The 221614-nt window shown below is 72.1% G+C and carries 212 protein-coding genes, 1 tRNA gene and 5 pseudogenes (2 of these 218 only partly in view); 116 read left to right on the forward strand and 102 right to left on the reverse strand.

Going from position 1 to position 221614, the window contains the following annotated elements:
* Window positions 1-491, forward strand: partial view of a methyltransferase domain-containing protein gene (locus tag ACFYQQ_RS24530; protein WP_388905089.1) — the 3' portion only. Its footprint begins 328 nt before the window's first position; the window shows 491 of its 819 coding nt (coding positions 329-819); the start codon falls outside the window, past its left edge; the stop codon is at window positions 489-491.
* 27 nt (window positions 492-518) lie between these two features.
* Here the strand turns inward: ACFYQQ_RS24530 and ACFYQQ_RS24535 are convergent, their stop codons facing one another.
* Both ACFYQQ_RS24535 and ACFYQQ_RS24540 read right to left on the reverse strand, forming a co-directional pair.
* Complete coding sequence (locus ACFYQQ_RS24535) at window positions 519-803, reverse strand: hypothetical protein (protein ID WP_356168026.1); 285 nt, start codon at window positions 801-803, stop codon at window positions 519-521.
* Window positions 804-1012: 209 nt separating this feature from the next.
* Window positions 1013-1576: a hemerythrin domain-containing protein gene (locus ACFYQQ_RS24540; protein ID WP_388905092.1), complete on the reverse strand. Its 564-nt coding sequence runs from the start codon at window positions 1574-1576 to the stop codon at window positions 1013-1015.
* A gap of 229 nt (window positions 1577-1805) precedes the next feature.
* Here ACFYQQ_RS24540 and ACFYQQ_RS24545 point away from each other — a divergent pair, with 229 nt between their 5' ends.
* Window positions 1806-2354, forward strand: coding sequence for a hypothetical protein (locus tag ACFYQQ_RS24545; RefSeq protein WP_355795339.1), 549 nt, complete (start codon window positions 1806-1808; stop codon window positions 2352-2354).
* A 276-nt stretch (window positions 2355-2630) separates the two neighbouring features.
* Here the strand turns inward: ACFYQQ_RS24545 and ACFYQQ_RS24550 are convergent, their stop codons facing one another.
* Window positions 2631-3554, reverse strand: a complete 924-nt coding sequence (locus tag ACFYQQ_RS24550; RefSeq protein ID WP_356239840.1) for a carbohydrate kinase family protein — start codon at window positions 3552-3554, stop codon at window positions 2631-2633.
* A 152-nt stretch (window positions 3555-3706) separates the two neighbouring features.
* Between ACFYQQ_RS24550 and ACFYQQ_RS24555 the strand changes: the two genes are divergently transcribed.
* Both ACFYQQ_RS24555 and ACFYQQ_RS24560 read left to right on the forward strand, forming a co-directional pair.
* Window positions 3707-5242, forward strand: coding sequence for an AMP-binding protein (locus tag ACFYQQ_RS24555; protein ID WP_356168020.1), 1536 nt, complete (start codon window positions 3707-3709; stop codon window positions 5240-5242).
* Window positions 5243-5539: 297 nt separating this feature from the next.
* Entirely contained in the window at window positions 5540-6865 is a 1326-nt protein-coding gene (locus ACFYQQ_RS24560; RefSeq protein ID WP_388905095.1) for a phytase, read from the forward strand.
* Window positions 6866-7043: 178 nt separating this feature from the next.
* Here the strand turns inward: ACFYQQ_RS24560 and ACFYQQ_RS24565 are convergent, their stop codons facing one another.
* Complete coding sequence (locus tag ACFYQQ_RS24565) at window positions 7044-7829, reverse strand: ABC transporter ATP-binding protein (RefSeq protein ID WP_388905298.1); 786 nt, start codon at window positions 7827-7829, stop codon at window positions 7044-7046.
* A 293-nt stretch (window positions 7830-8122) separates the two neighbouring features.
* Here ACFYQQ_RS24565 and ACFYQQ_RS24570 point away from each other — a divergent pair, with 293 nt between their 5' ends.
* Both ACFYQQ_RS24570 and ACFYQQ_RS24575 read left to right on the forward strand, forming a co-directional pair.
* On the forward strand, window positions 8123-8992 hold the full coding sequence (locus ACFYQQ_RS24570) for an alpha/beta hydrolase (protein ID WP_355793649.1): 870 nt from the start codon (window positions 8123-8125) through the stop codon (window positions 8990-8992).
* Between the two features lie 60 nt (window positions 8993-9052).
* On the forward strand, window positions 9053-11287 hold the full coding sequence (locus tag ACFYQQ_RS24575; protein ID WP_388905097.1) for an MMPL family transporter: 2235 nt from the start codon (window positions 9053-9055) through the stop codon (window positions 11285-11287).
* A 103-nt stretch (window positions 11288-11390) separates the two neighbouring features.
* Here ACFYQQ_RS24575 and ACFYQQ_RS24580 read toward each other — a convergent pair whose 3' ends face one another.
* Window positions 11391-11561 (reverse strand): hydrophobic protein, encoded by a 171-nt coding sequence (locus ACFYQQ_RS24580; protein WP_356168008.1) that lies wholly within the window; start codon window positions 11559-11561, stop codon window positions 11391-11393.
* A gap of 249 nt (window positions 11562-11810) precedes the next feature.
* On the opposite strand from ACFYQQ_RS24580, the gene ACFYQQ_RS24585 reads away from it, so the two are divergent.
* The 12 genes from ACFYQQ_RS24585 (at window position 11811) to ACFYQQ_RS24640 (ending at window position 23401) form a co-directional block, all read left to right on the forward strand.
* Window positions 11811-13022 carry a cysteine desulfurase-like protein gene (locus ACFYQQ_RS24585; protein ID WP_355790059.1) on the forward strand — a complete coding sequence of 404 codons (1212 nt, stop codon included), beginning with the start codon at window positions 11811-11813 and terminating at the stop codon, window positions 13020-13022.
* 78 nt (window positions 13023-13100) lie between these two features.
* The gene (locus ACFYQQ_RS24590) at window positions 13101-13964 is read left to right on the forward strand and encodes a YihY/virulence factor BrkB family protein (RefSeq protein ID WP_388905300.1); all 864 of its coding nucleotides are present in this window, start codon (window positions 13101-13103) and stop codon (window positions 13962-13964) included.
* Window positions 13965-14082: 118 nt separating this feature from the next.
* Window positions 14083-14610, forward strand: coding sequence for a GNAT family N-acetyltransferase (locus ACFYQQ_RS24595; protein WP_355790050.1), 528 nt, complete (start codon window positions 14083-14085; stop codon window positions 14608-14610).
* A 63-nt stretch (window positions 14611-14673) separates the two neighbouring features.
* On the forward strand, window positions 14674-16179 hold the full coding sequence (locus ACFYQQ_RS24600) for an ABC transporter substrate-binding protein (protein ID WP_356167999.1): 1506 nt from the start codon (window positions 14674-14676) through the stop codon (window positions 16177-16179).
* A 3-nt stretch (window positions 16180-16182) separates the two neighbouring features.
* Window positions 16183-18012 carry an ABC transporter permease subunit gene (locus ACFYQQ_RS24605; RefSeq protein WP_356167996.1) on the forward strand — a complete coding sequence of 610 codons (1830 nt, stop codon included), beginning with the start codon at window positions 16183-16185 and terminating at the stop codon, window positions 18010-18012.
* A gap of 177 nt (window positions 18013-18189) precedes the next feature.
* Entirely contained in the window at window positions 18190-18360 is a 171-nt protein-coding gene (locus tag ACFYQQ_RS24610) for a hypothetical protein (RefSeq protein WP_356167993.1), read from the forward strand.
* 270 nt (window positions 18361-18630) lie between these two features.
* Window positions 18631-20298, forward strand: a complete 1668-nt coding sequence (locus tag ACFYQQ_RS24615; protein WP_388905101.1) for a PP2C family protein-serine/threonine phosphatase — start codon at window positions 18631-18633, stop codon at window positions 20296-20298.
* Window positions 20295-21413 carry a cobalamin B12-binding domain-containing protein gene (locus tag ACFYQQ_RS24620; protein ID WP_356167987.1) on the forward strand — a complete coding sequence of 373 codons (1119 nt, stop codon included), beginning with the start codon at window positions 20295-20297 and terminating at the stop codon, window positions 21411-21413. The genes ACFYQQ_RS24615 and ACFYQQ_RS24620 overlap by 4 nt, the downstream gene beginning before the upstream one ends.
* Entirely contained in the window at window positions 21410-21805 is a 396-nt protein-coding gene (locus ACFYQQ_RS24625) for an STAS domain-containing protein (RefSeq protein WP_355794208.1), read from the forward strand. Before ACFYQQ_RS24620 ends, ACFYQQ_RS24625 begins: the two co-directional genes overlap by 4 nt.
* Window positions 21806-21979: 174 nt before the next feature.
* Window positions 21980-22345 carry a PRC-barrel domain containing protein gene (locus ACFYQQ_RS24630; protein ID WP_355794209.1) on the forward strand — a complete coding sequence of 122 codons (366 nt, stop codon included), beginning with the start codon at window positions 21980-21982 and terminating at the stop codon, window positions 22343-22345.
* Between the two features lie 130 nt (window positions 22346-22475).
* Window positions 22476-22847 (forward strand): STAS domain-containing protein, encoded by a 372-nt coding sequence (locus ACFYQQ_RS24635; RefSeq protein ID WP_355794210.1) that lies wholly within the window; start codon window positions 22476-22478, stop codon window positions 22845-22847.
* On the forward strand, window positions 22844-23401 hold the full coding sequence (locus ACFYQQ_RS24640) for an ATP-binding protein (protein ID WP_388905104.1): 558 nt from the start codon (window positions 22844-22846) through the stop codon (window positions 23399-23401). The genes ACFYQQ_RS24635 and ACFYQQ_RS24640 overlap by 4 nt, the downstream gene beginning before the upstream one ends.
* A gap of 24 nt (window positions 23402-23425) precedes the next feature.
* Here ACFYQQ_RS24640 and ACFYQQ_RS24645 read toward each other — a convergent pair whose 3' ends face one another.
* Entirely contained in the window at window positions 23426-24013 is a 588-nt protein-coding gene (locus tag ACFYQQ_RS24645; protein ID WP_355793773.1) for a DUF6328 family protein, read from the reverse strand.
* A gap of 307 nt (window positions 24014-24320) precedes the next feature.
* On the opposite strand from ACFYQQ_RS24645, the gene ACFYQQ_RS24650 reads away from it, so the two are divergent.
* A complete protein-coding gene (locus ACFYQQ_RS24650; RefSeq protein ID WP_355793775.1) occupies window positions 24321-24779 on the forward strand; it encodes an ATP-binding protein in 459 nt (152 codons plus the stop codon).
* Between the two features lie 150 nt (window positions 24780-24929).
* Here ACFYQQ_RS24650 and ACFYQQ_RS24655 read toward each other — a convergent pair whose 3' ends face one another.
* The 6 genes from ACFYQQ_RS24655 to ACFYQQ_RS24680 form a co-directional block, all read right to left on the reverse strand.
* Window positions 24930-25583 (reverse strand): GAF domain-containing protein, encoded by a 654-nt coding sequence (locus ACFYQQ_RS24655; protein ID WP_388905107.1) that lies wholly within the window; start codon window positions 25581-25583, stop codon window positions 24930-24932.
* 531 nt (window positions 25584-26114) lie between these two features.
* The gene (locus tag ACFYQQ_RS24660; protein ID WP_355794013.1) at window positions 26115-26882 is read right to left on the reverse strand and encodes a BlaI/MecI/CopY family transcriptional regulator; all 768 of its coding nucleotides are present in this window, start codon (window positions 26880-26882) and stop codon (window positions 26115-26117) included.
* A 690-nt stretch (window positions 26883-27572) separates the two neighbouring features.
* Entirely contained in the window at window positions 27573-28382 is an 810-nt protein-coding gene (locus ACFYQQ_RS24665) for an SDR family oxidoreductase (RefSeq protein ID WP_355794014.1), read from the reverse strand.
* Between the two features lie 589 nt (window positions 28383-28971).
* Entirely contained in the window at window positions 28972-29247 is a 276-nt protein-coding gene (locus ACFYQQ_RS24670) for a DUF5133 domain-containing protein (RefSeq protein WP_355794062.1), read from the reverse strand.
* Between the two features lie 150 nt (window positions 29248-29397).
* Complete coding sequence (locus ACFYQQ_RS24675; protein WP_355794061.1) at window positions 29398-29667, reverse strand: ANTAR domain-containing protein; 270 nt, start codon at window positions 29665-29667, stop codon at window positions 29398-29400.
* Window positions 29668-29854: 187 nt separating this feature from the next.
* Window positions 29855-30214 (reverse strand): helix-turn-helix domain-containing protein, encoded by a 360-nt coding sequence (locus tag ACFYQQ_RS24680; RefSeq protein ID WP_355794059.1) that lies wholly within the window; start codon window positions 30212-30214, stop codon window positions 29855-29857.
* A 131-nt stretch (window positions 30215-30345) separates the two neighbouring features.
* Here ACFYQQ_RS24680 and ACFYQQ_RS24685 point away from each other — a divergent pair, with 131 nt between their 5' ends.
* From ACFYQQ_RS24685 to ACFYQQ_RS24695, 3 genes are read left to right on the forward strand one after another with little or no spacing between them, the layout of a single operon-like run.
* Window positions 30346-31368, forward strand: a complete 1023-nt coding sequence (locus ACFYQQ_RS24685; RefSeq protein ID WP_388905110.1) for an anti-sigma factor antagonist — start codon at window positions 30346-30348, stop codon at window positions 31366-31368.
* Entirely contained in the window at window positions 31365-31721 is a 357-nt protein-coding gene (locus ACFYQQ_RS24690; protein ID WP_355786994.1) for an STAS domain-containing protein, read from the forward strand. Before ACFYQQ_RS24685 ends, ACFYQQ_RS24690 begins: the two co-directional genes overlap by 4 nt.
* A 57-nt stretch (window positions 31722-31778) precedes the next feature.
* Window positions 31779-31964 (forward strand): hypothetical protein, encoded by a 186-nt coding sequence (locus ACFYQQ_RS24695; RefSeq protein WP_355786997.1) that lies wholly within the window; start codon window positions 31779-31781, stop codon window positions 31962-31964.
* Between the two features lie 39 nt (window positions 31965-32003).
* Here ACFYQQ_RS24695 and ACFYQQ_RS24700 read toward each other — a convergent pair whose 3' ends face one another.
* Window positions 32004-32342 (reverse strand): DUF6233 domain-containing protein, encoded by a 339-nt coding sequence (locus ACFYQQ_RS24700; protein WP_355787000.1) that lies wholly within the window; start codon window positions 32340-32342, stop codon window positions 32004-32006.
* Between the two features lie 91 nt (window positions 32343-32433).
* Here ACFYQQ_RS24700 and ACFYQQ_RS24705 point away from each other — a divergent pair, with 91 nt between their 5' ends.
* Window positions 32434-33450 carry a hypothetical protein gene (locus tag ACFYQQ_RS24705; protein ID WP_355787003.1) on the forward strand — a complete coding sequence of 339 codons (1017 nt, stop codon included), beginning with the start codon at window positions 32434-32436 and terminating at the stop codon, window positions 33448-33450.
* 154 nt (window positions 33451-33604) lie between these two features.
* Here ACFYQQ_RS24705 and ACFYQQ_RS24710 read toward each other — a convergent pair whose 3' ends face one another.
* Window positions 33605-34075: an STAS domain-containing protein gene (locus tag ACFYQQ_RS24710; protein WP_355787006.1), complete on the reverse strand. Its 471-nt coding sequence runs from the start codon at window positions 34073-34075 to the stop codon at window positions 33605-33607.
* A 313-nt stretch (window positions 34076-34388) separates the two neighbouring features.
* Between ACFYQQ_RS24710 and ACFYQQ_RS24715 the strand changes: the two genes are divergently transcribed.
* Both ACFYQQ_RS24715 and ACFYQQ_RS24720 read left to right on the forward strand, forming a co-directional pair.
* Window positions 34389-35681, forward strand: a complete 1293-nt coding sequence (locus tag ACFYQQ_RS24715) for a GAF domain-containing SpoIIE family protein phosphatase (RefSeq protein ID WP_355787009.1) — start codon at window positions 34389-34391, stop codon at window positions 35679-35681.
* 207 nt (window positions 35682-35888) lie between these two features.
* Window positions 35889-36668, forward strand: a complete 780-nt coding sequence (locus ACFYQQ_RS24720) for a hypothetical protein (protein WP_388905114.1) — start codon at window positions 35889-35891, stop codon at window positions 36666-36668.
* Between the two features lie 52 nt (window positions 36669-36720).
* On the opposite strand, the gene ACFYQQ_RS24725 is transcribed toward ACFYQQ_RS24720, so the two are convergent.
* Both ACFYQQ_RS24725 and ACFYQQ_RS24730 read right to left on the reverse strand, forming a co-directional pair.
* Window positions 36721-37470, reverse strand: a complete 750-nt coding sequence (locus tag ACFYQQ_RS24725; RefSeq protein ID WP_388905116.1) for a DUF6585 family protein — start codon at window positions 37468-37470, stop codon at window positions 36721-36723.
* Between the two features lie 257 nt (window positions 37471-37727).
* Window positions 37728-38327, reverse strand: coding sequence for a peptidase dimerization domain-containing protein (locus ACFYQQ_RS24730; protein ID WP_355790209.1), 600 nt, complete (start codon window positions 38325-38327; stop codon window positions 37728-37730).
* Between the two features lie 32 nt (window positions 38328-38359).
* Between ACFYQQ_RS24730 and ACFYQQ_RS24735 the strand changes: the two genes are divergently transcribed.
* The 3 genes from ACFYQQ_RS24735 to ACFYQQ_RS24745 all read left to right on the forward strand — a co-directional run bounded on the left by ACFYQQ_RS24735 (window position 38360) and on the right by ACFYQQ_RS24745 (window position 40461).
* On the forward strand, window positions 38360-39181 hold the full coding sequence (locus ACFYQQ_RS24735; RefSeq protein ID WP_356167944.1) for a LysR family transcriptional regulator: 822 nt from the start codon (window positions 38360-38362) through the stop codon (window positions 39179-39181).
* Window positions 39182-39318: 137 nt separating this feature from the next.
* Window positions 39319-39996, forward strand: a complete 678-nt coding sequence (lexA, locus tag ACFYQQ_RS24740) for a transcriptional repressor LexA (RefSeq protein WP_355795539.1) — start codon at window positions 39319-39321, stop codon at window positions 39994-39996.
* A 210-nt stretch (window positions 39997-40206) separates the two neighbouring features.
* Window positions 40207-40461 carry a DUF6158 family protein gene (locus ACFYQQ_RS24745; RefSeq protein ID WP_356167941.1) on the forward strand — a complete coding sequence of 85 codons (255 nt, stop codon included), beginning with the start codon at window positions 40207-40209 and terminating at the stop codon, window positions 40459-40461.
* A 68-nt stretch (window positions 40462-40529) separates the two neighbouring features.
* Here the strand turns inward: ACFYQQ_RS24745 and ACFYQQ_RS24750 are convergent, their stop codons facing one another.
* Together ACFYQQ_RS24750 and ACFYQQ_RS24755 are read right to left on the reverse strand one after the other, a co-directional pair.
* Window positions 40530-41618 carry a glutamate--cysteine ligase gene (locus ACFYQQ_RS24750; protein ID WP_356167938.1) on the reverse strand — a complete coding sequence of 363 codons (1089 nt, stop codon included), beginning with the start codon at window positions 41616-41618 and terminating at the stop codon, window positions 40530-40532.
* Between the two features lie 61 nt (window positions 41619-41679).
* Window positions 41680-42024 (reverse strand): hypothetical protein, encoded by a 345-nt coding sequence (locus tag ACFYQQ_RS24755; RefSeq protein ID WP_355794944.1) that lies wholly within the window; start codon window positions 42022-42024, stop codon window positions 41680-41682.
* A gap of 219 nt (window positions 42025-42243) precedes the next feature.
* On the opposite strand from ACFYQQ_RS24755, the gene ACFYQQ_RS24760 reads away from it, so the two are divergent.
* A complete protein-coding gene (locus ACFYQQ_RS24760) occupies window positions 42244-43176 on the forward strand; it encodes a hypothetical protein (protein ID WP_356167935.1) in 933 nt (310 codons plus the stop codon).
* A gap of 111 nt (window positions 43177-43287) precedes the next feature.
* Here the strand turns inward: ACFYQQ_RS24760 and ACFYQQ_RS24765 are convergent, their stop codons facing one another.
* The gene (locus ACFYQQ_RS24765; protein WP_355795642.1) at window positions 43288-44106 is read right to left on the reverse strand and encodes an NAD(P)H-dependent oxidoreductase; all 819 of its coding nucleotides are present in this window, start codon (window positions 44104-44106) and stop codon (window positions 43288-43290) included.
* Between the two features lie 97 nt (window positions 44107-44203).
* On the opposite strand from ACFYQQ_RS24765, the gene ACFYQQ_RS24770 reads away from it, so the two are divergent.
* Window positions 44204-45157, forward strand: coding sequence for a helix-turn-helix domain-containing protein (locus tag ACFYQQ_RS24770; RefSeq protein ID WP_356239890.1), 954 nt, complete (start codon window positions 44204-44206; stop codon window positions 45155-45157).
* A 58-nt stretch (window positions 45158-45215) separates the two neighbouring features.
* On the opposite strand, the gene ACFYQQ_RS24775 is transcribed toward ACFYQQ_RS24770, so the two are convergent.
* Window positions 45216-45854 (reverse strand): LysE family translocator, encoded by a 639-nt coding sequence (locus ACFYQQ_RS24775; RefSeq protein ID WP_355793175.1) that lies wholly within the window; start codon window positions 45852-45854, stop codon window positions 45216-45218.
* Window positions 45855-46382: 528 nt separating this feature from the next.
* Here ACFYQQ_RS24775 and ACFYQQ_RS24780 point away from each other — a divergent pair.
* The 5 genes from ACFYQQ_RS24780 (at window position 46383) to ACFYQQ_RS24800 (ending at window position 51437) form a co-directional block, all read left to right on the forward strand.
* Complete coding sequence (locus ACFYQQ_RS24780) at window positions 46383-47744, forward strand: cytochrome P450 (protein WP_356167927.1); 1362 nt, start codon at window positions 46383-46385, stop codon at window positions 47742-47744.
* A 143-nt stretch (window positions 47745-47887) separates the two neighbouring features.
* Window positions 47888-48439, forward strand: coding sequence for an isochorismatase family protein (locus ACFYQQ_RS24785; RefSeq protein WP_355796205.1), 552 nt, complete (start codon window positions 47888-47890; stop codon window positions 48437-48439).
* Window positions 48436-49368, forward strand: a complete 933-nt coding sequence (locus ACFYQQ_RS24790; RefSeq protein ID WP_388905122.1) for a GlxA family transcriptional regulator — start codon at window positions 48436-48438, stop codon at window positions 49366-49368. The genes ACFYQQ_RS24785 and ACFYQQ_RS24790 overlap by 4 nt, the downstream gene beginning before the upstream one ends.
* 313 nt (window positions 49369-49681) lie before the next feature.
* Window positions 49682-49777: a putative leader peptide gene (locus ACFYQQ_RS24795; RefSeq protein ID WP_356239894.1), complete on the forward strand. Its 96-nt coding sequence runs from the start codon at window positions 49682-49684 to the stop codon at window positions 49775-49777.
* A gap of 220 nt (window positions 49778-49997) precedes the next feature.
* Entirely contained in the window at window positions 49998-51437 is a 1440-nt protein-coding gene (locus tag ACFYQQ_RS24800) for a sulfatase (RefSeq protein ID WP_388905125.1), read from the forward strand.
* A 29-nt stretch (window positions 51438-51466) separates the two neighbouring features.
* Here the strand turns inward: ACFYQQ_RS24800 and ACFYQQ_RS24805 are convergent, their stop codons facing one another.
* Complete coding sequence (locus ACFYQQ_RS24805; RefSeq protein WP_355794104.1) at window positions 51467-52654, reverse strand: N(5)-(carboxyethyl)ornithine synthase; 1188 nt, start codon at window positions 52652-52654, stop codon at window positions 51467-51469.
* A 548-nt stretch (window positions 52655-53202) separates the two neighbouring features.
* Between ACFYQQ_RS24805 and ACFYQQ_RS24810 the strand changes: the two genes are divergently transcribed.
* Window positions 53203-54720: an MFS transporter gene (locus ACFYQQ_RS24810; protein WP_388905127.1), complete on the forward strand. Its 1518-nt coding sequence runs from the start codon at window positions 53203-53205 to the stop codon at window positions 54718-54720.
* A 13-nt stretch (window positions 54721-54733) separates the two neighbouring features.
* On the opposite strand, the gene ACFYQQ_RS24815 is transcribed toward ACFYQQ_RS24810, so the two are convergent.
* The 5 genes from ACFYQQ_RS24815 to ACFYQQ_RS24835 form a co-directional block, all read right to left on the reverse strand.
* Window positions 54734-55051 carry a hypothetical protein gene (locus ACFYQQ_RS24815; protein ID WP_356167913.1) on the reverse strand — a complete coding sequence of 106 codons (318 nt, stop codon included), beginning with the start codon at window positions 55049-55051 and terminating at the stop codon, window positions 54734-54736.
* 63 nt (window positions 55052-55114) lie between these two features.
* Window positions 55115-55336: a DUF6199 family natural product biosynthesis protein gene (locus tag ACFYQQ_RS24820; RefSeq protein ID WP_388905129.1), complete on the reverse strand. Its 222-nt coding sequence runs from the start codon at window positions 55334-55336 to the stop codon at window positions 55115-55117.
* A 205-nt stretch (window positions 55337-55541) separates the two neighbouring features.
* Window positions 55542-56345, reverse strand: coding sequence for a thioredoxin family protein (locus ACFYQQ_RS24825; RefSeq protein WP_356175458.1), 804 nt, complete (start codon window positions 56343-56345; stop codon window positions 55542-55544).
* Window positions 56317-56700: a metalloregulator ArsR/SmtB family transcription factor gene (locus ACFYQQ_RS24830; RefSeq protein ID WP_355794940.1), complete on the reverse strand. Its 384-nt coding sequence runs from the start codon at window positions 56698-56700 to the stop codon at window positions 56317-56319. The genes ACFYQQ_RS24825 and ACFYQQ_RS24830 overlap by 29 nt, the downstream gene beginning before the upstream one ends.
* The gene (locus ACFYQQ_RS24835) at window positions 56697-57140 is read right to left on the reverse strand and encodes an SRPBCC domain-containing protein (protein WP_355794937.1); all 444 of its coding nucleotides are present in this window, start codon (window positions 57138-57140) and stop codon (window positions 56697-56699) included. Before ACFYQQ_RS24835 ends, ACFYQQ_RS24830 begins: the two co-directional genes overlap by 4 nt.
* A 173-nt stretch (window positions 57141-57313) precedes the next feature.
* On the opposite strand from ACFYQQ_RS24835, the gene ACFYQQ_RS24840 reads away from it, so the two are divergent.
* A complete protein-coding gene (locus ACFYQQ_RS24840; protein ID WP_356175463.1) occupies window positions 57314-58300 on the forward strand; it encodes an oxidoreductase in 987 nt (328 codons plus the stop codon).
* Between the two features lie 15 nt (window positions 58301-58315).
* Here ACFYQQ_RS24840 and ACFYQQ_RS24845 read toward each other — a convergent pair whose 3' ends face one another.
* From ACFYQQ_RS24845 to ACFYQQ_RS24865, 5 genes are all read right to left on the reverse strand, one after another.
* On the reverse strand, window positions 58316-59275 hold the full coding sequence (locus ACFYQQ_RS24845) for an alpha/beta hydrolase (protein WP_388905132.1): 960 nt from the start codon (window positions 59273-59275) through the stop codon (window positions 58316-58318).
* A 220-nt stretch (window positions 59276-59495) separates the two neighbouring features.
* Window positions 59496-60494 (reverse strand): type I glyceraldehyde-3-phosphate dehydrogenase, encoded by a 999-nt coding sequence (gene gap / locus ACFYQQ_RS24850; RefSeq protein ID WP_388905134.1) that lies wholly within the window; start codon window positions 60492-60494, stop codon window positions 59496-59498.
* 97 nt (window positions 60495-60591) lie between these two features.
* Window positions 60592-61548, reverse strand: a complete 957-nt coding sequence (locus ACFYQQ_RS24855) for a helix-turn-helix domain-containing protein (protein ID WP_355794471.1) — start codon at window positions 61546-61548, stop codon at window positions 60592-60594.
* 103 nt (window positions 61549-61651) lie between these two features.
* Window positions 61652-62641, reverse strand: coding sequence for a magnesium and cobalt transport protein CorA (locus ACFYQQ_RS24860; RefSeq protein WP_388905136.1), 990 nt, complete (start codon window positions 62639-62641; stop codon window positions 61652-61654).
* A 108-nt stretch (window positions 62642-62749) separates the two neighbouring features.
* Window positions 62750-63685 carry a LysR family transcriptional regulator gene (locus tag ACFYQQ_RS24865; RefSeq protein WP_388905138.1) on the reverse strand — a complete coding sequence of 312 codons (936 nt, stop codon included), beginning with the start codon at window positions 63683-63685 and terminating at the stop codon, window positions 62750-62752.
* A gap of 109 nt (window positions 63686-63794) precedes the next feature.
* Between ACFYQQ_RS24865 and ACFYQQ_RS24870 the strand changes: the two genes are divergently transcribed.
* Both ACFYQQ_RS24870 and ACFYQQ_RS24875 read left to right on the forward strand, forming a co-directional pair.
* Window positions 63795-64631 carry an inositol monophosphatase family protein gene (locus tag ACFYQQ_RS24870; RefSeq protein ID WP_388905140.1) on the forward strand — a complete coding sequence of 279 codons (837 nt, stop codon included), beginning with the start codon at window positions 63795-63797 and terminating at the stop codon, window positions 64629-64631.
* A gap of 81 nt (window positions 64632-64712) precedes the next feature.
* Window positions 64713-65342, forward strand: a complete 630-nt coding sequence (locus ACFYQQ_RS24875) for an NAD(P)-binding oxidoreductase (protein ID WP_355794581.1) — start codon at window positions 64713-64715, stop codon at window positions 65340-65342.
* On the opposite strand, the gene ACFYQQ_RS24880 is transcribed toward ACFYQQ_RS24875, so the two are convergent.
* Both ACFYQQ_RS24880 and ACFYQQ_RS24885 read right to left on the reverse strand, forming a co-directional pair.
* Window positions 65266-67017 carry an FG-GAP repeat domain-containing protein gene (locus ACFYQQ_RS24880; RefSeq protein WP_388905142.1) on the reverse strand — a complete coding sequence of 584 codons (1752 nt, stop codon included), beginning with the start codon at window positions 67015-67017 and terminating at the stop codon, window positions 65266-65268. The genes ACFYQQ_RS24875 and ACFYQQ_RS24880 overlap by 77 nt on opposite strands.
* A 107-nt stretch (window positions 67018-67124) precedes the next feature.
* A complete protein-coding gene (locus ACFYQQ_RS24885) occupies window positions 67125-68525 on the reverse strand; it encodes a M1 family metallopeptidase (RefSeq protein ID WP_355782173.1) in 1401 nt (466 codons plus the stop codon).
* A gap of 177 nt (window positions 68526-68702) precedes the next feature.
* Here ACFYQQ_RS24885 and ACFYQQ_RS24890 point away from each other — a divergent pair, with 177 nt between their 5' ends.
* Entirely contained in the window at window positions 68703-68975 is a 273-nt protein-coding gene (locus tag ACFYQQ_RS24890) for a DUF3253 domain-containing protein (RefSeq protein ID WP_355782170.1), read from the forward strand.
* Window positions 68976-68996: 21 nt separating this feature from the next.
* Here the strand turns inward: ACFYQQ_RS24890 and ACFYQQ_RS24895 are convergent, their stop codons facing one another.
* Together ACFYQQ_RS24895 and ACFYQQ_RS24900 are read right to left on the reverse strand one after the other, a co-directional pair.
* Entirely contained in the window at window positions 68997-69857 is an 861-nt protein-coding gene (locus ACFYQQ_RS24895) for an SDR family oxidoreductase (protein WP_355782167.1), read from the reverse strand.
* A 111-nt stretch (window positions 69858-69968) separates the two neighbouring features.
* Window positions 69969-70280, reverse strand: coding sequence for an NIPSNAP family protein (locus ACFYQQ_RS24900; RefSeq protein WP_355782163.1), 312 nt, complete (start codon window positions 70278-70280; stop codon window positions 69969-69971).
* Window positions 70281-70556: 276 nt separating this feature from the next.
* Here ACFYQQ_RS24900 and ACFYQQ_RS24905 point away from each other — a divergent pair, with 276 nt between their 5' ends.
* The 3 genes from ACFYQQ_RS24905 (at window position 70557) to ACFYQQ_RS24915 (ending at window position 72204) form a co-directional block, all read left to right on the forward strand.
* Window positions 70557-71030, forward strand: a complete 474-nt coding sequence (locus ACFYQQ_RS24905) for an ATP-binding protein (RefSeq protein WP_355782160.1) — start codon at window positions 70557-70559, stop codon at window positions 71028-71030.
* A gap of 127 nt (window positions 71031-71157) precedes the next feature.
* Window positions 71158-71772: an RNA 2',3'-cyclic phosphodiesterase gene (thpR, locus tag ACFYQQ_RS24910; protein WP_388905145.1), complete on the forward strand. Its 615-nt coding sequence runs from the start codon at window positions 71158-71160 to the stop codon at window positions 71770-71772.
* 123 nt (window positions 71773-71895) lie between these two features.
* Entirely contained in the window at window positions 71896-72204 is a 309-nt protein-coding gene (locus tag ACFYQQ_RS24915; protein WP_356239923.1) for a hypothetical protein, read from the forward strand.
* Between the two features lie 38 nt (window positions 72205-72242).
* On the opposite strand, the gene ACFYQQ_RS24920 is transcribed toward ACFYQQ_RS24915, so the two are convergent.
* Window positions 72243-73643, reverse strand: coding sequence for an FAD-dependent monooxygenase (locus ACFYQQ_RS24920; RefSeq protein WP_356239926.1), 1401 nt, complete (start codon window positions 73641-73643; stop codon window positions 72243-72245).
* Between the two features lie 549 nt (window positions 73644-74192).
* Complete coding sequence (locus ACFYQQ_RS24925) at window positions 74193-74621, reverse strand: hypothetical protein (protein ID WP_388905148.1); 429 nt, start codon at window positions 74619-74621, stop codon at window positions 74193-74195.
* A gap of 268 nt (window positions 74622-74889) precedes the next feature.
* Here ACFYQQ_RS24925 and ACFYQQ_RS24930 point away from each other — a divergent pair.
* A tRNA-Met gene (locus ACFYQQ_RS24930) sits at window positions 74890-74963 on the forward strand.
* 72 nt (window positions 74964-75035) lie between these two features.
* Here the strand turns inward: ACFYQQ_RS24930 and ACFYQQ_RS24935 are convergent.
* Together ACFYQQ_RS24935 and ACFYQQ_RS24940 are read right to left on the reverse strand one after the other, a co-directional pair.
* Window positions 75036-75926 carry an NAD(P)-dependent oxidoreductase gene (locus ACFYQQ_RS24935; protein ID WP_356239929.1) on the reverse strand — a complete coding sequence of 297 codons (891 nt, stop codon included), beginning with the start codon at window positions 75924-75926 and terminating at the stop codon, window positions 75036-75038.
* 80 nt (window positions 75927-76006) lie between these two features.
* Window positions 76007-76429: a PPOX class F420-dependent oxidoreductase gene (locus ACFYQQ_RS24940; protein ID WP_355795043.1), complete on the reverse strand. Its 423-nt coding sequence runs from the start codon at window positions 76427-76429 to the stop codon at window positions 76007-76009.
* Window positions 76430-76808: 379 nt separating this feature from the next.
* Between ACFYQQ_RS24940 and ACFYQQ_RS24945 the strand changes: the two genes are divergently transcribed.
* Both ACFYQQ_RS24945 and ACFYQQ_RS24950 read left to right on the forward strand, forming a co-directional pair.
* On the forward strand, window positions 76809-77150 hold the full coding sequence (locus tag ACFYQQ_RS24945; RefSeq protein ID WP_355795041.1) for an alpha-amylase: 342 nt from the start codon (window positions 76809-76811) through the stop codon (window positions 77148-77150).
* A gap of 601 nt (window positions 77151-77751) precedes the next feature.
* Window positions 77752-80298, forward strand: a complete 2547-nt coding sequence (locus ACFYQQ_RS24950; protein WP_388905151.1) for a discoidin domain-containing protein — start codon at window positions 77752-77754, stop codon at window positions 80296-80298.
* 103 nt (window positions 80299-80401) lie between these two features.
* Here the strand turns inward: ACFYQQ_RS24950 and ACFYQQ_RS24955 are convergent, their stop codons facing one another.
* The 3 genes from ACFYQQ_RS24955 to ACFYQQ_RS24965 all read right to left on the reverse strand — a co-directional run bounded on the left by ACFYQQ_RS24955 (window position 80402) and on the right by ACFYQQ_RS24965 (window position 83256).
* Window positions 80402-82012, reverse strand: coding sequence for a cation acetate symporter (locus ACFYQQ_RS24955; protein ID WP_355788984.1), 1611 nt, complete (start codon window positions 82010-82012; stop codon window positions 80402-80404).
* Complete coding sequence (locus ACFYQQ_RS24960; RefSeq protein ID WP_355788981.1) at window positions 82009-82443, reverse strand: DUF485 domain-containing protein; 435 nt, start codon at window positions 82441-82443, stop codon at window positions 82009-82011. Before ACFYQQ_RS24960 ends, ACFYQQ_RS24955 begins: the two co-directional genes overlap by 4 nt.
* A 342-nt stretch (window positions 82444-82785) precedes the next feature.
* Window positions 82786-83256 carry a GNAT family N-acetyltransferase gene (locus ACFYQQ_RS24965; RefSeq protein ID WP_355788978.1) on the reverse strand — a complete coding sequence of 157 codons (471 nt, stop codon included), beginning with the start codon at window positions 83254-83256 and terminating at the stop codon, window positions 82786-82788.
* A 360-nt stretch (window positions 83257-83616) separates the two neighbouring features.
* Here ACFYQQ_RS24965 and ACFYQQ_RS24970 point away from each other — a divergent pair, with 360 nt between their 5' ends.
* From ACFYQQ_RS24970 to ACFYQQ_RS24985, 4 genes are all read left to right on the forward strand, one after another.
* Window positions 83617-85590, forward strand: a complete 1974-nt coding sequence (locus ACFYQQ_RS24970; protein ID WP_356175517.1) for a DUF1996 domain-containing protein — start codon at window positions 83617-83619, stop codon at window positions 85588-85590.
* 200 nt (window positions 85591-85790) lie between these two features.
* Window positions 85791-86594 carry an alpha/beta fold hydrolase gene (locus tag ACFYQQ_RS24975; RefSeq protein ID WP_388905154.1) on the forward strand — a complete coding sequence of 268 codons (804 nt, stop codon included), beginning with the start codon at window positions 85791-85793 and terminating at the stop codon, window positions 86592-86594.
* Window positions 86591-87925, forward strand: coding sequence for a SpoIIE family protein phosphatase (locus ACFYQQ_RS24980; RefSeq protein WP_355788401.1), 1335 nt, complete (start codon window positions 86591-86593; stop codon window positions 87923-87925). Before ACFYQQ_RS24975 ends, ACFYQQ_RS24980 begins: the two co-directional genes overlap by 4 nt.
* On the forward strand, window positions 87922-88269 hold the full coding sequence (locus ACFYQQ_RS24985; RefSeq protein WP_356175526.1) for an STAS domain-containing protein: 348 nt from the start codon (window positions 87922-87924) through the stop codon (window positions 88267-88269). Before ACFYQQ_RS24980 ends, ACFYQQ_RS24985 begins: the two co-directional genes overlap by 4 nt.
* Here the strand turns inward: ACFYQQ_RS24985 and ACFYQQ_RS24990 are convergent.
* Together ACFYQQ_RS24990 and ACFYQQ_RS24995 are read right to left on the reverse strand one after the other, a co-directional pair.
* Window positions 88255-88878, reverse strand: coding sequence for a hypothetical protein (locus tag ACFYQQ_RS24990; protein WP_388905156.1), 624 nt, complete (start codon window positions 88876-88878; stop codon window positions 88255-88257). The genes ACFYQQ_RS24985 and ACFYQQ_RS24990 overlap by 15 nt on opposite strands.
* A gap of 53 nt (window positions 88879-88931) precedes the next feature.
* The gene (locus tag ACFYQQ_RS24995) at window positions 88932-89447 is read right to left on the reverse strand and encodes an N-acetyltransferase (RefSeq protein ID WP_355794903.1); all 516 of its coding nucleotides are present in this window, start codon (window positions 89445-89447) and stop codon (window positions 88932-88934) included.
* Window positions 89448-89974: 527 nt separating this feature from the next.
* Here ACFYQQ_RS24995 and ACFYQQ_RS25000 point away from each other — a divergent pair.
* Window positions 89975-90928, forward strand: coding sequence for a DUF5829 family protein (locus ACFYQQ_RS25000; protein WP_355794393.1), 954 nt, complete (start codon window positions 89975-89977; stop codon window positions 90926-90928).
* A gap of 50 nt (window positions 90929-90978) precedes the next feature.
* Here ACFYQQ_RS25000 and ACFYQQ_RS25005 read toward each other — a convergent pair whose 3' ends face one another.
* Window positions 90979-91449, reverse strand: coding sequence for an ATP-binding protein (locus ACFYQQ_RS25005; protein ID WP_355794392.1), 471 nt, complete (start codon window positions 91447-91449; stop codon window positions 90979-90981).
* 226 nt (window positions 91450-91675) lie between these two features.
* On the opposite strand from ACFYQQ_RS25005, the gene ACFYQQ_RS25010 reads away from it, so the two are divergent.
* Both ACFYQQ_RS25010 and ACFYQQ_RS25015 read left to right on the forward strand, forming a co-directional pair.
* The gene (locus ACFYQQ_RS25010) at window positions 91676-92023 is read left to right on the forward strand and encodes an STAS domain-containing protein (protein WP_355794391.1); all 348 of its coding nucleotides are present in this window, start codon (window positions 91676-91678) and stop codon (window positions 92021-92023) included.
* A 132-nt stretch (window positions 92024-92155) separates the two neighbouring features.
* A complete protein-coding gene (locus tag ACFYQQ_RS25015) occupies window positions 92156-92509 on the forward strand; it encodes a helix-turn-helix domain-containing protein (RefSeq protein WP_356239950.1) in 354 nt (117 codons plus the stop codon).
* 22 nt (window positions 92510-92531) lie between these two features.
* On the opposite strand, the gene ACFYQQ_RS25020 is transcribed toward ACFYQQ_RS25015, so the two are convergent.
* Window positions 92532-93524, reverse strand: coding sequence for a zinc-dependent alcohol dehydrogenase family protein (locus ACFYQQ_RS25020; protein WP_355795536.1), 993 nt, complete (start codon window positions 93522-93524; stop codon window positions 92532-92534).
* A 216-nt stretch (window positions 93525-93740) separates the two neighbouring features.
* On the reverse strand, window positions 93741-94667 hold the full coding sequence (locus ACFYQQ_RS25025; protein WP_355782767.1) for a hypothetical protein: 927 nt from the start codon (window positions 94665-94667) through the stop codon (window positions 93741-93743).
* Window positions 94668-95412: 745 nt separating this feature from the next.
* Between ACFYQQ_RS25025 and rpmG the strand changes: the two genes are divergently transcribed.
* The 9 genes and pseudogenes from rpmG to ACFYQQ_RS25070 all read left to right on the forward strand — a co-directional run.
* A complete protein-coding gene (gene rpmG / locus ACFYQQ_RS25030) occupies window positions 95413-95577 on the forward strand; it encodes a 50S ribosomal protein L33 (RefSeq protein ID WP_356172349.1) in 165 nt (54 codons plus the stop codon).
* 47 nt (window positions 95578-95624) lie between these two features.
* Entirely contained in the window at window positions 95625-95885 is a 261-nt protein-coding gene (locus ACFYQQ_RS25035; RefSeq protein WP_356172346.1) for a type B 50S ribosomal protein L31, read from the forward strand.
* Between the two features lie 41 nt (window positions 95886-95926).
* Window positions 95927-96049, forward strand: coding sequence for a type B 50S ribosomal protein L36 (ykgO, locus tag ACFYQQ_RS25040; protein WP_356172343.1), 123 nt, complete (start codon window positions 95927-95929; stop codon window positions 96047-96049).
* 235 nt (window positions 96050-96284) lie between these two features.
* Entirely contained in the window at window positions 96285-96788 is a 504-nt protein-coding gene (locus tag ACFYQQ_RS25045) for a hypothetical protein (RefSeq protein ID WP_355792446.1), read from the forward strand.
* Entirely contained in the window at window positions 96788-98182 is a 1395-nt protein-coding gene (locus tag ACFYQQ_RS25050) for a hypothetical protein (protein ID WP_388905302.1), read from the forward strand. Before ACFYQQ_RS25045 ends, ACFYQQ_RS25050 begins: the two co-directional genes overlap by 1 nt.
* The gene (locus ACFYQQ_RS25055; RefSeq protein WP_355787100.1) at window positions 98179-99603 is read left to right on the forward strand and encodes a VWA domain-containing protein; all 1425 of its coding nucleotides are present in this window, start codon (window positions 98179-98181) and stop codon (window positions 99601-99603) included. The genes ACFYQQ_RS25050 and ACFYQQ_RS25055 overlap by 4 nt, the downstream gene beginning before the upstream one ends.
* Window positions 99604-99617: 14 nt before the next feature.
* A complete protein-coding gene (locus tag ACFYQQ_RS25060) occupies window positions 99618-100730 on the forward strand; it encodes an AAA family ATPase (protein WP_355787103.1) in 1113 nt (370 codons plus the stop codon).
* Window positions 100727-103516, forward strand: coding sequence for a hypothetical protein (locus tag ACFYQQ_RS25065; RefSeq protein WP_388905162.1), 2790 nt, complete (start codon window positions 100727-100729; stop codon window positions 103514-103516). Before ACFYQQ_RS25060 ends, ACFYQQ_RS25065 begins: the two co-directional genes overlap by 4 nt.
* 96 nt (window positions 103517-103612) lie before the next feature.
* Window positions 103613-103850, forward strand: a pseudogene (locus ACFYQQ_RS25070) (cellulose binding domain-containing protein); the annotation flags it as partial.
* Window positions 103851-103887: 37 nt separating this feature from the next.
* Here the strand turns inward: ACFYQQ_RS25070 and ACFYQQ_RS25075 are convergent.
* Window positions 103888-104915: pseudogene (locus ACFYQQ_RS25075) on the reverse strand (cellulase family glycosylhydrolase); the annotation flags it as partial.
* A 7-nt stretch (window positions 104916-104922) separates the two neighbouring features.
* Here ACFYQQ_RS25075 and ACFYQQ_RS25080 point away from each other — a divergent pair.
* Entirely contained in the window at window positions 104923-105555 is a 633-nt protein-coding gene (locus tag ACFYQQ_RS25080) for a TetR family transcriptional regulator (RefSeq protein ID WP_356172332.1), read from the forward strand.
* A gap of 122 nt (window positions 105556-105677) precedes the next feature.
* Here ACFYQQ_RS25080 and ACFYQQ_RS25085 read toward each other — a convergent pair whose 3' ends face one another.
* Complete coding sequence (locus tag ACFYQQ_RS25085; protein WP_355787723.1) at window positions 105678-107264, reverse strand: MFS transporter; 1587 nt, start codon at window positions 107262-107264, stop codon at window positions 105678-105680.
* Between the two features lie 586 nt (window positions 107265-107850).
* Between ACFYQQ_RS25085 and ACFYQQ_RS25090 the strand changes: the two genes are divergently transcribed.
* The 3 genes from ACFYQQ_RS25090 to ACFYQQ_RS25100 all read left to right on the forward strand — a co-directional run bounded on the left by ACFYQQ_RS25090 (window position 107851) and on the right by ACFYQQ_RS25100 (window position 109499).
* Window positions 107851-108774 carry an SGNH/GDSL hydrolase family protein gene (locus tag ACFYQQ_RS25090; protein ID WP_355787720.1) on the forward strand — a complete coding sequence of 308 codons (924 nt, stop codon included), beginning with the start codon at window positions 107851-107853 and terminating at the stop codon, window positions 108772-108774.
* Between the two features lie 108 nt (window positions 108775-108882).
* Window positions 108883-109122: a hypothetical protein gene (locus tag ACFYQQ_RS25095; protein WP_183117239.1), complete on the forward strand. Its 240-nt coding sequence runs from the start codon at window positions 108883-108885 to the stop codon at window positions 109120-109122.
* Entirely contained in the window at window positions 109122-109499 is a 378-nt protein-coding gene (locus ACFYQQ_RS25100) for a toxin Doc (RefSeq protein ID WP_355787716.1), read from the forward strand. The genes ACFYQQ_RS25095 and ACFYQQ_RS25100 overlap by 1 nt, the downstream gene beginning before the upstream one ends.
* 72 nt (window positions 109500-109571) lie before the next feature.
* Here the strand turns inward: ACFYQQ_RS25100 and ACFYQQ_RS25105 are convergent, their stop codons facing one another.
* Window positions 109572-110300, reverse strand: a complete 729-nt coding sequence (locus tag ACFYQQ_RS25105; RefSeq protein WP_355787713.1) for an FAD binding domain-containing protein — start codon at window positions 110298-110300, stop codon at window positions 109572-109574.
* 1064 nt (window positions 110301-111364) lie between these two features.
* Here ACFYQQ_RS25105 and ACFYQQ_RS25110 point away from each other — a divergent pair.
* The 5 genes from ACFYQQ_RS25110 (at window position 111365) to ACFYQQ_RS25130 (ending at window position 116465) form a co-directional block, all read left to right on the forward strand.
* A complete protein-coding gene (locus ACFYQQ_RS25110; protein WP_355787710.1) occupies window positions 111365-111472 on the forward strand; it encodes a keywimysin-related RiPP in 108 nt (35 codons plus the stop codon).
* A gap of 258 nt (window positions 111473-111730) precedes the next feature.
* Window positions 111731-113707, forward strand: a complete 1977-nt coding sequence (locus ACFYQQ_RS25115) for an asparagine synthase-related protein (RefSeq protein ID WP_388905166.1) — start codon at window positions 111731-111733, stop codon at window positions 113705-113707.
* Window positions 113704-113961: a lasso peptide biosynthesis PqqD family chaperone gene (locus tag ACFYQQ_RS25120; RefSeq protein ID WP_356172320.1), complete on the forward strand. Its 258-nt coding sequence runs from the start codon at window positions 113704-113706 to the stop codon at window positions 113959-113961. Before ACFYQQ_RS25115 ends, ACFYQQ_RS25120 begins: the two co-directional genes overlap by 4 nt.
* Window positions 113962-114182: 221 nt before the next feature.
* Entirely contained in the window at window positions 114183-114539 is a 357-nt protein-coding gene (locus ACFYQQ_RS25125) for a lasso peptide biosynthesis B2 protein (RefSeq protein WP_355794247.1), read from the forward strand.
* Between the two features lie 183 nt (window positions 114540-114722).
* Entirely contained in the window at window positions 114723-116465 is a 1743-nt protein-coding gene (locus ACFYQQ_RS25130; protein ID WP_388905168.1) for an ABC transporter ATP-binding protein, read from the forward strand.
* Between the two features lie 108 nt (window positions 116466-116573).
* Here ACFYQQ_RS25130 and ACFYQQ_RS25135 read toward each other — a convergent pair whose 3' ends face one another.
* From ACFYQQ_RS25135 to ACFYQQ_RS25205, 15 genes are all read right to left on the reverse strand, one after another.
* Window positions 116574-117128: a YciI family protein gene (locus ACFYQQ_RS25135; RefSeq protein WP_388905170.1), complete on the reverse strand. Its 555-nt coding sequence runs from the start codon at window positions 117126-117128 to the stop codon at window positions 116574-116576.
* 111 nt (window positions 117129-117239) lie between these two features.
* The gene (locus tag ACFYQQ_RS25140) at window positions 117240-118475 is read right to left on the reverse strand and encodes a lytic murein transglycosylase (protein ID WP_388905172.1); all 1236 of its coding nucleotides are present in this window, start codon (window positions 118473-118475) and stop codon (window positions 117240-117242) included.
* Window positions 118476-118518: 43 nt separating this feature from the next.
* Window positions 118519-119307, reverse strand: a complete 789-nt coding sequence (locus tag ACFYQQ_RS25145) for a hypothetical protein (RefSeq protein ID WP_388905174.1) — start codon at window positions 119305-119307, stop codon at window positions 118519-118521.
* Between the two features lie 47 nt (window positions 119308-119354).
* The gene (locus ACFYQQ_RS25150; protein WP_356172306.1) at window positions 119355-119894 is read right to left on the reverse strand and encodes a hypothetical protein; all 540 of its coding nucleotides are present in this window, start codon (window positions 119892-119894) and stop codon (window positions 119355-119357) included.
* 25 nt (window positions 119895-119919) lie between these two features.
* Window positions 119920-120675: a hypothetical protein gene (locus ACFYQQ_RS25155; RefSeq protein WP_388905176.1), complete on the reverse strand. Its 756-nt coding sequence runs from the start codon at window positions 120673-120675 to the stop codon at window positions 119920-119922.
* Window positions 120672-121211 carry a hypothetical protein gene (locus ACFYQQ_RS25160; RefSeq protein ID WP_355782195.1) on the reverse strand — a complete coding sequence of 180 codons (540 nt, stop codon included), beginning with the start codon at window positions 121209-121211 and terminating at the stop codon, window positions 120672-120674. The genes ACFYQQ_RS25155 and ACFYQQ_RS25160 overlap by 4 nt, the downstream gene beginning before the upstream one ends.
* Complete coding sequence (locus tag ACFYQQ_RS25165) at window positions 121208-122506, reverse strand: MCE family protein (protein ID WP_356172298.1); 1299 nt, start codon at window positions 122504-122506, stop codon at window positions 121208-121210. Before ACFYQQ_RS25165 ends, ACFYQQ_RS25160 begins: the two co-directional genes overlap by 4 nt.
* Window positions 122503-123753 carry an MCE family protein gene (locus tag ACFYQQ_RS25170; RefSeq protein WP_355789770.1) on the reverse strand — a complete coding sequence of 417 codons (1251 nt, stop codon included), beginning with the start codon at window positions 123751-123753 and terminating at the stop codon, window positions 122503-122505. The genes ACFYQQ_RS25165 and ACFYQQ_RS25170 overlap by 4 nt, the downstream gene beginning before the upstream one ends.
* Entirely contained in the window at window positions 123753-124769 is a 1017-nt protein-coding gene (locus ACFYQQ_RS25175) for an MCE family protein (protein ID WP_355789763.1), read from the reverse strand. Before ACFYQQ_RS25175 ends, ACFYQQ_RS25170 begins: the two co-directional genes overlap by 1 nt.
* Window positions 124766-125860 carry an MCE family protein gene (locus ACFYQQ_RS25180; protein WP_355789765.1) on the reverse strand — a complete coding sequence of 365 codons (1095 nt, stop codon included), beginning with the start codon at window positions 125858-125860 and terminating at the stop codon, window positions 124766-124768. The genes ACFYQQ_RS25175 and ACFYQQ_RS25180 overlap by 4 nt, the downstream gene beginning before the upstream one ends.
* Entirely contained in the window at window positions 125857-126915 is a 1059-nt protein-coding gene (locus tag ACFYQQ_RS25185; RefSeq protein WP_356172292.1) for an MlaD family protein, read from the reverse strand. The genes ACFYQQ_RS25180 and ACFYQQ_RS25185 overlap by 4 nt, the downstream gene beginning before the upstream one ends.
* Entirely contained in the window at window positions 126912-128219 is a 1308-nt protein-coding gene (locus ACFYQQ_RS25190) for an MCE family protein (RefSeq protein ID WP_356172289.1), read from the reverse strand. Before ACFYQQ_RS25190 ends, ACFYQQ_RS25185 begins: the two co-directional genes overlap by 4 nt.
* Window position 128220: 1 nt before the next feature.
* Window positions 128221-129027, reverse strand: a complete 807-nt coding sequence (locus tag ACFYQQ_RS25195) for an ABC transporter permease (protein WP_355791961.1) — start codon at window positions 129025-129027, stop codon at window positions 128221-128223.
* Window positions 129028-129033: 6 nt separating this feature from the next.
* Window positions 129034-129765, reverse strand: a complete 732-nt coding sequence (locus tag ACFYQQ_RS25200) for an ABC transporter permease (RefSeq protein WP_355791966.1) — start codon at window positions 129763-129765, stop codon at window positions 129034-129036.
* A 26-nt stretch (window positions 129766-129791) separates the two neighbouring features.
* Window positions 129792-130802 carry an ATP-binding cassette domain-containing protein gene (locus tag ACFYQQ_RS25205; protein ID WP_355791963.1) on the reverse strand — a complete coding sequence of 337 codons (1011 nt, stop codon included), beginning with the start codon at window positions 130800-130802 and terminating at the stop codon, window positions 129792-129794.
* A gap of 733 nt (window positions 130803-131535) precedes the next feature.
* On the opposite strand from ACFYQQ_RS25205, the gene ACFYQQ_RS25210 reads away from it, so the two are divergent.
* The 4 genes from ACFYQQ_RS25210 to ACFYQQ_RS25225 all read left to right on the forward strand — a co-directional run bounded on the left by ACFYQQ_RS25210 (window position 131536) and on the right by ACFYQQ_RS25225 (window position 136294).
* Complete coding sequence (locus ACFYQQ_RS25210) at window positions 131536-132168, forward strand: hypothetical protein (RefSeq protein ID WP_355795618.1); 633 nt, start codon at window positions 131536-131538, stop codon at window positions 132166-132168.
* A 116-nt stretch (window positions 132169-132284) separates the two neighbouring features.
* Window positions 132285-133844, forward strand: a complete 1560-nt coding sequence (locus tag ACFYQQ_RS25215; protein WP_356239992.1) for a DUF6801 domain-containing protein — start codon at window positions 132285-132287, stop codon at window positions 133842-133844.
* A gap of 59 nt (window positions 133845-133903) precedes the next feature.
* Entirely contained in the window at window positions 133904-134854 is a 951-nt protein-coding gene (locus ACFYQQ_RS25220) for a hypothetical protein (protein ID WP_355791770.1), read from the forward strand.
* A 222-nt stretch (window positions 134855-135076) separates the two neighbouring features.
* Window positions 135077-136294, forward strand: a complete 1218-nt coding sequence (locus ACFYQQ_RS25225) for a helix-turn-helix domain-containing protein (protein ID WP_355791767.1) — start codon at window positions 135077-135079, stop codon at window positions 136292-136294.
* A 145-nt stretch (window positions 136295-136439) separates the two neighbouring features.
* On the opposite strand, the gene ACFYQQ_RS25230 is transcribed toward ACFYQQ_RS25225, so the two are convergent.
* Window positions 136440-137285 (reverse strand): RNA polymerase sigma factor SigF, encoded by an 846-nt coding sequence (locus tag ACFYQQ_RS25230; protein ID WP_355795934.1) that lies wholly within the window; start codon window positions 137283-137285, stop codon window positions 136440-136442.
* Between the two features lie 295 nt (window positions 137286-137580).
* Window positions 137581-138021 (reverse strand): hypothetical protein, encoded by a 441-nt coding sequence (locus tag ACFYQQ_RS25235; RefSeq protein ID WP_355796098.1) that lies wholly within the window; start codon window positions 138019-138021, stop codon window positions 137581-137583.
* 249 nt (window positions 138022-138270) lie between these two features.
* Here ACFYQQ_RS25235 and ACFYQQ_RS25240 point away from each other — a divergent pair, with 249 nt between their 5' ends.
* From ACFYQQ_RS25240 to ACFYQQ_RS25265, 6 genes are all read left to right on the forward strand, one after another.
* Window positions 138271-138840, forward strand: coding sequence for a TetR/AcrR family transcriptional regulator (locus ACFYQQ_RS25240; RefSeq protein WP_356172276.1), 570 nt, complete (start codon window positions 138271-138273; stop codon window positions 138838-138840).
* 97 nt (window positions 138841-138937) lie between these two features.
* Complete coding sequence (locus ACFYQQ_RS25245) at window positions 138938-140158, forward strand: GDSL-type esterase/lipase family protein (protein ID WP_388905182.1); 1221 nt, start codon at window positions 138938-138940, stop codon at window positions 140156-140158.
* 431 nt (window positions 140159-140589) lie between these two features.
* Window positions 140590-141081 carry a GNAT family N-acetyltransferase gene (locus ACFYQQ_RS25250; RefSeq protein ID WP_355787562.1) on the forward strand — a complete coding sequence of 164 codons (492 nt, stop codon included), beginning with the start codon at window positions 140590-140592 and terminating at the stop codon, window positions 141079-141081.
* 149 nt (window positions 141082-141230) lie between these two features.
* Complete coding sequence (locus ACFYQQ_RS25255) at window positions 141231-142235, forward strand: TIGR03885 family FMN-dependent LLM class oxidoreductase (protein WP_355787559.1); 1005 nt, start codon at window positions 141231-141233, stop codon at window positions 142233-142235.
* On the forward strand, window positions 142226-143926 hold the full coding sequence (locus ACFYQQ_RS25260; protein ID WP_356172269.1) for an alpha-amylase family protein: 1701 nt from the start codon (window positions 142226-142228) through the stop codon (window positions 143924-143926). The genes ACFYQQ_RS25255 and ACFYQQ_RS25260 overlap by 10 nt, the downstream gene beginning before the upstream one ends.
* A 126-nt stretch (window positions 143927-144052) precedes the next feature.
* Complete coding sequence (locus tag ACFYQQ_RS25265) at window positions 144053-145714, forward strand: glycoside hydrolase family 13 protein (RefSeq protein ID WP_355790098.1); 1662 nt, start codon at window positions 144053-144055, stop codon at window positions 145712-145714.
* A 326-nt stretch (window positions 145715-146040) separates the two neighbouring features.
* Here ACFYQQ_RS25265 and ACFYQQ_RS25270 read toward each other — a convergent pair whose 3' ends face one another.
* Window positions 146041-146394, reverse strand: a complete 354-nt coding sequence (locus tag ACFYQQ_RS25270; RefSeq protein ID WP_388905185.1) for a hypothetical protein — start codon at window positions 146392-146394, stop codon at window positions 146041-146043.
* Between the two features lie 285 nt (window positions 146395-146679).
* Between ACFYQQ_RS25270 and kdpF the strand changes: the two genes are divergently transcribed.
* From kdpF to ACFYQQ_RS25290, 4 genes are all read left to right on the forward strand, one after another.
* Window positions 146680-146769: a K(+)-transporting ATPase subunit F gene (gene kdpF / locus ACFYQQ_RS25275; protein WP_018533641.1), complete on the forward strand. Its 90-nt coding sequence runs from the start codon at window positions 146680-146682 to the stop codon at window positions 146767-146769.
* Window positions 146770-146777: 8 nt separating this feature from the next.
* Window positions 146778-148442 (forward strand): potassium-transporting ATPase subunit KdpA, encoded by a 1665-nt coding sequence (gene kdpA / locus ACFYQQ_RS25280; protein WP_355787656.1) that lies wholly within the window; start codon window positions 146778-146780, stop codon window positions 148440-148442.
* 89 nt (window positions 148443-148531) lie between these two features.
* The gene (gene kdpB / locus ACFYQQ_RS25285) at window positions 148532-150628 is read left to right on the forward strand and encodes a potassium-transporting ATPase subunit KdpB (RefSeq protein WP_388905305.1); all 2097 of its coding nucleotides are present in this window, start codon (window positions 148532-148534) and stop codon (window positions 150626-150628) included.
* 5 nt (window positions 150629-150633) lie between these two features.
* Complete coding sequence (locus ACFYQQ_RS25290) at window positions 150634-151302, forward strand: potassium-transporting ATPase subunit C (RefSeq protein ID WP_355793335.1); 669 nt, start codon at window positions 150634-150636, stop codon at window positions 151300-151302.
* A 1-nt stretch (window position 151303) separates the two neighbouring features.
* Here ACFYQQ_RS25290 and ACFYQQ_RS25295 read toward each other — a convergent pair whose 3' ends face one another.
* From ACFYQQ_RS25295 to ACFYQQ_RS25305, 3 genes are all read right to left on the reverse strand, one after another.
* Window positions 151304-151729: an SRPBCC family protein gene (locus ACFYQQ_RS25295; protein ID WP_355793337.1), complete on the reverse strand. Its 426-nt coding sequence runs from the start codon at window positions 151727-151729 to the stop codon at window positions 151304-151306.
* Window positions 151730-151815: 86 nt separating this feature from the next.
* Complete coding sequence (locus tag ACFYQQ_RS25300) at window positions 151816-152856, reverse strand: phosphotransferase (RefSeq protein WP_355793339.1); 1041 nt, start codon at window positions 152854-152856, stop codon at window positions 151816-151818.
* Window positions 152857-152915: 59 nt separating this feature from the next.
* Complete coding sequence (locus ACFYQQ_RS25305; RefSeq protein WP_388905189.1) at window positions 152916-154880, reverse strand: heavy metal translocating P-type ATPase; 1965 nt, start codon at window positions 154878-154880, stop codon at window positions 152916-152918.
* A gap of 235 nt (window positions 154881-155115) precedes the next feature.
* Here ACFYQQ_RS25305 and ACFYQQ_RS25310 point away from each other — a divergent pair, with 235 nt between their 5' ends.
* Window positions 155116-155757 (forward strand): class I SAM-dependent methyltransferase, encoded by a 642-nt coding sequence (locus ACFYQQ_RS25310; RefSeq protein ID WP_355786187.1) that lies wholly within the window; start codon window positions 155116-155118, stop codon window positions 155755-155757.
* Window positions 155758-155784: 27 nt separating this feature from the next.
* On the opposite strand, the gene ACFYQQ_RS25315 is transcribed toward ACFYQQ_RS25310, so the two are convergent.
* Window positions 155785-156900 carry an AI-2E family transporter gene (locus tag ACFYQQ_RS25315; RefSeq protein ID WP_355786190.1) on the reverse strand — a complete coding sequence of 372 codons (1116 nt, stop codon included), beginning with the start codon at window positions 156898-156900 and terminating at the stop codon, window positions 155785-155787.
* Between the two features lie 229 nt (window positions 156901-157129).
* Window positions 157130-157624 (reverse strand): peptidylprolyl isomerase, encoded by a 495-nt coding sequence (locus tag ACFYQQ_RS25320; protein WP_355786193.1) that lies wholly within the window; start codon window positions 157622-157624, stop codon window positions 157130-157132.
* A gap of 223 nt (window positions 157625-157847) precedes the next feature.
* On the opposite strand from ACFYQQ_RS25320, the gene ACFYQQ_RS25325 reads away from it, so the two are divergent.
* A complete protein-coding gene (locus ACFYQQ_RS25325; RefSeq protein ID WP_355786195.1) occupies window positions 157848-160085 on the forward strand; it encodes a SpoIIE family protein phosphatase in 2238 nt (745 codons plus the stop codon).
* 452 nt (window positions 160086-160537) lie between these two features.
* Window positions 160538-162520, forward strand: coding sequence for an amino acid transporter (locus ACFYQQ_RS25330; RefSeq protein WP_356172240.1), 1983 nt, complete (start codon window positions 160538-160540; stop codon window positions 162518-162520).
* Between the two features lie 130 nt (window positions 162521-162650).
* On the opposite strand, the gene ACFYQQ_RS25335 is transcribed toward ACFYQQ_RS25330, so the two are convergent.
* Both ACFYQQ_RS25335 and ACFYQQ_RS25340 read right to left on the reverse strand, forming a co-directional pair.
* Window positions 162651-163226: a TerD family protein gene (locus tag ACFYQQ_RS25335; protein ID WP_355793321.1), complete on the reverse strand. Its 576-nt coding sequence runs from the start codon at window positions 163224-163226 to the stop codon at window positions 162651-162653.
* A 134-nt stretch (window positions 163227-163360) separates the two neighbouring features.
* A complete protein-coding gene (locus ACFYQQ_RS25340; protein ID WP_355793323.1) occupies window positions 163361-164398 on the reverse strand; it encodes a sigma-70 family RNA polymerase sigma factor in 1038 nt (345 codons plus the stop codon).
* On the opposite strand from ACFYQQ_RS25340, the gene ACFYQQ_RS25345 reads away from it, so the two are divergent.
* Both ACFYQQ_RS25345 and ACFYQQ_RS25350 read left to right on the forward strand, forming a co-directional pair.
* On the forward strand, window positions 164397-165800 hold the full coding sequence (locus tag ACFYQQ_RS25345) for a DHA2 family efflux MFS transporter permease subunit (RefSeq protein ID WP_388905192.1): 1404 nt from the start codon (window positions 164397-164399) through the stop codon (window positions 165798-165800). The two genes, ACFYQQ_RS25340 and ACFYQQ_RS25345, sit on opposite strands and share 2 nt — an antisense overlap.
* A 281-nt stretch (window positions 165801-166081) precedes the next feature.
* Complete coding sequence (locus ACFYQQ_RS25350; protein WP_356172352.1) at window positions 166082-166270, forward strand: hypothetical protein; 189 nt, start codon at window positions 166082-166084, stop codon at window positions 166268-166270.
* Between the two features lie 87 nt (window positions 166271-166357).
* Here ACFYQQ_RS25350 and ACFYQQ_RS25355 read toward each other — a convergent pair whose 3' ends face one another.
* Window positions 166358-166723 (reverse strand): STAS domain-containing protein, encoded by a 366-nt coding sequence (locus ACFYQQ_RS25355; RefSeq protein WP_355787184.1) that lies wholly within the window; start codon window positions 166721-166723, stop codon window positions 166358-166360.
* Window positions 166724-166951: 228 nt separating this feature from the next.
* Here ACFYQQ_RS25355 and ACFYQQ_RS25360 point away from each other — a divergent pair, with 228 nt between their 5' ends.
* Window positions 166952-167344, forward strand: a complete 393-nt coding sequence (locus tag ACFYQQ_RS25360; protein ID WP_355787191.1) for an ATP-binding protein — start codon at window positions 166952-166954, stop codon at window positions 167342-167344.
* Window positions 167345-167705: 361 nt separating this feature from the next.
* Here ACFYQQ_RS25360 and ACFYQQ_RS25365 read toward each other — a convergent pair whose 3' ends face one another.
* Together ACFYQQ_RS25365 and ACFYQQ_RS25370 are read right to left on the reverse strand one after the other, a co-directional pair.
* Window positions 167706-167966 (reverse strand): hypothetical protein, encoded by a 261-nt coding sequence (locus ACFYQQ_RS25365; protein ID WP_355787181.1) that lies wholly within the window; start codon window positions 167964-167966, stop codon window positions 167706-167708.
* A 53-nt stretch (window positions 167967-168019) separates the two neighbouring features.
* On the reverse strand, window positions 168020-168343 hold the full coding sequence (locus ACFYQQ_RS25370; protein ID WP_355787179.1) for a hypothetical protein: 324 nt from the start codon (window positions 168341-168343) through the stop codon (window positions 168020-168022).
* A gap of 98 nt (window positions 168344-168441) precedes the next feature.
* Here ACFYQQ_RS25370 and ACFYQQ_RS25375 point away from each other — a divergent pair, with 98 nt between their 5' ends.
* On the forward strand, window positions 168442-169017 hold the full coding sequence (locus ACFYQQ_RS25375; RefSeq protein ID WP_355787176.1) for an XRE family transcriptional regulator: 576 nt from the start codon (window positions 168442-168444) through the stop codon (window positions 169015-169017).
* A gap of 45 nt (window positions 169018-169062) precedes the next feature.
* Here ACFYQQ_RS25375 and ACFYQQ_RS25380 read toward each other — a convergent pair whose 3' ends face one another.
* Window positions 169063-170202, reverse strand: coding sequence for a hypothetical protein (locus ACFYQQ_RS25380; RefSeq protein ID WP_355787173.1), 1140 nt, complete (start codon window positions 170200-170202; stop codon window positions 169063-169065).
* Between the two features lie 177 nt (window positions 170203-170379).
* Window positions 170380-170568, reverse strand: coding sequence for a hypothetical protein (locus ACFYQQ_RS25385; RefSeq protein WP_355787170.1), 189 nt, complete (start codon window positions 170566-170568; stop codon window positions 170380-170382).
* 839 nt (window positions 170569-171407) lie between these two features.
* On the opposite strand from ACFYQQ_RS25385, the gene ACFYQQ_RS25390 reads away from it, so the two are divergent.
* The gene (locus tag ACFYQQ_RS25390) at window positions 171408-172166 is read left to right on the forward strand and encodes a hypothetical protein (protein WP_356172223.1); all 759 of its coding nucleotides are present in this window, start codon (window positions 171408-171410) and stop codon (window positions 172164-172166) included.
* A gap of 15 nt (window positions 172167-172181) precedes the next feature.
* Here ACFYQQ_RS25390 and ACFYQQ_RS25395 read toward each other — a convergent pair whose 3' ends face one another.
* The 5 genes from ACFYQQ_RS25395 to ACFYQQ_RS25415 all read right to left on the reverse strand — a co-directional run bounded on the left by ACFYQQ_RS25395 (window position 172182) and on the right by ACFYQQ_RS25415 (window position 177353).
* A complete protein-coding gene (locus ACFYQQ_RS25395; RefSeq protein WP_388905308.1) occupies window positions 172182-172877 on the reverse strand; it encodes a polysaccharide deacetylase family protein in 696 nt (231 codons plus the stop codon).
* Between the two features lie 1191 nt (window positions 172878-174068).
* Window positions 174069-175031 carry a CU044_5270 family protein gene (locus tag ACFYQQ_RS25400; RefSeq protein ID WP_388905196.1) on the reverse strand — a complete coding sequence of 321 codons (963 nt, stop codon included), beginning with the start codon at window positions 175029-175031 and terminating at the stop codon, window positions 174069-174071.
* Window positions 175024-175641, reverse strand: a complete 618-nt coding sequence (locus tag ACFYQQ_RS25405; RefSeq protein WP_356240032.1) for an RNA polymerase sigma factor — start codon at window positions 175639-175641, stop codon at window positions 175024-175026. The genes ACFYQQ_RS25400 and ACFYQQ_RS25405 overlap by 8 nt, the downstream gene beginning before the upstream one ends.
* Window positions 175642-175983: 342 nt before the next feature.
* A complete protein-coding gene (locus tag ACFYQQ_RS25410) occupies window positions 175984-176424 on the reverse strand; it encodes a DUF6086 family protein (RefSeq protein WP_355793423.1) in 441 nt (146 codons plus the stop codon).
* Between the two features lie 284 nt (window positions 176425-176708).
* Window positions 176709-177353 (reverse strand): GAP family protein, encoded by a 645-nt coding sequence (locus ACFYQQ_RS25415; RefSeq protein ID WP_355793421.1) that lies wholly within the window; start codon window positions 177351-177353, stop codon window positions 176709-176711.
* 404 nt (window positions 177354-177757) lie between these two features.
* On the opposite strand from ACFYQQ_RS25415, the gene ACFYQQ_RS25420 reads away from it, so the two are divergent.
* Complete coding sequence (locus ACFYQQ_RS25420) at window positions 177758-180778, forward strand: glycosyl hydrolase (RefSeq protein WP_388905310.1); 3021 nt, start codon at window positions 177758-177760, stop codon at window positions 180776-180778.
* A 61-nt stretch (window positions 180779-180839) separates the two neighbouring features.
* On the opposite strand, the gene ACFYQQ_RS25425 is transcribed toward ACFYQQ_RS25420, so the two are convergent.
* Together ACFYQQ_RS25425 and ACFYQQ_RS25430 are read right to left on the reverse strand one after the other, a co-directional pair.
* Window positions 180840-181529, reverse strand: a complete 690-nt coding sequence (locus ACFYQQ_RS25425) for a triacylglycerol lipase (RefSeq protein ID WP_355794832.1) — start codon at window positions 181527-181529, stop codon at window positions 180840-180842.
* 380 nt (window positions 181530-181909) lie between these two features.
* Complete coding sequence (locus ACFYQQ_RS25430) at window positions 181910-182101, reverse strand: hypothetical protein (protein ID WP_355794834.1); 192 nt, start codon at window positions 182099-182101, stop codon at window positions 181910-181912.
* Window positions 182102-182369: 268 nt separating this feature from the next.
* On the opposite strand from ACFYQQ_RS25430, the gene ACFYQQ_RS25435 reads away from it, so the two are divergent.
* Together ACFYQQ_RS25435 and ACFYQQ_RS25440 are read left to right on the forward strand one after the other, a co-directional pair.
* The gene (locus tag ACFYQQ_RS25435; RefSeq protein WP_356172202.1) at window positions 182370-183371 is read left to right on the forward strand and encodes an SRPBCC family protein; all 1002 of its coding nucleotides are present in this window, start codon (window positions 182370-182372) and stop codon (window positions 183369-183371) included.
* Complete coding sequence (locus ACFYQQ_RS25440) at window positions 183368-184543, forward strand: zinc-dependent alcohol dehydrogenase (RefSeq protein ID WP_388905199.1); 1176 nt, start codon at window positions 183368-183370, stop codon at window positions 184541-184543. Before ACFYQQ_RS25435 ends, ACFYQQ_RS25440 begins: the two co-directional genes overlap by 4 nt.
* Window positions 184544-184689: 146 nt before the next feature.
* On the opposite strand, the gene ACFYQQ_RS25445 is transcribed toward ACFYQQ_RS25440, so the two are convergent.
* On the reverse strand, window positions 184690-185202 hold the full coding sequence (locus ACFYQQ_RS25445; protein WP_355793128.1) for a GNAT family N-acetyltransferase: 513 nt from the start codon (window positions 185200-185202) through the stop codon (window positions 184690-184692).
* A gap of 484 nt (window positions 185203-185686) precedes the next feature.
* Between ACFYQQ_RS25445 and ACFYQQ_RS25450 the strand changes: the two genes are divergently transcribed.
* Entirely contained in the window at window positions 185687-186172 is a 486-nt protein-coding gene (locus ACFYQQ_RS25450) for a hypothetical protein (RefSeq protein ID WP_355793130.1), read from the forward strand.
* Window positions 186173-186312: 140 nt separating this feature from the next.
* Here ACFYQQ_RS25450 and ACFYQQ_RS25455 read toward each other — a convergent pair whose 3' ends face one another.
* Together ACFYQQ_RS25455 and ACFYQQ_RS25460 are read right to left on the reverse strand one after the other, a co-directional pair.
* Entirely contained in the window at window positions 186313-186489 is a 177-nt protein-coding gene (locus tag ACFYQQ_RS25455; RefSeq protein ID WP_355793132.1) for a hypothetical protein, read from the reverse strand.
* Between the two features lie 122 nt (window positions 186490-186611).
* Window positions 186612-186935: pseudogene (locus tag ACFYQQ_RS25460) on the reverse strand (PP2C family protein-serine/threonine phosphatase); the annotation flags it as partial.
* Between the two features lie 161 nt (window positions 186936-187096).
* On the opposite strand from ACFYQQ_RS25460, the gene ACFYQQ_RS25465 reads away from it, so the two are divergent.
* The 4 genes from ACFYQQ_RS25465 to ACFYQQ_RS25480 all read left to right on the forward strand — a co-directional run bounded on the left by ACFYQQ_RS25465 (window position 187097) and on the right by ACFYQQ_RS25480 (window position 192280).
* Entirely contained in the window at window positions 187097-187909 is an 813-nt protein-coding gene (locus ACFYQQ_RS25465; RefSeq protein ID WP_356240047.1) for a GNAT family N-acetyltransferase, read from the forward strand.
* 149 nt (window positions 187910-188058) lie between these two features.
* Window positions 188059-188925 carry an AraC family transcriptional regulator gene (locus ACFYQQ_RS25470; protein ID WP_355791011.1) on the forward strand — a complete coding sequence of 289 codons (867 nt, stop codon included), beginning with the start codon at window positions 188059-188061 and terminating at the stop codon, window positions 188923-188925.
* A gap of 174 nt (window positions 188926-189099) precedes the next feature.
* Window positions 189100-189657 carry a snapalysin family zinc-dependent metalloprotease gene (locus ACFYQQ_RS25475; protein WP_355791014.1) on the forward strand — a complete coding sequence of 186 codons (558 nt, stop codon included), beginning with the start codon at window positions 189100-189102 and terminating at the stop codon, window positions 189655-189657.
* A 427-nt stretch (window positions 189658-190084) separates the two neighbouring features.
* On the forward strand, window positions 190085-192280 hold the full coding sequence (locus ACFYQQ_RS25480) for an MMPL family transporter (protein ID WP_356172187.1): 2196 nt from the start codon (window positions 190085-190087) through the stop codon (window positions 192278-192280).
* A 164-nt stretch (window positions 192281-192444) separates the two neighbouring features.
* Here the strand turns inward: ACFYQQ_RS25480 and nhaA are convergent, their stop codons facing one another.
* The gene (gene nhaA / locus ACFYQQ_RS25485; protein WP_356172184.1) at window positions 192445-194307 is read right to left on the reverse strand and encodes a Na+/H+ antiporter NhaA; all 1863 of its coding nucleotides are present in this window, start codon (window positions 194305-194307) and stop codon (window positions 192445-192447) included.
* Window positions 194308-194492: 185 nt separating this feature from the next.
* On the opposite strand from nhaA, the gene ACFYQQ_RS25490 reads away from it, so the two are divergent.
* Together ACFYQQ_RS25490 and ACFYQQ_RS25495 are read left to right on the forward strand one after the other, a co-directional pair.
* A complete protein-coding gene (locus tag ACFYQQ_RS25490) occupies window positions 194493-194990 on the forward strand; it encodes a DUF2975 domain-containing protein (RefSeq protein WP_355793986.1) in 498 nt (165 codons plus the stop codon).
* Window positions 194990-195244 (forward strand): helix-turn-helix transcriptional regulator, encoded by a 255-nt coding sequence (locus tag ACFYQQ_RS25495; RefSeq protein ID WP_355793987.1) that lies wholly within the window; start codon window positions 194990-194992, stop codon window positions 195242-195244. Before ACFYQQ_RS25490 ends, ACFYQQ_RS25495 begins: the two co-directional genes overlap by 1 nt.
* A gap of 55 nt (window positions 195245-195299) precedes the next feature.
* Here the strand turns inward: ACFYQQ_RS25495 and ACFYQQ_RS25500 are convergent, their stop codons facing one another.
* Complete coding sequence (locus tag ACFYQQ_RS25500) at window positions 195300-195590, reverse strand: zinc-ribbon domain-containing protein (RefSeq protein WP_356172175.1); 291 nt, start codon at window positions 195588-195590, stop codon at window positions 195300-195302.
* A gap of 355 nt (window positions 195591-195945) precedes the next feature.
* Here ACFYQQ_RS25500 and ACFYQQ_RS25505 point away from each other — a divergent pair, with 355 nt between their 5' ends.
* The 5 genes from ACFYQQ_RS25505 (at window position 195946) to ACFYQQ_RS25525 (ending at window position 202945) form a co-directional block, all read left to right on the forward strand.
* On the forward strand, window positions 195946-198336 hold the full coding sequence (locus ACFYQQ_RS25505) for an ATP-binding cassette domain-containing protein (RefSeq protein ID WP_388905204.1): 2391 nt from the start codon (window positions 195946-195948) through the stop codon (window positions 198334-198336).
* 141 nt (window positions 198337-198477) lie between these two features.
* Window positions 198478-199842, forward strand: a complete 1365-nt coding sequence (locus ACFYQQ_RS25510) for a Fic family protein (protein ID WP_355794201.1) — start codon at window positions 198478-198480, stop codon at window positions 199840-199842.
* A gap of 219 nt (window positions 199843-200061) precedes the next feature.
* Window positions 200062-200838, forward strand: a complete 777-nt coding sequence (locus ACFYQQ_RS25515) for an alpha/beta fold hydrolase (RefSeq protein WP_388905207.1) — start codon at window positions 200062-200064, stop codon at window positions 200836-200838.
* A 247-nt stretch (window positions 200839-201085) separates the two neighbouring features.
* On the forward strand, window positions 201086-202282 hold the full coding sequence (locus ACFYQQ_RS25520; RefSeq protein WP_388905209.1) for a glutamate--cysteine ligase: 1197 nt from the start codon (window positions 201086-201088) through the stop codon (window positions 202280-202282).
* A 114-nt stretch (window positions 202283-202396) separates the two neighbouring features.
* A complete protein-coding gene (locus ACFYQQ_RS25525; RefSeq protein ID WP_355792486.1) occupies window positions 202397-202945 on the forward strand; it encodes a GNAT family N-acetyltransferase in 549 nt (182 codons plus the stop codon).
* A gap of 30 nt (window positions 202946-202975) precedes the next feature.
* Here the strand turns inward: ACFYQQ_RS25525 and ACFYQQ_RS25530 are convergent.
* Window positions 202976-204438, reverse strand: a pseudogene (locus ACFYQQ_RS25530) (aminotransferase class I/II-fold pyridoxal phosphate-dependent enzyme).
* A gap of 198 nt (window positions 204439-204636) precedes the next feature.
* Between ACFYQQ_RS25530 and ACFYQQ_RS25535 the strand changes: the two are divergent.
* A complete protein-coding gene (locus ACFYQQ_RS25535) occupies window positions 204637-205821 on the forward strand; it encodes an amidohydrolase (RefSeq protein ID WP_355792489.1) in 1185 nt (394 codons plus the stop codon).
* A 76-nt stretch (window positions 205822-205897) separates the two neighbouring features.
* Here ACFYQQ_RS25535 and ACFYQQ_RS25540 read toward each other — a convergent pair whose 3' ends face one another.
* Window positions 205898-207607 carry a RecQ family ATP-dependent DNA helicase gene (locus ACFYQQ_RS25540; protein WP_356244642.1) on the reverse strand — a complete coding sequence of 570 codons (1710 nt, stop codon included), beginning with the start codon at window positions 207605-207607 and terminating at the stop codon, window positions 205898-205900.
* A 223-nt stretch (window positions 207608-207830) separates the two neighbouring features.
* On the opposite strand from ACFYQQ_RS25540, the gene argG reads away from it, so the two are divergent.
* Entirely contained in the window at window positions 207831-209276 is a 1446-nt protein-coding gene (gene argG, locus ACFYQQ_RS25545) for an argininosuccinate synthase (RefSeq protein WP_356167848.1), read from the forward strand.
* 365 nt (window positions 209277-209641) lie between these two features.
* A complete protein-coding gene (locus ACFYQQ_RS25550) occupies window positions 209642-210865 on the forward strand; it encodes a PP2C family protein-serine/threonine phosphatase (protein WP_356167904.1) in 1224 nt (407 codons plus the stop codon).
* A 283-nt stretch (window positions 210866-211148) separates the two neighbouring features.
* Here ACFYQQ_RS25550 and ACFYQQ_RS25555 read toward each other — a convergent pair whose 3' ends face one another.
* Window positions 211149-212072: an RNA polymerase sigma-70 factor gene (locus tag ACFYQQ_RS25555; protein WP_356167845.1), complete on the reverse strand. Its 924-nt coding sequence runs from the start codon at window positions 212070-212072 to the stop codon at window positions 211149-211151.
* A gap of 153 nt (window positions 212073-212225) precedes the next feature.
* Window positions 212226-212609, reverse strand: coding sequence for a DoxX family protein (locus ACFYQQ_RS25560; RefSeq protein WP_355790294.1), 384 nt, complete (start codon window positions 212607-212609; stop codon window positions 212226-212228).
* Window positions 212610-212792: 183 nt separating this feature from the next.
* Here ACFYQQ_RS25560 and ACFYQQ_RS25565 point away from each other — a divergent pair, with 183 nt between their 5' ends.
* Window positions 212793-212981 (forward strand): hypothetical protein, encoded by a 189-nt coding sequence (locus ACFYQQ_RS25565; RefSeq protein ID WP_355790291.1) that lies wholly within the window; start codon window positions 212793-212795, stop codon window positions 212979-212981.
* Window positions 212982-213122: 141 nt separating this feature from the next.
* On the forward strand, window positions 213123-213416 hold the full coding sequence (locus ACFYQQ_RS25570) for a hypothetical protein (RefSeq protein WP_355790289.1): 294 nt from the start codon (window positions 213123-213125) through the stop codon (window positions 213414-213416).
* 180 nt (window positions 213417-213596) lie between these two features.
* Here the strand turns inward: ACFYQQ_RS25570 and ACFYQQ_RS25575 are convergent, their stop codons facing one another.
* Window positions 213597-214259, reverse strand: a complete 663-nt coding sequence (locus tag ACFYQQ_RS25575; RefSeq protein WP_355790297.1) for a DUF1214 domain-containing protein — start codon at window positions 214257-214259, stop codon at window positions 213597-213599.
* A gap of 156 nt (window positions 214260-214415) precedes the next feature.
* Window positions 214416-214928, reverse strand: a pseudogene (locus ACFYQQ_RS25580) (DUF1254 domain-containing protein); the annotation flags it as partial.
* Between the two features lie 281 nt (window positions 214929-215209).
* Between ACFYQQ_RS25580 and ACFYQQ_RS25585 the strand changes: the two are divergent.
* Both ACFYQQ_RS25585 and ACFYQQ_RS25590 read left to right on the forward strand, forming a co-directional pair.
* The gene (locus tag ACFYQQ_RS25585) at window positions 215210-215662 is read left to right on the forward strand and encodes a DUF6325 family protein (protein WP_355790286.1); all 453 of its coding nucleotides are present in this window, start codon (window positions 215210-215212) and stop codon (window positions 215660-215662) included.
* Window positions 215663-215696: 34 nt separating this feature from the next.
* Window positions 215697-215996 carry an SHOCT domain-containing protein gene (locus ACFYQQ_RS25590; RefSeq protein WP_355790283.1) on the forward strand — a complete coding sequence of 100 codons (300 nt, stop codon included), beginning with the start codon at window positions 215697-215699 and terminating at the stop codon, window positions 215994-215996.
* A 34-nt stretch (window positions 215997-216030) separates the two neighbouring features.
* Here the strand turns inward: ACFYQQ_RS25590 and ACFYQQ_RS25595 are convergent, their stop codons facing one another.
* From ACFYQQ_RS25595 to ACFYQQ_RS25605, 3 genes are all read right to left on the reverse strand, one after another.
* Window positions 216031-217398: a chloride channel protein gene (locus ACFYQQ_RS25595; protein WP_356240852.1), complete on the reverse strand. Its 1368-nt coding sequence runs from the start codon at window positions 217396-217398 to the stop codon at window positions 216031-216033.
* An 82-nt stretch (window positions 217399-217480) separates the two neighbouring features.
* A complete protein-coding gene (locus tag ACFYQQ_RS25600) occupies window positions 217481-218842 on the reverse strand; it encodes a hypothetical protein (RefSeq protein ID WP_355791660.1) in 1362 nt (453 codons plus the stop codon).
* 157 nt (window positions 218843-218999) lie between these two features.
* The gene (locus ACFYQQ_RS25605; RefSeq protein ID WP_355791663.1) at window positions 219000-219302 is read right to left on the reverse strand and encodes a hypothetical protein; all 303 of its coding nucleotides are present in this window, start codon (window positions 219300-219302) and stop codon (window positions 219000-219002) included.
* 303 nt (window positions 219303-219605) lie between these two features.
* On the opposite strand from ACFYQQ_RS25605, the gene ACFYQQ_RS25610 reads away from it, so the two are divergent.
* A complete protein-coding gene (locus ACFYQQ_RS25610; RefSeq protein ID WP_356167833.1) occupies window positions 219606-221459 on the forward strand; it encodes a glycoside hydrolase family 15 protein in 1854 nt (617 codons plus the stop codon).
* 59 nt (window positions 221460-221518) lie between these two features.
* Here ACFYQQ_RS25610 and ACFYQQ_RS25615 read toward each other — a convergent pair whose 3' ends face one another.
* Window positions 221519-221614: the end of a hypothetical protein gene (locus tag ACFYQQ_RS25615; RefSeq protein WP_355794502.1), read on the reverse strand. Its footprint extends 159 nt past the window's final position; only the last 96 of its 255 coding nucleotides appear in the window; its start codon lies beyond the right edge, outside the window; its stop codon occupies window positions 221519-221521.

Consider the following 221614-nt stretch of genomic DNA (forward strand, 5'->3'; position numbering starts at 1 on the left):
CGTCCGCCCTCCCCCTGGCCGACGCGTCGGTGGACGTCGTCTGGTGCGAGCGCGTGCTCCAGCACCTCACGGAGCCCCAGCGGGCCGTCGACGAGTTCGCCCGCGTCCTGCGGCCCGGAGGCCGGGTCGTACTGCTGGACACCGACTGGGCCACCACGATCCTGCACCCCGGTGACCCCGCGACCGTCGCCGCGCTGACCTCCGGAGCGCTCGCGGCGGCGGCCAGTCCCTACGCCGGACGGCTGCTCCTCGGCCAGCTCACGGCCGCCGGTCTGGTGATCGACGACCGGGGTTCGCAGGCCCTGCTCCAGGACCATACGACCGTGACGTGGCCGCTGATCCGCATGCTGGCCGAGTCGGCCGTACGCCGCGAGCTGATCACGGGCGACCAGCGGGACCGGCTCTACGCCGACCTCACCGAGGCCGCCGAGCGGGGCGCCCTGCACATGTCCGTCACGATGTTCGCGGTCGCCGCCCACCGCCCCCGGTGACCAGGAGGCGCAGCACGTCGCCCGTCGTCACTGGTCGGTGGCCTCGGGCGAGCCGGCGCGCCACCGTACCTGCGCCTCGACCTCCGTGCGCTCCTGGCCGGTGGTCTTCGCGTAGTCGGCTGCCGCTGCCTGCACGTCGCGGGTGAGGTCGCGCCACGCACGCCAGGCCGTCTCGTACGTCTCGGTCTGCAGAGGCGTCCAGCCTCCCTGCTGGGTCGGCGGCCCGAACCTGTCCCGCAGCTCCAGGACTTTCGCGTGCGCCTCGTCGGCTACCTGCTGCTTGACGACCAGTTCGTCGAAGGTGTCTGCCACAGCGACGGATCTTAGGCGTGCGATCGCGAAGGCCTGCCGCGACACGTGGTGCGTTCGCGGGGTGTCACCACGGTGCGGGCGCGGCGCGTCACGAGGAACCCCGAAGCCGGCGGGCCGGCGCGGCCAGCCGCGCGGGAACCCGGGCTGGTGCGCCCGGCACCGGCCCCGGGGTCGTCCGCCCGTCGGCGTCCACCGGCTCGCGGGGCCGGTCAGGAGTCCTTGCCGCGTCCGGAGAGGGCGTCGCGCATCCGGTCGACGAGGCCGACGCCCGGGCCGAGGAGCTTGTTGGCCGGCGGCGCGTCGGGGGCGGAGGGGTGCGGGCGGGTCGGCGCGGTCTTCTTGGCCTGCCGGACCTTGTCGCCCAGCTCCTCCAGGTCCTGCTGCGAACACGCCTCACGCAAACGGGGGAACAGGTTGTTCTCCTCGTCCGCGACATGCGTCCTGATCTCCGTCATCAGCCGGCTCATCAGGGGGTCGAACTCCGGGTCGTCCGCCCGGCAGCGCTCCAGGTCCTTCATGGTGCGCTCCGCGGCGGCGTGGTCCTGGAGCTCCTGGTCGGCGAGCGCGTCACCGCCCGGGACGTGCCGGCGGACCGCCGGGTAGAGGTAGGCCTCCTCCGCCACCGAGTGCCGGACCAGCTCCATGGTGGCCTGGTCCGCGTACTGCTTCCGCTGCGGGTCGCCGGAAGGCAGTTCCTCGATTTTCGTGAACAGCTCCTCGACCTCCTCGTGGTCCGTGGTCAGTTCCCTGATGACGTCTCCGCCGTGCCCCATCGCGTCTCTCCTTCGTGCGGCTGAGTGGCCCTCCGGTGTCCCGGGGCCCGTCCGGACGCAAGTGAAGCCCCACCGCCGAGCGGGTCCGGCGTATTGCCGCACCCGAGGGCGTGGCGGCCCGCCGGTGTGGCCGAGGCCACCTTCCGCACGTGGCCTGGGTCATGTGCCGTGGCGCGGGCCGGGGCTAGCGTTTCCGGTCACGCTTCCCAGGACGTCGGACGGAATCGCAGTGCCCGCAGACCTCTCCCCGCTCATAGCGGCGACCGCCCAGTGGCTGACGCGTGCCTACCCGGCGGGCGGCGGCGCCCTCGACTCCGCGCTGGGCGAGGCGCAGGCCCGGCAGGCCGTGACGGTCGCGGCATGGCTGCGCTATCCGACGGCGACGGACGCCGCGCTGGTGGGCATGGCGGGCCCCGGCGGCTCGGACCGGCTCGACGGCGTCACGGGTACCGAGATGGCCGTGTACGAGACCGGGGACGACGGGGACGGGACGGACGCCCACGCGTGGCGCACCTGGGTGGACGAGGTGGTCGCGAGCTGGGCGGCGAGCCTGCTTGGCGACCCGGACCTCGCCGCACTCGCCGTGGCGGCGCTGGCCGACGGCGAGCACCTGGGCGGGGCGCCGGTCGAGTTCCGGCGCCTGGTCGCGCCGGACGAACGGGACGTCCGGGCGGCGCCCCTGCTGAGGCACCCGGACCTGCTCGCCCCCGTGGCGGAGCTGCACCGCGCCGGACTCTTCGACCGGCTCCGCCATGACCGGGCCGTGACCGCCTCCTGACGGCGGACCGGCGCCCACAGTCCCTCGGAGACTCCCGGCTCGGCCGGTTCGCCCGCATCACCTGGAGCGACACCAGCCCCGAGTCCGGCTGCGCCGCGGACCGGGTCGAGCGGCCGTGCCCGTGCTGCGCGTCCGTGGCCGGGCGCCGGGGCGGCCTCGCACGGCGGCGCCGGCAGCGCGTGAATCCCCGGCCCCGACGAAGCCGGGGCAGCCCGGCGGCGGCGCGCCCGGCCCCGCGCCGGGGGTCCGTGTGGGCCGGCGCGCCGCCGCCGCGCCTCAGACGCCCGCCGCCGTCCCGTCCGCAGCGAGGAGGGCCTGCTCGGTGATCAGGGCGGTGGACCCGGGCGCGGTGCACGCGTGGGCGCCGGCCACCGCGCCGAGCCGCGCGCAGTCGAGCGCGTCCCGGCCGCCGAGCCGGCCGTAGAGGAACCCGCTGACGTAGGCGTCGCCCGCGCCGTTGGAGTCCACGACCGGCGCGGGCGGGGTGACCGCCGCGACGTGGTGCGGGGTGGGACCGCCGTCCCGCGTCAGGACGTAGGAGCCGTCCGCCCCGGCGGTCGCGACGACGGTGTGGGCGCGGCCCGAGCGGAGGATCTCCCGCATGAGGGCCGGGGTGCCCTCTCCCGCTCCCGCCGCGCTGAGGAAGACCAGGTCGGAGCGGAGCGCGAAGTCCCGGTGGTGCTCGGCCAGCCCGTCCCAGTCGTGCAGGTCGGTGGAGACGGGAACGCCCAGGTCCTCGATGTCGTCGTACAGGAAGCGCGTGAAGTTCGTGATCGACAGGTGGACGTGCCGGGTCCCGCGCAGCCGGGGGAGGTACAGATCCCGGGGCATCCGCAGATCGTCCGGGTCGCGGGAGTCGTAGAACGACATGCGCCTGCCGGTGGCGTCGACCAGGTTCACCGCGCGGCGCGTGCCGGCGGGTGAGATCAGCGGGACGAATTCCACGTCGCCCTCCGCCAGCCGCTCGCGCACGCGTGCTCCGATCCAGTCGTCGCCGACGCAGTCCAGGAGCGCCACCTTCAGGCCGAGCGCCCGGGTGCCCAGGGCGACATTGCCGCCCGTGTGGCCCGGCCACTCCTCGATCGGGCCGACGTGGACCGAGTCGGCGAGCGGCACGGGCAGGGAGTCGACGCGGACGACGGTGTCCACCCCGCTGCCGCCGACCACCAACACGTCGTATTCCGCCTGCTGTTGTGTCACCGTTCCGCCTCTCCGCTCCCGCCGGTCCCAGTATGGCGGGGCCGGGGTGCCGAGGTGAGCGGTCCTGTCGGCCGGGGCAAGGCGGGGTTGTCGGGATGCCCGAGCCGTGGCCGGATGGAGGCTGTACACCGTCCGAGCCACGGGAGGCCACGATGATCGTCCCCTTCGGAGTCCGCGATTTCCTGGATCGCGCCACCACCGTGTACGCCGACCGGACTGGCGTCGTCGACGAACCGGAACAGCCCGCCGAGCCGTGGGAGGGGCTCACGTACCGGCGCGTGGGAGAGCTGGCGCGGGCCCAGGCCGCCGGGCTCGACGCGCTGGGCGTGCCGCACGGCGCCCGGGTCGCGGTGGTCTCGCCCAACAGCGCGCGGCTGCTCACCTCCTTCTTCGGGGTCAGCGGCCACGGGCGGGTCCTGGTACCCGTCAACTTCCGGCTGACGGCCGAGGAGGTGGGCTACATCGTCGGCCATTCGGGTGCGAGCGTGCTCCTCGTCGACCCGGAGCTGTCGGACCGCCTCGCCGCGGTCGACTGCGAGCACCGCTTCGTCCTCGGGGCCGCCTCGGACGCCGAGCTGTACCGGTTCGGCACCGAGCCGAGACCGTGGCAGGCGGACGAGAACGCCACCGCCACCATCAACTACACGAGCGGCACGACGGCCCGTCCCAAGGGCGTACAGATCACGCACCGCAACATCTGGGTCAACGCCGTAACCTTCGCGCTGCACGCCGGCATCACGGACCGGGACGTGTACCTGCACACGCTGCCGATGTTCCACGCCAACGGCTGGGGCATGCCCTTCGCGATGTCGGGGCTGGGCGTGCGGCAGATCGTGCTGCGCAAGGTCGACGGCGCCGAGATCCTGCGGCGGGTCGCCGAGCACGGCGTGACGGTGATGTGCGCGGCCCCCGCGGTCGTCAACGCGGTGCTGGCCGCCGCCCGCTCCTGGGACGGTGAGATCCCCGGCCGCGACCGGGTGCGGATCGTGGTCGCCGGGGCGCCGCCGCCCACGGAGACCGTCGAGCGGGTCGAGACCGAGCTGGGCTGGGAGTTCCTCCAGATCTACGGGCTCACCGAGACCTCACCGCTGCTCACCGTCAACCGCTCCCGTGCCGAATGGGACGACCTCGATCCCCGGGCGCGTGCCGAGAAGCTGGTGCGGGCCGGGGTTCCCGCGCTGGGCGTCACCCTGCGCACGGACGACGAGGGCGAAATCCTGGCGCGCTCGAACGTGGTCCTGGAGGGCTACTGGGAGCAGCCCGAGGAGACCGCGCGGGCGCTGTCGGGCGGCTGGTTCCACACCGGGGACGGCGGTTCGCTCGGTGCGGACGGCCATCTGACGATCCGGGACCGCAAGAAGGACGTGATCATCACCGGCGGGGAGAACGTGTCCTCGATCGAGGTGGAGGACGTCCTCTTCGGTCACCCCGCCGTCGCCGAGGTCGCGGTCATCGGGGTGCCGCACGAGAAATGGGGCGAGACCGTCAAGGCCCTGGTGGTGCTCGCGCCCGGCGCCGGGGCCACGGAGGAGGAGCTGATCGGCCACTGCAAGGAGCGCCTCGCGGGGTACAAGGCACCGACCTCGGTGGAGTTCCGCGACGAGCTGGCACGCACGGCGACCGGCAAGCTGCAGAAGTACAAGCTGCGGGCGCCCTACTGGGAGGGGCACCAGCGCGGGGTCAACTGACTTGCCCGGCCGAGGCGTTGCCGTCGGGACGGTGGTGACGGGAGACCGGCGGGCCCGGCCGTCGTGGGGTGGCACCGGTGGGCCGGTTCACCTCGGCCCGGGTGTCCGGCCACGCCCACGAAGGCGCCCGCGCGCGCCGGCCCCACCGCCCACGCCCACGCGAAGGCGCAGGCGCGCGTGCCGGCCCCGCCGCGCCCGTACGGGCCTTCACGTTGTGTACATGCCCGGTTCGTCCGTGTGACACCCGGGGGTCGCCGCCCGCTCCCAAGATCGCGAAGTCGAGTGTCCTCGGCTGTCATGCTCTTGACGATAGGGAGTTGTCGCGTGACCAGGTCCCGGTCCTTCCGTCCGGTCTTCCTCGCCCTGTCCACCGTGTTCGTCGCCCTCGGCGCGACGCTGCCCGCGCAGGCGGATGACGAGCCGCTGCCCGCGATCACGCCCCGGGCGGAGACGGCCGCGCTGTACGACGACGAGGCGGGCGGCGACGCCAACGCGGACGACCCCGCCATCTGGCGCGACAACGCCCAGCCGGGCCGCAGCCTGGTGATCGCGACCGCCAAGCAGGGCGGCCTGCGCGTCTACGACCTCGACGCCCGCACCCTGCAGTCCGTCCCCGCGCCGCCGGCCCAGTCGCCCCACGACGCCCCCGGGCGCTTCAACAACGTCGATCTCGTCAGCGGCCTGAAGCTCTCCTCCGGGCGCGCCGACCTCGCGGTGACCAGCGACCGCGGACACGACCGGCTGCGCTTCTACCGCATCGACCGCGACGCCCCCGGCGGCCCGCTCAAGGACGTCACCGACCCCGCCGCCCCGCCCGTCTTCTCCGCGGACCAGACGGAGATCAACGACCAGCGCACGGCCTACGGCCTCGCCACCTGGACCGACCGCGCGACGGGGCGGTCCTACGCCCTCGTCAGCCGCCGCGAGCGCACCACCGTCGCCCTGCTCGAACTCCTCCCGAAGAGCGGCGGCACGGTCGGCTACCGCACGGTGCGCACCCTCGACCTCCCCTCGTCCTTCCGGCTGCCCGACGGCACGTCCTGGTCGCCCTGCGCGGAACCGGGTGAACTGCCCCAGGTCGAGGGCATGGTCGTCGACCCGGCCGACGGCGTGCTGTACGCGGGGCAGGAGGACGTGGGCATCTGGCGCCTGCCCGCCGACCTCACCGGCACCCCGGTCCTCGTGGAGAAGGTCCGCGAGTACGGCGTCCCGGGCACCTACGACGAGGCCACCGAGGAGTGCGCCGCGGGCGCCGACCCCGGTTACGGCGGCACGCGGCTGACTGCCGACGTCGAGGGCCTGACGCTCCTGGCCGAGTCCGACGGCGACGGCTACCTCCTCGCGTCCAGCCAGGGCGACGACACGTTCGCCGCCTACGACCGCGAGGTGGGGGACGACAACGAGTACGAGGGCGGCTTCCGGGTCACCGCGGCCTCGACGCGGCTCGACGGCTCCGAGCAGTGCGACGGCGCCGCCGTTCTCAACGCCTCGCTGGGCTCGAAGTACCCGAACGGCCTGCTGGTCGTCCAGGACGGCGAGGAGACCCCTGCCGACGGCGAGCGCGAGGCGACCGGCTTCAAGTTCGTCGACCTGGCGAAGGTCAAGGACGCCCTCGACGACTGAGCCCGCGGCCGGGACCCGCCGGGACGCGCATCCGCGGCGTCGGCGTAGGTTCCAGGCGCTCCGGTCGGCCCCTGATCCGCCGTAGGGCCGCATGCGCCCGACCCGGCTCGGACCGGCCGCGACGAACCACTGTCGACGGCCGGCCCGAGCCACGCTGGGGGCCCCGGGACCGTCGGGGTCAGACCGCCCGGCCGGAGCGCGCCGTCCAGCGCCCGCCGTGGCGGCCGACGTCGATCGGCCGGCCGAAGCAGGCCGTCAGCCGCTCGCCGGTCAGCACCTCCTCGGCCGGCCCCACGGCCTGGACCCGTCCCTCGCGGAGCAGCAGGGCGTGCCCGATCGCGGGGGAGAGTTCCTCCAGATGGTGGGTGACGGTGATCGTGGCCAACTCCGGCCGCCCGTCGGCCAGTCGGTGCATCGAGTCGATCAGGTCCTCGCGCGAGGGCAGGTCGAGGGCGTTGAACGGCTCGTCGAGCAGCAGCAGTGCCGGGTCGGCCATGAGCGCGCGGGCGAGGAGGATCCGGGCCCGCTGACCGCCCGAACACACGCCGTACGGCCGGTCGTTGAGCTCCTTGATCTCCAGTTCGGCGAGCAGCGCGTGCGCCCGGTCCCGTACCTCGGCGTCGTAGGTCCGCCACAGCGGCTGCACCGTGCCGCTGTGCCCCGTGAGCACGACGGTCAGCCCGGTGGCGTCCTGCGGCACGCGCTGCGCCGAGGACACCAGGCCGATACGAGCCCGCAGTTCACGCACGTCGACCCGGCCGAGCCGGTGGCCCAGCACCTCGACCGTGCCGGTGGTGGGGTGGGCGAGGGCGCCGATCAGGCGCAGCAACGTGGTCTTGCCGGCGCCGTTGCCGCCGAGCAGCGCCCAGTGCTCCCCGGAGCGCACCCGCCAGTCGACGCCGTCGAGGATCACCTGGTCCGTGGTGAGCCTGCGTACGCTCACGCCGTCGAGGGCGGCGACGATCCGCCCGCTGTCCGTCGCCCGCGCACTCACCCGTCCGGCCTCCCGCGTCGTGACCCGTGTGACGGCCTTCCGCTCGCCGCGAGCGGAAGCCGTACGGGTTGAGGCCCGCGCGCCACAGGGTAGCTGCGCTCTGCACGCACTTGTCGGAGCGTCCGTACCTCGGGACGTGGGCCGGGGTCGTGGCGACGGCGGCACGGCGGGCGCGCTCCGCCGCCCGTCGTTACGATGGACGTGATCTTCGCGCGCCTTCCCGGCCTGCGGACGAGGGGGGCCACCAAACTCAGGAGGCCGCCGTGAGCACGGTCGCGGTGAAGTCCGCGCAACTGGCGGGAGGGCCGCTGCTGCCGTACGCGGAGGTGGGCGGCCCCAAGGGAGTTCCCGTCGTCCTGGTGCACGGCATCGGGGACTCGTGGTGGACGTTCGAGCCACTGCTCAGGCAGCTGCCGGCCACCCTGCACGCCTTCGCGCCCACCCAGCGGGGGCACGGCGACGCCGAGCGGCCCGAGGACGGCTACCGCCCGGAGGACTTCGCCCGCGACCTCGTGGGCTTCCTGGACGCCGTGGGCATCGGGCGGGCCGTCCTCGTCGGGGCGTCGAGCGGCGGCGTGGCGGCGCGGATCGTCGCGGGCAGCCACCCGGACCGGGTCGCTGGGCTGGTCCTGATGGGCGTACCCGCCACCCTCGACGACAAGCCGGCCGCCGCGGCGCTCTGGGAGACCGTCAGGGACCTGCGCGATCCGGTACCGCGCGGCTTCGCGGAGGACCTGCTCGACGGCCTCGTCGACGGTCCCGTCGGACGCGGGCTGCGGGCGACGATGACCGAGGAGAGCCTCAAACCGTCCGCCCGCGTCTGGCGCGAGACGCTGCGGGGCCTGATGGAGACGGACCTGGCGGCGACCCTGCGCGGCATCCTCGTACCGACCCTGCTGATCTGGGGCGAGCGGGACGCCGTGCTGCCGCGCGCCGACCAGCAGTTGATCCTGGACACGATCCCCGGCTCGACCCTGACCGTCCACGAGGACGCCGGCCACCTCCTGTACTGGGAGCGGCCCGAGCGGGTCGCCCGGGACCTCGCCGCCTTCGCCGTACGGGTCCTGCCACCGGACCCGGAGAGCTCCCCGGAGGGCGGAACGACGACCGGTGGCGCCGGGACCTCCGGATGACGCCGTGATCACTGCGACGTTTAATGGGCGAGTCCGACATGTCGCCCAGGGGAGCAGCCCATGCCGTCCAGCCGAACAACTCCCGGTGACGGGCAGGCACGGGCCGGGAGACTGCGCCGGCTGGGGGAGTGGTGCGCCCGGCACTTCGCCGTCGTCATCGCCGCCTGGCTGGTCGCCGTCGTCGCCCTCCAGATCGTGGACCGCTCGGTCGGCAGTGACTACTCGGACAACTTCTCGCTGTCCGGCGTCCAGTCGCAGGAGGGTCTCGACGTACTCCAGAAGCACGATCCGGCGGCCGGGGGCTACAGCAGCCAGATCGTGCTGCACGACGCCAAGTCGCCCCTGACGTCGTTCGGTTCGCAGATGAGCCAGACCGTCACGGACCTGGGGAAGCTGCCGCACGTGCTGTCGGCGCAGAACCCGCTGCCGCCGCCCGGCTCCACGCCGCCCACCTCCCAGCAGAACGTCGGGCCGCTGTCCGGCGACGCGAAGACGGCCTACATCACCGTCCGCTTCGACGTGCAGCCGTCCACGCTCGGGGACTCCTACCTCGACGGCATCGACAGCGCCGTGCAGCCCCTGCGCGCGGCGGGCGTCACCGTGGACTACGGCGGCCCGCTCGGAGAACTGGCCAGACCGGCCGCGGACGACCGTGTCAGCGAGCTGATCGGCTTCGCGGTGGCCATCGTCGTCCTGCTGGTCGGCTTCGGCAGCGTGCTGGCCGCGGGCATCCCGCTGCTGACGGCCCTGATCAGCGTCGTCGGCGGTCTGGCCTGCCTGGGACTGCTGGCCGCCGCCTTCACCTTCGCCACCGTGTCGCCGACGCTGGCCACCATGATCGGACTGGGCGTCGGCATCGACTACGCCCTGTTCCTGATCACCCGTCACCGGCAGAACCTCATCGACGGCGCCGACCCCGTGCGGGCGGCCGGACGGGCCACCGCCACCAGCGGGCGGGCCGTGCTCGTCTCCGGCTGCACCGTGATCATCGCCCTCGCCGGGCTGTCCGTCTCCGGGGTCGGCTTCATCGCCAAACTCGGCGTGGCCGCGGCCGTCACCGTCGTCTCCGCGGTCATCGGCGCCCTGACCCTCGTGCCGGCCCTGCTGGGACTCATCGGCCGGCGCATCGACCGCTACCGGGTGCGCCGTCCCGTCGCGGAGACCGACGCGGCCGAGGGCGAACCGGCCCACGGCACCTGGCACCGCTACGCCCAGCGGGTGCAGCGGCGCCCCTGGTGGTTCCTCGCGGGTGGAACCATCGTGGTCCTGGTGCTCGCCATCCCGGTGCTGTCGATCCAGCTCGGACACATCGGCGACGGCGCGGACCCGAAGTCGTTCACCGACCGGCGCGCCTTCGACACGATGTCGCAGGCCTTCGGCCCCGGGTCGAACGGGCCGCTCACCATCGTCATCGACCAGACCGACGTGCCCTCCGACCAGCGGTCCGCTCTGGCCTCACAGGCGCAGAAGTCGCTCACCGGCGTACCCGGAGCGGCCACCACCACCTCGCTGACCGCCACCCAGGACGGGGACGTGCTGGTGGGCACCGTCTACTCCAAGGAGGCCCCGCAGAGCTCGGTGACCACCGACCTGACGAACCGCCTGGTCGACGACACCCTTCCGCAGGCCGTCTCCGGCACCGCCGCCAAGGGCTACGTCACCGGCACCACGGCCGCCCAGGTGGACTTCCGCGACATCGTCTCCAGCCGTCTGCCGCTGATCATCGCGGTGGTCGTCGCGCTGGCCTTCCTCGTCATCCTCATCGTCTTCCGAGGGCTGCTGGTCGCGCTCAAGGCGGCCGTCCTGAACGTGCTGTCCATCGCCGCCTCCTACGGCGTGGTCGTCGCCGTCTTCCAGTGGGGCTGGGGCGGGCCCGCGCTGGGCGTGTCGGGCAAGGTGCCGATCGAGAGCTACGTGCCGATGATGATGTTCGCGATCATCTTCGGGCTGAGCATGGACTACGAGATCTTCCTGCTGTCGCGTGTCCACGAGGCCTGGCTGCGCACCGGCGACGCGGGGGCGAGCGTGGCACACGCCCTCGAGATCACCGCCCGCGTCATCACGTGCGCGGCCCTGATCATGGTGAGCGTGTTCGCCGCGTTCATCGTGAGCGACAACATCGTGGTGAAGATGCTCGGTCTCGGCCTCGCCGTGAGCGTGCTGATCGACGCGACCGTCGTACGGCTGCTCCTGGTGCCCGCCGTGATGACACTCCTGGGCCCGCACGCCTGGTGGACACCGCGCTGGCTCGACCGGGCGCTGCCGCACATCGACCCCGAGGGCGAGCACTCCTGACCCGAGGGCACGGCCCCGCCGGACGCCCCGCGGACCGGGTGCGGTCACCACAAGGAAAGAGGCCCCACCGTCGGACGGTGGGGCCTCTTCAAGCGGACGGATGTCACCAGCGGTACCAGCGGCCGCGTCGGCCGCCGCTCGCCCCCGGCCGGATCACGAAGCCCAGCAGCCAGACCACGAGCACGATGATCGCGATCCACCACAGCGCCTTCAGGGCGAAGCCCGCGCCGAACAGCAGCAGGGCCAGAAGCAGAACGAGAAGCAGGGGAACCATATCTATCGACCTCCGCCACTCCTGGTGCCCCGCGATCACCCGCACATGCCTTTGACGTGCGTGTTTGTCTTCCGTGATGGCGGGCAGACGACCCGGTTCCCGCGGTGCGGGGCCTCGGTCCCGGCCCCGGGCACGATCCCTGCGATGATCGACCGCGGTTCATGTCCGCAGCCGTTCGCGACCGTCGGACGAGGCCCGCCCGCAGCGCCCCGCGGCGCGAACCCGGCCCCGTCCCGTGAGGAGATCCTGGTGACCTACGACGTCGGCGCACTGCGCGCTCGATTCCCCGCCCTGCGCGCCGGAACCGCGCACTTCGACGGGCCGGGCGGCACACAGACACCGGAACCGGTGATCGCCGCCATCACGGACGCGCTCGCCGGCCCCCTGTCGATCCGCGGGGCGACCGTGCCCGGCGAGGTGAACGCGGAGACCGCCGTCCGGGAGTTCCGGCGGGCCATGGCGGACCTGCTGGGCACCGAGGCGTCGGGGATCGTCTTCGGGCGCAGCGCCACCCAGCTGACGTACGACTTCGCCCGGACGCTGGCCGCGACGTGGGAGCCGGGCGACGAGGTCGTGGTCAGCCGTCTGGACCACGACGCCAACATCCGCCCGTGGGTCCAGGCCGCCGAACGCGCCGGCGTCGTGGTGCGCTGGGCGGACTTCGACCCCGCCACCGGTGAACTGCCGGCCTCCGCCGTCGGCGAGCTGCTCGGAGAGCGGACCCGGCTGGTGGCGGTCACCGCCGCGTCCAACCTGATCGGCACGCGTCCGCCCGTCGCGGAGATCGCCCGCCTGGTCCATCGGGCCGGCGCGCTCCTCTACGTCGACGGAGTCCACCACGCGGCCCACGACTTCGTCGACGTCACGGAACTCGGCGCGGACTTCTACGTCTGCTCGCCCTACAAGTTCTTCGGCCCCCACCACGGCGTGCTGGCGGCGCGGGCGGACCTGCTGGAGACCCTGCGTCCGGACAAGCTGCTGCCGTCCACGGACGCGGTCCCCGAGCGCTTCGAGCTCGGCACCCTGCCCTACGAGGTCCTGGCCGGTACCCGGGCCGCCGTCGACTTCCTCGCGGACCTCGCCCCGGGGGCCGGGGAGGCGGTGGCCCGACGGGAGCGTCTGCGCGCCGCCTTCACCGCCGTCGACCATCACGAGACGGGGCTGCGCGAGCGGCTGGAGAGCGGACTCGCCGACCTGGACGGCGTCACCCTGCACTCCCGGGCCGCCGACCGTACGCCCACCCTGCTCGTCACCTTCGACGACCGCCGCCCCGTGGACGCCTACCACTTCCTCGGCACCCTGGGTGTGCACGCGCCCGCCGGTTCCTTCTACGCGCTGGAGGCGTCCCGTCATCTGGGCCTGGGGGAGACCGGCGGCCTGCGCCTGGGCCTCTCGCCGTACAACGACACGAGTGACGTCGACCGGCTGCTGGAGGGTCTGGCGGACTTCCTGAAGTCGTGAGCGCCCCGGACGCCCCCAGCCGGTAATCGGGGGTACTAGCCCTGCAGCGGTGTGCACCCCCCAGGAGGACGCGTGACCCTGCGCACGAGCGCGACACACATTCCGGCACGGACGCGAGCCAGAGCGGTCTGGCCCGCGGCCATGCGCCGGGTCCCGGCGGCGATGTGGAACGACAACGTCTCGGACTGGGCCGCGGCCCTGACGTACTACGCCGTCCTCGCGCTCGTGCCCGCCCTCCTGGTGACCGTCTCGCTCATCGGACTGGTCAGCCCCGACCTCACCGACCGGCTCATCGAACACGTCACGACCTGGGCGCCCGGGGAGTCCGGCGCCCAACTCCACAGCGCGCTGCGGGACATGGCGGACGAGCGTTCCGCCGCCCTGACGGTGGCGGTGGCCGGGGGCATCGCCTCGCTCTGGTCGGCGTCCAGCTACCTCGCCGTGTTCCGGCGCGCCCTGCACACGATGCACGGGATCCCCGACCAGCGTCCGCTCTGGCGCAGGGTGCCCCGGATCGTGCTGACCGCCCTGTCCCTGCTCGCCCTGCTGGTCGCGAGCGCGTTCGCCCTGGTGCTCACCGGACCGCTGGCCGAGGGCCTGGGGGAGCGCAGCGGTACGGGCCGGACCGGGGAGGCCACCTGGTACCTGCTGCGGTGGCCCGCGCTGGTGTGTCTGGTGGCGCTGCTGGTCGTCGTGCTGTTCCGCAGCGGGCCGCCGGTGGCGCGGCAGCGCCGGCACGCGCTGCCCGGCGGTGTCGTGGCGGCGGTGCTGTGGCTGGTCGCCTCGGCCGGTTTCTCCCTCTACGCCTCCGGCATCGGGGACTACGGGCGCCTCTACGGCTCCCTGGCGGGCGTCGTCGTCTTCCTCATCTGGCTGTGGATGTCCCACCTGGCTCTGCTGGCGGGGGCGCAGTTCGCGGTGGAGGTCAGCCGGATGCCCTAGTGCGGCGACCTGCCAGGCGGCAGCGCCGTGATCCGGCGCTCCGTCAGCTGCGCGGCCGGGGTTGAGCACTTCCGCCCGCGGTGAGCTGCGCGTCCTTCTTAATGCATATGATGTGCAAATGCGTGTCTATTGCATTAGAGCGGCGACCTCCGGTGACCTCGACGCGGCGCGCGGGGTGATGCTCGACACCGTCTACCGCGACTTCGGCAGCGGGTACGTGCCGCGCTGGCACGGCGACATCATCGACCTCGACGGCGCCTACGTCGCACCGGCCCGGCACACCCTCCTGGTCGCCGTCCACGAGCGCGACGGCGTCGTCGCCACCGCCGCGCTCGACGCGCGTGGCCCCGTCCATCCGCCCAACCCCCTTTCGCTCGCGGAGCGTTACCCCTCGGGGGAGACGGCACAGCTGCGCCGGGTGTACGTCCGTCCCGGGCACCGCAGGCGTGGGCTGGCCCGGCGACTCGTCGCCGGACTGCTCGACTTCGCCGCGGCGGAGGGGGGTTACCGCGCCGTGTACCTGCACACGGATCCGGCCGTGCCGGGCGCCGAACGGTTCTGGCGCTCACTGGGACAGGTCGTGTGCGACGAGCGGGACCTGCCGGACGGTCAGGGGATCGTCCATTTCGAGATCCCGACTAACTGAAAACGATTGTCATGTAGCCTGGCGTCGTGATCGCCCTTCCACCCCCTGCGAAGAACGAGGAACATGCGCTCCGTTGCCCGCCGTCGACTCTGCGCCGGCCTGCTGCTCGCCCCCTTTCTCTCCGGCTGCTTCGCCTCCGGCGGCGGTTCGTCGGCGCACTCGCCGCGCGACTCCTCGGCCGACGCCCGGCTGCGGGTCGCCCTCGCCTTCCCGCCCGCGGAGAACCTCTCGCCGTACGGCGCCGACGCCACCCTGCTCAGCCGGCTCGGCGTGACGGAGGGACTGACGGAACTGGACGCCAACGGCGCGGCGGCACCCGCGCTCGCCGAGTCCTGGAAGCGGGAGGGGCCGCGGAGTTGGACCTTCACGCTGCGCGAGGCGACGTTCCAGGACGGCGGTGACGTGACCGCGTCCGCCGTCGCCGACGCGCTCGACCGGGCCACGCGGGCCAGACCCGAACCCGCCGCGCTCACCGGCGTCGACCTGCGGGCGACGGCGAAGGGCGACCGGCGGGTGGGCATCGTGACCGCGGAGCCCGACTCCGTCCTGCCGCTACGGCTGTCGAGCCCGTCCCTGGCGGTGTTCTCGGCCGGGGCCTACCGCGAGCCCGGCAGGGTCGACCCGGTCGGTACCGCGACGGGCCCCTTCGCGCTCACCCGCGTCACCGGCTCCACGGCGGCGTCCCTCGACCGGTTCGACGACTACTGGGGAGGCCGGGCCCAGGCCGCCGGCATCGACGCGCGGTTCATACCCGACGGAACGGCCCGGACCAACGCCCTGCGCACCGGTGATGTCGACATCGCCGAGGCGCTCCCCGTCTCCCAGGCCGCCGCACTCGACGAGCGCGAACGCCGCGAGACCGCTACCACGCGCACCACGAGCCTGTCGCTCAACACCGCCTCCGGTCCCTTCGCCGACCCGGCGCTACGGGCCGCCGCACGGCGCGCGATCGACACCTCCGTACTCGCCGACGACGTGTACGAGGGGCACGGCGACCCCGGCGCCGGCATCTTCGGGCCCGCGCTGACCTGGGCGGCCGACAAACGCGTGAAGCCGACCGGCCGCAGCGTGCCGACCCGCCCCGCCGGAACCGCGATCACCCTCGCCACCTACGACAACCGTCCCGAACTCCCGGAAGTCGCCCAGGTGTTGAAGCAGCAACTGGAGAAGGCCGGGTTCGAGGTGGAATTGGAGGTCCGCGAGTACTCACGTCTCGAACGCGACGTGCTGGCCGGGAAGTTCGACGCGTTCGTCTCCGCCCGCAACACCATGCTCGACACCGGCGACCCCGTCTCGGTCCTGGCCGCCGACCACACCTGTGACGGGGGCTACAACCTCGCGCTGCTGTGCGACGCGAAGGTGGACCGGGCCGTCGCACGCGCCGAGGGCCTCGCCGACACCACGCGGCGGCAGCACGCCGCCATGAGCGCGGAGGCGGCGATCCTCGGCACCGACGCGGTCGTGCCGCTGGTGCACCAAAGGATCGTCACCGGCGTGGCGGCCCGGGTGCGCGGCGTCCTCCTCGACCCGTACGAGCGCGCCCTGGTGGGCACCGGGACGCGGCGCTGACCCGTGCGGACCTTCCTCCGGCGCCGGGCCCCGGTCCTGCTCTGGCGCGCCGCCCTGGCCGCCCTCCTGCTGTGCGGCGTCGGCCTGCTGCCCTGGCTCTCCCGCACCGACCCCGCCCGGACCGTGCTCGAGGCGCGGTCCGGGGAGCGCACTCCCTCACCCGAGGCGATCGCCGCCGTCCGGGAGCAACTCGGCCTCGACGCCGGGCCCTTGCACCTCCTCGCACAGTGGCTCGGCGGCCTGGCACACGGCGACGCGGGCCGTTCCTGGATCTCCGGCACCGAGATCGCCCCTTCCGTCGCCCAGGCCCTCGGGGTGTCGTTGCTCCTGATGGCCTGCGCGCTGACGGCCGCCGCCCTCACGGCCGGGGCCGTCTGCGCGCGCACCCTGCGGCTCGGGGCGCGACGCGGGCTCGCCGGCCGCCGCCCCAAGGGTGCGGGGGCGGCCGTCGTGGCCGCGCTGCCCGAGTTCCTGATCGCGTCGGTGCTGGCCACCGTCGTCGGTGTCCAGCTCGGCTGGCTGCCCGCACTCGGCTGGTACGGGCCGCGGTGGACGGTACTGCCCGCCCTCGCCCTCGGGCTCCCCGCCGGAGCGCTGCTCGGACGGCTCCTCGACGACATGCTGCTCGGCGCCTTCGCCGAACCCTGGGCCCGCGCGGCCGCCGCCCGCGGCATCCCGGGCCGACGCGTCGCCCGGCAGGCGCTGCGCCGCTGCGCTCCCGGACTGCTGCCCAACGCGGGGCTGTTCGCGGTCGGCCTGACCGGGGGCTCGGTGGCCGTGGAGCAGATCTTCGACATCCCCGGACTCGGCCGCGGCACGCTCCAGGCGGCGGTGGCGCAGGACCTTCCCGTGCTCCAGGCCGGCACCCTCGCCCTCGTCCTGCTCGCCGCGACCACCGCCGCCCTCGTCCGTCCTGCGGTCGGCCTGCTGACCGGTCCCGCCCTGCGCGACGGCGCGCTGCCGCCACCGCCGGCCCCGCGGCCCGCCACTCCACGGGCGGTGCCCCTGCCGTACGCGGCCGTCCTGCTCGGCGTCATCGCACTCGCCGTCCCCCGCGACCCCCTCGCCCTCGACACGGCGGCCCGACTCCAACGCCCTTCCCGGGCCCATCCGTTCGGCACCGACGCACTGGGCCGCGACGTCCTGGCCCGGGTCGGGCACGGCGCCGCCGGCACGCTCACCCAGGCCCTCCTCATCAGTGCCGCCGCCCTGCTCGCCGGAGTACTGCTCGGGCTGCTGCCCCGGCTGTCCGGACCCCTCGTCGACACCGTCAACGCCGTGCCGCCCGTCCTCGCCGGGCTCCTCGTCGCCGGTGCGGCGGGCGCCGGACGCGCGACGCCGGCCCTCGCCGTGGCCGCGGTCGCCTGGGCCCCGCTGGCCGCGCACACCTCCGCCCTGGTGCGCCAGGAGCGAGCCACGCCGCATCTGCTGGCGACCCGCAGCCTGGGCGCGGGACCCCTCTTCGTGCTGCGCCGCGGTCTGCTGCCCGCAGTCCTGCCGCCCGTCACCCGCCACGCCCTGCTGCGGCTGCCCGGCGTCGCCCTCGCCCTGGCCGCCCTGGGCTTCCTGGGCCTGGGCGCCCAGCCGCCCGCCCCCGAATGGGGACTGCTGCTCGCCGAGAACCAGCCGTACGCCGAGCGGGCACCCTGGGCCGTCCTCGCCCCGGCCGCCGTCCTCGCCCTCCTCGGGGCGCTGGCGGTGACGGCGGCGGACGGCGTGCGGTGGCCGTGGCGGACCGGGCGCGGGCGACGGCGGGTGACCGGGCCGCTTCCCGGCGAGCCGGAGCCGCGTCGGCACGCACCCGTCGGCGCCACGGGGACGGGCGTCCGGTGACCGGTGCCCGCCGCTCGCGCACACCCGCCACCGCCCGCCTCCCGCACACCTCGTGACCCCCTCCGCCGGAGGCCAGGCCGAGCGATGTCCGGGTCCGGCGACACGGTGTCCGAACGGGCAGTGTCGGGCGCCGACTTGGGGGCATCCGGAGTTCACCACTTCGAAAAGGAGATCCCCATGCTGGGCATCGTGGCAGCGGTCCTGTTCTTCATCGCGTTCCTGATCAACGCGGCCGACATCTCGACGAACGACGTGTTCACCTCGACCAACTTCATGCTGATCGGGCTCGCTCTGCTGGCCCTGCACGTCGCGGGGATCGGCAGCGGCTGGGCGAGCCGCAGACGGTGACCCGGCGCGGCGGCGGGGTGCGGCGGTAGTGCCGTGCCCCGCCGTTTCGCTGTGTGCGGCCGACCGCTCCGAGCCCCGGGCGGGGGACGCCCGGCGGACCGTCCCGGGATGCCGTGGCCGTGACCGTACGTCCGGTGGCCGTCCACTTCCCGTCGCGACCGGTCCGCGGATGCGACTTGCAGTTGCGCTGTCGGGCAGGAGATGGTTGTCGGACGGAAACAGTCGTCGTCGCCGGAAGGGCGGTGGGCTCGCGGACGCGCGCCCTAACTTGTGGACATTCCCCAGCAGACACCTGTCAGCTCGCGTGGCGCACACCTCGGTGCCACGTCGGGCGCGGCCCCCTATCCCGTCGTCGTGGCGGATCCAGCGGGTGGTGTCCTCGGGGTGAACGCCGCCGCCGCGGCCCTGTTCCCGGACGCCGTGAGCGGGGCCTGGCTGCAGGACGTGGTCCCGGCCTGGATGGCTGACGCCCACGTCCGCGTCGGAACCGGACCCGAGGGTACGGACGCGTCCCGGGAGCGGCCGCCCGCCCACGGCAGGGTCGGTGACCGGTCGTTCGAGGCCCACCCCACCCGCACCGCCGACGGCGACGTGATGTGGTGGCTGGTCGACGACACGGACCGGCGGCTCGCCGAGGAGGCACTCGCGACCGAACGCCGCCGCACCGCCGTGCTGGCCGGCGCGTCCAGCACGCTGCTGTCCTCGCTGAACGTCGAGCGCTGCATGGAGGCCACGGCGCGGATGGCCGCCGAGCACCTGGCGGACGCCGCCGTCATCGTCGGCCCCGTGCGCGGCCACCGGCTGCCGCTGACGTACTGCGGCACCAGTGGTGAGATCGAGCACAGGGTGGTCCAGGCGGACCCCGACGAGGTCCCCGGCCTGAGCGACGCCCTGCGGGGCTTCCCGCCCGTGCCGTCCCGGTGGATCGACCCCGCCGCCGTGCCCGACTGGGCCGTCCCCGCCGACTTCACCGGCCCGGTCGGCTCCGCCGTGGTCACCCCGCTGCCCGGCCACGGAGTACCGGCGGGCGCGCTCGTCCTGCTCCGCTCCAGCGCGCAGAGGGCCTTCACGGACAGCGAGGAGATCTTCGCCCGCCTCTTCGCGGCCCGGGCGGGCGCGGCCATCTCGGCCGCCCGCATGTACGCGGAGCAGGCGGCCATCACCGACACCCTGATGCGCGAGCTGCTGCCGCCGCGGCTGCGGAGCGTGCACGGGGTGGAGTTCGCCGGCGCGTACCGCCCCTCCGGGCAGACCGAGCGGGTGGGCGGGGACTTCTACGACGTCCACCCGGGCGCCGACGCGGACCAGGAGTCCCTCGTGGTCCTCGGGGACGTGTGCGGCAAGGGCCTGGAGGCCGCGGTGCTCACGGGGAAGATCCGTAACACCGTGCAGGCGCTGCTGCCCCTCGCCGGTGACCATCAGCGGCTCCTGGGGCTGCTCAACGGCGCTCTGATCAGCTCGCACCACACTCGCTTCGCCACCCTGGCCCTGGCCTCGGTGGCCCGCCGGGGCGGCTCGGTCCACCTGAGGGTCACCAGCGCCGGACATCCTCCGCCGTTGATCGTCCGGGCCGACGGCCGGGTCGAGACGGTCCAGACCCGCGGGACGCTCGTCGGAGCCTTCCCGGACATCAGCTCCACCACCGCCGACGTGGAGCTGGCCCCCGGCGAGACGTGTCTGTTCTTCACCGACGGCATCACCGAGGCCAGGGGCGGACCGCTGGGGGACGAGCTGTTCGGCGTCCAGCGGCTCGTGACCGCGCTCACCCGGTGCGCGGCGATGCCCGCCGAGGCGTTGGTGGAGCACGTCCAGATGCTGGCCTCGCAGTGGGTCGGCCGCGGCGCCCACGACGACATGGCCGTGGTCGCGGTCACCGCGCCGCACCACGCGCACCTCAGCGCGGTGAACGGCCACACCAGGGGCAGGTACACCGCATGACTGTCTCCTCCGCCCCCGCCACCGGCGACGCGGTCCTCGAGTCCGCCCGCGAACGCCTGTGGGCGGCGGTCGGCGACGGCGACGAGTTCGGTGCCTCCGCCGTGGTCTTCGACACCCTCGACGCGACGGCGGATGCCGAATCGGTCCTGCTGGACCTGATCGCCCCGGTTCAGGCGAAGGTGGGTGCCGAATGGGCCGCCAACCGGCTCACCGTCGCCCAGGAACACGCGGCGACCGCGATACACGACCGGGTCATCGCCGCGCTCGCCCATCACACCGGCCCCCGCCCCCAGACACCCGGCGCCCCGCCCCGGTCCCGCGTCACCGTGGCCTGCGTGGACGGGGAATGGCACGCGCTGCCCGCCAGGCTCCTCTCGGAGGTGCTGCGGCTACGCGGATGGCAGGTGGACTTCCTCGGCGCCCAGGTGCCCACCCCGCACCTCATAGCGCACCTCCACCGGACCGGTCCCCACGCGGTCGCCCTGTCCTCCTCGATCCCCACGCACCTGCCGACGGCGCACACCGCCGTCACCGCGTGCCAGGCCGCCGGCGTCCCCGTCATGGTGGGCGGCGCCGCCTTCGGCCCCGACGGCCGCTACGCCCGTGCGGTGGGAGCCGACGCCTGGGCCCCGGACGCGCGGGAGGCCGCCGCGGCGCTCGAACGCGGTCTCGCCCGGCCGGATCCGCTCGCCCTCCACCAGCCGGTGGACGCCCTGCCGCACCTGGCCGACCAGGAATACACCATGGTCGTACGGACCCGCCGGCAGCTCGTCAGGCAGACGCTGACGCAGCTGGAGGACCGTTTCAGCCCGATGCGCGGCTACACCGACCAGCAGCGTGAGCACACGGCCGAGGACCTCGCCCACATCGTCGACTACCTGGCCACCGCCCTGTACGTCGCCGACCCGCGGCTGTTCACGACGTTCATCGTCTGGACCGCCGACATCCTCGCCGCCCGCCACGTCCCCGTACGAAGCCTCGACCCGGCACTAGACCTGCTCGCCGGGCAGCTCAAGGACTTCCCGCGAGCCTGCCGCACCCTGGCCCTGGCGCGGGAGGCGCTCGGCACGCGCACACCAGCATCGAAGAACCCCGGCACCGGAAAGCCCGCATGACCACCCTGCAGCCACCGCCCTTCTCGGTCACCGTCGACGTCGACGCCACCGAGGCCGTCGTCCGCGTCGCCGGAGACCTCGACCACGAGACCTGCGACGAGTTGACGGCCGCCGTCGACTCCGTCCTCGGCACGCCCCCGTGCGTCCCGGCACAACTGGCCTCACTGCGCCTGGACTTCACGGACCTGCACGGCATCGACTCCATGGGCCTGTCCGCCCTGCTGATGATCCGCAGGCGTACGGACGCGGCCCGTACCCGGCTCCACCTGGACGAGTTGCCCGCCGTCCTGGATCGGCTCCTCGACGTGACGGGGACCCGCGGCCACCTCACCGCGCCGCCCGGCGAGCGGGGCCAGGGCTTCGGTGAGGTCGCGGGACGCCCCGCCACCTGACGGGAAGTCACACACGCCGGGAATCCCCGCCGAATGCGGCTCCGTTCGGGGGGTATTGGCTGCTGTGGAGCGCGGCGGAGCAGTCTCTCCGCCTCTCGCGCTCCACCTGGCAGTTCCCCACCGCGGGACGGTCGTCGGCGCACCGGACCGGTGGTGGAGGAGGAGAGGAGCAGCGTGATCACCGAAAGAATCTGGTCGTACCCTCCGCAGTGCGCCTACTCGGAGGGACAGGACCTCACCGGCTACGCCGTCGAGGCGACCGACGGGACGATAGGGCACGTCGACCGGCAGGCCGACGACTCCGGCATGCGCCACCTGATCGTGGACACCGGGGTCTGGGTCTTCGGCAAGAGCGTCCTGGTGCCCGCCGGCGTCGTCACCGGCGTCGACACGCAGGCACAGAAGATCACCGTGGTGTGCACCCGGGACGAGGTCAAGTCGGCGCCCCTGTTCAAGACGGACCGGGAGACACAGGATCCCGCCTACCTGGAGCGGGTGGGCAGCTACTACCAGGGCCTGCCGCCGAGGCAGCCCGCCTGACCCGCACCGGGCGGTCTCCGCGGTGCTGCATCCGAAAGCCCCGCGCACCCGGAAGGAGCACCGGACGCCCGAAGTCTCCGGGACCCGTCCACGAGAGTGCCCGAGCGTCGTGCGAACGGAAAGAGCGGCCATGTCCGACGAGTTGGAGGCCACCGTCACGCACGGGTCGGCTCAGGACTCCTTCGTGGTGCGGGTCGGGGGCGACATCGACTACGCGAGCGCGTCCAAGCTGGAGGAGGCGCTGGACCTCGCACACCGGGTGAACGCCCCCCGGGCGATCGTCGATCTCTCCGGCACGGATTTCGCCGACTCCTCGATCCTGCACGTACTGCTCGCGGCGCAGCGCGCCCACCGGGCCCGCGGACGGCTCCTGATCGTGTCCGGGCCCTTCAGCGACACCGTCAGAAGGCTCTTCGACGTGACGGGGACCGCCGGGTTCTTCGTGCTGGCCGACGACGTGCAGACGGCCATGGCCCTTCCGTTCGAGGGAGACGCCCGGTGACGCCCGTCCGTCCCGCCATCGCGGGCACCCCGGCACCCGGAGGTACGGGTGCCGGGCAAGTGGTCTCGGGCGACATGGCGACGGACCGTGTGGACGGGGTACGCGGGGGCCCGGTCCCCGGCGGTCGCGGAAGCACCCTCACGCCGGAACACACGGTCACCACCGCTACGGCGGCCCGCGAGCAGGTCCGTGCGGTGGTGCGCGAGCGGTGGGACTCCGGGGCCCGCAGGGCGAGCGCGCAAGCCGTCGTCGACCTGCTGCTGGTGACCTCGGAACTGGTCACCAACGCCGTACGGCACGGGCGGGGCGTCGCCGGGTTCGAGGTCACCGACACGCCGGACGGGCTCAGGCTGACCGTCCGCGACAACAGCGACGTCGTTCCCCTCGGCGCCCTCGGATCGAGCGCCATGCCCGGACACCATCTCGGACACGGCTACGGCTGGCCTCTGATCATCCGCCTGGCCCGGGACATCACCGTCGAGCGGTGTCCCGGGGGAGGCAAGGCGATCAGCGTCGTGGTCCCGCTGACCGGAGACGGCGAGGCCATCCGATGACGGTACCGGCGCGCACGCGCCGGCTCACCGCGCGCCCTCGTCCTTCTTGTCGGCCTTGTCGGCGCGCCGCCTGAGGATCAACGGCAGGAGGTACCAGCAGAAGGCGAACCACAGCATGACCACGCCGGCCAGGATCTCCGCCAGCAGGCTGGGCAGCACCACGTGCAGGATGATGAGAACCGTGCAGCCGATGGTGAGCGCCAGCAGGACGATGCCGCACATCATCAACCGTCCTGCGGCGGCGACGAGTTCGTCCTTCATCCGCTGGCCCGAGAGGAAGCGGTGGATCGAGACGGGCGCGATGAGGGCGCCGGTCGCCGCCGCGCCCAGGACGACGGTGAGGACGTACACCGTCCGGTCGAAGGTCCCCAACTCCCGGAACAGGGGCGTGAAGGCGACGCTCAGCAGGAAGCCGAACAGGATCTGCACACCGGTCTGCGCGACCCGCGTCTCCTGGAGTATCTCGTTCCAGCGCCGGTTGACGCGCTCGACATCCGACTCCTCGCCCTGACCGCCGCTCGAGCCCTTGGTGGCGTGCTCCCCGTCCTCGACCCGCTCGGCCGACGCACTCGCCTCGTGCGCCCCCTGAGATCTCTCGTCCGTCAGACTCAAGGCACTGCTCCTCTCCCCTGGAACCCTCGGTGGTCTGGTCCTAGTACCCGGCAAACGCCTGATCACGACCTGACCAGGCGAGTTGCCCGCGCACAAGCGAAGCGGGGGGCGCACGGGGGCCCGGCGGACGCACCTCGGCCGTAGAGGTCGCGCCGGCAGCGCTGCCGGGCGACCAGGGCGCCGCGGGGCGGGCGAGTTCTTTGGCCGGACCGGGTGACGGTCCGGGTGCCGCAGGGTGTTCGGCGGGGTATCGGGGGTAGGCGCCCGGAGTCGGACCGAGCGTGCCGGTCCGGGCAAGGGGACCAGGATGGTGGAAGCTGTTGCCGGCGACGGCGGCGCAGACATGGTTCTACCGGGGCCGTTGCCCTGGGCGGGGGCCGTCTACGACGGCGCCTCCGACTCGATCAGGGCGGCGCGGAACCTGGCCGCCGACTTCATGGAGCGTCTCCAGCGGGCGTATCGCATCGCGCTGTCCACCCGGGTGGTGGGAGCGGTGCAGCTGGTCGTCAGTGAACTCGTCACGAACGTCTGCAAACACGCGCCGGGGCCCTGCGCCCTCGACCTGGTGCTGGTCGGCCGGTCGCTGGAGATCAGGGTGTGGGACAGCAGCTTCAGGGTGCCGGTCCCGGACGTGCCCGATCCAGGCCGGGTCGGACGGCACGGCCTGGAGATCGTCACGGCGCTGTGCGGGGAGATAGACGTCCGGCGTGAGCCCGTCGGCAAGCGTGTCAGGGTGCGCATCGCCTTGGAGTCGGCGCCCGCCTGACCCGCGCCGGCGACGCCCAACTTCCGTGCCTCGACGGCGTTCTGAGCTTACGGCGTCCGCGGAGGCCCACTCTTTCGCACTCTCATGCCGTGCTCCTCACACGCGGTGTTCCGCGTTCGGTGGCCGGCCCTCCGTGAGTGCTCGCCGCGGTCAGCCGAGCGTCCTCGCGTGGGTGTGCAGGTGCGCCAGGGCGTCCCGGACGACGGTGTGCCGGTGCCAGGACAGCCAGCGCCCCACCATGGCCCCGGTCGACTCCAGGACGTCGAGCTGGGCCCGCGTGAAACCGACAAGGGGCCGCTCGTGGTGGGACGAGATCATGCCGAGCGGCACGCCGGCCCGGTTGACCAACGGGACACTGTGACAGGCCCGGCTGCCGGCGAGCAGGATCGTACGGCGGGAGTCCTCGTCGAACACCTCCGCCGTCGCCACGTCGCGGACCGTGACCTGCCTGCGTGTCTCGGCGGCCTGGGCGCAGGACGTCGTGGGCCCTTCGACGAACGCGAAGAAGCCGGTGAAGTCGCGGCTCAGGCCGACATGTTTCTCCATCCGCAGCCGGCCGCCCTCGGCGAGTTGTACGTTCCCCATGCCGGCCTGGGTGATGTCCAGGACCCGGCGCAGCGCGGCCGACAGGACCGCGCCCTGGTTGCGGTGTCCGGCCGGGTCCAGGCGCAGACCCGGCAGCGGCGGCGGCTCCTGTGCTGAGCGGCTGCCGGACGGGGGCCGCGCGGCGTCCGGTTCGGGCGTGCGGTCGGGTGGCGATGGATCGCGCGGTGCGCGACCGGACCGCGGGGCATGCCCGCCCACCAGGCACTCTCGTCGCACCTGCCCCAAGGGCACCTGCGTCGGGGGCCGGTTCGACGAGCGGCCGCGAAGGTCGGCCCGGCACATGTCGCGGTGAACTCACGTCAGGCGAGCCCGAGGAGTCAGGTGTCCGACGGCCCGACATGTCTCGGGCTGATTCGCCGCGGAGTCCGAGCGAGGGGCATCAGGACGGGACGCTGTGGTCATGGCCGACGGGCCGAGTCATCAGAAGGTGGCAGTGAACTGGGTGAAATGCCCTGAAGGACAGGGCAGTTGAGCGGGCACGGCTTGGCGGGCCCGGGACGGCACGCGCGGGCCGACTCACTCCGAGGCACCGGGGGCTCCAAGCATTCAGGCCGGACCGGTGTCACCGGACGGAGTCGGGCGTCCTCGTCGAAGACGCCCCGACGCGCGCCCGACCCGTGCGCTCTCGCTGCCGCACCGCACCGGCATGACCGAGGCGGTGCCGCCTCTCGCGTGCTCCGCCTCCTGGCCGGCCACTTCTTCGCCGGGGCGATGAGCGGTAGGCGCTGCTCAGCCGGCTGCGGCCTCCGTCTGCGGGGCGTCGGAAGCCGAAGCCTGCTCCGGGGAGGTGGCGGCCGTGTAGAAGACGGACGAACCCTGCTTGCTGCGGTGGGCGTGGCTCTTGGCGACGAGACCTTCGAGCGTGGTGCGCACGACCGTGGTCTTGATGCTGCGGTCGGGGTGGGCCTGGGTGAGCGCGGTGGCGATCTCGGCGGCCGAGCGGGGCTCGCTCTGCTGCTCCAGGTGGCCGCGGATCAGCTCGACGAGGGTCGGCTTCGCGGCCGCCTTGTCCGCCTTCTCCGCCGCGGGGGCCGCGGTCTTCGCGGCCGGCTTCCCGGTCGAGGAGGCCTTCGTCGAGGAGGTCTTCGCGGACGGGGAGGACTTCTTGGCCGCGGGGGCCTTGGCGGGAGCCTTGGTGGCGGGCTTCTTGGCCGCGGGCTTCCGGGCGCTCGCGGAGACCGCCTTCTTCGCCTTGCTCTGCTTCGGCTCGGACTTGGCCTGCTTCGGTTCGGCCGTCGCCTGGTGGGGCACGGTCGGCGTGGCCTTGGTGTCCAGTCGCGCGACCGACTCGGCGGCGGCGATGTTCCCGGCGCTGAGCGCCTGCTGCATGGTGACCAGCACGGTGTGGTCGTGCTGCAGGGCCTGGAGCTGCTCCTGAAGGGCCTCGATCTCGGTACCGATGCGCTCCTGCTCCTTGACGTTCCGCTCCAGGTCGCCCGTCACCTGGGCGATGTACTGCGAAGTCAGTTCGGTGGAGCGGGCTTGGGTGTCGGTCATGTCAGCGGCCTTTCTCGAATTCGCGGCCCCGGCGTGTGAATGAGGGCACCTGGGCCACGAAGGGATGGGGGTTGTCTCCCGTTTGCGATGACTGGACTCGGCTGCAGTCGCAACCACTGCGGCAGGCACCAGCCTAGAGATAGTACGCATGAGTGGCAGGGAATGTGCCCTGCTCAGTGATGCCCACCTCAATTCACCGGCTTCACAAGCCGGGTGAGGGGGGCGGCCCGCGCGGGTGTTGGCAGGGGGCACATGTCGCTTTCCGTACGCGTCCATGAACGCCCCTGACCTGCGAAGTCAGTTGACGGGAAGGGGAGTCGGTCATATTCCGTCTGCAAAGCCGGAGGCTCGCTTTACCTGAAGTGACGGACCTGCCGGGGTGAACAGAAGTACCCATGTCGGAGTGACACTTCTCAGGTCACTCACACATCGGCGACTCGGTATGAGGATGTGGAAGAGCTGTGCGCGGTCTCCCCGATGACATGCGAGAGGCGCACCTTCCCGAACCGGTGACCGAGTCACCGGTGAGCCGGCACCACTGACGCCGACGGGAAGGTGCGCCTCTTGTGTGTGAACCCGGTGGCATTACTCAAGTCGCCTTGCCAGAAGCCGAGTTGACGTGACGGACGGTGAAGTCGGGGGTCACGGACCCCCGGTCACGTCAGGGGCGCCCGCGATGTGACCCCTGACTCAGGGGCGCCGCCAGTCGTCGCTCTGGAGGTGCGAGCCGGCCTGCGGACCCATCCGCACCATCCCGCCGTCCGCCACCCAGGAGGCACCGGTGACGTACGAGGCGTCCGGACCGGCGAGGAAGGCGATCACGGCGGCCACCTCGCGCGCGTCGCCGGGGCGGCCCAGAGGGATGCCGGGCCGGACCTCGGTGTGCACGTCGGTGTCCTCCTGCCCGGTCATGGGTGTGGCGATCTCACCGGGTGCCACCGCGTTGACGGTGATGCCGTGCTCACTCAGCTCCAGTGCCATCACCTGGGTGAGCAGACCCAGGCCGCCCTTGGCCGCGCAGTACGGGGCGGCGCCCACCCGGGGCTGGTGCTCGTGCACGGAGGTGACGTTGACGATACGGCCGCCCTCACCCTGGGCGATCATGAGGCGGGCCGCACGCTGACCGCACAGGAACGGACCCACGAGGTTGACGTCGAGGACGCGTCGTACGTCGTCGAGCCGCAGGTCGAGGAAGGGTGTGGCGGTGCCGGTGCCCGCGTTGTTGACCAGCACGTCGAGCCGGCCCAGTCGGTCGGCCAGCTCGTCGATGGTGTCGGCGGCCTCGGGGAGCCGGGTGAGGTCGAGTTGGGCCACGGCGGCGCGCCGGCCGAGGGCGCGGACCTCGTCGGCCGTCCTCTCGGCGCCCTCGTGGTCGCTGTGCCAGGTGATGCCGACGTCCATGCCCGCCTCGGCGAGCCGGACCGCGGTGGCCCGGCCGATGCCGGAGTCGGCGCCGGTGACGATGGCCGCCTGGGCGGGGGAGTCGGGGGACGCGCTCATCGATGCCTCCTCGCGGCCGTGCCCGTGCGCGCCGACTGACCTCGGCCACCGCTGTCACGGCCGTACATGTGTGGGGGAACGGGGTGTCGCAGTACCCGGGGGAGTACCGGCGAAACGACGGCCGATGTCTGCCGACTACTGATTACTGACTACTGACTGCCGGGTGCCGGGTGGCGGCCATCGACTGCCGGCGCGGGCGAGGCTCGTGCGCCTCACGAACCCCGGCGCGGGCGTGTGCCTGACAGCCCGGAGATGTCTCGTGCCGTGGTCATCCTCGTCTGCTCCTCGTCCGGTCATGTGCGACGCGAGCGCGGCGTGCGCCCGCGTCTTCGGCTGACCCGGCATGGGTTCCCGTCCCGGGCCGCCGGTAACTGGCGCGGAGACGACCGTGCCCGGTCGGCGCAACGACCGGCAGAGGATCCCGTGCGACGTGTCGTGTCGCGGCGTACACGGAAATGACCCGGCGCACATGAAAGACGCGCGGCGCACGCGGAAGAGGTGCGGTCCGAGTCCTTCCGGACTTCGGACCGCACCTCTTCTCGGGACTTCCGCCACCGGCGCCGGGTGCCCCACGGGGGTGGTTCGAGGGCTAGAGAGCGGCCAGGCTCTCCTCGTCGGCGGTGCGGGTGCCCGTCATGGGCGCGGTGACGACGGAGTCGTCGAACGGGCGGGCGCCGGGCAGCCGGTGGCGGGCTGCGATGAGGGCGGCGTCGATGTCACGCGTGCCGGTGGCGACGCACAGGGTGTACGTGACGTCGTCGAGGCGTCGGCGGGCCTCCTCGTTGCCGTCCTCGGCGTGCAGCGCGCTGAGGGCTTCGTACTGGGAGATGAGGTTCGCCAGAACGGCGGGGTGGGCCATCAGCATGGTCGTTCTCCTTCACAACGACGCCTTGGACAGGCGGTGTCCGCGGTGGGGGCACCGCCCGGATACCCCGGTCGGTGCCTCTCACGCCTCAACTCTCACTTTCTTCCGTAGGCGCCCGTCGGCCCACGGCGGCAGCCCGGTCCTGTCCGGTCACGTCCCCGTCTCCCGCGTGCCCAGTTCGTGCTCCAGTCGCTCGCGTACCTCGGCGGGCAGTTCGCCGGTGCGCGCCCAGTCGACGATCAGTTCGGCCACGTGCCGCAGCTTGATGTTGGTGTTCTGTGAGATGTTCCGCAGTACCTCCCAGCCCGCGTCGGGCGAGAGCCGGCCCACCGCCAGGACGACGCCGATGGCCTGGTCGACGACGGCGTGCGAGCGCACCGCCTCCTGGAGTTGGAGGTTCTCGTCCTCCAGGCGCGACATCCGCACCGCGTCCTGCTCCGCCCGCGGGGACGACTGCCCGCCGCCAGGCTCCGCTGCCGCCGGGGCGGAGGTGTCGTAGGTCAGCAATTCCTTCAACTCCCGTCCGATTGAGCCGCGTACGGCGTCGCCGTCCTGCGGCCCGGGGACCGTCCGTCCCTCCGGGCGCCGTCGCGGGGTGGTGTCGTGGTCATCGCTCGGCTTCCCGGGGCTGTTCCTGTGTCCCCGCCGTCTGCAGTTCCCGGGGTCGCCCGTCGTGCTGAGCGATGAGTGTCAGCAGATCCGAGACGGTGAGCCCGGCGTCGGCGGGGTGACGAAGGATGGTGCCTTGTTCGATGCGGTACGAGTTGGAGCGCCCCTGCCGGGTGTGCGTGAGATAGCCGCCCCGTTCCAGGTCGGACACGATCTTCTGGACGGCTCGCTCCGTCAGCCGGCAGCGCGCGGCGATGTCGCGGATGCGGGTCGTGTTGTCGTCGGCGATCGCGGCCAGAACGCGGGCGTGGTTCGTGAGGAACGTCCAGCCGACGTGCGTCTCAGGTACTCCTCCCATGCCGCCAGGATAGGACGTTCGATTCGCGTATACAAAAGGGTGAAAGAGATTTCCTGTATCTCTTGACGTATACGCTGTGCCGGGCCGAGTCTGGAGAGGCGGAGACGGTGGATGCTTTGGGAGCGACTGCCATGCAACAACGTGCGCATCCCGCGCAGCTCATGAGCGGAGACGGCCACGTCTCCGCGGGCCCCGCCTCGCCGCCGCGCGCGGGCGGACCCCCGCAGCTGACGGTCCGGGCGGTCCCCGCCGGTGACCGGACGGTCGTCACCGTGCGCGGTGAGATCGACATGGACACCGAGGAGATGCTCGAACACCGGCTGGGTGCGGCCCTCGCCGGTTCGGCCGGCGGCATCGACCTCGACATGGGCGGGGTCGCCTTCTGCGACTGCTCCGGGCTCAACGTGCTGCTGCGTCTTCGTCGACAGGCTCTGGAGGAAGGCGGGACGGTCGTCGTCCGGACGGCCGGTGTCGCCGTGCACAGGCTGCTCTCGATCACCGGCGCCGTACCCCTGTTCACCTGCGCGGGTGAGGGCGAGGGGCCCGACCGGAGCGGCGACGCGTACGCACCGGCCGGCGCCGCACACCCCGCGGGGGGAGAGCCGGAGGGGACGCCTGAGCCTGTCGTACGAGACGAAGGGCCCGGTGCCGCACGCCCCGAGGGCGGGGAGCCGGAGCCCATGCCTGAGCCTGTCATACGGGACGCGGAGCCCGGTGTCACGCGTCCCGTCAGCGGTAAGCCGATGCCCGGCCCTGCCGCGGCGGACGCGGTGGCGCATGCCGACGTCCGCGGCGGGGACGCCGGCACTCGCGCCGACACAGCCCCGGCATCCGGTGACGTGAGGAAGTCCGGGAGCGGCGTCGGGCAGGAGCCGTCCGTCGAACTCCGGCAGTTGCGGCGGGCGATGCGGGCACGGCCCGTCATCGACATGGCCCGCGGGATCCTCATGGCGTCCTTCGGACTGAGCGCCGAGGCCGCCTGGAGCGTCCTGGTGTCGGTCTCGCGGAACACCGACACCGAACTGCACGACGTGGCCGGCGATCTGGTGGACGCCATCACGGCGGACGCCCTCCCCGAGCGGGTCCGGCGCCAGCTGATGACGGCCGTCGCCAAGGTCCATGTGCCCGTGGCGGCCCGCGGAGGGGTGGGATGAGCCCGGTGCCGCCCGGACGACTGTCGGTCACTCGTTCCACCACTCCCGACGGCGTGACGGTGCTGGCGCTCGACGGTGAGGTCGACCACACCACCGGCGGGGAGTTCCGGCGCGCCTTCCGGGCGCCGCGCGACCTCGCGAGTCCGCGCACCGTGGTGGACCTGAGTCAGGTGTCCTTCATGGACTCGGCCGGCGTCAACGCCCTGATCCTCGCTCACCGGAACGCCGTCGCCGCCCAGGGCTGGGTGCGCCTGGCCGCTCCGTCGCAGTCGGTCCTGCGGGTCCTGCGGATCGTCGGGGTCGACTCCGTGATCGACTGCCACGGCTCGCTCCAGCAGGCGCTGCGGAACTGAGGCCGCCGGACCGGCGGCCGGGTCGCGGGCGGGGGAGCGGCGTCGTAGACAGAGGGCATGAGCGAGCGTGAGACGTACCACCCCGGCCAGATCGTGCCGGACAGCGGCATCTACGAGTGCGACTGCGGTGGTGAGCACCACTGGAGCACGGACGTGCGCGGTCACCGGTTCCCTCCGCTGCCCGCGGGCTGCGCGGGGGAGTACTGGGCACTGAAGACGGAAGCGCACCCGGACGAGGGGTGACGGCGCCATCCCGCGGAGAGCCGGCCCGCCGCACGCGCCCTACTCCAGGATGCCGAGCTCCAGTTGCGGTTCGCAGTGGGTGCACGCCCGCAGTCCCGAGGCGAGCAGGCTGCGCGCCTCCTCGCGGCTGACGGGACGGCGCCGTTTGCCCGCCGCGTAGCAGTCGCCCGCGTGGAGTTCGACGGGCAGGCGGCCCTCGCCGATGCCCAGCTCGACGATCCAGTCCGGCGCGGCGGGGCGGCTGCTGCGGCCCTGTTCCCGCTCGGCCTCCCTGCTCCGGACGGCCGCGATCTTCCGGTCGATGCGCTCCAGCCACATGGCGTGCCAGACCCGCAGGGTCAGCAGGCGCGCCAGGTCGGGCGGCAGGTCATCGAACATGTATCCGATTCTAGATCCAGACCGGCGGGGCCTCGCCACCTCGCGTGTTCGAATTTATGTTCGATAGTCTGGGGAGCAGGAGGTGGGTGTCATGACCGCAGGTACGGAGGCACGCCGGACGTCGGGGGTGGCGAGCGTGATGCATGTGCGCTGCCCGGACGCCGTGCCGGAGGAGGTCTACCGGCAGGTCCTGGAGCAGTTGTCGGAACTCTCTCCCGTGGTGCAGGCCCTGCCGCCGACCGCCGCCCTGGTGGAGCTGAAGGGTGCCCTGCGCTACCACGGCACGGACGCCCGCAGGCTGGGGGAGGTGCTGCGCATCCGGACCATCTCCCGGCTGGGCGTCGACGTCCGTGTCGGCGTCGGCCCGACGATCACCGTCGCGGCCACCGCCTCGGGCCAGGTCGCCGCACCCGGGGGCGTCCTCGCGGTGACGCCCGACCAGGTGACGGACTGGCTGGGCCCCCTGCCCGTCGAAGCCCTCCACGGCATCGGGCCGCGCCAGGCGGCCGCGCTGCGGGATTACGGCGTGCACTGTGTCGGCCTGCTGGCCTCGGTCCCTCCGGCGACCGTGCAACGCGTCCTGGGCGGCCGTGCGGGACGGCTCGCCGCCGACCGGGCCCGCGGCATCGATCCCCGCCCGGTCGCGCCCCGCGCCCTCCCCGCCTCGGCCCGCGTGCAGCGGTCCTTCACTCAGCACACCCTGGACGGCGCCGCTGTCCGCGCGGCCCTGCTGGACCTCGTCGTCGAGCTCGGGCACCGGCTGCGCCGACGGGGCCAGGCGGCCCGCGGCCTGACGCTGACGCTCCGGTTCGCCGGGGGTACGTCCTGGGAGCGGACCCGTCGCCTGCCGGCCGCCTCGGCCCACGACGAGGACCTGCGGATGACCGCCTACCGCCTGATCGACGCCGCCGGACTCCAGCGCGGCCGTCTGACGGGCGTCGCGCTGAGGGCCGAGGACCTCGTCGACGCCGGCCAGGTCGCCGAGCAGATCAGCCTGGACGGGGCGCGCGAGGCCCGGCTGGTCGCGGAAGAGGTCAGCGACCGCATCCGCGACAAGTTCGGTCCTGACGCGATCGGACCGGCCGCCCTGCTCGGCAAGGCTTCCTAGGCGTACCTGGCGACCGCGGAGTCCGAGGCCGCGATCGCCGAGGACCGGCTTCGCTCCCCGCCGGAGGCGATCGCCTCGACGGGTGGCCGTCTCGCGCGCCGGTGCCGGGTGAGTGAGTACTCCGCCCGTCCGCGACCAGGCCAGAAAGGTTTCTTCAGGAGGTGGGCGAATCCGGCCCGTCGTGCCCGTGCGGGTCGTGCCCCCGCGTGCTGTGCCCGTGTCCGGGGCCGAGCGCGTCGCGCCCTCGTCCGTGCGTGTCGTGTGCGTGCCCGGCGGGCCGGTCGCGGGCCGTGTCGCGCAGGGGCAGGCGGGTGAGCGAGCCGGTCGAGTCCAGGACCGCTTCGACGCTGGGGCTGGTGCGGGTGATCAGTAGGCTGACGCCGATCATGTGCAGGGCGTCGCTGACCCCGAGGAGCGTGTAGAGGCCGCCCGCGTCGCAGAAGGCGACATCCGAGAGGTCGACTTCGAGATCTCCGCCGGTGAGCTCGGGAACGGCCCGCCCGATGGCCTCCCGGAGCTGGGGGCCCGTGTGCACGTCGAGTTCACCGGAGACGCGCAGCAGAATGCCGCCCGGCCCCTGTTCGGCCTGGCGGACCTGCAGTCGCCGTACCGTCTCCCGGCGCACACCCGTCACTTTCCGACCGGCCGTGCCGGTCATGACTGCAGTCGGCCGCTGCTTTCCCAACGGCCATGGCTCCTCCCGGCGTGCCGGCGGAGCCGCGGCTCTCCTTCCCCGCAATACGCCTCGCATGCCTCGGGGAGGGCGATCGTCCCGATCGGCGTGGCTGGCACGTGACGGGCGCGGCCCTGCCCGCTGCGACGAGAGGGGCGCGTACAGCATGCAACGAACGAGGCCGCCGACGCACTCGAACGCCCGCGCGAGGTGAGCGACGTACGGTGGCTGATAGGGAAGCGGACCCGGCGGGAAGGCTGGGCGGGTGGACGACTTCGACGTGGATGTGGCGCTCCAGCAGGCGCTGGACCGTCTCACCCTCCTGAACGACATCGCCGACGCGCTGTCGAGCACGCTGGACGCGGTGGAGGGGCTGCGCCGGGTGTGCCGCATCGTGGTGCCGCGGCTGGCCGACTGGGTGATGGCGGACCTGCTCGACGAGGAGGGCCGGCTGGAGCGGATCTGCCTGACCCACCACGACCCGGCCGTCGTCCTGGCCGATCCGACCGGAGCGCTGCCCGAGGTGCCGGCCGTCGCGACCGGTCCGCTGTCCCGGGTCCTGCTGGGTGCCGGACCACTTCTCCTGTCGGCCGAGGACGTGCCGACAGCCGACCAGGCGAGCGATCCGCTGCACGCGGTGAATCTCGAACTCTTCGCCCGGCTGGGCGGGGACAACCTCATCGTCGCGCCGCTGCGTGCCCGGCGCCGGGTGCTCGGGGCGTTCACCATCGTCCGCCACACCGGCCGTCCGGCCCTGCGGGAGGCGGACCTGGCGCTGGTCGAGGACCTCACGCACCGGATCGCGCTGGCTTTGGACAACGCCCGCCTGCACAGGGAGACGCAGAGGATCGCCGAGCGGCTGCAGCGCTCCCTCCTGCCCGAGCTGCCCGACATCCCCGGGCTGGAGATCACCGCCCGTTACGCGCCCGCCGCCACCGGCGCGGACGTCGGAGGCGACTGGTACGACAGCTTCCTTCTGCCGCGGGGCGACACCACCCTGATCATCGGCGACGTCACCGGCCACGACCTGCGGGCGGCCGTCACCATGAGCCAGCTGCGCAACATGCTGCGTGGCATCGCGTGCGACCGGCAGGAGCCACCCGCAAAGATCCTGCACCGCTTCGACATGGCGGTGAGCACCTTGTACGAGCACACGACGGCGACCTGCATCTACGCCCTGCTCAAGGGACCTTCCGGCGGGCCGTGGCAACTGCACTGGGCCACGGCCGGGCATCCGCCGCCGCTGCTGATCACCGATCAGGGCGACACCCACTATCTCGAAGACGCCCACGGCCTGCTGCTCGGCGTCCGTCCCGCCGAGGGACGTGTGGACGCCCAGCACCCGCTCCAGCCCGGCAGCACGATCCTGCTCTACACCGACGGTCTTCTCGAACGGCGCGGTGAGAACCTCGACGACGGCCTCACCCGGCTGCGCCAGCACGCCGCGGCCCTGCACAGCCGACCGCTCGACGCCCTGTGCGACGAACTCCTCACCGGGCTCGCCGCCGACTCCACCGACGACGTGGCCCTCCTCGCGCTCCGCCTGCCCACGACCTGACGAGCAGTCACCTCACGGCGCGACACCGTCCGCAGTCACGCGAGTGACTGGCGATGCCTACGGCGCTGGAGTCGCGGTGCGCCGCACGCCCGCCCGCAGTGACGTTCTCCGGCCGTGGTACGCAGTACACAGAGGCAGGAGACGGGCAACGGGACGGGTGGGGCGTGAGCCTGGTGGGCACGATCGCGGGACGGGGCTCTGTCTGACATGAACCGGATCTCCGGGCCCTCCGGCCGGGCGTGGGCGGCGCTGGCGGTGCCGCTCGCCCTCATCCTGCTGATCCTGTCGGCCCAGGGCCCCCTGTCGCACGAGCGGAGCGGACGCCTGCACGCGTTGGGCGGGGCCCTGAAGGACGTGTCCCTGCCCGGCGGGGTGACCGCCGCCCTCTCCGAGTGCGGCAGTACCCGCTCTCCCCGGCCGGTGCCGAGGGGGGAGGGCGAGGAGCCCGCCGCCGTGCCCTCGCTGTCCATCGGGTCCTACGAGTACTCGGGCAAGGACCCGCACGCCGGAGGGTCGTCGACCTTCACCGTCACGGTGCGCCTCGATCCCGGCCCCCGACCGCTGTTCCTGCCCGACACGGGCAAGGGCACGGTCGCGAGGGGACAGGCCACCATCGACATCCAGGGGCCGCGCGGCGAGGGCCGTATCGCTTCCGCGCGCGGCCTGACGGCACGGGTGGTGCGGGGCCCGGCCGGCAAACCCGTGCCCCGGCCGGAGTCGGGTGTCCACCGCTTCGCGCGCACCGGCGACCTGGCCCTCGAAGTCGAGCTGCCCGCACGCGCGGTCTGCCCGGGGCGCTCCCTCGCCGATGTCGGCCGGTGCGACCCGGGGGGCAACCGGATCGAGGACTGCCCCGTCGTCGCGGTGACGCTCGCCGACGAGACGGTACGGCTGCACCGGGCCGCCGAAGCCGGGTTCTCGGCCCCCGGCCGCTTCAGTGACCGCCTGGTGGCGGTGTTCTACGAGGAGAGCGTCGCGGGGGCGTGACCCGGCGGGCCGGCCGCCTGCGCGACCCGCGGGCGGCCGCCGGCCCGCGCCGCTACCCCTGACGGAGGTTCTCGGCGAGGTTCAGGAAGAGGCCGACGTTCGCGATGTCGCTGACGGGGACGGTGGCCCACGGGGTGGAGGTGTCCCGGCGCAGCACCCGGACCACACCCGCGGAGACCTCGAAGGGGCGGATGTTCGTCCACGGAAGCTGCCCGGCACCCTGGGCGCCGAGCGAGGCGAGCGCGACACCGAAGGGCCCGAAGGCGACCGTCTCACCGGCGAGGACCGCTTCCAGGACGGTAAGGCCCTGGGCGCGTACGACGGCGTCCTGCATCCAGGGGCCCCACACCTCGGGGTCGGCGTAGAAGTCGGTGACGGCGGCGCCCGCGTGACCGACTTCGGAGGACAGTGCCGTGTAGGTGTGGGTCGTGGTGGTCGGCAGGCCGTTGACGATCTTCAGGACGATCTCCTGGTAGAGCCGGACGGAGTCCCAGCGGATCGCGGTCACGGTGTCGCCGAGGCGCGGATGCACGATCATGCCGTGCTCGAACAGGTACAGCCGTTTCGCGGCCTGTCTCCGGCTGAACTCCGGGGTGCGGCGCAGCCACCAGAGGAACGCCAGGCCCGGCACCACGAAGAAGAGCAGCTGGAGGAGGGTGACGACGTAGAGCGCGAGGAGAAGCCTGTGCATGCGCTTGGGCGCGAACTCACGCTCCAGGCGCCCCAGTTGCCTCTCCTCGGCGAGTGCGGCCACGGCCGGGGGCAGGTGAGCGGTTGACGGCGGGGGAGGGGAGGACGGCATGGGAATCCTTCGCTTGGCGGGAACGGGCATGCCTCGGCTCGATATGCCGGGGCGGGCGGGGGAGTTCAGGATCGGGACCGCTCGATCAGGCCGGCGAGGAGCCGGGCCCGGGGCGCCATGTGTGAGACCAGGACGTGCTCCGTGTCCGCGTGGGCGCCGCTGCCCACGGCTCCGAGGCCGTCCAGCGTGGGGCATCCGGCGCTCGCCGTGTAGTTGCCGTCCGAGGCTCCGCCGACCGCGCGCCCGCGCAGAGGGCCCTACCCCGCCTCGGAGTTGAGCCGGGACGCGAGGGCGAAGAGCGCGGCGGACGACTCCGGTTCCATGGGCGGCCGTCGAGCACCGCCGAGCACTTCGAGCCGCGCACCGTGGGTCCTCACCCTCAACTGCCGTACGAGGCTGTCGATCCGGTCCTGTGCGGCGCGGGTCGGCACCCGGACGTCGACGGAGACGCGTGCCACCGCGGGCACGGTGTTCACGGTGCTTCCGGCCGACATGAGCGTCGGCGTGACGGTCGGCGCGCCCAGCGGTGACGTGTCATGACTCAGGGCGGTGGAGAGCCTGGCGAGGGCCAGCACCTGATGGGCCGCCTCCACCGTGGCGTTGACCCCCTTCGCCGGATCGAGTCCGGCGTGGGCGGCCCTGCCGTGCACGACGACCTCGTACCGGGAGGTGCCCTTGAGGGCGGTCTTGAGGGCGCCCTCCCCGTCGGCGGACGCGTCCAGTACGAAGGCGGCCACGCAGCGACGGGCCGCCTGCTCGATCAGCTCGCGGGAGGTGGGGGAGCCCCTCTCCTCGTCGCCGTTGACCAGGACGCACACACCGCCCGGGGTGGGCAGGGAGGCCAGGGCGTGGAACATCTGCCGACGCACTCGACTACACCCAGTCCGCGGTGTCCCGACGGATCGCCTCGCTGGAGGGACAGGCCGGCGGCCCGCTGTTCGACCGCCTCCCGCGCGGGGTGCGGCTCACCCCCGCGGGCCACGCCCTGCACGGCCACGCGGTCGGCGTACTGGAGCGCCTGGCGCGAGCGGAACGCGAACTGGCCGCGATCCACGCGGGCCGAGGCGGCACCCTGCGCACCGGGGCGTTCTCCACCGCGAACATCTCACTCGTCCCCGCCGCGCTGCGCGCGTTCGCCGCCGCCCGGCCCGACGTCGAGGTCATCGCGGCCGAGGGCCGCAGTCACTCCTCGATACGGCGCCTCGCGGACGGCGCACTCGACCTCGCCGTGGTCAGTGACTACCCCTCCGGGCTGCCCACGGCCGAGGGCGTCACGACGACGCCCCTGTGCGAGGACGAACTACTGGTGGCGCTGCACCGCGACCACCCCTCGGCCGGCCGTGATCCGGTCGACCTATGTGAGCTGCGCGACGAGTCGTGGATCCAGGACGCGCCCCCGGACGGCCACACCACGCTCACCCAGGTGTGCGCCCGCGCGGGCTTCACCCCGAGGCGGACCGTCCGCATCGCCGAGTGGACAGGCAAGTTCGGCCATGTCGCCGCGGGACTCGGTGTCGCCCTCGTGCCCTCGCCGGCCTCCTGGGCGGTCCCCGCCGAGCTCGTCCTGCGCGGGCTCGGCGACCTCGCCCCGCGCCGCACCGTTCATGTCGCCCTGCCGGACCACCCGCTGCCGGCGGCCCTCCTGCTGCGGGACCTGCTGCGCGAGACCGCGCGGCACGACGGCCTCGCGGACGGCGCGCCCCGTCCCTGACCCGGGTCGCCCACGTGACCGTGACCGGGGGACTGACGCGCGGCGGGCGAATGCCATGATTCGGGAGGGGCGTTCCCTTTGGGCGGGATGGCGGGTTAGGGTCGCGCTCAGTGAGATCTTGAGTCGAGGTGGTCCTGATGGAGAAGACGGCAACAGCGCGCCGGGGCAGGCCGGCGGGCGTCCGCTCCGTCGAAGGTGAGCTGACGGCTCGTCAGGCAGCCATCGTCGAGTTCATCGCGGACGAGGTCACGCGCCAGGGCTACCCGCCCTCGATGCGGGAGATCGGCAAGGCCGTGGACCTGGCCAGCACCTCGTCCGTCGCCCACCAGCTGATGGTCCTGGAGCGCAAGGGCGTCCTCTACCGCGATCCGCACCGGCCGCGGGCCTACCGCGTGCGGCCCACCTGGGCGCCCGACCTGAACGGTGCCGCCGCCGGCAGGCCGCCGGCCGAGGTGCCCCTCATCGGGCGGATCGCCGCCGGTGTGCCCGTCCTCGCCGAGGAGGCGATCGAGGACGTCTACCTGCTGCCGCGCCAACTCGTCGGCGAGGGCGACCTGTTCGCCCTGACCGTGGCCGGCGACAGCATGGTCGAGGCGGCCATCTGCGACGGCGACATCGTCACCGTCCGCCGTCAGGACAGCGCCGACCACGGCGACATCGTCGCGGCGCTGATCGAGGACGAGGCCACCGTGAAGCAGTTGCACCGACGCGACGGCCAGGTCCTCCTCATGCCCCGCAACGCCGCGTACCAGCCGATCCCCGGCGACCAGGCGGTCATCCTGGGCAAGGTCGTCGGCGTGCTGCGCCGCCTCTGACCGGAGCCGCGGACCGTACGCGGCGGACCGGGCCCGCCATCTCCCCGACGCCTGGATCCGATCGCCCCTCGACCCGTCCCGCTCCGCCCGGCGAAGCACCCGGGCGGCCCCGCGGCGTGTTTGCTCCCCGGTGATCGGGTGACCCGAGGCAGCCCGGGCGCACGTACCGGCCGGAGGTGCGCCGCGGACCCGACCCGTGAGGAGTTCACTGTGTCCACGTCGAAGCAGGGCAGCGGGGCGGCCGAGGGACTGGATCCCTCGCTGCTCGACGACCAGGAGCTGGTGCGCGAACTGGAGAGCGTGCACCGCACCCGCCACGACACGTTTCTGCACGGCTCGAACGACGCCCTCGCCGCGCACACCCACAGGACGGCGGCCCTGGAGGACGAATACATGCGGCGCAACCCGGACCGGGCCGTGACGGCGGGCCGTACCCGCGAGGGGGCCCGGGCCCGCGAGGCATGAGCGCGGGGCGCACGCGCCGGCCGTACCGTGCGCGTGCGCCCCGCGGGGCCGGGTGGGTGTGCGGAGCCTCAGGACTGGGTGCGGCGCACGCACTCCGTGACCACGGCGCCCAGGCTTCCGGTCTGCTCCAGCAGCTCGCGCTGCACCCGGGCGCCGTTGCCGTGCCGCAGCAGGTCCGCGACGGCCTGCCGCGCCCGCTCCGCGTCACCGCTGTCGTCGAGCGCGGCACCGACGTGCTCCAGCAGCGCCCGTACGACCTCCGCCGCGGGCGCGGGCTTCATGGTCAGCGGGTGCAGCAGGTCCCCGTCGAGGCCGGACCGGGCGGCCCGCCACGCCGCCAGCCGCAGCAGCTCGACGCTGTGGTCCAGCGGCTCGACTCCCGCACGCCACTCACGTGCCGCCGTCTCCACGAGCCCGCGCGCGAGGGTGGCGATGAGCGCGGCGGTGCTCGCCTCCAGGCAGACGTCCGAGACGCGCAGCTCGACCGTGGGGTACTGGTCGGAGAGCCGGGCGTCGAAGTAGACCATCGCCTTGTCCAGGGCGACGCCCGTCGCGACCATGTCGGCGACCCGCTGGTGGTACCGCTCGGCCGACCCGAAGAGCGCGGTGGGGCCGGCCATCGGCCAGCGACCCCAGACCCGGCTCCGGTAGCTGCTGTACTGGCTGTTCCTGCCCTGCCAGAAGGGGGAGTTGGCGCTGATCGCGGTCAGGACGGACAGCCACGGGCGGATCCGGTCCACGACGGCGACACCCTCGTCGTCGGACTCGACGGACACGTGGACGTGACACCCGCACACGAGTGTCTCCTGCGTCGCCAGACCGAACTCGCGCGCCATCCACTGGTACCTGCTGTTCATGCTCACCGACGGACTCACCGGGAGCGGAGACGTGGCGAGCGCCACCACGGCCGCCCCGGTCTCCTCGGCGAGCCGCTGCGCCTCCTTGCGGCAGCGCACGATCTCCGCCGCGAGATCACCCATGTCCGACTGCGGATGCGTGGCGAACTCGAGCTGCTGCTGGTGCAGCTCCTTCTCGAACGTCTCCTCGTCCGGGTCGTCCCTGGCGGCACGGGCGAGTACGGCCGCGGACAGAGCCTGCGGTTCTCCTGTCTCCGGATCGACCAGGAGAAGTTCTTCCTCGACTCCGACGGTGCGCACGTGATGCGGCCTTTCTCTCTGCGGGGGGGGGGGCTCAGGACGGCAGGGGGAGTACCGGGCGCTAGCCGGCCCTTCGCGGGCCTGGGACGTGACGCGTCCGGGCGGCCTTCTCGCCCTGCACGAACGGATCGATCTCCGGGTCGTAGGTCCCGGCGTGGTCGGCCAGGGCGTCGGTCACCCGCTCCCACTCCTCCACCTCGGCCTCCGCGCGTACGGCCTCGCCGCCGGTGAGCGAGTGGGACCTGGCGGCGTGCCGGGCGGCGTCGCGCGCGGCCTTCGACTCGTGGTGCGACATGCCCGTGGCCCGCCGGCGTACGTCCTCCCACGCGGCTCGCTCGTCCCCGGTCGGCCCGTCCGCGGGGGGCGCGGTGTCGCCGGTGTTCTCACGCTGCTGTTCGAAGCTCACTACTCGTCCTTGAGGTCGGCGCGGCTGCCTGCCCTTCAGGGTTCCGACTGCCCGGGAACGGCAGACGGACACCATCCGGCCAGGCCGCCGGTGCCGTGCCGGTGGAGGTGCCGCTTCCAGCAGGCGGCGCCCTCCCCGGAGGCAGCAGCAGAATCCGCGCATCAGGGGCGAAGCTGAGACTATCGGTAGGAATCCGCCCGTTCCGGAGAAAGGGCGCCGGTGGACGTGGACGCTGTCGCCGACGAGCTCTACGGGCTGCGGCCGGACCGGTTCACCGCCGCGCGAGCCCAGCGGGCCGCGGCGGCCCGCACGGCAGGCGACCGGGAGCTGGCCGACAAGATCAGCGCGATGCGCCGCCCCAGCCTGTCCGCCTGGTCCTGCAACCTCCTGGTGCGGGAGCGGTCCGACGAGATCCAGCCCCTCGTCCAGCTGGGCGAGGCACTTCGGCAGGCGCACCAGGAGCTGGACGGCGAACAGCTGCGCCGGCTCGCCGGTCAGCAGCAGGCACTGATCAGAGCACTGGCCCAGCAGGCGGAACGGCTCGCGGCGGACGCCGGACACCCCCTCGGTGAGGGCGCCCGGCAGGAGGTCCGGGACACCCTCCAGGCGGTCCTCAGCGATCCCGACGCGGCCCGGGAATGGGCCGCGGGCCGGCTCACCAAGGCTTTGAGCCCGGCCGTGGGCTTCCCCGCCGTACCCCAGGCGCCGGCGGCACAGCCGAAGGCGCCGCCCCGGGGAAGCCAACCGCGGGCGAAGGCCACCGAACCGCGCGAGGCGGACCGGGCGGACGACGCGGCCCGGCGGCGGCGCGAGAAGCAGCTCACCGAGGCCCGCCGGGCCGCCGAGGACGCCGGACGCGACCTGTCGGTCCGGGAGACGGAGGCGGCGGAGGCCGCCCGCGTGGCTCAGGAGGCCGCGGAGCTTGCCGAGACCTTGCAACAGCGCGTCGGCGAGCTGCGGCGGCGCATCGGCGAGCTGACCGAGGAGCTCGGGAGCACGGAGGACGAGCAGCGCCGGGCCCGTGCCGCCGGACGCGAGGCACGCGAGCGGGAACGCGCGGCCCGGAAGCGGCTGAGCACCGCCCGGGCCCGGGCGCAGAAGGCGGCGGACGAACTGGAACGCCAGGCAGGTGCCGACGGACGCGACGGGTGACGGCCACCGGTCCTGACCGGGGTGCCGACCGTCCGGCCCGTCACCGCGCCGGTCGGGCTCCACGCCGCGAGGTGCGAACCGACGCGGCCTGACCGGCGATGCGTACCGGGGTCAGCTCTCGTGGTCCGCGCCCGCGCGGGCGTCCGGACGGACGTGGAGGTCCGGCCCGCTCGTCCCCGGCTCCTCCACGCCGGGCAGCAACCGCATGTCGTGGTCGTAGTCCCCGCCGACCAGGGACCGGAACGGGACCGGCTCGTCCGTGAAGAGCCCGTCGAGACGCCGCGCGTACGCCCGCGTCGTCTCGGCGAACCGCCGCGCGCTCACGTCGTGCGCGTCGTACACCGCGAAGGGCTCGAGCGGCGCCATCCCGGTGAACCAGAACAGGCCGTGCTGCAAGGGGTGCAGGACGTCCGCGAGCCGGCCGTGGACGCCCCGGTCGGAGAACGCCGACTCCCTCGCTCCGGCCGTCACCGACACCAGCGCCCGCCGTCCCGCGAGCGCCCCCTCGCCGTACGGCGGCGGCACTTCGGGGCCGTAGCCGAACCCGGCGGTGAACACCCGGTCGATCCAGCCCTTCAGGATCGCCGGAACGGAGAACCACCACATGGGGAACTGCAGGATCACGGCGTCCGACCAGCGCACCTTCTCCTGCTCCGCGGCGACGTCCGCCGACAGCCGTCCGGCAAGCGTGGCCCGCTCGGAGACGGTCATGACGGACAGCCGCCCGTCCATGGAGTGGTCGGGGAAGTCGTCGGCGTCCACGGTCGCCTTCCACTTCATCGCGTACAGATCGGACACCCGCACCTCGTGCCCCGCGTCCCGCAGCCGGCCGACCGCGAAGGCGGCCAGGGCCGAGTTGAGCGAGCGCGGCTCCGGGTGGGCGCTGACGACGAGGATCTTCTTCCGCTGCTGCGGCACGGCTTCTGTCATGACGCCACGTTCGCCCGGGCCCGCGCGGACAACCAGCACCCCCTTCGACGTCGGAACCGTGATCCTGGTACCGGGAGGGCCACGCATACTGGACGGCATGGACGGGGTGGACCGCATCGGGCGAACGGACGGAACGGACAGCGGTGCCGGGGACGGTGACGAACTCCGCACCCCCGGCGTGAGGGGCGGCCCCGGGGACGCGGGGCAGGCGCTGGGCGGTTTTCTGCGCGCGCGCCGAGGCCGTGTCGCGCCGGAGCGTGTGGGGCTCTCCGGCGGCCGCCGGCGCCGGGTACGGGGACTGCGCCGCGAGGAGCTGGCCCAGCTGGCCGGCATCAGCGTGGACTACTACGTACGCCTCGAACAGGGGCGGGCCACCCAGCCGTCCCCCGAGGTGCTCGACGGACTGGCCGACGCGCTCGCCCTCGACGCGGCGGAGCGCCGGCACCTGGTCACCCTCGCCGGGGCGCGGCGCGGCCCGGCGCCCCGTGCCCGGGTCAGCCCGCTGCTGCGGCGCCTCCTGGACGGCATGGCGCGGTTCCCCGCCTTCGTCACCGATCACCGGCTCGACGTGGTCGCCTGGAACGCGCTGGGGGCCGAGCTGATCGGCGGTCTCGGGGAGCCGGGCCGCCGGCACGCGAACAACGCCCGGTACCTGTTCCTGGACCCCGCGTCCCGGGCGGTCCATCCGGAGTGGGAGGCGCGGGCGGGAGAGGCCGTCGGCCAGTTGCGGGTCGCGGCCGGCCGCTTTCCCGACGACACGGAACTGACCGCGCTCATCGCCGAACTGTCCTCGCGCAGCGCCGACTTCCGCAGGATCTGGGACTCCGGGGAGGTCGTGATGTGCGGTGCGGGCCGCAAGCGGCTGTGCCATCCGGTGACGGGGCCGCTCACCCTCGACTACGAGACGCTGCACGTACCGGCCGAGCCCGGGGAAACGGGCCTGGTGGTCCATGTGTTCAGCGCCGCGGAGGGCGGTGCGGACGCTCGCGCCCTCGACCGGCTCGTGGCTGCGGTGACGGGCACGGCCGGCCTGGCCCGGCCAACCGCGTGACGCCGGACGGGAGTCTCGGCCGGTAACCCCTCCGGCCCGCCGTTGTGATGTGCGGGACTCAGTCCTTGCGGCCGGTCGCCGCGACGGTGACGCCGAGGCCGATCATCGTCAGCCCGCCGACGCCGCCGATCATGGAGAGCCGCCGCGGGGAGTCCGCGAACCAGTTACGCGTGGTGGCCGCGACCAGTCCCCAGACGCTGTCGGACGCCAGCGCGATGACGTTGAAGACCAGGCCGAGCACCAGCATCTGGAGCGTGACGTGTCCCTGGCCCCGGTCGACGAACTGGGGCAGTACGGCGGCGAAGAACACGATGGTCTTGGGGTTGGCCACCCCGACCGCGAAGCCGTCCCACAGTGTGCGCAGGGTGCCGTGAGAGGGGCCGTCACCGGTGAGCGAGGCGCGCAGCGAGCCGCGCTGCCGCACCGCCTTGACGCCCAGGTACACCAGGTAGGCCGCGCCCACCAGCTTCAGCAGCGTGAAGACGAGGACCGAACGCTCCACCACGGTGCCGACCCCTAGCGCCACGGCCACCACGAGGACGTACGCGCCGACGGTGTTGCCCACCACGGTCGTCAGCGCCGCGCGGCGCCCCTGGGCCAGCGCCCGGCCGATCACGAACAGCACGCTGGGGCCGGGGACGACGATCAGCAAGAACGACATGGCGGCGAAGGCCAGCAGTCGGTCAGTAGACACCATGCGGTCATGAAACAGGGGAACCACCTGCGCGCGCAGCCCAATTTCCGTGGGTACCGGAGCCGCTCTCGGGGGTGCGGCTGAGGTGCCAGGGCGCGCGAATGAAACCGGTTGGTCCAAATGTTTCGATCTCTCGTCGCCCTCCCTCCCGCCACCGCCGTGGAACGGGCCAGAATCCGTGCGCATGGGGGCGTTGTAAAAACCAGCTATCCGGTTTTATTCTTTGGGAGTTCCACGGCTCGTCCCGCCGGGGCATCGACCGGTCGGCGGGCGCATCTCCGCGTATCGCTCTCCACGTGCTGCTGGTCGGCCCCATGGGCCCTTGAGAACGAGGTTGCTCCCGTCCGGCCGGCGCGAACGCCGTGGCTTCCCGGAGTGCCGTGAGCCCTTGCCGCTCTGGCGGGGCTCGCGTCCGGTGCTCGTGATCGTCCTTGGTTCGACCGCACCAGGGCGCGCCGTGTGCGCGCCGTTCGATCCGTCCGTGGTTCTTCGCTGTTCTTCGGTGGTTCTTCGCCGTTCTAGGGGGTTGTGATGTCTGGTGTCGTCGGGTGTCCGTTCGCGGTGGACGCATTGGGGCAGGACGTACAGGGGGAGGCGGCACGCTGGGCCGAGGCGGGCCCGGTCGTACGGGTGACGCTGCCCGGAGGGGTCGAGGCCTGGGCGGTGACCGGCCTGGAGACCATCAAGGAGCTGCTGCGGGACCCCCGCGTGTCCAAGGACGCCTACCGGCACTGGCCCGCCTGGCAGCAGGGCGAGGTCGGCGCCGAGTGGCCGCTGGCGATCTGGGTGTCCGTGCAGAACATGGTCACGGCCTATGGGGAGGACCACCGCCGGCTGCGCAGGCTGGTCGCCTCGGCGTTCACGGCACGGCGGGTCGAGGGCCTGCGGGGCCGGATCGAGGGGATGACCGAGGGCCTCCTCGACGAGCTGGCGGAGCGCGCGGCGCACGGGCCCGTGGACGTGCGGCGGACGTTCGCACAGGAACTCCCGGTCCGCGTCCTGGCCGAACTGTTCGGCATACCGGGCCAGTTCCAGGACGCGCTCGCGCGGATCATCGCAGGCTTCTTCGACACCGGCCTCACCCTCGAACAGGCCCAGCGCAACGGCGTGGACCTGTACCGGACGCTGAGCGCGCTGATCGAGCTCAAGCGGCAGAGCCCCGGGGACGACCTGACCAGCGCGCTGATCGCGGTACGGGACGGGGACGGGGACCAGCTGTCGGAGAAGGAACTCGTCGACAACCTGATCCTGCTCTACACCGCCGGCTACGAGACCACGGTGAACCTGCTCGACCACGCCGTGGCGCTGCTGCTCCAGAACCCCGGCCAGCTGGACCTGGTGCGCGCCGGCCGCGCCTCCTGGGCGGACGTCGTGGAGGAGGCGCTGCGGGTCGAGACCCCGGGAGCCAACGGCATCCTGCGCTACGCCGTCGAGGACATCGAGATCGGCGGCGTCGTGATCCGCAAGGGGGACGCGCTCGTCATCTCGTTCCTGTCGGCGGGACGCGACGCGGACGTCCACGGCGCCGACGCCGGTGTCTTCGACGTGACGCGCCCGACGCGCCGGGAGCACCTGGCGTTCGGCTTCGGCACGCACTTCTGCGTCGGCGCTCCGCTCGCGCGGCTGGAGGCGCAGGTGGCCCTGGAGGGGCTGTTCACCCGGTTCCCGGAGATGACGCTCGCCGTGCCGGCCGAGGAGCTGCGGCCCCTGGAGTCGTTCATCTCCAACGGGCACCGTGAACTCCCCGTGTCACTGGGCGACCCGGCGGACCGGGCCGCGGGTGCGGGTGCGAGTGCGAGTGCGGAGGACGGTCGTCCGGCCGACACGGGAACGAGCGTCGTGCGTGCGGTCGGCTGCCCGGTCGGCGCGGGCGCGGTGCCCGCCGGAGCCTGACGGCCGTGTCGTCGGCGGGGTGGCGGAGACGTGGACGGCGCGTCTCCGCCACCCCGCCGCCGGGGTCCGGTGACCGGATCGTTCCGGTGGCGGCCCTGATCGAGCCTGGGGGCGACGGCTCGGACCAGGTCAGAATGGGTGACATGAACCGAGCGCTGATAGTCGTCGATGTCCAGGAGTCGTTCCGAGCGCGCCCACTGTGGGCGCAGATCTCCAACCCCGAGATCGCCGAGCGGGTCAACCGGCTGGTCGCGCTGGCACGCGCCGCCGGAGACCTCGTGGTGTGGGTCCTGCACACCGAACCGGGCAGCGGTGACGTGTTCGACCCGGAGTCGGGACACGTACGCCTCTTCGAGGAGCTGGGAGCGCCGGCGGAGGGCGAACCGGTCCTCCACAAGACGTCGCACAACGCGTTCACCACGACCAACCTCCAGCAGGTGCTGACCGAGGCGGGGGTCACGGAGCTGTGGGTGTGCGGCATCCGTACGGAGCAGTGCGTGGAGACGACGACCCGGCTGGGCAGCGACCTCGGGTACGGCATGGTGTTCGTCACCGACGCCACGGCGACGAACGCCATCGGCGACCTGTCCGCCGCGGCGATCGTGGAGCGGACGGAAGCGGTCCTCCGCGACCGGTTCGCCCGCATCGCCACGGTGGCGGAACTCGAAGCCGAGCGGAAGGCGCCGGCTGCGTGAGCCGCGTCGTCTTCGTCCTCCTGCCCGGCGTCCACCTGCTCGACCTCGCCGGGCCGGCCCAGGTGTTCAGCACGGCCGCGGACTTCGGGCGCTCCTACGTGCTCGACTACGTGGCCGAGGAGGAGCAGGTCGTCAGCGCCCAGGGCCTGCCGCTGACCGCCCGCACCCGGTGGCCCGAACTGACCCGGGACGACCTCGTCGTCGTACCGGGCTGGCGGGCGCCGACACTGCGCGGGGGTCCCGCGCCGGACGAGGCCACCCTCGGGCACCTGCGCGCGCACCACGCCCGCGGAGGCACCGTCGCCAGTGTCTGCGCGGGCGCCGAGGCGCTCGGCCGGGCCGGCCTGCTGGACGGGCGCCGGTGCACGACCCACCACGACGTGCAGGAGGAGCTGGCGGCCCGTTACCCCCGCGCCCTCGTCGTGCGGGACGTCCTGTTCACCACGGACGACCGGGTCGTCACCTCGGCGGGCATCGCCAGCGGTATCGACCTGGCCCTGCACCTGCTGGCCGTGCGGCATGGCCCCGGCCTCGCGGCACAGGTGGCCCGCGACATGGTGGTGTACGCCCGCCGCAACGGCCACGAGCCCCAGGCGAGCGCCATGCTGCGGCACCGCTCGCACCTGGACGACACCGTCCACCGCGTCCAGGACCTGATCGACGACCGGTTCACCGAACCGCTGCCCCTGAGTACGCTCGCGGCGTCGGCGGGCGTCAGCGAACGCACCCTCACCCGCCTGTTCGGCCGCGCCACGAACGGACTGACCCCGCTGCGCTACCAGCAGACCCTGCGCCTGGAGCGGGCCGAGTACCTGATCGGTCACGGGTCGACGCTGGAGACGGCCGCGCGTGAGGTCGGCTTCGAGGACGCCCGCATGCTCCGGCGTCTGAGGTCCCGCCCGACGCCCGGTGACCTCGCCCAGCTCTGACGGAGCCGCATACGCCATGTCGTGTGCCGTGACGCTGCGGGTTCACTGTCGGCCGACCACTGACACGTAGCGTCCTGCCGGGAGCGAGGGCGGAGCGGGCTCGCTGCGCGTGCGGGTCGGTAGCGATGGCCATGTGGCCTCAGGGCGAGGCCAGTTGCTCCACCTCGCCGCTGGGTGGATGGCAACCGGCTTCGCAGTCACGGGAGTTGGGGACGAGCGGCGCTCGTCGGCCCGCCGGCGCCGGGGGCTCGGCGGTCCGCACTGTGGACCGCCCGTTGACACGTGTTGCCGGGTTTCGGCAGGCTACGCGATCATGCAGCTCGCCAGTGGCCTCAGCGTCACGCTCGTGCGGCGCCGTCACGTCGACCTCGGTCGCATGGCGAGCGCCATCTGTTGCTGCGCCCTCTAGGCTCCGTCCGCCCGGGCCGCACCTAGACAGCATCCGGCCCGCGTAGGCCAGTTGTGCCGTCGCGCCAGGACCGCCGCACGACTCTCGTCACCCGCTCCGGGCCGCCGCGTGCCGCCCGCCCGGGTTCCTCCCCTGTGTTCCGCCGACCCGTGCGGGACGGCCGCCGTCACGCCCGCCTGCCGGGTGTCCGCCGCTGCCCGCGCCGAGGAGTTGCCTCGCCATGCCCTCCCCTTCACCCGACCGGTCCGCCCTGTCACGACGCGCCTTCGGCGGCGCGATAGGCGCCGGAGCCGCCACCGCCGCGGTGGGCCTGCCGGCCGCCCCGGCGCACGCGCAGCCCGCCGACGCCGGACAGCACCACGAGCAGCCCTTCCGCGCCGAGACCGGCCGGCACGCGCGGCGGCCCAACATCCTGTTCATCCTCGGCGACGACCTGGGCTGGGCCGACCTGTCCAGCTACGGCGCGCCCCACATCAAGACCCCGCACCTGGACCGACTGGCCCGGCAAGGAGTGCGGTTCACGGACGCCTACGCGGGCTCCGCGACCTGCTCCCCGACGCGCTTCAGCCTCTACACCGGACGCTATCCGGGACGGACCAAGGGCGGCCTCGCCGAGCCGATCGCCGACCGGTCCGACGGACTCGACCCGACCCATCCGACCCTGGCCTCGCTCCTCAAGGGCGTCGGCTACGCGACCGCGCTGATCGGCAAGTGGCACTGCGGCTACCTGCCGGACTACTCGCCCACCAAGTCGGGCTGGGACGAGTTCTTCGGCAACTTCGGCGGTGCTCTGGAGTACTACTCCAAACTCGGACTCGGCGGTGAGTACGACCTCTACGAGGGGGACGCCGAGTACAAGGACCTGCGCTACTACACGCGGATCCTGACCGAGCGGGCCAGTGAGTACGTGCGCCGCGACCACGACCGGCCGTGGCTGCTCAACCTCAACTTCACCACCCCGCACTGGCCGTGGATCGCCGACGGCGACGAGGAGGAGAGCGCCGAGATCGTCCGCCGCATCAAGTCGGGCCAGGGACTGAGGGCGTTGCTGCACACCGACGGCGGATCGGTGGAGAAGTACACGGAGATGGTCCAGGACCTCGACCGCTCGGTGGGCCGCGTCCTCAAGGCACTGAAGGAGTCGGGACAGGAGGAGGACACGCTCGTGTTCTTCGGCTCGGACAACGGCGGTGAGCGCTTCTCCTACCAGTGGCCGCTGTCCGGCGAGAAGTCCTCGCTCCAGGAGGGCGGCATCCGCGTGCCGTCCGTCGTGCGCTGGCCCGCACGTCTGAAGGGCGGACAGGTCAGTCACGTGCCGGTCTTCTCGCCCGACTGGACCGCGACGCTGCTGGAACTGGCCGGCGCCCGCCCGGACCCCGGCCACCCGCTGGACGGCGTCAGCCTCGCCGGATACCTGCTGCGCGGCGAGAGCGTGCCGGAGCGGGACCTGTTCTGGCGGGTGCGGGGCGAGCGGGCGGTGCGCCGCGGCCCGTGGAAGTACTACCGGGGCAAGGGCGGCACCGACCAGCTCTTCGACCTGTCCCGGGACGCGCGGGAGCAGGCCGACCGCTCCGCCGAACACCCGGCGCTGCTGGCCGAGTTGAAGGCCGTGTGGGAGAAGGTGAACGCGGGGCTGCTGCCGTACCCCTCCTCCTCCTGACACGTCCGGCGGGAGCCGGTCCGGCTCGGTCAGGCCGGACGCGCGGGGGACCGCGGCGCCTCAGCGGGTGCCGCGGTCCCGGTGGCGTGCGGATAGGCGGCCGCCCGGTGCTGGAACGAGAGGATCTTCGGGTTCTGCACGACGCCGTCGCGGATCTCGATGGCCTTGCTGACCGTCACGTCGGCGTCCCAGGCGTCGGGGCCGCTCATCACCTTGCGCAGATAGGGGATGAGCGCCTCGCTGATCTCCCAGGTGGCGGAGTTCCACAGGTGTGAGGGGCTGTGGTCCACGCCGTAGTAGTGGCAGCCGGGGCCCACCGTCGGCATGGGGTCCTCGAAGGTGGTCGGCCTCGCCCACTCGAAGCCCATGCCCTCGTCGCAGGAGACGTCGACGAAGAAGGTGCCCTGACGGAAGGCGTCGAGCTCCGCTTCGTTGACGAACATCAGCGGCGCGTCGGTGTCCTGCCTTATGCAGTTGACGATGATGTCGAACCCGGCGAGGTACTCCGCGAGCGGGACGGGCCCGTTCGGGGTGAGCGCCTGGAGGTGCGAGGGATCGCCGTCCCGCTCCTCGAAGTGCCCCATCACGACCGACGGCATCGGCGAGGCCACCGCCGCCGCGGCCCGCTGGGTCAGCACCGTGACGTCCGAGACGCCCATGGCGCCCAGGCCCGTGACCGCTCCGCGCGCCGTGGCGCCGAAGCTGATGACCACCGCGCGCAGCCTGCGGCCGTAGCTGCCGGTCAGGCCGCCGAGCTGGAGGGCGTGCAGCACCGAGCAGTAGCCGGCGAGCTCGTTGTTCTTGTGGAACACGTGGACGCTGAAGGCGCCCGTGGAGGTCCAGTGGTTCATGGCCTCCCAGGCGATGACGGTCAGCCGCCGGTCGATGCCGATCTGCGTCATCTTCTCGTCCTGCACGCAGTGCGGCCAGCCCCACAGGACCTGACCCTCGCGCAGCGCGTCGATGTCCTCGTGCACGGGCTTGGGCAGCAGCAGGACGTCGCACTCGGCGAGGAGCTGCTCGCGGGTGCGCAGACCGCCCACGAGCGGCCGCAGGGCGTCGTCGCCGACGCCGAACCGCAGGCCGTAGCCCTCTTCGAGGAAGATCTTCTCGCGCACGTCGGCGTCGACCTTGTCGAGGTGACGCGGGTGCAGGGGCAGCCGGAACTCGTTCTCCTTGCGGGAGGTGGCGAGTACTCCCAGACTCATCAGGCTCATGGCGTTCTCGTCTTTTCACTTGTTCGTCGGTACGGGGGCGGCGCGTCCCCGCTGCGGCTGAGCGGTCGGCGGTCGGCGGTCGTGGCTTCGGGCGATCGCGGGTGCCGGGGCCGGACGTGCGGGCATTGCACGGCTGGGGCCCGACCGGTCCGGAGGGGTCACTGCGGGCGGGCAGGGCCGCCACGGGCAGGAAGTCCGCTACTGGCGGGCGCGGGCCGGGCTGCGGAGGGCGGGGCGGGAGTGCGAGCCGGTGAGCATGGGGCGGCTTCATTTCCGGCCGGACCACACGTGTCCGGCGATTGCCGTTCCCCGAGGGCGACGCCGATACGGATGACGGCGTGCGAGGTGCGCTCGGTACCGCAACCGTACCTCCGCCAGGACCCCGCGAGAGCCGGCCCCGCCGTCCCCGGCGCCGGGGACGGCGCGCCCCCGCGTCGTCCCGCCCGCCGTTTGAGTTTGTTTGGGCCGTTGTGTACGGGTGACGCATACATGGATGTGACGCCCGGTTCCCGGTGGGTGCGGGCTCGGTCCGGTGGAAAGGGGCATGCGTGAAGCGCGGTGCGCGGGCGGGTGAGCCGGCCCAGGACGGACGGCGGACGGGTGAGCGCCCTGACCCGAACCGGTGGCGGGCCCTGTGGGCCACCCTGGTCGCCGGGTTCATGAGCCTGCTCGACGTCACGATCGTGGCGGTCGCCCTGCCGTCCCTGCAGCGCGACCTCGGCGCGTCGGCGGCGTCCGTGCAGTGGGTCGTGTCGGGCTACGCCCTGGCGTTCGCGCTCGCGCTGGTGACGGCGGGCCGCATCGGTGACGCCGTCGGCCGGCGTCGTGTCTTCCTGTGGGCGCTGGCGGCTTTCGTGGTGTGCAGTGCCGTCGCGGGCGCCGCCCCCTCGATCATGTGGCTCGTGGTGGCCCGCCTCGCGCAGGGCGTCGCCGCGGGCTGCCTCGCTCCGCAGAACTCCGCCCTGATCCAGCAGATGTTCGAGGGGGAGGAGCGTGGCCGGGCCTTCGGCCTGTTCGGTGCCACCGTCGGGATCTCCAGTGCCGTCGGCCCCGTGACCGGCGGCCTCATCCTCGCCCTGGCCGACGGCGCCGACGGCTGGCGCTGGATCTTCTACGTCAACGTCCCGGTGGGCGCGCTCGCGCTCCTGCTCGGCAGCCGTCTCCTGCCCCGGGTGGCACCCGGCCGCCGCGGACACCTGGATCTGCCGGGCGTCGCCCTGCTGGGCGCCGGAGTGCTGGCGCTCATGCTGCCGCTGGTCCTCGCCGAGGCCGACGGTATCCGCCGGCTCTGGTGGCTGTTCCCCGCCGGGCTGGCGCTGCTGGCCGCTTTCGCGAGGTGGGAGCGGCGGGTCGCGGCCCGGGGCGGGGAACCGCTGCTCGATCCCAGGCTGCTCACCGAGACACCGGGCTACGCGGCCGGTGCGGGCATCGCCACGCTGTACTTCGTCGGGTTCAGCGGGGTGTGGCTGGTGTTCGCGCTCTTCTTCCAGAACGGGCTCGACTACTCACCGCTTCGCTCGGGTCTCTCCGTGACGCCGTTCGCCGTCGGCTCGGCGGCCGCGGCGGTGGTGGCGGGGCGGCTCGTGGAGCGGCTGGGCAGGCTGCTGACGGTGCTCGGCCTCACCGGTGTCGTCGTCGGCCTGGGCGCGGCCGCCCTGATCCTGAAGTTCGTACCGCCGGGGACGGCCGTCTGGTGGGCGGCGCCCGCCCTGTTCGTCGGGGGGATCGGCAGCGGCTGCGTCATCTCCCCGAACGTCACCATGACCCTGCGCGACGTCCCGGTGCGGATGGCGGGAGCGGCGGGCGGCGCCCTGCAGACGGGGCAGCGCCTGGGCGGGGCGGTGGGCACGGCGGCTCTCCCGGGACTGTTCTACCTCGTCCTCGGAGCGAACGGCCACGACTACCGCACCGCCGTGGCGGTGTCCGTCGGCACCGGGATCCTCGCCATGCTCGCCGCCCTCGCGGCCGCCGTCCTCGACTGGCGCCGCGACCGGGGGCCGAACGGGGGCACCGGCCCGGCGGACCGGGCGGGCGGTCACAGCCACACCCACGCGAGCCGGTGCTGACCCGTCCCGCGGCCTAGAACTCGCGGTCGATACCCGTCACGGAGGCCGGGCCCAGCGGTGCGTCCTGCTCGGTGAACCCGCTGTCCCGCAGCGCGCCGGAGACGAGCCGCACCGCCTCGGTCTCCGCGCTCGACGCGTCCGCGGCGTCCACCTCGACCCGCACGGAGAACATGCCGCCGTCCTCGACGGTCAGCAGGTTCAGCTCCTCGCTCTCGCCCAGGTCCGTGTTCTTCGGGTCCTGCGGGCGCAGCCGGCGCACCACGTCGGCGCGCGCGGTGTCGCTGACGCCGTGCACGAAGGTACCGGGGACGGTGATGATGAAGGTGGTCACAAAGAACTCCTTACGTGTACGCCCCCGCCGCGGCAGGGGCGTCGAACTTGCCGTGGGCCGCCGTCACTGTCCCTGGAGATTCTGGACGAGCATCCAGGCGGCGCCCGCGAGAAACACCGCGCCGGAGATCCGCATCATCAGATAGCCCTTGCGTGTCGGCTCGGTGGCGTCGTAGTCCCGGACGAAGGGCCGCTGCAGGGGACGGTTGGCTCTCCACAGCAGTCTCGGGCGGACGACCTGTATCAGGCCCACTACCAGGAACACGCACAGCATGACGGTGACCAACGGATCCTCCCGAGGTGCGCCGGGCGTGGGACGCCCGAGACTCTGTCGGTTGCGTGGCCGTTCGTGTACCCCGCATCACGGCGGGCACCCGGAACGGGTTTCGTCCGGGCGCCCGCTCCCGCGGTCGACCCGGCGCGGTGAGGTGCGGGCACGCCGGGTGGCCGGCGGCGCTCCGTGGAGCGCCGCCGGCCACCGTGCGCGGAGGTCACCCGCAGCAGCTGTGCCGCGCGGGCGCGGCGGGTTCGGGCGTGCTGTCGTACTCGTCGTGGCGGCGCCACCAGAAGCCGTTCTCGTTGCGGCCGAGCGGCGCGCGGTCGAGCCACTGGTACATGCCCCACAGCGCGTCCACGCCCCGCTCGTACGCCGAGTAGGTGTGGTACACCTCCCCGCCGTCGCGTACGAAGGCGCTGACGCCCGGGCCTTCCTGCCGGTACGTCGCCCAGTCGGTGCCCACGCTCGCGGCGATCTCGTCGAGGAAGGGGGTCTCCACGCCCTCCGGCGGCCGGAAGTCCACGGTGCGGAAGTTGTAGTCGACGGCTCCCGACTCCCACTGCTCCCGGGTGTGCGAGGTCTTGAAGTCGTAGGCGAAGTCACCTCCGGCGGTGGACACCCAGGGGAAGCTCCAGCCCATCCGCTCCTTGTAGCGGCTCAGTCGGGCGAGCGGCGCCTGCGAGACGGCGCACAGCGTGACGTCGTGGTGCGCGAGGTGGACGACGGAGCCGTCGAAGCCGTCCGCGACGGCCGAGCAGGACGGGCACCCCGCCGTGTACTCGGGTCCGAACATGAAGTGGTAGACGATCAGTTGGGAACGTCCCGCGAAGAGGTCCGGGAGGGACACGGTGCCCTCGTCCGACTCGAAGCGGTACTCCTTGTCGATCCGGACCCAGGGCAACTCCTGCCGCCGCCGCGCCAGTTCGTCGCTGCGCCGGGTCAGCTCCTTCTCCGCTTCGAGCAGTTCCAGCCGCGCGGAGAGCCACTCCTCACGGGTTCCGGTCCGGTGAGCGGTCATGACCTGCCTCCTGTCGCTCCGCCGCCTCGGCGACGCGTTTGATGTTCGCCAGCCTGCGGTCCCACTCGCTCGCGAGTGCGGCCATCCACCGCGCCGTCGCGTCCAGGGCCGCGGGGCGCACCGCGTACCGCACCTCCCGGCCCACCCGGCCGCCGGTCACCAGCCCGGCGGCGTCCAGCACGGCGAGGTGCTTGACCACCGCCTGCCGGGACACCGGCAGGCCTTCGGCGAGGGTCGTGGCGGTGGCCTCACCCTGCGCGGCGAGCAGTTCGAGCAGGTGCCGCCGGGTCGTGTCGGCGAGCGCGACGAGGACGTCGTCGACCGCCGCGGCGGCACCGTCACGTTCCTCCGTCACACCGACCGTTCCGCGCGCGTCTTGAGGGCGTCGAGCTCGAGCGGCCAGCCCTCGCTGTGGTCCTTGTGGTTCTGGACGCGCAGGTCCTCGGCGCCGGCCAGCTGTGCGAACCCGCTCTCGACGACCCGCAGCCGCGTCCGGTCGCCCTCCTGGGCCAGCGTGAACTCCACGAGGGTGCTGTTGTCCTCGCGCAGCTCCTCGCCGGGGAACGCGCTGGTCCAGCGGTACGACAGATACGTCGGCGGCCGGACCTTCTCGACCCGCACCGGGAAGTCGCCGTGCTCGGGGTTCCGCGCCACCATCGTCTCGCCCTCCCGGGCCACGGTGCCGGGCAGGCTCGCCTTGTCGGCCACCCAGAAGCCGGGCTGCGCCACCAGCGACCAGACGCGCTCCAGGGGTGCCTCGATCAGCGTCTCGCGTTCGATCCGGTCCTCGCTCATGGCCGTACTCCTTGCTTCGTCGTCGTCATCGAGTGCAACTCCACGGTTGCACGTCGAGGCGTCATGCGCAACCTCAGAGTTGCACGTTCGGATGCGCGCCTCCCGAGCGGCACCCGATCTGCTGTCAGCCGATTGCTCTGGGCGCCCGGCACCGCCGCTGCTTGGCTGTGGACATGGAGATCCTGATGCTCGGCGGTACGGCCTGGCTGGGACGCGAAATGTCGCGTCAGGCGATCGAGCGCGGCCACCACGTGACCTGCCTCGCCCGGGGCGAGAGCGGCGCGGTCGCGGACGGAGCGGTCCTGGTGCCCGCCGACCGGCGCGAGCCCTCGGCGTACGAGCCGCTGCTCGACCGGATCTGGGACGCGGTGATCGAGGTGTCCTGGCAGCCGGGGTTCGTCCGCGACGCGCTGGGCGCGCTGGGCGCCAGGGCGCGGCACTGGACGTACGTCTCCTCCATCAGCGCCTACGCCTCGCACGCCGAGCCGGACGCCGACGAGTCCGCGGCCCTGCTCGCCGCCACCGACCTCGCCGAGGCCGACCGTGCCCTCTACGGGGAGGCGAAGGCCGCCTGCGAGCAGGCGTCGGCCGCCGCCGTCGGCGACCGGCTCCTCGTCGCCCGCGCCGGCCTCATCGGGGGTCCGGGCGACGACAGCGGGCGATCGGGTTACTGGGTGGCCCGCGCCGCACGCGATCCGCACGCGCCGCTGCTGGTCCCCGGCAGGCCGGCCCTGCCGACACAGGCCGTGGACGTACGCGATCTCGCCGCCTGGCTGCTGGACAGCGCGCGGGACGGGACCACGGGCACGTACGACGCCGTAGGCCCGGCCGTACCCCTGGGGGAGTGGATCGAGTTGTCGCGGTCCCTGGGCGGGCACACCGGTCCCGTCGTCACCGCCGAACCGGCATGGCTGCTCGCCAACGGCGTGGCCGAGTACATGGGGGAGGAGTCGCTGCCGATGTGGGTGGCCGACCCGGACTGGCAGGGGTGGTCGGCCCGGAGCGGGGCGGCGGCGCGGGCGGCGGGTCTGACCCACCGGCCCCGGGCGGACCTGCTCGCCGACACCCTGGCGTGGGAACGCGGGCGGGGCCTGGACCGGCCCCGGCGGGCCGGTCTCAGCGCGCGGCGCGAGCGGGAGCTGCTCGACGCGCTGGGCTGACCGTCCCGCCGGGGTTCAGGAGCCGAGCAGGCGTCGCAGCCACGCCAGCCGGGCCGCGCGGGCCTGCCGGGACAGGGCCGCCTCCGGTACGAGCGCGTCGAAACCGTGGAAGCCCCCCGGCCACACGTGCAGTTCCGCCTCCCCGCCGGCCCGCCAGATGGCCTCGGCGTAGCCGATGTCCTCGTCGCGGAAGGTCTCCGCGGAGCCCACGTCCACGAAGGCGGGCGGCAGGCCGCTAAGATCCTCCGCCCTGGCCGGGGCGGCGTAGGGGGAGACGTCGCCGGAAGTCCGCCGCTCGCCCAGCAGCGCGGTCCAGCCGGTGTCGTTGGACGCCCGGTCCCACATGCCCCGGTCGGCCATCTGCCGGGCGGAGAAGGTGTCGTTGCGGTCGTCGAGCATCGGACACATGAGGAGCTGCCCCAGCAGCCGGGGGCCCTTCTCGTCGCGGGCGCGCAGGGCCAGGGCGGCGGCGAGCCCGCCGCCGGAACTCTGCCCGGCCACGACGATCCGGTCGGGGTCCCCGCCGACGAGGGAGGCGTGGGCGGCGGTCCACTCCAGGCCCGCGTAACAGTCGTCGATTAGGGCGGGGTGCGGGTTCTCGGGCGCGAGGCGGTACTCGACGGAGACCACGACCAGCCCCAGCTCCTCCGCCCAGTCGAGCGGTCCGTCGACGCCGACCCGGTTGTCACCGGTGACCATGCCTCCGCCGTGCACGAAGTACACGACGGGCAGCGGGCCCCGGGCGGCGGCAGGGCGGCAGACCAGCAGGGAGACCGGGGGCGCACCGGGGGGGCCCGGGACCTCGCGGTCCTCCACGGTGAAGGTCCCCTCGCGGCTCAGCACCTCGTCCGTGGGCCGGAGCGCGGCCCCGACCTCGCGGCTGTCGGGCACCAGGTCGGGCGTGAGCGGGGACGGCGCGAACTCCGCGAGGGCGACGGCGAGTTCCCTGTCGAAGGGCGGGGGTGTCATGGTCACGGCTCACACTCTCCAGGTCGTGGCGCGCAGGTCGCGGAGCGACGCGCGGGTCGGCCGGATCGCGGTGAGGCGGTGACCGGCCCCGGGCCACCTTCTGTGCTGCCCCGTCACGAGGCAGTCATGTCGGCGACCCGCCGGCGGCCCGTACGTGCTGTCCGGCGGCCGGAGACCTGCCGCGCTCCGGCGCCGGACCCTGGTCGGTGCTACCGCTCGTCAGCCGTCAGTGGCCGGCGAGCAGTTCGAGCGTGTCGATGACACGGTTCGAGAAGCCCCACTCGTTGTCGTACCAGGCGACCACCTTGATGTGGCGGCCGTCGACACGGGTGAGAGCCGAGTCGAAGATCGAGGAGGCCGGGTTGCCCGTGATGTCCGAGGACACCAGCGCGTCCTCCGAGTACTCCAGGACGCCCGCGAGGGGGCCCTCCGCCGCGGTGCGGTACGCGGCCAGCACCTCCTCGCGCGTCACGTCGCGGGCGACGGTCGTGTTGAGCTCCACGATCGAGCCCACGGGGACCGGCACCCGGATCGAGTCGCCGGACAGCTTGCCGTCCAGGTTGGGCAGCACGTGCCCGATCGCCTTGGCGGCACCCGTCGTCGTCGGCACGATGTTGGCCGCGGCGGCACGCGCGCGGCGGGCGTCGCGGTGCGGGCCGTCCTGGAGGTTCTGCTCCTGCGTGTAGGCGTGCACCGTCGTCATGAAGCCGTGCTCGATGCCGGCGAGCTCGTCGAGCACCGCGGCCAGCGGCGCGAGCGCGTTGGTCGTGCAGGAGGCGTTCGAGACGATCGTGTGCGTCGCGGGGTCGTACGCGTCGTTGTTGACGCCGAACGCGAGCGTGACGTCCGCGCCGTCGGAGGGCGCGCTGACGAGCACCTTCTCCGCGCCCGCGTCCAGGTGGGCCCGCGCCGCCTCGGCCGAGGTGAAGCGGCCGGTCGCCTCCAGCACGATGTCGACCTCCAGCTCCGCCCAGGGCAGCTTCGCAGGTTCCCGTTCGGCGAGCACCTTGATGCGACGGCCGTCCACGACGAGGGTGTCCCCGTCGGCGGACACGGGCCGGCCGAGCCGCCCGGCGGTCGTGTCGAAGGCGAGCAGCCGCGCGAGGGCTGCGGGTTCGGTGAGGTCGTTCACGGCGACGACCGTGAGGTCGTTGTCGCGTTCGAGCAGGGCGCGCAGCACGTTGCGTCCGATGCGGCCGAATCCGTTGATGGCGATGCGAGTCATGAGTGGTGTCCCTTCGTCTCCCCACCAGGTTCGCGTGCGCCCGCCCGGCGTGGCAGCGGCGTGAATGCCACGATCCGAAAGGATCGCGCCAGGGCCCCTAGCGGTCCTGCGCGAAGGTGCGTCGGTACTCACTCGGAGTGGTGCCGAGGACGCGCTGGAAGTGCAGCCGCAGATTCACCCCGGTGCCCAGGCCGACGTCGGCGGCGATCTGCTCGACACCGCGCTGCGAACGCTCCAGCAGCTCACGGGCCATGTCGATGCGGGCGCGCATCACCCACTGCATGGGCGTGTAGCCGGTGTCCTCCACGAAGCGGCGCGAGAGCGTGCGCGGTGACACTCCCGCGTGCCGGGCGAGCACGGTGAGGGTCAGGGGCTCGTCCAGCCGGTGCAGCGCCCACTCGCGGGTTGCGGCGAACCGCTCCCCGAGCGGCTCGGGCACACTCCGGGGCACGTACTGCGCCTGCCCGCCGCTGCGGTAGGGGGCCGCGACCAGCCGCCGGGCCGCGTGGTTCGACGCGGCCACCCCGAGGTCGCCGCGCAGGATGTGCAGGCACAGGTCGATGCCGGAGGCGGCGCCCGCCGAGGTGAGCACGCTGCCCTCGTCGACGAACAGCACGTTCTCGTCGACCCGGACGAGCGGACGCTTCACGGCGAGGGCCCGCGTGTAGTGCCAGTGCGTGGTGGCGCGTCTGCCGTCGAGCAGACCCGTGGCGGCGAGCGCGAAGGCACCGGTCGAGATCGCTGCGAGCCGCGCGCCCCGCGCGTGGGCGGCGATCAGCGCGTCCAGGACCTCCCGCGGCGGGTCGTCCCGGTCCGGGAACCGGTACCCGGGGACGAACACGATGTCGGCCCACGCGAGCGCTTCGAGGCCGTGCGCGACGGCGTACGACAGGCCGTCGCCGCCGGTCACGAGCCCCGGCGCCGCGCCGCACACCCGTACCTCGTACGGCATGCTCGCCCGGGTCGTGAACACCTGGGCGGGGATGCCCACGTCGAGCGGTTTCGCACCCTCCAGCACGAGGACGGCGACGCGTTTCAGTCGGGAAGCTGGCACGGGAGAAGCCTACGAGGGGCGCGGCGCCGGGCCGTTCGCCCGCACCGGCGGCGGGGCGCCCGTGGGCGGGGGAAGCCGGACTCGGCCGTCCCGCCCGCCGGACTCAGAGCCAGCCGTTGCGGCGGAAGGTCCGGTGCAGGAGGGTGGCGGCGGTCACCATGACGGCGACGGCGAGCGGATACCCGTACGTCCAGCTCAGTTCCGGCATGTGCGCGAAGTTCATGCCGTAGATGCCGGCGACGAGGGTGGGGGTGGCCAGGATCGCGGCCCACGCCGAGATACGGCGCATGTCGTCGTTCTGCCAGGTCGCCACCCGGGCGAGATGGGCGTCGAGGACGGAGTTCAGCAGCTCGTCCAGGGAGCGCACCTCGGTGTCGGTGCGGTGCATGTGGTCGGCCACGTCGCGGAAGTACGGCAGCATCTCCTCGGGCCACTCCGCGCGGGGCCCGGCGAAGTCCTGCACCACCGGCACCAGCGGCCGCACGGCGTCCTGGAATTCCAGGACCTCCCGCTTGAGCGAGTAGATCTGCTCGGTCAGGTCCTCGCGGCCCGGCGCGAAGACGCTGCGCTCCAGCGTCGTCAGGTCGGTGCGGACCTGCACGGACGCGTCGAGGTAGGAGTCGACGACGGTGTCCAGGACCGCGTGCAGCACGGCGGCCGGACCGAACCGCAGCATCTCCGGCGCGTCGCCCAGCCGCCGGGACGCCTCGGCGACCGGATCGGCCGAGCCGTGGCGGACGGTCAGCGCGAACCGGGGCCCTGTGAAGACCATGACCTCGCCCGTCTCCACGTCGGAGCCGTCCGCGACGTACCAGAGCGTCTTCAGCGCCACCACGAGCACGTCGCCGTAACGCTCCCGCTTCGGGCGCTGGTGCGCCTGGACGGCGTCCTCCACCGCCAGGGGGTGCAGGCCCAGCGGACCGGCCAGTTCCGTCAGGTCGGACGGGTCCGGATCGTCCATCTGGACCCAGCAGAACTCCTGCTCCCCGACCCGCTTCAAGCTCTCCAGCACGGCCTTCAGGCCGCCGTCGGTCTGCTCGCAGTCGACCCGCTCGGGTGCGCCCTGCGACTCGCGGTAGATAAGACACCTCATGACACACACCTGCACCGACGCGGCGATTGCATGCCTGCGTGGCGGGAAGGAAACGCCGCTGCCCGGGAAGCGCGTCCCCGGTCGAGGCAAGGTGCCGCACGCACACGCTCAGGCCCCCTCGGGTCCCTCGCCGTCCTCGTCGGCGGGAGAGCACGCGTCCCGCAGGGCCGTGCGGGCATGCGTGCGCAGCCAGGCGTGGGCCGGGTCGTTGTCGTAGCGCCGGTGCCAGGCGAGGTGGACGGGGATGCCGGGCATGGGCAGCGGAAGCGGCCGGACGACGAGGCCGAGACCGTCCAGCAGGGGCCGGCTGACGAGTTCGGGGACCGCCGCGACGAGGTCGTGATGACGGACGAACTGCAGCGCCGTGGCGTTGGTGGGAGCGGCGGCCACCACCCGACGGGTCATGCCCCGGGCCTCCAGAGCGTCGTCGAGGGGGTCGCGCAGCCGTCCCCGCCGGGAGACGGTGATGTGCTCGGCGGACGCGTAGTCCTCGAGGGTGAGCGGTCCGTGGCACAGGGGGTGCGCCGGGCGCAGGACGAGGACGAGCCGGTCGTGGCCCACGGCCTCGTGGCGGACGTCGGGCGAGGAGGGTTCACCGGCGCCGGCCTCCAGGTCGACGTCCCCTCGCCGCGGGTCCTGGGTGTCGGTGGCGGCCTCGGCGAGGAAGCGCAGTCGCGCACCGGGGGCGTCGGCACGCAGGGCGCCGAGCAGGGCGGGACCGGCCGCGGCGGCGAGGGCGTCGTGCCATTTCAGGACGAAGGTCCGCCGCAGCGCCGCCAGGTCGACCTCGGTGTGCGGGGACAGGACCGCCTGGGCCTGCTGCACCAGCTCGTGCACGGTCGCGCGCAGGGCGAGGGCACGTGGGGTGGGGGTCATCGTCCGGCCGGTGCGCACGAGGATCTCGTCCCCGGTGGCCCGCCGGATGCGGCCCAGGGTGCGGCTCATGGCGGGAGTCGAGACATGGAGGCGGGCGGCGGCGTCCGTCACGCTGCCCTCCTCCAGCAGCGCGTCGAGCGCGGTGAGCAGATTCAAGTCCAGTTGCATATGGGTAAATCCAGTCGTAACTAGATTGCATTTGATGTTAATGATGCCTGGTCCTAACGTCGAAGGCGAGCGGCCGGGAGGCCGCACCCCACTTCGTCTGGAGCCCTCCATGAACGCCTTTTCCGACTCCCGTACCGCCGCCTCCGCCGAGTACGCCGACCTCGAAGCGGTCCTGGCGGACGCCGAGACCGCCGTGCGGGCGGCGGGCGCGCTCCTGCGCGACCGCCACGACGAGGCCGCCCGCCCCGGCGACCTCGACGAGATCGTCCGCGCCATCGACGCCAACGACGAGGCGGTCCTGGCGCTCGTCCAGCAGCCGCTGCTCGCCGCGCGGCCCGGGTCGCGGTGGGCCGAGGACGAACTGGCCGGCGGCCCGCTGCCCGAGGGCGAGTGGTGGGTGGTGGACGCGGCCGAGGGCAACATCAACCACATCCACGGCATGACCGAGTGGGGGGTGACCGCCACCCTGGTGCGCGACAACGCCCCGGTGCTGACCGTGGTCCACCTGCCGCTGACCGGCGACACCTACACCGCGCTCCGCGGCCGGGGCGCCTTCCTCAACGGCGAGCGGCTGCGCGCGTCCGCCAAGACCGACCTGAAGGCCGCGCTGGTGGGCACCGGACAGGCCAAGCCGGGGGAGGAGGAGGAAGCGCTGCGGCGCATGGGCGCCTCGGTGACGGCGATGTTGCTGAACGCCCTGGTGGTCCGGGTCTCGGTGCCCGCCACGATGCAGCTCATCCACGTCGCGTCCGGACGCATGGACACCTTCTGGCAGTTCTCGGACGTGCGCTCCGGCCTGCTGCCCGGTGCGCTGCTGGTCTCCGAGGCGGGCGGCTCGGTCACCGGCACGAGGGGAGAGCCGTGGACCCTCGGCGACGAGGACTTCCTCGCCTCGGCGCCCGGCGTGCACGCCGCCGCGGTCGCCGTCCTGTCCGCCCTGAACTGACCCGGCCCGCCCGTCCGATCCGGGCCGGGGGCGCACCGCCCCGGCCCGCCCCCTCCCACCGGCACCACGACTGGAGACCTCGTGAAGATCGCCGTACTCGGTTCCACCGGCAGGACCGGCCGTCTCGTGGTCGCACGCGCCCTGGAGCGCGGCCACGACGTCATGGCCCTGGCCCGCACGCCCGAACAGGTCCGGGCGCCCGCCTCGGGAAAGCTACGGGTGGTCCGCGCTGACGTGACCGATCCCGGCAGTGTCGCCGCCGCCTTGGCGGGAGCTGACGTCGTGGTCAGCGGCCTCGGTGTCACCAGGAGACAGGACCCCTCGGTACTCGTCGACGGCGCCCGCCAGATCGCCTCGGCCGGACCCCGCGTCATCTGGCTGACCTCGCTCGGCATGGGCGCCACCACGGGCGCGCTCGGCGCCGTCAACGGAGCCCTTCTCAGACGCGTCCTGCGCCACGAGTGGGAGGCCAAGGGCGTGGCGGGCCGCGCCGTGCGCGAGGCCGGCGGGACCACCGTCCACGCCGGGCCGCTCACCGACGGGCCCTACCGGGGTGACGGAAGCCTCGTCGGCGCGGCGGGCTTCAAACCCCGTTGGGTGCCGCCCAGGGCCCCGCGTGCGGGGATCGCGGCCCTCATGGTCGCGGAGGCGGAGACACCCCGCTTCGCCGACACGGACACGGTCGCCCTGTTCGAGCCGGTGCGACGCTGAGCCGGCGTCCGCCGTCACGCGGGCCGCGGGCTGGGCGGGTACGGGCGAACAAGCCTCGCCTCTCCGGCCCGGAGCCCCGGGCGAAGTGAGCGGGCGGCGGCACGGGCGTCCGTCGTCCAATCACCCCGTGCCGAGCCGGCCCGTGGGCAAAAAAATAGGCACCGTTCGCCGACGACCTCTCCGAGGTGCCCGGGAAGACCCAGTACCCGTTCTCCTCACGCGGACGGTTGTAGCCGACGTAACCCACGACCAGTTCATCCCGGCCGTCGGCGTCCAGGTCGGCCGGCGCCACGTCCCAGCCGAAGAAGTCACTGTCCGCCTCGTGCGAGGGACTGCCCGGCAGGTCCAGGACATGGCGGTCGAAGGAGCTCTGCGCCCGGGCCGACGGCCCCCGGTCGCTTCCGAGATGGACGGTGACCCTCCCGGCCGGGTGGCGGCGGCGGTACGCCGCCTCGACGAGGTCGTCCCGGCCGTCGCCGTTGACGTCGCCCACGGCCGCGGCCCGCAGTGCGGGGGCCTTCGCGGTCCGGCCGGTGGCGTCCAGGAAGCCCGCGCCTCCGAACCGTACTGTCGTCCCCTGGAGCACGTCGTCCGCGCCGTCCCCGTCGAAGTCCCCCAGCGACACGGGCCTGACGTCGAGCAGACCGCCCCAGGGTGCGATCCCCGGCGGGGAGCCGGCGTGCGCGAAGCCCTCCGCCGTGCCGACGTAGAGCTCCACATGGTCGGACGTCGCGGGCTCGTCGGCCTCGTCGGCCGGGTCCGGGTCGCCGACGACCGACTCGGCGAGCAGGTCCGTGCGGCCGTCACCGGTGAAGTCACCCCAGACCACCTGACGCGTCGTCACCGTTCCGCCGAGCGAGAGGTCCACCGCCGTCACGCGGGCCGGGTTGCCGTCCGCGCCGAACGGGCCGCGCAGCACGAAGAAGGTGTCGCAGCGGTGTTCCCGCGAGAGGTCCCACGGACTGCTCGGCGGCCGGAACGCCAGCGCGTCCGCGGTGCCGTCGCCTTGGACGTCGGTGACTCCGGCGGCGTCGAACTCCGGTAGCGTGCGCGAGAGTTCGGTGACGCTCTCGATGCCGTCCCCGCCGCCACGAGCGAGGTACTGCACGACGCGCTGTTCCCGCTGCTCCTTCTCCAGACCGTGGATGACGACGTCCGCACGGCCGTCGCCGGTCAGGTCCGCCGCGGGTAGCACACCGCCCGACCCGGTGCGGGGGTTGCCGGGCAACTCCTGCGTGAGGGCGTCACCCCGGGCGCGGAGGGAGACCCCGCGGGACGATGTGAGCCGGCCGCCCTTCGACCCGGGAAGGTAGGCGGGGTTGCGTCGCCAACCGCCCCCGCCGACCGGCCGGTACCAGCCGTCCACGAAGAGGTCGGTGACGCCGTCCCCGGTGATGTCGCCGGGGCGGGGGGCCGCGCCGGTCGCCGTCGCGCGGAAGTTCGTCTGCGCCCCGGTGGCCGTCGGCGGCGTGACGCACTCCCTCGGCACCTGGTCGTCGGCACCGTCACGCCGTACCTCCCCGCCGTCGCCGGCGCAGTTGCCGCGCGTGCCACACGCCTTGGGCGCCCTGCCGTCGGCACGGTGACGCGGGGCGTCGCCGGTGCAGCCGTAGCCGCCTGCCGCAAGGAGGACGACGGTGCAGCTCAGGGCGAGAAGGCGCGGGCGCGGACGCATCGCACGAGTATGCGCCCGGCCTCCTCGCGGGCCAAGGCCGGTTCGCGAGGCCCTGCGGCCCACCCCCGGGGCCTCGGTTCCGGTGCGGCGCGGTCCGTGTCGCCCCGTCACCGGATGCGGTGCGTCTCCCAGAAGGGGCCGAGGTCCTGGTCCGTCATGGACTGCGCGGCCCTCTTGAAGTCCTCGGTGGTGGAGACGCCGTACCAGTGGTGCCGGGCGTACCGCTTCAGCAGACGCGCCATCGTGTCCGCGCCGAGGGTGCGCTCCAGGTCGGCCAGTGCGCAGGAACCGGCCGTGTAGACGAGGTGGTAGTCGCCGCGGTGCCGGGACCAGTGGTCCATACCGTTCGTGAGGGCGGTGCTGTCGTCCGGCCAGTACACGTCGGCCCAGCAGTCGCGGGTCTCCCAGCCGTAGAAGCGGGCGTTGGCGTACTGGGCGAAACTCTCGTCGAGCCAGGGCGAGGCGTACTCGTCGTTGCCGACGACGCCGTACCACCACTGGTGCGCCACCTCGTGGACGACGGCGCCGCCCTCCTCGGTGGTGCCGAGAAGGACGAGGCCGGGGTACTCCATGCCGCCGCCGCCGAACCGGCCGGTCATCACGAGGTCGATGTCGCCGTACGGGTAGCGGCCGAACTGCCGGCCGAACCCGTCGACGGCGGCGACGGCGTCCGCGCGGTTGACACGCACGCCCGCCTCCGGGGTGTCCGGCGCCCAGTACGCGTTCACGACCACACCCCCGGGTGTGGTCTCCGTCGCCGTACGGAACGGGCCCGCGGCCCAGGCAAAGTCGCGCACCCGGTCGGCGGTCCCGGTCGTGACCGTACGGCCGGGACCGCCCGGGAGGCTGCGGGTGCGACCGGTGGTGGGCACCCTCAGGGCCGAGGGGTGGTCGAGGCGGACCCGGAAATCACTCGTCAGGGCGTAGAAGCTCTCGCCGAGCGCCACGTACGGGGCGAGGTGCCAGCCCTTCCCGTCGTGGACGGCGAGTACGGGCAGTGCGTTGCCGAGGAACCGGAAGGCGCCCTCGCGGCCGAAGCGCGCGTCGCGGTCGGGCACGGTGACCGACACGGCGAAGGTCAGGGTCGTCCGTTCGCCGCGGGTGAGCGGCTCGGGCAGGGCGATGCGCAGGGCCGTGCAGTCCACGGCGGGACGGGCCGGTCTGCCCCCGCGGACCCTCGACACCGTGACGGGAGAGGGCGTGCCGGGCGTGCCGCACCCGTCCTCGCCGTTGCCCCACAGCCGCAGGTATACCTCGCGGAGCGGCCGCTCCGACGCGTTCCGGAACGACACCCGCTGCTGGCCGGTCCAGTGGCCGCCGTCGGCGTCGGAGCGCAGGTCCACGTCGTACCGCGCGCGGTCGGGAGTCGCGGCGCCCCCGGAAATCCCCGGCGTGGCCGCGCCGGCACCCTGCACACCGGCGGCCGAGACGAGCAGGCCGAGCAGGACGAGCAGGACGGCGTACAGACGACGAGCGGACCCGGACGACCTCACGGCTGACGGTGACATGCCAGCCGATGCTGCCACATCTCCCCTGTCCGGCAAGGGACATGGCGGAACACGTTCACCATGCGCGGACGGGGACCTCGTCCCGGGAAGCTCACCCCGGGCCCGCGAGAGCGACCCGGGCAACGGTTCGGAGGTCGACGCTCCGCTTCTTCGCGTCGCCGTTGCGACACTGGTGGGGTGACCGACAAGGAACGGCAGACCGAGCGGCGCCTGGAGCGGGCGATCCTGGACCTGCTGGAACGACGCCGCCCGACCGCGACGATCTGCCCCTCCGACGCCGCGCGGACGGTGTACGAGGGCGAAGACGACGGCTGGCGCGAGCTGATGGAGCCGGCGCGCCGTGCGGCCCGGCGGCTGGTCGAGGCCGGCGAGGTGGAGATCACCCAGGCGGGCCGCCCCGTCGACCCCGAGACCGCGCGCGGCCCGATCCGCATCCGCCGCGTCCGCTGACCCCGCCGGTCGGCAGGCCGTTCAGTAGGCCGCGGCGTCCCGGCGCAGGAGTTCGGCGAGGGACGTCGCGGGGCGGCCGGTGAGGCGCGGGATGTCGTCGGTGACCCCGTCGAGCTCCCCGGCGGCGACGGCCGTGTACGTCGACACCCAGGCGTCGAGCTGCCAGTCGGGTGCGCCGTAGCGGGCACGGGAGCGGTAGGCCTCGTCGAGCGTCTCGGGCTCGTAGCGGACGGCGCGGCCGGTCGCCTCCGTCACCACGGCGGCGATCTCCGCGAACGTCAGGGACTGCGGCCCGGTGAGGTCGTAGCCGGCGCCGGCGTGCTCGTCGGCGTGGGTGAGGACGGCGGTGGCGGCCTCGGCGATGTCGTCCTGGGCCACGACGGCGGCTCGCCCCGTCCCGCCGGGACCGCGGATGACGCCGTCCTCACCGACGAGTGCGGGCACGAAGTCGGCGTAGAGGTTGTCCCGCAGGAACGTGAACTCCAGACCGCTCGACCGGATGTGCTGCTCCGTGCGCCAGTGGTCGCGCGCGAGGGTGAAGGTCGCCTCCGGAGCCGCCCCGTAGAAGGAGATGTACACCAGGTGTCCGACACCGGCCTCGGCGGCGGCGTCGACGAACGCCCGGTGCTGCTCCAGCCGGTCGGGGGACTCGGCGGCGGAGACCATCAGGACCCGGTCGACGCCGCGCAGCCCCCGTACGACGGCATCGCGGTCCCCGAAGGCGCCGGGGACGACGGTGGCGCCGGGCAGCGAGGGAGCCCGCTCAGGAGTCCGGGCCAGCAATGTCTGCGGGATCCCGGCGTCCGCCAGCCGTCGGGCGACGCGTCCGCCCAGGCGTCCGGACGCGCCGGTGACGGCGTACGTGACATCGGTGGTGGCCATCTGGCAGACCCTTCGTTCCGGGGGAGGCCGGGGTGCACCCCGCCAGGCAGATGATCGTACGGCGGCGCCCCCGTCACCCCGTCGGTGCGCCGGGGGCCGGGGCCCGCCCGCCTACTGCGGAGCGTCCAGCGGCCGCAGGAAGCGCCGCTCGTAGCGCTTGATGCAGCCGGTCCTCCGTGCCAGCTCCAGGGCCTCCTGGCACTCCGAGTCGGTCGCGCTGTCCGTCCGGTACCGCTCGTACGCCGCGAGGCCGGGGAAGGAGAAGAGGGCGTACGCGATGTCGCTGTCGCCTTCACTGGGCAGGAAGTAGCCGTGGTGGGTCCCGCCGAAGCGGTTGACGAGCCCGACCCAGCGGCGGCCGTACTCCTCGAAGTCCTCGATCCTGTCCGGGTCGATCTCGTACTTCAGATGAATGGTGATCACGAGAACGATTATGGGACATGAGGGATCGGGCCCGGCGGTCCGACGGTGCCGGCCCGGCCCCGCACGGCTGGGAAGATCGTGAGGCGGGTCCGCGGCCGACCCGAGTAGCTTGACCTCGGCGATGGACCGCCACGCCCTCCTGTTACGTTCCCGTGGGCAGGCCGGAGGCGGCGCCTCCGGCCGGCCGAAGATCGATGTCGAGGATTCCGGTGTTCTTCGGCATCGGGGGTAGAGGCTGGACGGAAACGGTCATGGCTCAGGAAGCGGGCGGATCGCGTGGATGAGGCTGCCCAGGAAAGGGCTCAGCCAGGGGCAGACCGACTGGTCAGAGCCTCCGAGGCATACGAGGGCAGAGCCGGCGACATCGCCCGGGCGCGCGAGACGGCACGTGTCTTCATGAAGGAGGTGCAGTCCGACCACGGGTTTCCCGTGTCCGACCGCGCCATGGACATCGTCCAGCTGGTGGTCAGCGAACTGCTGACGAACGCCTGCAAGTACGCCCCAGGTCCGTGCCTGCTCGATCTGGAACTGGTGGGGGGCCGTGTGGAGGTCACCGTCTGGGACAGCGCCCCGGTCCTGCCGGTCGCGCGGGCCGCCGATCCGGGCCGCGTCGGTCAGCACGGTCTTGAGATCGTCATGGCCGTCAGCCAGAGCTTCGAGGTGCATCGGGCGCCCGTGGGCAAGCGGACCGTCGCGGCGGTCGTGCTCGCGGACGACCCGGACGGGGACGTCACCGGGCACCGTCCCTGAGGGGACCGGCCCGCGGCACGGCGGACGGACCCGGGCCGACGGTGACCGCAGACGCGGGACATTCCGCAAGGGTGCGGCGCCGGGGGCGCCGACGGCACCCCCGCCCTCGTGCGGTACCAAGTTCCGTATGAACGATCAGACCCGGCCGGCCACGGTGCGCGTGTTCATCGCCCTCGCCCCACCCGACGACGCGAAGGAGGAGCTGGCCCGGGAGCTGCGGTCCGCCTACGACACCCACCCCCACGTGCGGTGGAACCGCGTCGAGGACTGGCACATCACCCTGGCCTTCCTCGGGGAGCTGCCCCCGCGGACGGTTCCGCTGCTGCGCCCGCCCCTCGCCGGCCTCGCCGCGGACCGCGCCCCGCTCTCCCTCGCGCTGCGCGGCAGCGGCAGCTTCGACGACCGGGTGCTGTGGAGCGGGATCGACGGGGACCTCGACGGACTGCACGCACTCGCTGCCGACGTGCGTACGCTCGTCCGGAACTGCGGCATCACCTTCGCGGAGCGACCCCTGCGCCCCCACCTCACGCTGGCCCGCGCCCGCAGGGGAGACGCGGCCTCGGCGGGCGAGATCGCCGACGGGATCGCCGGATTCGCCGGCCGCCCCTGGCGAGCCGAACGCCTGCACCTGGTCGGCAGCAACCACGGCCGAGGTCACGGCCCCGTCCGGTACCGCGACATCGAGGCGTGGCCCTTCGGCACCGCGAGGCCCCCCGGGCCCGGTGAACCGGCGGCGGAGTGAGTACGGGGCGGTGGAGTGAGTACGGGCGGCGGACTGAGTGCTGGGCGGGCGTACTGACTACGCGCGACGGGCCGGCGCCGCTGTCGGGTGGCGCCCGGCCCGCTCGCTGGCAGACTCGTGCCGGTGACAGCGAAAGCGCGACCGGACCGCACCCCTGACGGGCGGTTCATCATCGTGGACGGACGGCGCTGGCGGGCGACGGACCCGGACATCCCCGAGGACGCCGCCGCCCGGCTGCGCTCCCACCTGATGGCGGCCCGGCGGGCGGTCGGAGCCGCCCGGCGTGCCGAGGACCCCGAAGCCGAGCGAGCCGCCCGCGCCCGCGTCCACCTGGCCAAGGTCGCCCTGGGGGAGCGCGGCACCCCCTGGTGGGAGCAGAGCGACGCGCAACGCCGAGCCCGCTGGAGCGAGGGCCTCGCGGAACTCGACTGACCGCGAACCACCGGGACGGGGAAGGCGGGCTCAGCCCGTCACGAGTCCGAGGTGCGGTCGAGCCGGTGGAGGATCTCCCGCTCGCGCGCGGTCAGCGGCGGCTCGGCCAGGGCCGGCAGCGGGGGACCGCCGAGCGCGGTCAACAGGACCCCGGGGCGGAGCAGTCGGGTGGGCCCGGCCTCCAGGCCCGTCACGTCCCACAGCGCGGCCGCCACGTCGTACGAACCGGTGGCCGCCCGGGTGACGCGTCGGCTGTACCCGGCGGCGAGCCGGTCGGCGAAGGTGGCCGTGGCGCCGCGCACGTCCGGGAACAGGACGTCCTGGCCGACCGCGAGGCTCCACGCGGCCTCCACGTGGCGTGCGGCGGCGCGCTGCACGGTGCGGGCGAGTCCGGGAGCGGCCAGCTCGGTGCGCCGCACCTCGCGGCTCAGGGCGAGGGCGCCGAGCGCGGCCACGGACATGCCCTGCCCGTAGGCCGGGTTGAACGTCGCCAGCGCGTCGCCGAGGACCACGAGACCGTCCGGCCACCGGCGGGCCTTCTCCAGGTACCGGCGGGAGTTGCTGGTGCTGCGGCTGACGGACACGCCGGTGAGCGGTTCGGCTCCGGAGATGAGCCGGCCCACGATCGGGTGCGGGAGGTCCAGCGTGTACTTGAGGAAGCCCTCGGGTTCGGCCGGGGGTTCGCCGCCCCGGGAACCGGCGAGGCTGACCATCCAGCGGTTGCCCTCGATGGGCACGATCACCGCGCTGCGGCCCGGCCGGGACACGTACGGGTTGGCCTGCACCACGGTGAGCGGGAACCGCTCGGCGCCCGGCGGGGTGCGGTAGATCCGGGTGGCGTTCACCAGACCGGAGTCCACGTTCCGCTCCTCGACGCCGGTGATGCCGAGGCCGGTCAGCCAGCTCACGACGCGTGAGCCGCGCCCGCTCGCGTCGACGACGATGTCGGCGCTCAGCTCCGTCCCGCCCGAGGCGGTCCGTACGCGGACGCCGTCGACCCTCGCGGCACTGCCGGTGAGGCCGAGGGCCTGCCCCTGGCGGATCTCGATGCCGGAGGTGTGGTCGAGGACGGCCTTGCGCACGACCCAGTCGAGCAGCGCCCGGCTGCAGGTGATCATGTGGTGGCGCTCGTGGCGCCAGCGGCGGAAGAAACCCTCCGGGGTCAGGACCAGCATGCCGGTGCTGAGGGAGATCTCGTGGGCACCCGCGGCCAGCAGGTGCTTGCGCAGGTCCGCTGCCGGCAGCAGGTCTTCCATGGCGGCCAGGCCGCCGGGCATCAGGAGGTGCGCGTGACGCCCCTGGGGGACGCCCTTGCGGTGTTCCGGGCCGTCGGGCAGCTCGTCGCGGTCCAGTACGACCACCTGGTCGACGGCCCGGGACAGTGCCGCCGCCGCCAGCACACCGCCGAGTCCGGCTCCGATGACGACAGCTCTACGCATGGGGCTCCTCGAATCCGTCATGAGATGCCGCCACCGGTCCGTCGGCGTTCCGTGGTGACGACGTGTGAACGCCTCAGAAATCCCGGGGCCCGCATCACAGGATCACGTCGGCGACCTCGTGGTGAGCGCCGCGCCCGCCGGACGTCTCCGGCGGCGCACGGGGAGGCCAAGTGGGTCCGCGCGTACGGCTCGTGGTCGAGGAGGCCGTCGTGCGCCAACAGCCGCTTGATGACGGCTGTCTGACGCTGTATCAGCATCGCGGGAAGGGCTGCCGTTGGCGGGGGCACGGGTGGGGCGGCGGGGCGGCCGGCCCGCGCGGACGGGGCGCGCGAGGGGTGCGGTGCGTCGGACGTCGCGTCTGCTGCCACCGGGAGCTCTCCACCGCAGGTCGTGTCGTTGAAACTTGCGTTCGACGCGAGAGTAGCCGCTCCGCTCACCGGCGGTCGATGGTGTCGAGTGATCCTGGCCCGCACGGCAATCGGCCCGGGACCGGGAGCAGTTGCTCGCGGTCCCGGGCCGGTCCCGGGTGTGGGAGAGGTGACGGCGCGGTCATGCCTCCCTGTTACGGGGTGCGCACAGGGCCCAGATGATGAACCCGTTGATGGTGATGAGGGCCAGCGCCCAGAACGGCGCGTACGGCAGCCACAGGAAGTTCGACAACATGCTCAGGCCCGCGAGGGCGACGCCGACGACCCTGGCCCAGGTGGAGCCCTGGAAGAGGGCGAGCCCCGCGAGGAACACGACGACGCCCAGGATCAGGTGTACCCAGCCCCAGCCGGTCAGGTCGAACTGGAAGACATAGTTCCGTGTGTTGACGAAGACGTCGTCGTTGGCGATGGCGGAGATGCCCGCGAAGATGGCCATGAGACCGCCGAAGATCATCAGCACCGCGGCGAAGACGGTCCACCCGCCGACGAACGCGCGTGTCTCCGACCTCTGTCCCGTGTGGGGACGGGCTTGGCTCGCATGACTCGTCATGGTGCGCTCCTTCAGTGGACATGAGGGCCCGAAGCGCGAGTCCTCTACGCCGAACGGGCTCATTCCAATCTGTACCTGGAGAAGGCGTCCCGCATCTCAGAGCCGGAGGCCCGGTCGGGGGCCGAAGAGAAGCCCACCGAGCCGGGCACACTTCGTGATGACTGATCACTTTCCGTGAGCGAAGGGGACTCGGCGGCGGCCGTCGGTGCCGGCCGACGTCCGGCGTGGTCATCGGCCGTCTTTCCGTGGCGTAGGGTGGAGTCAACGACGCGGGGTGGAGCAGCTCGGTAGCTCGCTGGGCTCATAACCCAGAGGTCGCAGGTTCAAATCCTGTCCCCGCTACTCGAAGACGAGGGCCCGGCAGCCTAGGCTGCCGGGCCCTCGCGCATGCCGGGCCATTGCGGCCCGCCGGGGTCAGGCGTCGGCGTCCTCGTCGAAGCTGGCGTAGTAGGCGGCGGCCATGTCCTCCTCGCCGTGCCCCTGTGCGGCGGCGCGGGCCAGTCGTGCGGCGCCCGCCTCGGCGACGTCGAGACGGATGCCGGCGCGTCGGCCGGCCTCGACGATCAGGCGGGCGTCCTTCGCGGCGGTGGACACGGCGAACGCGGGCGGGGTCAGCCGCCCGTCGAGGATGAGGCCCGCCTTGGCGTGCAGGTAGCCCATGTCGAGCGGCCCGCCGGCGATGGCGTCGAAGAAGCCCTGCGGATCCACGCCGAGCGCCTGCGCCAGGGCGAGGACCTCACCGGTCGCGTTGGTGGCCGCGAGGACCCAGCTGTTGGCCACGAGCTTGAGCCGGGTCGCGCTGCCCTGCGCGCCGTCCTCGCCGGTCCACACCGTACGGGCGCCGACGGCGTCGAAGACGGGCGTCACCGTGTCCCGGCCGGCCTGCGGGCCCGCCGCCAGGACCAGCAGTTGCCCCGCCTCCGCGGGCTGGCGTGTGCCGAGCACGGGGGCGTCGTAGAAGACGAGCCCGTGCTCGCTCGCCAGGGTGGCCAGGCCGGAGATCGCGTCGACGCCCGCGGTGGTCGACTGCACCCAGGCCGTGCCCTCGGCGAGGGCGGGCGCCGCCTGCCGCATCACGTCGAGGACGGCCTCCCCGTCGTACAGCATGGTCAGGACGACGTCCGCGCCGCGCACGGCGTCCGCGGGGGTGTCGGCGACCCACGCACCGTCGTCGGCCAGGGGCTCGGCCTTGTCGCGGGTGCGGTTCCAGGCCCGGACGGTGTGTCCGGCCCGGGCGAGGTTGCGGGCCATCGCCGCGCCCATGATGCCGGTGCCCAGGACGCTTACGGTGAGCTTGTCGGTCATGACGTCAACTTCCTGCTCCGAGTGGTGCGTTGTCGTTCCGTGCTCTGTGGGGCCCTGCCGGCCGTGGGGCACGCGGCCGGTCAGCCGGCGGCCTGGTCGTTGTCCTTGTGGCCGCCCCAGCCGTGCCAGCGGTCGATCTCGATCCAGCCGCTGACCCGGGCGCGGTCGCGCTGTGTGTACGGCCGGCCGAGGTAGTGCCGGGACAACCGGTCGATGTCGGCCAGATCCGCGTCGTCCCGCAGCTCGGTGACGCGCCCGATCAGCGTGACGTGGGTGTACCAGTCGTCGCCGTCGAGCACCGTCAGCGTGACCCTGGGGTCGTCGCGCAGGTGGCCGAGCCGTTTGCGGCCCTCGTCCATGTTCACCAGTACCCGGCCCTCGTCCCTGAGGTACCAGGTCGCCGTAGAGACCGGCTGCCCGTCCGGGCGCAGAGTGGTGATCACGGCGGGATGCGGCTTGCTCAGCATGGCGACCGTGGCCTCGGGCAGCGGCGGCTTCGACATGGCGTCTCCTCTTCTTCGCGTGGTGCCTGCGCGCCCTGGCGACCGACCGCACCGGGTGATCGACAGGACGCCGTTCCACGCTGCCATACGAGCGGTACGACGTGCTGTCCCGGCAACCGTGTCGCAGGCCGGGAAATGTGAGGGTGCGGTCGTGGACGCCCTCACCTGACGGCGTGCCACACCGGGTACCCCGGTACGGCTTTGAGCTGCCGGTCCTCCGTTCCCCTCACGAAATGGTTGACCGCAACACCACGACTGAAAGAACATCCATGACTTTGTGCAAGACTTGCAAGGACTGTCAGAGTTGCCGGCCTCAACACCCCATGTCAGCACCGCTTTTGGCGCTGCTGCAAACACCGTCCCTCTGGAGAGTCGAGACATGTCCTTCCCGCGCCGCCTCCCTCTCGTCGCCGGCCTGCTGACCGTCCTCGCGGCGCTCCTCGCGAGCCTGGCGCCGGCTCACTCCGCCGACGCGGCCGACGGCCAGGACGGGAGCCCGTCCGTCCCCGACTGCGTCCGCTTCTACCCGAGTTGGCGGTACACCACCGTCGACAACGCCTGCACGGAGCAGGTGACGCTCACCGTGGTGTACACCGACGGCCAGGAAGTCCCGTGCCGGACCCTGCTGCCCGGCGACCTGGCGACGTTCCCCGGCTACGGCCCCCAGCTCAATCACGTCACGGGCCTCCGCGCCTGCCCGCCCGAGACCTCGCCCAAGTGAGCCCGGACCGGGGCGGCCGCGGCCGCTCCGGGAGGCCAGAGGTGAGCGGCAACCCGCGTGTACCGCACGCGGGTTGCCGCTCACCCTTCACAGGCCGCGCAGCCAGTCGCCCAGAACGCGGTAGTCCGCGTCGGTGAGCCCGAGCCGCGGATCGACGCGGTGGAGCAGGACCGGCGCGCCGTGGTGAGCGGCCACGTGGGTGTGGTCCCGGCATCGGGAAAACATAGTCGCTGTCCGGTCCGCGCCGATACATGGAAGCCGCGGGCAGGGCGCGCTCCGTCGGTGTTCAAGCCGTGAAGTCGGCGTGCCGGGGCGGGTGGTGGGCTCCTCGCAGGTCATATGGCCCGAGTCGTCCCTCGTCAGGGGCCCCTGGACGGGGCCGGTGCAAATAAGTCGTGTCGCAGGGGTTGCCGTCGCGTTGCCTCATTACTTAAATCAAACCCTGAACTAAGTAGCTGCGTACGACCGTTCATGCCGTCCGGGTCCACGGGCCCGGTCCGGGAACGCCCTGCGGTGCACACCCTGGGCGAGGTGTTTGTCATGCCTCGATCATGGTGCGGCACCGGAACCCGCTCTCCTTCATCCGCACGGAGTGGACCACATGAGATTCAGATCCTGGGGGATCGCGCTCGCCACAGCGGCAGCGCTGGTGACCATCCCCGCCCAGACGACCCCGGCGAGCGCGGCGGAGTCCCTGCTCTCGCAGGGCAAGACCGCCACGTCCTCCTCGGACGAGAGCGCCGGCACCGCCGCCTCGTACGCCGTCGACGGCAACACCGGAACCCGCTGGTCGTCGGCCGGCACCGACACCCAGTGGCTCCAGGTCGACCTCGGGGCGACGGCCACCATCACGAAGGTCGTCCTCAACTGGGAGACCGCCTACGGCAAGGACTACCGGATCCAGGTCTCCGGCAACGGCAGCACCTGGACGGACATCAAGACGGTCACCAACGGCGACGGCGGGACCGACACCCTCGACGTCTCCGGCCAGGGCCGCTACGTGCGTCTCTACGGCGTCTCCCGTGCCACGCAGTACGGCTACTCCCTCTGGGAGTTCCAGGTCTTCGGCGACGCGGGCGGCACGACGCCCACCGCGTGTGACACCACCAACGCCGCCAAGGGCAAGACGGCCACCGCCTCCTCCACCGAGAACGCCGGCACACCCGCCTCCAACGCCTTCGACGGTGACAACGGAACCCGCTGGTCGAGCCAGTCCTCCGACCCGCAGTGGGTCCAGGTGGACCTCGGCTCGTCCCAGGACATCTGCAAGGTCGACCTGAACTGGGAGGCCGCGTACGCCAAGGCGTTCAAGATCCAGGCCTCCGCCAACGGCCAGGACTGGACGACGCTGAAGGACGTCACCAACGGCACCGGCGGCACCGCCTCCTACGACGTGAGCGGCTCGGGACGCTACCTCCGCGTCCTCGGTACGACACGCGGCACCGTGTACGGCTACTCGCTGTGGGAGGTCGCCGTGCACACCGGCTCCGGGGGCACCGGGCCCATCCAGGGTGGCGGTGACCTCGGCCCGAACGTCATCGTCGTGGACCCGAACACCAGCGGCCTGCAGGCCAAGTTCGACCAGGTCTTCAGCAAGCAGGAGTCGAACCAGTTCGGCTCGGACCGCTACCAGTTCCTCCTCAAGCCCGGCACCTACAACGGCATCAACGCCCAGCTCGGCTTCTACACCTCGATCTCCGGACTCGGCCTGAACCCCGACGACACGAAGATCAACGGTGACATCACCGTCGACGCCGGCTGGTTCAACGGCAACGCCACCCAGAACTTCTGGCGTTCGGCCGAGAACCTGTCCATCAAGCCGGTCAACGGCACCGACCGCTGGGCCGTGGCGCAGGCCGCGCCGTTCCGCCGCATCCACGTCGAGGGCGGCCTCAACCTCGCGCCCAACGGCTACGGCTGGGCGTCCGGCGGCTACATCGCCGACTCGAAGATCGACGGCACGGTGGGCCCGTACTCGCAGCAGCAGTGGTACACCCGCGACAGCTCCGTGGGCGGCTGGACCAACGGCGTGTGGAACATGACCTTCTCGGGCGTGCAGGGCGCGCCGGCGACCAACTTCGACACCGGTCCGTACACCACGCTGGACACCACGCCGGTCTCCCGCGAGAAGCCGTTCCTCTACCTCGACGGCAACGACTACAAGGTGTTCGTCCCGGGCAAGCGCACCAACTCCCGTGGTGTGTCGTGGCCGGCCAACGCGGGCGGTACGTCGCTTCCGCTCAGCCAGTTCTACGTCGTCAAGCCCGGTGCTACGGCCTCGACCATCAACGCGGCGCTCGCCCAGGGCCTCAACCTGCTGTTCACCCCCGGGGTCTACCACCTCGACCAGACCATCAACGTCACCCGCGCCAACACCGTGGTCCTCGGCCTCGGACTGGCGACCATCGTCCCCGACAACGGCGTCGACGCCATGCACGTCGCCGACGTCGACGGCGTACGGCTGGCCGGCTTCCTCATCGACGCCGGACGCACGAAGTCCGACACGCTCCTGCAGATCGGCGGTGCCGGCGCCTCGGCCGACCACGCCGCCAACCCGACCACCATGCAGGACGTGTTCATCCGCATCGGCGGCGCGGGTCCCGGTCTCGCCACCAACTCGGTCGTGGTCAACAGCGACGACGTCATCGTCGACCACACCTGGATCTGGCGTGCCGACCACGGTGAGGGCGTCGGCTGGGAGACCAACCGCGCCGACTACGGCCTCGTGGTCAACGGCGACGACGTCCTGACCACGGGCCTGTTCGTCGAGCACTTCAACAAGTACGACGTGCTCTGGAACGGCGAACGCGGCCGGACCATCTTCTTCCAGAACGAGAAGGCATACGACGTGCCCAACGCGGCCGCCGTCACCCACGACGGGATCGTCGGGTACGCCGCCTACAAGGTCGCGGACAGTGTCGACACCCACGAGGCCTGGGGCCTGGGCAGTTACTGCAACTTCACGTCGGACCCGAGCATCGTGCAGCAGCACGGGTTCCAGGTGCCGGTGAAGGCGGGCGTCAAGATGCACGACATCCAGGTCGTCTCCCTCGGCGGAAAGGGCCAGTACGCCCACGTCATCAACAACACGGGAGCGCCGACCTCGGGAACGGACACGGTGCCTTCCAAGATCACCCTGTTCCCGTGACACCAGGTGACCGGCCGGCCGGCTGACGGACTCACCGGCTGACCGGCCTTCCGGGGCCCGCCGCACCCGCGGCGGGCCCCGGATCCGTCTCCGGAGGAGGGGATCACTTGATCCTGCGCTCCGGCCCCGCCAGGATCCGGCCCTCCAGCGCCTCGTACTCCTTGCGCTGCCGATCCAGGCTGCGGCGACCCGACAGCATCGTGCCGAGCCAGCCGAACGCGAAGCCGACCGGGATGGACACCAGACCCGTCGTCGTGAACGGGAACCAGTTGAAGTCGACGTCCGGGAAGGCGGCCATCGGCGTCCCCGACACCAGCCTCGTGCCCGGCATGAGCAGCAGCACCGTGACCGAGCCCCCGATCAGCGTGCACAGCAGGCCCGTTCGCGTGTAGCGGCGCCAGAAGAGGCTGTAGACGAGGGCGGGGGCGATGGCCGAGGCGCCCAGGCAGAAGGAGACGGTCGCCAGCGGCTGAAGACTGCGGTCCTGGACCAGACTCGCCAGCAGGATCGCCGGCAGACCGACGACGACCGCGCACACCCGGGCGAGCCCCATCTCGCGCCGGGGAGCGAGCGGCTTGTCACGGCTGCCGAAGACGTCGTGCGCCAGCGAGTTGGCGCAGGCGAGGATCATCCCCGCCACCGAGGCGAGCAGGGTCAGGAAGATCGCCGTGGTGACGGTGGTGAACAGAAGCGTCTCGGCTCTCGACAGGTGCGGTCCGAGTGCCGCCCGTGACCCCAGCAGATACGCGGTGTGGCCCCTCGGGTCGGCAGAGGTGAGTCCGGCCCGGCCCACAAGCGCCGCCGCGCCGACGGCCACGACGGTGATGATCGCCACGAACAGCGCGACGGACGACACCGCCCACGACATCGCGCGACGGACCTGTCCGGCGCTGTCCGCCGTGAACATGCGCATCGTGACGTGCGGCAGACACGCGCCGCCCAGCACTATGGCGAACTGCGAACTGATCATGTCCAGTTCGGGGTGTGGACCGCCCGCGAACTGGAGCCCGGACCGCAGGAACGCCGAGCCGCCTCCGCTGCCGGCCGACGCGGCACCGAACAGTGCCCCCAGGTCCCACCCGAAGCTCCGCAGGATCAACACGGTGACCACGGCGCCCGAGCCCAGGAGCATGACCATCTTCAGGATCTGGACCAGTGCGGTGCCCTTCATCCCGCCGATGGCCGCGTAGCTGATCATCAACGCGCCCACCCCGATGACGCACCCGGTCTCCATCGTGCTGCCGGAGAATCCGAGGATGTACGCCAACAGCTGCCCGGTGCTGGCGAGTTGCACCAGCATCATGGGCATCAGCGAGGCGATGGTGACCGCACACGTGGTGATGCGCACGGCACGCCCCGGCATCCGCCGGGCCAGCGCGTCACCCATGGTGAACCGCCCGGTGTTGCGCAGGGGTTCGGCGAGCAGGAACATCAGCAGCACCAGGGACAGCAGTGTGCTCAGGGCGAGCACGATGCCGTCGTAGCCGCACAAGGCGATGACCCCGCCGATGGTGAGGACCGTGGCCGCGGAGATGTAGTCGCCGGCGATGGCGAGGCCGTTGCGCATCGGCGGCAGTGAGCGGTAGCCCGTGTAGAACTCGTCCAGGTCGTCGTGGTCCGGGCCCGTCATCACGCACAGCAGGAGCGTCACGGTCACGACGGCGAAGAAGGCCACGAGCGACCAGGACTGCGCGGAGCCGCTGAAGTCCGTCATCGGCCCGGCTCCGGCCGGCCGAGCTGCCCTCTCCTGCGGCGCAGGCGGCGCGCGAGCGGATCGACGTACCGGCGCGCCGTGAGCTCGTAGAGGACGACGGCCAGCCAGGTGACGGGGAGTTGGATCAGCCCGACCAGCATGCCGGTGGTCAGGCCGCCGGTGACAGGTTCGGTCATGACCGAGGGGGCGAAGGCGGAGAGGCACAGGAAGAGGGTGAAGTAGCCGAGTGCCGCGAAGGTCGCCACCCGGCGCTGCCAGCGGTAGGCGCGCCGGAGGACGCGCAGGTCCCTGTGGTGACCGATCGGCGAGCGGAGCGAGGACCAGCCGCGTAAGGGCTCGCCGGAGGGCGGTTCGGCGCGGGGGACGGACGAGGCGGAATGCCGGGCGCTGTGCGGTCGGGCTGGGTACGACTCGGACGGGTCGTAGGACATCCCGGTTCTCCTAGCACGGCTCGGGTCCGGTGGGTACGGACCGCGGGAGGTGGGGGGAGCGGTTTCGATTTCAAGTTCGAGTCCCCGCACGCTATTCGGGGAAATGCGTGGCTCGCCGGACTTTCCGCGAACTGGCTGGTCGGACCGCCCGCAGCCCGCTGACCTCGCATGTTGTCCCTGTGAAGGCTGAGGTTCATGCGCCTGACGGGGCCGCCGACCCCCTCGCGACCGACGTCCGCGGACGGCCGGCGAGCGGGTGCCTGAGGGGTCGCCGGGACGGGTGGCGCGGACAGTCGAGAGGACGGTTCGGCTCAGAGGTCGACCGTTGCGGGGGGGCAGGCGTCACGGACGCCAGTACAGCGACGGGTCCGGGTGGTCGGTGAAACCGAGGGCGCGGTAGAGGGGTTCGCCGTCCTGGGAGGCGTAGAGGTCCACGCGGGCGACATCCCGTTCGCGGAACCAGTCGAGCAGACCGCGCATGATCGCCCGGCTGTGGCCGCGCCGCCGGTGCCCGGGGTCGGTGACGACGCCGATCACGTGCCCGATCCGGCCGTTGCGCAGATGCGGTCCCGGCAGGCGCTGCTCGATCGTGCCGATCCCGCAGGCGGCGAGGCCGTCGTCACCGCGCACGACGAGGATGCGCACGTCCTTCGACGAGATCTGCTCCCGGAGCACGGCGGCGAGGGCGACCTGCCAGTCCCCGTCCTCCGAGGGGGAGTTGAAGAAGTCACCGCCGAGCGTCTCGAAGAGCAGGGCCCGCAGGCGCACGAGCTCGGCGACATCCTCCGCGGCTGCCTGCCGCACCAGTGACATGTAATAAGCGTAGGCGCCCCTAGGGTGTTACGTCCAGAGGGTCGTGTCCGTCGGTGGATCAGGCGCGACACTTCGCCCGCGCAGGTCCGGACGGAGCGACGGGCATCGGACCGCCCGGCGCTCCGTCGATTTGGGGCGGGCCGGATCTCGGGTGTGCCTGTGGGTGCGGCGAGGGATTTCTGTGAATTCCAGGGGCGGTTGAACACGCCGGGGTTCCCCTCCGTACAGAAGGTGGCCATGCCGGCCCGGCAACGAAGCGGTAGGAGTATTTCCTTGGGACGCAACACGCGGAGACGTCCGACAGGTGCACGGCGCGCCAGCTTTGCGGCGGTCGCGCTGATGTTGGGCGGAGGCGGACTGATGGCGGTGAACGTGTACGCCACGGCCTCCGAAGGGGACGCGGCGCAGCCGGGTCAGAGCCGGACCGCGCAGGTCCTGGCCGCCGGAGGCGCCACGATCGACTGCCCGGACGTCGGCAGTCAGCTGACGGAGACGCCGGACGGTGCCAGGGCGGAGGTGGACAAGGAACTCGCCCTGCTGGACAAGCAGATCACCGAGGCGTACCAGCAGCTGCAGGACGCGACGCGGGACGGCGGGCAGGACGCCTCCTTCGCCGACAACGCGATCATGACGCCGCTGAAGGACAAGCGGGCCGCGACGATCGAGCGCATCGCGGTCGCCATCGACCGGGTGGGCGACCGGCCGCAGGGCCTCGACGCCTTCGCGCCGTGTACGCTCCGCGCCTCCGGAAACCAGGACCAGCAGGGCAACGGGGAGTCGGACGAGCCCGGTTCGGAGGGCCAGGACGACGCCGGCCAGCAGGACGGTCAGGGCCAGGACGGTCAAGACGAGGGCGACGGCGGCAACGGGGGCCAGGCGGGCAACGGCCCCGTCGCCGCCGACTTCCAGGACATCACCACCGTCCAGCCGAACGTGCGCACCCCGAACCCCCAGGGCGACGCCTCGCGCGGCACCTTCAGCACCAGCTGCGGCGTGAACGCCAACGGCCTGTTCAACTCCGACAACGTCATCGTGGCGCCGGGTGTCTCCAACGGCGCCCACCACTTCCACGACTACGTCGGCAACCAGGCCAACAGCGCCTTCGCGAGCGACGACGACCTCGCCGGCGGCGAGACGACCTGTGAGGACGAGGGCGACAAGTCCTCCTACTTCTGGCCCGTGCTGCGCGTGCAGAACGGCAACCAGGAGAAGGACGCGAACGCGCCCGGCGGCGGAGTCGAGGGCAACGCGGGCGAGATCGTCACGCCGAAGCAGGTCACGATGACGTTCGTGGGCAACCCGCGCGGCGAGGTCACGGCCATGCCGAAGCTCCTGCGCATCATCACCGGCGACGCCAAGGCGTTCGTCAACGGCACCGCCAACGCCAACGCGTCGTGGAGCTGCACCGGCTTCGAGGACCGGCAGTTGAAGGACAAGTACCCGCTGTGCCCGGACGGCAGCGACGTGGTGCGCACCTTCAAGTTCCAGAGCTGCTGGGACGGCCGCAACATCGACAGCGCCAACCACCGTACGCACGTGGCGTTCGCGGACGCCGAGGGCAACTGCGCGGGCGGCTTCCGGGCCATCCCCCAGCTCGTGCAGCGCATCGTCTACGACGTGGACGCGCCCAGCCTGGAGGACGGTGGCAAGACGACCCCGCTCTTCGGGGTGGACTCCTTCCCCGAGCAGCTGCACAAGCCGGTCACCGACCACGGCGACTTCATCAACGTCTTCGACGAGGACCTGATGCGGGAGATGGTGGACTGCATCAACGACGGCCGTAAGTGCGGCGCGGGCGCAGGAGGCGGCGGCGGTGGCGGCGGCGAGGAGCCCAAGCCGACGCCGAAGCCGACCGACAAGCCGGACCCGACCCAGAAGCCGGACCCGACCGAGAAGCCGGACCCGACGCAGAAGCCGGAGCCGACCGAGAAGCCGGAACCCACCGCGACGGCCTCCACCCAGGCTCCGTCCGGCGGCGACGACGAGGACGACTCGGCGGACACCGGTGGCGACCCCGCCACCGACGAGCCCGCCGAGGAACCGGCGGGCGGGTCGGACGGTGACGACGCGTCGCCGAAGGCCGACACGTCGCCCTCGGCCGTCCACCGCGATCCGGTCACCACGTCGGACGAGGTCGGCGGCCAGGAGAGCGCCGTCCCCGGACCCGAGCCGACCACGGTCGCGCAGGGCGAGCAGTCGGGCGGTTCGCAGGCCGAGGCGCAGGCCGACACCGGCGGGCTCGCCGACACCGGAGCCCAGCTGTGGCCGGCGGCCGCCGGAGCGGTGCTGCTGATCTTCGGCTTCGTACTGCTGCGGCGCGTCAACCAGAGGTAGGGCCGGAAGCAAGCAGAAGGGCGAGCGGAACCGCACGACGGTTCCGCTCGCCCTTCGGGCTTTCCCCCCGGGACTGCAAGCGACGGCCCGGACGGGATCCGACCGGCCCAGAAGAGCGGCAACCCGATCATCGTGTGAGAAGAAACGCTGATCACGAGCGAGGTCACACGTAAAACCCCGCTGGTGGCACCATGGACGGTATGGATGTAGCGAGCAGGAACAATGTCGTGGTCACCGGCCGCGAGGACGGGCCGGTGATCGTGCTCGCGCACGGCTTCGGCTGCGACCAGAACATGTGGCGCCTGGTCGTACCGGCTCTGGCCGAGCGTTTCCGAGTGGTCCTCTTCGACTACGTCGGCTCCGGCTCGTCGGACGTGTCCGCCTGGAGCGAGGAGCGCTACGGCTCCCTGGACGGCTACGCCCAGGACGTGATCGACATCTGCGAAGAGCTGGACCTGCGGGACGTGACGTTCGTGGGTCACTCCGTGAGCGCCATGGCCGGCGTCCTGGCCGCGGCGCGCGCCGAGGAGCGGTTCGCCAGGCTGGTCCTGCTGGTGCCCTCACCCCGCTACATCGACGACGGTGACTACAAGGGCGGCTTCACGGCCGAGGACATCGACGAACTGCTGGAGTCGCTGGACTCGAACTACCTGGGCTGGTCGGCGACCATGGCGCCGATCATCATAGGCAACCCCGAGCGGCCGGAGCTGGGGGAGGAGCTGACCAACAGCTTCTGCCGTACCGACCCCGACATCGCCCGGGTCTTCGCCCGCACCACGTTCCTGACCGACAGCCGCGCGGAGCTGGCCTCGGTGCGGCTGCCGACGCTGGTCCTGGAGTGCGCCCAGGACGTCATCGCCCCGCAGGGCGTCGGCGCCTACGTGCACGCCTCCATCCCCGGCAGCCGCCTGGTCACGCTGGACGCGACCGGCCACTGCCCCCAGCTGAGCGCACCCGAGGCCACCGCCGAGGCGATCGTGACCTTCGCGGCGCCGCCCCGATGACGTGCCGCACGGACCAGGATCCGGAATCATCCAGGCCCGCCGAGAAGCACCCGGAGAGCACCACACGAACCGATGAGGATCGCCCGTCCGACGCGGCGTTCAGCGCGCTGCTGGAGGACGACGTGGAAGACCTGTACGAGAACGCGCCGTGCGGCTATCTGTCCACGCTCCTCGACGGGCAGATAGCCAAGGCGAACACGACCCTGCTGAGCTGGCTGGGCCGCGACCGCGAGGAGACGGTCGGCCGCCTGTACTTCGCCGACCTGCTCACCGTCGGCGGCAAGCTCTACCACGAGACCCACTTCGCGCCGCTGCTGCGCATGCAGGGCGAGGTGAACGGCATCGCCCTGGAGCTCAAGGGGGCCGACGGCACCCGCCTGCCCGTGCTGATCTCCTCCAAGGTGAAGAAGGGCAGCGACGGACAGCCCCTGCTGATCCGCACGACGATCATCGACGCCCGGGACCGCCGCGCCTACGAGAACGAGCTGCTGCGACGGCGGCGGGAGGCGGAGGAGGCCCGCGAGGAGACGGAACGGGCACGGCGGGAGGCGGAGCGCGACAAGGAGCGTCTGCAGAGCGTGCTGGCCGTCCTTCAGCGCAGTCTGGTCCCGCCGTCCTTGCCCCAGGCCCCCGGGATGGAGGCGGCCGCCTACTACCACACGGCTTCCGCGGACCAGCTCGGCGGCGACTTCTACGACGTCTTCGCCCTGGGTGACGGCCGTTGGGGCTTCTTCCTCGGCGACGTGTGCGGCAAGGGCCCCGAGGCGGCCGCGGTGACCTCGCTGACCCGCTACACGCTGCGCGCGGCGGCGATGCACGACGCGGACCCGATCACGGTGCTCACCACCCTCAACACCGTCCTCCACCAGCACTACATCCGGGGCGACCCCCGCTACTGCACGGCCGTCTTCGGCACCCTCACCCCGCACGCGTCCGGCGTGACCATGCGTCTCGCCAGCGGCGGTCACCCGCCGGCCGTCCTGATGCGGGCCGACGGCGCCGCCGAGTACCTGCCGACACCGGGCGGCCTGCTCGTGGGTATCCTGCCGGACGCCCCGTTCAAGGACGTCACGCGGGAGCTGAGGGCGGGGGACACCCTGCTGCTCTACTCCGACGGCCTGACCGAGGCCCGTATCGGCCCCGAGGGCACCCGCTACGGTGACGACGCCCTGCTCGACTTCACCACCGACCTGGCGCCCGCCGGCGCCGACAAAGCCGTCTCCGCCGTCACCACCCTGCTCGAGAGCTTCGGCGACGGACTGGACGACGACACCGCCGTCCTGGCGATCGGCATTCCCGCACCCACCACATCCCACGAAGAACAGACGTGACAGAGCTGACCACCACCATCCGGAACACCCCGACCGGACCCGTGATCACCGTCGAGGGCGAACTCGACCACTACAGCGCCGGGAGGCTGCGCGAGACCATCCGCGGCCTGACGCTGCAACCGGGGCAGCTCCTCGCCCTGGACCTGGGGAGTCTGACCTTCTGCGACTCCAGCGGCATCTCGGTCTTCGTGGCCGCGCACCGCCAGGTCGTGGCCACGCAGGCCCGCATGGCACTCGTCGCCGTGCCCGCCATGATCACCCGGACCCTGGGGATCGTCGGCCTCGACCAGGTCCTGGACGTCCACCCCGACCTGGAACAGGCCGTCCGCTCACGCTCGGCGTGAGCGGGAAGCGGTCCGCGCGGTGACGCACGCCGCCGGACCGCTCGCGTCGCCCAGCAGTCCGGTCACGGTCCCCGCCCCGGCGGCACGCCCCCGCAGACGGAACGCGAAACGCTGCCCCGCCTCCAGGGGGACGGCGCGCTCCAGCCTGACCGTCACGGGAGCCAGGTGCAGCGGGATAAGCGTGTCGAGACCGGCAGGCAGGGTCACCGTGCCGGGCAGCGATGCGGCGCCCAGATGGCACCACAGGACGCCGCCCGTGGACAGGTCCGTACCGCCCTGCGCCTCGGGCAGCAAGGCGATCTCGGCGGTGAAGGCCGCGTGCGCGCCGATCGAGCCCGGCGTGGCCAGTACCTGCCCCCGCTCCAGGGCCGACGCGACCGGGCCCGGGAGCAGCAGTCCCGGGTTCGAGCCCGCGCGGGCCTCCTCGACGTGCCGTGCGCCGAGTCGGATGCCGATGACGCGGACGATGCGGGCGGTACCGAATCCGACGATCTCCACCTCGTCGCCGCCGCGGACGCTGCCGCGCTCCGTGCCGCCCGTCACCATGACCGTCCTGCCCTGATGGAGCGGGAAGATGTCCTCCACGCGCATCAGGAACGGGCGTGACACGGCGCTCACCGGTCGTTCGCGGCGAGCCCGTGGGCCCCCGACCGGCCGAGGCGTCACAGGCGGCTGAAGGGCTCGGCGTACTCGAAGGTGCCCCGCGTGGCGGGGTCGTACGCGGTCAGGGTGCGGACCTGGAAGTACTTGCCCCAGGCGGGCTCCGGCGGGTCGATGCCGTGGTCCGTGCTGGTGCGGAAGCCGTAGCGGCCGTAATAAGCGGGGCTGCCGAGGAGGCCGACCAAGGGCTCGCCGAGGGCGTCCGCCGCCCCGAGCACGGCATGCATGAGCGCGAGGCCGACACCCCGCCGCTGGTGGCCTGGGTGGACGCTGAGTGGGCCGAGGCCCACGACGGGTGCCGTGCCGACATGCGCGCGCGTGCACACCACATGTCCGACGATCTGGCCGTCGTCGTCCAGCGCCACGAGGGACAGCGAGGGCAGCCAGCCGGCGCAGTCGCGGAGGGAGTCGAGCAGGGTCACCTCGACGGGAACAGGGGTGTCCGGTGCGACGAAGGCGGCGGCGGTGACGGCACGCACGGCAGCGATGTCGGCGGGTACCTCGCGTCGGATCAGCACCGGCACAGTCTGAGGCAGCCGCAACCAGGGCGCAAAGGAATTGAGGTGGGTCTCACGCCGGGGGACTCCGGGCACATGCCCGAGCCGTCGTGGACGCGGCGGCCCTTCCCCTCGTGGAGTCCCGCCGTGCGCTTCTCTCGGGATGCACCCATCCGTGTGCTGCCCGGGCGGCCCGTGTCCCGCTCGGCACCGCCGCCCGACACGCCGGTGCCTGACCCTCCCTCATGTCGAGTTGCGCGACGGCACCGTGGCTGATGTATGCTCGATCTTGAGCGTGCCGCCGAGTTCATCGGAGCCGCGTCTCGCGTCGATGGTCCAAGGAAAGGCGCCCCGCTTCCTGCGGGGAGATGCAGGTGCAAGGCCTGCTCGGCGCTCGACGAAGCCCCATCCCGGTTCTCCGGGGTGGGGCTTTCTTCTGTGCGTACCCGCGGTGGACCCGGAGCGGCGCCGTCCGCGGGCCGGCGGTTTCCCGCCGTCCTGGACGGTTCGACCGCGACCGCGATCGTCCCCGTCCTACTCTCCCTGGCATGCTGCTTCGCCGGATGTCGCGGATGGTCCTGGTTCTGGTCTTAGCGCTTGTGGCCGCCCTGACCGGGGTGGCCGACGGGGGCACCCACACGGCTCGGGCCGACGGGGAAAAGCCCTTCCCGGGGCGGCAGTTGCTGTTCTTCAACCATGCCTACGGCGTGCTCGACCGGGAGACCGCCGACGCCATCGAGCACTCCGGTTACCTGCGCTACTTCGCGAACTTCCAGGTCCGCACGACCACCGGAGCTGGCGGTCAGACCTGGACCGGCCGTTACCTGACGGGCCGTGAGACCTACCTCGAACTGTTCGGGGTCGGAGACCTCCCCGGCCAGGACGGCACCTTCGGCGCCGGGGGCATGGGGGTCTCGACCGAGCGCTCCGGCGACCTGAGGACGGTGACGGCGCGTCTGCGCGAGGCGGGCGTCACCGACCCGGTCGAGTTCCGCCAGACCCGCGACTTCGGCGACGGGGTCCCGGTGCCGTGGTTCGACGCCGTTTTCACCACGGCCCAGTACGACACCTTCGGGGCCTGGGCGATGGAATACCTGCCCGAGTACTTCGCCGACCCGCGCGGCAACACCGAGCCCGCCGACCACCCCGGCGACGTGGGGCGGGAGCGCTACCTGTCGGACGCCTACCGCGACCACCTCATGCGTGACGTGGCCTCCATCCGCCTCGCGGTCTCCGAGCGCGACCTCGCCGCCACGGTGACGCTGCTGCGGGCGGGCGGGTTCGTCGTCCGTCCGGCGCCGGGCGGAGGCGGTACGGTCGCCCGGCGCGGCGGCACCACCATCCGGTTCGACGCCGTTCCCGTCGGCGAGGTGGGACTGCGCGAGGTCACGTTCGCGTTGAACCGGCCCGTGTCCGACCGGCACGAGGAGCGGATCGGCCGCTCGACCCTCGTCGTGGGCCCGGGCGCCCGCGCCGTGTGGAACTTCGCCGGGAGGCCGTGACGGCGGCGTGCCCGACGGACCGGGGCCGGGCGGGCCCGCGATCGACGGACCTACTTCGACGACCGGCCGGTGAGGTTGTCCGTGAGGGGGAGGAGGGCCGTGGTGCGTTTGCCCGACAGGCCGGGGCGCACGTCGTACTCCTGGCAGACCGCAAGGACTATCTCCAGACCGTGCTGGCCGATGCGGGCGGGGTCGGGCCCGCGGGGGGTCGGCAGGGTCGGGTCGCCGTCCCACACGGTGATCTCCACGCTGCCGTCCACGACGCGCAGGTCGAGCCGGCAGGGCCCGGGAGCGTAGCGGCAGGCGTTGGTGACGAGTTCGCTCACGACCAGTTGAGTCATGCCCAGCGCCCGGGCGGAGACCGGGACGCCGTGATCGGCCTGCACGCGCGTCAGATAGGCGGTGGCGAATCGGCGTGCGGCGCCGATGCAGCGGGTGTCCCCGTCGTAGGCGGCGCACGCCGCCGGAGCGGAACGTGCGCCGGGAGCCTTCTGCTCGCTGTCGTGCGCGGTCTGGTCCATACGGTCGCCTCGCGTTGCCTCGGTCACATGGCCCCGTTGGACGCGTACCCCTGAAGCGTGCCTCCACGTGACTGTCTGGCCGGTCTTTCGCCTCGGCCGCAAGGCCGCGGATCGGTCCAGGCTGATGGTGACATTAACAGGCGGCCGGTTGACACCAGAGTGATTGTTCCGTTTGCGTGGACGCAGCATCAGCGGAAAGGCCGCTGAAGACGATGAGGGAGATGGCATGAACGCCGCCCGTCTGGTCATCTCCCGCCACGTCACCCCAGAGGGTGTGAGCGTGCTGGGGATGGTGGGGGAGATCGATTTCAACACCGTCGGCGACTTCCGCGCGGCACTGGCGGACCGCGAGGGCGCCGAGGGGCATCGCACGGTGGTGGACTTCAGCCGCGTCACGTTCATGGACTCCAGCGGGATCAACGTCCTGGTGGCCGCGAACCGGGACGCCGCCGAGGGCGGCGGCTGGATCCGGCTGGCGTGCCTGCCCGCCGGAGTCCACGACGTCCTGCACATCGTGGGACTCGACGAGGTGCTCCCGCTGTACCCGACGCTGGACCTCGCCCTGACGTCCTGAGGACGGCCGGCCCGGGAGGCAGGGGTGCCGCCCGGGCCGGGCCCCGGCGGTGAGGGACGTAGAATCGCCGTCCACCCGCAAGGGTCCCCGTCCGCAGATCCGCCCCGCAGGTCCCGTCCCGTGGAGTCCGCCGTGTCCCGTCCGCGAAGCACGCCACGCTCCGTGGCGCACCCCGCTCCGGAGGAGTTCACGCTGCAGCGGCTGCTGGAGGCACTGGCCGACCCGGTGCGGCGCGCGGCCGTGCGCCGGCTGGCGCGGGCCGGCCAGGACCTCAGCTGCGGGAGCTTCGAGATGCCGGTCGCGCCGTCGACCTCCACGCACCACTTCAACGTGCTGCGGGAGGCCGGCGTGATCCGCCAGTACTACGTGGGGACGACGAAGATGAACGCCCTGCGCGCCGAGGAACTGGAGGCGCGGTTCCCCGGCCTCGTGTCCGCCCTGCTGTCGGCGGAGGAGAGCGAGCCGGACGCGCGGGCGGCCCGCTGAACCGGACCGGCGCGCGCGGCGGTCAGTGCCGGACGGTGACCACGATCTTGCCCACCTGGGCGTTGGACTCCATGTAGCGGTGCGCCTCGGAGATGTCCTCCAGGTCGAAGGTCCTGTCGACGACCGGGGTGAACGATCCGGTGGACAGCCCGGCGTTGACGAAGGCGACGGCGCGCGCCAGGCGCTCGGGGTCGGAGGTGACCTCGAAGAGGGTGTAGGTACGGGTGCTCAGTGCGGGGTAGCTCCGGGCGTTGGGCAGCGGGGTGGTCCGCGGGTCGAGGGTGCCGTACACGATGAGCCGGCCGCCCGGCGCGATGCCCAGGGCGATCGTCTCGACCCCGGGTCCGGCGACGGGGTCGAAGGCGGTGCGCACGCCCGTGCCGCCGGTGATCTCCTTCAGCCGGGCGGGCAGGTCCTCCTCGTCGGTGACGACGACGTGGGCGGCGCCGGCGTCGAGCAGGCGCTGCTTCTTGTCGGCGGTGCGGGTCGTCGCGACGGGGATCGCGCCGATGTGGTTGGCGGTCTGGATCGCGGCGAGTCCCACGCTGCTGGAGGCGGCGGTGATCAGGACGTGGTCCCCGGGCCGGGTGTGGCCGTCCTCGACGAGCGCGCCGTAGGCGGTCAGGTAGGCCATCCACACCGCGGCGGCGCTCTCGGCACTGACGCCGGCCGGGCGCGGGACCGTGGCGGACGCGGGGACCAGGACGTGATCGCCGTAGGTGCCGTAGTCGGTCTGCAGGAACGACGGGACGACGCCGACGGGGTCCCCGACGGCGAAGCCGGTGACGCCGGGGCCGACGGCCTCGACCACTCCGGCGGCCTCGTAGCCCAGCCCCGAGGGGAAGACGGGCTGGTAGAAGTACGAGCCCTCGCGGAACATCAGCTCGGCCCGGTTCAGCCCGATCGCGTCGACGCGGATGCGCAGTTCGCCGGTGCCGGGCTCGCCGACCTCGACCTCCCGCACCTCCAGGACCTCGGGGCCGCCGGTCCTGTCGAACTTCACTGCCTTGGCCATGGGGTTTCCCGTTCCTTCGTCCGTGGTGACTGGGCGCTGCCCGGCCGCGTCGTGCGGCGGGCGCACGTCCACCAAACCCCAAATTACGACGAACGTCAAACTACGACGTGCATCGAATTAAGGGCCACGGAGGTGTGGCGCGTGGAGGTGTCACGGGGGCAGGGAAGGAGCGGCCGACGCCGCCGGCCCCCGGGTGTCCGGGGGCCGGCCCGGTGGTCAGTCGGACCTGAGGTTCTCCAGCGTCGATTTCGTGTCGGTCTTCAGCCAGCCGGACACGTCGGTGACGTCGGCCGGTGTGCTGCCGTAGGACGAGGCGTAGGCGCTCCAGCTCATCTGGTACGTCATCCAGCCGTCGCGCACGGCCAGGATGACCGACTTGCTGCCGCTGGTCCCCGAGCCGGACGTGGTGTCCTGGGTCACCAGGTAGGCCTCGTCGCCGAAGCCGTTGACCTCGTCCACCTCGTAGTCGTCGTACCGCTGGTCGTACTCCGACCACAGGGCCGTGAACTCGGCGGCGGGGTCCGTCTCCTTGTGGAGGTCCATCTGCACCGACAGGTACGCGTCCGAGTACGAGGAGGCGGAGGATTTCTTCAGGGAGATGCTGCAGTAGCTCTGGTCCAGGGCGTCGTGCTCCAGCGAGTTGTGGGTGGGCGCCGAGTCCTCCTCCGTGTACTCGGTCCGCACCGACGAGTAGTCGACCGCGGAGCAGAGATTGGACTTGGCCCGGTACCCGGCCAGGTCCGCCTTGTCGCCGTCGCCCAGGTCCAGCAGGAACACCCCGCCGGCCCACAGGGCGGAGGCGATCAGCGCCCCCACGGCCGCCCACGCGACGGCGTGCCCCGCCGTGCCCTTCCCCCCTGCCTGCGGCGGCGCGGGCTGGATGTAGCCCGGCTGCGCGTACGGATGCTGCTGTGCCGGGATGGACGGGGGCGGAGGCCCGTAACCGCCCGGTTGCTGGCCGGTCGCGTACGGGTCGGCGGCCGGTCTGGGTGGCGCCGCCGGCTGCTGGGCTCCTGGCTGCCCCGCGGGTGCGGCCTGCATGGCGGTCAGCGTGGGGTCGGCGTGGTTCCCGGAGCCCGCGGGCGGTGTCGCCTGCGGCTGGTGGGCGGCCTGGGCCGGAACGTCGTCGGGCCGATCCTTCATCGTTCTGCTCCTTCTCCATGGTCGGTGGAGACGCACTGGGCCCGGGGCGTCGCTCCCCGGGCTGCTCGGGCCGCCGTCACGCGGGCGCGGTCGGTCCGCGGGCGGCGGGGTGGGACGGGCACGGAACCAACTCGGACGATCACGACATCTCCCCGTGAGCCTCGGGACCGGACGGCGGAGCCGGGGTACAACACGCGCGGATGGCTCAACCAGCCGATTCTAGAGGGAAGTTCGGCCGGACGCCGCATTCCGGGAATGGCCGACTCGTGGGTTCTGTTCCTCTCCGTGAAGCCCCTCCGAGTACGTGGACCCGGGCACGGTGAGGTCTAGGGCCTGTCGTTTGGATCAGGCCGGTGTCGTGGGGTCTGGCACGCACATCTGCGGCGTTGTCGTCGGTCGCCGACTCCCCCACTCTCGGCTCCGCTCGATCGAGCGGGGGGACCCCCATCGCGTCGACGCCCTCCTCCGCCTTGCAGCTGCACGCACCAGACCCCGCTCGGGTCGGCCGGGACGAACCGTCTGTCACGGCCGACCTGATCCAAACGACAGGCCCTAGGTGCTCGGCGCGCGGAATCGACGTCTCCGCCTCCCGAGGGATACGGCTTCCGGCCTTCCGGCCGGGCGGGGCGGGAGCCGGAAAAGGATTCCGTGAGGCGGGAATGCGAAGGCGAGGGGCGCTGTTACACCCCACGTAGCTGACATGCGCGAGTCAAGAATCGCGTATGTGGGCGGAAGGAGGACCCTCATGGCACGCACCAGCGCACGCCCCGTCGTCACCCTGAGGTCGACGGCCGGGACCGGAGTCACCTACGTGACCCGCAAGAACAGCCGGAACGACCCCGACCGGCTCGTCCTGCGCAAGTACGACCCGGTGGTCGGCGAGCACGTCGACTTCCGCGAGGAACGCTGAACCGGTCCGGCGTCACCAGGCGAACAGCCACGAGGAGGGACAGCCCCATGAAGCCCCGCATCCACCCCGAGACCCGGCCCGTCGTCTTCCGCGACAGCGCCGCGAACGTCTCCTTCCTGACCCGTTCGACCGCGCGGTCCGCCAGGACCGTCGCCTGGGAGGACGGCAACACCTACCCGGTGATCGACGTCGAGATCTCGTCGGCGAGCCACCCGTTCTACACCGGGACCTCGCGGGTCCTGGACACCGCGGGCCGAGTGGAGCGCTTCGAGCGCCGCTACGGCCGCGCGCCCTCGGTCGGCCGCTGACCGCACGCCCGGACACGGGCGAGCAGAAGGAGAGCAGAGCCATGAAGGTACGCAAGTCCCTGCGCTCGCTGAAGTCCCTTCCCGGGGCTCAGGTGGTCCGCCGCCGCGGTGTGACCTTTGTGATCAACAAGAAGAACCCGCGTTTCAAGGCCCGTCAGGGCTGACGCCGCTTCTTCCGGCCCGCGTCGACGACGCGCCGGGCCACCGACGACCGAGTGCCCGGGCCCAGTTGGGCCCGGGCACTTCGGCGTCCGGGCCCACTCGGGCCTGGGCGCCCCCGTGTTCGGGCTCAGGGGGGCGGACGCGCGGACGTGATCGCGTTGTCAGTGGTCGCGTCTATGTTCAGTCGTGTCCCCGCCGGTGTGGCGGAAGGCTCCCTGGTGCATTGGAGAAGGTGCGTTGTCGGAGTGGGAGAGGTCGAGCACGGCACGGGTGGCGGCACCCGCGCAGCCCCGCAAGCTCGCCAAGGTCCCGTTCGTCGAGCTGGCCGACGGACGTGTGCAGGGCGTGGTGTCCAGCGGATCCGACATCGAGCGGGTCTACGTCTCGTCGGTCGCGTCGGGCACCTACGCGTACGCGTGCAGCACCAACAACAACCGGCCGTGCGGAGGCGCGCGAGGGTCGTTCTGCAACCACATCCGCGCCCTCGTCACCGAAGCGGTCCTGCAGTACGGGGCCGCCCGTGTCGCCCGCTACCTGAGAGTCGACACCGGCGACCAGGAACCGAGCGCGCCGGTCCTCACCGCGGCCATGACCGCCACGGGCCCGGCGCAGGGAGACACCAAGGCCGCGGCGCCCGTCTTCAGCCGGTTCCTGCGCCACCTCGCCTATCTGGAACTGGACGCGAGCACCGCCCCGTTGCCGGAGATGCAGTGGTTCCCGCCGACCAGGACGGCCGCGTGATGCGCGCCGACCTGCTCGCCGAAGGCGAGACCCCCGACGGGCTCGACGAAGCCCTCACCGCCGTCGACTCCTTCGACCGGGTCCTGGTGGCGGGCCTGCTCCGCCCCCAGCCCGCCCAGGCGGCCGGACTGGCCGCGCTCGCCCGGGCCGTCTCCGGGACACCTCTTGCCGCCCGGGTCGGCGAGGCCGCCGACAAGACCGCCGCCGGAGCCGCGGGCGAGGACCACTTCGTCGCCCTCGCCGCCGCCCGTACGGCCCTGCTCGGTTCCGTCCACGACGCCCTCGTGAGCCGCGTGGACGAGGCGACCGGCCGCACCCGCGGCGAGGCGCCCGCACCGGTGGCCGTCGAGCGGCCCGAGGTGAACCTGCTCGCCGCAGCCCGCTCCTGGCTCTGCGACCTGGTGCGCGCGGGGTGGCAGGGCATCGACCACGAGCTGGTGTCCGGCTCGGCGCAGATCGTCTCGGCGATGCTGCCGGACCCCGGGCTGCGCCGCCTCGCGACTCTGCTCGACGGGTTCTCCGCCGAACTCGCCGCCTCCTGCCCGGGTGCCACCCTGGAGCGCGTACCCACCCGCCGCTGGGCCGACCTGTGGTCACGTGCGCTGCTCCTGACGCTGCCCGGCGCGGCCGGCCTGCCGCCCACCGGCACGCTCACCGGCCGGCTGCTGCCGCTGGGCATCGACCTGCAGGAGCACCCGACCGCCGTACAGGCCCAGGTCCACGCGGTGTTCGAACCCGCCGACGGCTCCGCGCCCCGCCTGGTGCGCGCCGCCGTGTCGGCGCCGAAGCCCGACACGGTCGTGGGAGCCGGTCTGTGGCAGCTGCTGCGCCCCCACATGTCCCTGCTGGCCGCCGTGAGCGAAGGCCGGTCGATGGAGCTCACCGACATGCCGGCCACCGCCGCGGGCGACCTCCTGTGGAGCGACGGGCACGCACGCACCGGCGAGCCCGCCGACGCCCTCGCCACCGCCCGCGTTGCTCTTCCCACGGCCACCGACCCCGCGACGGCGCCCCTGGACCGGCACCCGGCCGCGATCGCCGTCCCCGTCTTCCTGGAGGGCTACGAGAGCCGGCAGGAGGACGACATGGTCACCTTCACCGTCGCCGGACACCCGGTCCCCGTGGACACCGACCGCATCCCGGCCGCCGGACCGCTCACCCCCGAGGCCGTCGCCAAGTCCGGTGCCTGCGTCGGGCTGCTCCGCTGGGACGCCGGAGCCTTCCGCGTCCAGCCCCTGGCCGTGGAGACGACCGTGCGGAAGAAGGCGGTGGCGGTCCACGCCGGAGCCTGGGCTGGCGGCACCGCCGACAAGGCGGCCGTCAAGGCCGAGAAAGCCGCCATGGACGCCGTCACGGCACTGCGCGAGCGCGCGGGAAGGCTGTTGCGCAAATGACCGAGCACAGCGGTCCCGACACCGCCTCCGCACCCGAGGCCGACTCCGACGAGAACCGCCGCCAGGCCCTGTACTGGCTGCTGCTCGCCCGCCTCTTCGACCCGGAGGAGCAGCCGACCCTGGAGTCGGCCGGTCTCGGCGTCGTCGAGGACCTCGGCCTGCCTCCCGCGCTCCTCGATCCGCAGGCGTCCATCGACGCGATCGTGCAGCGCCACCCCGCTCTGGCCGACGAGTTCGACGCCCTGATGGTGCCCGCGCCGGACGAGGGCGGACGCGACCGGGCCGCCGAAGTGCGACGCGCGGCACTGGTGTCCAAGGTGCTCCTCAACACCTTCGCCACCGGCTCCGGCGCGGTCACCGCGGGACAGCTGTCGCGCTGGCAGTCCGACGCCGGCTGGCTGGAGCGCGCCCTCGGCTGCGAGCCCGGCGAACTGCGTGGCGGCCGGGCGGGCACGGGCGCCGCCGGTCGGGGCGCGGGAAGGGACGGCTCCGGAGGCGGGGGTACGACACCGGACCTCACCCACCTCGTCCCGGCGATCGGTCCGGAACTGGCCGGCATCGAGGCCGACCTGGTCCGGCGGATGAAGCTGCGCGAGGTGCTGGCCGACCCGAAGCTGGCCGCGCGGCTGACCCCGAGCATGTCGCTGATCGAGCAGCTGCTGAGGGACAAGAACAACCTCTCGGGCGTGGCGCTGGCCAACGCCAAGGCGCTCATCCGCCGCTTCGTCGACGAGGTCGCCGAAGTGCTGCGCACCCAGGTCGAGAAGACCACGGTGGGCGCCCTGGACCGCTCCGTCCCGCCCAAGCGGGTGTTCCGCAACCTCGACCTCGACCGCACGATCTGGAAGAACCTCACCAACTGGAGCCCGGAGGAGGAGCGGTTGTACGTCGACCGCCTCTACTACCGGCACACCGCCCGCAAGACGACACCCCAGCGGCTCATCGTCGTCGTGGACCAGTCGGGCTCGATGGTCGACTCGATGGTGAACTGCACGATCCTCGCGTCGATCTTCGCCGGGCTGCCCAAGGTGGACGTCCACCTGATCGCGTACGACACGCAGGCGCTCGATCTCACGCCCTGGGTGCACGACCCCTTCGAGACGCTGCTGCGCACCAAGCTCGGGGGCGGCACCGACGGCACGGTCGCCATGGCCCTGGCCCAGCCGAAGATCGCCGAGCCCCGCAACACGGCGGTGGTGTGGATCTCCGACTTCTACGAGTGGCAGTGCGAGCCGCTGTTCCAGAGCATGGCCGCCGTCCACCGCTCCGGAGCCAAGTTCATCCCCGTCGGCTCGGTGACCAGCGCAGGCCGCGGCAGCGTCAACCCCTGGTTCAAGGAGCGCTTCAAGGACCTCGGAACCCCCGTGCTCTCCGGCCACATCCGCAAGCTCGTCCACGAACTCAAGACGTTCCTCGCCTAGAAAGAGATCCCGAGATGTCCGACCTGCTGCGCGCCCCCGCCGAGATCAAGTACGCCGAGGAGCTGGACTGGCTGGAGTCCGTCGACGACAACCCCAAGCCCTTCTCCTGGCGCCTGTCACCGAAGATGGTCCGCCTGTTCGTCCTGGGCTCCGAGCGCTCCGACGGCCTCGACCGGGAGATCGCGCCCAAGTGGTTCGGCGACCGCAGCTTCGTCGAGCGGTCCATCGTCACGCTCGCCTCCGACCGCGGACTGCTGCTCATCGGCGACCCCGGCACCGGCAAGAGCTGGCTGGCCGAGCTGCTGTCCGCCGCGATCTCCCGCAACTCCACGCTGGTCGTGCAGGGCACGGCAGGCACCACCGAGGACCACATCAAGTACTCGTGGAACGTGTCCATGGTCATCGCCAAAGGCCAGTCACGCGAGTCCATGATCCCCTCACCCATCATGACCGCCATGGAGACCGGTGCGATCGGCCGCTTCGAGGAGCTCACCCGCTCCACCAGCGACGTCCAGGACGCGCTGATCTCGATCCTCTCCGAGAAGTACATCTCGGTCCCCGAACTCGACAGCGACAGCATCGTCTTCGCCAAGCCGGGCTTCTCCATCATCGCCACCGCCAACAGCCGCGACCGGGGCGTCAACGACCTCTCCTCGGCACTCAAGCGCCGCTTCAACTTCGTCCGCATCCCCGTGGTGACGAACAAGAAGAGCGAGGTGGAGATCGTCCGCTTCCGCACGGAGGAACTGCTGCGCCGCCACCAACTGGAGCTGGACGTGCCGCCGACGCTGCTCGACGTGCTGCTGCAGAGCTTCGCCGACCTGCGCGCCTCGGCGGCCGCGGCCGGCAGCGACGACGAGAAGCTGGAGTCCGCGCTGTCCACCGCCGAACAGATCGGCGTGCTGGAGGACGCCATCCTGCACAGCAACTTCTTCGGCGAGCGCGCCCTGACCGCCCGGACGCTCGCCTCCTCGCTCGTCGGCTCCCTGGCCAGGCGCGAGCCCGAGGACCTGGCCATCCTGAACAAGTACCTGCACGGCGTCGTGGAGCCGCGCAGCAAGGAGGAGGGCGGTTCCTGGCCCGAGTTCCTCGAAGGCGGGCGCGACGCGATCGCCACGCTGTCGTGAGCGCCCCCGAGGAGACCTTCAGCGCACTGCGCGGTCAACTCCACGAGGCGGCGCAGACGTTCGCCGGCGGGCCGGACGCCCTGGAGGGCATCCTCCTCGGCATCGTGGACGACGTCGACCGCGCGGTGCGCGAACCGCTGGAGATCTTCCCCGTCTGCCACCACTCGCCCGCCTCGGCGATCGCCATGGCCAGGCGCCTGCGGGAGAAACAGCCCAAGGTCGTGTACCTGGAGCTGTGCGAGGACATGACGCCCCTGCTGACGGAACTGCGCAACTGCAAGCTGCCGGTGGCGATCCAGGCGTTCGCCAGCGAGGTCGACGGTTTCCCGGCCGAGTGGTCCCCGCTGTCGGTCGTCGCCCCCATCACGGAGGCCTCGGCCGAGTACCAGGCGATCGCCTACGCCCTGGACACCCCCGGGGTCGAACTGGTCCTCGTCGACCGCTCCTCGGACCACGTCTTCCAGTGGGACGCCCGCGCGACCGGCTCGGACGAGCCGACCGACCCGGACGCGCCGCCGGCCGAAGAGGAAGCGGCGCTGCACGGCGACGCGGTCGGCGTGGAGATCGGCGACCTGCGGCCGCGCTTCGCCGAACTGGAGGAGCACCTGCTGCGGCACGGCAAGGTGCGGCACTGGTCGGAGTGGTGGCACCAGTACGTGGAACTGCCGCTCGGCGACAGCGACCACGACACCTACCGCCAGGTCATGTTCCTGATCGGCAGCCTCTTCCGGCGCCTGGCGCCGGGGGACCCTCACCGGGTAAGTGTCGACGAGGACCGCGAGCGGTTCATGTGGACCCGGATGCGCGAACACCTGGCGGCCACCGGCACCGACGTGGAGGACTGCCTCTACGTCTGCGGCGCCTACCACGCCGCCAGCCGCGTCGCCGAGTTCGGCGTCCACGGCACCGACACCTTCGAGATCAGCCCTCGTAGCGCAACCGAGTGGCGGTACGGCCTGATCCCGTCCAGCCACGCGGCGATAGAGGCGCAGTTCGGCCTGGCCGCCGGGTCCGTGTCCATCGCGGCGACGGTCTGGGCGAAGAACGTACGCCGGACGCGCGTGCGGCCGTACCGGCTGGCGGGCCAGGCCGGCACGAAGAAGCCGCGGAAGGCCGTGGCGGCGACCGCTTCCGTACCGGCGCCGCCGGCCTCCGACAGACTGACCGGCTTCCTCCAGCGGCCGCCCGTCCTCGACCGCCTGGACGAGACCGAGCTGCTCGGCTGGTCGGTGGACATCGTGCGTGCCGCCCGCCGCAACGGCTACCTCGCCTCCACCGCCGACGCCATCGCGGTGTTCGAGACGTCGATCCTGCTGGCCGGGATGCGCGACCGCGCCAAGCCCACGCCGTACGACTTCCAGGACGCGGCGGTCACCTGCATCGAGAAGGACTCCGTGCCCGGCCGGCGCGACGTGCGCCGCCTCGTCGAGATCATGATGGGCGGCGACCGGGTCGGCCAGGTCGGCTACGACGCGCTGCCGCCCCTGGCCCGCGACGTGCACGACAGGCTCGCCCCGCTCGGCCTCGGACTCCAACAGCGGGGCGTGCAGCGGGCGTTGCTGGACATCGCGTCCGAGCCGCGGCTGGAGCGCTGCTCCGACGTGCTGTGGATGCTGCGGTACCTGATGCCGCAGGGCGCCGCCCGCCCGATCATGGGGGAGCGGAAGCTGGGGGAGCGGCCCATCCAGGAGTCGTGGGACCTGGCGCTCGGCACACACCAGCGTGCGCTGATCGAACTCGGCTACGAGGGCGTCAGCATCGAGCAGGTCCTCGAACAGCGGCTGCGCCGTACCGCGTACAGCGCGCAGGCCACCACGGCGACGGTCCTGGAGGCGGTCGAGGACGCGACGCTGTATCTGCGCAGCCACCGCCTCGCCGACGAACTGGGCACCCGCGCCCTGGAAGTGCTGTCCGCCGAGCGCGGCGTCGAGGGCGCGCCCGAAGTGCTGCGCAGGATACGGCGGTTGCTGGCGTACTACCGGACCAGCCGGCCCGTGCTCCCGCCATGGATCGAGTCCTTCGTCAAGGCGGGCTACGCGCACTACTGCACCCTGCTGCCGACGGCGTTCACCGACGAGGACGCCACCGTCCGCCAGGTCGGGGCCATGCTTGGCTTCCTGTTCAGCATGGAGGGACTGGCCCTGTCACTGGGCTGCGACCGGACCCAGCTGGAGCTGGCCGTCGTCCAGTCGCATCCGCAGGACCCGTCCAAGACGGCGCTGCTGTGGGCGGCTCAGGTGCAGCTCGGGCAGTTGTCCCGCGCGGACCTCAGGGCGAGGTGCGACGAACTGCTGGGCAACCCCCTGGTGGTGCCGGCCTATCCGCGTTACCTCAGCGGATTCGTGCACGCGCTGGAGCCTGTCCCCGGCCTCGCCGACTTCGTGGTGGAGGCCGTGTCGAACGCCTTCGGGCGGTTGCCCGACCCCGTGCTCCTGCCATGGCTGCCGACGCTGATCACGACGCTGCGGGCCGACGGTGCCGAGTCGGCGCCGCTGCTGGTCCGCGAGGCCGGGCGGATGTTCCCCGGCCGGCTCGCGGCGCTGGACGCGTGGGTTCCGCCGTGGCGGGCCCAGCCGGAACCCGCGGCCGGCCTGCCTCCGGCGGGAGCGGAGAAGGGCGGCTGCGCGCTCCTCACCGCTCACCCGGCGACGTGCGACGCCGTGGCGGACCTACTGGGCTGCGACGGAGTCTGGGAGACCCCGGACGAGGGCCCGGCGGGGGCGGCGCTGACCGCCCGCCACCCGGCGACGGCCGAGGCACTGGCGGTGCTTCTCGACAGCGCCTGAGCCCGCGGCCCGCCCCGTTCCCGCCCTCGACGGTCACCGCCCGTCGGGACGGACACCCTGACACCGTCACGTCGGGACGAAGGACCCGCGGCGCCTACCGGGACCGCCGGCATCGACGGCTGGAGGCTCGCCTTCGCCTTCGCCGACGGCCAGAAAGTCACCAACATGTGGGGCGGTACCCCTTCCCAGGACGGTGGGAAGGGCCGCGTCTCCGCCGCCTCCACCGTGCCCGCGAAGGGCTCGGTCACGGTCGGCTTCACCGCCGCCAAGGGGGAGCACCAACACGGCGCCCACCGCGTTCACCCTCGACGGCGCCGCCTGCGCCACGTCCTGAACCGGCCCCGACGGGCCCGCGGCCGCCTCCCGTAGGCGGTCGGAGTGGAGGCCGAGACGACGGGGGACTCGGAGTCGCCGCTGACACGGACGACGTCGTAGCCGGTGACACCAACGTCGTCCGCGGAAGCGGCCCAGGTCAGGGTCACGGAGGTGGCCGTCACGGCGGACGCGGCCGGGGCGCCGGCGGGGTCGGGGCGCGGGTGTCGCCCTGGGAGCCGCCGTAGACGGTGGCTTCCCGGGAGGTCTGGAGGATGCCGTTCTCGCCGTGGAAGACGCGTTGTCCCCGGGAGCTGAGCCGGGCGGGGTCGAAGTCGATGGCCAGGTCGAGCACGGGGCCGGTGTTCCCGCTCCAGGACCAGGCCAGGCAGCCCAGCCCGAGTTCCTCGGCGGCGGCCATCATGGTGTCCTCGTCCGGATCGCCGTACTGGTCGGGCGGCCCGCCGAACTCGCCGATCAGGAGGGGGAGTCCGGCGTCCACGAAGGCCTGGAGGTAGTCGGTGACCTTCTGGGCGGTGTCGTAGACGCTGTACATGTGGATCGAGAGGATGAGGTTGCCGGTCGGGTCCGCCGTGTAGACGGACCGGGCCTGGGCGCGCATGACGCCCTGCCGGTCCTGGCCCCAGTTGGGCGCGTCGACCATGATCGTGTGCTCGAACCCGGCGCTGCGGAGTTTGCGGACCGCGGCGGTGGTGGGTGCGGTCCAGCCGGCCGGATCGGTGTTGCCCCAGGGCTCGTTGCCGATGTTGATGACGACGTGGTCCTCCTCGCCCGTGAGCACGTCCTTGAGGCCGATCCAGTAGTCGGCAGCCTGGTCGACGAGGGACGCGGCCGACTCCTCGCCGTAGCCGGTGGTGTCGTGGACCTCCAGCACACAGATGAGCCGGTCGGCCTTGCACCGGCCGATGACGGCGGCCACGTCCTCGGTGCTGTTCCGGCTCCAGCGGTGACCGTTGGAGAGCCTTTGGCCCGCTTCCGCTACTGCCATGAGGCAGACGTCTCCGCCCGCCTCCCCTGGACCCGAGCGTGTGCCTCGGTCGGTTCGGAAGCCCCAGCTTCCTAGAATGACGTCCGTGACGAACACGGCGGGAGCGCGGCGGGGCCGCAGGCCGGGGAGCCCCGACACCCGGGCCGCGATCCTTGCCGTCGCCCGGCGCCGGTTCCTCCAGGAGGGCTATCACGCGGTCACCCTGCGGTCGGTCGCCGCCGAGGCGGAGGTCGACCTGGCGCTGATCAGCTACTACTTCCGTTCCAAGAAGGGGCTGTTCGGTGCCGCCCTCGCGCTGGGCGCCAACCCGGCCGAGGTCCTGGCCGAGCTGCTCGAAGAGGGGGACCTGGCCACCCTTCCGGAACGTGTCGTGCGGCAGGTCGTCGCCGTCTGGGACGACCCCGTCTCCGGGCCGCCGCTGCTGGCCATGCTCAAGGGTGCCGCCGGCGACGAGGCGTTCGGGGAGCTGGTCAAGGAAGCCGTGGAGCGCGAGATCGTCGAACGGGTCGCGGCCCTCCTGCCGGGGAGGAACGCGCGGCAGTTCGCCGGCGCGTTCACCACCGTGGTCGCGGGTCTGATAACCTCCCGCTACCTCCTGCGGCTCGAACCGGTCGCCTCCATGAGCCCCGAGGAGGCCGTCCGCTACCTGGCTCCGCAGGTGCGGCTGGCCCTGCGCGGCCCGGCACGCCCGCCGACGGCTCCTCGCCGTCCGCGGTGACCCCCGGTGCCGCTGCCTATGTCGATGTCGACGCCACCGTCGCGGAGGTCCGCGACGCGGAACCGGCGCCTCCCGTCGTGCGAGGGAGACGCCGGTCGCCTGGATTAACCGGTCACCTGGACTCACCGGTACGAGTGCTGCTCCTGAGCCGTAGCCGTGGAGGGGCGTGAACCCGCCGCGTCGGTACGGGAGTTGTCGTCGCCGGCGGACGTGGGGGAGTGGGCGGCGGAACGCAGCAGGACGGTGACGGCCAGGGCGGCGAGCCCGGCTGCCACGGCGGCGCCCAGCAGCGCGAGGTGCATGCCGTCGACGAACGCCGTGGTGGCGTGGCCGGCGACCGGGTCACCCATGGCGTGCGCGGCGGCGAGGGAGGACCGGGCGGCCTCGGCCGCGTGGTGCGGCAGGCCGGGCAGGTCCAGCCGCTCACGGTAGGTCGCGCTGAGCAGGCTGCCGAGGACGGCGATGCCCAGCGCTCCGCCGAGTTCGCGCGAGAGGTCGTTCATGGCGGACCCGATGTTCTGCAGCGCGTTCGGCAGCGCGTCCGTGATGCAGGTGGTGGCGGGCGTCATGGCCAGGCCCATGCCGGCGCCCAGTGGCAGGAGTCCGGCGGCGATGAGCCAGTACGAGCTCGACGCGTCCAGCCGCGACAGCACGAGCATCCCGGTCGCCACGCCCACCAGACCGGCCGTCCAGGGACCACGGATACCGAACCGTGCCACCAGGTGCGGGGTGGCACGGGCGAGCGGAATCATGCCGGCGGCCATCGGCAGCATCGCGACCGCCGCCATGAGCGCACTGTCCCCGCGCACCAGCTGGAGGTACTGCATCATCACGAAGATGAAGCCGAAGAAGACGAAGAACTGGAGGGTGATCGACAGCGAGCCCGCGGTGAAGTGGCGGTTCAGGAACAGCCTGGGGTCCAGCAGAGGGTGCTTCTGACGCAGTTCGAAGAACACGAAGCCCGTCAGGACGGCCAGGCCGAGGGCGATGCCGCCGAGGGTCGCCGCGCTGTCCCAGCCGCGGGTCGGAGCCTCGATCACGGAGTAGACGAGGGCGACGAGACCGGCCACCGCGAGGAGCGCGCCTCCGATGTCGAGACGCGGCTGGTCGGCCTCGGCCGACTCCGGCACGAAGAGCAGCGTGCCGATCAGGGCGATCAGCGCGAGGGCGACGTTCAGCAGGAACACCGAGCGCCACGACCAGCCCTCCAGGAGCGCGCCGGTGGCGAACAGGCCGACCAGGGCGCTCGCTCCCGCGACGGCCGCCCAGACACTGACCGCACGCGTCCGCTCCGCCCGCGGGAACGTGCTGGTGATCGTCGACAGGGTGGCCGGCATGACCAGCGCCGCCCCGGCGCCCAGTACGGCGCGCAGACCGATGAGCAGGGAGGGATCGGTCGTCAGCGCGGCGGCGGCCGAACCTCCGCCGAAGAGGGCCAGCCCCGCGAGCAGTGCCCGCCGACGGCCGAAGCGGTCACCGAGGGCGCCCGCGGGCAGCAGGAGCGAGGCGAAGACGAGGCTGTACGAGTCGATGATCCAGGACAGTTGGGTCTGCGTCGCGTGCGTCTCCCGGGCGAGATCGGGCAGAGCGACGTTCAGTGATGCCATCGCGGCGACCACCGTGCCCAGAGCGAGGCACGTGACCACCAGAATCAGGTTGTGGCGTACGACCGGAGCGGGGCCGGCGGCGTTGGCGCGCGTGGGCGACATGTCGCTCTTCCTTCGTCGAGGGGTCCGGGGGATCCCGGTGTCCTGGCTCAACACTCGGCCGCCCGCCCATCGATTTCCACGTTGATGAATTAGGCGAGGCGGGTTCCGTGGATTTGGGACAGGCCGCGCCCGGGCGGCGGATTCTGCGACTGTCGGCGGATGGTCGCTGGTGAGACGACCGGACGCTGCCGTGCGGCCCCGCACCCCACGTGTGCGCTCCCGTGCCGTGGTCACCGCGTTCCCCGCCAAGTCGCGCATCTGTTGAATTCGCGCCGGGGGCAGGAGGTGACCGGCCGTTGCTGCGGCGGGCTGGGCCCGCGGGTGCGGCTCATGGGCTCCGCGCGCCCGCGTCCCGCCGGGCACCTTCGCCCGGGACTCTCTGGGCCGGGCGGATGCAATAACGGGCGTGGCCGAGACGGCGTTGTCCAAAACCTGGTTCAGGAACCTACCTGCCGGTATACAAGCGCGTAGGTCTTGCGGGGCAGCAGTTCACCACGTCACGTCACCACGGTGGCGCATGTCCGCGTGCGCTCCCTCGGGAGTCCGGCATGTCCCGCACACGGTCACGGTTACAGGGGAGGGCACGATGGACCACGAATCGCGCGAGGGCGGCGCTGTGCCGAGACGGCGGCGCGCCGTCGCACTGGGGGCCGCTCTCGGCAGCTGCGCCCTGGTGGCGGGCTTCGCTCCCGCGGCCACGGCCACGGACGGCACGGGGCACTCCGGGCATCGTACGGACTACGTGGCGCTCGGCGACTCGTACACCTCAGGTCCGCTGATCCCACGTCAGGTCGACGCCAACTGCGCCCGCTCCGACCACAATTACCCGTCGCTCGTCGCCGCCGCCCGCAAGGTCGCCACCTTCACCGACGTCAGCTGCGGTGGCGCGACGACCGCGGAGATGTGGAAGGCGCAGGGGACCAACGGCCCCCAACTGGACGCCGTACGCCGTGACACCGACCTGGTGACCGTGCAGATCGGCGGCAACGACATGGGCTTCGGCTCCATCATCGGCACCTGTGCCGCCCTCAGTTCGAAGGACCTGACGGGCAACCCCTGTCAGCAGTACTACGGTTCGTCCGGCGCCGACCAGCTCACGCTCAACATCCTGGAGACGGCACCGAAGGTGGCCCGCGTGCTGCGCGCCGTGCACGCCAAGGCGCCGCACGCCCGCGTCGTCCTCGTCGGCTACCCCGACCTCCTTCCGGAGGACGGGAGCGGCTGCTATCCGTCGGTTCCGTTCGCGGCGAAGGACTTCCCGTACCTGCGTGACACCGGCAAGCGGCTCAACCTGATGCTGCGCACGGTCGCGCTGCTGAACCGGGCCGAGTACGTCGACACGTACAAGCCGACCATCGGCCACGACATGTGCAAGGCGCCCGCCGACCGCTGGATCGAGCCCCTCCGTCCGGCCGCGCCCGCCGCACCCGCGCACCCGAACGCGACGGGCATGGAAGCCATGGCGGGAGCGGTGCTGGCACGTCTGGACCGGCGCGGCGGTCACCGCTGACGGCACGCGGGCGGGCGGGCGGGGTGTCGCAGCGGCGCCCCGCCCGCCCGCTCAGGGCGTCTCGCGCTGGGCTTCCGCTCGTCGGCACCAAGTAGGTACCATTGTCGTATGCCATCGCTCAACGTGTCCTTCACCGACGAGGAACTCGAGGGTGTCCGCGCGGCCGCCGCCGCCGCCGGCAAGAGCCTCAAGCAGTACCTCCACGACCTCGGGGTGCGCGAGATGCAGCGCAAGCAGTTCGTGGACGGCGCGGGTGTGTGGGCCGAGCGGCTGCGCGGTGAGTTCGACGACGCGTTCCCGGACGAGGTGCCGCCCTCCGAGCGACGTGACGGCGCTGCGGCTGCCTGATGCACTTCTACGTTGACGTCGCCTGGCTGCTCGACGTCCAGGAGACCGCCCTGCTCAGCGAGGACATGTCGGTCGCGGACTACTCCGCGCTCGTGGCCGCCGTCGCCCGGCACCGGACCAAGCTGCCCACGCTCGCCGCCGCCGACCCCGACGCGGCGTGGCGGGCGGCAGCGCTGATGCACACCATCGTGCGCCTGGAACCGCTCCCGCACCGCAACAGCCTCTTCGCGGCGTTCGTCGCCGCACAGTACATGGATCAGTCCGGTGAGGGCATCGACCCGCCCTACGGCGGCCTGTCGGACCTGGTCCGCAAGATCCGTGACACGCGTCTCGGCATCCTGCCTGTCGCCGACCAGCTACGGGCGTGGAAGGTCTGAGTCCTCCTGGAGGACAGGGGGTGTCAGCTACCCGCCGGACCTCTCCCCGCCGGTGAGGGCTGGCCCTCGGTCTCAGCGGACGGTGGGCCGGTCCAGGAGGTCGGTGACGTGCCGGCGGACCACATCCCAGGCCATGGGGTGCAGCGCGCCGACGTCCGTACGGGCCAGGGCCTGCACGACCTGCTCCGCCCCGGTGCCGGGGTCGTACGCGGCGCTGTCGGCTAGCACCTCGTAGCCGTCACGGACGGCGACGCGCATCCGGTTGCTCCCGTCGGCGTCGGTGTGCACCGCGGCGGCGACGACCAGAGGGGGTGGGCCGCCCGCGTCACCCTCAAGCTTGAGGTACGAGCTGGCCACCGGCTCGCGCCAGTGGAGGCTCAGCAGCAGCGGGCGCTTGGCGACCAGCTCGACCAGATCGGTCTCGTAGGCGCCGTCCGGCGTCAGGACGCGCGCGCGGGCGTCCAGGACCAGGGCCGCCGGGAGCAGACAGCGCAGGGTGCTGCCGACGACGTTGCCGCCGACGGTGGCCGTACGGCGGACCGCTCCGGTCCCCACCGAGGAGGCGGCCAGTTGCAGCACCTCGGGCACGCGGTCGTCGACGCGGTGCAGCACCACGGCCCCGCCCAGCGCGTCGCGCTCGACCACGTTGGCCTCCGGCAGGCTGCGCAGGGACATCGCCTGCTCGGGGAAACCGTCCCGCTGCCAGGTCGCCCACACCAGTGTGGCCCCGCCTACCGGCACTGCTCCCTCGGCCAGGCATTGCTGCGCTTCGGACACGGACGTGGGAAGACGCAACTGCACGGCAACCGACCTTCTTTCCTGGGAAGTTGAGGCGGCGGAGACCCGGCCGAATGACGCCGACGTGGCGCATTCTGCCTACGTACGCGGGGGCGCGTACAGGGCTCATCACCTCATGCTGTGCGCCCCTCGCACCGGGCCGACCGTGCGCGGCGTCGCAGTCGACGCGTGCCCGGTGTGCCCGCCCGGGGCGCCGGGCCGCTGCATCAACTCCCATTGCCTGCACGGCCGGACGGAGCTCAGCTGCACCCGCCCCGGCGGGGACGTGCCGACCCTTGCGCGACAATTCATCCCCGGTGGAGTGGCCGTGCCCGGCACCGCCGCCGTTCCGCTCCGGACTTGAAGAACTGCAGAGCCTCGAACTCGCGTACGTGTGACCCGAACCTGTGTACGCGCAACCGGAATTGCCCGCGAAAGACGCCCGCTCGATCCATGAAGACCAGGCGCCGCGACCGAATTCCGTGGAGTTTCGGTGAAGGCGGCTCGCTAGGGCGGACAGGAAATGTTTGCCTCGGACAACCTGTGATGGGAACGAGCGGGCAATTCGATGACCCCTCGACGGGGAATGTGTTATTCCATCACGGAGTTGTGATCCGAGTGACTGTGAGGGAATCCCCGTCCCGTCACGGGAAGGTCTGTGGAGAAACGGTGACCGCGCCGAGCCGTAATCCGGACAGCGGTCACGAATGACGGGCTCTCGCCAGGGGGAATCCCGCGCGTTCCCGCTCCATCGGCTCGGTACCTGCGATTCCGCTCATTCTTTCTCTCGCTCATATGACCGAAAGTGGAGAGCTGATTCGGCGGGGTGAATGCCTTTACCCCCCGATTCTTCATTCATGACGGCGGATGCCGGGTGCGCGTGCAGCACGGAGAGCGGCAGGAGGCATGCCGTAACTCCGGGTGTGCTCCGGTCGAATCGCGTGCGCCGTTGTGGTCGGCGAGAATCGCGCCTAGCTTTATGCCTTGCGTCGACCGGCCGATCGAGAAAAGGCGGCCCGTCGATTCGCGGAAAGCGACGCTGTGTTCAACGGAATCAGCGCCGAATTCACCGACGAAGGGATACGACGATGGCGTACGAGCGTCCCACCCTCATCAAGGCCGGCAGCTTCCACAAGACGACCGGCCTCGCCGGTAAGGGCAGCCCCGACCTGCTGGGCGGCCACAGCCTGCTCTGACCCGAACCGGCCGCACCGTCCTCCCTCGTCGCCGGCGTGAGCGGGTGGCGTGGGACGGGCGGACGGTCATGAGCGTGGGCGGCCTCGTGCCGCCCACGCTCGCCCGTGCACCACCACGGACACGCGTCAACTCGCCCGTACATCACGGGCACGCGTCGACTCCCCGTGTACTGCGGAGCACGTCGACCTCCCGTGTCCGCGGGCATGTGTCGACTCGCCCGTACATCACGGACACGCACCGAGCGGAGGGGCCCGCCCATGGCGATTGGTACCTCATTTCCCACCACGTCCAGCTGGTTCGTGGTGCTCCCGGACACCGACGCCGTCGCCGGTCAGGCGGCGCGGCTGCGGTCCTGCGCGTCGCAGGAGCTCCCGCACGCCTCCGGCCGGCCCTGGCTGATCGGCCGGTGGTCCGCGCGGACCTTGACGACGGCACGGTGCGGAGGCAGCCGCGTCGCCGTGATCGGGCAGCACGCCGTGACGGCAGAGGAAGCCGAACGCGCCGCGCGTACCGGCTCGTCGGCGGGCGTCGAGCGCATTGCCGCCCGGTGGCCCGGCAGTCACCACCTGCTCGCGAGCCTCGACGGGCAGGTCCTCGTCCGCGGCCCCGTCAGCGGCGTGCGCACCGTCTTCTTCGCCGCAGCGCGTCCGTCCCGTGCCCACCTCGCCTCCGACCGCGCCGACGTCCTCGCCGACCTCGTCGGCGCGGACCTGGACGAACGCCGGCTGGCCGTCCAGCTCCTCAGCCCCGGCATCCTGCACCCCTTGACGGCTCAGAGCGTCTGGCACGGCGTCGATGTCCTGCCCGGTGACCGGCGTCTGCGGCTCGACGGGGACGGGAATGCCCGTACCGGCCGGTGCTGGTCCCCGCCCCCACCCGAACTGCCGCTGACCGAGGGCGCCCGGCTGGTCCGCGACCGGCTGGCCGCCGCCGTGGCGGCCAGGACCGGTGGCCACGACCTGATCAGCGCCGACCTCGGCGGTGTCGACTCCACCGCCGTGGTCTGCACCGCCGTACGGGCCGAGGTGAAGCTCGTCGCGTACACCGCCGCGGTCCACGACGTGCTGGGCGACGACGTCACCTGTGCGCGACGCACGGTCGAGGCACTCGGGGGAGTCGAACACCATGTGGTGCCCGCCCAGTTGGTACCCCTGACCTTCGACGGTGTGGACACCCTCGACGACATCCTGGACACGCCGTCGCTCTACACCGTCAACCGGCACCGGCGCATGTACATCGTCGAGCAGGCCGCCCGGCACGGTTCACCCCTGCACCTGAGCGGGATGGGCGGCGACGAGCTGTTCAGCGGCGCCTCCGCGCACGTCCACGGCCTCCTGGCCCGCCACCCGCGTACGGCCTGGCGGCACACCCGCGGCTTCACCTCGAAGCACCGCTGGTCCCGGCGCGCGGCACTGCGCCAGCTGTTCGACCGGCAGGATTACGGGAGTTGGCTGCGGCTCGTGGCCCGGGACCTCACCTGCCCGCAGCCCGACATGTCGGCGCCCATGTTCGAGTGGGGCATCCCGCCGAGGCTGCCGCCCTGGGCCACGGCCCGAGCGGTGGACGCCGTCCGCGACCTCGTCCTCGAAGAGGCCGGGACCGCGAAACCGCTGGACACCGGGCACGGCGGGCACCGCGAGCTCGCCACCCTGCGCACCCTCGCCCGCTTCTCGCGGCACGTCGACCAGATGTCCGAACCCCTCGGCACCACCTTCGCCTCGCCCTACTACGACGACGCGCTCGTCGAGGCCGCACTCGCCGTACGGCCGGAGGAACGGGTCACCCCCTGGCGTTACAAGCCCCTCATCGAGGAGGCGATGCGCGGGGTCGTCCCCGAGACCAGCCGTCACCGCACCACCAAGGCCCACGCCGCGTTCGAGGAGGAGACCGGGCTGCGCCGCCACCGGGCCTCGCTGCTCGCCCTCTGGGAGGACTCGCGACTCGACCGGCTCGGACTCGTCGACGTCGACGCGCTGCGCGCCTGGTGCCTCCGGCCACTCGCGGCCGACCTCGAGAGCGCGCTTTTGCATCCGACGGTCGGCTGCGAGGTGTGGCTGCGTTCACGCGAGAGCCGGCGCCCGGGCGAGGCCCCGCGCTCCGGCGACGACACCGCCCCGGCCGATGTCGGGCGCCCCGGACACACCGGGCGCCCGGGGGACGGCGGCCGCGCGGGTGAAAGCTCCCACGGCCCGCTGGGGGCCGCGGAAACCGACGCAGGAGGTCCTACGGCATGACGATGACACTGCGCCCCGGAGTGGTGACCGCCGACACCGAGTACGGCATGGCACTGCTCGACCAGAACAGCGGGGAGTACTTCACACTCAATCCGACCGCGGCCCTCATAGTCCGCACGCTGCTCGAAGGCATGACGAGGGAGCAGGCGGTGTCGACGCTCACCGAGAAGTACGCGGTGAGCGCCGAGCAGGTCGAGGAGGACATCGACCGCATCCTGGACGAGCTCCGCATGGCCCAACTCCTGGGCGCCTGACGGACGAAGCCCCTCGGAGGCCGCCGCCTCGGGGACCCGGCTAGCGGCGCTGCGGTCTCAGGAGAGCCGCGGCGCCTCGCTCACTCAGTGCTCGTGTCTCCAAATCCCTTTGTCCATAAGGCTCCTGTCCTGAGACCGTGTCCCCCGGAGGGAAGGCATACGTGTCCACCTCGCAGGTCGTTCCCCACGACCCTCGTTCCGTTCCACCCGGTCCGCGGTTCATGACCCGGCTGGCCGTCGCTCTCGCACACCTGCTGGCCAGGCAGCCACCGGTGCGCATCCGCGCGGTACTTGTGCGGCTACGTCGAGGAGCGCGCCCGGCGACGCTTGAGGAAGCCGCCCGGGCGCGTGCGACCGTGCTCGCCGTGAGCCTGGCCGCGGGAGGCCAACAAGGGTGTCTCGCCCGGTCGTTGGCCACCGTGCTGCTGTGCCGTTCACGTGGTCAGTGGCCCACGTGGTGTGTCGGCGTGCGCACCCATCCGCCGTTCGCCGCGCACGCGTGGGTGGAGGCGGAGGGCGAACTGGTCGGCGAGGGCGCGCCGGCCGAGTACTTCCAGCGCTTCCTCACGGTGGACTGAGCGGGCGTGGCCGCCTCTTCCCAGCCCCAGCCCCCGCGCCAGCCGCAACCCCAGTCCCGGCACCGGTCCTCGGAGCCACACCAGCCCGTCACCTCGCCGCGTCCGGACAGGCCCGCACAGCCCAAGGACGGTCCTGAACGGACCGAGGGTGCTCCTGGAGGTGCCGAGGACGCGCACGGAGGGGTGGCGGAGGCTCCCGCGCGTCCGTGGAAGCTCACCGCCCATCTGCGGCCCCACCGCACCGGGATCGTGGCCGGGAGCCTGCTGTCCCTCGTCGGCAGTGTGCTGGCGCTGGCCCAGCCGATGGTCGCCAAGCAGATGGTGGAGGCACTCGACCGGGGGCACCCGGCACTCGGAACCCTGACGCTGCTCAGCGCCCTGGTCGTGGCGGGCGCGGTCGTCGCGGCCCTGGGCCACTACGTACTGGAGCGCACGGCGGAGTCCGTGGCCTGCACGGCCCGCCGACGGCTGTCCGAGCGCCTGCTGCGCCTGTGCGTGACCGAGTTCAACCGCACCGATCCCGGTCAGCTCATCTCGCGGGTGACCTCGGACACCACGCTCCTTCGGCAGGTCGCCACCCGCTCGCTCGCCTCCGCGGGCAGCGGATTCCTGGTGATGGTGGCCACGCTCGTACTGATGGCGCTTCTCGACCCGTTGCTCCTCGGGATCACCCTGGCCACCATCGCCGTGATCGGCGTCGCGGTCGCGGCCGTGGCGCCGCGTATCGCACGTGCCTCACGGCAGGCGCAGGAAGCGGTGGGGCACATGGCGGCCCAACTGGAACGCACCCTGGGCGCCCTGCGGACCGTCAAGGCCTCGGGTGCGGAGGTACGTGAGACCGCTCGGTTGCACGAGGCGGCCGAGGGCGCCCGGGTGGCGGGCACCAGGGCAGCCTGGTGGCAGGCACTGTCGGCCACCGCCTCGACGGTCGCGGTGCAACTGTCCTTCCTCGTCGTGCTCGGCGTCGGAGGAGCGCGGGTGGCGACGGGAGCCATCACCGTGTCGACCCTGGTCGCCTTCCTGCTGTACGTCTTCGCCCTCGCACCCCGGATCGGCCAACTGGTGGAAGCACTCGGCCTGTTCCAGGCCGGGAGTGCCGCCGCGGTCCGCATCGGAGAGGTCTACGACATGGAGACCGAACCGGTCGGACCGCCAACCTCTCCGAGGGCCGGGCAGGCGGGCCATGAGCCGGTCCAGGTCGCTTTCGACAAGGTCACCTTCACCTACGGGCCCGAAATCCCTCCTGTGCACCGGGAGTTGAGCTTCACCGTGCCGGCCCGCGCGACCACCGCCCTGGTTGGGCCCTCGGGGGCGGGCAAGACCACCGTCTTCTCACTCATCGAGCGGTTCCACCGGCCGGACGGCGGGCGCATCCTCATCGACGGTGAGGACATCGGGGAACGGCCGCTGGCGGAGTTGCGGGCGCTCATCGGCTACGTCGAGCAGGACGCCCCGATCCTGTCGGGCACCCTGCGGGAGAACCTGTTGCTCAGCGCGCCCGACGCGGGTGACCCCGACATCGCGGAGGTCCTGCGCCGGACGCGTCTGGAGACGCTGGTGGCACGGCTGCCGTACGGCCTCGACACGCCCATCGGTCACCGCGGCGGCACCCTGTCGGGCGGTGAACGTCAGCGCGTGGCCGTCGCCCGCGCGCTGCTGCGCCGTCCGGGGCTGCTGCTCCTGGACGAGGCGACGTCGCAGCTCGACGCGGCCAACGAGGCCGCGCTGCACGAGACCCTCGCGGAGGTCAGCCGTACGACCACGGTCCTGGTGATCGCCCACCGGCTGTCGACGGTCACCACGGCGGACCACATCCTCGTCCTGGACTCCGGCCGGGTCCGTGCCGCCGGGACCCACGCCCAACTGCTCGCCTCCGACGCGCTCTACCGGCGCCTCGCGTCCGCACCACGCCCGGCGGGCCTTTGAGACCCCGGTAGTTCGGGCGTAGGCAGGTGCCGGTCACCGGCTCGTGACCGTCACTTGCTCGGGACGGTCACTGGTTCGCGAGGCCACTGGCTCGTGACGGTCGCCGCTTCATGTGGGTCGTCCACCGAACTGCCAGTCGTGCACCTCTACTTCGGCGTACCGGTCGGCGGTCAGGACGGAGCGTGCCGAGGCTGGATCGGGTGCCCGGACGAGTGCGGCCGTGCCCAGCCAGGTGGTGCCCGTGTCGGACAGCAGCGGCCCGTACGCGATCGGCTCGGCCGGACCGGTGGGAAGGGCGAGGTCGGCGGCGTCGTGCCCCGAACCGAGGCCGAGCACCAAGTACCGCTTGCCGCCGGTCCGACCGCCGGGGAAGTCCCACATCGTGCGCCCCAGCGTGTTGCGCCACCGGAACAGCAGCACGTCCCGGTACACGCCCGCCTGGTAGTTGGGCTCCTCGAAGGCGAACGCGCGGGCGGCGGCGGCATCCGGCAGGTCCACGATGTGCACGCTGCCGGTCGCGGCGGCACCGTCGTCGGTGAGGGTGGGGCCACGGGCGATCATCTCCGCCGCGTACTGGTCCATGTAGGACCAGTGCGCTTCCAGCAGCTTGTCGCGCAGGGCTGCGGAGTCGGGACGGTCGCGGTGGAAGCAGAAGAACTCCATGCCCCGGACTCTGTCCCACTCAGCCTCACGACTCAACCGACTTGAAGGGCCGGCCCGCGGCCGGCGGCACGGAGCCGGCCCGTGCGGTCCGCCGGAATCCGGGCGGCGGCGTCAGCGCGCGGCTCCCGTCTCCGCCGCGGCTGTCGCGCTCGGCGACGGAGACTGCGTGGGGGACGGGGTGGTGCCGGGGCAGGTCGGGGCGGGTTCGGGAGCCGAGGGGCCGGGGCTCGGGGCCGTCGTGGCCGTCGGGCAGTTTGTCGGCGGGGTCGTCTCCCCCGGATCCGTGGGCGTGCCCGTGTCCGTCGGACCGGGCGTGGGTGAGGGGGACCCGGCGGGCGGCGTCGGCGTGGCCGTCGGGCCGTGCGTCGCGCTCGGCGACGGTGTCGGCTTGGGCGTGGCGCTCGGACCGCCGGACTCCGACGGGTCGGGACCGACGACGACGCCACCGCCGTCCGGACCGTCGTCGACCGGCTTGGTGGCGGGTGTCCTGCCGCCCGCGCCCGGGCTGTGCGGCACGACCCCCTTGCCGTCGGGCACCGTGTGCGCGCCCGTGCGGTAGAAGGCGAACCACTGCCGCACGGTCCGCAGATACGCGTCGGAGTGGTTGTAGCCGAGTACGGCGGCGTCGAGGTCCCCGGCGCGCGAGAGGTCGCGGCTTCCGGCGCACAGGTAGTGCCCGGCGGCCAGTGCCGCGTCGAAGACGTTGCTCGGGTCGCGGACGCCGTCCCGGTTGCCGTCGGCACCCCAGTGGTGCCAGGTCGATGGCAGGAACTGCATCGGACCCACCGCCCGGTCGTACACCGTGTCCCCGTCCAGAGATCCGCCGTCGCTGTCACGGATCAGCGCGAACCCGTGGCCGTCGAGCGCCGGTCCGGTGATCCGCCCGCGCGTGGTGCCGTCGGCCGTGACGGCACCGCCCCCGGCGTGTCCCGACTCCACCTTGCCGATCGCGGCGAGCAGTTCCCAGGGCAGCCGGCAGCGCGGGTCCGTACGGGCCACCGCGGTCTCAGCCGCCCGGTAGGCACGTAACACCGTCGCCGGGATGCCCGACTGGGCGGCGTACGCGGCCGGGAGCCGGACCGACGCGGGCAGGTCCGGGCTGACCAGCGGGGGGAGTTCCGTGTGGTAGGAACCGTCGCCCGGCGTCTCGGCCCCGGGAGTCGCGGACCCCGTCCAGGCGGGGCCGTCCTGATCGGCGGCGGGCGCGGCGCGGTGCTCCGTGCCGCCGCTCACGGTCTCGGGAGCGCGGGAAGCGGTGAGGACCGCCAGTGCCGCGACGGCGATCGCGGTCGTCCGCACACCCTTGCGGGTACGGACGGACGGACGTGGCAGACGCAGTGCTGACATCTCAAACTCCTGTCGATGGGGGAGTACCGACCGGTCGGCGGCGTCAGCGGCCGAACGTGTCGATGCCGGAGACCAGCCACCGTCCGTCACGGCGCACCACGTCCACGGCGAGCACGGCGCCCGCGTACGTGCCCTGGTCGTCGGTCTTGGCGCTCTTGGCGGCGGTGCTGACGCTGCTCTGGTCGGCGTAGACGAGGACCCGGGCACGGTCACCGTCGATCCGCTCCACACCGCTGTCGGTGACCGTCGTCGTGATGACGGCCTTCTGCTCGGCCGCGCGGTCGCGCACCTTCGCGAAGAGGTCACGGTGCTGCGCGACGGCCCTTCCGGTGAGCAGCTTGCGGGCGGCCTCGTCGAAGGCGGCCGGGTCGGCGTGGTCGTACGAGAAGAGCGCGGCCACCGCGCGCGAGGTCTGGCCCTTGATCTCACTGGTGGCGGCGCTGTCGGTGAGTGCCGTGTTCCGGCGTTCGGGCTGTTCCCGCAGCGTCTCGGCCCGGGAGTGGGCCCACCCCGCGAAACCGCCGAGCAGCAGCGTCAGTACGCACAAGGCGCCCACGACGTAGGGGGTGCGGCGCGGACCGCTCATGGCGCCCGCGGGCTTGTCCGGGGCGTCATCGGCATCCGGCCCGGTGTCCCGGCGTGGTGCGGTGCCGACCGTGGGGGGTGAGATGAGGGGGACCCGGATGAACCGGCGCGCCCCCTCGTTCGCCGGCCTCGGCGGGTCCTGCGTGACGGTGCCCGCCGTGGGGCGGGATTCCGCGGCGGTACGGGGCCGGTCGGCGCGGGCCTGGCGGCGGCGCTGGTGGTTGATGTGGTGCCGGGTGCTGGACATGGTGCGCGGGTCCTCTCGGTGCGGCCGGGTGACGGGGCGTGCGGGGCTCAGTCGCTCGCCGCCGAACCCACGGGTGCCTGGCCGAGGTCGCTGAGTTTCCACCGGCCGCCCGTGCGGGTGAGTTCACCGAGCATCCGGCTGTCCTTGTCGGTGCTGCCGGACGAGGCCCTGACGGTGACGCGCAGGGCGACCAGGACACGGGCGCGGCCCGCACGTTCGTCGAGTTCGGTCACGGCGCCGGACAGCACGCGTGCGGTGGTGATCGTCCCGGCCGCCTTCACCTGCTTGGCGAACGCGGCACGCCCGTCGACGAGTTGCTCGTGCAGGTCACCGGTGGTCGAGGATTCCCACAGGTCCAGGCCGTCGTCCACCTTGCGGTGGTCGAGGGTGTTGAGGTTCTGCACGGCCTGTTCGCCCGCCGCCAGTGCCCGGTCGCGCTGGACCGCGTAGGCGGCGGAGTCGTCGTGCGCGGCCCGGTACCAGTCGGTGCCGGCCCACACGGCGGTGCCTCCGGCCGCCAGGGCGAGGGCGAGGGCCGCGGCGGGTACGGCCCGCCGTCCCGTCAGGGCCCGTACCGGGTTTCTCATCAGGTGCTCCCGTCTCGCGCTGGGGTCAGCGGGTCTGGATGTCGGCGATGCGCCAGCGGTCGTTCACGAAGCGGGCCGTGACGGTCAGTTGGGCGGCCGCGTGACTCTCCTTCGCGTCGCCGCGTCGTGAGGTCTGGTCGAGGAAGACGAGCAGCTTCGCCGTTCCGTCGCGCAGGTCGACCACGCCGGTGCGGACGGCGGCCGTGGTCAGGCTGACCTTCTGCTCGGCCAGGTCCGACCGGACCCGGTCGAACAGCTCCCCGTACTGCCTGGCGGCCCGTCCCGTGAGCACCGAACGTGCCGATTCCTCGGTTGCGTCGGTGCCCTTCGGGGTGTACGAGAAGATCCGTGCCAGGGCGTCGTCGACATCGCCGGCGACGCGGTTGGTGGCCTCGGCGTCCGTGAGGGCATGGTTCTCGGCGGACGGCGTGGACCGGAGCCGGTGGGCCTCGTACAGGAACCCGCCGCCGGTCACGAGCAGGACGGCGGCCAGCGCGATGAGGGCGATCCCGCGACGGCCGGCCGCGAGACCGGTACGCCGGGCGTCGTCGGGTTCCCCGGGCGTGTCATTCCCGTCGTCGCTCTCCTGGTGTTCCGCCGCGTCGGACGTGGACCCGGCCGTGTCCGCCGCCGGCGTGGCCCCCGGGGTGTCCGTCTCGGACGTGGGCCTCGGGGTGTCCGCCGCGGGCGTGGTGTCCGAGGGTTCGTTCGTGAGGGGGGCCGCCGCGTCCTCGGCGTTCTCCCGCGACGCGGTGCGGGCTCCGCCCCACAGCCGGTTCACCGCGTACCCCCCTTCCTCGGGGCGGGTGACTCGCTCGCGCCGTCGCCCGCCTGCGGGATGGCGCCGAGGGCCCGCACCCGCCACCGCCCGTCGCCGTCACGCGCCAGGACGGCCTCCAGCCGCTTGCGTTGTGGGGTGGCGGTCCTCGACCCGACGGGCGTGACGTCGACCCGCACCGTCGCGATCAGCTTCGCCGTGCCCGCCCGGGTGTCGAGCGCGGTGACGGCGGCTTCCGTGACGGTGCCGCGCGCCGAGGGCCCCTGCCGCGCGCGGGTGGTGCCCAGTTCGTCGCGCAGGGGTCCCGTGGCGACGGTCCGCCATGCGCGTACGCCGACCTCGGCGCGTTTCTGCGTCGAGGCGTCGAGGGTGTTCAGTACGGCGAGAGCGTGCCGTCCGTCGTCCAGCGCGGTGTCCCGTGCCCGCCCGTAGGCGAGGGTGTCGTCGCTCCGGGCCTGGGCGTACGTCCAGGCCCCCGTGGCGCAGAAAGCGAGGGCCACGGCCAGCCCCGCGCCGGCCAGCGCGCGGGCCCGCCTCATCGGTCACCCCCGGTGCCGAGGCCCAGGAGACCGGCCATGCCGCTCGGTGAGGTGTCACCCGTGTCGGGCAGGGCCAGGGCGCCGGGCAGTGCGGCGGAGGCGTGCTGCGATGTGCCCGGCGCCGTTACCGAGGGCGCCGCGGAACCCGACGGCAGAGAACCGGGCCGGGCCGGTGCCGGTACGCCGCCCCCGCTCGGAGCGTTCGCCGAGCCGCGCACGTTGACGCCGCTCGACGGGGAAGCGGTGCAGGAGGCGCCGGTGTTGAGCGCGGGCGCCGTCCCGAGGTCGAGCCCGTTGCGGTAGCGGGTGGCGCCGTAGCCCTCGGTGCAGGGCAGCGGCTTGAAGAACGTCAGCGCCAGACCGAGGTTGAGCTTCCCCCCGTCGACAGCGGTGGCGCCGGCGGCGACCGCGGCCGGGTACTTCACCAGGAGTTCCTCGACGCCGCGCTGCCGGGTGACCGCGACCTGCGAGGTGGTCAGGAGATTGGCCAGGACCACGCCGAGGCTCGGATCGACGTCCCGCAGCAGTCCGCTGACCTGGGCCGTCGCGTCCGGAGCGGTGGCCAGCAGCCGACGCAGGTCGGTGTCCGAGCCCTTGAGGGCGCGGGCCAGTTCGACCGCCCCGGATCCGAAGTCCCTGATCGCCTCGCCCTCTTCGGCCTGGGTCCGCAGGACCGTCTCCGCGTCGGTGATGAGCCGCGTCGTGGCCGGCAGCGCGTCGTCGGCCGCGTCGACGAACGAGGTGCTGCTGTCCAGCAGCACCTCCAGGTCGTCGCCCCGGCCCTCGAATGCCTTGCCGAACTCGTCGACCACCGTGCGCAGATCGTCCAGCGGTACCGACCTTACGAGGTCGTCGACGCTGGTGAGGACGTCCGTCACGGGTGCCGGAACCCGGGTGTCCGCGCGGTCCACGTGGGAGCCGTCCACGAGATACGGACCGGTGTCTGCGGCCGGCCGCAGATCGATGTACTGTTCGCCGACCGCCGACAGGCTCGCCACCACGGCCTGGGTGTCCGCGGGGATACGGGGCGCCGACTTCTTGATGCGCAGCTGTGCCACCACTCCGTCGTCGGTCAGCTCCAACGGCCCGACCCTGCCCACCGACACGCCGCGGTACGTGACGTCGGAGTGCGTGAACAGGCCGCCGGTGGAGGGGAGTTCGACGTCGACCGTGTAGTAGTCGGCGACTCCGACGTACCGGCCGAGGTCGGCGTACCGGACACCGAGGAATCCGAGCACGGTGACGGACAGGGCGAGGAAGGCGATGTTCTTCAGCCAGACGGCCCGAGTGATCACCGGTCCTCACCTCCCGCGGTGGCCGTGGCCCGGCCTGGGCCCGCCGGCACGGTGCTGACCGACGGCAGCGGCAGCGGTGACGCCCTGCGGGCGGACGGCTCCGACGGCGCGTCGGGCGGGTCGGCCGTGGGGGACGGGGTGGGCGAGGGCGACGACGGTGCGGGGATCAGCGGCGGGATGACGACCGTGTCCCTGGGCGCGGTCATCGTCAGATAGACGTTCAGGTAATCGCCCTTCACCCCGCTGAGCACCTCGTCGGTGAACGGGTACGTCAGCAGGACCTCCAGCGAGTCGGGCAGGTCGGTCCCCGCGTCGGCCAGTGCCTTCAGGCTGGGGGCGATGGCCTTGAGATCGGCGATCATGTCGTCCTTGCTCGCGTTGACGGTGGAGACGGCGGTGTCGGACAGCGTGTCGAGCGAGCGCAGCATGGTCAGCAGGGAGCCGCGCTGGTGCTCCAGCGTCTTGAGCCCGGGGGAGAGGTCGGTCAGGACGGTGCTGACGTCCTTCTTGCGTGTGGCGAGGGTCGATGCCAGCCGGTTGACGCCGTCGAGTGCGCCGGTGATGTCGCCCCGGTGCCGGTCCAGTTCGGTGACCAGCTCGTCGACCCGTCTCAGGGTCGACCGGATCTGCGGTTCGCGGCCCCCGAGCGCGGAGTTCAGCTCTGTGGTGATCGTCTTCAGCTGGTTGACGCCGCCGCCGTTGAGCAGCAGCGACAGGGCGCCGAACACCTCCTCGACCTCGGTGTTGCGGTTGGTGCGCGAGGCGGGGATGACACTTCCGTCGGCGAGCCGTCCCGTGGCGTCCGACGTCGGCGGCGCCACGAGCTGGATGTACTTCTCGCCGAGCAGGCTGGACTGCTCCAGCCGGGCGCCCGCGTTCTTGGGCAGTCGTACCGACCCGTTGATCTCCAGGGTGACGCGCGCCGACCAGTCGTCGTTCAGTTCGATCCGGGTGACGCGGCCGACGGCGACGTCGTCGACCTTCACCGCGGCCTGGGGGACCAGGCTCAGTACGTCGTCCAGGTCCGCGGTGACGCGGTACGGGTGGGAGCCCAGGTCGGCGCCTCCGGGCAGTGGCACGTTCTCGATGCCGTCGAAGCCGGGCAGCACCACCACCGCGGCCCCGACGGTCAGCACGAGGCCGATTCCGACGGCGATGAGGCCGCGCAGGCTGGAGCCGGTGACCACGCCCGCGCTGGTCGCGCCGCGGCTGACCTCCGCCGAGTCCTCACGTGTCTTTCTGCGCATCATCGGCCCGCTCCCCCCGACGAGGACGCGGCGCCGCCACCCGCGACCGGCAGCGGCAGCACGCTGATCTCGTTGAGGTCGGCGCGCCCGTTGAGCCGGCGCGTGTCCGGGTCGTAGGCGGCCACCAGGTTGCCCGCGGCGAGCGGCGCCACGTCCATGGCCTCCGCCAGGGACGCCCGCTGCCTCACGAGCGCCTGGGTGACGGGCACGAGCTTGTCCACGTTCTTCTTCAGCTCGCCCCGGTTGTCCTTGATGAAGGTCTTGACCTGACCGAGGGCGATGCCGAGTTCCTTCAGCGCGTCGGTCAGGTCGTCCTTGTTGTCGGCGAAGAAGCCGACGATCTCGTCGAGGCGTTCCTGAGCGGTACGGACGCCGGTGTCCTTCTTCTTCAGCATGGTCGTGAACGACTGGAGCTGGCTGAGGGTGGTGAACAGGTCGTCGCTGCTGCCGTCCAGGGTCTTGGCCGCCTTGCCGAACTGCTCGACGGTGTCACCGATCGCGGCGCCGTTGCCGTCGAGGTTGGCGGCGCCGGTGGCGAGCAGCTTGTTCAGGGCCCCCTCGGAGTTCACACCCTCCGGGCCGAGCGTCCTGCTCAGCTCGGTGATCTGGTCGTAGAGCTGGTCGATCTCCATCGGAGTGCGGTTGCCGGCCGCGTCGAGCACGGCGTCGTCATCGAGGCGGGGTCCGGAGCGGTAGGCCGGGGTCAGCTGGACGTACCGGTCGGCGACGACGCTGGGCGCGACGACGACGGCGTGCGCGCCGACAGGCACCTGTACGCCCTCGTCGAGTTCGAGCCGTACCCGGACCTTGGTGCCCTGCGGACGCACGGACTCCACCTCACCGACGCGGACCCCGAGGATGCGCAGGTCCGAACCGGGGTACACGCCGACGGCCCGGTCGAAGTAGGCGGTGAGCCGGATGCCGCTGGAGTCGTCGGCCAGCGTGGTGACGGTCAGGCCGCCGGCCAGCACCGCCATGGCGGCCCCGGCCGCGAGGAGAGTTCTGCGCCTGGTCATGACCGGCCCCCCTTCGTGGACGCGGGCGACTGCCCGGCGCCCGTCATCCGCGGCGGCACGCAGCCGGACCTCGGCCGGGAGGGCTCGGGCAGGTACTCCGGCGGGACGACCCCGCACAGGTAGCTGTCGAACCAGCGGCCGCTGCCCAGGGTGTTGCCGACGAGCCGGTAGTAGGGGCCGACGAGAGCCAGGGTCCGGTCGAGCTGGTCGCTGTTGGCCTCCAGCACGCCGGTCACCCGGCCGAGCGCCTTGAGGGTGGGGCCGAGCTGCTTGTCGTTGTCGTCGACGAGACCGCGCAGCTCCTTGCCGAGGTTGCGGCTGCCGGTCAGCAGCGCCTTGATGGCGTCGCGCCGGTCGGTCAGTTCACCGAGCAGCGGGCCGCCGTCGTCGATGAGCCTCTCGAAGCTCGACTTCTGGTCCTTGAGCGTCTTGGTGAACTTGCTGCTCCCCTTGAGCAGGTCCGCCAGCTGCTGGTCCCGCTCGGACACCGTCCTGGACAGCGCCGAGAGGCCGGTCGCGGCCTTGCGGACGTGCGCGGGCGAGTCGGCGAACGTCTCCGAGATCGTCTCGAAGCCGGCGGCGAGCTGCTTCGTGTCGATGTCGTCGATGGTTCCGCCGAGGTCCTGGAACGCCTGGGTGACGTCGTACGGGGAGGTGGTGCGGGACAGCGGGATCGGCACGTCGGGGCTCTGGCGGGACCCGCCGAGCGGGTCGAGCGCCACGTACTTGTCGCCCAGCAGCGTCTTGATGGCGATGGCGGCGGTCGTGCGGTCCCCGATCCAGGCGTCCTTCACGTCGAAGGTCACCTTGACCTTCGCGCCGTCGAGGGAGACGCCGGTGACCTCGCCGACCTTCACCCCGGCGATCCGCACCTCGTCACCGTCCCTGAGACCGGCCGCCTCGCTGAAGTCGGCGCTGTACGTGGTGCCGGACCCGATGAACGGCAGGTCCCGCACGTTGTAGGCGAGCAGGCCGAGGACGCTCAGCGCGGCCAGACCGGCGAAGGCCACGGCCACCGGGTTGCGTTCCCTCACGGGCTTGATCCGGGGCGCGCGTCGCGCGGGCCGGCGGCCCTGGACCTGAGCGGTCATGCGCCGCACCTCGATTCCGTGACGGAGATCCCGGTGGGCGGCCTGGAGCCGTCGGAGGTCCGCACGCCGGTCACCTTCGCCTCGCACAGGTAGAGGTTGAACCAGGACCCGTACGACGACAGCCGCGACAGCGTGGTGAGCTTCGCCGGGGTCCGGTCGAGGAAGTTCTCGATCTGGGGGGTGCCGTCGGCGAGGTTGTCCGAGAGCCGGCCGAGCTGCTTGATGTCCTGTTTGAGCGGTGCGCGGCCGTCCTGGAGCAGGTCCGCGGTGACCGTGGTCAGCGAACCCACGGCGGTCACGGCCCGGCCCAGCGGCTTGCGGTCGGCGTTGAAGCCGGAGACGAGCTCCTTCAGCGTCACGACGAGGTCGTCGAAGGAGGTCTCGCGGTCGTTGAGGGTCTTCAGGACGGTGTTGAGGTTGGTGACGACCGCGCCGATCACCTTGTCCTTGGCGGCGACGGTGCTGCTCAGTGAGCCGATGTGCCGCATCAGGCTCTCGACGGTGCCGCCCTCGCCCTGGAGCACCTGGACGATGGAACCGGCCAGTTCGTTGACGTCCTTGGGCGACAGCCCCTCGAACAGCGGCTTGAACCCGTTGAAGAGCAGGGTCAGGTCGAGCGCGGGCGTGGTGCGGTCCAGCGGGATGGTGGAGTCGGCCGCGAGTGTCCCGGACAGACGGCCGGTGCCGCGGTCGAGGGACACGTACCGCTGGCCGACCATGTTCAGGTACTTCACGGCCGCGGTCGTCGAGCGGGGCAGCGTCCGGTCCTCGCTCACGGTGAACGTGACCCGGGCGGTGCGGCGGTCGACGACACGGACGTCCGTGACCTCGCCGACCTTGACGCCGGAGATGCGCACGCTGTCGCCGTCGACCAGCCCGGTCACGTCACTGAACAGTGCCCGGTACGTGCGGCCGGAGGAGCCGGCGCCGGTGCCGGCGACGCTGTATCCGAGGATGGTCGTGGCCAGCGCGGTGACCACGATGAAGATCAGCGATTTCAGGAGCGGCCCGGTCAGGGGGCGGCGCCTGATGTGCGCGTCCGAAGGGCGGGTCACTTCAGTGTCACCTCCGTTCCGCGCAGTACGGGGCCGACCAGCAGGCTGCTCCAGTCGGGCAGGTCGCCGGCCTTCTTCCCGGTGGCCGGCGCGATGAGTTCGTTCACCAGCGCGTTCTCCTGGGGGGAGTTGGCCGGGCCGAGATCCTGTGCGACGTCGGCGGACGCCGTGGCCGCGGGACGGGCGGCCGCGCCGAGATACGGCACCGGGTAGCACTTCGGACCGCCGCCGGAGTCGTAGACGGGCGTGTCGCGGCCCGCGGTGTACGCGCCGCGGCTCGTGTCGGTGGTCACGTCCACGTGCAGCCCCGGCCGGTCGGTCCCCTTGCCCAGCGCCTTGTCCATCTCCGGGACGAACTCGGCGAGCGTGCGCAGCGTGCAGGGGAACTCCGAGGAGTACTGGGCCAGCAGGCGCAGCGTGGGACGGGACGTCGCGGAGAGCCGGATGATGTTGTCCTTGTTCTGCCGCAGGAAGGTGGTCACGTCCTCGGCGGTGCGCGTCGTCGCGCCGAAGGTCCGGGACAGGTCGCCTTCCTTCTCGGCGAGTGTGCCGCTCGTGGTGGTGAAGTCGGTGAGCGCCGTGATGATGTCGGGCGCCGCGTCGGCGTACACGTGGCTCACTTTCACGAGTTCCTGCAGATCCCTGTTGAGGGCGGGGAGCTGGGGGTTGAAGCGGGCCAGGTGCCGGCCGAGGTGGGAGAGGGTGTCGCCGAGCTGCTCGCCGCGCCCCTCCAACGCCTGGGAGACGGCCGACAGGGTCTGGGACAGTTCGGCCGGTCGTACCGCCGTGAGCATCGGCAGGACGTCGTCGAGCACCTGCTGGAGCTCGACGGCGCTGGAGGAGCGGTCCTGCCGGATGACGGCACCCCTGGTCAGACGGGTCGGCGAGGGCGCGGCCGGCGGTACGAGGGCGACGTAGCGTTCGCCGAACAACGTGGTCGGCAGCATCTGCGCGCGCACGTCCGACGGGATGTCGGCGAGGACGCCGGGCCGCAGAGCGATGCCGAGCCGGGCCCCGTCGCCCGCGGAGCTGATCTCGCGGACCTCGCCGACGACCACGCCGCGCAGTTTGACCTCGGCGCCCCGGTGCATCTCGTTGCCGACGCTGCCGGTCTCCACCGTGATCGGGTCGTAGTCGGTGAACTCCTTGTCGTAGACGGCGATCGTGCCGTAGATCAGCAGGGCCGTTACCAGCGGGAACGCGAGGCCGGCCGACCGGCGCACCACGGTGGACGAGCTCCGTCGGCGCCGCTTCGGCGGCTGCCGGGTCTCGCGCCGCTCCTCGGGGAGCAGAACCGCGTTCATCTCAGCCCGCCACCTTCACGGTCGTGGTGGCGCCCCACAGCGCCAGTGACAGGAAGAAGTCGGTCACGCTGATCAGCACGATGGCGTGGCGCACCGACCGTCCGACGGCGACACCGACGCCGGCGGGGCCCCCGGCGGCCCGGTAGCCGTAGTAGCAGTGCGCCAGGATCACCATCACGCTGAAGAGCAGCACCTTGAGCACGGACAGCAGCACGTCCGTGGGGGAGAGGAACAGGTTGAAGTAGTGGTCGTAGGTGCCCCGGGACTGGCCGTTGAACAGCACGGTGACGTACCGGGAGGCCACGTAGGAGGTGAGCAGCCCGACCGCGTAGAGCGGGATGATGGCGATCACGCCGGCGACGACACGGGTGCTGACCAGGTAGGGCTTGGAGCGGATGCCCATGCCTTCCAACGCGTCGACCTCTTCGTTGATGCGCATCGCGCCGAGCTGCGCCGTGAAGCCGGCGCCGACGGTGGCGGACAGGGCGAGTCCCGCGACGAGGGGGGCGATCTCCCGGGTGTTGAAGTAAGCGGAGACGAATCCGGTGAACGCGGCGGTGCCGATCTGGTCCAGGGCGGCGTACCCCTGGAGGCCGACGACGGTGCCGGTGAACGCGGTCATCGCGATCATCACGCCGACGGTGCCGCCGATGACACCGAGTCCGCCGGAGCCGAAGGCGACCTCCGCGAGCAGCCGCTGGATCTCTCGGGAGTACCGGCGCAGAGTGCGCGGAATCCACAGCAGGGTCTTGGTGTAGAAGATGAGTTGGTCGCCGGAGCGGTCGAGCCAGACGAGCGGGGAGGCCACGGGCGCTCAGCCTCCCTTCGGGGGGACGATCTGCAGGTACAGGCCCGTCATCACCATGTTCACGAAGAACAGCAGCATGAAGGTGATGACCACCGACTGGTTCACGGCGTCACCGACGCCCTTGGGGCCGCCGCGCGGGTTCAGGCCCCGCTGCGCGGCGACGATGCCGGCGATGAAGCCGAAGACGAGGGCCTTGAATTCGCTGATGTACAGGTCGGGCAGCTGGGCCAGCGCGGAGAAGCTCGAGAGGTAGGCGCCCGGGGTGCCGTCCTGAAGGACGATGTTGAAGAAGTAGCCGCCGAGGGTGCCGACCACCGAGACCAGCCCGTTGAGCAGCACGGCGACGCCCATGGTGGCGAGCACGCGGGGCACGACCAGCCGCTGGACGGGCGAGACACCCATGACCTCCATGGCGTCGAGCTCCTCGCGGATCTTGCGTGAACCCAGGTCGGCGCAGATCGCGGAGCCGCCCGCGCCGGCGATGAGCAGTGCGACGATCAGCGGGCTCGCCTGCTGGACGACGGCCAGCACACTGGCGCCGCCGGTGAAGGACTGGGCGCCGAGCTGCTCGGTCAGCGAACCGACCTGGAGGGCGATCACCGCGCCGAACGGGATGGCGACCAGCGCGGAGGGCAGGATGGTGACGCTCGCGACGAACCAGAACTGCTCGACGAACTCCCGGAACTGAAAGGGGCGTCGGAACACGGCCCGGCACACCTCGGCGGCCAGCGCGAACATCAGTCCGGTCTGGCGCAGTGCTGCGTTCACGCGCCGCTCCCGGAGACGGGGACCGGCACGGTGGGGGCGGTGGCGCCGCTCGTCGCGTAGGTGCGCTCGATGGCGGCCCGGGCGGCCGGCGGCAGCTGGTCCAGCATGCCCAGCACCCGTTCCCGCCGCCGGGCGACGGCACGGCGCTGGGGGAGGCCGGGGGAGGGCTCCAACTGGGGCACGATCTCCCGGGGTTGCTCCGGACCGCGGGTGGCTGCGGCCTCGGCGGCGAGCGTGGCGGCGTCCTTCTCCTCGGACATGCCGATCGGGCCCTCGCGGCGTCCGCGCAGGAACTGCGCCACCACCGGTTCCTCGCTGGTGAGCAGCACTTCGCGGGGGCCGAACGTGACCAGCTCGCGCCGGAAGAGCATCCCCATGTTGTCGGGCACGGTCGCGGCGATGTCGAGGTTGTGGGTGACGATCAGCATCGTCGCGTCGATCTGCGCGTTCAGGTCGATCAGCAGCTGCGACAGATAGGCGGTGCGGACCGGGTCGAGGCCGGAGTCGGGTTCGTCGCACAGGATGATCTGCGGGTCGAGCACCAGGGCACGGGCGAGTCCCGCGCGCTTGCGCATGCCGCCGCTGATCTCGCCGGGCAGCTTGCCCTCGGCACCCAGCAGGCCCACCACCTCGATCCGCTCCATGACGATGCGGCGGATCTCCGCCTCCTTCTTGCGCGTGTGTTCGCGCAGCGGAAAGGCAATGTTGTCGAACAATGACATGGAGCCGAACAGGGCGCCGTCCTGGAACATGAGCCCGAACATTTTCCGGGTTTCGTAAATCTCGTGTTCGGGACTGTTCGCCATGTCCACTCCGTCGATGAGGACACGGCCGCTATCCGGTTTGAGCAGCCCTATGAGCGACTTCAGGAAAACGGTCTTTCCGGTGCCGGACGGACCGAGCATGACACTCACTTCCCCCGCAGGCAAAGTCAGTGTCACGTCCTGCCAGATGTTCTGCCGACCGAAGGACTTGGTCAGTCCCTCGACCACGACTTCGATGCCCATTTCACCTCCAGCAGGCGCAGGTCGCGTGTGCACCGTGTGGCGCACGCTAGGTGGTTCTGTCGTTCGTTGACAATGGGTAGGGAGCCCGCTCTCGGGAGTGCTCCTCGAATTTGTCACCGCGGAGACAAAAACCGGATCGGAACTTGTCTGCGCGGAGACAGCAGGGCCTCGCACCTCCGGGGGGCCGGCTGTACGAGGCCCTGCTGACGGGGATCCGGCCCTGATGGAAGGCGGGGTCGGAACCGCCCGTCACGGGTCCGGCCGGCAGGGTGCGCCGACCTGGACCGTTGCTGCGCATCGGAACATTACGGCTGAGTAACCTGGGCGGGCAATACCGGTCGCCGAGTTTTTGGAACGGCCGATCGCGGTCGCGCCCCATGTGTGTGCCAGGAGACAAAAGACGGCCGAGACTTTGTCACTCGGTGCGCAATTCACCGGGTCGGGCCTCTCTGGCGGCCGGTGACGGCGGATTGCGGAGCCGTCGGCGGACTCGTGTGAAGCAGCAGGGATTTGGCATCGGATGACTAACGCCGGCAGTGGACCGCTCACCTGGGAAACAGTCCCGGAAAGAGCCGAAAGAATCATGGTCTGCGCCATTGTTCTGCGATGTTTCCGGCGAGTAACGTCGAGGCGCGGTCGAGGAATCCAGAGCCGCAGGAGTCAGACGCCCGTAATTCACTGTCGGGTGACGTGCACCCTCTGCCGGTCAATCCACAAGGAGCGTTTGAGAGTTATGAAGAAGTCTCTCAAGAGAACCGCAGTCGTCGCGGGTACGGCCGCAGCCGCCTTCGGCATGGCCATCAGCCCGTCGTCGGCCGTGCCGTCCACCGTCTGGACCGTCAACCCGACGCCGTCCAGCTTCACGGCCACCAACAGCGGCAACATCGTGCTGACGGCCAACATCCCGATGACGTGTACGACGTCCTCCGCCTCCGGCACGATGGCGAGCGCCACCGGCAACCCGGCGACGGTCGCGAGCATCTCCGCCATCAACTTCGGCACCAGCGCCTCGCCCTGCACCAGCGTCCTCGGCAACGTGACGACCGTCGCCACCACCCCGTGGACCGTCGTCGCCCAGGACTACACCGCCGCAACCGGCGTGACCAAGGGCTACATCGGCAACGTCAACGCCACCGTCACCGTCGGCGCCTGCGTGTTCAAGGTCGTCGGCAAGGCGTCCGCCACCTACACCAACTCGACCGGCATCCTCGCGGTCGCCAGCGTCTCCGGTGACCTGACCGTCGCCTCGGCGACCGGTTGCGGATCGGTCGTCACCACCTCGACCAAGCCCACCTTCAAGGGCAACTACGCCGTGAAGGTGGCGAACACGACCACCATCCCGACCATCAAGGGTTCGAACCCGTAGGCCGTTCCCTGCTCGGATGCGCCCGGCCGTGACCATCGGTCGGGCGCATCCGAGTCGTCGGCGTGCCCGACCCCGTACGACCGCACACCCCTGATCCAACCGAGCGGAGCCGCGTGATGAGACTGCACTCGACGGTGGGCGCCACCCGGGCGGGCACCCGTGGACGCCGTGCCACGGTCGCCACGTTCGTCGTCCTCGCCGCCATGGTGCCCGCCGGAGCCGTCGTCGCCGCCGGCCAGACGGTCGACGTCTCACTGCCCTACACCTGCGGCCTGCCGTCCGGGAAGGTCGACGCGGCCGTGCGAGTCTCCGCGTCGCTGCCGGCCCGGGCCGGTGTGGGGCGGGCCATCCGGGCGACGGACGTCGAGACCGCCGTCGAACTGCCCGAGGAGGCGGTGAAGGAACTCCTCGGGAGCGAGGCCGGCGCCGTCTCGGTCGCCACCCGTCTCACGGTCGACGTGGCGCAGGGCGACTCCACCGCCCGAGCGCTGTGGCGCGGCTCCGCCGAACCCCAACCGGTCCCGGCCGCCGGACCGCTGACGCTGACGACCACGGGGGACGTCCCCACGGTCACCGGGCAGAGCGACGGCGACCTGACCTTCACGGCGGGGGCCCTCGGCCTGGACCTGGCGCCGACGGGGACCGCACCGGACAGCGAACCGGCGTCCCTCACCCTGGAGTGCGAGCCCGGCGAGGACGCCGCCACCCTGCTCGCCACCGTCTCGGTCGGAAACGGCACGGGCGCACCGGGCGGCTCCCCGACCGCCTCGTCCTCCGTCGCTCCCTCCAAAGCGCCGGACCGGGGAACCGCGACACCGGGCGGCGGCAAGGACCATCGCGCCCCGAAGGTCGGGGACCGGCCGTCCGCAGGGGCCGACGACCGTCCGGCCGCGCCCCCGTGCAAGTACGACGAGGGCTACCCGGCCGGCCCGATGTCGCTGAACGCCTACGTCACCGGGTACTCCAACGTGCGCAAGCAGAACGCCGCGGCGCTCATCACGCCGTTCTGCACCCTGCTCGAACAGGGATCGCCCGAGTTCGAGCCCTACCCGGACTGGAGCGGCGGCGTCATCCGCCAGCACTCCACCGGTGACCTCTACAACAACGGCCGCAAGGAGAGCATGCCGTTCAAGGCGACGTTCCTGACCTTCCGCTTCATGCCGGCCGAGGCGACCATGGTGCTGGAGCAGGCCGGACCGCTGACGGTCGACTCGCTCGGCGCCACCGACTTCGTGTTCACCAGCACCGACACCTACATCCGGGTGCCGCTCGTCCTGCGCGTGGTCAAACTCGTGGTCGACGGCACACCGCTGGACGTCGGCCCGGCGTGCCGCACCAGCGGCCCGCTGAAGTCACCCGAGCCCGACAGCGCCGCGTTCCCCGGGGACCATCTCGTCCTGCACGGGCGTGGCGAGCAGAACTCCGGCGAGCCGGCGACCGGCTACCAGCTGCTCTCCGGCGGACCGCTGACCGGCGAGGTCACCATCCCCGCCTTCCGCGGATGCGACAACGCCGGCGAGAACCTCGACCGGCTGTTCACGGCGGCCGTCTCCGGACCCGGCAACTACATCAAGCAGATACAGGGCCAGACCTGCTACGCCGCCGCCGAGGTGCCCAACCCCGACGAGTGCACCGAGGACCGCCAGCCCCTGAAGGTTCCCGTCCCCGAACGCTGAACCGTACCCGGCCGTTCGAGGCTCCCCCGCACCCTCCCTCCCGTCACGAAAGGCACCCCATGACCCGCCTGCGCCTCTCCGCCCGATCCGCCACCGTCGCCACGGCGCTGACCACCGCGCTCGGCGCCTTCGTCTCGGTCGGCACGGCGACCGCGGCCACCGTTCAGCTGAACGGGGAGTGGGCACCGTTCACCCGATGCCCCGTCGACGCGCCCGCACTCCTCGCCGCCGACGGACTGGAGCGGACCCCGCAGTGCGTGGTGTCCTCGTCCGCCAGCGGATCCATCAAGCTGGGCAACACCACCGTGACCACCGGGCGCACCAATCTGCAGATGGGCGTCGTCCAGAACTCCGACGGCAGCAGCACCGTGGTGGCGCCGCCCGGCGGCGCGCTCGTCGCCGACTCGGCCACCGTGCCCGGCGGCCTGCTCGGCCTGATGTGCCCCAGCAACGTGCCCGCGGTCACGGCGATCTGCAACCAGATCACCAACTCCACCCTCAACAAGATCACGGCGACCGTGGAATCCGCGGGGACGCCCTTCGCCTTCGACCAGAGCGCCGGCGCCCTGACGGACCTGCCCATCGTGTCGATCCCGGTCCGCATCCACCTGGAGAATCCCCTTCTCGGCAGCAGGTGCTACATCGGCAGCACGTCCAAGCCGATCCTGCTCCGCCCGAGCAACGTCAACTACCCCGACTTCTCACTGACGTTCTTCGACGGCGCCGGCAACCTGAACGACGAGGGCGAGATGAGCCGCGTCAACCTCGTGGGCGCCACCCAGAAGGACAGCACGTTCGCCGTTCCCGGCGCCGGCGGCTGCGGCCTCGGCCTGCTCGGCCTGATCGACGCCGCGGTGAACCTGAAGACGGGCCTGCCCTCTGCCGCGGGCAACAACAGCCTGACGCTGAACAACACCACCACGTCACTCGCCGCCCTCGGAGCGCCGGGCACCGTCGCACCGAACGCGGGCAAGGAGCTGTCGGAGAACTGGCACAGCGCCGTCAGGTAACGGCCGCCGAGCGACTGTTCTCGGCCACCTCGGCAGCGCACAGTCGCCTCAGCAGACCATTCGGTGCCCAAAGTGTGTACGTGCTAAGGAAGTTGAACTACTTTCAACTGCCATGGACGTCATACGTCCTTCGTCCGGCCCGGACGCCGAACCCGCTCGTCGGGGCCCCGGTGTCCGCGCCGGCGATCTCCCCTGGGCACGTAGAAGAGCGAGGGACCACGGATGCCTTCACCCGCACGTACACCGGAAGTCGGTGAGCCGCTCGATCCACTGCCCACCGAGTTCGCCGCCTTCATGAGACCGGAGTTACCCGGGCTCATCAAGGAGATCCGGGCCGAGGTCACCCGTGCCTACCCCGTGTACGGCCGCCTCCTGGAGGGACCGAACGCGGACACCATCCGGCAGGGCGTGGAGCAGGCCCTCACGGCGTTCGTCGACCGGGTCGCCGAGCCCGGCAAGCCCTCCACGCTCCGCGACGCGCTGCTGCGCCGGTTCGGCCGCGTAGAGGCGTACGAGGGGCGCGACCTGGAGTCCCTCCAGGGCGCGTACCGGCTGGGAGCCCGCATCGCCCTGCGGCGCGCGCAGTCGGTGGGCCGCCAGTACAGCCTCTCGCCCACCCTCATCCTGGCCTTCGCCGACGCCCTCTTCGCCTACGTGGAGGAGCTGGCGGAGGTGTCCCGCGAGGGGTACAACGAGGTGCAGGCCCGCGGTACCTCCGAAGTGGCCATGCTGAGGCGGCAGTTGCTCCATCTCATTCTCGCGGCGCCGCCGTTGCCGCAGCCGATCGTCACGGACCTGTGCGAGGCCACGGGGTGGCCCCTGCCGACCGAATGCACCCTGGTCGTGTTCCGCCCGGGCGTGCCCGACACCGTGGAGATGGCGGACCTGGCCGGGGACGTGCTCACCGAGCTCGACGCCCCCTACCCCCACCTCCTGGTCCCGGGACCCCTGACCGCCGAACGCCAGGCCATGCTCGGCCGGGCCCTGAACGGCACCCACGCCGTCATCGGTCTGACGCTGCCGACGGCACAGGCAGCCGACTCCCTCCGCTGGGCCCGCCGAGTCCTCCAGCTCATCGACGACGGCATCGTCCCCGACGCCCCCGTCGTCCGCTGCGAGGACCACCTCACCACCCTCTGGCTGCTCTCGGACCCGCCGTTGGTGTGCCAGGTCGCCGCCCGCGAACTGGCCCCGCTGGCCGGTCTGCCGGCCAGTCGGCGCGAGCGGCTGGTGGAGACGCTCCGGGTGCACATCTCGACCCGGGCGCCGGCCGATCAGGTCGGTGACATGCTCGGGGTGCACGCCCAGACGGTCCGCTACCGCCTGCGCAGCCTCGACGCCCGCCTCGGCGAACGCCTCACCGACCCGGACCACCGCTTCGCGCTGGAAGCGGCGCTGCGCTCGCTGCACCTCCAGAACGGCGCGGGCACGTGCCCGTGAGGCCGGCGGGCAGGCCGCGTACAGCCGCTGGGGCGTGGGCAGGGCGGCACAACGGCCGGGAGCCCGCCACCGGCGTACGGTGGCGGGCTCCCGCGGCGCTCGACCGGCGCCGCTCCTTCGTCCTGACCGGAGCAGGTCGGGTGACTCACTGAGTGGTGAGCATGCCCTCACGCAGGTGGGCCAGCGTGCGGGAGAGCAGACGCGAGACGTGCATCTGCGACACCCCGAGCCGCTCACCGATCTGGGACTGGGTCAGTTCCTCGACGAACCGCATGTGGATGATCTGCCGGTCCCGCTCATCGAGCTCGGCGATCATCGGCGCGAGCGCGTGGAAGTCCTCCACCAGCTCCAGGGAGGCGTCCTGGGTGCCGATGAAGTCCGCGAGGGCGGTCTCGCCGTCCTCGTTGCCGCTGATGGCGGCGTCCAGGGAGGCGGAGTTGTAGCCGTTGGCCGCCAGCCTGGCCTCGATGACCTCCTCCTCCGGGAGGCACATCAGCTCGGAGAGCTCCTTGACCGTGGGCGTACGGCCCAGGCGGCTGCGCAGCTCCTCGGTGGCCTTGGCCAGCTGGACGCGAGCCTCCTGAAGGCGCCGTGGCACGTGCACGGCCCAGCTGGTGTCACGGAAGAAGCGCTTCATCTCCCCGACGATGTAGGGGACGGCGAAGGAGGTGAACTCGACCTCGCGCGTGAGCTCGAACCGGTCGATGGCCTTGATCAGACCGATCATGCCGACCTGGACGATGTCCTCCATCTCCTGTTCGCCGCGGCTGCGGAAGCGGCCGGCCGCGTAGCGGACGAGAGACATGTTCATCTCGATCAGCGTGTTGCGCACGTACTGGTAGTCGGCGGTGCCTTCCTCGAGGACCGCCAGTTGGTCGAAGAACTGCCGTGAGAGCTCTCTCGCGTCCTTCGGCGCCACTTTCTGCGGGTCCGCGACCTCCGGCAGCCCAGCTATACCCGCGTCGACCCTGCTGGCCGTCAATACCGTCATTCTCATGCCCTCCCAGATAGATCGGCCCCTCACTCGCCCCCTGTGGGCCGACGACCCGCGATTACCCCGGGCCTCGCAACACATGCACGTCTTTTGCGGGCGATCGCCGAAGGGCGCCGCAGCGCCCGGTGGCGGGCTCGGCGCAGGTGGGTCCTGTGGGGCGTGCATCGTGGCCTGAGCAGGGGGAGTTGGGGAAACGGGGCCGGTTGCCGGGGGTGCTCAAGCGGCCGGGCCCGCCGGAGCGAAAAGCTCCGGCGGGCCCGGCAACAGCACTACCTGAGTGGTGTCCTGTCGGTCAGAGACGGCCGCCACTGAGACGCGAGAGCGGTCCGCGCTGCCTCAGTCCGGCACGACGGCCGAGGGTGTAGGAGCAGAGGACCACGGTCGCGGTACCCGCGCCCGCGGCGGCGGCCACGACCTTCCTGGCCTTCAGGAGGGTCAGGGCCAACCCGGCCTTGCCGACCGTCTGCTGAGCGGCCGACGTGACGGTGCCCTGCACCGTCTTGGCCGCCACCCGGGCCTTCTCCGAAGCCGCACCGCCGATGCCCGCCAGGACTTCCTTGCTGCCGCGGCCCGCGGCGCCGGCTGCCTCGCCGGCGCTCTTCGCCGCTTCGGTGGCGGACTGCTGTGCCTCCTTCGCCGGTGCCGAGGCGTTGTCGGTCACGGCCTTCTTCGCCGCTCGCGCGTTCGCCGTCGGCGACTGTCCGTTCGTCGTCTTGTTGCTTGTTCCAGCCATACCGCTCGGTTATCCGGCCCTTCCATCGGCAAACCGGGAACCGCCAACCCGCTGTCACCGACAGCCGCGTTGACCGGATCCGTGTCCCTCCCGCCGCCACGGCGAGGCGAGCGCCCGGAGGTGTCACCGGGGAGGACAGGGTGGTGACGGCCGCGCCCTGTCCCCGTAGGCGCTCCTAAGTCCAGCTTGCATTTGCCTAAAGGTCTTAGGGAAATGCATGATAGGTTTCGACGAGCTGAGAGGACCGCCATGGTGCGCGCAGGACTGACGACGGAACGCCTGACCCGGGCAGGGGCCGAACTGGCCGACGAGGTCGGCTTCGAGCAGGTGACCGTCTCCGAGCTCGCCAGACGGTTCGACGTGAAGGTCGCGAGCCTGTACTCGCACGTCAGGAACTCCCAGGACCTCAAGACCAGGATCGCCCTGCTCGCCCTGGAGGAACTCGCCGACAGGGGCGCCGCCGCCCTGGCAGGCCGTGCGGGCAGGGACGCCCTGAGCGCCTTCGCGAACGTGTACCGCGACTACGCACGCGAGCACCCCGGCCGTTACGCGGCGGCGCAGCTGCGGCTCGACCCCGAGACGGCCGCCGCGAGCGCCGGTGTCAGGCACGCCCAGATGATGCGGGCGATCCTGCGCGGATACGACCTCACGGAGACCGACCAGACCCACGCCGTCCGGCTGCTCGGCAGTGTCTTCCACGGGTTCGTCACGCTGGAGGCCGGCGGCGGGTTCAGTCACAGCGCTCCCGACTCGCAGGAGTCCTGGTCGCGCATCCTCGAATCCCTCGACACCCTGCTCCGTAACTGGACCGCCCCCTGATCCGTCCCTGGCGCACCGGCCGGGGAGCCGGAGAGCAAGCGCGCCATCGCCATGCCGGACCGGACCGGCGCAACGCACCCAGCAACAGGTTGAAGCCATGAACTTCGAGCACGACCCCGCCATCATGACCGGCACCGCATCCGCCATCGCACCCATCACCACGCCCGTCACCGACGACCTGGTGCGCGGCGCCCTCGATCTGGAGCGCACCGAACACGGCGTGCTGCCGCACCGGTTGCCCGCCCGGGCCCGGGCCCAGTACACCGACGGGCAGCTGGCCCTCGCGGAGGCCCAGCCGTCGGGCGTACGACTGGTGTTCCGCACCCGAGCCACCGTCGTGGAGCTGGACACGCTGCGCACCAAGATGGCCTACCAAGGCGCACCGCCGCGCCCGGACGGCCTGTACGACCTGGTCGTGGACGGCCGGTTCGCGGGGCAGACCAGTGTGACCGGCGGCAAGGTCCTCCTGATGGACATGGCCACCGGGGCCGCGGAAACCCTGCCCGGCCCCGTCGGCACCGTACGGTTCACCGGCCTGCCGGACCGTACGAAGGACGTGGAGATCTGGCTGCCGTACAACGAGATCACGGAGCTGGTCGCCCTGCGCACGGACGCTCCCGTCGAGGCGGTACCGGGGGACGGGCGCCCCGTCTGGCTGCACCACGGCAGCTCGATCAGCCACGGCTCCAACGCGGCCGGCCCGACCTCGACCTGGCCCGCGCTCGCCGCCTCACTCGGTGGCGTGGAGCTGATCAACCTCGGTCTGGGCGGCAGCGCCCTGCTCGATCCCTTCACGGCCCGCGCCCTGCGGGACACCCCGGCGGACGTCATCAGCGTCAAGATCGGGATCAACCTCGTCAACACCGACGTGATGCGACTGCGCGCCTTCACCCCGGCCGTGCACGGCTTCCTCGACACCGTCCGCGAGGGACACCCCACCACCCCGCTGCTCGTCGTCTCGCCCATCCTGTGCCCGATCCACGAGGACACCCCCGGACCCAGCGCGCCGGACTTCAGCGGCCTCGACAAGGGACAACTGCGGTTCCGGGCAGCGGGCGACCCCGCGGAACGGGCGGCCGGGAAGCTGACCCTCGCCGTCATCCGGGACGAACTGGCACGCATCGTGAAGCAGCGGGCGGCCGAGGACCCGCACCTGCACTACCTGGACGGCCGCGAGCTTTACGGAGCGGAGGACATCGCCGAACTGCCGCTGCCCGACGAGCTCCACCCCGACGCGGCCACCCATCGCCGCATGGGTGAACGCTTCGCCGCTCTCGCCTTCGGAGCCGGGGGAGTCCTCACGGCGGACGGCCACTGACGGCGAGGCCGAGCGGAACTCCCGGCGTGGGGCGCGCAGTTCAGGGCCCTGGTCCGTGGTCGAGGTGTACTTCGTGGGGCCGCTACGGTCGCCGCCTCCCAGCGGCACCTGGCGAGTGTCTCGGGGGGATCGCTCATCTCGTCGCGGATCACCATGACGGCCAGCAGACGCCCGCCGGGCCACCGCCCCAGACACCGGCCCCATGCCCCCCGGCCCCGAGCGGGCGAGTGCCCGCCATGCGCCCATGCGGGCGGGGTCCTGCGGTCGCCTACGCGCTCGACTCTGCCACACCTGATCATGGAAGAGGGGCCGTCCCGCCACGAAGGCCCGGTCCCTCACCGGCGGCGGCGTCCGCGGGTGCGGAGGCCCGTCGCTGCGCCCCGGCCCGGCCCGCGGTGCGTGTGGACCCGCCGGTGCGTAATACTCGACGTATGAACCCGAGCATTACGTCCAGGAACGGCGCGACCGTGATCCGGCGGGCCGTCGCCCGGGACGCCAAGCGGCTCACGAAGCTCGTACGCGGGTCGCGCGCCTACGAGGGGCAGTACGCGGCGATGGTCGCGGGCTACCGCGTCGGACCCGACTACATCGAGGCGCACCGCGTCTTCGTGGCCGTCGACACCGACGACCCCGCCGGTCCCGCCGGTCCCGTCCTCGGGTTCTACTCGCTCGTCGTCGTCCCGCCGGAGCTGGACCTGCTGTTCGTCGCGGACGGCACCCAGGGGCGCGGCATCGGGAGGATGCTCGTCGAGCACATGAAGTCGCAGGCGCGCGCCGCCGGACTCGACCGCGTGCACGTGGTGTCCCACCCCCCGGCCGAGGGTTTCTACCGCAGCGTGGGCGCGCTGCGCACCGGGACCGCGCCCGCGAACCCGCCCGCGGTGGCCTGGGACCGGCCTGAGCTGGAGTTCCGCATCACGTGACCTGCACCGGGGTACCCACCGGCCCCGTGGAGAACACGCACCTCGCAGGACAGGCGATCGGGCCTTCAACGCCCGTGCCGTAGGCCGCGGTTGCACCTGACCGCCCCCGGACCGCCACTGAGGGGCGATCCCGGGGGTAACCGCTCGGCATGACTGTTTACGGATTGCACGCCTCGCACGAACAGATACCGCCCGCGGATCTGCTCGACGCCGTGGTCCACGCGGAGAGCGCGGGATTCACCGCCGCCATGTGCTCCGACCACTTCTCGCCGTGGAGCGTCCGCCAGGGCGAGTCCGGCTTCGCCTGGTCGTGGCTCGGAGCCGCCCTGCAGGCCACCGAGCAGATCCCCTTCGGCGTGGTGAACGCGCCCGGCCAGCGCTACCACCCGGCGATCATCGCCCAGGCCGTCGGCAGTCTGGCGTCCATGTACCCGGGCAGGTTCTGGGTGGCGCTCGGCAGCGGCGAGGCCTCCAACGAGCACATCACAGGCGCGGGTTGGCCGCGCAAGGACATCCGCAACGCCCGTCTGCGCGAGTGCGTCGACGTCATCCGGGCGATGCTGCACGGGGAGGAGGTGAGCCACGACGGACTGGTCACCGTGGACCGGGCCCGGCTGTGGACCCTGCCGCCCGCCGTGCCGCCGCTGATCGGGGCCGCGTGCAGCACGGCCACCGCCGCCTGGTGCGCCGAATGGGCCGACGGCCTCATCACGGTCAACGCCCCGCGCGAGCGCCTGCGCGAGATCGTCGGCGCCTACCGGGACGCCGGAGGCCGCGGACCCCTGCATCTCCAGGTGCACCTGAGCTGGGCGCCCGACGAGGACGAGGCCCTCGCGCTGGCACACGACCAGTGGCGCACCAACGTCCACGCGCCCCCGGCCAGTTGGGACCTCGACTCCCCGGAACTCTTCGACATCGTCAGCGAGCACGTCACGCCCGAGCAGGTGGCCGGCACGGTCAACGTCTCGTCGGACCTCGGCCGGCACACCGCCTGGCTCCAGGAGTACGCCGAACTCGGCTTCGACGCGGTGATGCTGCACCACGTGGGCCGCGAACAGGCCCCGTTCATCGACGCGTTCGCCGCGGAAGTACTGCCGCGACTCGACGTCACCCGTCCGCTGCCCGCCACCGCCAAGGAGTACCGATGCGTCTGACCCGCACATCCGACCTGTGGTGGAAGAACGCGGTGGTGTACTGCCTGGACGTCGAGACCTACCAGGACGGCAACGGCGACGGGATCGGCGACTTCGCGGGACTCACCCAGCGCATCGACCACCTCGTGCGGCTGGGCGTGACGTGCGTCTGGCTGATGCCCTTCTACCCGACGCGGGAACGCGACGACGGGTACGACATCACCGACTTCTACGGGGTGGACCCCCGGCTGGGCACCCTAGGAGACTTCACCGAGTTCGTCCGCACCGCCAAGGACCGCGGCATCCGCGTGATCGCGGACCTCGTCGTGAACCACACCTCCGAGGACCACCCCTGGTTCAAGGACGCCCGATCCAGCCGGGACTCGGCCCACCGCGACTGGTACGTGTGGGCGGACGAGCCCCCCGAGGACGGACCCAAGGGCGTGGTCTTCCCCGACGCGGAGGACAGCCTGTGGGAGTACGACGAGGGCAGCGGCCAGTACTACCTGCACCGCTTCTACAAGCAGCAGCCCGACCTGAACGTCGCCAACCCCGCGGTGCGCGACGAGATAGCCCGCGTCATGGGGTTCTGGACGGAGCTGGGGCTCTCCGGATTCCGGGTCGACGCCGTGCCGTTCCTGCTGGAGACGGACGGGCAGGACGACGCCGGGAACCTGCCGGACCCGCACGAGTACCTCGCCGACCTGCGCGCCTTCCTCGGCCGCCGCAACGGCGAGTCGGTGCTGCTCGGCGAGGTCAACCTGCCCTACGACGGTCTCGCCCGCTTCTTCGGCGACCCCGCATCCGACCGCGGCGACGAGCTCACCATGTGCTTCGACTTCGTCGGCATGCAGCAGATGTACCTGTCCATGGCGCGCGAGGACGCCGGTCCGCTGGCCGCCGCGCTGCGGGACCGCCCGGCCGCCCCGCGGGACGCCCACTGGGCCACGTTCGTGCGCAACCACGACGAGCTCACTCTCGACAAGCTCAGCGACGACGAGCGCGCCGAGGTCTTCGCCTGCTTCGGCCCGGACAAGGACATGCAGCTGTACGACCGGGGCCTGCGCCGCAGGCTGCCGCCGATGGTGGGCGGCGACCGGCGCCGCGTCGAACTCGCCTACAGCCTGCTGTTCACCCTGCCGGGCACCCCGGTGCTCTTCTACGGCGAGGAGATCGGCATGGGGGAGAACCTGGCCGTCGAGGGGCGTCAGGCCGTACGGACACCCATGCAGTGGACTCCGGAGGCCGGCGCCGGCTTCTCCACCGCCGAACCGGAGGCGTTCCCCAACCCGCTGGCCGAGGGCGAGTTCGGGCCGCAGAAGGTCAACGTGTACGAGCAGAGCCGCGACCCCGGCTCCCTGCTGAGCCGCATCCGGCTGTTCACCGAGCGCTACCGGGAGGCGCCCGAACTGGCCTGGGGCGACTACGAGCTCGTGGAGACGGGGGAGCCCGCCGTCCTGGCCCACCTGGGGTGCACCACCGACGGCAGGGTCCTGGCCGTGCACAACTTCGCGGGCCGCCAGGTCACCGTACGCCTCAGGCTGCCCGAGGTCGGCCCCGGTGCACGCCTGACGGATCTCCTCGACGACGGGCACGACGGTCTCACCGTGGGCGACGACGGCCTGCTCCGCGTGGAACTGCCCGCCTACGGGTACCGGTGGCTGCGCGTCGGTACTCCGGCGGACGACCCCGAAAGGGTCGCTTCCGACTGACACCGCGCCCGCCGGGAAAGTCATCTGAGGTGATCGAGGACCCCGGCGGCCGGCCGGTCCGGCGCCGTCGGTCCGCGAGCACGGCACGACCCGCTCATACGCTCAGCTCATCGCAAGGAGAAGCCGGTGGACTCAGCCCGTACCCGCACCTCCTGGTGGCGTGACGCCGTCATCTACCAGGTGTACCTGCGCAGCTTCGCCGACGGGAACGGCGACGGGACCGGTGACATCGCCGGACTGCGCCGGCGCCTGCCCCACCTCGCCGGGCTGGGCGTGGACGCGCTGTGGATCACCCCCTGGTATCCCTCACCGATGGCCGACGGCGGATACGACGTCGCGGACTACCGGAACATCGACCCGCTGTTCGGCACGCTGGACGACGCACAGGCCCTGCTCGACGAGGTGCACGGGCACGGCATGCGACTGATCATCGACATCGTGCCGAACCACACCTCGACCGCCCACGCCTGGTTCCGCCGGGCACTGGCCGAGGGGCCGGGGTCCGCCGCCCGGGAGCGGTACATCTTCCGTCCGGGACGCGGCCCCCGGGGCGCCGAGCCGCCGAACGACTGGCGCAGTGTCTTCGGCGGCTCCGCCTGGACGCGGATCACCGAACCCGACGGCTCGCCCGGCCCCTGGTACCTGCACCTGTTCGCCCCCGAGCAGCCCGACCTGAACTGGGACGACCCGCAGGTGCGCGCCGAGTTCGAGTCGGTCCTGCGGTTCTGGTTCGACCGCGGTGTGGACGGGGTCCGCATCGACGTCGCGCACGGTCTGGTCAAGGCCCCCGGGCTGCCCGACCTCGGCTCACTGGACGGCAAGCTGCTGGAGGGCGCCCACCGCGAGGACCACCCGCACTGGGACCGCGAGGAGGTCCACGAGATCTTCCAGGGCTGGCGGGCCGTGGCCGACACCTACGACGAGCCCCGGGTCTTCGTCGCCGAGGCGTGGACGGGCGCCCCGGAACGGCTCGCGCGTTACGTGCGCCCCGACGAGCTCCACACCGCCTTCAACTTCGACTACCTGATGACACCGTGGCGCCCGGACCGGCTGCGGCGGGTGATCGACTCGTCCCTGAGCGCCCTCGGTCAGGTGGCCGCCCCCGCCACCTGGGTGCTCTCCAACCACGACGTGGCCCGGCACGTCTCCCGCTACGCGCGACCCCAGCCGGACGAACCGCTGCGCTCCCTGTCCGACCTCAAGGGCCCCGCGGACCTGGACCTGGGCACACGGAGGGCCCGCGCCGCCGCGCTGCTCACCCTCGCCCTGCCCGGCAGCGCGTACCTGTACCAGGGTGAGGAACTGGGCCTGTGGGAGGTTGAGGACCTTCCCGAGGACCTGCTCCAGGACCCCACGTGGCTCCGCTCCGGGCGCACCGACCGGGGCCGCGACGGCTGCCGTGTCCCTCTGCCGTGGCAGGGGGACACCCCGCCTTTCGGCTTCAGCCCCGAGGGCAGCAGGGCGCGGACGTGGCTGCCGCAGCCGGAGGCGTGGAAGTCGCTGACGGTGGCGGCCGAGGAGGGGGACCCGTCCTCGATGCTGGAGCTCTACCGCGAGGCGCTGCGCGTCCGCCGCGCCGAGCCGGCCCTCGGCGACGGCACGCTGGCCTGGGAGAGCGACCCCGACTCCACGCTGCTCGTCTTCCGCCGCGCCCCCGGCTTCCGCTGCGTCGTCAACTTCTCCGAGGAGCCGGCCGCGCTCCCCGAACACGGCACCGTCCTGCTGGCCAGCGGCCCCCTCCACGAGGGCCGCCTTCCCTCCGACACGGCGGTGTGGCTGAAGGACTGACCAAGAGGTTGCCATCAGAGCGGGCGCGGCCGGCTCCACGGGGGCACACAGGCGGCGGCGTCGTGCGGCGGCCCCGGCCCGCCCGCCGCGCCCGCTCGGCGTGACACAGATGCACGGCGGTGTCCTCGCGACGGTTCGCGACGTCCTCGCGGGCGTTGGCGGCACGTTCCCGTTCGGCGCCCTGGGCCGCCAGGCTGCCGGCGCCCGAGTCGGGCGGGCCACCCAGCGGATCGATGCCCATGCCCCCCGTACGCTCCGATTCGCCTAGCGGCTCGGCGGTGTGCCGGGGCAGGGCGTCAAGTCCCGCTGGAGCAAGGGCGTTACGGTCAGGCAGCCGCCGCGTACGCCGCCGCGACGGCCGTGTCCACACGTGCGTGGACGACGAGCGGGGTGCCCTCGGGTTCGGCGGAGGCCTCCAGGCGGCGCCGGGCGGGAGCGCTGTGGGAGGCGACGGACACCAGTACGCCGAGGTGGGCGCACGCGCGGTGGGCCTCCACGACGGCGTCGACGGTGGCACTGCCGGTCGCCGGTCCCTCCAGCACTATCACCACCGGGAACGGCTGATAGGTGTGCACGAGGTCGCTGATGTGCGCGGCGAGCGCCGTTCGCTCCCCGGTGTCCGTCGCGGCGTCCGGCGTGATCATCAGGACGCCGCGCTCAATGGTGTGGGACAGCAACACGACCTCCCGGTTCAGTCAGTCCAACGGTTCGTCCTCGGCGATGCGGGTGCCCGTCCGCGGCGTCCCCATGCCGCAGGTTTGCGTATGAGATCCGTCAAGGACGAACCGGACGTCGTCAGGGAGGCGTCAAGAGCGAGCTGGCTCGATCATCCCGGGGGTTTGCTGAGGTCGTCCGTTCGATCCGAATCTCTTCTAGGAGCTCGCGATGGCCGACCTGGCCTTCGTCGTCGTCACGCTCGCGGTGTTCGCGCTGGTGGCTCTCGTCGCCAAGGGGGTGACGAAGCTGTGACCGCCGAGAACATCGTCGGCCTCGTCGTGGCCGTCGCCCTGCTGGGCTATCTCGTCCTCGCCCTGATCTACCCGGAGAGGTTCTGAGAAGCACCATGAGCCCCGTCCTCGCAGGCGTGCTCCAACTGCTCGCGCTCATAGCGGCTCTGGCACTCGCCTACGTCCCCCTCGGCAACCACCTGGCCAGGGTCTACTCCTCCGGCAGGCATCTGCGTGCCGAGAAGTGGATCTACAAGGCGATCGGCGCCGACCCGAACGCCGGGATGCGCTGGCCCGCGTACCTGCGCGGCGTGCTGGCCTTCTCCGCGGCCGGCGTCTTCTTCCTGTACGCGCTTCAGCGGCTGCAGGGCCACCTGCCCGGCTCGCTCGGCTTCCGGTCCATCGACCCCGACCAGGCCTTCAACACCGCGGCGTCGTTCGTCACGAACACCAACTGGCAGTCCTACTACGGCGAACAGGCCATGGGACACGTCGTGCAGACCGCCGGTCTGGCGGTGCAGAACTTCGTCTCCGCGGCCGTCGGCATGGCGGTCGCCGTGGCCCTGGTGCGGGGCTTCGCACGCTCCCGCACCGGTGAACTCGGCAACTTCTGGTCCGATCTGGTGCGCGGTGTCGTCCGCGTCCTGCTACCGGGCGCGGTGATCGCCGCGATCGTGCTCGTGGCCTGCGGTGCCGTCCAGAACTTCTCCGGCATCCACGAGGTCGGCCAGTTCCTGGGCGGCTCACAGCAGTGGAACGGCGGCGCGGTCGCCTCACAGGAGGCCGTCAAGGAACTGGGCACGAACGGCGGCGGCTACTTCAACGCCAACTCCGCGCACCCTTTCGAGAACCCCACGCCCTTCACCAACCTGTTCGAGATCTTCCTGATGTTGGTGATCCCGGTCGCCCTGACCCGCACCTTCGGCGTCATGGTCGGCTCCGTCAGGCAGGGATACGCGATCCTCGCGACGATGGCGGCCATCTGGGTCGGCTTCGTCGCCCTGATGATGTGGACCGAGTTCCAGCACCACGGACCGGCGCTCGACATCGCCGGCGGTGCGATGGAGGGCAAGGAGACCCGCATCGGGGTCGGGGCCTCGTCGATCTTCGCGGTGTCCACGACGCTTACCTCGACGGGCGCCGTGGACTCCTTCCACTCCTCGTTCACCGGCCTCGGCGGCGGGATCACGCTGCTGGGCATGCAGCTCGGCGAGATCGCGCCCGGCGGCACCGGCTCCGGGCTGTACGGGATGCTCGTCATGGCGGTGATCGCGGTGTTCGTCGCCGGCCTGATGGTCGGCCGCACCCCCGAGTACCTGGGCAAGAGGATCGGCGTCCGCCAGATCAAGTTCGCGGCCCTGTACATCCTCATCACCCCGGCCCTGGTGCTCGTCCTGACCGCCGCCGCCATGGCCCTGTCGACGCCCGGGCACTCGATGACCAACGCGGGCGCGCACGGCTTCTCCGAGATCCTGTACGCCTACACCTCGGCCGCCAACAACAACGGCTCCGCCTTCGCCGGCCTGAACGCCGACACGCAGTGGTTCAACACCACGCTCGGGCTGGCCATGCTCCTCGGACGCTTCCTGCCGATGGTGTTCGTCCTGGCCCTGGCCGGTTCGCTCGCCGGACAGCGGCCGGTCCCGGCGACCGCGGGCACCCTGCGCACCGAGAAGCCGCTGTTCGCGGGCCTCCTGGTGGGCGCGATCATCGTCATCACCGGCCTGACCTACTTCCCGGCCCTCGCACTGGGACCGCTGGCCGAGGGGCTGGCGATATGAGCACCCGCACCCGTGGAACCGGCGCCGGCAAGTCCCCCGCGGACGGGGCCCGAAGCGACAAGAACCGTACCGAGAACCAAGAGGACGCGATGTCCACAGCCACCCCGACCCGGGCGCCGCACGGCGATGTACCGGCCGTTCACCAGGACCGACAGCGCGCGGGCGCCGGCGTGTTCGGTCCCCGGCAGCTGCTCAAGGCGCTGCCGGACGCCCTCCGCAAGCTCGACCCGCGCGTGATGGTCACCTCGCCCGTGATGTTCGTCGTCCTCGTCGGCTCGGTGCTGACCACGGCGTTCGCGTTCAAGGACCCGGAAGACTGGTTCGGCTGGACGATCAGCGCGTGGCTCTGGCTGACCGTGATCTTCGCCAACCTCGCGGAGGCGGTCGCCGAGGGACGCGGCAAGGCGCAGGCGGACACCCTGCGCAGGGCGAAGACCGGCACGGTCGCCCGGCGCCTCGACGGTCCCTCGGAGGAGCGGGTGCCCGGCACCGAACTGCGCGTCGGCGACCTGGTGGTGTGCGAGGCGGGCGACATCGTCCCCGGCGACGGTGACGTCGTCGAGGGCGTGGCGTCCGTGGACGAGTCGGCGATCACGGGCGAGTCGGCACCGGTCATCCGCGAGTCCGGAGGCGACCGCAGCGCCGTCACCGGCGGGACCAGGGTCCTGTCCGACCGGATCGTCGTCCGGATCACGACGAAGCCGGGGGAGACCTTCATCGACCGGATGATCAGCCTGGTCGAGGGGGCGGCACGGCAGAAGACGCCCAACGAGATCGCGCTGAACATCCTGCTCGCCTCGCTCACCGTCGCCTTCCTGCTCGCGGTCGCCACCCTGCCCCCGTTCGCCGGGTACGCGGGTACGCACCTGACCATGGTCGTCCTGGTGGCGCTGCTGGTCTGCCTGATCCCCACCACCATCGGCGCGCTGCTGTCGGCGATCGGCATCGCCGGCATGGACAGGCTGGTCCAGCGCAACGTCCTCGCGATGTCGGGCCGCGCCGTCGAGGCGGCCGGTGACGTATCGACGCTGCTGCTCGACAAGACGGGCACCATCACCCTCGGCAACCGCCGCGCCTCGGAGTTCGTGCCGGTGACCGGCGCCACCGAGGCCGAGGTCGCCGAGGCCGCCCGGCTCTCCTCGCTGGCGGACGAGACGCCCGAGGGCCGCTCCGTCGTCGTCCTGGCGAGGGAGGCGTACGGGCTGCGCGAGGCCGATCCGGTGGTCCCGGCGCACGCCGAGTGGATCGGGTTCACCGCGCAGACCCGCATGTCGGGCGTGGACGTGGACGGGCGCAGCATCCGCAAGGGCGCCGCGGGCTCGGTCATCGCCTGGGTCCGGGACCGCGGGGGAGCGGTGTCCGCGGACGCGGGCGCGCTGGCCGACCGGATCGCCGAAGCGGGCGGCACACCGCTGCTCGTGGCCGTCGAGGACGAGCGGGGCGCCCGGGTGCTGGGCGTGATCCACCTCAAGGACGTCGTCAAGGAGGGCATGCGGGAGCGGTTCGGCGAGCTGCGCCGCATGGGCATCAGGACCGTCATGATCACGGGTGACAACCCGCTGACGGCCAAGGCGATCGCGGACGAGGCGGGTGTCGACGACTTCCTCGCGGAGGCGACACCCGAGGACAAGATGGCGCTCATCAGGCAGGAGCAGTCGGGCGGCAGGCTCGTCGCGATGACCGGCGACGGCACGAACGACGCGCCGGCCCTCGCCCAGGCCGACGTCGGCGTGGCCATGAACACCGGAACCTCGGCCGCCAAGGAGGCCGGGAACATGGTCGATCTGGACTCCGATCCGACCAAGCTCATCGAGATCGTCGAGATCGGCAAGCAACTCCTCATCACTCGGGGCGCGTTGACGACGTTCTCGATCGCCAACGACGTCGCGAAGTACTTCGCGATCATCCCCGCCCTGTTCGCCGCGGTCTACCCGGGCCTGGACCGGCTGAACATCATGCGGCTGTCCTCGCCGGACTCCGCGATCCTGTCCGCCGTCGTCTTCAACGCACTGATCATCATCGCGCTGGTCCCGCTCGCCCTGCGGGGTGTGCGGTACCGGCCGATGAGCGCGGACCGGCTGCTGCGGCGCAACCTCGGCGTCTACGGACTGGGCGGCCTGATCGCGCCGTTCGCCGGGATCAAGCTCATCGACCTGCTCATCTCCCTCATCCCAGGAATCGGCTGAACGCCATGAACAACTCGGTCACCAACTCCGCCCGGCTGCTCTGGGCCGGCCTGCGGGCCCTCCTGGTGCTCACCGTCGTGACGGGGATCCTGTATCCGCTCGCGGTCACCGGTGTCGCCCAGGCACTGTTCCCCGACAAGGCGAACGGCTCGCGGACATCGGCCGACGGCAGGGTCGTGGGCTCCTCGCTCATCGGCCAGTCCTACGACCTGCCCTCGGCGAAGGGCCGGCAGACGCCCGAGCCCGACCTGAAGTGGTTCCAGGGCCGCCCGCGGAACGGGCTCGGCACCAACACCGTCAACACGCGGTACGACCTGATCCTGTCCGGCGCCACCAACCGTGCCGCCGACGACAAGGACCTCATCGCCTGGGTGACGGCCGCGAAGAAGGCCGTCGTCGAGGACAACTCGGTGAACGGCTACACGGTCAGGCCCTCCGATGTGCCCCCCGACGCGGTGACGTCCTCCGGATCGGGCCTGGACCCGGACATCTCCCCGGAGTACGCCGACCTCCAGGTGCACCGCGTGGCCGAGCGGAACGCCCTGCCGGTCGCCCGGGTGCAGCGGCTCGTCGACGAGCACACCGAGGGCCGCACCCTCGGCTTCATGGGTGAACCGCGCGTCAACGTCCTCGAACTCAACGTCGCGCTGCGGGCGTTGACAGCGAAGGGGTGAGTCAGCTCGCCGCCGCGGTCTCGGCGAGCTTCTGGAACTCACCGAGGTCGTAGTTGGCCAGCGCCGAGTCCAGGTTGGTCAGCGCGCCGATGTGCTCCACGAAGCCCTTCGGGTCGTACTCGATCTGCAGGGCCACCCTGCTCGACGTCTCACTGAGCCGGTGGAAGGTGACGACACCGGCGTGGTGGACGCCCTCGGTGGTCCGCCAGGCGATCCGCTCCTCGGGGATCACCTCGGTGAGTTCCGCGACGAAGTTCTTGTCCGCGCCCGGCAGGGACAGCTGCCAGGCGAAACGCCGTTCGTCGAGCGGCTCCACGATGCGTACGTGGCTGAGGAACGACGGCCATCGGGTCACGTCGCTCCACAGCGCCCAGGTGACGGCCACCGGGGCTTCGATGTCGACGGTCTCCACCAGGGAGGCGGACATGCGGCACCTCTTTCTCGACTGCGGTCGTACGGGTCCGTGAGGCCTCGGCTACCCGCCGCCGCCGTGCTCACACGGGCACCGCCGCCTCACCCGGTGGACACCGCCGTCACCTCCGGCGGCGGGTCGGCGAGGAGCCGCAGCAGCCAGTACGCGCTCTCCTCCGCCCCGTCGGTGTCGGCGGCGCCCTCGGCCACCGGGGCCGGCGCGGGGAACAGCCGCATCCAGGACGCGGCCCGGCCGAGGGCGCTCAGCCGCCACGCCAGGTCCACGGCCCGTCGCAGGTCAGCCGTCGTCCGCCCCGGCTCCGTCCACGGTTCGAGGTAGGCGTCCCGGAGCCGCGGCAGCACCTGCGGCCCGTACCGTTCGGCGGCGCTCCGGGCGGCGACCGGCAGGCTGCAGAAAGGGTGCGAGACGGCCGCGTCGCCCCAGTCGAAGAAGACGAACCGTCCGGGCTCCGGACGGAACAACTGCCCGTCGTGGAGGTCGGAGTGGTCGAGGGAGTCGGCGATCCCGAGGGCCGCGAGCTCCGCGCACCACTCCTCCAGACGCGGGCGGAGCTTCTCCAGCCTCGCCCGCTCGTCCGGCTCCAGCGCGGAGTTGCCGGCGAGGAGCCGGTCGAAGACGTCGGGCAGGGCGGAGGTGCGGGCGCTCGGGACACCCAGCGTCTCCATCTGCCGGGTGTGACCCACCAGCGTGCGCTGCATCGCCGCGTACCGGCCCAGGAACTCCTCCCACGCCCGCGGGCCCGCCGTCTCCCGGTCGAGTACGTCCCTGAAGAGTTCACCGCCGTCGGGCAGCAGCGACCAGCCCCGATCGGCGTCGACCGCCAGCGGCTCCAGCACCTGCCCCGGCACCCAGCGCGCCAGCGACTCCGTCAGAGCGCCCTCGAAGGCACCGGCCGGCGGACTCGCCTTGAACCACACGGCGCCGTCCGCGCCGACGGGGAAGCGCACCAGGACGGACCACGGCCGAACCCGTACCGTCGACGGCCCCTCGACGCGCAGGCCATGACCGGACAGTCGCTCCCGCACCCAGCCCAGAGCCGCCTGCCGCCACGCCTCCCGCTCCCAGGGAGTCACCGCGTCCTGGTACCGCCCCCGGTCCACGACCGCCACCTCGTACGCCATCGCGCCATCACAGCAGCGCGCCGGACGAGGTGCCACCTGTTTTTCCGGTGCAGCCCCGGTCAGCCGGCCGCCGACGACCGCCACGCGGAAGACCGCAGCAGCCGCAGCCCGTTGAGCCCGACGAGCACGGTGGAACCCTCGTGACCGGCCACGCCCAGAGGCAGGGGGAGACGCCCGGCCAGGTCCCACACCACCAGGACCCCGATGCACACGGAGGCGATGACGAGGTTCTGCACCACCAGTCGCCGGGCCCGGCGCGAGAGGGCGACGACGGCGGGCACGGTGGCCAGTTCGTCACGCACGACGACGGCGTCCGCGCTCTCCAGGGCCAGGTCCGACCCCGCCCGGCCCATGGCGATGCCGCAGTGCGCGGCGGCCAGCGCGGGAGCGTCGTTCACCCCGTCGCCGACGACCAGGACCCGCTCGCCGACCCGCTCCCACTCCCGCACGGCCGCCACCTTGTCCTGGGGCAGCAGCGCGGACCGTACGTCGGTGATCCCGGCCTCGCTCGCCAGGCGGCTCGCGGCCCGCGCGTTGTCGCCCGTGAGCAGTGCCGGGGCCGACCCGGTGAGACGGCCGAGCGCGGCGACGGCGTCCGCCGCGCCCGGACGCAGCCGGTCGCTCACGCCGAGGACCGCGACCGGCGTGCCGTCGACCAGGACGACGACGGCCGTTCGCCCCTCGGCCTCCGCCTCCGCCACGGCCGCCCGGGCCGTGGCGTCGGCGTCGGGCAGGTGGGCCGGGCTGCCGACCCGCACCTCGTGGCCCTCGACCACGGCCCGCACGCCCCGGCCGGGCACGGCCGAGAAGTCCTCCGCGGGCGCCGGCTGCACACCGGCCTCGCGGGCGGCGGCGACCACCGCGCGGGCGAGGGGGTGCTCGCTGGGGTGTTCGGCGCCGGCGGCGAGGGCGAGCGCCCGCCGCTCGTCCACGCCCGCACCGGGCAGTGCCCGTACCTCGACGACCTCGGGGGCGCCTTCGGTGAGCGTGCCGGTCTTGTCCAGGGCGACCCGGGTCACGGTCCCCAACCGCTCCATCACCACGGCCGACTTGACGAGGACGCCGTGCCGTCCGGCGTTGGCGATCGCGGACAGCAGCGGGGGCATGGTGGCCAGCACCACCGCACAGGGCGAGGCCACGATCATGAACGTCATCGCACGCAGCAGGGTCTCGGTGACGTCGGCGCCGAAGGCGGTCGGCACGGCGAACAGGGCGAGCGTCGCGACCACCACGCCGACCGAGTAGCGCTGCTCGATCCTCTCGATGAACAGCTGGGTCGGCGCCTTGGTGGCGCTCGCCTCCTCGACCATGGCGGCGATCCGCGCGATGACCGACCGGGACGGATCCTCGGTCACGCGTACGCGCAGTGCCCCGGTGCCGTTCAGCGTCCCGGCGAACACTCCGTCCCCGACCGTCCTGGGCACCGGGAGGGGCTCACCCGTGATGGTGGCCTGGTCCACGTCACTGGCCCCCTCCAGCACGGTCCCGTCCGCGGGCAGCCGCTCACCGGGCCGTACGAGCACGGTGTCGCCGGTCCGCAGGGCGGCCGCCTCGACGCTCTCCTCGCCGCCCTCCGGGGGCAGCCGCACCGCCGTGGCGGGGGCCAGGCCGAGGAGCCCGCGCACGGAGTCCTCGGTACGCCGGGTCGCCAGGGCCTCCAGCGCGCCGGACACCGCGAAGATCACGATCAGCAGTCCGCCGTCGAGGAACTGTCCGATGGCCGCGGCGCCCAGAGCGGCCACCACCATCAGCAGGTCGACGTCGAGACCGCGCTCGCGCAACGCCTGGACGCCCGCCCGGCCGGGCTCCCAGCCGCCCGCTGCGTAGCAGAGGGCGTAGAGCGGGCCCCAGGTCCAGGCGGGCGCGCCCGCGAGATCGATCGGGAACGCCGACAGGAAGGCCACCAGGGACAGCGCCGCCCACCGGACCTCGGGAAGCGCCGACAGGCGGGTGCGGCGGGGCCGAGGGGGTGCCGGGCGGCCGGAGACCGGGGACGGCCGGTCGTCGACCAGCGCAGAAGCCATCGGAGGACACCTCGTGGGTCGGTGCGGGGACAGGGACGGAAGCCTCCACCGTAACGGAACGTATGAAGATGTCTTCAAGTGTTCCCTCTGAATTCCTGGAGCCGGAAGTCCCGGGCTCTCGCCCCCGCGCCTCAGGTGATCGGTGCGAGGACCGAGGGCTCGACGCTCCGTTGTGGGCCCGCCACCGTGGGTGCGAGGATGCACGACGCCAGCACATGACGACCGGGGGCGAAGAGTGAGTGACGCGCAGCGGGAGCCGGAGGCGGCCGTGGTGTTCGACGCGCTGGGGGCCGACTACGAGAAGGCGTTCGCCGGATCGGAGCCGCACCGGCGGTCACTGGAGGGGCTGCTCGCTAGGCTGCGCCCCGGCAGCGGAGTGCTCGACGTGGGGAGCGGCACGGGGCGGCCCACCGCCTCGACACTCGCCGCGGCGGGCCACGACGTGCTCGGTGTCGACGTCTCACCGGTCATGGTCGAACTCGCCGCCCGCCAGGTGCCCGAAGCCGCCTTCCGCTGCGCGGACATCCGTGAAGTCCCGCTGGAGGAAGCCTCGTTCGACGGGGTCTGCGTGTACTTCTCGTTGCTCCAGCTGTCCCGCGAGGAGCAGTCGGCCCTGGTGGCGCGGCTGGCGCGGACGGTGAGGCCCGGCGGGGATCTGGTGCTCGCCACCGTGCCCGTGGACGTCGAGGGCGTCGACGCCGTCTTCATGGGGCAGCCCGTGCGGGTGACGAGCTACTCGGCGGCGGACTTCACCGCGATGGTGAAGGGGGCCGGCCTGGAGGTGCTGGCGGAGGAGAGCGCGATGTTCACCCCCGCTCACCCGGACGCCGCCCCCGAACCGCATCTCTTCCTGCACTGTGTGCGTCCGGCCCTCTGACCCGCCGTCCGGCCGTGCGGGGTGGTCCTACGACGGGACGGCGGCACCGTCGAACGAGTCGTCCGCCTCCGGTTCCTGCGGCGGATCGCTGAGCTGTTCGCGTACGTAGTTCCAGACGACGGCGATCAGCGCGGCGACCGGGACCGCCAGCAGGCTGCCCACGATGCCGGCCAGGCTGCCGCCCAGCGTGACCGCGAGCAGGACCACCGCCGCGTGCAGGCCGAGGCCGCGGCTTTGGATGATCGGCTGGAACACGTTCCCTTCGAGCTGCTGCACCACGATGATGATCGCCAGCACGAGGAGGGCGTCCGTCAGGCCGTTCGACACCAGCGCGATGAGCACGGCCACGAAGCCCGCGAACAGGGCACCCACGATCGGCACGAACGCGGACACGAAGGTCAGCACGGCCAGCGGCAGCACCAGCGGCACTCCCAGCACCCACAGTCCGATACCGATGAAGACGGCGTCGAGCAGGCCCACGAATGCCTGGGAGCGCACGAACGCGCCGAGCGTGTCCCAACCGCGCTCGGCCACGGTCGGGATGTCGGTCGCGAGACGGCCGGGCAGCTGACGGGTCAGCCACGGCAGGAACCGCGGGCCGTCCTTGAGGAAGAAGAACATCAGGAAGACGGCCACCACGGCGGTGACGACACCGTCGATCACCGTGTTCACTCCGGTGAAGACGGCGGTGACCCAGCTGCCCGCGCTGTTCCTGATCCGGTCGACGGCGGCGTCCGAGGCCCCGCTGATCTGGTCGTCGCCGATGTTCAGCGGCGGCCCGGCCGCCCACTCCCGCAGTTTGTGGATGCCGTCCACGACCCCGTCGGTGAGTTCGCCGGACTGGGACGCCACCGGCACCGCGATGAGCGCGACGATCCCGGCGGTGACGAGCAGGAACAGCACGGTCACGACCGAGGCCGCCAGGGCGGGGCGCCACCCGCGGCCGCGCAGGAAGCGGGCCAGCGGCCAGGTCAGGGTCGTGATGAAGAGGCCCACTATGAGGGGCCAGACGACCGACCACATGCGGCCCAGCAGCCAGAGGGCCACCGCGGCCAGCACGAGGACCAGCAGCAGATCGACGGAGACCCGTGCCGTGTTGCGCAGCGCGGCGCGCGATTTCGTGGAACTCAGCGTGGCAGACATGGGGGTCACCTTATGGGTACCGCCGACACGCCCTTCTCCGGTGCCGCAGGGACGGCGGGACCCCCGGTGGCTGACGGGCCGTCAACTGCCGGGCGGTTCGGCCGTACCCGTGACGCAGCGCGCCCCCCGCCGGTCGTGACGACCGGCAGGGGGCGGCTTGCGCGGACTGCGCGGGCTCGGAGGCGAGCCCGGTCGGCCCCCCGTCGGGACAAGGGGACCGCAGGGGGACTCAGACCGTCCCGGACTTGACGATTTTGACCGTCGTCTTGGGGGTGCCGCTGGAGGAGCCCTGGGCCTCGATCTGCTTGACGAGGTCGAAGCCCTCGACGACCTCACCGAACACGACGTGCTTGCCGTCGAGCCAGCTGGTGACGATGGTGGTGATGAAGAACTGCGAGCCGTTGGTGTTCCGGCCGGCGTTGGCCATGCTCAGCAGGCCCGGCTTGGTGTGCTTGAGCTTGAAGTTCTCGTCGGCGAACTTCTCGCCGTAGATGCTCTTGCCGCCCGTGCCGTCGCCCCGGGTGAAGTCGCCGCCCTGGAGCATGAACTCCGGGATGATGCGGTGGAACTGCGAGCCCTCGTAGCCGAAGCCGTGCTGGCCGGTGGCGAGCTCCCGGAAGTTGCGCGCGGTCTCGGGCACGACGTCGTCGTAGAGCTTGAAGACGATGCGGCCGGCCGGCTTGTTGCCGATCTCGATGTCGAAGAACACGTTGTCAGTGGTCATACCCACCATGATCACACCATCGCGGCGTGGAACCGACCGATTCCCCGGAGCTGTCACTCTCCTCTCACCGTTTGCGGCATGATGTCCGGCCGTGGCACGTGACCCACGGTGGCCGACGTGTCGCGTGAGGTGGCCGCGCGCGGCGTGGCGGTGGCGGGCCACCGGGGGAGGTGCGACAGTCGAAACGACTGTCCGCGAACCTCGTGAGCCAGGCAGGTGCCCCATGCCGCGACCACAGGCGCCGCTGTTCGTCATGGACGGGCAGGCGAGGGTGCTGTGCTGGAGCGAGTGGGCCCGGCGACTCCTCGGCCGTGCGGCCGAGGACGTGGTGGGTACGCCCGCCCTGCCGATGCTGTCCAAGGAACCGGAGGACGCGGCGCCGTCCCCCGGCGACCGGGGCGACGCCTGGTACGTCCGCCGGGTACCAGGGGACTCCGCGGGACCGGAGTGGGGGGTGTGGCCCGCCGGACCGACCGAACCTGACGGACTCGACGACGCCGTGCTCGACGCGGTCTTCACGCAGTCGGCGGTGGGCCTGCACGTGCTCGACACGGACCTGCGGGTCGTCCGCGTCAACACCGTGGCCGTCGGCATGCGCGGCGTGCCCGAGGACAGCATCGTGGGGCGGTCCGTCACCGAGGCCTACGCGGGGCTGAGCGACGACGTCGTGGAGAGCACCGTGCGCGAGGTGCTGGAGACGGGGCGCCCGAGCCGTGACGTGCTGGTGCGTGCGTACCCGCGTGTGGACCCGGGCCGCGAGCACGTCTTCTCGACCTCGGCCTTCCGCCTCCAGGACAGGACGGGCCGTCCGCTCGGCGTGGTGGCCACTGCCGTGGACGTCACCGAGCGCGAGCGCGCCCAGGCCCGCCTGCGGCTCCTGCGCACCGCGCACGAGACGATCGGCCGCAGTCTGGACGTGCTGCACACCGCCCAGGAACTGGTCGACGTGACCGTGCCCGCGTTCGCCGACGGGATCCTGGTGGCGCTCACCGACTCGGTCCTGCGCGGCAAAGCGCCGGAGACGCTGCCGAGGGAGATCTCCCCGCTGCTGCGCTGCGCGGCCGTCGCGGGCGCCCACTGGCAGCCGCCCGAGCCCGGCGCGATCCTGCTTCCGGGCCTCTTCGGCGGCGAGCTGCCCGCCAAGCCCGCCCTGGTGCCGTCGCCGTCCCCGGACGCGAGTGACGGCGACGGCCTGTCCGGGCAGGTGTCCCTCGTCGTACCGCTCACGGCACGCGGCCAGATCTTCGGTGTCGTCGCCTTCCGCAGGGCCGCGGGTGCGGAGCCGTTCGAGCCGGACGACCTGACCCTCGCCGACGGCATCGCCGCCCGTACGGCGACCTGCCTGGAGAACGCGCTGCGCTTCACCCGCGAGCACATCGTCATGACGGCGCTGCAGGGCAGGCCGCAACGGCAGGAGGCCGCGACCCACCGCGCCGTCGAGATCGCCCAGGGACACCGCGCCGACGGCGGCGGAGCGGGGGCCTGGTGCGACGTGATCCCGCTGTCCGGCGCGCGGGTCGCCCTGGTCGTCGGACAGGTCCAGCAGCCAGGCATCAGCGGCGTGGCGACGATGAGCCAGCTGCGGACCGCCGTGCACAGCCTCGCCGGCCTCGACCTCGAACCCCACGAGCTGCTCGCCCGCCTGCACGCCACGACCCTCAGGCTGGCCGCCGAGCAGGGGGAAGCCTCCGTCGCCGACGCGCCGACCGCGAGCTGTGCGTTCGCCGTCCACGACCCGGTGGCCGGGCGGCTCGACATCGCACGTGCGGGGATGTCGCTGCTGTGCCTCGTCCGCCCGGACGGTTCCGTGGACCCCGCACCGGTGCCGGCCGGGCCGCTCCTCGGCGCCGAGGGACCGCCGTTCCCCTGCGGGTCGGAGGTCCTTCCCGCCGGAAGCACCCTCTGCGTGGCCTCGCAGCCGCTCTCCTCCCGCGGGGTCGCGTCGACGGAGCGGCTGGTCGAAGCCCTCGCGCACCCCGGTCAGAGCCCCCGGTCCATGGCCGACGAGGTGGAGAAGATCCTCGCGGAGGACGCGGTGGTGCTCATCGCGCGCACCCGCCACCTGCCCGCCGACGAACTCGCGGAATGGCACGTACCGGCCGAGCCCTCGGCGGTGCGGCAGACCCGCCGGGACGTCGAACAGCGACTGGAGGAGTGGGGCGTGGACGTCGACCCGTTCTCCGTGCAGCTGGTCGTCAGCGAACTCGTCACCAACGCCGTCCGCTACGGGGAGGCGCCGATCACCCTGCGCCTGCTCAGGGGTGAGGACAGCCTGATCTGCGAGGTGAGCGACGCCGCGCTGACCGCCCCGTACCTGCGGCACGCCAAGGCGAACGAGGAGGGCGGACGAGGACTGCACATCTGCGCGAGCGTCACGGAGAGCTGGGGCGTGCGGTACTCGGACACGGACAAGACGGTCTGGACGGAGATCGCCGTGGGCGGGACCGGCCCGACGGCATGACCGCACGCCTCACCCGCGGCGTCCGCCCGCAGCCTCCCGCGCCGCGTCCGGCCGCCCTCGCCATCCGGCGCTTCGGGGAAGGCGCCACGGGTACACGGCGGGACGAGTCCGTACGCCGTCATCCCGGCCGGGTCGCCGGGGACCGCGGCCGTCCCGAGCGCGCTCATGTCACCCGCTCCTGACCCCGTCACCGTTCGCCGCCGACGATGCGATCGCCGTCCCGCCACGGCCGACCCGCCACCCGGGGGCGAGCCTGCGCACCGGGCGTCGCGGGCCCGCCCGGGTGAGAGCCGGACGAGCGGGAAGAAGGGGTGCGGCCGGCACGGCGGGGCGGCGACCGCCCCGGTGCGGGCGACGACTTCGGCAGGTCGCATACTCGATGATCGTCTGCCCGTGCCGGCCACCGCGACGGGTGCGCCGGACGGCAGCAATCGGAAGGATCGATCGGGGACATGAAGGCAGCGAACGAGCCGGCCATGCCGGAAGAGGTGGAGAGTCCCGCCCTGCGGGAGCAGCCCACCGGTGGACTGGCGAGGTGGCTGCTCCGCCACCGGGTGCAGCCAGTGGGGCCCGCGGCGGGGGAGGGACACACCAAGCCGCAGTCCTGGTGGAAGGTGATGTGCCTGACCGGTGTCGACTACTTCTCCAGCCTGGCCTACGTCCCGGCGATCGCCGCGCTCGCGGCGGGAGCGGTGTCACCGCTGGCGACCCTGCTCATCGTCGCCCTGACCCTGGTCGGCATGCTGCCGATGTACCGGCGCGTGGCCCGAGAGAGCCCGCACGGAGCCGGCTCGGTGGCGATGCTGGAGGACCTGCTGCCGTTCTGGTGGGGCAAGCTCTTCGTGCTGGTCCTGCTCGGGTTCGTGGCCACCTCGTGGATCATCACGATCACCCTGTCCACGGCGGACGCTTCCGTGCACGTGGTGGAGAACCCGTTCTTCCCGCACGCCCTGCACGGCCACGAGGTCGGCCTCACAGTGACCCTGCTCTTGCTCCTCGGCGGGGTGTTCCTCCTCGGGTTCAGCGAGGCGGTCAAGGTGGCCATCCCGCTGGTCGGCGTCTTCCTGGCGCTCAACGCGGTCGTGGTCGGCGTCGGCCTGGTGGACGTCTTCACCACGTCCGGCGCCCTCTCGGCATGGACGGACGCCCTCGGCGACACCGGGGGCGGCTTCGGCGACCTGGCCGAACCGGCCCTGCTAGCGTTCCCGCTGCTCGTGCTCGGCCTGTCCGGATTCGAGACCGGCGTCAGCATGATGCCCCTGGTCGCCGCGAAGGGCAGCGACCCCGAGCAGCAGCTCCGTTCCCGGATCCGCAACACGCGCCGCCTGCTCACGACCGCCGCCCTCATCATGAGCGTGTACCTGCTGGCCGCGAGCTTCGTGACCACCGTCCTCATCCCGCACAAGGAGTTCGAGTCCGGTGGCGAGGCCAACGGCCGCGCACTGGCCTGGCTCGCGCACGAGAAGGTCGGCGAGGCCTTCGGCACCGCCTACGACATCAGCACCATCCTGATCCTGTGGTTCGCCGGGGCGTCCGCGATGGCCGGACTCATCAACATCGTGCCCAGGTACCTCCCGGACTACGGCATGGCCCCCGAGTGGGGACGCGCGGTACGCCCCGTCGTCATCGTCTACACCATCCTGTGCGTCGCCATCACCATCGCCTTCGACGCCGACGTCGACGCGCAGGCCGGGGCCTACGCCACCGGCATCCTGGCCATGATGGTCTCCGGAGCGTTCGCCGTCACGGTCTCCGTCGTCCGCGGCGGCAAGCGTGTGCACGGCATCGGCTTCGGCCTGCTCACCGCGGTCCTGCTCTACGCCCTGATCGCCAACATCATCGACAAGCCCGACGGCATCGCCATCTCGGGGGCGTTCATCGCCGGCATCATCGTCGTCTCACTCGTGTCCCGGGTCTCGCGCACCACCGAACTGCGGGCCGACCGGATCGTGTTCGACGCCGAGGCGCGCCGCTTCATCGACGACACGCTCGCCCACGACAACTCCATCAACATCATCGCCAACCGGCGGGAGACCGGCGCCAGCGCCGAGTACGCCCACAAGGAGCGTGAGCAGCGGGGCAACAACCCGGTGCCCGGCCCGGCCGACGTGCTGTTCCTGGAGATCGACGTGGTGGACCCGTCCGACTTCAGCGAGACCCTCTCCGTACGCGGTGTGGAGGTCGACGGCTACCGGGTCCTGCGCGCCGAGGCCCCGGCGGCACCCAACGCCATCGCGGCGATCCTGCTGGCGCTGCGCAACGCCACCGGCGTCCTGCCGCACTGCTACTTCGCGTGGGCGGAGGGAAGTCCGCTGATCCACATGTTCCGTTACTTCCTGCTCGGCCGCGGCGACACCGCTCCCGTCACCCGCGAGATCATCCGCAGCAACGAGCCGGAGCCCGACCGCCGTCCCGGCATCCACGTCGGCGGCTGACGAAACCACACCCGTGGGGCGGGCCGGCTCCCGCCCCATGGGCCCGGTCCCCTCGGCTCCTCGGGAAACGAGACCGCCGCCCGGCCCCGGGAAACGGGACGGCGGGCGGCGGTGACGAACGAGAGCCTGGTCAGACGTTGACGCCGAAGTCGGAGGCGATGCCGGACAGACCGGACGCATAACCCTGCCCGACCGCGCGGAACTTCCAGTCGGAGCCGTGCCGGTAAAGCTCCCCGAAGACCATCGCGGTCTCGGTGGAGGCGTCCTCGGACAGGTCGTAGCGCGCGAGTTCCTGACCGCCCGCCTGGTTCACGACCCGGATGAACGCGTTGCGGATCTGGCCGAAGCTCTGCCCGCGGCTGTCCGCGTCGTGGATCGAGACCGGGAACACGATCTTGTCGACGTCGGCGGGTACGGCGGCGAGGTTCACCTTGATGGACTCGTCGTCGCCCTCGCCCTCACCGGTGAGGTTGTCACCGGTGTGCTCGACCGAACCGTCGGGGCTCTTCAGGTTGTTGTAGAAGACGAAGTGCTGGTCGGAGAGGACCTTGCCCGAGGCGTCCACCAGCAGCGCGGAGGCGTCGAGGTCAAAGTCTGCTCCCGTGGTGGTCCGCACGTCCCAGCCCAGGCCCACGAGGACCGCGGTCAGACCGGGCGCCTCCTTGCTGAGCGAGACGTTGCCACCTTTGGACAGGGAAACTCCCACGCTGTTCTCCTCCGCGATACGGCCGTTTCGGGCACCCGCACCGGATGAGCGGACCCCCCACGACGAAACCTACAACACCGAGGAAAAATCGGTGCGGTTCGGGATCGGCCACCTCAAGAAGCCAGACACGCAGTTCAGATGCGGGTGGGCAGGCCGAACCGCCGTACGTGCGCGGGGTCGTGGAAGGCGGTGACGGCGGCGACGGCCGGACCGCGCAGGGTGAGGACCTGGACGGAGAAGGCGTCCCCGGAGTGGTAGACGGCGAACCCGGGCTGCCCGTTGGCCCGCACCGGCACCAACCGGGCATCTTTGCCGCGCAGTTTGGCGGCGAGCAGCGCGGCCACGCTGTCACGGCCGGAGAACCAGGACGGGTTGGGCGGCATCTGCCAGACCGCGTCCTCGGTCAGCAGCCGGGTCAGTGCCGCGACGTCGGCGCGCTCGAAGGCGTCGACGTAACGGTCGAGCAGTTCGCGCCGGTCCCGCTCGGGAGGCTCGGTGATCTCGTCGATGGCCGGCTCCAGCCGGTCGAGGCGGGCCCGGGCGCGCTGGAGGGCGCTGTGCACCGCCGCCGGGGTGATCGCGAGGACCTCGGCGGTCTCCTCGGCGGACCAGGAGAGCACGTCCCGCAGGATCAGCACCGTGCGCTGCCGCGCCGGCAGATGCTGCAGGGCGGCGATCAGGGCCAGCCGCAGTCCGGTGCGCCCGGCCACGACGGCCGCCGGATCGGCCAGCTCGTCGGGAAGGGGCTCCAGCCACGGGATCTCCGGTCTGCGCGGATCCAGCGCCGTCGGGTCGGTGGCCGGGCCGCCGAGACCGGCGGGCAGCACCCGGCGGCTGCCGTGGCGCAGCGCGTTGAGGCAGGCGTTGGTGGCGATCCGGTAGAGCCAGGTACGCAGCGACGCACGCCCCTGGAAGTCCTCGTACGACCGCCAGGCCCGCAGATATGTCTCCTGCACCAGGTCCTCCGCGTCCTGCGCCGAGCCCAGCATGCGGTAGCAGTGGGTCAGCAGTTCCCGCCGGAACGGCCCGGTCAGTCGGACGAACTCGTCGTGCGGCTGGTCTGTCGAGGTCACCCTGCACTCCTCCTTTTCTTGTACAGACACCCGGGGCCGCCCGAATTCATCGGGTGCGGCCCGGCCGATCCCGGCGGCGCCGCGGGTCGGTACGGGCATGAACAGAAAATGGGTACTGGGGCTCACTTCCGCGGCCTCGGTGATGGTGGCGCTCGACGCCACCGTGGTGACCACGGCACTGAGCCGGATCCGGCTGGATCTCGGCACCTCGATCGAGCAACTCGAATGGACGGTGAACGCCTACAGCCTGAGCTTCGCGGTCCTGCTGATGACCGGCGCGGTGCTTGGCGATCGCTTCGGGCGGCGGCTGGTCTTCATGACGGGACTGGCACTCTTCACGGCGGCCTCGGTCGCCTGCGCGCTCGCACCGGGCGTGGGCTGGCTGATCGCGGCACGCGCGGTGCAGGGCGCCGGTGCCGCCCTGGTCATGCCGCTGGCGATGGCCCTGCTCAGTGCCGCCTACCCGCCGCCGGAGCGGCCGAAGGCCCTGGGTCTCTTCGCCGGGCTGACCGGGCTCGCGGTGGTCGCGGGGCCGGTCGTGGGCGGCGCGGTCACCCAGGGACTCGCCTGGCAGTGGATCTTCTGGCTCAACCTGCCCATCGGCCTGGCCGTCGTCCCGCTCGTGCTTCGGCGGGTCCCGGAGAGCCGGGGCGGGGCGGCGGCGGTGGACACGGGCGGTCTGGTGCTGGTCACCGGTGCCGCGCTCGGGCTGGTGTGGGGGCTCGTCCGCTCGCACGGCGCGGGGTGGGCGAGCGCCGAGGTGACCGGAGCGCTGGCCGCGGGCGTGCTCTGCGCGGTCGCCTTCGTGGCCTGGCAGCGGGCCGCCCGGCACCCGATGGTGCCCCTGGCGCTGTTCCGGCTCCCCGGCTTCGCCGCGGGCAACGCCGCCGGGGTGTTCCTCTACGCCTCGTTGTACGGATCCCTGTTCTTCACGGCGCAGTACTTCCAGACCGGCCGCGGGGACACGCCGCTCGGCGCCGGACTGCATCTGCTGGCGTGGACCGGGGCGGTCACGGTCGTGGCACCGCTGGCGGGCAGGCTGACGCAGCGGATCGGCGCGCGTCCACCGGCCGCACTCGGGCTGGCACTCCAGGCGGCCGGGATGGGATGGCTCGCGCTCGTCTGCACCCCCTCCGTGCCGTACGAGCAGCTCATCGCCCCGATGCTCGTCGCCGGGACGGGCGTGAGCATGGCGATGCCGGCCGCCCAGACCGCCGTACTGAACGCCGTCCAGCCGGAGCAGATCGGCAAGGCCTCCGGGGTGTTCAACACCGGCCGTCAACTGGGCGGGGTCTTCGGAGTGGCCGTCCTGGCGCTGGTGTTCAGCAAGGCCGGCGGCTACGCGGACACCGCCGCCTTCACCGACGGGTTCACGGCGGCGATCGCCGTCAGCGGCGCGCTGTCGCTCGCCGGAGCGCTGGCAGCGCTGTTCGTCCCCGGCCGCCGCCCCGCACCGGCACCCGCCACCCACGCACCGCCGGTGGTCACGTCACAGCGCTGACGGTGCTCCGGTCCGGCCGGCGGCCCCTGACCCGCCGGCCGGCCGCGTCGAGTGGTTGCGGCGGGTGCGGGCCGCGTGGAAGCGTTGATCATTGCTGGGTGCGTGCGGTGCGGAGCGAGGGTATCCGGGAAGGGTGAAGGCGGTGAGTCCCTCGGAGGGTGGCCGGGGGCCGTCCAGCGCTGGGAGTGCGACGGGGGCGGACGGCGCCCGGATCGCGCACGGTTGGCGGGAACAGAGGAGTGCCGGTGAGTGAACAGCGTCAGGACCGCGACTGGACGGCTATGACGCCGGGAGACTTCGACCGGGACGCCCCGCTGCGCCTGAGCGTCGGCACGGGGCCCACCGCCGTACCGGCCGAGCCCGACGAGTACGGCACCGAACCGCTGTTCGGCAACGAGACCCCGGCCCGGCGGACCGGCCCCCGCGCGCGCCGCCGGTCCGCGACCGCCGAGCAGGAACACCTCTTCTAACCGGACCGGACCGGACAGAACCGGACCGGCCGGGTAGAAAGGGTGCCGGCGCGGGCTTGGGCGCCGGAAGACCCCCGTGCCACGCCGTCACCCCCCGACGGCCAGGCGGAGTGCGGGATAGCAGGGGATGACGGCGTCGAGCCCGACGATGCGTATGACGCGCAGCACCGACTCCTGCGGGGCGGCCAGCCGGATCCAGCCCCCGGCCCCGACGGCGGCGCGATGAGCGGCGATCAGTACGTTGACGCCGGTGGAGTCCATGAACGTCACCCCGCTGAGGTCGACCACGATGCGCAAGGGCGCTTCGGAGTCGTGGGTGAGCAGGGCCCGGCGGAGGTGGTCACGGATGCTGTGGTCGATCTCCCCGTGCAGGGCGACGACCCGGACGTCGTCGAAGGCGGTGGTGCCGATCGACAACCGGCCGGGCCGCGCTGCTTCGTGAGCGTCTGTCACCGGTCCCTCGTTCGCACTTGCTGGTCGGCCCCATGAGCGACGGCGTGTGGGAAGAGGCTGCCCCGCCGGTGCCCGGAAATGCCTCCCGGCGAGCGATCGGAAGCCCGAGACGCATGAGCGGCCGAGGGCGGGGTAGGCGCGCGCGTGAACGGGGGAACGAAGGTGGAATTGGTGCAGTCAGTTTCCGGCGGTGAGGAAGGCGGCGACGGGGTGCCGGCTTCCGATCCGATGAAGACCGTCGTCGCGCTCGAGGGCGGCGGTGCCTGCATCGCCGAGGCCCGGCATCTGGCGGCGGGTTTCCTGACCCGGGTCCAGGCCGAGCACGGCCTGCTCGTGTCGGCGCGGGCGATGGACCTCACGCAGCTCGTGGTGAGCGAGCTGGTCACCAACGCCCGCAAGTACGCGCCCGGACCCGTGCTGCTCGAACTGCGCATCACCGGGGACGCGGTGGAGGTGACCGTGTGGGACAGCGATCCGCTGCTCCCCGTCGCCAAGGAAACCGACCCGGGCCGGATCGGACAGCACGGCCTGGAGATCGTCATGGCCGTCGCCCTGGGCTTCGAGGTCGAGCGGGAGCCCGTGGGCAAACGCATCACCGCCCGCCTGGCTCTGTCCGACTAGGGCGCAGGTGAGCCCGGCGTCCGGCCGAGACGACGGGGCCTTCCGCGTCCCGCGCGGGAAGGGGCATTTCCGGTCGTGGCGCGGACACGCGTCGGCCCTCCCGTGGGGAGGGCGCGGGAGGGACGGCGCGGGCCCGCCCGTACGACTGCGCACGGACGAGACCAGGCGGTTTCCGTCTCGCAGTGCGAGGATCACCGCCGGCTCAGCATCGCACCGGATCCGGCCACGCAACAGAGTCGTGACCGAAACCCGTCGTGCAAAAAGATCGTCGGTCGCCCCTCCCGCCGCGAGGTCCGGGCCCGCCGCTCCGGCGGGCCCGACCCGGGTCAGTGGAACGACCTCCGCGCGGTCCCGGGCGCAGTCACGCCCCGCTCCGACGGCCGATGAGGCGCGTGCGCAGCCTCTGCAGCGGCGGCATGAGGCCGTAGATGACGATGGGGACGGCGATGGTGGCCAGCACCAGCGTGCGCAGGACCATCGGTGCCCCGTCGAGCAGGCCGCGCAGCACCAGTTGGAGCACGGTGAGGGTGGGGAAGACGGCCAGCCAGATCATCAGGGCCATGTGGTGTCTGGGCGGTGGCCCGACGCGCGGGGCGGGACGGGTGGCGGAGTACTCGGTCATGTCGGTCGGTCCTCGCTGGGTGAAGGGAGACGTGGGGGAGAAGGGGTGGGCGTTCACAGGCCGTGCCGGCGGTCGCCGAGGACTGCTTCGGTGACCTGCCGCTCGATCTCCGGTGAGAAGGCGCGGTGTTCGGCCCATGGCTCGGCGGTGGCCCGCTCGTCCGCTGCGGGTTCGGCGGCGACGGAGGTCGCGTCATCGGGCTGACTCCGCCCGCCGGGGAACGGATTCGGCGCCTGCTGGACCTCGCGGAAGAGGGGGCCGGGTAGGGCACGGGCGTACGGGCGCTCCGTCGCCGCCAGGTGACGGGTCGGCGCCGACAGAAGGGCCGTACCGAGTGCGGCGAACGCCGTCAGGACGGCGTATGCGGTTGCTGTCATGGCGCCAGACTGCGATCCGGGTGGGCCCGCCGACCTGATTTGTTGCCGTTTCCGGGAAGAGGTTGCTGTTCCGGCGAACGGCGCGGTGCAATCGCCATGTGGAACACCCGCCCGCCGACGCCCTCCTGGCCGCACTCGGACCCCGGCTCAGACGCCTGCGTGTCCGGCGGGGCATGACGCTGGCCGGGCTGGCCGAGGGCACCGGCATCTCCCGAAGCACGCTGTCGCGCCTGGAGACCGGCGGACGCCGCCCCGACCTGGAACTCCTGCTTCCCCTCGCCCGGTTCCACCGGGTGCCACTCGACGAACTGGTCGGCACGCGTGAGCCCGCCGAGCCGCTGACGGCGCTCGACCCACGCCGGGTCGGCCGCCGTACGGCACTCCCGCTGACCAGCCGGCCCGGCGCCCCGGCGGCCTGGAAGGTGATCATCCCGATGACCCTGAACGAGCCGGACCTGCGCGTCCACGCGGGGCACGTGTGGCTGCACGTCCTCTCCGGACGGCTGCGTCTCGTCCTGGGCTCCGAAGACCTCGTGCTCGCCTCGGGAGCGACGGCGCACTTCGACACGCGGATGCCGCACTGGTTCGGCAGCACCGGCCGGCGACCCGTCGAGCTCCTCAGCCTGTCCGGCCACCGGGACGAGCACGTACGCGCACGCGCCGGGCGTCGCTGACGTGCTCGGGACGAGTATGCGCCGGGCACCGCCGTCCGGACCTGCTCAGCGCGGGGTCAGCGGTCCGGCGACTGCCTCGGCCTCCGAGCGCAGCATGGGCCGCAGCCGTTCCGTGAAGACGGGGACGTACGGCCACATGACCGTCTGCCGGGCCCGTGTCGCGGGCGTGGCCGCCCACACGACACCGTTCCGGTCGGTGAAGTGGGGCCAGAGCGAGGCGTGGCCGCGCATCATGTCGGTCCGCAGACGCTCGATCAGATCCGCGGGGAGCGAGGTGATCCTCGGCGGCGGTGGCGTCCAGCCCGGCAGCGGCCCCCGGAAACCCACACCGTGACGGCGTCGCAGCAGGACGATCTCGATCACCGCCGTGACGGTGACCCCGACAGGACCGGCGAACAGGGCCACGTAGTAGGCCCGGGTCGGATCGGTGAAGGTGAAGACGTAGTCGATGAGCAGGGCGTGACCCACGGCGGTGAGCCAGACGAGCGGGACGCTGGTGAGTGGCCGTACGAGGGGATGGCCGCCCACGGCGAACGCGTTGCGCTGGATCAGGTAGAGCACGGAGCCGAAGAACACCACCAGCCAGGGACCGAACACCAGCGTGAGGGACAGCGTGGTCGTGGACCGCGGGTTGTAGTTGGCTCCGCCGTGACTGGCCCAGTACACGAAGAGGCCGCAGAACGCAGCGGTGATCAGCGCGGTCACCAGGGGCCTGGTGACCAGCCGGACGACGGTCCGCCGGGTGCCGGGGCGGGCCAGGGCGACGAGCGGACCGCAGGCCAGGAGCAGCGACACCGGTCCGGTGGCGAGCATCAGGAGACTGTCGCCGAACGCCTCTTCGAACAGGTCGTTCCCGCCTGTCCCGGTCACCAGCCGGATCAGGATCATGAGGGCGCCGAGGCCCATCAACGCGCGTGGCAGCAGCAGTCGTTCGATGAGCGGATCGGCGGCCTGTCCGGCCACCGTCGTGGCGACCGGCTGTCCGTACCGCCCCGGCACGACGCCGGGCCCGGCCAGCCCCACGACGTCGGCCGCCGAGAACCGGAACACGCGGAAGGGCCCGTAGACGCGCCGGGCCAGTCGCCAGGGGAGGAAGACGTCGAGTACCCAGGCGCCTGGCCGTTCGGGCCGCGCCGCCACGGCAGGACGGTAGGGCGGCCTGTCGTAGGCGTCGACGGCGGTCATGGTCTCTCTCCCCCGATCGGGACCCGGAACGCCGTCATGATGACATGGCAACATCAACTCGGACCTGCGATTTTCGCGCGCTCGCCTTCCGCCCCAACTCCCCGGCCGCACAGGCTCCGAGAGGCGGAACGGGGAGCCGCCCGGCCGTGACGCGGGCGCGGGCGCGGGCAGAAGCGTCTACCGCTTCTGTGCCCGGTACCGCTTGAGGAGCGCGGTGATCCGCTCGTTGTCCGCCCGCCCGTTGAGTTCCGTCAGGAGGTCGTCCGGGCAGAGCTCGTAGTGATCGCCCCACCACCGGCGTCCCCGGTTGTCCCAGATGCGGTAACCGCCCGGCACACCCCGCGCGACATAACGCCGTCCGCTCACCGGTCCCCGACCTCCCGCACCACGCTCGCCCTCCATCGCCCTCGGCGCCGAACGACCCTACGTGCGGGGCGGGCGCTGGGCGAGGTGATAATCCGGGGCCGGGCCTGGGGAGGACAGTCGCCCGCGAGCCCCCACCCGTTCGACGGCGAAGATCGGCATCGCCGTTACCGCACGTTCCACCTCGTCGTTCTAGTAGCGCGCTACCGACCTACGGAGCGTCTTCCGCACGGAACAGAGGTGCGTCCAGGTGAGCGGGTGGGTCACTGTGGGTCTCGGAGTCGCCGCCTTGTGTCCGCTGCCCGGTGTCACCGGCACGGCCGCCGCCGTCGACATCGACCACACCGCCGGGCACGGCCATATCGTGGTCTGCGCCCCGGACGCGTGGGTCGAGATCGGAGCCGGTCCACCGGCCGACCCCGTGACGCCGCCGACCCCACCCCCCTCCCCGCCTCCGGCACACACCGCGCCACCGAAAGAGCTGCCCCCGCGGCCCGCCGCTCCGGAACCACCGGTACGCCACCGCTCACCGATTCCAGCGGCCGCACCCGGCGCCACCGCGCCGGAGACACCCGCGCCCGCCCCCGCGCCACCGCCGGTCCAGCGCGTCCGGCCGGCCAGACCGGCCCCGCCGGGAGCGGCCCCCTTCCACTGGGTGCCGCGCCGCCACTACACCGGCGGAACACGGCGCCCAGTCCCCGTAGGCATGTCGACGGTCATGACCACGACCGCCGTCACCACACCGGCCGTCCTGGCCGCCGCCGCCCTGCGCCCCGGTTCCCGGCGCCGCAGCCGCGGCTGACCGCCCTCCACCCCCTCACCCGTAGTCCTGGAGTTCTCCCGTGCCGGAATGGTTGATCTACACCCTGGCCTCCGTCGTGGTCTGCGCCCTGGTCGTCTCGGTCACCGTGATGCGCCACCGCCGCCTCGCCGACGAGGACACGACCCAGACACCCGACGTCCTGGAATACATGGTGATGATGGTGGGCGTCGTCTACGCCATCGTCCTGGGCCTGGCCATCGCCGGCGTCTGGGAGGCCCGCAGCGCCGCCGAGGACACCGTCCAGCGCGAGGCCCAGGCCCTCTACGAGATCGACCAGCGCCTGGACGTCTACCCCGCCGCCTTCCGCAGCCGGGTGGGCGACCACATCGACACCTACGCCCGCCACGCCGTCACGGCGGAGTGGCCGGCCATCCAGAACGACGAGGAGCCCGGAGCCGAGGGCGCCCGGCTGATGAGCCGCATCCGGGCCGACATCGCCCGCCACACGCCCGCCGACGAACTCCAGGCGCAGGCCTACCAGCCCCTGCTGGACCAGGTGGCCGCCGCCGACGACGCCCGGCACCAGCGCCTCGACAGCGCCGGCACCACCCTTCCCGGCGTGGTCTGGTTCGGCCTCCTCGCCGGGGGAGCCGTCACCCTCGGCCTGCTCTACACCCTCCAGATCCGCCACTCGCCGCGGGAACTGCTGCTGGCGACCACCTTCAGCGCCCTGGTGGTCCTGCTGCTGTTCATGGTGTGGAGCTTCGACGCCCCCTTCGGCCACTCCGGAGCGGACTCCGCCCAGCCCTTGCGGGAGTTGTACGCCACGAGTGCCTGAAGTCCGTCGCCGGCGTCAGGAGTGCAGCAGGCTCCTGAGGTCGGTGACCCGGTAGCCGCGGGACTGGACGGCGTCGATGATCCGGGGGAGGGCCTGCACGTCCAGGGGTGCTCCGCGGCCGTCGGACGTACCGACGTGCATCTGCACGATCTCGCCCGGTGACAGCCCGTCCAGGACCCGGTCGACGACCTTCTGGACCGTCATCCCGCGCGCCGTGCCGAGGTAACCGTTGGTGTCGACGGTGAACTCGATGTCGGCGTACCCGAGCGCGTTGACGTCGGAGATGCCCCGAGGCGTGGTGGCGCTGTACGGGAACCTGAAGAACGGCAGCGGCTCCGCGCCGCTCGCCCGCCGGATCGCCCGGTCGGCCCGCAGTACCTCCTCGGACACCTGACGGCTCGTCAAGTCGTCGAACCGGGGATGACCGTAGGAGTGGTTGCCGACGCCGTGCTCGGCCGCGATCGTCCGCGCCGCGCCGGGATGACGCTCGGCGAACCGCCCTGTCAGGAAGAACGTGGCGGGAACCGCACGCCGGCGCAGCTCGGCCAGGGCGGTGTCGATCCCGGCGTCGTCCCAGGCGGCGTTGAAGGTGAGGGCGACCATTCGGCGGGTGGTGGGGATGCGCCGGACCTCCGCGCCGAGGAGCCTCTTGGGTGGCCGTGGCCGCGCGGTCGGACCGGGTGTAGGTGCGGGCGGCGAGGCTGGGGCCAGCTGCCCTCGCGAGCGGGGGTCGGCTGCCGACCCCGTCCGCGCGGCGTCGGACGATCCGGCCGACGCGGGCCTGCTCGTCGGCGCCACGCTCGCGGCCGCCGCCACGCCCGGGCGGGGGAGGAGCAACGGCGGGGTCAGCACGGCGGCCGTAGCAAGGATCAAGGGCACGGCGCGACGCACGACGGTGCGTACAGGTCGAGGAGTCATGATCAGTCAACGGCGGCCTGGGGGAGCGGTCACGCTTGTCCTCGGTCACCGAGCTGTTGGAAGAGCTCGCCACCCGCGAGCCCGTGGAGGCCGACCTGGAGCGGGCCGCGGGTCGCCGAGGATACGCCGTTCACCGCGGTGCACACGTACCTGACGCGGCGGGCACTGGACGACGTGAGACCTTGGGCTCCTGGGTAGGGATGGCAGCGAAGGGCCAAAGATGTCCGGGCCCCGGCGTAGTCAGGCGACACCGAGGCCAGCGAGGATGTGGACGTCTTCGGGCCGGGCGTCACTCGCGTTCCGGTCTCTTGCTGTTGGATCGGAGCGACACCATGGCTTGGGTAGTAGGAACGGGCGCGTTGTTGGGGCTGCTGGCGATCGCGTCGGGAATCGTCACCCTCCAGAAAGGGTGGATCCCGCCCATGGCGCGCCGCCACGTCACCAGGCCCCAACTACATGGATTCGGTGCCGTGTTCACGGGCACCTCCGTCCTTCTGAAGGGTGGCGGTGGCTTCGCCGCGGGAACGAGAGTCCTACGTCAGGTCCCTTCGGGCTTGCGCGGCCATGACGCAGTCGTGCGGGCCGATGCAACCGTCCGCCGGGCTTCTGATTGCAGCCTCGAGCTGGATGCTGCCGACGCGAGGCCACAACATGAAGAGTCACAAGGCCGATGGGGTTTGGCTGCTCGACCGCAGAAGCAGCCGACCGATGTTGGTGGGGCCCAGGAACCGTCAGGCTGTCGTCACGAGCGCCGCGTCGGCCGGGTCCGACGGCGTGATCTTGTCCACGGGCCGGCCCTCCCGGGGAATGCTTGGACCCGCGGCCTCTGATCAAGGTTGGGTGGTGGCTCACGCACAGTGGGCTCGGATCGGTGCCGCCACTCGCCGATCGAACACTGCGGCGGTAGGCCGGGGCTGAAACCAGCCCCGAGTTCCGTGACGGTCAGCCAGCACAACCGTCACGAAACTCGGGGGCCAGGGGGCTCTAGGGGCGCTGCCTCAGACGGTCGACGATCGCCCATTCCACCGTGTGCGACAGCTGGACATATGTCCTGCCGGAAGCGGTGGACCCCTCACTGAGGAAGCCCAGGAATTCATAGGATTCCGCATCAAAGATGAGGTAGCTGCCCTTCTGGGAACCCTCCCCGGTGTAAGCGATCCCCACTCCCGTGCGACCGGCAGAGTCCTTCACTCCCGGAATCGCTTTGACCCCGGGCACCAGGGCCAGCGCCTCGTAAGCGGCGGGGCGCAGTCCCTCGGGCAGCACCGGCCATTTCAGGAGCTCGCCGAGCATGAAGTAGGCGTGGAACCAGTCGAAGCCGGCGAGGTCGTCGATCGACCGGTCGGTCGTGCCGCGGGCGGAGACGAGGGCCGGAACGAGCTTCTTCGGATCGGTCGGGAGCTTCTTGAGCTTGCTCCACTCCCGGGGAGGCCACACGAAGCTGCCCTCCTCCATGGGCTCCTCCCAGATCACGTTGCCGCGCTCCATGGTCAGGGAGCGCTTGGAGCCGTCCACCGAGTCCCAGTTCACGTCCACAAAGGTCTTGACCTTGCCGGTCTTCCGGTCCGTCTCCTTGATGATTCGCTTCGAATAGATGAACTGGTCGTCGCGCGGCGCTACGGCCGTCTCCTGATTGCCCGCGTACACAGCCGCCCCGTTCAGCACCTTCGCAGCGGCGGCGTTCTCCATCTGCGGGGCGACCGTGCCCGCGCGATCCAGGCCTTCGCCTTCGCTGGTGATAAGCACCGCCGTCCCGGTGATCGCCATGGCGACCATCCCGGCCGTCGCGAGGCGCAGCGCGCGGCGACGGCTGAGACCGGTGTCGGAGTGCCGCTCCGTGCGCGCCATCGTGTTGAGCAGTCGGTACCGGGCCTGTGCCCGGGCCGGTTCGGTGAGCGGGCCGGCGTCAGTGTCCCAGTCCCGCAGAAGTTCGAGTTCGTCACTCATGGCCGGATGCCTCTCGCAGTGTCGTCGGATCGGATCCGCCCAACGCTTCGCGTAGCTTGCTGCGAGCCCGATGCAGCCGTGATCTGACCGTGCCGATGGGGACACCGAGGGCCTGGGCCACCTCCTCGTAGCCGAGGCCGCCCCACGCCACCAGCAGCAGCACGTCCCGGTGCCGAGCGGGCAGCGCGGCCAGTGCCGCCGCCAGCTCGCGGCGTACGGCCCGTGCCCTCACCGTGGCCGCGACACGATCGGCCAGCGGCTCCTCGTGGTCGGCGGGAGCCGGGATGCGCGCCAGGGCCTTGAAGCGGCGGGCCTCGGCCCGCCGGTGCCGGCTGACCAGGTTGGTCGCAATGCCGAGCAGCCAGGGCCTGGCGCCGTCGCCGGTGACCCGCGCGGGGTCGTACCGGTGCCGCTGCTGGAAAGCAGTGGTGAAGGTCTCTGCCACGAGGTCGTCGGCCGACTCGCCGCCGAGCCTACGGGCCAGATGACGGTGTACCGCATCCGCGTGCCGGTCGAAGAGCACGGCGAATGCCTCGGGCTCATCCCGGGACCGCGCAATGACCGAGGCATCGCTGTCCACCCCCGTGCGGACGCCTGGTTCGACGGTCATCGGGGCTCCTCTCGTTCTGGGGAACGCTTCGAAGGCTTGGGCTTTCATCTCTACTTCGCCCGTCGCCCCCGATGAGTTCCCTCGGCGTCCGGCCGCCGGTCATGCGAGCGTGCGCTCCACGACCCAGCGGAAGGTGCCAAGGCCGATGCCCAGAGGCAGACCTCACCGCCGGCGCGGCCATGTGCGCCCTCACTGCCGATGTCGGTGCGCGTTTCCCACTGGGCACGTTCGCTGCCGCACACGACCGCGTGGACGCCGAGGGCGGGGCAGCATCCTGATCGACATATCCGGGTGACGAGCAGGCCGCGGAAGGCCCGAGGGCGGTCGTCGCGGCGGGTCGGCTCAGGCGGTGATCGAGCGGTCCAACTCCCGCGCCCGCGCCTCCAGCGCGTGGGCGACAGCCGGCACGGGCCGAGGACCGCCGACGTGTACGCCACGCCGGTCATCCTCGTCGCCCGTGACGGGAGCCGCGCCGGGCACCTCCACCTCGATTCCCGCGCGCCGGGCGAGGGCCAGTGCGATCGCCACGAACCCCTCGGAGAGGGCGAGGGTCACGGAGTTGCTCGTCCCGCAGTGCCGGCTGACCAAGGCGCGGGTGAACTCCCCGTACGCCGCGGGATCGACCTCAAGGGTGTCCGGGTCGCCCCAGTGCGCGCCCTGGCCGATTCCCGAGGGAAGCCCCAGCTCCGCCTCGAAGACCTGGAGCTGTCGCAGGAACAGGCGTCCGGAACCGGTCGACGGGTTCCACAACGTCTCGTCACCGGCGTCGAAATACATGCTCATGTCCGATTCCCCTGTTCTGCGACCTCGGCCAGGGTAGGAGACCGGACCGTCGAGGCACACGCGGGTAAGCCTGCGCCTCAAGTCGCGTCCACCTCGTCGGCGGTTGACATGCCTAGGGCCCCGTAGTGGACGACCGGGAACCACGACATGCTCGGACAGGGGAGCGCGACCTCGTCCCCTGGCCCGATGCCTTGCGAATCAAGCAGGTTGGCCTGGGAGGCGTAGTTCCTTGTCGGTCACCTTCGGACCGGGAGAGAGTGTGATCGCAACTCGCGCCCCCTGCGTCAGGTGACCAACTGGTAGATGCTCACGGCCATCAGCCACAGGCCGGCAAGCAGAGAGAGCGTGATGATCAGCTGCTCTTGGTGCCGGCCCAGCCAGTTCCGCAGTGCGTTCAGCCGGCTGTTCGCGGCCGCAGGTGCCCAGACCGCGTACATCTCCATGACGATGAGGCTCAGGGTGGCCAGCAGGCAGTAGCCCGTCAGTGCGAGCCAGTCGCCGGCAGTGGAGAGGTTCGCCTTCAGGGCCGTCGCGGCACCGGCGCCAACCAAGCCCCAAGGCTGCAGCAGCCACGCCACACCGGCTGCCGTGACCCAGGAGGCGTTGTCGATCCGGGCGGCCCAGCGCGGTGGGCCGTGCGGGCGGGGCGGCCTGCGCCGCCGGTGCGCGCCGTACAGCACAAGGCCCAGACCGATGGCGAGTTTCGCGGCGATCGCGGCAGTCGAAGGCGTGCTGTGGCGGGCCGGCGGCTGACCGCCCGTCAGCAGCACCACGACGGCGATCACGGCGACCAGGTTGGCCAGCCACGACAACAGGAAGGCCAGACCCAGACGAACGCCGCTCCGCGCGGAAAGCAGAAGGATGAAGGTGCTGTTGTGCAAAGGCCCCAGACTGATGGCCGTACCGATCACCACCAGGTCGAGGACCATCGGACCAGCCGCTCCTGAGCGTCAGGGCCGTCCGTCACCCATGATCAGGGAACGGTCGGCAGACGGATGCGGCGCTTCCACCGTGCCGCATGCCCGACTTTGCTGGTGGCCGACCGGCGGGTCAAGCAGGCCACGCCCACGCAGGCGTACGCGTCGGTTTGGGAACGTTCGCGAAGTTTTCGCAAGCGTGGCATCCGAGTGGTGACCCCGGTCCTTGGGGCCAGTGAGGTCACCGGCTGCGACAGGGGCCACCCGGGCTTCATGCCGCGTCCCGCGAATTCGCGCGTGCACGAGCCTTGACGCTCTCAGAGCAACGGATCTAGCTTCGACACGATTTAAACGATTCAAAACCGCAGGCCCTTAGGGGGTCTCCTCGTGCTGCCCTCCGGGAAGTGAACCAGAACATGAACGACCACTCCGCCACTCACCCGAGCCCCGGGTTTCGCCGCCGTACGCTGCTGGGTGCCGCCGTTGCCACGGCAGCCGCAGGGGCCCTCGACTGGGGGACGCCCGCCGTCGCGGCGGCCGACGCGTCCGCGGACGCGGTCATTGAACGTTTCAATGCCGACTTCTTCGCCCGGCCGGGGCGGGCCGTGGCACCGAAGTTCCGCTGGTGGTGGCCGGACGGGCTGGTCCAACCGGACGAGATCCGGCGGGAGATCGACCAGATCGCCGACGCCGGGTTCGGCGGTGCGGAGATCGCCGCCGTGCACCACAGCGTCAGCGACACCTCGGTGCTGGACACCGAGCGGCACGGCTGGGGCGGCGCCGCCTGGGTCGCCGGTGTGGAGGCCGCACTGAGCCAGGCGGCCCGACGTGGCATCACCGTGGACCTCACCATCGGCCCGAGCTGGCCCGCCGCGGTGCCCGGCATCACCCCCGACAGCGACGCGGCCGTCAAGGAACTCGCCTACGGCACGGTCACGCTGGCCCCCGGCGGCAGCCACTCGGGACCCGTGCCGGCCCCCGTGTACACGGCGGAGGCAGGCGTGACCAAGCAGGAACTGCTGCTGGTGCAGGCGGCACGGGTCGACACCGCCAACTCCACCCGCAAGGAGACCGGCCTTGCCCAGGACTCGGTACGAGACCTCACTCCAGCCGTCAAGGACGGCACCCTCGACTGGACCGCGCCGGTCGACGGCACCTACGTCCTCATCTCGTACTGGGTACGCGGGTCGGGCCAGACCCCCGAGGCCGGCCCGCACACCGCTCCCGCGGCCTACGTGGTGGACCACTTCAGCGCGGCCGGCACGCGCGCGGTGACCGACTTCTGGGAAGCCCACATCCTCACGCCCGCCGTCCGCCGGCTCCTGAAGGTCTCCGGCGGGGCCCTGTTCGAGGACTCCATCGAGCTGGAGACCGACGGTCTTCAGTGGACGCCGGGACTGCCTGAGGCCTTCGAGAAGCACACGGGACGCTCCCTGCTGCCCCTCCTGCCGGCTGTCGTCCTCGGCAACAGCAACCAGGTCTTCGCCTTCGAGGCCACTGCCACCCGGCAGATCAGGCACGACTTCTGGGAGACCGTCAGCACCCTCTACAACCAGCACCACGTCACGGCACTACGCACCTGGGCCCACGGCCTCGGCCTGGAACTGCGCGCGCAGCCGTACGGCCTGCAGACCGACTCCATCGCCTCCGCCGCGCTCCTGGACATCCCCGAGGGGGAGTCCCTGGGCTTCAAGAACCTGGACGACTACCGGTGTCTGGCAGGCGGCCGTGACATGGCCGGCCACACCGTGCTGTCGTGCGAGGCGGGTGCCTACGCGGGAGGGGCATACAGCACCACCTGGCAGAAGTTCCTGCGCACCATGGGCGGCGCCTACGCCGCCGGAGTCAACCAGACGGTCGTCCACGGCTTCTCCTACGCCGAGCTGCCGGGCGTCGACTGGCCGGGCTACGCGGCCTTCACCCCGTACAAGGGGACCGCCGGCTACGGCGAGTCATGGGGCCCCCGGCATGCGACCTGGAAGCACGTCCCGGACATCGCGGGCTGCCTCAGCCGCGTCCACCGGGTGCTGCAGACCGGCCGGGCGCGGGCGGACGTGGCGGTCTTCCGGCAGACCGGCTACTCGGCGACGGGCATCGGCGCCTCCTGGTTCACCGCGAGCGGCATCACCTCCGGCTGGACCCACCAGTTCCTCAGCGGGCCACTGCTCGATCTGCCCTCCGCCACCGTGCGCCGCGGCCGGCTCGCCCCCGACGGCCCCGCGTACAAGGCGCTGTTCGTCGAGGGGGACTTCTTCTACGGCTCCAGCATCACGCTGGCCCTCTCCGACGCGCGCGCCCTGCTCCGGCTCACCCGGGCCGGCCTGCCCATCGTGCTCCTCGGAGCCTGGGACACCGTCGTGCCGTCCGGCGTGCCCGACAGCGGGGAGACCGACGAACTGCGGTCCGTCGTCGCGAGTTTGCTCGCCGAGCCACTGGTCAGGCGGGTCGGCGACAAGACGGCGGTGCCGGCCGCGCTCGCCGAGCTGGGGGTGCGGCCCGACGTGCGGTACGCGACCTCCTCCACGTTGCTGAACTTCCACCGGGTGGCCGACGGGGTGGACTACTACTACCTCTGCAACGGCAAGCACGCCGAGACCGTCAAGCCGCCCGTGGCCGCCATCGATCACGAGGTGACCCTGTCCCGCACCAGCGGAGACGGGGTGCCGTACCTCCTCGACCCGTGGTCCGGGCGGGTCGAGCGGATCGCCCGCTACACCGAGGACGAGGACACGGTCACCGTGCGCGTCGCCCTCCAGCCGGCGCAGATGCAGATCGTGGCCATCGGCAGGCCCGGCCTGTTCGGGGACCGCCACGGCAACCGCCCGCACGCCGTCGACAGCGAGGCGGAGCGGGTGCGCTTCACCGAGGACGGCCTGACCGTCCGTGCCTCGCAGTCGGGCACCTACCGCACGGTCCTGTCCCAGGGGCGCACCGTCCGCACGACCCTGAAGGACGTCCCGGCGGTCACCGAACTGACGGCGTGGCAGCTGCACGTCGAGGACTGGCGGCCCGGCCCCACGGCCACCCGCACCACGGTCGTCGAACACGACCTCGACCTGGACGCCCTGCTGCCCTGGTCGCAGATCCCCGCACTCGCCGACGTCTCGGGCATCGGCCGCTACCGCACCACGGTCACCCTCGGCGAGGGCTGGAGCGGCGGCCACGGCGCGTACCTCCAGCTCGGCACGGTCACCGACACGTGCCGCGTCACCGTCAACGGACACCGCCTGGACCCGGTCGACCAGATCCGCCCGGTGGTGGACCTCGGCGGGCTGCTGCGGCAAGGCCGCAACGTCATCGAGGTGGAGGTCGCCACACCACTCGCCAACCGGCTGCGGGTCAGCGACCCGGCGGTCTACGGGGGCCTGGCGCGCGCGGCGTACGGGCTGGTGGGGCCGGTGCGCCTGGTGCCCTACGGAGAGGCCCGGATCGGCTGAGCCGGCGGGCGGTACGGCGTGCGGTCCCGGACGGAGCGCACGCCGTACCGCCCCGGACTTCCTAGCTGTTGATCATGTCCCGGGACTGGGCGTACACCGTCGCGTCGTCGAACAGGCCGGTGTGGCTCAGGCAGGCGGTCCTGGTGTTGACGGCGCCGGACACCGCCACGGAACTGTCCGGGTTGATCACCGTGTCGCAGGGCGACCACCAGGTCGCGTACCGGGGCGAACCGGGGCTCTCGTCACCGGAGTTGAGCGCCCCGAGGAAGGAGGAGCCGACGCGCATCTCCGTACATGACGTGTCGAAGCAGGAGTTGGCGCTGTCGGTCCCGTGGTTCGGGCCGCCCAGCGACACCCAGGCGTCCACCTCGGACGTGCCGCCGAGGTTCTTCAGGAAGTAGCGCGAGGAGAGGCCGCCCATCGAGTGGCTGACGATGTCGACCTTGGTGGCGCCGGTGGCGGCGAGCAACCGGTCCACCTCCGCGGCCAGTTGCTGTGCGGTGACGGCGTTCGACTGGCGCCAGTCGTACGACCACTGGTCCAGGTGCGTCGACGGCCAGCCGTCGTTCGCGAACCGGGCCGCCATCGTGTTCCAGTTGCCTCCGTCGCCGGTGTAGCCGTGTACGAACAGGATCGGGTTGCTGGAGGAGCGGAATGCGGAGGCGCTCGACGCTTCGGCGGGGATCGACGCCTGCGCGGCGAACAGAGCGGTGGCCGTGGCGACGGCCGAGATCACGAGGGATCTCTTCATCGGGGAATCTCCCAGGGGTGGGGTCGTACAGCGCGCGACGGCGCTTCGGACGGAACAGGAGGGCGTCGCGTGGTTCCCCGGCCATGGGACGAGGACAGCCCGGGGCACGGGGGAACGGTTCCCGGGTCACGGGAGAGCCGAGGGCCCTGGGCACGTGGGGGCGTGCCGCGGGCGCGTTGGTGGGACGCGGCGGGGGAGAACACCCGTGTTCGTCGAGGGGTGGCGTGAGCGTACTGACCAGTAGGTACGGAGCGTCAAGACTCGTGCCGGGGAAACTTCAACTGTTTCCGGGGCAAGGACATGCGCGGACGGCGAGCCGCCGGTGGCCGCTCGCCGTCCTGGGCCCTGTGCCTGTCGGGGCCGGCCGCCCTGGCGGTCGCTCAGGCGGGGTGGTCCGGCTGCTGGTCCGGCGGCGTGCCGCCGCCCTCGCCGCCGCCCTTGTCACCACGGTCCGTGCCCTTGGCGCGCCCGCCTCCCTCGGCGGGCTGCGATGCCTTCAGCGACTGGCTGTCCTCCGGCGTCGCCGCTCCCTTGTCGCTGCGCCGCAGCTCGGGCTGCTGGGGATCGGGCATGATCGTCGCACCTCCCACTCCTGAAGGGCTGTTGTCACGCCGGCGGGTCTCCGTGAGGGCGTACGGCAAACGTGCCTGGTCGCCGCTACGGGGGCGCTCGCGCGCCCTGGCCGCCGTACCCCCGTCCCGGACAGGTGGGACCCGGTCCGGCGGGTGATCCGGCGTTGTTTGTTTGGATCGCCCGGATCCGGGTGCTCGTCACAGTGGCCGCAGAGCGCTGAAGCGACGACATGCCCGCCTTCACGCCCGACTCGTTCAGGAGTGAACCATGACGACCGGACTGGAACCACGTACGCGAACCGAGAGCCCGCCCGGCGGGACACCACCCGCCTCGGACCGGCCGCGGAGTTCGCCCGCCGCCCTGCGGCACGATCCGCTGGTCCGCGGTCTCGGCTGGGCCAGTGCGCTGCTCGGGGTGCCGCAGGTGGTCAAGCCCGGGCCGGTCGCGCTGGGCCTCGGGGTGGCGGGCGAGCCGCGCCACCGGCTGGCCACCGTGGCGGTGGGAGCACGCGAGCTGACGGCGGCGGCCGGCCTCCTCGCGAAGCCGCACCCCGCCTGGCTGTGGGCCCGCGTCGGCGGGGACGCCATCGACCTGGCGCTGCTGACCAGAGCACTGAGGAACCACGACGGCCGCGGCATCCGCCGCACGGCGTTCGTCACGGCGGCCGTGGCGGCGATCGCGGTCACCGACGTCTACGCGGCCGTGAGCCGTTCGAGCAGGAGCACGCCCATGGAACTCACCGCCAGCACCACCCTCATGCGATCCCCGGACGAGGTGTACGCCCACTGGCAGCAGCTCGACAGGCTGCCGGACTTCATGGCCCACCTGGACGAGGTGCGGTCCACCGGAGGAGGCACCAGCCACTGGAAGGCGTCCGCGCCGTTCGGCAAGACCGTGGAGTGGGACGCCGAGATCGTCGAGGACGTACCCGGCCGGATCCTGGCCTGGCGGTCACTCGAAGGCGCCGACATCGCCAACTCCGGCGAGGTGCGGTTCGCGCCAGCCCCCGGGGACCGGGGCACCGAGGTGCACGTCACCCTCCGCTACGACCTCCCCGCCGGCTCGCTCGGCAAGGCGGTGGCCCGCTACTTCGGCGAGGAACCGTCCCAGCAGCTCGACGACGACCTGCGCCGCTTCAAGCAGGTCGTGGAGACCGGGGAGGTCGTCCGCTCGGAGGGGGCACCCGGCGGCAAGCAGGCCCGCGAGGAGTTCCCCCAGCACCCCGCCCGGCCACTGACCAAGCGCGAGCTCAAGGAGGTGCTGTCGTGAAGGCCAACTGCTGGATGGGCAAGAACAAGGTCAAGGTCAAGAAGGTCCCCGACCCGTCGATCCTGAACCGGCGTGATGCCATCATCAAGGTCACCTCGACGGCGATCTGCGGCTCCGACCTGCACCTCCTCGACGGGTACGTCCCCAGCATGCAGAAGGGGGACATCCTGGGCCACGAGTTCATGGGCGAGGTCGTCGAGGTCGGGCCCGGCGTCGACTCCGACAAACTCCGCGTCGGGGACCGGGTCGTGGTGCCCTTCCCGATCGCCTGCGGGTCCTGTGCCGCCTGCCAGGCCGAGCTGTACTCCTGCTGCGAGAACTCCAACCCCAACGCCGGCATGGCGGAGAAGCTCTTCGGTCATCCGACGGCCGGGATCTTCGGCTACTCCCACCTCACCGGCGGCTACGCCGGAGGCCAGGCGGAGTACGCGCGCGTGCCGTTCGCCGACTTCAACCCCCTCAAGATCGAGTCCGACCTCACCGACGAGCAGGTCCTCTTCCTCTCCGACATCCTCCCCACCGGATACATGGGCGCCGAGATGTGCGACATCCAGGACGGGGACGTCGTCGCGGTGTGGGGCGCGGGCCCGGTGGGCCAGTTCGCCATGGACAGCGCCCGGGTGCTGGGCGCGGCGCAGGTCATCGCGATCGACAAGGAGGGCTACCGGCTCGACATGGCCGCCTCCGAGGGCTACACGACCATCAACTTCGAGGAAGTCGACGTCCGTTCGGCCCTGCTGGACCTGACCGGCGGGCGCGGCCCGGACAAGTGCATCGACGCGGTGGGCCTGGAGGCGTCCCACGGCGCCGGTCACGTGCACTTCTACGACAAGGCCAAGCAGGCCGTACGCTCCGAGACCGACCGCCCGCACGCCCTGCGCCAGGCGATCACGTCGTGCCGCAGTGGCGGCGTGGTCTCGGTGATCGGCGTCTACGGCGGCTTCGTCGACAAGTTCCCGGCGGGTGCCTGGATGAACAGGTCGCTGACCCTGCGCACCGGGCAGTGCCACGCCCAGCGGTACATGAAGCCGCTGCTCGAACGCATCGAGCGCGGGGAGATCGACCCGACCCGCATCATCACGCACACCATGCCGCTGAGCGACGCGCCGCACGGTTACGACATCTTCAAGAACAAGCAGGAGAACTGCGAGAAGGTCGTCCTCAAGGCCTGACCGCCCTGTTTGACCTTCACCGCACGACGGCACGACACGGCAGAGACGGTACGAGTCCGTCTCTGCCGTTCGTCGTCGGGCAGTTGCCGGTCAGCCGGGGGCGTGGCCCCCGGTTCGCCGGTACGCTCCCGCCCTCGCGCCCGGCATCACCAGTCCCGCTGCCACCGGATCTCACCGTCGTGCACGGTGTCGGTCGGAGTCAGGCCGGCGGCTCTGGCGACCGCGGCGGACGCGTGGTGGTCGGGGTGCACGTGTGCGATGACGCGCCCAACGGACCGGCGGCCGAGCCAGTCCACGAGTCCCCCGGCCGCTTCCGAGGCGATGCCCCGTCCTTGCCACGCCGAGCCCACGACCCAGGCCACCTCGGCGACCGGGCCGTGCTCGGCGGGGCCGACCGTCGCCTGGACCGTGCCGGTCAGGCACCCCTCGTCGCGCAGCCTCACGACCCAGTTCAGCCAGGAGACGGCCGGGTCGGGAGAACCCGCGGTCATACGTGCGTAGCGCGAGCGGAGGCCCTCCACGGTGTCCGGTGTGCCGCCGATGAAGGTGTGCAGAGCCGGGTCGGACAGCACCGTGGCCATCTCGTCGGCGTGCTCGACCAGCAGCGGCAGCAGGTCCAGCCGCGCGGTCCTGATGGTCTCGGCCACCATGACGGTCATGCCACCACCACCTCGTGGGATGCGTCGAAGTGGCGGTGCCCGAGGTGGACTCCGGCGTGTGCGGGTGCGTGCGGGCGGGACACGTCGCCGGATGGCGAGGCGGTGTACCTGGCCAACTGGGCTGTCCCGTAAGCGACTTCGGGGCGAAGTATCTGCCCAGTACCGTCAAGGGTGTTCGTTTCGGCGCCAAGTCCTTGGCCGGTGGCCGTGCGAGAGCCGTGCCGTGTGGAAACGTCCTCGCCGGCCGGGCTGAGTACGGACATACCGATCCCGCCCCTACGGCGCACACCGCTCTGTCCGTCGATCATCGACCCACCTCCCCGGGAAAGGTACGCCCTTCCTGCGAGCACTGTCGCGGGACGAGGTCTTGGGAAAGGTGCTGCTCGGCACCCCCGTGGACCGGTCCGGACGGTTACGGTGACCCTGCGCAGCCCGGGGCGACCCCGGCGCTGTCCAGCACCACCCGTCCATCGGAGGAACGCGCATGACCCGGATGCCCGGTACCGCCCGATGGGCGCGCGCCCTGCTCGTGGTCGTGGGCGCGTGCGGTGTCGTCCCCGCGGTGCGGCTGACGGTGAGCGCGGTGAGGTTCGAGACAGGTGCGATGGGCGCGTTCGTGCTGGGCATGCTGCTCGCCGCGGCTCTCGCCTGCGCGTCGCTGGCCGGGTCCTGTCTCGTCATCGCGGCGAGGTTCGCCGACGGCGGCGACAAGGTGCGCGTCGGCGCGCTCGCCGTGGGCTGGCTGGTCGCCGTCGGGAGTGCCGTCGCGGTGCTGAGCGGCCGGGGCGTCTGGGGTGCCGGAGTGGCGACGGGCGCGCTGCTTGCCGTACTCACCACGGGACGCGACACGAGGGAGTGGTTCGACCGTCCCCGTCTCACGTCGTCGCCGGGTGAGGAATCGCGGAACTCGCCGGTGTCCGGGCGCCCGACCGTCGGCCTGGGCGGAAGCGGTGTCCGAGGCGAGGATTGACTCACCTCCGTGTCCCTGCGATGGCCAATCTGATGACTGCTCGGCGCGATCAAGGCCGCCGGGAAGCCTCTGAGGGCATGGAGAAAGGCCGATGTGCGCCACGGGGGAGCCCATCGGCCCTTCTCTCGGTGCGTCGTCGGTCAGTCGACGTGGAACGCGCCGGCCTCGAACGTCTCGATCTCGATGCCGTCCACGCGGACGTGGCTGCCCTCGATGTAACCGCCGTCGATGTCGGAGTCGTGAGCGGCGGCGGGGGACGCGGCCATGAAGCCGGCAGCGGTCAGACCGACCAGCACCAGGGAAATACGCCGAAGCATGGGTTTCTCCTTCGAGAGGGGGACTGTGACGACTCTTAACCAGCCCACGGTCCGTCGCACGTCGAGTCGACCGGGTGGGTGGTGCGCGCCGCCCCTACGGCCCGGTCTTCACCCGCACGGACCTACCGCCGAGCCGCGACCACGTCGGCGACCACGCAGCTGACGTTGTCGGGGCCGCCCGCGTCGTTGGCCAGGGCGACGAGTTCGCGTACCGCCCGCTCCGGGCTGTCGGCCGCCGCGACGACCTGCCGTACGTCGTCGGGCGGTACGACGGCGGACAGGCCGTCGGAGCAGAGCAGATACCGGTCCCCGGCCCCGACGTCGTGCAGGCGCATGTCCGGTGCGACGGCTTCCTGGCCCAGTGCCCGCACGAGCAGCGACCGCTGGGGGTGGGAGACGGCCTCGTCCGGGGTGATGCGTCCCTCGTCCACCATGGACTGCACCACGTGCGACCTTCCCCAAGGTGAAGGTCAATCAGGCCGTCGGAGCCGGCGCACGGCGCCTGCGCGGGAGCCGGGAAGCGGCCTGGACCGGGGCACGGCGGGGTGCCGCACGCTGCGCCCCCAAATACACATGCGCTCCGCTGCGCCGCGCGTCACGATGAGCCATGACCTGGCAACTGAGCGAAGACGTCGACAAGTTCCGTGCGGCCACAGGGGAGTTGCTGGCGGGTGACCTCGCCCGCGCGTCCGTACTCCTCACCGTGTCCGAGGGGGTCCGTGCCGGAGTGTGGCCGGACGCCCGCTTCGGCTGGTGGACCGAGGGTGACATGGTCACCGGGGCCTACCTCCGTACACCGCCGCACCCGGCGGTCCTCGGCCCCATGCCCCAGGAGGCGGCCCGTGGGCTCGCGGGGGTGCTGCGGGGCACCGGGCTGGTGGGCGTGCGAGGGGCCGATACCGTCGTGTCGGCGTTCGGCGGGGCCTGGGGTCCGTACGAAGTGGAGCGCGCGGAGCGGCTGTTCGCGCTGACCGAGCTGGTCGCTCCGGCGTCGGTCCCGGGCAGGGCGAGGCTCGCCGAGGCGGCGGATCTGGCGCTGCTGACGTCCTGGCTGGAGGCCTTCCTCACGGAGGTGGGGCTTCCCGCGGACCCGTACATCGAAGCGCTCGCGAGGCGTCGGGTCGCCGCCGGTCAGCTGGTCGTGTGGGAGGTCGACGGCCAGGGCCCGGTGTCTCTGGCGGCCACCTCCGACGTACTGGCCGCCCACGCCCGGATCGGCCCCGTCTACACCCCGCCCTCGCGACGCGGCCGAGGGTACGCCGCCGGTGCCACGGCCGCGGCGACCCGGCTCGCCCAGGAGCGCGGGGCCGCGCAGGTGATGCTCTTCGCCGACCACGCCAACCCGACCAGCAACGCCCTTTACCGCAGGCTCGGTTATCGCGAGCTGGAGGACCACCTGTCGCTGCGGCTGTCGGACTGAGCCGTGCCCCGTCGGGGTGCGGACGGGGTCGTACTGAGGATCGGTGTGCGAGCGCCGCGGGGACCCGACTGGATCGGGCACAGGATGTCGGGTCCGGGGCGGGGTGCACTGCCTAGCGTGGTGATCGACAGACAGGAAGGAGGCCGGACGTGCTGGAGCGGCTCAACCAGGCCATGGAGCACATCGAGGGCCACCTGGACCGGTCCCTCGACGTGGCGGAGCTGGCGCGCATCGCGGCCACGTCGGAGTACCACCTGCGCCGGATGTTCTCCGCGCTGGCGGGCATGCCGCTGTCGGAGTACGTCCGGCGCCGGCGGCTCACCGTCGCGGGTGCCGAGGTACTCGCGGGAGGCGAGCCGCTGCTGGGGATCGCGGTGCGCTACGGCTACGGATCGGGTGAGGCGTTCGCCCGGGCGTTCCGGGCCGTGCACGGTGTCGGTCCGGGCGAGGCGCGGCGCACCGGTGCCTCGTTGGTGTCCCAGCCCCGGCTGTCCTTCCGCCTCACCGTCGAAGGGACAAGCAGCATGCGCTACCGCGTCGTGTACAGGCCGGACTTCAGCGTCGTGGGACTCAAGGCCCGGGTGCCACTGGTGCACAGCGGTCCGAACCAGGCGATCATCGACTTCGTCCGCGGCATCGACCCGGGGACGCTGGAGCGGCTGAAGGGGATGTCGGACCAGGAACCACTGGGCGTCGTCGCGGTCTGCGACGACCTGGACCCGAGCCGTGCCGAGGGCACCGAACTCGACTACTACCAAGGGGTGATCACGTCCGCGGCCGCTCCCGAGGGCACGGTCAGGCTCCCGGTCGCGGCCGGTACCTGGGCGGTCTTCAATGTCTCGGGGCCCGTGCCGGAGGCGATCCAGAATCTGTGGCGGGACGTGTTCACCGAATGGTTCCCCTCCAATCCGTACCGCCGCAGGCCCGGCCCGGAGATCCTGCGGACGAGCCTGTCGCCGGACGGGACGGAGGCCGACGCGGAACTGTGGCTCCCCGTCGAGCGTGAACAGCGCTGACAGCGGCCCGAGTTCGGGTGCGTGCCCCCGCGCTCCTCGTGACGGGGGGCCGGGCGGTCGGGCGGCGGTCCGCCAAGTCGCGCTCCGGAATGACGGATTGGCCTTCGTTCCGGTGGGGGAGGGAGTCAGCGAATGTCATGTGCACGACTGCCTGCCCCCACAAGGAGGTCGACCATGCACGTCCGGACCACGACCGGCGGTCTCGCCGCCACGCTGCTGCTGTCCCTGCCCCTGATGGGCGGCCAAGCCACGGCCGCCCCCACCCCGAGCGCCGGATCCGTCTCGGCCGCCCGTGTCGTCACGTACGACGCGAGCGGCTCCGCCGAGTTCCGGAGCGCGGTGGACCGGGGTGCCGCGATCTGGAACGAGAGCGTCGACGGCGTCGAACTGCGCCCCGTCGCCTCCGGACAGCGCGCCAACATCCGGGTCCTCGCGGACAACGGATGGCCCCGCGCGCTGACCACCTCGCTCGGCAACGGAACCGTCTACATCGGACGGGAGGCCGTCAACCAGGGGTACAACACCGTCCGCATCTCGTCCCACGAGCTGGGGCACATCCTCGGCCTGCCCGACCGCAAGCCCGGCCCCTGCTCCAGCCTGATGTCCGGCTCCAGCGCGGGCGTCTCGTGCACGAACCCCTATCCCAACACCGCCGAAAAGGCGGAGGTGGAGGGGAACTTCGGAGCCGCGCTGACCACGGCGGCCCCACGCGAAACGCTCACCATCGGCTGACACACCACCGCCCGACACAACGTAACGACCGGTGCCCCGGGGAAGCACGCACCCCGGGGCACCGCGATGTCTCCGGGGGGGCGTGCACGGATCTCCTGGCAGACCCCCACGTCCTATCCCAGGCCCAGGATTCCTCGTATGGGTGAATCACGAAGGCAAGTTCTGAGACCCGGACCGGGCCCGGCCACGCGGGGCCGCCCATGGCCCCGACCGGCTCCGTCGTGTTCGCGCTGCTCCAAAACCGGCCACCGAAGTGATCATCGCGTCAAGTCCGGCGCTCTGCCTGAGGATCGTTGTTGCGGTCACTACGATCGGAGCCCAAGACAACCGATCGGCCGGTGCCGGTGGAGGGCGCCGGTCGGGGTCGCCGATGCCAGGGTCCGCTCCCCGGGCTGTGGTGATCTTCCTGCGTAGGAGGACCTTCCGCATGTTCCGAAGTATCGGGAACGCCGTCGTCCGACATCCCGTGTGGACGATCGTGGCATGGCTGATCGCGGCGGTGGCGATCGTCGCCACCGCCCCGAGTCTGCCCTCGAGCAGTGACGAGAGCAGCTTTCTGCCCAGCAGCTATGAATCGATCAGGGCGGCCGACCTTCAGGAGAAGGCGTTCCCCAGCGCCTTCACCCCGTCCGCCATCGCCCTCTACCAGCGCGGCGACGGCGGCAAGCTGACCGCCGCCGACAAGAAGGACGTCGCCCGCATCACCCGCGAGCTGGGCGAGAAGCACATCGACCAGGTGCAGAAGGTCGTCGCCGGCCGGCCGTCCAAGGACGGCCGCTACACCATGACCCTGGTCCAGATGGACAGCAAGAACGCCGGCCAGCCCAAACAGGCCGACGCGGCCGAGACCCTGCGTACGGACGTCAAGGAGCTGACCAAGGGCACCGACCTCGACGTGAAGCTGGGCGGTTCCGCCGCGCAGGCCCTCGACCAGCAGGAGTCCTCCAGCCGCGGTCAGGCACTGATCGGCATCGGCACTTTCGTGATCATCCTGGTCACCCTGCTGATCATCTTCCGGGCGCCGATCCTCGCCGTACTGCCACTGGTCCTGATCGGACTGGTGTCCGCCATCGCCAACGGGCTGATCGCGTACGCCACCAAGCTGTTCGACCTCCAGGCGAACAGCTCGATCTCGTCGATCCTCATCGTCGTGCTGTTCGGCGTGGGCACGGACTACTTCCTCTTCCTCATGTTCCGTTACCGGGAACGTCTGCGCGCCGGTGACGAACCGAAGGAGGCCATGGTCAACGCGGTCGGCCGGGTCGGCGAGGCCATCGCCTCCGCCGCCGGCGCGGTCATCATCGCCTTCCTCGCGCTGGTCCTGTCCACGCTCGGCTTCCTGAAGCAGATGGGCCCGGCGCTCGCCATCGCGGTCGCCGCCACACTGGTCGCCGGACTGACCCTCATCCCGGCGGTCGTCTCGCTCATCGGCCCGAAGGTCTTCTGGCCGTCCAAGTCCTGGCGGCAGGAGCCGGAGAACGCCCGCTTCGCCGCCCTCGGCCGCGGTGTGCGGCGCCGCCCGGCCCTCACCGCCGCGCTGTCCGGCCTCGTCCTGGTCGCGCTCTCGCTCGGCATGTTCGGCTACAAGGCCACGTTCGACCTGGCGTCGGGGTCCATGCCCGACACCAAGGAGTCCATGGTCGTCCAGGACGAGATGCAGAAGGCGTACTCGGCCGGCGCCGCCGCCCCCACCGACGTCTACCTCTCCAGCACCGGGGGTGAGCCGCTCGACAAGGCCGCCTTCGACGGATACGCGGACAAGCTCGGTGCCGTGGACGGTGTGGCGAGCGCCCGCCTGACCCAGCTGAACAAGGACGGCACCACCGCCGACTTCACCGTGACCCTCGAGTACGAGGCGTCCACGGACCGGGCGATCGACGCCGTGGGCGAGGTGCGCGACGTCGCGCACTCAGCCGCCCCCGACGGAACCGAAGCCCTCGTCGGCGGCATGTCATCGATCTACAAGGACATCGGCACCGCGGTCAACCACGACTACCGCACGGTCTTCCCGGTCGCCGCCGTCCTGATCATGGTGATCCTCGGGCTGCTGCTGCGCAGTGTGGTGGCCCCGCTGTATCTGATGGCCTCGGTGGGTCTCGGGTTCGGCGCCACTCTCGGTGCCACCGTCTGGATCTTCCAGGACGGCCAGGGGCACTCGGGGCTGATGTTCATGCTCCCGGTGATCATGTATCTCTTCGTGGTCGCCATCGGCACCGACTACAACATCCTCATGATCGCCCGGCTCCGCGAGGAGGCGCGCGAGGGCCGAGATCCGCGCGAGGCGGCCGGTATGGCGCTCCGGTACGCCGGTCCGACCGTGGCGGCGGCCGGGTTCATCCTGGCGGCGACCTTCGCCACGATGATGCTCGCGGGCAACGCGCTCCTGACCGAGATGGGCTTCGCGGTGTCGTTCGGGATCGCGGTCGCGGCCTTCGTGATGTCCATGTTCTTCACGCCGAGCCTCACCGCGCTGATCGGCCACGCGGCCTGGTGGCCGGGGCACGGGGACCGAGCGGTGGGCGCGGCAGCGGGACCCGGCGCGGGTGTCGCCGAACCCGCCCCGGCACCCGCGGACCGGGCGCACGACACCGCCGAGGAGGAACCGTCCGGGCGCACCCGGTGAAGTACCACTCCCCGCGCCCGAAGGCGTGGGGAAGTGTCGCCTCCCGGCGCCCGCGGGTACCGGGAGGCGACGCCCACGTCCGCCGCTGAGAGTCGTCGGCGAGGGCGCTGTGGGCCGCCGCTCAGCGCGGCGGCGGCCCATGTGGGGTCCGGCGGGTGAACCCGTCAGACGCCTGCGGCGAGTGCCCGCTGCCGTGCCTGCACCACGGCGTCGTGCAGGGCGGTGATGTCGTAGGCGCCGTGGTAGCGGCGTCCGTTGACGAAGAACGTCGGCGTGCCCGAGACGCCGCTCAGGTCCGCGGAGTCCACGTCCTCGGCGATCCGGCGCGCCCCCGAACGCCGCTCCAGGTCCTTGCGGAACAGCGCGACGTCCAGGCCCAGTTCGGCCGCGTACCGGAGCAAGTCGGTCTTGGTGAGCGCGTGCTGGCGGTCCATCAGCAGATCGTGCATCGCCCAGAACTCGCCCTGGGCGGCCGCCGCCTCCGACGCCTCCGCGGCCAGCTGCGCGCGGGGGTGTACGTCGTTGAGGGGCAGGTGCCGCCACACGTAGCGCACGTCGGTCTCCGTGCCGAGGAGTTCGCGTACCGCCGCTTCCGCCTGGCCGCAGTACGGGCACTCGAAGTCGCCGTACTCCACCAGCGTGACCAGCGCGTGCTCGGGTCCCCGTACGCGGTCGTGCCGCGGGTCGACGGCGACCGCCAGATCGGTCAGGGGTTCGTTGGTGCCGAGCAGCGCGCGGGCCCGGCGTGCCGGGGGGAGCAGGGAGATCACGCCGGTCACCGCCCAGCTGATCAGGAAGGCCGCCACCAGCGTGGAGAGGATGCCGATCCGGGCCTGCTCCAGTGCCCGCCCCTCGAACGCCAGTGACGCGATCAGCAGCGACACCGTGAACGCGGCACCGGCGATGGCGCCGCCGGCCGTGACCGAGCCCCACCCGACGCCGGGGCGCAGCCGGCCGCGGCTCAGCCAGCGCGCGGCGGCCATGGAGCCCACCACGCCGAGCACCTTTCCCGCCGCGTACCCGCACAGGATGCCCAGGGTGATGCGGGAGGTGAACGCGTCGGCGAGGGTGTCCATGCTGAGCGGGATGCCCGCGTTGGCGAGGGCGAACAGCGGCACGATCACCAGGCTCACCCAGGGCAGGAACAGCTGCTCCAGCCGGTCGTTGGGGGAGAGCGCGGCGGCGAGCCCCTGGACCGCCGAGCGCTGGAGTTCCGGCGTCGGCTGCTCACGGAACAGCCGGAACAGGCCGCTGGCCCGCTCCAGATCGACCCGGTCGGCGGGATAGGCGATGACCAGCGCGCCCACGGCCAGTCCCGTCACGACGGGGTCCACCCCCGCCTCGTACAGTGCCACCCACGCCACGACCGAGAGCACCGCGCAGTACACGCCGCGGCGTACGCCGAGCACCCGCAGGCCGACGATCAGGAGCAGCGCCACGATCGCCACCAGCAGCGCCGGGAGCCGGATGTCCTCGCTGTAGAAGAAGGCGATCACGAGCAGGGCGACCAGGTCGTCGACCACGGAGATCGACAGCATGAAAGCCCGCAGCGACGCCGGGAGTCTGGAGCCGAAGAGAGCGAGGATGCCGAGCGCGAAGGCGGTGTCCGTCGACATGGCCACACCCCAGCCGTGCACGGAGGTGTGCCCGGCGTTGAGGGCCACGTAGACGACGGCCGGGACGACCATGCCGGTCAGTCCGGCGATGGCGCTCAGCACCATCCAGCGCCGGTCGCGCAGCTCGCCCATGTCGAACTCCCGGCGGGCCTCCAGACCCACGAGGAAGAAGAACAGGCTCATCAGTCCCGCGTTGATCCATTCGTGCAGGTCGAGCGAGAGCTGGTGCGAGCCGAGGCCGACGGAGAGCTGCGTACGCCAGACCGCCTTGTACGCGCCGGGTGCGATGTTGGCCCAGAGCAGGGCCGCGACCACGGCGGCCAGCAGCAGTGCGGCGCTGCCGGTCTCCGTCCGCACGAAACTCTGCCGGCGCGCGGCACTGCTGGTGGAGGTACGCAGTGCGTCTCCCAAGCCTGTCTCCGTCACCGCTCGATTATCACCGGGGCGGAAGGTGCACCGGTTCCGGAGGGGGCGTGTGGCCGTGTGCGCGAGCCCGGCTCACGGGTGAGGGTCCACCGAACACGATGGGGCGCAGCGCTTGCTCTCACTTATCGAGTTTCGATAGATTTCCATCGCTGGTCGATCGAGGGAGAGATATGGGAGTGATGACTGTGCGCGCGCTGCGCGCCGTGCTCGTGATGCTGATGGCGGGCTCGGTGTTCGTCCAGGCGGTGATGGTGCCCCTGCTCGCCGCCGACCTGCGCGGGGTGGACGAGGACCTCGACTTCCCTCGCGCGCCGTTCCTCGTGATCACGGTCCTGGGCATCGTGGCGGTCCAGGTCGTCCTGGTCTGCGTATGGCGACTGGTGACGATGGTGCGCCGCGGCACGGTGTTCTCGGACGGCGCCTTCCGGTACGTGGACGTCGTGATGGGGGCGGTCGTGGCCGCCGCGCTCCTGGTGTTCCTGCTCGGGGTCCTCCTGGCGCCCGGTGAGGCCGTCGCCCCCGGAGTGGTCCTGCTCCTGGGCGGAGTCGGCGTGGCGGTCCTCGGCGTCGCCCTCATCGTGCTCGTCCTGCGGATGCTGCTCGCCCAGGCCGTCGCACGCGACATGGAGGCGGCACGGATGCGGGCCGAGCTCAACGAGGTGATCTGATGCCGATCACCGTCGACATCGACGTGATGATGGCCCGGCGGAAGATGTCCGTGGGCGAACTCGCCGAACGTGTGGGGATCACGCCCGCCAATCTCGCGGTGCTCAAGAACGGCCGGGCCAAGGCGGTGCGTTTCGCGACCCTGGCCGCGCTCTGCGAGGCACTGGAGTGCCAGCCGGGGGACCTGCTGCGCTACGAGGCGGAGGCCGGGGACGAGGGGGCGGCCGTGCCGGTCTCGGAGGCCGCGGAGGGATGACATCCGCCGCGGGACGAGGGGTGGGGCCGCCGGACACCGGCGGCCCCACCGGGGATCACGACTGGTAGGGCTGCTGCTGAGGCTGTCCGTAGGGCTGACCGGTGCCGGCGGCGGCCGCCTGCCCCTCCAACTGCGCCGCCTGCTCCTTCGTCACCTTCTGCTCCGCGCCGCAGAAGGTGCACTGCGTCTGGTACTTCGTGGAGAAGGGGAACAGCGGTACGAAGAACAGGGTGAACTTCGTGACGCGCTTGCGGAGCGTGTGCGCGGAGGGGTTCCCGCACCGGCCGCACACGAGGGTGAGTATCGCCAGCTGGTACAGATATCCCTTGGTGCCAAAAATGATCATGATGTGACCCTTCCCGGTCCGGCGGCGGCCGGCTCTCCTGAGCACGTGACGAAGCGTGCGTTCACACAGGACGGTCTCATGCCGCCCGGCCCGGGTCGAAGCGAGGTGGCGGTGCGCCGCGGACGCACGGCGGCTCGCCCCGTACACCGGTCGGATCCGCACGACGGATGTCCGGAGATGTCCCCGAAGGTGGGGCGGAGCACCGGACGGATCAGGATTCGAGAAGCGCCGGCCAGGGTGTTCCGCCTACCGTGACTGCCAGGAAGCCGGAGCCGTGCGGCTCGCCGGGGCGAGGGCGGGCCGGGCGGGGACGACGGAGACCGCGCGAGCGGTCCCACCAGGAGATGGAGACGCGATGAGCAGGGCCACGAGGACGGACACGCAGTCGCCTGCGCCGCACGCCGCGGACAGCCACGACATGATCCGCGTGCACGGCGCGCGCGTGAACAACCTCAAGGACGTCAGCATCGAGATCCCGAAGCGGCGGCTGACGGTGTTCACGGGCGTCTCCGGCTCCGGCAAGAGCTCACTCGTCTTCGGCACGATCGCCGCGGAGTCGCAGCGGATGATCAACGAGACCTACAGCGCCTTCGTGCAGGGCTTCATGCCCACGCTCGCCCGGCCCGACGTCGACGTCCTCGAAGGACTGACGACCGCGATCATCGTCGACCAGCAGCGGATGGGAACCGACTCCCGCTCCACCGTCGGCACCGCCACCGACGCCAACGCGATGCTGAGGATCCTTTTCAGCCGGCTCGGGAAGCCGCACATCGGCTCACCCCAGGCGTTCTCCTTCAACGTCGCCTCCGTCAGCGGAGCGGGCGCGGTCACCCTGGAGCGCGCGGGGAGGACGGTGAAGGAGCGGCGGAGCTTCAGCATCACCGGCGGCATGTGCCCGCACTGCGAAGGACGCGGCACCGTCACCGACTTCGACCTCTCGCAGCTGTACGACGACAGCAAGTCGCTGAGCGAGGGCGCGCTCACGGTCCCCGGCTACAGCGTCGACGGCTGGTACGGACGCATCTTCAAGGGCTGCGGCTTCTTCGACCCGGACAAGCCGATCCGCAAGTTCACCAAGCGGGAGCTCCACGACCTCCTCCACAAGGAACCGACCAAGATCAAGGTCGACGGCATCAACCTCACGTACGAGGGCTTGATCCCGAAGATCCAGAAGTCGTTCCTGTCCAAGGACAAGGAGGCCCTGCAGCCGCACATCCGGGCGTTCGTCGAGCGGGCCATGACGTTCACCACCTGCCCCGAGTGCGAGGGCACCCGGCTCAGCGAGGCCGCGCGCTCCTCACGGATCGGGAAGACCAACATCGCCGACGCGTGCGCGATGCAGATCAGCGACCTGGCCGACTGGGTCCGCGGCCTCGACGAGCCGTCCGTGGCGCCGCTGCTCGCCACGCTGGGGCAGACGCTGGACTCGTTCGTCGAGATCGGGCTCGGCTACCTCTCGCTCGACCGGCCGGCGGGAACGCTGTCGGGCGGTGAGGCACAGCGCGTCAAGATGGTCCGCCACCTCGGGTCCGCGCTGACCGACGTCACGTACGTGTTCGACGAGCCCACCATCGGTCTGCACCCGCACGACATCCGGCGGATGAACGACCTGCTGCTGCGGCTGCGCGACAAGGGCAACACGGTGCTGGTCGTGGAGCACAAGCCGGAGACGATCGCGATCGCCGACCACGTCGTCGACCTCGGGCCCGGCGCGGGTACGGGAGGCGGCACCGTCTGTTTCGAGGGCACCGTCGAGGGGCTGCGGGCCGGCGGCACGGTCACCGGACGGCACTTCGACGACCGCGCGGTCCTCAAGGACGCGGTGCGCGAGCCGTCCGGCGCGCTCCAGGTGCGGGGCGCCGGCGAGCACAACCTGCGCGATGTCGACGTGGACATCCCGCTCGGCGTGCTCACCGTGATCACGGGGGTCGCAGGCTCGGGCAAGAGCTCGCTGATCCACGGCTCGGTCGCCGGACGGGACGGCGTGGTGACCGTCGACCAGAGCGCCATCAAGGGATCCCGGCGCAGCAACCCGGCGACGTACACCGGACTGCTCGACCCGATCCGCAAGGCCTTCGCGAAGGCCAACGGCGTGAAGCCGGCGCTGTTCAGCGCCAACTCCGAGGGCGCCTGCCCCACCTGCAACGGCGCCGGGGTCATCTACACCGACCTGGCCATGATGGCCGGCATCGCCACCACCTGCGAGGAGTGCGAGGGGAAGCGGTTCCAGGCGTCGGTGCTCGAATACCACCTGGGCGGGCGCAACATCGCCGAAGTCCTGGCGATGCCGGTCACCGAGGCCCATGCCTTCTTCACCGAGGGCGAAGCACGCACCCCCGCCGCCCACAAGATCCTGACCCACCTGGCCGACGTCGGGCTCGGCTACCTCAGCCTCGGCCAGCCGCTCACCACCCTGTCCGGCGGCGAACGCCAGCGCCTCAAGCTGGCCACCCACATGTCGGAGAAGGGCGGGGTCTACGTCCTCGACGAGCCGACCACCGGCCTGCACCTCGCCGACGTGGAACAACTCCTCGGCCTGCTCGACCGGTTGGTCGACTCCGGCAAGTCGGTCGTCGTCATCGAGCACCACCAGGCGGTGATGGCCCACGCGGACTGGATCATCGACCTCGGCCCGGGCGCCGGCCACGACGGCGGCCGCGTCGTCTTCGAAGGCACCCCGGCCGACCTCGTCGCCGCCCGCTCGACCCTCACGGGCGAACACCTCGCGGAGTACGTCGGCGACTGACCGCGGCGAGGGGCGGCGGTCCGGGACGCCGCCCCGAGGAGCCGATGAAGTCGCCCTCGTCCCGGCCCTCACCGTCGTGAGGCCCGGGCGGGCCGGAAAACTGTTTGCGCCGCCCCCGTACCCGGATGGCAGGGTTGCGCGGTGATTCATGTGCTGTCGGCCCGTCACCTGGACTGGGACGACGTCGAACCGGTCCGCCATCCCTTCGACCGCGCCTCGGTCGAGCAGGTCGTGCGCTCGCTCGGACCGGCCCGGAACGTGCCCCGCAGGCCCGACGTCCCCTTCGCCGACCCGGTGATGACCGCATGGGACCGGGAGGTGGCCGAGCCGTGGGCCGACGCCATGTCGCAGGCCCTGGTCGAGCGGTACGGCCGCTGGACCGTGGGCTGGCGCTGGTCGCACGACGAAGGGGACTTCGACGGCGGCCCGGTCGGCCACTGGTGCTGCCCCCGCGACTCCGTCACCACCCCGGAGGAGACACTTCCCCGGGTCGTCGCGGCGCTGTGCGAATGGCGTGACTGGCTGGAGAGCCTCGCCGGCCGCTTCGAGGCGTACCCGCTCGACCTCGCCGACGTCGAGGACCAGCGCATCCTGTGGGAGTGCGCCGCCCGCAACCTGATCATCCAGGTCACCGACCGCACCGGCTGCGGCAGCGGCTGGCACGGGCACTGCCACCAGGTCCTCGCCTGGTTCCTCGACCACTGGGGGATCGCACCCGACACCGCACAGGTCCTGGTCGAGCGGGCGGTCGGCGGACGGTTCCGGAGCTGGACCGGCCCCGACCGCCGACTCGTCGACGACATCGCCGAGCGGCTCGCATGGTCGCTACGCCCCGACGACGCGGAGCCGGACGGCGGACCGCTGCCTGACCATCTGCGGCGCTGGCTGACGGTGCGCGAGTCGGTGCCGTGGCCCGAGGCCGGGGACACCGAAGAGGCGGGTGCCGTGGAGCCGGCCCGCGACGGTGCGGCGGAGGACATCCGCCTCTTCGACGGCGCGCTGGACCCGGCCCGCGCCGAGGGACTGCTCACCGCCCTGCACCTGCTGCGGGCCGACGCGGCACGCGGCGCCCGCCCGGACTTCGACCTGCTCCGCGGCTGGCAGCGGCACGTACTCGGCACACCGGGGCCCCCGGAGTTCCGCACGCTGCCCGCCTTCGCCAAGGAGGGCCGTGAGCGCTACGGCATCGACGCGGACACCCGCGAACGCTTCGACGCCTGCCTCGCCGAGAGCGCCATGGAGGGACCCCTGCCCTTGGCGGCCCGCGCCGCCCGTGCCTACCTCGACGTCTGCTTCTTCCACCCCTTCGACGACGGCAACGCCCGCTCCGCCTTCCTCACGCTCGTCTTCGTCCTCGCCCGCGAGGGCGTCGCACTCGACGACGTCAAGGTGCTCCGCCGCCTCGCCTTCCAGGCCGAAGCCCCGCAGGACGCGGTGACGCTGGCCAGGTTCATCGACATGGCCGTCACCGGGACGCGGAACCGGGCCCTCTCCTCGTCCCGCTGAGCGCGACGGGGAACCGGCGGCTCCTACGCGCACGGCGCGCCGACCTGCGGAACGGCGCCGTATCCGCCCGGTTCGGGGGTAGCACCCTCCAGGAGGCACCCTTGCAGGGAGCGCGACGGACGCCTGCCGACGTACCCGCGCGGACGAGGAAGCGGGTAGGCCGTCCTGAACCGCGGGAAGGCCCGCGCGGCGAGGAGAACCGAGAAGGCGAGGAGTCGGATGCGGCGGTTGCCCGTGGCCCACGGACCTGCGGACGGCGACGCCGCGCGCGTCGCCGGGCTGTACACGCGCCGCTTCGGGCCGTGGCCGACGACGGAACCCGTCGTGGTGCTGCTGCACGGCCTCGGGCTCTCCGGACGCTACTTCTACCCGCTGGCCCGGGAGCTGGCCGCGGCGGGGCGCCGGGTGCTGGTGCCCGATCTGCCGGGCAACGCCCGCTCCCGTTCCGCGTCGCGGCGTGCCCCGGACACGGCGGCGACCGTACGGGCGCTGCGGCGCTGGCACGCGGCCGCCGGGATCGGGCCCTGCGTCGTGGTGGCCAACTCGGTGGGCTGCCAAGTGGCGGTGGCGCTCGCCGCCACGCACGGCTCCCCGGTGGAACGCCTGGTCCTGGTGGGGCCCGCCCTGGACACGGCGCACCCCTCACCGTGGCGGCAGTTCCTGCGTCTGGTGGCCGACGCGCCCAGGGAACCGCTCGCCCTGCTCGTGCTCGTCGCGGCGGACTATCTGGTCACCGGGGTCTCGCGGTTCGTCGCCGGATTCCGACAGGCCCGGCGCGAGGCGCTGGGGCCGTTCACGGCCCGGCTGCGCGCGGTACGGGTGCCCGTCCTCGTCGTGCGCGGGGCGGGCGACCGCGTGGCTCCCATCCCGTGGGCCGAGCGGGTGACCGCCGCACTGCCCGACAGCCGTCTCGTCGTCGTCCCCGCCGCGGCCCACGCGGTGCACTTCAGCCGTCCCGCCGTCCTGGCCCGTCTCATCCACGGTTTCCGTCGCTGACCGGGCCGGAGTCCGGCGACGACGGGCGCATCCCCGTCCCTCGCGCCGGTGAAGCCGTCACACCGACCACCGGCGCCCGTACGGCCGGACGCCGCTCCCGGTCCTCCAGGCCCCAGGGCTCCCGGCACGCATACTCGGCCCCCGTGTGGGCACTCCGAGTTGCACAAGCCACCGCCCAGTGCACTCGGCGGAGTTCGGATCTGCGGAGCGGGCCGCTCGGCGTCGCCCCTCACCTCAAGGAGTGGCCGTGACCGTGCGTATCGGAGTGGAAGAGGAATTCCACGTGGTCGAGGTGGAGACCGGCCTCCTGGTGCCGCGGGCAGGCTCCCTGCTCGAACGGCTTCCCAAGGGGACGTTCACCACCGAGTTGAAGCAGTCCGTCGTGGAGACGAACAGCGGGGTGCACGCCTCGCTGGACGACCTGCACACCGATCTGCTCGGCAGCCGGCGGCGACTGGACACGGCCGCCTCCGCGCAGGGACTCGCCGTGGTGGGAGCTGGGACGGTGCCGTTGGCGCGCCGTATGTCGGCCGTCCCGGCCACTCCCGGTGTCCGCTACCGGCACATGGAGGACGAGTACCGCGCCGTCGCCGACGAGCAGCTGATCTGCGGGGCGCAGGTGCACGTGGACGTGCCCGACCGCGACACGGCGGTGCGGATCATGTGCGAGGTGTCGCCGTGGCTGCCGCCGTTGCTGGCGCTGTCCGCCAGTTCCCCGTTCTGGCAGGGCGCCGACACCGGCTACGCGAGCTGGCGCACGCTGCTGTGGCAGCGGTGGCCCACCGCCGGTCCCGTCGGGTGTTTCGCGAACGCCGCCGAGTACGACGCCGCCGTGAGCGAGCTCATCGGCACGGGCGTCATCAGCGACGCGGGCATGATCTATTACGACGTACGGCCCTCCGCCCACCAGCGGACCCTCGAACTGCGCGTCTGCGACGCCTGCCCTCGGCCCGAGACGGTGGTGCTGATCGCCGGCCTCTTCCGCGCCCTGGTCACGCATGCCCGCGAACGTCTGGAGACGGCCGGTGCGCCCGCTTGCAGCGGACGGCACGAGTGGCTCCGCGCCGCGACCTGGCGGGCGGCCCGGTCGGGCCTGGAGGACGGCCTGATCGACCCCGGCACCCGCCGTGAGGCGCCCGCGGCGCAGGTGATCCGCGCCCTCCTCCAGCGCGTACGGCCCCAGCTGGAGGCCCACGGCGACTGGGAGACCGTCGCGGCGCTCACCGAGGAGGCCCTCGCCGAAGGCAGTGCCGCCCACCGCATGCGCCTGGTCGCCGACCAGGAGGACCTGCTGGCGTGCGTGGACCTGGCGATCGCCGAGACCCGTGGCGACCGCAGGCCGCCCCGGCCGGCGGTCGGTGAACCGGCGCGTGTCACCCCGTCCCCTCGGCTGGACCCCGACGGCCCGTACGGCCCCGACTCGGCCCGCGTCCCGGGCGCCTGACGAGACCTGGGGGGACTGGGTGAGCGGACCGGCGCACCTCGGGTGAGGCGCGTGCCCGGTGCCGGGCGGACCACCCTCACTGCCCCTCACCGGCCGTGCGATAGGTTCCCCGCCATGGCTGAACTCGGGCCCGTCAGCTGGCCGCCTGCCCCCATACGCACCGAACGGCTCGTCCTGCGCGAGTCCGAGGCGCGGGACCGTACGGCCTACATCGAGCTGTTCGCCTCGCCGGAGGTGGGCACCTACCTCGGCGGGCATCGACACCGCGACGAGCTGGAGCGCGCGGTGCCGGCGGTGCCCGGGCGGCGCCCCGGCGTCTTCGTGATCGAGCTCGACGGAACCATGATCGGAACGGTCTCGCTGGACCGGCGCGACGCGGAACGTCCAGGTCACGTCCGTCCCGACGCGGGCGAGGCCGAGCTGGGCTACATGCTCCTGCCCGGGGCGTGGGGGCGCGGCTACGCCGCCGAGGCGTGCACGGCGGCCCTCGACTGGTTCGCCGCCACGGTCCCCGGCGAGCCGGTACTGCTCTGCACCCAGACCGCCAACACCCCCTCGATGCGCCTCGCGACCGGACTGGGGTTCACGGAAGTGACCCGCTTCGAGGAGTTCGGAGCCGAACAGTGGCTCGGCGTGCGGTCCTTCGGCACGGGGTCCGGTTGATCCAGTAGGTGTAGGACCGGACCGCTCACCTCAGTCGCGGGCGACCACCCGTAGCGTCTTGACCGACGGGTCCGCGGCGTCCGGGACGAGGACGCCGTGTTCCACGCCGCTGCGCAGGTAGTCGAGGACCTCGTCGGTGATCACCTCGCCGGGTGCCACCGCCGGGACGCCCGGGGGATAGGGGCTGATCGTCTCGGCCGAGATCCGGCCCGCCGCCCGCTCCGCCGGCACGTGCTCGGCCGGGGCGAAGAACGCGTCGCGAGGGAGCATCGCCTGCTCCAGTTCCAGCGCCGAGGCCGCCGGCAGCCGCACGGGCGGTCGGCGTTCGATGGAGTCGGCGTTCTCGACGAGGGCGTGCAGCGCGTCCCTGAGGATCTTCTCGGTCTCGTCGTCGTCGGCGTGGGTGATCGACGCGCTGATGCGGCACGTGTCCGAGCCGCCGACGTCCACGTGGCGATGAGGCCGCAGCCACTCGGCCGCCTGCATGCCGCGATGCCCAGCTCCCGTACGTCGATCACGATCTTGAGCGGGTCGAAGGCGGCGGTGAGCCCCTCGTCGACGATCTCCCGGCCCATGGGGCGCAGTCCGTCCAGGCTCTCCGCCACGGCCCGGACGCGGTACGCCCGCTGGATCGCGGCGTCCAGGAGTTCGTGTCCGTGCTCGACCATCTGGCGCCGTCAGCCGTCGAGCGTGGCGAACACCAGCGTCGAGGCGCTCGTCGTCCCCAGCAGGTCCTCGCGCTGCTTGAGGACCTCGGGAGAGATCCGGTCGTACTGGAGATGGAAGACGGAGCTCTGCTCGATGGCGCCGCCCATCTTGTGCACGCTGGTCACCACGAGGTCGGCCTCGGCGTCCATGCCGAAGGCCGGCAGGTCGGGGTGGAAGGGCAGGTGGGCGCCCCACGCCTCGTCGACGATGAGCGGTACGTCGTGCTCGTGGCAGACCCGCGCCACGCCCCGGATGTCCGCGCAGCTGCCCCAGTCGGTGGGCGTGATCAGGAGCATGCCCTTGGCGTCGGGGTGCTCCTGGAGCTTGCGGCGTACGTCGTCGGGCTCCGGCGGGTGCGCCATGTGGCGCTCGGTGTCGAACTCGGGGTGCACCCAGATCGGCTGTACGCCGTTCACGATGACGGCCGCGATCACCGACTTGTGCGCGTTGCGGGACAGGAGCAGCTTCTCGCCGGGCCCGGCCACCGACAGCATGGCGGTCTTCACGGACAGGGAGCTGCCGCAGGTGGAGAAGAACGCCTGGTCGGCGCCGACGGCGTCCGCCATCAGCTCCTGGGCCCGGCTGAGCACGCCCTGCGACTGGCGCCGGTCGTCGAGCCCGTTGAGGGACAGGACGTCGGACCTGAAGACGTCGAGCCCGACGATCTCGGCCACCCTCGGGTCCACTCCGCGGCCCTGCTTGTGTCCGGGCGGCCCGTAGGCCACGTCTCCCCGGCGGCGGAAGTCTTCCAGTGCTTCCAGGACGGGCGCGCGCGAGTGGTCCATCTCTTCTCCCTCGTCGACGCCGGTCGTGCCCCCGGTCTCCGCCCGGCGTCCTCGCACCGCCGGCCGACGGCCTGTTGGGCACCCCTCACGAAATGCACCCGCGCCGTGATCGAAACCTCGCGGGTGTCGGGCACCCGCACGGTGGAACCCGCTTCCTGACAGGCGTACGACCGCATCCAGGCGTCCTGAGGAGTCCGCATGGCACGCTCGCTCGACGGCGTACACCAGCAGATCCGCAAGGAGGTGAAGGGGCGGGCCGAGACGCTGTGGGACGTGGCGCTGCGCCTGCACGCCGACCCGGAGTTCGCCTTCGACGAGCACCGGGCCGCCGCGCTGCTGACGGACGTGCTCGAACGCGAGGGCTTCGCGGTGGAGCGCGGGGTGGCGGACATGCCGACGGCGTTCACCGCGCGCTCGGGCCGGGGCCGCCCCACCGTCGCGCTGCTGCTGGAGTACGACGCGCTGCCGGGCCTCGGGCACGCCTGCGGCCACAACCTCATCGCCGCCGCCGGACTGGGGGCCGCCCTGGCCGCGGGTGCCGTGCTCGACGCCGGCGACGGGTCCGTGCTCGCCGTCGGCACGCCCGCCGAGGAGGGCGGCGGCGGCAAGGCCGTCGAGGTGGAGGCGGGTGTCTTCGACGACGTCGACGCGGCTCTGATGTTCCACCCGGGGGTGCACAGCTGGACGCGGGCACCGCTGACGGCCCAGGTGCAGTACCGGGTGGGGTTCCACGGGCGAGCGGCCCATCCCACGGGCAACCCCACGGAGGGCATCGACGCCCTCGCGGCACTCGTGGAGCTGTTCAACGTGCTGCACGCGCTGGGCCGTCGTCTGCCCGAGGCCTCCCACATCCAGGGCATCGTCACGCACGGCGGCACCGCCACGAACATCGTCCCGGAGTACGCCGAGGGGCGCTTCGGCCTGCGCGCCGCCACCACCGACGCCCTGGCGGACCTGGTCGCCCGGCTGACCACGTGCGCCGAGGGCGTCGCCCTGGCCACCGGCACCCGGGCCGAGGTGGAGCGCGTCACCGTCCGCTACGACCACTTCCGCGACAGCGGCACGCTCTCGGAGCGCTTCGCCGAACATCTGGACCGAGCCGGGATCACGCTCGGCGCGCCGACGCCCGGCGTCTACCTGGGGTCGTCGGACATCGGCAACGTCAGCACGCGCGTGCCCGCCATCCACCCGTTCGTCGCGATCATGGGTGAGGACGCCTCCGACCACACCCCGGAGTTCGCCGAGGCCGCAGCCTCCGAGCGGGCACGCGAGGTGCTGCTCGCGGCGACGGAGGCGCTGGCGTGCACGGCGGCGGACGTCCTGCTCAGCGCGGAGTTGCGCGAGCGGGCCTGGTCGGGGCATCGCGCGCCGGACGCGGGGTAGTGCTGACGCCCCGGAGGCCCCGCGCCCCACACGGCAGCGCGCGCCGCCCGCCCGGGTCCACCGGCCCGGGCGGGGCTCAGACGGCCGCCTGCTCCTCCCCGGGCCTGCGCACCACGGTGAGCAGGTCGTCGCGGCCGGCCACGGCCTCCAGGGACAGCGTGTGGTAGCCGGCCTGGTCGAACAGGACGGTGATGCGGTCCCCGTCCTCGCTGAGGACCGTCCCGTCCCCCCAGTGGCCGTGCCGCACTTCGGCGCCGACGGGGTAGTCGGCGACCGCCGGGTGGGCGGACCGCCCGGCGCCCCCGAGCTCGTCGTCGCCGTCCCGCTCCGCGCACACGTCGCAGTTGTCGCACGGTGTCTCGTACGCCTCGCCGAAGTAGCCGAGCAGGAAGTGGCGCCGGCAGCCGGTCGTCTCGGCGTACGAACGGGCCATGTCGACCCGGGACTTGTCGGTCCTGCGGTGGGCGTCGGCCGTGAGTGCGGCCTGTTCCGCCGCGTCGTCCGGGGGAGTGGCGGGCACCGGAAGCACCTCGCCCTCCGCGCCGGTGGTCACGGCGCCGGCCTCCTCCAGCAGGTTCACGGCGGCGGTGACGCGGTTGCGCGAGAGTCCCGTCGCCCGGCGCAGTTCGTCCACGTCGGCGGGGTCCGACCGGCGTTCGTGGACGGCGTCGGCCACCTCGGCGAGGACGTCACGGCTGGGGGAGCGGGCGGCGAAGTACGTCTGCATGCCGGTGTCCTCGGGCCGGTAGTGCAGCACGGCCAGCGCGGGTTCGCCGTCCCTGCCGCCGCGGCCGATCTCCTGGTAGTAGGCGTCGAGCGAGCCCGGCAGCGAGGCGTGCAGCACGAACCGTACGTCCTCCTTGTCGATGCCCATGCCGAACGCGGAGGTCGCGACCACCACGTCGGTCTCGCCGGAGAGGAACGCGTCGTGGATACGGGAGCGTTCGGTGGCACGCAGCCCGGCGTGGTAGGCCTCGGCGGCCAGCCCGAGGGCGGCCAGCTCGCCCGCGAAGAACTCGGTGTCCTTGCGGGTCGCCGCGTAGACGATGCCCGGCTTCGGCTCGGCCGCGGCCCGCTCGACGACCGCCCGGCGCCGGTCGTCCTCGTCCAGGAAGCGGCGCACCTCCAGCCGTATGTTCGGGCGGTCGAAACCGGCCACCATCAGGCGCGGTCGGTCCATGCCGAGCTGTTCGACGATCTCCCTGCGCACCGGGGGCGCCGCCGTCGCGGTCAGCGCGAGCAGCGGCGGCCGGCCCACCCGCCGTGCCGCCTGCTCCAGGCGCAGGTAGTCGGGCCGGAAGTCGTGGCCCCACGAGGACACGCACTGCGCCTCGTCCACCACGAACAGGGCGGGACGCAGCGCCGCCAGCCGTTCGATCACGTCGTCGCGGGCCAGTTGCTCGGGAGACAGGTACAGCAGGCGGGCCTCACCGCGGGCCACGGACTCCCAGGCAGCCTCCGTGGCGGCCGCCCCCAGGTCGGAGTTCACGGCGACGGCACCGGGTGAGCCGTCACCGTCCGGCAGTCCGGCGATCTGGTCCCGCTGGAGGGCGAGCAGCGGCGAGACGACCACGACCGGCCCGTCGAGCAGCGCCGCCGGCACCTGGTAGACGGCGGACTTGCCCGCGCCGGTCGGCATGACGACGAAGGTGTCGTGGCCGTCGAGGACCCACTCCATGGCGGTGAGCTGCTCGGGCAGCAGGGTGTCCCAGCCGAACACCTCCGAGGCGGTCTTCCGCAGCCGTGCCGCCTGCCCGCCGCCCGTGGTCGCTGCCTGTCGGCCCATGCCCGCTCCTTCACGCGTTCACCATCGCTTGCCGCCGCTCGGGGTGTCCCTTGCGGCGGGAGCCTGCGGGTACCCCCGGGAGGCGTCCCCAGGCCCGCCGCGTCGGCCGGGACGCGTCAGCACCCGCCGCGGCGGGCCCCGGTGGGCGGCCGTGCTCCCTCCCGGAGCCGGCACTGCCGCAAGCGGCTTTGCATGACCATGCGTGAGGGTGCATACTCTTCCTATGTCTAAGGTCCTCACCTCCCTTCCCGCCGGCGAGCGCGTCGGAATCGCCTTCTCGGGCGGCCTCGACACCTCCGTCGCGGTCGCGTGGATGCGCGACAAGGGCGCCGTCCCGTGCACCTACACCGCCGACATCGGTCAGTACGACGAGCCCGACATCGCCTCGGTGCCCGGCCGCGCGCAGACCTACGGCGCCGAGATCGCACGCCTGGTCGACTGCCGTGCGGCGCTGGTCGAGGAGGGCCTGGCCGCTCTCACCTGCGGGGCGTTCCACATCCGCTCCGGCGGGCGCGCCTACTTCAACACGACGCCGCTCGGCCGCGCCGTCACCGGCACCCTGCTGGTCCGGGCGATGCTCGAGGACGACGTGCAGATCTGGGGCGACGGCTCGACCTTCAAGGGCAACGACATCGAGCGGTTCTACCGCTACGGCCTCCTCGCCAACCCGCACCTGCGGATCTACAAGCCCTGGCTGGACGCGGACTTCGTGACCGAGCTCGGCGGCCGCAAGGAGATGTCGGAGTGGCTGGTCGCCCACGACCTGCCCTACCGCGACAGCGCGGAGAAGGCGTACTCCACCGACGCCAACATCTGGGGCGCCACGCACGAGGCCAAGACCCTGGAGCACCTGGACACGGGCGTGGAGACCGTCGAGCCGATCATGGGCGTGCGGTTCTGGGACCCCTCCGTCGAGATCGCCGCCGAGGACGTGACGATCGGCTTCGACCAGGGCCGCCCGGTCACCGTCAACGGCAAGGAGTTCGCCTCCCCCGTCGACCTGGTGATGGAGGCCAACGCCATCGGCGGTCGCCACGGGCTCGGCATGTCCGACCAGATCGAGAACCGCATCATCGAGGCCAAGAGCCGCGGCATCTACGAGGCCCCCGGCATGGCCCTGCTGCACGCCGCCTACGAGCGCCTCGTCAACGCGATCCACAACGAGGACACCCTCGCCCAGTACCACAACGAGGGCCGGCGACTGGGCCGCCTGATGTACGAGGGCCGCTGGCTGGACCCGCAGGCGCTGATGATCCGGGAGTCCCTCCAGCGCTGGGTCGGCTCGGCCGTCACCGGCGAGGTCACCCTGCGGCTGCGCCGCGGCGAGGACTACTCCATCCTCGACACCACGGGCCCCGCGTTCAGCTACCACCCGGACAAGCTGTCGATGGAGCGCACCGAGGACTCCGCGTTCGGCCCGGTGGACCGGATCGGCCAGCTCACCATGCGCAACCTCGACATCGCCGACTCCCGCGCCAAGCTGGAGCAGTACGCCGGGCTCGGCCTGATCGGCACCGCCAACCCGGCCATCGGCGCCGCGCAGGCCGCCGCGACCGGACTGATCGGTGCCATGCCCGAGGGCGGCGCCGAGGCCATCGCCTCCCGGGGCGAGGTCTCCGCCGACGACGAGCTGCTGGACCGCGCCGCGATGGAGTCGGGCACGGACTGACCGGGGGCGCCGCGAGACGTACGCGGTACGGGGCTGTGCCCCGCGCAGGACGGCGGTCGTAACGGCCGGCCCGGTGCCTCGGCGCCGGGCCGGCCCCGGTGAGCGCGCTCGCGCGGCAGCGGATCGCCTGGACCGCGTCGACTGAAAAGGGCGCGGCGGGGCACTGGGGTGGGAGACTGTCACCGCCGGTGCGCGTCGAGGCCGCACCATCGCGACCGGCCTCGCCGGCCACTCGTCCCCCTCGGCGAGGCGGATCCGGAGCGGTCGGACGACGGGAGACCCAACACGTGAGCGCACATCCGCCGGACGACGCCCCGAACGGGCGGACCCCGCCCGCGCCCGGTCCCGACCGCCACGACGGCACCATCGGCCTGGCCGGGGTGCTCGCCGCCGCGGAGTCGGCGGCACCGGTGGAATCGCTCGACGTCGTCGCCCGCATGCTCAGACAGCGCCTCGACGCGAGGACGGTGTCCTTTCTCATCACGGACTTCACCGGCGCGTCGGTGGTGCGCCTCGGTGCCGCCGGAACCGTCGAGACCGACGAGCCCGCCCGGCGCATCGCCCTCCCCGGCACGCTGTACGACGAGGTGATCCGGACCCAGCAGAGCGCCACGGAGCTCTTCGACGACGGGCGCACGGTGCGGGTCATCGCCCCCGTCACCAACCGCGGGGACGCCATAGGTCTCCTGGAACTCTTCCTGGACTCGGAACCCGACACGGCGGCGATGCGGGAGATCGGCGAGACGGCACACGCCCTGGCCTACATCGTCATCGCGAACCGGTCCTTCACCGACGTGTACCAGTGGGGCCGGCGCACCAGCCCGCTGAGCCTGGCAGCGGAGATCCAGCACCGGCTGCTGCCCTCCTCCCTCGCCTGCGAGGCCGCACAGTTCACCGTCGCCGGAGCGCTCGAACCCGCCGACCACGTCGGGGGCGACACCTTCGACTACGTCATCGACCGGGACACCGTGCAGCTGTCCGTCACCGACGCCATGGGGCACGACGTCGACGCCGCGCTGCTCGCCACGCTGGCCGTGGGCGCGCTGCGGCGGGCCAGAAGAGCCGGGGGCGACCTCGTCGAACAGGCCGGGCAGGCCCACCAGGCCATGCTGGAGCACGGCCGCCAGAGCTACGTCACCGGTCAGCTGCTGCGGATCAGTCTGCTGGACGGCACCAACGAGTTCATCAACGCCGGTCACCCGTGGCCCCTGCGGCTGCGCCACGGGAAGGTGGAGCAGCTGCGGGTCGACATCGACATGCCGTTCGGTTTCCGGTTCCCGCACCGCTACCACGTGCAGCGGCTGGACCTCCAGCCCGGCGACCGGCTCGTGATGGTCACCGACGGCATGCTGGAGCGCAGCGCGAGCGGCGTGGACCTGAGCGACCTGATCGAGCGAACCAGCGACCTGCATCCACGCGAGGCTGCCCGCACGATGATCGCGCGGGTCGTGGCCTCCAACGACGGCCATCTCCAGGACGACGCGACGATCATGTGCCTGGACTGGCACGGCGTCGGGCAGTCCCGCAGGCACGCCGACACCGGGGCCGACCTCTCCGACGCCTCTCCCTCCCCGACGCCGCCGTTCTGACGGGCCCCACGCCGAGGGCTCAAAGGGGCGCGCGGACCAAGGACTTGCCGTCCAGCGCCGCTAGGGCCTGTCGTTTGGATCAGGCCGGGGTCGCGGGGTCTGGCACGCACATCTGCGGCGTTGTCGTCGGTCGCCGACTCCCCCACTCTCGGCTCCGCTCGAGCGGGGAGACCCCCATTTGCTTCGACTCCCTCCTCCGCCTTGCAGCTGCACGCACCAGACCCCGCTCGGGCCGACCGGGACGAACCCTCTGTCACGGCCGACCTGATCCAAACGACAGACCCTAGTCCCCGGACCTGGGTACCTGCCGCACCGCGTGATGGACCGACCAGGCGTCCGCCACCGGGCCCACGTGCCCGAGCTTGTCGGGGTTGATCACCGAACGGATCGCCTGGACGCGGCCGTCGAGCACGTCGAGCACCAGCGTGTGCAGGACCTTGCCGTCGCGGTCGCGGAAGATCGCGCCGGGCTGGCGGTTGACCTCGTGCGGCTCGAACGTGATGTCGACCCGTGCCATGCGCGGGAAGACGGAGGCGAGCAGGCGTGCCACGTTCCCGGCGCCGCTGACGGCCCTGGCCAGCTGCGGCGCCTTGCCGCCGCCGTCCCCGACCATCGTCACGTCGGCGGCGAGCAGTTCGCGCAGCGCGGCGACGTCGCCCTCGCGCAGTGCCTCGAAGAACCGCGAGGCGAGCTCCGCCCGCTCCTCGCGGTCGGCCTCGAAGCGCGGCCGCCCGTCGGCCATGTGCCGCCGGGCGCGCACCGCGAGCTGGCGGCACGCGGCCTCCGAGCGTCCCACCGCCGACGCGACCTCGGGAAACCCGAAGTCGAAAACCTCCCGCAGTACGAACACGGCCCGCTCCAGCGGGCTGAGCCGCTCCAGCAGCAACAGGGCCGCCATGGACACCGAGTCGGCCAGCTCGGCCGAGCGGGCCGGATCGTCGTAGGGGTCGCTGAGGAGAGGCTCGGGGAACCAGGGGCCGACGTACTCCTCCCGTCGGACGCGGGCCGAGCGCAGGACGTCGACCGAGAGGCGGGTCACCGTGGCCGAGAGGAACGCCTTGGTCGACCTCGGCTCCGTCGTGGACGCCTCGAAGCGCAGCCAGGTGTCCTGGACCGCGTCCTCGGCCTCGCTCACGCTGCCCAGGATGCGGTAGGCGATCGAGAACAACAGCGGCCGCAGCTCCTGGAACTCCTCGGCTTTGCTCATGCCCTTCCCTCCTCGTACGTCGGGCGCCGAGCGGGACGCCGTAGCGGCCGACCGGACTTCCGTGCGGCCCGCGTGGGGGAACGCCACCCCGTGCGCGCGGCCATCCCCCGCGTCGGACACCCCGACGACCGTCCTCGCCCCGTCCGTCGGCGGTCATCCGGCGAAGGGCTCCGGGCCGAGACGGCCCCAGGCCAGGTAGACCGCGAGAGCGAGGTACACCAGATTCAACGCCACCAGCGCCGACTCTCCCCGGCGGCCGTGCGTGAACATCGCGCCGATCATCAGCAGCACCCAGCACAGGGCCGTCACCGGCACCAGGACCGGCGCGATGTCGAGCGCGGCGGGAAGGATCAGGCCCGCCGCGGCCAGGAGTTCGAGGAGGCCGAGCGTCCTGACGGCGGGGGCACCCGCGTCCTCGGTCCAGCCTCCGCCGTGCACGGAGGCCAGCCTCTCGATGGGCACGAACGTCTTGCTGACACCGCCGGCCAGGGCCACCAGGGCCAGCAGTCCCGCCGTGATCCACAGCGCGAGGTCCATCGTCCGCTCCTTGATCGGGGATTGCCTGCACCCCGTAGGACGAGACAGCACCGGCCGCTGTGACATCCTCCGGCGAGCCCGTCTCCGACGGCGTCTTCGGCCGCCTCGCCCGCCGGATCACGAATCACCGCCGGCGGCGGGGGTACCGGCGTCCTGCACCGTTCACCACGTAGGGGAGTCACCGTGACGAAGGCAAACGAGGACGAGCAGGTCAACCGGTTCTGCAAGGCGTGCGGTACGCCCGCCGAGGACGGGAGGCTCTGCCGGCACTGTGGCGCCGTACTGGAACTGCCCGACGAGGCGGGCCTGGTCGAGGATCAAGGCGCCGCGATACGGCGGGACTTCGAGGGGCGTGGGGACCACACCGGCTGAGCGTGCGGCCGGTGCGCCCGGGGCCTCGGGATCCCGCGCCGTCACGTGCGCTTCGGCACGAGGGGAGCACCTGTCCGCGGCTTTTCCACGATGCGTCGCCCTCGGTCCGATGGGCGGCGCATTTGTGGGTACACGGGCCGCATGGCATCGAGGAACGATCACTCCATTCCCCTGCGGGCGGTGCGTCAGCTGCGCCGGATCCGCATGTTCTACGCGGCGGGTGCCCTTCTGTGGGCGGCCTCGGCGACCTGGCTGGGACGGGAGGCTCCCGGAAGCCGGCAGATGTGGGTGTCCGTGCTGTTCCTGGTGGTGTTCACCGGCCTGCTGTCCGTCACGTCCCTGTGGCTGTGGCGCAGGCGGCCCGTCGGCGCGGGCGGCGGAGCCCGCCACGCGGGCGCGCGGGGAATGGCCGCGGGGCGCCACGCGAGCGCTTGAGCGAGTCCGACGGCCGGTCGCCGCGTGCGGGAGCACGGCGACTGCCGGCCGTCGGTGAATGGCCCCGACGTTTCCACCTCCGGGAACACGGACGGCTGTCACACTCAGCCGCCGGGAGCTCGGGCCGACCAGTGCGAGCCGGGCGGACGGGTTCCGGAGGGCAGCCGGAATCCGTGAAGCTCAGCCGGTGCGCTGCAGTGCGGGCGCGGTCCATTCACCTGTGAGGGCGGACGCACGGGGCCAGTACAGACGCAGGAAGACGTTGAAGGCGCCCGCCGGGGCCGGGAGCCAGTTCGTCTCCCGGTCGGTCCCGGGGTTCTCGTGCTGGACGTAGATGTCCAGGGAGCCGTCGGGGTTGGTCCGCATGCCGCTGCGGTCGCCGATCGCGTAACGGTTCAGCGAGTTGTCGGCGAACAGCTGACGCTCGTTCATCATCGTCAGGGACCAGAAGCCGTCCACGGGCGGCGTCCGGCCCGCTTCGAAGTGCAGCACATACGAGTGGGCGCCGTCGAGCGGGCGGCCCTCGGAGTCGGTGGTGGCGTGCGGGTACAAGGCGTCGGCGTCGAGATTGGCTCCGTATCCGAAGCGGGTGATGACCGCGCGCTTCGCGTAGTCCGTTCCGTAGTCACCCAGACCCCGATGCACGGTCCAGCCACCGGAGTCGGCGGACTCCGCACGGGTGAGGTGAGCACGCAGAACGTCCGGACCGCGTTGCGCAGCCGCGTCCAGAGCGGCCAGGACGTCGGGGGACTGGCCGTCGAGGCTCGCGCCGGGAGAGATGCCGAGGCCGGCGAGGCTGTGCAGGAGCGGGGCGTCGGCGGCGTCCGGAGGGTTGTCCACCATCAGCCGGTTGAGGAGGGCGAAATACTCACGGCCGCTGAGAGCGTGGACCCTCTCGACGGGCGGCGTGGTGGTGTCGGCGTCGGCGGGCACCGGGACGTCGGTGGGTGGGGAGTAGTCGTCCGGGTCGCCCGTCCACTGCGACAGCGGAATCAGCCGTGTGCCGTCCTGGAGCTGGTTGACGTCGGGAAAGTCGGACGGGCCGCTGGTCGCGTACCGGGCGATGATCCAGTTCACGCTCGTGGGCGACTTCAGGAGCGTCAGGCCGGGCGGGACGTCCCCCGACCAGGACGGACCGGCGATCAAGCAGGGGCCGGCGGAGGGACCGTTCTTACGCCGGCCGACGACGGCGAAGACGTTGGATCAGGCGTCCAGGATCGGCACCATCCAGAACCGCTCGCCGAAGGCGGGGAGGGTCAGCACCAGTGGCTGGTCGGACAGGTCGAGCCAGGCACTGGAGTACAGGGTGTCGGCGTTCGGTGACACCACTTCGGTGAAGGAGGCGTCCGGCGTGCTGCGCATGTAGCAGAACTGGTTGAGCGGTGCCTTCCGCCGCGCGTCGTCCCTCGACGGGACAGCGGTCATGGCATCTCGTGTCATCGCGGCCGTGACCAGCGGGTATCCGTAAAGCCAGGCTTCCGCTGCCAGCTTCTCCATCGACGCATCGCTCATCGGCTTCTCCAGGTCGCTACGGCGGATCCCGCCCCGGGCCCGACGCTACGAGCGCCGTCCGCCGCCCGCCCTGTGGGTCCGCCGGTCGAGTGGCGCATGCGGAACCAGGGTGTCGGGCTGACGGGCCGAAGCTCGTCGAGCTCACCCGAGGCGGGCGCCTCGACCTTCCGACGTGCGCGTGAGGTCCTCCGGTGCTGGACTGGAGAAACGGTGCATCGCGCGCGGCCGGGGACGTGACCGGGACACCGCCGCAGGCAGAAGGCCGTCCATGAGGAGCCGGTATGACCGTCGACGAACTTCCCCAGCTCGGCCCCGTCGATTACCTGATCCTGGAGTTCCCGGGTAATCGCATGACCGGCGAAGGGCTGCCTCTGCTGCTCGAACTCGTGGAGCGGCGCATCATCCGCATCCTCGACCTCTCCTTCGTCCGAAAGGACGCGGACGGTTCGGTCAGAGGGCTCGAACTCACCGACATGGACGGTGACGGCGAGCTCGACCTGGCCGTCTTCGAGGGTGCCTCCTCGGGCCTGCTCGGGGAGGACGACCTTCAGCAGGCCGCCGCGGTCCTCGAACCCGGCAACTCAGCGGGTGTCATCGTGTACGAGAACGTGTGGGCCGCCCCCCTGGCGGCAGCCCTGCGCCGCAGCGGAGCACGGATGGTGGCCAACGGAAGGATCCCGGCAGAGGACCTCTTGGCGAGCCTGGAGGCGGTCGAGCGCGGGGCCGACGCATAGCGGCCGACGGCCGCCTGAGGACAAGGAATTCGGCATGCCTGGTCTACTTCGCGGTGTCGCCCGCACCGCGGTCATCTCCGGTACCGCCACCGCCGTCTCCAACCGGGTGTCACGTCGCCAGGCCGGACGATGGGCGCAACAGGACTGGGAGCGCACCTCCGCGGCCGCACCCCAGGAGCCCTACAGCGCTCCGCCTGCCGCACCCGAGGCCCCGGCCGGCGACTCCATGGACACCAAGATCTCGCAGCTCAAGGAACTCGCTCAGCTGAAGGAACAAGGTGTGCTGTCCGAGGCGGAGTTCGAGGCCCAGAAGAGCCGCATCCTGGCCGCGTGACCCGCCGGACGACGGCTCTCCACGGCTGAGCCGTTCACGTCGCCGCCTGCTTCGCCTCGTGCGGGCGGCCGGCGGCGGCCGGGCCCGTCGGAAGCAACTCGGAGACGACGAAGGCCGTCACGGCCGCCAGGATCACCACGGGGATCGTCTCCGCGTTCCCGAGCAGGAGGACCACCAGGGCCACGCTGCTGACCGGGAGGCGCAGGACGGCCGCGGCCCCCGCGGCCATGCCCGCGGCGGCGGCCGGAATGACCCCGAAGCCGGGCAGTGGGGAGAGCAGGACTCCCGCGGCCGCACCCAGGAACAGCACGGGGAACACCAGTCCGCCGCGGAGGCTGCCCAGACACAGGATGTACGCGACGGACTTGAACAGCAGGACGCCCAGCAGGGCACCGACACCCCAGGCGTGGGGATCGGAGGCGAGGTCGGCCAGTGTCGCCTGTCCCGACGAGGCGACGTCCACGGGGGTACGACCCGTGACGAGCGTGTACAGCGCGGCGCAGCCTCCGGCGGCGATCGCGCAGATCACCGTCCTGACGAACGGGGAGGAGCCCACGTAGGCGGCGGTGAGCCGCCCGCCGATGACCACCAGGTGCGCCAGCGCGCCGATGGCCACGGCCAGCAGGATCGACCACACCACGTCCCCGACGTCCAGGCGGGGCGGGGCGGTAGGGAAGCGGACGCTGAGATTCCCCGTCTCCAGGCCGGTCCAGTGCCCGAAGCCGGTGAACGTCACGGCCCCGACACCGCTCGACAGGAGAGCGGGGAGCAGGACGACGAACAACTGCGGACCGCCCACCCCCGCGACCTCGATCAGGAGTACGGCGGCGATGAGGGGGTTGCCGAAGATGGCGGAGATGGCCGCGGAGGCGCCCGCCGCGACGAGCAGAGCGGTGCCCTCGGGTGTGGCGGGGGCGCGGACGAGCGTGCGGAAGAGCAGGGCGAGACCGCCTCCGAGCGCGATCAGGGGTGCCTCCGGGCCGAGGACCGCCCCGAGCGGCAGACTCGCGGTCGCCGCGATGATCACCCCTGGTACCGCCCTGGCCGAGGTGCCGCCCGAGTGGAGCCCGGACGCCGGGACGTGACCGCCCGCCCCGGGCAGATGTGTCACGACCAGCCCCACGATGACTCCCGCCACGGCGAGCAGCGGAAGCGGCCACCAGGACGGCGGGGAGTCATAGCCGAGGGCGTCCGGCAGGTCCGCCCACATCACGTGCTCCAGCTCGTGCAGGCCGACGAGGAACCAGAAGGCGGCCAGCGAGATGGGGATGCCGATCAGGGAGCTGAAGACCAGGACCTTGCGGTACGCGGGCTTGAGCAGGAGGTCCCGCAGATGGTCGGCCTCGGAGGTCTCCGTCCCCGGCTCCTCGGCGGGCGCTGTGCTGGCGTTCGGCACCGTCATGAAGTACGTCTTTCGGAAGCGGGGGAGGGCCGAGTGCGACGGGCGGGGTGTCGTCGGACTCCCTCGAGTTTCCACAGCGTGCTCATGACGACCGCGCCTCGTCCGCGGCGTCGTGCCGGTCCGGGCCGCCCCCCGGGCCGGGGTCGTCGAGGAACTCGCGCAGGGCGAGGGCGAGGAGCAGCGCGGCCACGATCCACAGCACGACGGTGGTGCTCGGGTACGACCAGGTGACGAGGACGAGCAGCGCGGCCAGCAGAACGAGGCCGCCGATCCACCGCTTGTACCGGTGGACGAAGCGTCCGACCGCGCCGAGACGCAGGCCCGCCGAGCCGGCGGCGCCACGCACCGCCCCGATGCCACCGGTGCACGCCTGCCGGATCGCGACGGCCACGCGGGAAGGCCCGCACAGGAAGGCACCGCAGGCGGTCACCAGGGCGACGGCGGCCACCGCGCGGACGCCGGCGCGCAGGAACTTGACCAGGGCGTCGAACACGGCGGCTGCGGCGTCCTGGGACACCGAGGCCGGCAGACGGTCGAGATAGATGTCGCGGAACACCGTCAGGCCCACACCGAGGACCAGCATCCCCGCGGCCACGGCGAGGGCGGTCGCCACCAGCACGCGTCGCCGGTGGACGGCCAGGAGGACCCCCGCGGCGGCGATGAGCACGGTGATCACCGGAAGCCATGCGCCGACGATCTGGAGGATGCGGGTGTACGTTCTGACCTCGGCGAGTTCGTTCGAGGAGAACACCACGAAGTCGGTGTGCACCTCGGGGATGCTCGACGCGCGGCTGAACCCCGACCGCACCAGCTCGTCCTTGGCCCGTTCCACGACAGGGCCGATGTCGATCGTCACCTGGTCGCCCTTCAGGACCACGGCGCCGCCGCCTTTGCCCGTCAGGGCCTTGTCCAGTGACCGGTGCGCCGCCCGGTTGGCGTCCGTCCACAGGGTCTCGAACGCGGAGCCGGTCACGACCCTGTTGACGGCGCCGCGCACGAACTCCTTCAGGCCGCTCTCGATGGGACCGTCGAGTTCGCCGATCAGCTTGGCGAGGGCAGGGGGCGCCCCTTTCTGCTCGGCCGCCGAGGAGAGTTCGTCCACCAGCTTCTGCACGTCGATCCGGTCGAGGATCGCGGACGTGGCCCGGTTCGTCACGGCCGTCTGCACCGCCGGGTCCTTGGCCAGCGGAGCGACGGTGTCGACGTACCGGTCGGTGTCCTCCACCATGCTGTCGGCCCACACCGCGACGACCGACAGGACGGACAGCAGCGCGGCGATGGTGACCGCCACGGCGGACAGGACCGACCGCCACCGATGTCTGCGCGGCTTGCCCCCGCTCTCCAGTTCCCGGATGCGGCGCTGGAGGTCGGCCAGGTCGGTGTCCGGCACTCCCGTCGGCGCCTTGTCGTACGAAGGATCCGGCAGACCCGGCTGCGGTTCCATACGGATCTCCTGCAGAACACTCCGCGGGTGACCGCGAACGGCGGGGCATCCGCCGCCAGTCCAGCAAAGACGCTGCCGACGGGTCTCGCTACCGGAGGCGAGCCGTATGGCGTCGTCGGGAAGCGGAGGCCCGGTGCCCGCGGTTGTGACGTCCGGGTCAGAGGGGGGAACTGCCCCCGATACCCTGGAGGTCGGCACCCTGCGCGATGGCGCGGCGGTTGGGATCGGTGAAGGCTCGCTCGACGGACTCCTGCAGCAATGTCAACGGGGCTTGCAGCAGGGGGCGTTGCCGGGACGGCGAGGCGTCGAGCAGGTTCTGCGGCATGGCACGCAGTCTCCGGCAGATCTGCAGGGACGAAGCGCCGTACGACATGATCTCGCAGACGGCGAGCTGAAGGTAGCCGCCGAAGTCACGGCCCCGCAGGACGAGCCGGGCCTCCCCGTGGCCGTCGGCCGGCACATGACGGCCGCGAGCCGGAATCTGCCGGCCCAGGACGTCGTGACACCCACGCGAGTCCCCTTCACCGTAGGAATCAGATGTTCTCGAACGACGCGGGGACGCCCGCTCCGCACGCCGTCCGCACCTCACGATATGGCGGTTCCCGGACCGCAGCAGGGTCGGGATCGCGGTCACCGCGGGGGTTCTCCTCGTCAGGACGAACGGGTGTCGGCGGCCTAAGCTGATCGAGTGCCGCCCGGTCCTCATCCGCGGCGTGACGGTGTTTGTTCCGCGTTCGGCCGACCGGGCCGAAAGGGGTCGACGATGAACGACTATCCCCTGATCGAAGACCACGGACTGATCGGTGATCTGCAGACCGCCGCCCTCGTGACGACCGACGGGACGATCGACTGGTTCTGCTGTCCGCGCTTCGACTCACCCAGCGTCTTCGGCGCACTTCTCGACCATGGGAAGGGTGGCCATTTCTCCGTGCGGCCCGCTGCGCGCACGTACACCACCAAACAGCTCTACCACCCGGACACCGCCGTGCTCGTGACCCGTTTCATGACCGAGGACGGCGCCGGGGAAGTGGTCGACTTCATGCCGGTGACCGGCACGACCGTAACCGACCGGCATCGCATCGTGCGCATGCTGCGATGTGTGCGCGGCAGCATGACGTTCGAGGGAGAGGTCGCTCCGCGCTTCGACTACGGCCGCAAACCCCACGAGGTGCATCTGACGGAGCACGGGGCCGTGTTCACCTCGGACGAACTGGACCTCGCCGTGCACACCGTCCGTGAGCCGCAGGACGAGCGGTTGTTGCACAACATCTCGGTCCATGACAGTGATGTGCGTTTCTCCCTGACCCTGCGTGCGGGACAGCAGCGTGGCCTGATCGTCGAATCCTCGCCAGGAGGGCCACCTCAGCAGATCCGACTGGCGGAGTTCGAGCGCCTCTTCGACCGGACGGTCGCCTTCTGGCGCTCGTGGCTGGCACAGTCCACCTACACCGGACGCTGGAGGGAGGCGGTGGAGCGTTCGGCCGTGACCCTGAAGCTCATGACGTACGCGCCCACCGGTGCCCTCGTCGCCGCGCCCACGGCGGGCCTGCCCGAGCAGCTGGGCGGAGAGCGCAACTGGGACTACCGGTTCACCTGGATCCGTGACGCCTCGTTCTCGGTGTACGCGCTGTTGGGGATGGGGTTCAAGGAGGAAGCGGCCGCGTTCATCGGATGGCTGCACGACAGGGTGAAGCAGGGGGACGACAGCCGGAGTGACGGGTCCGGACCGCTGAACATCATGTACCGGGTCGACGGCTCCGCGGACCTGGTCGAGGAGACCCTCGACCACTGGGAGGGATACCGCGGTTCGGCGCCGGTCCGTATCGGCAACGGGGCCGCCACCCAGCTGCAACTGGACATCTACGGCGAGGCCCTGGACAGCATCTACTTCGCGCACGAGCACGGGATGCATCTCGATCACGGGGGCTGGAAGGCACTGCACACCCTGCTCGACTGGCTGGTCGACCACTGGGACCAGCCGGGTGAGGGGCTCTGGGAGACCCGCGGCGGCCGAAAGGACTTCACCTATGGCCGCGTGATGTCGTGGGTGGCCTTCGACCGCGCCCTGCGGATCGCCTACGACGACGGTCGTCCCGCGGCCGGCGGGCGGTGGGTCGAGGCGCGCGACGAGATCTACGCGCAGACGTTCGAGCGTGGTTGGGACCCCAAGAAGCAGGCGTTCGTCCAGCACTACGGCGACGACGTGCTCGACTCTTCGCTGCTGCGCATGCCGACGGTCGGTTTCATCACGCCGGACGACCCGATGTGGAAGTCCACGCTGGACGCCATGGAAGCCGAGTTGGTCAGCGACAGTCTCGTCTACCGGTACAACCCGGAGGCGTCCCCCGACGGGCTGCGAGGCTCCGAGGGAACCTTCTCCCTGTGCACCTTCATGTACGTCGACGCCCTGGCGCGGGCGGGCCGGACCGACATGGCCCGGCTGGTGCTGGAGAAGATGCTCACGTACGCCAACCACCTGGGCCTGTACTCCGAGGAGATCGACCTGACGGGCCGTCAACTGGGTAATTTTCCCCAGGCGTTCACTCACCTGGCGCTGATCGACGCGGCGATCACGCTGGACTCGATGCTCCGGGAGAACCAGCGCCGCGGCGGATAGCGCGCCGCGGCGGCGTGAACTCCTCAGCGCTGGGGAGCCGAAGGCGGCGTACGGAGCGATCACGCCGGGACTGTCGTGCGAGGGTCCCACTCGGTGGACGGGACCGCCAGGATGGCGGCGGTGACGGCCTGGTCCGGCAAGTCCGGTCCCAGCAG

This window comes from Streptomyces sp. NPDC005496 (assembly GCF_042872045.1).
In the GTDB taxonomy this organism is placed as follows: domain Bacteria; phylum Actinomycetota; class Actinomycetes; order Streptomycetales; family Streptomycetaceae; genus Streptomyces.

What these genes read in the sequence shown, in the direction of transcription:
- ACFYQQ_RS24540 (WP_388905092.1), bottom strand. Translation starts at nt 1,576, where the DNA reads ATGGGGCACGGCGGAGACGTCATCAGGGAACTGACCACGGACCACGAG.
- ACFYQQ_RS24555 (WP_356168020.1), top strand. Translation starts at nt 3,707, where the DNA reads ATGATCGTCCCCTTCGGAGTCCGCGATTTCCTGGATCGCGCCACCACC.
- ACFYQQ_RS24560 (WP_388905095.1), top strand. Translation starts at nt 5,540, where the DNA reads ATGCTCTTGACGATAGGGAGTTGTCGCGTGACCAGGTCCCGGTCCTTC.
- ACFYQQ_RS24575 (WP_388905097.1), top strand. Translation starts at nt 9,053, where the DNA reads ATGCCGTCCAGCCGAACAACTCCCGGTGACGGGCAGGCACGGGCCGGG.
- ACFYQQ_RS24580 (WP_356168008.1), bottom strand. Translation starts at nt 11,561, where the DNA reads ATGGTTCCCCTGCTTCTCGTTCTGCTTCTGGCCCTGCTGCTGTTCGGC.
- ACFYQQ_RS24595 (WP_355790050.1), top strand. Translation starts at nt 14,083, where the DNA reads ATGCGTGTCTATTGCATTAGAGCGGCGACCTCCGGTGACCTCGACGCG.
- ACFYQQ_RS24600 (WP_356167999.1), top strand. Translation starts at nt 14,674, where the DNA reads ATGCGCTCCGTTGCCCGCCGTCGACTCTGCGCCGGCCTGCTGCTCGCC.
- ACFYQQ_RS24610 (WP_356167993.1), top strand. Translation starts at nt 18,190, where the DNA reads ATGCTGGGCATCGTGGCAGCGGTCCTGTTCTTCATCGCGTTCCTGATC.
- ACFYQQ_RS24620 (WP_356167987.1), top strand. Translation starts at nt 20,295, where the DNA reads ATGACTGTCTCCTCCGCCCCCGCCACCGGCGACGCGGTCCTCGAGTCC.
- ACFYQQ_RS24625 (WP_355794208.1), top strand. Translation starts at nt 21,410, where the DNA reads ATGACCACCCTGCAGCCACCGCCCTTCTCGGTCACCGTCGACGTCGAC.
- ACFYQQ_RS24635 (WP_355794210.1), top strand. Translation starts at nt 22,476, where the DNA reads ATGTCCGACGAGTTGGAGGCCACCGTCACGCACGGGTCGGCTCAGGAC.
- ACFYQQ_RS24650 (WP_355793775.1), top strand. Translation starts at nt 24,321, where the DNA reads ATGGTGGAAGCTGTTGCCGGCGACGGCGGCGCAGACATGGTTCTACCG.
- ACFYQQ_RS24660 (WP_355794013.1), bottom strand. Translation starts at nt 26,882, where the DNA reads ATGACCGACACCCAAGCCCGCTCCACCGAACTGACTTCGCAGTACATC.
- ACFYQQ_RS24665 (WP_355794014.1), bottom strand. Translation starts at nt 28,382, where the DNA reads ATGAGCGCGTCCCCCGACTCCCCCGCCCAGGCGGCCATCGTCACCGGC.
- ACFYQQ_RS24670 (WP_355794062.1), bottom strand. Translation starts at nt 29,247, where the DNA reads ATGCTGATGGCCCACCCCGCCGTTCTGGCGAACCTCATCTCCCAGTAC.
- ACFYQQ_RS24675 (WP_355794061.1), bottom strand. Translation starts at nt 29,667, where the DNA reads ATGTCGCGCCTGGAGGACGAGAACCTCCAACTCCAGGAGGCGGTGCGC.
- ACFYQQ_RS24680 (WP_355794059.1), bottom strand. Translation starts at nt 30,214, where the DNA reads ATGGGAGGAGTACCTGAGACGCACGTCGGCTGGACGTTCCTCACGAAC.
- ACFYQQ_RS24685 (WP_388905110.1), top strand. Translation starts at nt 30,346, where the DNA reads ATGCAACAACGTGCGCATCCCGCGCAGCTCATGAGCGGAGACGGCCAC.
- ACFYQQ_RS24690 (WP_355786994.1), top strand. Translation starts at nt 31,365, where the DNA reads ATGAGCCCGGTGCCGCCCGGACGACTGTCGGTCACTCGTTCCACCACT.
- ACFYQQ_RS24695 (WP_355786997.1), top strand. Translation starts at nt 31,779, where the DNA reads ATGAGCGAGCGTGAGACGTACCACCCCGGCCAGATCGTGCCGGACAGC.
- ACFYQQ_RS24700 (WP_355787000.1), bottom strand. Translation starts at nt 32,342, where the DNA reads ATGTTCGATGACCTGCCGCCCGACCTGGCGCGCCTGCTGACCCTGCGG.
- ACFYQQ_RS24705 (WP_355787003.1), top strand. Translation starts at nt 32,434, where the DNA reads ATGACCGCAGGTACGGAGGCACGCCGGACGTCGGGGGTGGCGAGCGTG.
- ACFYQQ_RS24720 (WP_388905114.1), top strand. Translation starts at nt 35,889, where the DNA reads ATGAACCGGATCTCCGGGCCCTCCGGCCGGGCGTGGGCGGCGCTGGCG.
- ACFYQQ_RS24725 (WP_388905116.1), bottom strand. Translation starts at nt 37,470, where the DNA reads ATGCCGTCCTCCCCTCCCCCGCCGTCAACCGCTCACCTGCCCCCGGCC.
- ACFYQQ_RS24730 (WP_355790209.1), bottom strand. Translation starts at nt 38,327, where the DNA reads ATGTTCCACGCCCTGGCCTCCCTGCCCACCCCGGGCGGTGTGTGCGTC.
- lexA (WP_355795539.1), top strand. Translation starts at nt 39,319, where the DNA reads ATGGAGAAGACGGCAACAGCGCGCCGGGGCAGGCCGGCGGGCGTCCGC.
- ACFYQQ_RS24765 (WP_355795642.1), bottom strand. Translation starts at nt 44,106, where the DNA reads ATGACAGAAGCCGTGCCGCAGCAGCGGAAGAAGATCCTCGTCGTCAGC.
- ACFYQQ_RS24770 (WP_356239890.1), top strand. Translation starts at nt 44,204, where the DNA reads ATGGACGGGGTGGACCGCATCGGGCGAACGGACGGAACGGACAGCGGT.
- ACFYQQ_RS24775 (WP_355793175.1), bottom strand. Translation starts at nt 45,854, where the DNA reads ATGGTGTCTACTGACCGACTGCTGGCCTTCGCCGCCATGTCGTTCTTG.
- ACFYQQ_RS24780 (WP_356167927.1), top strand. Translation starts at nt 46,383, where the DNA reads ATGTCTGGTGTCGTCGGGTGTCCGTTCGCGGTGGACGCATTGGGGCAG.
- ACFYQQ_RS24785 (WP_355796205.1), top strand. Translation starts at nt 47,888, where the DNA reads ATGAACCGAGCGCTGATAGTCGTCGATGTCCAGGAGTCGTTCCGAGCG.
- ACFYQQ_RS24795 (WP_356239894.1), top strand. Translation starts at nt 49,682, where the DNA reads ATGCAGCTCGCCAGTGGCCTCAGCGTCACGCTCGTGCGGCGCCGTCAC.
- ACFYQQ_RS24800 (WP_388905125.1), top strand. Translation starts at nt 49,998, where the DNA reads ATGCCCTCCCCTTCACCCGACCGGTCCGCCCTGTCACGACGCGCCTTC.
- ACFYQQ_RS24805 (WP_355794104.1), bottom strand. Translation starts at nt 52,654, where the DNA reads ATGAGCCTGATGAGTCTGGGAGTACTCGCCACCTCCCGCAAGGAGAAC.
- ACFYQQ_RS24825 (WP_356175458.1), bottom strand. Translation starts at nt 56,345, where the DNA reads ATGACCGCTCACCGGACCGGAACCCGTGAGGAGTGGCTCTCCGCGCGG.
- ACFYQQ_RS24835 (WP_355794937.1), bottom strand. Translation starts at nt 57,140, where the DNA reads ATGAGCGAGGACCGGATCGAACGCGAGACGCTGATCGAGGCACCCCTG.
- ACFYQQ_RS24840 (WP_356175463.1), top strand. Translation starts at nt 57,314, where the DNA reads ATGGAGATCCTGATGCTCGGCGGTACGGCCTGGCTGGGACGCGAAATG.
- gap (WP_388905134.1), bottom strand. Translation starts at nt 60,494, where the DNA reads ATGACTCGCATCGCCATCAACGGATTCGGCCGCATCGGACGCAACGTG.
- ACFYQQ_RS24860 (WP_388905136.1), bottom strand. Translation starts at nt 62,641, where the DNA reads ATGAGGTGTCTTATCTACCGCGAGTCGCAGGGCGCACCCGAGCGGGTC.
- ACFYQQ_RS24865 (WP_388905138.1), bottom strand. Translation starts at nt 63,685, where the DNA reads ATGCAACTGGACTTGAATCTGCTCACCGCGCTCGACGCGCTGCTGGAG.
- ACFYQQ_RS24870 (WP_388905140.1), top strand. Translation starts at nt 63,795, where the DNA reads ATGAACGCCTTTTCCGACTCCCGTACCGCCGCCTCCGCCGAGTACGCC.
- ACFYQQ_RS24880 (WP_388905142.1), bottom strand. Translation starts at nt 67,017, where the DNA reads ATGCGTCCGCGCCCGCGCCTTCTCGCCCTGAGCTGCACCGTCGTCCTC.
- ACFYQQ_RS24885 (WP_355782173.1), bottom strand. Translation starts at nt 68,525, where the DNA reads ATGTCACCGTCAGCCGTGAGGTCGTCCGGGTCCGCTCGTCGTCTGTAC.
- ACFYQQ_RS24895 (WP_355782167.1), bottom strand. Translation starts at nt 69,857, where the DNA reads ATGGCCACCACCGATGTCACGTACGCCGTCACCGGCGCGTCCGGACGC.
- thpR (WP_388905145.1), top strand. Translation starts at nt 71,158, where the DNA reads ATGAACGATCAGACCCGGCCGGCCACGGTGCGCGTGTTCATCGCCCTC.
- ACFYQQ_RS24920 (WP_356239926.1), bottom strand. Translation starts at nt 73,643, where the DNA reads ATGCGTAGAGCTGTCGTCATCGGAGCCGGACTCGGCGGTGTGCTGGCG.
- ACFYQQ_RS24925 (WP_388905148.1), bottom strand. Translation starts at nt 74,621, where the DNA reads ATGACGAGTCATGCGAGCCAAGCCCGTCCCCACACGGGACAGAGGTCG.
- ACFYQQ_RS24935 (WP_356239929.1), bottom strand. Translation starts at nt 75,926, where the DNA reads ATGACCGACAAGCTCACCGTAAGCGTCCTGGGCACCGGCATCATGGGC.
- ACFYQQ_RS24940 (WP_355795043.1), bottom strand. Translation starts at nt 76,429, where the DNA reads ATGTCGAAGCCGCCGCTGCCCGAGGCCACGGTCGCCATGCTGAGCAAG.
- ACFYQQ_RS24945 (WP_355795041.1), top strand. Translation starts at nt 76,809, where the DNA reads ATGTCCTTCCCGCGCCGCCTCCCTCTCGTCGCCGGCCTGCTGACCGTC.
- ACFYQQ_RS24950 (WP_388905151.1), top strand. Translation starts at nt 77,752, where the DNA reads ATGAGATTCAGATCCTGGGGGATCGCGCTCGCCACAGCGGCAGCGCTG.
- ACFYQQ_RS24955 (WP_355788984.1), bottom strand. Translation starts at nt 82,012, where the DNA reads ATGACGGACTTCAGCGGCTCCGCGCAGTCCTGGTCGCTCGTGGCCTTC.
- ACFYQQ_RS24960 (WP_355788981.1), bottom strand. Translation starts at nt 82,443, where the DNA reads ATGTCCTACGACCCGTCCGAGTCGTACCCAGCCCGACCGCACAGCGCC.
- ACFYQQ_RS24965 (WP_355788978.1), bottom strand. Translation starts at nt 83,256, where the DNA reads ATGTCACTGGTGCGGCAGGCAGCCGCGGAGGATGTCGCCGAGCTCGTG.
- ACFYQQ_RS24970 (WP_356175517.1), top strand. Translation starts at nt 83,617, where the DNA reads ATGGCGGTGAACGTGTACGCCACGGCCTCCGAAGGGGACGCGGCGCAG.
- ACFYQQ_RS24975 (WP_388905154.1), top strand. Translation starts at nt 85,791, where the DNA reads ATGGATGTAGCGAGCAGGAACAATGTCGTGGTCACCGGCCGCGAGGAC.
- ACFYQQ_RS24980 (WP_355788401.1), top strand. Translation starts at nt 86,591, where the DNA reads ATGACGTGCCGCACGGACCAGGATCCGGAATCATCCAGGCCCGCCGAG.
- ACFYQQ_RS25000 (WP_355794393.1), top strand. Translation starts at nt 89,975, where the DNA reads ATGCTGCTTCGCCGGATGTCGCGGATGGTCCTGGTTCTGGTCTTAGCG.
- ACFYQQ_RS25005 (WP_355794392.1), bottom strand. Translation starts at nt 91,449, where the DNA reads ATGGACCAGACCGCGCACGACAGCGAGCAGAAGGCTCCCGGCGCACGT.
- ACFYQQ_RS25010 (WP_355794391.1), top strand. Translation starts at nt 91,676, where the DNA reads ATGAACGCCGCCCGTCTGGTCATCTCCCGCCACGTCACCCCAGAGGGT.
- ACFYQQ_RS25020 (WP_355795536.1), bottom strand. Translation starts at nt 93,524, where the DNA reads ATGGCCAAGGCAGTGAAGTTCGACAGGACCGGCGGCCCCGAGGTCCTG.
- ACFYQQ_RS25025 (WP_355782767.1), bottom strand. Translation starts at nt 94,667, where the DNA reads ATGAAGGATCGGCCCGACGACGTTCCGGCCCAGGCCGCCCACCAGCCG.
- rpmG (WP_356172349.1), top strand. Translation starts at nt 95,413, where the DNA reads ATGGCACGCACCAGCGCACGCCCCGTCGTCACCCTGAGGTCGACGGCC.
- ACFYQQ_RS25035 (WP_356172346.1), top strand. Translation starts at nt 95,625, where the DNA reads ATGAAGCCCCGCATCCACCCCGAGACCCGGCCCGTCGTCTTCCGCGAC.
- ykgO (WP_356172343.1), top strand. Translation starts at nt 95,927, where the DNA reads ATGAAGGTACGCAAGTCCCTGCGCTCGCTGAAGTCCCTTCCCGGGGCT.
- ACFYQQ_RS25050 (WP_388905302.1), top strand. Translation starts at nt 96,788, where the DNA reads ATGCGCGCCGACCTGCTCGCCGAAGGCGAGACCCCCGACGGGCTCGAC.
- ACFYQQ_RS25055 (WP_355787100.1), top strand. Translation starts at nt 98,179, where the DNA reads ATGACCGAGCACAGCGGTCCCGACACCGCCTCCGCACCCGAGGCCGAC.
- ACFYQQ_RS25060 (WP_355787103.1), top strand. Translation starts at nt 99,618, where the DNA reads ATGTCCGACCTGCTGCGCGCCCCCGCCGAGATCAAGTACGCCGAGGAG.
- ACFYQQ_RS25085 (WP_355787723.1), bottom strand. Translation starts at nt 107,264, where the DNA reads ATGTCGCCCACGCGCGCCAACGCCGCCGGCCCCGCTCCGGTCGTACGC.
- ACFYQQ_RS25090 (WP_355787720.1), top strand. Translation starts at nt 107,851, where the DNA reads ATGGACCACGAATCGCGCGAGGGCGGCGCTGTGCCGAGACGGCGGCGC.
- ACFYQQ_RS25095 (WP_183117239.1), top strand. Translation starts at nt 108,883, where the DNA reads ATGCCATCGCTCAACGTGTCCTTCACCGACGAGGAACTCGAGGGTGTC.
- ACFYQQ_RS25100 (WP_355787716.1), top strand. Translation starts at nt 109,122, where the DNA reads ATGCACTTCTACGTTGACGTCGCCTGGCTGCTCGACGTCCAGGAGACC.
- ACFYQQ_RS25110 (WP_355787710.1), top strand. Translation starts at nt 111,365, where the DNA reads ATGGCGTACGAGCGTCCCACCCTCATCAAGGCCGGCAGCTTCCACAAG.
- ACFYQQ_RS25115 (WP_388905166.1), top strand. Translation starts at nt 111,731, where the DNA reads ATGGCGATTGGTACCTCATTTCCCACCACGTCCAGCTGGTTCGTGGTG.
- ACFYQQ_RS25120 (WP_356172320.1), top strand. Translation starts at nt 113,704, where the DNA reads ATGACGATGACACTGCGCCCCGGAGTGGTGACCGCCGACACCGAGTAC.
- ACFYQQ_RS25125 (WP_355794247.1), top strand. Translation starts at nt 114,183, where the DNA reads ATGACCCGGCTGGCCGTCGCTCTCGCACACCTGCTGGCCAGGCAGCCA.
- ACFYQQ_RS25135 (WP_388905170.1), bottom strand. Translation starts at nt 117,128, where the DNA reads ATGGAGTTCTTCTGCTTCCACCGCGACCGTCCCGACTCCGCAGCCCTG.
- ACFYQQ_RS25140 (WP_388905172.1), bottom strand. Translation starts at nt 118,475, where the DNA reads ATGTCAGCACTGCGTCTGCCACGTCCGTCCGTCCGTACCCGCAAGGGT.
- ACFYQQ_RS25145 (WP_388905174.1), bottom strand. Translation starts at nt 119,307, where the DNA reads ATGTCCAGCACCCGGCACCACATCAACCACCAGCGCCGCCGCCAGGCC.
- ACFYQQ_RS25150 (WP_356172306.1), bottom strand. Translation starts at nt 119,894, where the DNA reads ATGAGAAACCCGGTACGGGCCCTGACGGGACGGCGGGCCGTACCCGCC.
- ACFYQQ_RS25160 (WP_355782195.1), bottom strand. Translation starts at nt 121,211, where the DNA reads ATGAGGCGGGCCCGCGCGCTGGCCGGCGCGGGGCTGGCCGTGGCCCTC.
- ACFYQQ_RS25170 (WP_355789770.1), bottom strand. Translation starts at nt 123,753, where the DNA reads ATGCGCAGAAAGACACGTGAGGACTCGGCGGAGGTCAGCCGCGGCGCG.
- ACFYQQ_RS25175 (WP_355789763.1), bottom strand. Translation starts at nt 124,769, where the DNA reads ATGACCAGGCGCAGAACTCTCCTCGCGGCCGGGGCCGCCATGGCGGTG.
- ACFYQQ_RS25180 (WP_355789765.1), bottom strand. Translation starts at nt 125,860, where the DNA reads ATGACCGCTCAGGTCCAGGGCCGCCGGCCCGCGCGACGCGCGCCCCGG.
- ACFYQQ_RS25190 (WP_356172289.1), bottom strand. Translation starts at nt 128,219, where the DNA reads ATGAACGCGGTTCTGCTCCCCGAGGAGCGGCGCGAGACCCGGCAGCCG.
- ACFYQQ_RS25200 (WP_355791966.1), bottom strand. Translation starts at nt 129,765, where the DNA reads ATGTTCGCGCTGGCCGCCGAGGTGTGCCGGGCCGTGTTCCGACGCCCC.
- ACFYQQ_RS25205 (WP_355791963.1), bottom strand. Translation starts at nt 130,802, where the DNA reads ATGGGCATCGAAGTCGTGGTCGAGGGACTGACCAAGTCCTTCGGTCGG.
- ACFYQQ_RS25210 (WP_355795618.1), top strand. Translation starts at nt 131,536, where the DNA reads ATGAAGAAGTCTCTCAAGAGAACCGCAGTCGTCGCGGGTACGGCCGCA.
- ACFYQQ_RS25215 (WP_356239992.1), top strand. Translation starts at nt 132,285, where the DNA reads ATGAGACTGCACTCGACGGTGGGCGCCACCCGGGCGGGCACCCGTGGA.
- ACFYQQ_RS25220 (WP_355791770.1), top strand. Translation starts at nt 133,904, where the DNA reads ATGACCCGCCTGCGCCTCTCCGCCCGATCCGCCACCGTCGCCACGGCG.
- ACFYQQ_RS25225 (WP_355791767.1), top strand. Translation starts at nt 135,077, where the DNA reads ATGCCTTCACCCGCACGTACACCGGAAGTCGGTGAGCCGCTCGATCCA.
- ACFYQQ_RS25230 (WP_355795934.1), bottom strand. Translation starts at nt 137,285, where the DNA reads ATGACGGTATTGACGGCCAGCAGGGTCGACGCGGGTATAGCTGGGCTG.
- ACFYQQ_RS25235 (WP_355796098.1), bottom strand. Translation starts at nt 138,021, where the DNA reads ATGGCTGGAACAAGCAACAAGACGACGAACGGACAGTCGCCGACGGCG.
- ACFYQQ_RS25240 (WP_356172276.1), top strand. Translation starts at nt 138,271, where the DNA reads ATGGTGCGCGCAGGACTGACGACGGAACGCCTGACCCGGGCAGGGGCC.
- ACFYQQ_RS25245 (WP_388905182.1), top strand. Translation starts at nt 138,938, where the DNA reads ATGAACTTCGAGCACGACCCCGCCATCATGACCGGCACCGCATCCGCC.
- ACFYQQ_RS25250 (WP_355787562.1), top strand. Translation starts at nt 140,590, where the DNA reads ATGAACCCGAGCATTACGTCCAGGAACGGCGCGACCGTGATCCGGCGG.
- ACFYQQ_RS25255 (WP_355787559.1), top strand. Translation starts at nt 141,231, where the DNA reads ATGACTGTTTACGGATTGCACGCCTCGCACGAACAGATACCGCCCGCG.
- ACFYQQ_RS25260 (WP_356172269.1), top strand. Translation starts at nt 142,226, where the DNA reads ATGCGTCTGACCCGCACATCCGACCTGTGGTGGAAGAACGCGGTGGTG.
- kdpA (WP_355787656.1), top strand. Translation starts at nt 146,778, where the DNA reads ATGAGCCCCGTCCTCGCAGGCGTGCTCCAACTGCTCGCGCTCATAGCG.
- kdpB (WP_388905305.1), top strand. Translation starts at nt 148,532, where the DNA reads ATGTCCACAGCCACCCCGACCCGGGCGCCGCACGGCGATGTACCGGCC.
- ACFYQQ_RS25290 (WP_355793335.1), top strand. Translation starts at nt 150,634, where the DNA reads ATGAACAACTCGGTCACCAACTCCGCCCGGCTGCTCTGGGCCGGCCTG.
- ACFYQQ_RS25295 (WP_355793337.1), bottom strand. Translation starts at nt 151,729, where the DNA reads ATGTCCGCCTCCCTGGTGGAGACCGTCGACATCGAAGCCCCGGTGGCC.
- ACFYQQ_RS25300 (WP_355793339.1), bottom strand. Translation starts at nt 152,856, where the DNA reads ATGGCGTACGAGGTGGCGGTCGTGGACCGGGGGCGGTACCAGGACGCG.
- ACFYQQ_RS25305 (WP_388905189.1), bottom strand. Translation starts at nt 154,880, where the DNA reads ATGGCTTCTGCGCTGGTCGACGACCGGCCGTCCCCGGTCTCCGGCCGC.
- ACFYQQ_RS25315 (WP_355786190.1), bottom strand. Translation starts at nt 156,900, where the DNA reads ATGTCTGCCACGCTGAGTTCCACGAAATCGCGCGCCGCGCTGCGCAAC.
- ACFYQQ_RS25320 (WP_355786193.1), bottom strand. Translation starts at nt 157,624, where the DNA reads ATGACCACTGACAACGTGTTCTTCGACATCGAGATCGGCAACAAGCCG.
- ACFYQQ_RS25325 (WP_355786195.1), top strand. Translation starts at nt 157,848, where the DNA reads ATGCCGCGACCACAGGCGCCGCTGTTCGTCATGGACGGGCAGGCGAGG.
- ACFYQQ_RS25330 (WP_356172240.1), top strand. Translation starts at nt 160,538, where the DNA reads ATGAAGGCAGCGAACGAGCCGGCCATGCCGGAAGAGGTGGAGAGTCCC.
- ACFYQQ_RS25345 (WP_388905192.1), top strand. Translation starts at nt 164,397, where the DNA reads ATGAACAGAAAATGGGTACTGGGGCTCACTTCCGCGGCCTCGGTGATG.
- ACFYQQ_RS25340 (WP_355793323.1), bottom strand. Translation starts at nt 164,398, where the DNA reads ATGCCCGTACCGACCCGCGGCGCCGCCGGGATCGGCCGGGCCGCACCC.
- ACFYQQ_RS25350 (WP_356172352.1), top strand. Translation starts at nt 166,082, where the DNA reads ATGACGCCGGGAGACTTCGACCGGGACGCCCCGCTGCGCCTGAGCGTC.
- ACFYQQ_RS25360 (WP_355787191.1), top strand. Translation starts at nt 166,952, where the DNA reads ATGAAGACCGTCGTCGCGCTCGAGGGCGGCGGTGCCTGCATCGCCGAG.
- ACFYQQ_RS25365 (WP_355787181.1), bottom strand. Translation starts at nt 167,966, where the DNA reads ATGACCGAGTACTCCGCCACCCGTCCCGCCCCGCGCGTCGGGCCACCG.
- ACFYQQ_RS25370 (WP_355787179.1), bottom strand. Translation starts at nt 168,343, where the DNA reads ATGACAGCAACCGCATACGCCGTCCTGACGGCGTTCGCCGCACTCGGT.
- ACFYQQ_RS25380 (WP_355787173.1), bottom strand. Translation starts at nt 170,202, where the DNA reads ATGACCGCCGTCGACGCCTACGACAGGCCGCCCTACCGTCCTGCCGTG.
- ACFYQQ_RS25400 (WP_388905196.1), bottom strand. Translation starts at nt 175,031, where the DNA reads ATGAGTGACGAACTCGAACTTCTGCGGGACTGGGACACTGACGCCGGC.
- ACFYQQ_RS25405 (WP_356240032.1), bottom strand. Translation starts at nt 175,641, where the DNA reads ATGACCGTCGAACCAGGCGTCCGCACGGGGGTGGACAGCGATGCCTCG.
- ACFYQQ_RS25410 (WP_355793423.1), bottom strand. Translation starts at nt 176,424, where the DNA reads ATGAGCATGTATTTCGACGCCGGTGACGAGACGTTGTGGAACCCGTCG.
- ACFYQQ_RS25415 (WP_355793421.1), bottom strand. Translation starts at nt 177,353, where the DNA reads ATGGTCCTCGACCTGGTGGTGATCGGTACGGCCATCAGTCTGGGGCCT.
- ACFYQQ_RS25420 (WP_388905310.1), top strand. Translation starts at nt 177,758, where the DNA reads ATGAACGACCACTCCGCCACTCACCCGAGCCCCGGGTTTCGCCGCCGT.
- ACFYQQ_RS25425 (WP_355794832.1), bottom strand. Translation starts at nt 181,529, where the DNA reads ATGAAGAGATCCCTCGTGATCTCGGCCGTCGCCACGGCCACCGCTCTG.
- ACFYQQ_RS25430 (WP_355794834.1), bottom strand. Translation starts at nt 182,101, where the DNA reads ATGCCCGATCCCCAGCAGCCCGAGCTGCGGCGCAGCGACAAGGGAGCG.
- ACFYQQ_RS25435 (WP_356172202.1), top strand. Translation starts at nt 182,370, where the DNA reads ATGACGACCGGACTGGAACCACGTACGCGAACCGAGAGCCCGCCCGGC.
- ACFYQQ_RS25445 (WP_355793128.1), bottom strand. Translation starts at nt 185,202, where the DNA reads ATGACCGTCATGGTGGCCGAGACCATCAGGACCGCGCGGCTGGACCTG.
- ACFYQQ_RS25450 (WP_355793130.1), top strand. Translation starts at nt 185,687, where the DNA reads ATGACCCGGATGCCCGGTACCGCCCGATGGGCGCGCGCCCTGCTCGTG.
- ACFYQQ_RS25455 (WP_355793132.1), bottom strand. Translation starts at nt 186,489, where the DNA reads ATGCTTCGGCGTATTTCCCTGGTGCTGGTCGGTCTGACCGCTGCCGGC.
- ACFYQQ_RS25465 (WP_356240047.1), top strand. Translation starts at nt 187,097, where the DNA reads ATGACCTGGCAACTGAGCGAAGACGTCGACAAGTTCCGTGCGGCCACA.
- ACFYQQ_RS25475 (WP_355791014.1), top strand. Translation starts at nt 189,100, where the DNA reads ATGCACGTCCGGACCACGACCGGCGGTCTCGCCGCCACGCTGCTGCTG.
- ACFYQQ_RS25480 (WP_356172187.1), top strand. Translation starts at nt 190,085, where the DNA reads ATGTTCCGAAGTATCGGGAACGCCGTCGTCCGACATCCCGTGTGGACG.
- ACFYQQ_RS25490 (WP_355793986.1), top strand. Translation starts at nt 194,493, where the DNA reads ATGGGAGTGATGACTGTGCGCGCGCTGCGCGCCGTGCTCGTGATGCTG.
- ACFYQQ_RS25495 (WP_355793987.1), top strand. Translation starts at nt 194,990, where the DNA reads ATGCCGATCACCGTCGACATCGACGTGATGATGGCCCGGCGGAAGATG.
- ACFYQQ_RS25500 (WP_356172175.1), bottom strand. Translation starts at nt 195,590, where the DNA reads ATGATCATTTTTGGCACCAAGGGATATCTGTACCAGCTGGCGATACTC.
- ACFYQQ_RS25505 (WP_388905204.1), top strand. Translation starts at nt 195,946, where the DNA reads ATGAGCAGGGCCACGAGGACGGACACGCAGTCGCCTGCGCCGCACGCC.
- ACFYQQ_RS25515 (WP_388905207.1), top strand. Translation starts at nt 200,062, where the DNA reads ATGCGGCGGTTGCCCGTGGCCCACGGACCTGCGGACGGCGACGCCGCG.
- ACFYQQ_RS25525 (WP_355792486.1), top strand. Translation starts at nt 202,397, where the DNA reads ATGGCTGAACTCGGGCCCGTCAGCTGGCCGCCTGCCCCCATACGCACC.
- ACFYQQ_RS25535 (WP_355792489.1), top strand. Translation starts at nt 204,637, where the DNA reads ATGGCACGCTCGCTCGACGGCGTACACCAGCAGATCCGCAAGGAGGTG.
- ACFYQQ_RS25540 (WP_356244642.1), bottom strand. Translation starts at nt 207,607, where the DNA reads ATGGGCCGACAGGCAGCGACCACGGGCGGCGGGCAGGCGGCACGGCTG.
- argG (WP_356167848.1), top strand. Translation starts at nt 207,831, where the DNA reads ATGTCTAAGGTCCTCACCTCCCTTCCCGCCGGCGAGCGCGTCGGAATC.
- ACFYQQ_RS25555 (WP_356167845.1), bottom strand. Translation starts at nt 212,072, where the DNA reads ATGAGCAAAGCCGAGGAGTTCCAGGAGCTGCGGCCGCTGTTGTTCTCG.
- ACFYQQ_RS25560 (WP_355790294.1), bottom strand. Translation starts at nt 212,609, where the DNA reads ATGGACCTCGCGCTGTGGATCACGGCGGGACTGCTGGCCCTGGTGGCC.
- ACFYQQ_RS25570 (WP_355790289.1), top strand. Translation starts at nt 213,123, where the DNA reads ATGGCATCGAGGAACGATCACTCCATTCCCCTGCGGGCGGTGCGTCAG.
- ACFYQQ_RS25575 (WP_355790297.1), bottom strand. Translation starts at nt 214,259, where the DNA reads ATGGTGGACAACCCTCCGGACGCCGCCGACGCCCCGCTCCTGCACAGC.
- ACFYQQ_RS25585 (WP_355790286.1), top strand. Translation starts at nt 215,210, where the DNA reads ATGACCGTCGACGAACTTCCCCAGCTCGGCCCCGTCGATTACCTGATC.
- ACFYQQ_RS25590 (WP_355790283.1), top strand. Translation starts at nt 215,697, where the DNA reads ATGCCTGGTCTACTTCGCGGTGTCGCCCGCACCGCGGTCATCTCCGGT.
- ACFYQQ_RS25595 (WP_356240852.1), bottom strand. Translation starts at nt 217,398, where the DNA reads ATGACGGTGCCGAACGCCAGCACAGCGCCCGCCGAGGAGCCGGGGACG.
- ACFYQQ_RS25600 (WP_355791660.1), bottom strand. Translation starts at nt 218,842, where the DNA reads ATGGAACCGCAGCCGGGTCTGCCGGATCCTTCGTACGACAAGGCGCCG.
- ACFYQQ_RS25610 (WP_356167833.1), top strand. Translation starts at nt 219,606, where the DNA reads ATGAACGACTATCCCCTGATCGAAGACCACGGACTGATCGGTGATCTG.